General features: G+C 71.4%; 208 protein-coding genes, 3 pseudogenes and 1 riboswitch (2 of these 212 running past the window's edge). Of the genes and pseudogenes, 96 read left to right on the top strand and 115 right to left on the bottom strand.

Annotated elements, in window-relative coordinates:
• A protein-coding gene (locus tag ACTWO6_RS19710) for a ThuA domain-containing protein (RefSeq protein ID WP_446215306.1) crosses the window boundary here: on the top strand, positions 1-2,767 show its 3' portion. 1,292 nt of this gene lie to the left of the window's left edge; the window shows 2,767 of its 4,059 coding nt (coding positions 1,293-4,059); its start codon lies off the left edge, out of view; the stop codon is at positions 2,765-2,767.
• Between the two features lie 410 nt (positions 2,768-3,177).
• On the opposite strand, the gene ACTWO6_RS19705 is transcribed toward ACTWO6_RS19710, so the two are convergent.
• Positions 3,178-5,604, bottom strand: coding sequence for a M14 family metallopeptidase (locus ACTWO6_RS19705; RefSeq protein ID WP_446215305.1), 2,427 nt, complete (start codon positions 5,602-5,604; stop codon positions 3,178-3,180).
• Positions 5,605-6,026: 422 nt separating this feature from the next.
• Between ACTWO6_RS19705 and ACTWO6_RS19700 the strand changes: the two genes are divergently transcribed.
• A complete protein-coding gene (locus ACTWO6_RS19700) occupies positions 6,027-7,943 on the top strand; it encodes a Xaa-Pro dipeptidyl-peptidase (RefSeq protein WP_446215304.1) in 1,917 nt (638 codons plus the stop codon).
• 58 nt (positions 7,944-8,001) lie between these two features.
• Here ACTWO6_RS19700 and ACTWO6_RS19695 read toward each other — a convergent pair whose 3' ends face one another.
• Positions 8,002-9,228, bottom strand: a complete 1,227-nt coding sequence (locus tag ACTWO6_RS19695; RefSeq protein ID WP_446215303.1) for a PucR family transcriptional regulator — start codon at positions 9,226-9,228, stop codon at positions 8,002-8,004.
• A gap of 295 nt (positions 9,229-9,523) precedes the next feature.
• Here ACTWO6_RS19695 and ACTWO6_RS19690 point away from each other — a divergent pair, with 295 nt between their 5' ends.
• The 5 genes from ACTWO6_RS19690 (at position 9,524) to ACTWO6_RS19670 (ending at position 14,785) form a co-directional block, all read left to right on the top strand.
• Positions 9,524-10,414, top strand: a complete 891-nt coding sequence (locus ACTWO6_RS19690; protein WP_446215302.1) for a dihydrodipicolinate synthase family protein — start codon at positions 9,524-9,526, stop codon at positions 10,412-10,414.
• Between the two features lie 179 nt (positions 10,415-10,593).
• Complete coding sequence (locus ACTWO6_RS19685; RefSeq protein ID WP_446215301.1) at positions 10,594-12,651, top strand: M6 family metalloprotease domain-containing protein; 2,058 nt, start codon at positions 10,594-10,596, stop codon at positions 12,649-12,651.
• 71 nt (positions 12,652-12,722) lie between these two features.
• Complete coding sequence (locus ACTWO6_RS19680) at positions 12,723-13,154, top strand: hypothetical protein (protein WP_446215300.1); 432 nt, start codon at positions 12,723-12,725, stop codon at positions 13,152-13,154.
• Entirely contained in the window at positions 13,151-13,750 is a 600-nt protein-coding gene (locus tag ACTWO6_RS19675; RefSeq protein ID WP_446215299.1) for a TlpA family protein disulfide reductase, read from the top strand. Before ACTWO6_RS19680 ends, ACTWO6_RS19675 begins: the two co-directional genes overlap by 4 nt.
• 30 nt (positions 13,751-13,780) lie before the next feature.
• A complete protein-coding gene (locus ACTWO6_RS19670) occupies positions 13,781-14,785 on the top strand; it encodes a hypothetical protein (protein WP_446215298.1) in 1,005 nt (334 codons plus the stop codon).
• 22 nt (positions 14,786-14,807) lie between these two features.
• On the opposite strand, the gene ACTWO6_RS19665 is transcribed toward ACTWO6_RS19670, so the two are convergent.
• From ACTWO6_RS19665 to ACTWO6_RS19650, 4 genes are all read right to left on the bottom strand, one after another.
• Positions 14,808-16,223 carry a CoA transferase gene (locus ACTWO6_RS19665; RefSeq protein ID WP_446215297.1) on the bottom strand — a complete coding sequence of 472 codons (1,416 nt, stop codon included), beginning with the start codon at positions 16,221-16,223 and terminating at the stop codon, positions 14,808-14,810.
• Between the two features lie 51 nt (positions 16,224-16,274).
• Entirely contained in the window at positions 16,275-18,611 is a 2,337-nt protein-coding gene (locus ACTWO6_RS19660) for a transglycosylase domain-containing protein (RefSeq protein WP_446215296.1), read from the bottom strand.
• A gap of 404 nt (positions 18,612-19,015) precedes the next feature.
• Positions 19,016-19,702, bottom strand: coding sequence for a hypothetical protein (locus tag ACTWO6_RS19655; protein ID WP_446215295.1), 687 nt, complete (start codon positions 19,700-19,702; stop codon positions 19,016-19,018).
• Between the two features lie 162 nt (positions 19,703-19,864).
• The gene (locus ACTWO6_RS19650; RefSeq protein ID WP_446215294.1) at positions 19,865-20,923 is read right to left on the bottom strand and encodes a hypothetical protein; all 1,059 of its coding nucleotides are present in this window, start codon (positions 20,921-20,923) and stop codon (positions 19,865-19,867) included.
• Between the two features lie 153 nt (positions 20,924-21,076).
• Between ACTWO6_RS19650 and ACTWO6_RS19645 the strand changes: the two genes are divergently transcribed.
• Positions 21,077-22,024: a diacylglycerol/lipid kinase family protein gene (locus ACTWO6_RS19645; RefSeq protein ID WP_446215293.1), complete on the top strand. Its 948-nt coding sequence runs from the start codon at positions 21,077-21,079 to the stop codon at positions 22,022-22,024.
• Here ACTWO6_RS19645 and ACTWO6_RS19640 read toward each other — a convergent pair.
• Positions 22,014-24,542: an AMP-binding protein gene (locus tag ACTWO6_RS19640; protein ID WP_446215292.1), complete on the bottom strand. Its 2,529-nt coding sequence runs from the start codon at positions 24,540-24,542 to the stop codon at positions 22,014-22,016. The genes ACTWO6_RS19645 and ACTWO6_RS19640 overlap by 11 nt on opposite strands.
• An 84-nt stretch (positions 24,543-24,626) precedes the next feature.
• On the opposite strand from ACTWO6_RS19640, the gene ACTWO6_RS19635 reads away from it, so the two are divergent.
• The 6 genes from ACTWO6_RS19635 to ACTWO6_RS19610 all read left to right on the top strand — a co-directional run bounded on the left by ACTWO6_RS19635 (position 24,627) and on the right by ACTWO6_RS19610 (position 30,532).
• Positions 24,627-25,664: an iron ABC transporter substrate-binding protein gene (locus ACTWO6_RS19635; protein ID WP_446215291.1), complete on the top strand. Its 1,038-nt coding sequence runs from the start codon at positions 24,627-24,629 to the stop codon at positions 25,662-25,664.
• A 71-nt stretch (positions 25,665-25,735) separates the two neighbouring features.
• Positions 25,736-27,247 carry an ABC transporter permease gene (locus tag ACTWO6_RS19630; protein ID WP_446220703.1) on the top strand — a complete coding sequence of 504 codons (1,512 nt, stop codon included), beginning with the start codon at positions 25,736-25,738 and terminating at the stop codon, positions 27,245-27,247.
• Positions 27,244-28,278 carry an ABC transporter ATP-binding protein gene (locus tag ACTWO6_RS19625; protein ID WP_446215290.1) on the top strand — a complete coding sequence of 345 codons (1,035 nt, stop codon included), beginning with the start codon at positions 27,244-27,246 and terminating at the stop codon, positions 28,276-28,278. Before ACTWO6_RS19630 ends, ACTWO6_RS19625 begins: the two co-directional genes overlap by 4 nt.
• Before the next feature lie 45 nt (positions 28,279-28,323).
• Complete coding sequence (locus tag ACTWO6_RS19620; protein ID WP_446215289.1) at positions 28,324-29,097, top strand: nucleotidyltransferase domain-containing protein; 774 nt, start codon at positions 28,324-28,326, stop codon at positions 29,095-29,097.
• A gap of 56 nt (positions 29,098-29,153) precedes the next feature.
• A complete protein-coding gene (locus ACTWO6_RS19615) occupies positions 29,154-30,260 on the top strand; it encodes a hypothetical protein (RefSeq protein ID WP_446215288.1) in 1,107 nt (368 codons plus the stop codon).
• Positions 30,257-30,532, top strand: coding sequence for an SAM-dependent methyltransferase (locus ACTWO6_RS19610; protein ID WP_446215287.1), 276 nt, complete (start codon positions 30,257-30,259; stop codon positions 30,530-30,532). The genes ACTWO6_RS19615 and ACTWO6_RS19610 overlap by 4 nt, the downstream gene beginning before the upstream one ends.
• A gap of 49 nt (positions 30,533-30,581) precedes the next feature.
• On the opposite strand, the gene ACTWO6_RS19605 is transcribed toward ACTWO6_RS19610, so the two are convergent.
• The gene (locus ACTWO6_RS19605) at positions 30,582-31,448 is read right to left on the bottom strand and encodes a S1 family peptidase (protein WP_446215286.1); all 867 of its coding nucleotides are present in this window, start codon (positions 31,446-31,448) and stop codon (positions 30,582-30,584) included.
• 247 nt (positions 31,449-31,695) lie between these two features.
• Here ACTWO6_RS19605 and ACTWO6_RS19600 point away from each other — a divergent pair, with 247 nt between their 5' ends.
• Positions 31,696-34,491: an FAD-binding and (Fe-S)-binding domain-containing protein gene (locus tag ACTWO6_RS19600; protein WP_446215285.1), complete on the top strand. Its 2,796-nt coding sequence runs from the start codon at positions 31,696-31,698 to the stop codon at positions 34,489-34,491.
• Positions 34,492-34,513: 22 nt separating this feature from the next.
• Here the strand turns inward: ACTWO6_RS19600 and ACTWO6_RS19595 are convergent, their stop codons facing one another.
• Complete coding sequence (locus tag ACTWO6_RS19595) at positions 34,514-35,548, bottom strand: nitronate monooxygenase (RefSeq protein WP_446215284.1); 1,035 nt, start codon at positions 35,546-35,548, stop codon at positions 34,514-34,516.
• A gap of 172 nt (positions 35,549-35,720) precedes the next feature.
• On the opposite strand from ACTWO6_RS19595, the gene ACTWO6_RS19590 reads away from it, so the two are divergent.
• Positions 35,721-36,602 (top strand): SDR family NAD(P)-dependent oxidoreductase, encoded by an 882-nt coding sequence (locus ACTWO6_RS19590; RefSeq protein WP_446215283.1) that lies wholly within the window; start codon positions 35,721-35,723, stop codon positions 36,600-36,602.
• Between the two features lie 72 nt (positions 36,603-36,674).
• On the opposite strand, the gene ACTWO6_RS19585 is transcribed toward ACTWO6_RS19590, so the two are convergent.
• The 3 genes from ACTWO6_RS19585 to ACTWO6_RS19575 all read right to left on the bottom strand — a co-directional run bounded on the left by ACTWO6_RS19585 (position 36,675) and on the right by ACTWO6_RS19575 (position 39,080).
• Positions 36,675-37,895 carry a low temperature requirement protein A gene (locus ACTWO6_RS19585; RefSeq protein ID WP_446215282.1) on the bottom strand — a complete coding sequence of 407 codons (1,221 nt, stop codon included), beginning with the start codon at positions 37,893-37,895 and terminating at the stop codon, positions 36,675-36,677.
• Positions 37,882-38,574, bottom strand: coding sequence for a hypothetical protein (locus tag ACTWO6_RS19580; RefSeq protein ID WP_446215281.1), 693 nt, complete (start codon positions 38,572-38,574; stop codon positions 37,882-37,884). Before ACTWO6_RS19580 ends, ACTWO6_RS19585 begins: the two co-directional genes overlap by 14 nt.
• A gap of 179 nt (positions 38,575-38,753) precedes the next feature.
• On the bottom strand, positions 38,754-39,080 hold the full coding sequence (locus ACTWO6_RS19575; protein WP_446215280.1) for a hypothetical protein: 327 nt from the start codon (positions 39,078-39,080) through the stop codon (positions 38,754-38,756).
• An 80-nt stretch (positions 39,081-39,160) separates the two neighbouring features.
• Between ACTWO6_RS19575 and ACTWO6_RS19570 the strand changes: the two genes are divergently transcribed.
• On the top strand, positions 39,161-39,751 hold the full coding sequence (locus ACTWO6_RS19570; protein WP_446215279.1) for a zinc ribbon domain-containing protein: 591 nt from the start codon (positions 39,161-39,163) through the stop codon (positions 39,749-39,751).
• A gap of 114 nt (positions 39,752-39,865) precedes the next feature.
• Here the strand turns inward: ACTWO6_RS19570 and ACTWO6_RS19565 are convergent, their stop codons facing one another.
• From ACTWO6_RS19565 to ACTWO6_RS19535, 7 genes are all read right to left on the bottom strand, one after another.
• Positions 39,866-41,848, bottom strand: a complete 1,983-nt coding sequence (locus ACTWO6_RS19565; RefSeq protein WP_446215278.1) for an N-acetylmuramoyl-L-alanine amidase — start codon at positions 41,846-41,848, stop codon at positions 39,866-39,868.
• Positions 41,849-42,086: 238 nt separating this feature from the next.
• On the bottom strand, positions 42,087-42,245 hold the full coding sequence (locus tag ACTWO6_RS19560) for a hypothetical protein (protein WP_446215277.1): 159 nt from the start codon (positions 42,243-42,245) through the stop codon (positions 42,087-42,089).
• 79 nt (positions 42,246-42,324) lie between these two features.
• Complete coding sequence (locus tag ACTWO6_RS19555) at positions 42,325-43,566, bottom strand: styrene monooxygenase/indole monooxygenase family protein (protein WP_446215276.1); 1,242 nt, start codon at positions 43,564-43,566, stop codon at positions 42,325-42,327.
• A gap of 18 nt (positions 43,567-43,584) precedes the next feature.
• Positions 43,585-44,190: a GTP-binding protein gene (locus ACTWO6_RS19550; protein ID WP_446215275.1), complete on the bottom strand. Its 606-nt coding sequence runs from the start codon at positions 44,188-44,190 to the stop codon at positions 43,585-43,587.
• Positions 44,168-44,506, bottom strand: coding sequence for a DUF742 domain-containing protein (locus ACTWO6_RS19545; protein WP_446215274.1), 339 nt, complete (start codon positions 44,504-44,506; stop codon positions 44,168-44,170). Before ACTWO6_RS19545 ends, ACTWO6_RS19550 begins: the two co-directional genes overlap by 23 nt.
• A 26-nt stretch (positions 44,507-44,532) precedes the next feature.
• Positions 44,533-45,015 carry a roadblock/LC7 domain-containing protein gene (locus ACTWO6_RS19540; RefSeq protein ID WP_446215273.1) on the bottom strand — a complete coding sequence of 161 codons (483 nt, stop codon included), beginning with the start codon at positions 45,013-45,015 and terminating at the stop codon, positions 44,533-44,535.
• The gene (locus tag ACTWO6_RS19535; protein WP_446215272.1) at positions 45,012-46,205 is read right to left on the bottom strand and encodes a sensor histidine kinase; all 1,194 of its coding nucleotides are present in this window, start codon (positions 46,203-46,205) and stop codon (positions 45,012-45,014) included. Before ACTWO6_RS19535 ends, ACTWO6_RS19540 begins: the two co-directional genes overlap by 4 nt.
• 327 nt (positions 46,206-46,532) lie before the next feature.
• On the opposite strand from ACTWO6_RS19535, the gene ACTWO6_RS19530 reads away from it, so the two are divergent.
• Positions 46,533-47,159, top strand: coding sequence for an SGNH/GDSL hydrolase family protein (locus ACTWO6_RS19530; protein ID WP_446215271.1), 627 nt, complete (start codon positions 46,533-46,535; stop codon positions 47,157-47,159).
• A gap of 61 nt (positions 47,160-47,220) precedes the next feature.
• Here the strand turns inward: ACTWO6_RS19530 and ACTWO6_RS19525 are convergent, their stop codons facing one another.
• The 9 genes from ACTWO6_RS19525 to ACTWO6_RS19485 all read right to left on the bottom strand — a co-directional run bounded on the left by ACTWO6_RS19525 (position 47,221) and on the right by ACTWO6_RS19485 (position 58,549).
• Positions 47,221-50,028 carry a glycoside hydrolase family 38 N-terminal domain-containing protein gene (locus ACTWO6_RS19525; protein ID WP_446215270.1) on the bottom strand — a complete coding sequence of 936 codons (2,808 nt, stop codon included), beginning with the start codon at positions 50,026-50,028 and terminating at the stop codon, positions 47,221-47,223.
• Positions 50,028-51,164 (bottom strand): Gfo/Idh/MocA family protein, encoded by a 1,137-nt coding sequence (locus ACTWO6_RS19520; RefSeq protein WP_446215269.1) that lies wholly within the window; start codon positions 51,162-51,164, stop codon positions 50,028-50,030. Before ACTWO6_RS19520 ends, ACTWO6_RS19525 begins: the two co-directional genes overlap by 1 nt.
• Positions 51,161-52,072 carry a sugar phosphate isomerase/epimerase family protein gene (locus tag ACTWO6_RS19515; RefSeq protein WP_446215268.1) on the bottom strand — a complete coding sequence of 304 codons (912 nt, stop codon included), beginning with the start codon at positions 52,070-52,072 and terminating at the stop codon, positions 51,161-51,163. The genes ACTWO6_RS19520 and ACTWO6_RS19515 overlap by 4 nt, the downstream gene beginning before the upstream one ends.
• The gene (locus ACTWO6_RS19510; protein ID WP_446215267.1) at positions 52,063-53,271 is read right to left on the bottom strand and encodes a CehA/McbA family metallohydrolase; all 1,209 of its coding nucleotides are present in this window, start codon (positions 53,269-53,271) and stop codon (positions 52,063-52,065) included. The genes ACTWO6_RS19515 and ACTWO6_RS19510 overlap by 10 nt, the downstream gene beginning before the upstream one ends.
• 2 nt (positions 53,272-53,273) lie before the next feature.
• On the bottom strand, positions 53,274-54,410 hold the full coding sequence (locus ACTWO6_RS19505) for an ABC transporter ATP-binding protein (RefSeq protein ID WP_446215266.1): 1,137 nt from the start codon (positions 54,408-54,410) through the stop codon (positions 53,274-53,276).
• Positions 54,410-55,285 carry a carbohydrate ABC transporter permease gene (locus ACTWO6_RS19500; RefSeq protein WP_446215265.1) on the bottom strand — a complete coding sequence of 292 codons (876 nt, stop codon included), beginning with the start codon at positions 55,283-55,285 and terminating at the stop codon, positions 54,410-54,412. The genes ACTWO6_RS19505 and ACTWO6_RS19500 overlap by 1 nt, the downstream gene beginning before the upstream one ends.
• 55 nt (positions 55,286-55,340) lie before the next feature.
• Positions 55,341-56,288: a carbohydrate ABC transporter permease gene (locus ACTWO6_RS19495; protein ID WP_446215264.1), complete on the bottom strand. Its 948-nt coding sequence runs from the start codon at positions 56,286-56,288 to the stop codon at positions 55,341-55,343.
• Positions 56,263-57,660 (bottom strand): extracellular solute-binding protein, encoded by a 1,398-nt coding sequence (locus ACTWO6_RS19490; protein WP_446215263.1) that lies wholly within the window; start codon positions 57,658-57,660, stop codon positions 56,263-56,265. The genes ACTWO6_RS19495 and ACTWO6_RS19490 overlap by 26 nt, the downstream gene beginning before the upstream one ends.
• Positions 57,661-57,811: 151 nt before the next feature.
• Positions 57,812-58,549 (bottom strand): GntR family transcriptional regulator, encoded by a 738-nt coding sequence (locus ACTWO6_RS19485; protein ID WP_446215262.1) that lies wholly within the window; start codon positions 58,547-58,549, stop codon positions 57,812-57,814.
• A 194-nt stretch (positions 58,550-58,743) separates the two neighbouring features.
• Between ACTWO6_RS19485 and iolC the strand changes: the two genes are divergently transcribed.
• From iolC to iolD, 4 genes are read left to right on the top strand one after another with little or no spacing between them, the layout of a single operon-like run.
• Complete coding sequence (gene iolC, locus ACTWO6_RS19480; RefSeq protein WP_446215261.1) at positions 58,744-59,709, top strand: 5-dehydro-2-deoxygluconokinase; 966 nt, start codon at positions 58,744-58,746, stop codon at positions 59,707-59,709.
• Positions 59,706-60,593, top strand: coding sequence for a Cgl0159 family (beta/alpha)8-fold protein (locus ACTWO6_RS19475; protein ID WP_446215260.1), 888 nt, complete (start codon positions 59,706-59,708; stop codon positions 60,591-60,593). Before iolC ends, ACTWO6_RS19475 begins: the two co-directional genes overlap by 4 nt.
• Positions 60,590-61,489, top strand: coding sequence for a 5-deoxy-glucuronate isomerase (iolB, locus tag ACTWO6_RS19470; RefSeq protein ID WP_446215259.1), 900 nt, complete (start codon positions 60,590-60,592; stop codon positions 61,487-61,489). The genes ACTWO6_RS19475 and iolB overlap by 4 nt, the downstream gene beginning before the upstream one ends.
• Positions 61,489-63,339, top strand: coding sequence for a 3D-(3,5/4)-trihydroxycyclohexane-1,2-dione acylhydrolase (decyclizing) (gene iolD, locus ACTWO6_RS19465; protein WP_446215258.1), 1,851 nt, complete (start codon positions 61,489-61,491; stop codon positions 63,337-63,339). Before iolB ends, iolD begins: the two co-directional genes overlap by 1 nt.
• Positions 63,340-63,419: 80 nt before the next feature.
• On the opposite strand, the gene ACTWO6_RS19460 is transcribed toward iolD, so the two are convergent.
• Positions 63,420-63,767, bottom strand: a complete 348-nt coding sequence (locus tag ACTWO6_RS19460; RefSeq protein ID WP_446215257.1) for a hypothetical protein — start codon at positions 63,765-63,767, stop codon at positions 63,420-63,422.
• A gap of 124 nt (positions 63,768-63,891) precedes the next feature.
• On the opposite strand from ACTWO6_RS19460, the gene ACTWO6_RS19455 reads away from it, so the two are divergent.
• On the top strand, positions 63,892-64,512 hold the full coding sequence (locus ACTWO6_RS19455) for an L-threonylcarbamoyladenylate synthase (RefSeq protein ID WP_446215256.1): 621 nt from the start codon (positions 63,892-63,894) through the stop codon (positions 64,510-64,512).
• Positions 64,513-64,637: 125 nt separating this feature from the next.
• Entirely contained in the window at positions 64,638-66,212 is a 1,575-nt protein-coding gene (locus ACTWO6_RS19450; RefSeq protein WP_446215255.1) for a Na+/H+ antiporter, read from the top strand.
• 8 nt (positions 66,213-66,220) lie between these two features.
• On the opposite strand, the gene ACTWO6_RS19445 is transcribed toward ACTWO6_RS19450, so the two are convergent.
• A complete protein-coding gene (locus ACTWO6_RS19445) occupies positions 66,221-66,553 on the bottom strand; it encodes a putative quinol monooxygenase (protein ID WP_446215254.1) in 333 nt (110 codons plus the stop codon).
• 457 nt (positions 66,554-67,010) lie between these two features.
• Between ACTWO6_RS19445 and ACTWO6_RS19440 the strand changes: the two genes are divergently transcribed.
• Both ACTWO6_RS19440 and ACTWO6_RS19435 read left to right on the top strand, forming a co-directional pair.
• Entirely contained in the window at positions 67,011-67,745 is a 735-nt protein-coding gene (locus tag ACTWO6_RS19440) for a hypothetical protein (RefSeq protein ID WP_446215253.1), read from the top strand.
• Positions 67,746-67,929: 184 nt separating this feature from the next.
• Positions 67,930-68,784: a hypothetical protein gene (locus ACTWO6_RS19435; protein ID WP_446215252.1), complete on the top strand. Its 855-nt coding sequence runs from the start codon at positions 67,930-67,932 to the stop codon at positions 68,782-68,784.
• A gap of 21 nt (positions 68,785-68,805) precedes the next feature.
• Here the strand turns inward: ACTWO6_RS19435 and ACTWO6_RS19430 are convergent, their stop codons facing one another.
• From ACTWO6_RS19430 to ACTWO6_RS19415, 4 genes are all read right to left on the bottom strand, one after another.
• Positions 68,806-70,023, bottom strand: coding sequence for a peptidoglycan DD-metalloendopeptidase family protein (locus tag ACTWO6_RS19430; protein WP_446215251.1), 1,218 nt, complete (start codon positions 70,021-70,023; stop codon positions 68,806-68,808).
• Positions 70,024-70,088: 65 nt separating this feature from the next.
• The gene (locus ACTWO6_RS19425) at positions 70,089-70,742 is read right to left on the bottom strand and encodes a hypothetical protein (RefSeq protein WP_446215250.1); all 654 of its coding nucleotides are present in this window, start codon (positions 70,740-70,742) and stop codon (positions 70,089-70,091) included.
• Between the two features lie 446 nt (positions 70,743-71,188).
• Positions 71,189-72,781 (bottom strand): GMC family oxidoreductase, encoded by a 1,593-nt coding sequence (locus ACTWO6_RS19420; RefSeq protein ID WP_446215249.1) that lies wholly within the window; start codon positions 72,779-72,781, stop codon positions 71,189-71,191.
• A 130-nt stretch (positions 72,782-72,911) separates the two neighbouring features.
• Entirely contained in the window at positions 72,912-73,358 is a 447-nt protein-coding gene (locus ACTWO6_RS19415; RefSeq protein WP_446215248.1) for a DUF1801 domain-containing protein, read from the bottom strand.
• A gap of 283 nt (positions 73,359-73,641) precedes the next feature.
• Here ACTWO6_RS19415 and ACTWO6_RS19410 point away from each other — a divergent pair, with 283 nt between their 5' ends.
• Positions 73,642-75,873, top strand: coding sequence for a hypothetical protein (locus tag ACTWO6_RS19410; RefSeq protein ID WP_446215247.1), 2,232 nt, complete (start codon positions 73,642-73,644; stop codon positions 75,871-75,873).
• A gap of 445 nt (positions 75,874-76,318) precedes the next feature.
• On the opposite strand, the pseudogene ACTWO6_RS19405 reads toward ACTWO6_RS19410, so the two are convergent.
• The 3 genes and pseudogenes from ACTWO6_RS19405 to ACTWO6_RS19395 form a co-directional block, all read right to left on the bottom strand.
• Positions 76,319-76,561: pseudogene (locus ACTWO6_RS19405) on the bottom strand (hypothetical protein); the annotation flags it as partial.
• A 123-nt stretch (positions 76,562-76,684) separates the two neighbouring features.
• The gene (locus ACTWO6_RS19400; protein WP_446215246.1) at positions 76,685-77,377 is read right to left on the bottom strand and encodes a spermine/spermidine synthase domain-containing protein; all 693 of its coding nucleotides are present in this window, start codon (positions 77,375-77,377) and stop codon (positions 76,685-76,687) included.
• Between the two features lie 91 nt (positions 77,378-77,468).
• Positions 77,469-78,404 (bottom strand): threonine/serine dehydratase, encoded by a 936-nt coding sequence (locus ACTWO6_RS19395; RefSeq protein ID WP_446215245.1) that lies wholly within the window; start codon positions 78,402-78,404, stop codon positions 77,469-77,471.
• A gap of 81 nt (positions 78,405-78,485) precedes the next feature.
• Between ACTWO6_RS19395 and ACTWO6_RS19390 the strand changes: the two genes are divergently transcribed.
• The 3 genes from ACTWO6_RS19390 to ACTWO6_RS19380 all read left to right on the top strand — a co-directional run bounded on the left by ACTWO6_RS19390 (position 78,486) and on the right by ACTWO6_RS19380 (position 82,322).
• Positions 78,486-79,364 (top strand): LysR family transcriptional regulator, encoded by an 879-nt coding sequence (locus ACTWO6_RS19390; protein WP_446220702.1) that lies wholly within the window; start codon positions 78,486-78,488, stop codon positions 79,362-79,364.
• Positions 79,365-79,421: 57 nt separating this feature from the next.
• Positions 79,422-81,902, top strand: a complete 2,481-nt coding sequence (locus ACTWO6_RS19385) for a glycoside hydrolase family 65 protein (RefSeq protein ID WP_446215244.1) — start codon at positions 79,422-79,424, stop codon at positions 81,900-81,902.
• An 87-nt stretch (positions 81,903-81,989) separates the two neighbouring features.
• The gene (locus tag ACTWO6_RS19380; RefSeq protein ID WP_446215243.1) at positions 81,990-82,322 is read left to right on the top strand and encodes a nuclear transport factor 2 family protein; all 333 of its coding nucleotides are present in this window, start codon (positions 81,990-81,992) and stop codon (positions 82,320-82,322) included.
• Between the two features lie 76 nt (positions 82,323-82,398).
• On the opposite strand, the gene ACTWO6_RS19375 is transcribed toward ACTWO6_RS19380, so the two are convergent.
• Positions 82,399-83,142 carry an N-acetyltransferase gene (locus tag ACTWO6_RS19375; RefSeq protein ID WP_446215242.1) on the bottom strand — a complete coding sequence of 248 codons (744 nt, stop codon included), beginning with the start codon at positions 83,140-83,142 and terminating at the stop codon, positions 82,399-82,401.
• Positions 83,143-83,297: 155 nt separating this feature from the next.
• Between ACTWO6_RS19375 and ACTWO6_RS19370 the strand changes: the two genes are divergently transcribed.
• Positions 83,298-84,026, top strand: coding sequence for a YqjF family protein (locus ACTWO6_RS19370; protein WP_446215241.1), 729 nt, complete (start codon positions 83,298-83,300; stop codon positions 84,024-84,026).
• A 331-nt stretch (positions 84,027-84,357) separates the two neighbouring features.
• The gene (locus tag ACTWO6_RS19365; RefSeq protein ID WP_446215240.1) at positions 84,358-85,515 is read left to right on the top strand and encodes an acyltransferase family protein; all 1,158 of its coding nucleotides are present in this window, start codon (positions 84,358-84,360) and stop codon (positions 85,513-85,515) included.
• A 121-nt stretch (positions 85,516-85,636) separates the two neighbouring features.
• On the opposite strand, the gene ACTWO6_RS19360 is transcribed toward ACTWO6_RS19365, so the two are convergent.
• Positions 85,637-86,335, bottom strand: a complete 699-nt coding sequence (locus ACTWO6_RS19360) for a hypothetical protein (RefSeq protein WP_446215239.1) — start codon at positions 86,333-86,335, stop codon at positions 85,637-85,639.
• Positions 86,328-86,876, bottom strand: a complete 549-nt coding sequence (locus tag ACTWO6_RS19355) for an RNA polymerase sigma factor (RefSeq protein WP_446215238.1) — start codon at positions 86,874-86,876, stop codon at positions 86,328-86,330. Before ACTWO6_RS19355 ends, ACTWO6_RS19360 begins: the two co-directional genes overlap by 8 nt.
• 83 nt (positions 86,877-86,959) lie before the next feature.
• Here ACTWO6_RS19355 and ACTWO6_RS19350 point away from each other — a divergent pair, with 83 nt between their 5' ends.
• Genes ACTWO6_RS19350 through ACTWO6_RS19335 form a run of 4 tightly spaced genes read left to right on the top strand, consistent with a single transcriptional unit; the run spans position 86,960 to position 89,340 of the window.
• Positions 86,960-87,415, top strand: a complete 456-nt coding sequence (locus ACTWO6_RS19350; protein WP_446215237.1) for a hypothetical protein — start codon at positions 86,960-86,962, stop codon at positions 87,413-87,415.
• A gap of 4 nt (positions 87,416-87,419) precedes the next feature.
• On the top strand, positions 87,420-88,082 hold the full coding sequence (locus ACTWO6_RS19345) for a cytochrome b/b6 domain-containing protein (RefSeq protein WP_446215236.1): 663 nt from the start codon (positions 87,420-87,422) through the stop codon (positions 88,080-88,082).
• Entirely contained in the window at positions 88,072-88,275 is a 204-nt protein-coding gene (locus tag ACTWO6_RS19340) for an anti-sigma factor family protein (protein WP_446215235.1), read from the top strand. The genes ACTWO6_RS19345 and ACTWO6_RS19340 overlap by 11 nt, the downstream gene beginning before the upstream one ends.
• 54 nt (positions 88,276-88,329) lie before the next feature.
• Positions 88,330-89,340, top strand: a complete 1,011-nt coding sequence (locus tag ACTWO6_RS19335) for an ornithine cyclodeaminase family protein (RefSeq protein WP_446215234.1) — start codon at positions 88,330-88,332, stop codon at positions 89,338-89,340.
• Between the two features lie 108 nt (positions 89,341-89,448).
• Here the strand turns inward: ACTWO6_RS19335 and ACTWO6_RS19330 are convergent, their stop codons facing one another.
• The 6 genes from ACTWO6_RS19330 to ACTWO6_RS19305 all read right to left on the bottom strand — a co-directional run bounded on the left by ACTWO6_RS19330 (position 89,449) and on the right by ACTWO6_RS19305 (position 93,195).
• Positions 89,449-90,204 carry a tRNA(His) guanylyltransferase Thg1 family protein gene (locus tag ACTWO6_RS19330; protein ID WP_446215233.1) on the bottom strand — a complete coding sequence of 252 codons (756 nt, stop codon included), beginning with the start codon at positions 90,202-90,204 and terminating at the stop codon, positions 89,449-89,451.
• Between the two features lie 5 nt (positions 90,205-90,209).
• Positions 90,210-90,677: an AAA family ATPase gene (locus ACTWO6_RS19325; RefSeq protein ID WP_446215232.1), complete on the bottom strand. Its 468-nt coding sequence runs from the start codon at positions 90,675-90,677 to the stop codon at positions 90,210-90,212.
• Positions 90,678-90,789: 112 nt separating this feature from the next.
• The gene (locus ACTWO6_RS19320; protein WP_446215231.1) at positions 90,790-91,443 is read right to left on the bottom strand and encodes a hypothetical protein; all 654 of its coding nucleotides are present in this window, start codon (positions 91,441-91,443) and stop codon (positions 90,790-90,792) included.
• A gap of 199 nt (positions 91,444-91,642) precedes the next feature.
• Positions 91,643-92,395 (bottom strand): YceI family protein, encoded by a 753-nt coding sequence (locus ACTWO6_RS19315; RefSeq protein WP_446215230.1) that lies wholly within the window; start codon positions 92,393-92,395, stop codon positions 91,643-91,645.
• A gap of 45 nt (positions 92,396-92,440) precedes the next feature.
• Positions 92,441-92,761 (bottom strand): ArsR/SmtB family transcription factor, encoded by a 321-nt coding sequence (locus ACTWO6_RS19310; protein WP_446215229.1) that lies wholly within the window; start codon positions 92,759-92,761, stop codon positions 92,441-92,443.
• Positions 92,758-93,195 carry an SRPBCC domain-containing protein gene (locus tag ACTWO6_RS19305; protein ID WP_446215228.1) on the bottom strand — a complete coding sequence of 146 codons (438 nt, stop codon included), beginning with the start codon at positions 93,193-93,195 and terminating at the stop codon, positions 92,758-92,760. The genes ACTWO6_RS19310 and ACTWO6_RS19305 overlap by 4 nt, the downstream gene beginning before the upstream one ends.
• 591 nt (positions 93,196-93,786) lie before the next feature.
• On the opposite strand from ACTWO6_RS19305, the gene ACTWO6_RS19300 reads away from it, so the two are divergent.
• Positions 93,787-94,140: a VOC family protein gene (locus tag ACTWO6_RS19300; protein WP_446215227.1), complete on the top strand. Its 354-nt coding sequence runs from the start codon at positions 93,787-93,789 to the stop codon at positions 94,138-94,140.
• Between the two features lie 216 nt (positions 94,141-94,356).
• Here the strand turns inward: ACTWO6_RS19300 and ACTWO6_RS19295 are convergent, their stop codons facing one another.
• Positions 94,357-95,559, bottom strand: a complete 1,203-nt coding sequence (locus ACTWO6_RS19295) for a cytochrome P450 (protein ID WP_446215226.1) — start codon at positions 95,557-95,559, stop codon at positions 94,357-94,359.
• A gap of 869 nt (positions 95,560-96,428) precedes the next feature.
• On the opposite strand from ACTWO6_RS19295, the gene ACTWO6_RS19290 reads away from it, so the two are divergent.
• Both ACTWO6_RS19290 and ACTWO6_RS19285 read left to right on the top strand, forming a co-directional pair.
• On the top strand, positions 96,429-97,340 hold the full coding sequence (locus ACTWO6_RS19290) for a hypothetical protein (protein WP_446215225.1): 912 nt from the start codon (positions 96,429-96,431) through the stop codon (positions 97,338-97,340).
• Between the two features lie 520 nt (positions 97,341-97,860).
• Positions 97,861-98,793 carry an NAD-dependent epimerase/dehydratase family protein gene (locus ACTWO6_RS19285; protein ID WP_446215224.1) on the top strand — a complete coding sequence of 311 codons (933 nt, stop codon included), beginning with the start codon at positions 97,861-97,863 and terminating at the stop codon, positions 98,791-98,793.
• 28 nt (positions 98,794-98,821) lie between these two features.
• On the opposite strand, the gene ACTWO6_RS19280 is transcribed toward ACTWO6_RS19285, so the two are convergent.
• Entirely contained in the window at positions 98,822-99,127 is a 306-nt protein-coding gene (locus ACTWO6_RS19280) for an integrase core domain-containing protein (RefSeq protein WP_446215223.1), read from the bottom strand.
• A 320-nt stretch (positions 99,128-99,447) separates the two neighbouring features.
• The gene (locus tag ACTWO6_RS19275) at positions 99,448-99,579 is read right to left on the bottom strand and encodes a hypothetical protein (RefSeq protein WP_446215222.1); all 132 of its coding nucleotides are present in this window, start codon (positions 99,577-99,579) and stop codon (positions 99,448-99,450) included.
• Positions 99,580-99,582: 3 nt separating this feature from the next.
• Here ACTWO6_RS19275 and ACTWO6_RS19270 point away from each other — a divergent pair, with 3 nt between their 5' ends.
• Entirely contained in the window at positions 99,583-99,756 is a 174-nt protein-coding gene (locus ACTWO6_RS19270) for a DUF7677 family protein (protein WP_446215221.1), read from the top strand.
• 59 nt (positions 99,757-99,815) lie between these two features.
• On the opposite strand, the gene ACTWO6_RS19265 is transcribed toward ACTWO6_RS19270, so the two are convergent.
• A complete protein-coding gene (locus ACTWO6_RS19265; RefSeq protein WP_446215220.1) occupies positions 99,816-99,986 on the bottom strand; it encodes a hypothetical protein in 171 nt (56 codons plus the stop codon).
• Between the two features lie 82 nt (positions 99,987-100,068).
• The gene (locus ACTWO6_RS19260) at positions 100,069-100,464 is read right to left on the bottom strand and encodes a VOC family protein (protein ID WP_189194702.1); all 396 of its coding nucleotides are present in this window, start codon (positions 100,462-100,464) and stop codon (positions 100,069-100,071) included.
• Positions 100,465-100,564: 100 nt separating this feature from the next.
• Here ACTWO6_RS19260 and ACTWO6_RS19255 point away from each other — a divergent pair.
• Positions 100,565-101,388, top strand: a pseudogene (locus tag ACTWO6_RS19255) (HARBI1 family protein).
• Positions 101,389-101,588: 200 nt separating this feature from the next.
• Here the strand turns inward: ACTWO6_RS19255 and ACTWO6_RS19250 are convergent.
• Positions 101,589-101,960, bottom strand: coding sequence for an ArsR/SmtB family transcription factor (locus tag ACTWO6_RS19250; protein WP_250792837.1), 372 nt, complete (start codon positions 101,958-101,960; stop codon positions 101,589-101,591).
• A 666-nt stretch (positions 101,961-102,626) separates the two neighbouring features.
• Here ACTWO6_RS19250 and ACTWO6_RS19245 point away from each other — a divergent pair.
• Both ACTWO6_RS19245 and ACTWO6_RS19240 read left to right on the top strand, forming a co-directional pair.
• Positions 102,627-103,691, top strand: coding sequence for a serine hydrolase (locus ACTWO6_RS19245; protein WP_446215219.1), 1,065 nt, complete (start codon positions 102,627-102,629; stop codon positions 103,689-103,691).
• Between the two features lie 181 nt (positions 103,692-103,872).
• A complete protein-coding gene (locus ACTWO6_RS19240; protein ID WP_446215218.1) occupies positions 103,873-104,898 on the top strand; it encodes a DUF4331 family protein in 1,026 nt (341 codons plus the stop codon).
• A gap of 614 nt (positions 104,899-105,512) precedes the next feature.
• On the opposite strand, the gene tuf is transcribed toward ACTWO6_RS19240, so the two are convergent.
• Positions 105,513-106,700 (bottom strand): elongation factor Tu, encoded by a 1,188-nt coding sequence (gene tuf / locus ACTWO6_RS19235; RefSeq protein ID WP_446215217.1) that lies wholly within the window; start codon positions 106,698-106,700, stop codon positions 105,513-105,515.
• 437 nt (positions 106,701-107,137) lie between these two features.
• Here tuf and ACTWO6_RS19230 point away from each other — a divergent pair, with 437 nt between their 5' ends.
• The 3 genes from ACTWO6_RS19230 (at position 107,138) to ACTWO6_RS19220 (ending at position 109,470) form a co-directional block, all read left to right on the top strand.
• Complete coding sequence (locus ACTWO6_RS19230; RefSeq protein ID WP_446215216.1) at positions 107,138-108,514, top strand: hypothetical protein; 1,377 nt, start codon at positions 107,138-107,140, stop codon at positions 108,512-108,514.
• Between the two features lie 85 nt (positions 108,515-108,599).
• A complete protein-coding gene (locus ACTWO6_RS19225) occupies positions 108,600-108,863 on the top strand; it encodes a hypothetical protein (RefSeq protein WP_446215215.1) in 264 nt (87 codons plus the stop codon).
• A 49-nt stretch (positions 108,864-108,912) separates the two neighbouring features.
• A complete protein-coding gene (locus tag ACTWO6_RS19220; protein ID WP_446215214.1) occupies positions 108,913-109,470 on the top strand; it encodes an IS5 family transposase in 558 nt (185 codons plus the stop codon).
• A 154-nt stretch (positions 109,471-109,624) separates the two neighbouring features.
• On the opposite strand, the gene ACTWO6_RS19215 is transcribed toward ACTWO6_RS19220, so the two are convergent.
• The 5 genes from ACTWO6_RS19215 to ACTWO6_RS19195 all read right to left on the bottom strand — a co-directional run bounded on the left by ACTWO6_RS19215 (position 109,625) and on the right by ACTWO6_RS19195 (position 115,876).
• On the bottom strand, positions 109,625-110,311 hold the full coding sequence (locus ACTWO6_RS19215; RefSeq protein WP_446215213.1) for a DUF402 domain-containing protein: 687 nt from the start codon (positions 110,309-110,311) through the stop codon (positions 109,625-109,627).
• Between the two features lie 388 nt (positions 110,312-110,699).
• Positions 110,700-111,896: an NAD(P)/FAD-dependent oxidoreductase gene (locus ACTWO6_RS19210; protein ID WP_446215212.1), complete on the bottom strand. Its 1,197-nt coding sequence runs from the start codon at positions 111,894-111,896 to the stop codon at positions 110,700-110,702.
• A 93-nt stretch (positions 111,897-111,989) separates the two neighbouring features.
• Positions 111,990-112,934: an RNA polymerase sigma factor SigJ gene (gene sigJ / locus ACTWO6_RS19205; RefSeq protein ID WP_446215211.1), complete on the bottom strand. Its 945-nt coding sequence runs from the start codon at positions 112,932-112,934 to the stop codon at positions 111,990-111,992.
• Positions 112,935-113,495: 561 nt separating this feature from the next.
• Positions 113,496-114,917, bottom strand: a complete 1,422-nt coding sequence (locus ACTWO6_RS19200) for an RNA-guided endonuclease InsQ/TnpB family protein (protein WP_446215210.1) — start codon at positions 114,915-114,917, stop codon at positions 113,496-113,498.
• A gap of 74 nt (positions 114,918-114,991) precedes the next feature.
• Positions 114,992-115,876 (bottom strand): PhzF family phenazine biosynthesis isomerase, encoded by an 885-nt coding sequence (locus ACTWO6_RS19195; RefSeq protein WP_446215209.1) that lies wholly within the window; start codon positions 115,874-115,876, stop codon positions 114,992-114,994.
• 89 nt (positions 115,877-115,965) lie between these two features.
• Here ACTWO6_RS19195 and ACTWO6_RS19190 point away from each other — a divergent pair, with 89 nt between their 5' ends.
• Positions 115,966-116,868, top strand: coding sequence for a LysR family transcriptional regulator (locus ACTWO6_RS19190; RefSeq protein ID WP_446215208.1), 903 nt, complete (start codon positions 115,966-115,968; stop codon positions 116,866-116,868).
• On the opposite strand, the gene ACTWO6_RS19185 is transcribed toward ACTWO6_RS19190, so the two are convergent.
• The 4 genes from ACTWO6_RS19185 to ACTWO6_RS19170 all read right to left on the bottom strand — a co-directional run bounded on the left by ACTWO6_RS19185 (position 116,851) and on the right by ACTWO6_RS19170 (position 121,560).
• On the bottom strand, positions 116,851-117,039 hold the full coding sequence (locus ACTWO6_RS19185; RefSeq protein WP_446220701.1) for a hypothetical protein: 189 nt from the start codon (positions 117,037-117,039) through the stop codon (positions 116,851-116,853). The two genes, ACTWO6_RS19190 and ACTWO6_RS19185, sit on opposite strands and share 18 nt — an antisense overlap.
• Before the next feature lie 69 nt (positions 117,040-117,108).
• Positions 117,109-120,513, bottom strand: coding sequence for a hypothetical protein (locus tag ACTWO6_RS19180; protein ID WP_446215207.1), 3,405 nt, complete (start codon positions 120,511-120,513; stop codon positions 117,109-117,111).
• A complete protein-coding gene (locus ACTWO6_RS19175) occupies positions 120,500-121,189 on the bottom strand; it encodes a hypothetical protein (protein WP_446215206.1) in 690 nt (229 codons plus the stop codon). Before ACTWO6_RS19175 ends, ACTWO6_RS19180 begins: the two co-directional genes overlap by 14 nt.
• Positions 121,186-121,560 carry a hypothetical protein gene (locus tag ACTWO6_RS19170; protein WP_446215205.1) on the bottom strand — a complete coding sequence of 125 codons (375 nt, stop codon included), beginning with the start codon at positions 121,558-121,560 and terminating at the stop codon, positions 121,186-121,188. The genes ACTWO6_RS19175 and ACTWO6_RS19170 overlap by 4 nt, the downstream gene beginning before the upstream one ends.
• 248 nt (positions 121,561-121,808) lie before the next feature.
• On the opposite strand from ACTWO6_RS19170, the gene ACTWO6_RS19165 reads away from it, so the two are divergent.
• Positions 121,809-124,058 (top strand): hypothetical protein, encoded by a 2,250-nt coding sequence (locus ACTWO6_RS19165; protein ID WP_446215204.1) that lies wholly within the window; start codon positions 121,809-121,811, stop codon positions 124,056-124,058.
• A gap of 83 nt (positions 124,059-124,141) precedes the next feature.
• Here ACTWO6_RS19165 and ACTWO6_RS19160 read toward each other — a convergent pair whose 3' ends face one another.
• Positions 124,142-124,519 (bottom strand): ArsR/SmtB family transcription factor, encoded by a 378-nt coding sequence (locus ACTWO6_RS19160; RefSeq protein ID WP_091619929.1) that lies wholly within the window; start codon positions 124,517-124,519, stop codon positions 124,142-124,144.
• Between the two features lie 257 nt (positions 124,520-124,776).
• Between ACTWO6_RS19160 and ACTWO6_RS19155 the strand changes: the two genes are divergently transcribed.
• The 6 genes from ACTWO6_RS19155 (at position 124,777) to ACTWO6_RS19130 (ending at position 128,943) form a co-directional block, all read left to right on the top strand.
• On the top strand, positions 124,777-125,037 hold the full coding sequence (locus ACTWO6_RS19155) for a hypothetical protein (RefSeq protein WP_446215203.1): 261 nt from the start codon (positions 124,777-124,779) through the stop codon (positions 125,035-125,037).
• A complete protein-coding gene (locus ACTWO6_RS19150) occupies positions 125,034-126,290 on the top strand; it encodes a M28 family peptidase (RefSeq protein ID WP_446215202.1) in 1,257 nt (418 codons plus the stop codon). Before ACTWO6_RS19155 ends, ACTWO6_RS19150 begins: the two co-directional genes overlap by 4 nt.
• Positions 126,291-126,302: 12 nt before the next feature.
• Positions 126,303-126,629, top strand: a complete 327-nt coding sequence (locus ACTWO6_RS19145; RefSeq protein ID WP_446215201.1) for an ArsR/SmtB family transcription factor — start codon at positions 126,303-126,305, stop codon at positions 126,627-126,629.
• Positions 126,629-127,126: an N-acetyltransferase family protein gene (locus tag ACTWO6_RS19140; protein WP_446215200.1), complete on the top strand. Its 498-nt coding sequence runs from the start codon at positions 126,629-126,631 to the stop codon at positions 127,124-127,126. The genes ACTWO6_RS19145 and ACTWO6_RS19140 overlap by 1 nt, the downstream gene beginning before the upstream one ends.
• A gap of 75 nt (positions 127,127-127,201) precedes the next feature.
• Positions 127,202-128,620: an FAD-dependent oxidoreductase gene (locus ACTWO6_RS19135; RefSeq protein ID WP_446215199.1), complete on the top strand. Its 1,419-nt coding sequence runs from the start codon at positions 127,202-127,204 to the stop codon at positions 128,618-128,620.
• Positions 128,620-128,943, top strand: coding sequence for a hypothetical protein (locus tag ACTWO6_RS19130; RefSeq protein WP_446220866.1), 324 nt, complete (start codon positions 128,620-128,622; stop codon positions 128,941-128,943). The genes ACTWO6_RS19135 and ACTWO6_RS19130 overlap by 1 nt, the downstream gene beginning before the upstream one ends.
• Here the strand turns inward: ACTWO6_RS19130 and ACTWO6_RS19125 are convergent.
• The 8 genes from ACTWO6_RS19125 to ACTWO6_RS19090 all read right to left on the bottom strand — a co-directional run bounded on the left by ACTWO6_RS19125 (position 128,914) and on the right by ACTWO6_RS19090 (position 137,046).
• Positions 128,914-129,045, bottom strand: coding sequence for a hypothetical protein (locus tag ACTWO6_RS19125; protein WP_446220700.1), 132 nt, complete (start codon positions 129,043-129,045; stop codon positions 128,914-128,916). The genes ACTWO6_RS19130 and ACTWO6_RS19125 overlap by 30 nt on opposite strands.
• Positions 129,046-129,094: 49 nt before the next feature.
• Positions 129,095-129,535, bottom strand: coding sequence for an SRPBCC family protein (locus ACTWO6_RS19120; protein ID WP_446215198.1), 441 nt, complete (start codon positions 129,533-129,535; stop codon positions 129,095-129,097).
• Between the two features lie 38 nt (positions 129,536-129,573).
• Positions 129,574-129,897: an ArsR/SmtB family transcription factor gene (locus ACTWO6_RS19115; RefSeq protein WP_446215197.1), complete on the bottom strand. Its 324-nt coding sequence runs from the start codon at positions 129,895-129,897 to the stop codon at positions 129,574-129,576.
• Between the two features lie 501 nt (positions 129,898-130,398).
• Complete coding sequence (locus tag ACTWO6_RS19110; RefSeq protein WP_446215196.1) at positions 130,399-131,391, bottom strand: TIGR03842 family LLM class F420-dependent oxidoreductase; 993 nt, start codon at positions 131,389-131,391, stop codon at positions 130,399-130,401.
• 12 nt (positions 131,392-131,403) lie between these two features.
• Positions 131,404-132,807, bottom strand: coding sequence for a dihydropyrimidinase (gene hydA, locus ACTWO6_RS19105; RefSeq protein WP_446215195.1), 1,404 nt, complete (start codon positions 132,805-132,807; stop codon positions 131,404-131,406).
• On the bottom strand, positions 132,804-133,646 hold the full coding sequence (locus ACTWO6_RS19100) for a nitrilase-related carbon-nitrogen hydrolase (RefSeq protein ID WP_446215194.1): 843 nt from the start codon (positions 133,644-133,646) through the stop codon (positions 132,804-132,806). Before ACTWO6_RS19100 ends, hydA begins: the two co-directional genes overlap by 4 nt.
• Complete coding sequence (locus ACTWO6_RS19095) at positions 133,643-135,202, bottom strand: NCS1 family nucleobase:cation symporter-1 (RefSeq protein ID WP_446215193.1); 1,560 nt, start codon at positions 135,200-135,202, stop codon at positions 133,643-133,645. The genes ACTWO6_RS19100 and ACTWO6_RS19095 overlap by 4 nt, the downstream gene beginning before the upstream one ends.
• A 239-nt stretch (positions 135,203-135,441) precedes the next feature.
• The gene (locus ACTWO6_RS19090) at positions 135,442-137,046 is read right to left on the bottom strand and encodes a PucR family transcriptional regulator (protein ID WP_446215192.1); all 1,605 of its coding nucleotides are present in this window, start codon (positions 137,044-137,046) and stop codon (positions 135,442-135,444) included.
• Positions 137,047-137,174: 128 nt separating this feature from the next.
• On the opposite strand from ACTWO6_RS19090, the gene ACTWO6_RS19085 reads away from it, so the two are divergent.
• Positions 137,175-138,479, top strand: a complete 1,305-nt coding sequence (locus ACTWO6_RS19085) for an aspartate aminotransferase family protein (RefSeq protein WP_446220699.1) — start codon at positions 137,175-137,177, stop codon at positions 138,477-138,479.
• Positions 138,476-139,966 (top strand): CoA-acylating methylmalonate-semialdehyde dehydrogenase, encoded by a 1,491-nt coding sequence (locus ACTWO6_RS19080; protein WP_446215191.1) that lies wholly within the window; start codon positions 138,476-138,478, stop codon positions 139,964-139,966. Before ACTWO6_RS19085 ends, ACTWO6_RS19080 begins: the two co-directional genes overlap by 4 nt.
• 165 nt (positions 139,967-140,131) lie before the next feature.
• On the opposite strand, the gene ACTWO6_RS19075 is transcribed toward ACTWO6_RS19080, so the two are convergent.
• Both ACTWO6_RS19075 and ACTWO6_RS19070 read right to left on the bottom strand, forming a co-directional pair.
• Positions 140,132-141,079 (bottom strand): sugar phosphate isomerase/epimerase family protein, encoded by a 948-nt coding sequence (locus ACTWO6_RS19075; RefSeq protein ID WP_446215190.1) that lies wholly within the window; start codon positions 141,077-141,079, stop codon positions 140,132-140,134.
• 19 nt (positions 141,080-141,098) lie between these two features.
• A complete protein-coding gene (locus ACTWO6_RS19070; protein WP_446215189.1) occupies positions 141,099-143,210 on the bottom strand; it encodes a PQQ-dependent sugar dehydrogenase in 2,112 nt (703 codons plus the stop codon).
• A 974-nt stretch (positions 143,211-144,184) separates the two neighbouring features.
• Here ACTWO6_RS19070 and ACTWO6_RS19065 point away from each other — a divergent pair.
• Positions 144,185-144,877: a response regulator transcription factor gene (locus tag ACTWO6_RS19065; protein ID WP_446215188.1), complete on the top strand. Its 693-nt coding sequence runs from the start codon at positions 144,185-144,187 to the stop codon at positions 144,875-144,877.
• Between the two features lie 451 nt (positions 144,878-145,328).
• Here ACTWO6_RS19065 and ACTWO6_RS19060 read toward each other — a convergent pair whose 3' ends face one another.
• From ACTWO6_RS19060 to ACTWO6_RS19050, 3 genes are all read right to left on the bottom strand, one after another.
• On the bottom strand, positions 145,329-146,072 hold the full coding sequence (locus tag ACTWO6_RS19060) for a DedA family protein (RefSeq protein WP_446215187.1): 744 nt from the start codon (positions 146,070-146,072) through the stop codon (positions 145,329-145,331).
• Positions 146,073-146,329: 257 nt separating this feature from the next.
• On the bottom strand, positions 146,330-146,611 hold the full coding sequence (locus ACTWO6_RS19055) for an SHOCT domain-containing protein (RefSeq protein ID WP_446215186.1): 282 nt from the start codon (positions 146,609-146,611) through the stop codon (positions 146,330-146,332).
• A gap of 301 nt (positions 146,612-146,912) precedes the next feature.
• Positions 146,913-147,101, bottom strand: coding sequence for a hypothetical protein (locus tag ACTWO6_RS19050; RefSeq protein ID WP_446215185.1), 189 nt, complete (start codon positions 147,099-147,101; stop codon positions 146,913-146,915).
• A gap of 256 nt (positions 147,102-147,357) precedes the next feature.
• Here ACTWO6_RS19050 and ACTWO6_RS19045 point away from each other — a divergent pair, with 256 nt between their 5' ends.
• The 4 genes from ACTWO6_RS19045 (at position 147,358) to ACTWO6_RS19030 (ending at position 151,842) form a co-directional block, all read left to right on the top strand.
• Entirely contained in the window at positions 147,358-147,897 is a 540-nt protein-coding gene (locus ACTWO6_RS19045; RefSeq protein WP_446215184.1) for a (2Fe-2S)-binding protein, read from the top strand.
• On the top strand, positions 147,894-148,883 hold the full coding sequence (locus ACTWO6_RS19040; protein ID WP_446215183.1) for an FAD binding domain-containing protein: 990 nt from the start codon (positions 147,894-147,896) through the stop codon (positions 148,881-148,883). Before ACTWO6_RS19045 ends, ACTWO6_RS19040 begins: the two co-directional genes overlap by 4 nt.
• Positions 148,880-150,994 (top strand): xanthine dehydrogenase family protein molybdopterin-binding subunit, encoded by a 2,115-nt coding sequence (locus tag ACTWO6_RS19035; protein WP_446215182.1) that lies wholly within the window; start codon positions 148,880-148,882, stop codon positions 150,992-150,994. Before ACTWO6_RS19040 ends, ACTWO6_RS19035 begins: the two co-directional genes overlap by 4 nt.
• 107 nt (positions 150,995-151,101) lie before the next feature.
• Positions 151,102-151,842 (top strand): DUF998 domain-containing protein, encoded by a 741-nt coding sequence (locus ACTWO6_RS19030; RefSeq protein WP_446215181.1) that lies wholly within the window; start codon positions 151,102-151,104, stop codon positions 151,840-151,842.
• A 175-nt stretch (positions 151,843-152,017) separates the two neighbouring features.
• On the opposite strand, the gene ACTWO6_RS19025 is transcribed toward ACTWO6_RS19030, so the two are convergent.
• Positions 152,018-153,172 (bottom strand): hypothetical protein, encoded by a 1,155-nt coding sequence (locus ACTWO6_RS19025; RefSeq protein ID WP_446215180.1) that lies wholly within the window; start codon positions 153,170-153,172, stop codon positions 152,018-152,020.
• Between the two features lie 19 nt (positions 153,173-153,191).
• Between ACTWO6_RS19025 and ACTWO6_RS19020 the strand changes: the two genes are divergently transcribed.
• The 5 genes from ACTWO6_RS19020 to ACTWO6_RS19000 are packed head-to-tail and all read left to right on the top strand — an operon-like array spanning position 153,192 to position 159,373.
• Entirely contained in the window at positions 153,192-153,371 is a 180-nt protein-coding gene (locus tag ACTWO6_RS19020) for a hypothetical protein (RefSeq protein ID WP_446215179.1), read from the top strand.
• A 59-nt stretch (positions 153,372-153,430) separates the two neighbouring features.
• The gene (locus ACTWO6_RS19015; RefSeq protein WP_446215178.1) at positions 153,431-154,591 is read left to right on the top strand and encodes an acyl-CoA dehydrogenase family protein; all 1,161 of its coding nucleotides are present in this window, start codon (positions 153,431-153,433) and stop codon (positions 154,589-154,591) included.
• Positions 154,588-156,630: an acetate--CoA ligase family protein gene (locus tag ACTWO6_RS19010; protein ID WP_446215177.1), complete on the top strand. Its 2,043-nt coding sequence runs from the start codon at positions 154,588-154,590 to the stop codon at positions 156,628-156,630. Before ACTWO6_RS19015 ends, ACTWO6_RS19010 begins: the two co-directional genes overlap by 4 nt.
• Positions 156,627-158,210 (top strand): 5-guanidino-2-oxopentanoate decarboxylase, encoded by a 1,584-nt coding sequence (locus ACTWO6_RS19005; protein WP_446215176.1) that lies wholly within the window; start codon positions 156,627-156,629, stop codon positions 158,208-158,210. Before ACTWO6_RS19010 ends, ACTWO6_RS19005 begins: the two co-directional genes overlap by 4 nt.
• Complete coding sequence (locus ACTWO6_RS19000) at positions 158,210-159,373, top strand: Glu/Leu/Phe/Val dehydrogenase dimerization domain-containing protein (protein ID WP_446215175.1); 1,164 nt, start codon at positions 158,210-158,212, stop codon at positions 159,371-159,373. Before ACTWO6_RS19005 ends, ACTWO6_RS19000 begins: the two co-directional genes overlap by 1 nt.
• 55 nt (positions 159,374-159,428) lie before the next feature.
• Here ACTWO6_RS19000 and ACTWO6_RS18995 read toward each other — a convergent pair whose 3' ends face one another.
• The 14 genes from ACTWO6_RS18995 to ACTWO6_RS18930 all read right to left on the bottom strand — a co-directional run bounded on the left by ACTWO6_RS18995 (position 159,429) and on the right by ACTWO6_RS18930 (position 173,321).
• On the bottom strand, positions 159,429-160,031 hold the full coding sequence (locus ACTWO6_RS18995) for a TetR/AcrR family transcriptional regulator (protein WP_446215174.1): 603 nt from the start codon (positions 160,029-160,031) through the stop codon (positions 159,429-159,431).
• Positions 160,032-160,112: 81 nt separating this feature from the next.
• Positions 160,113-162,725, bottom strand: a complete 2,613-nt coding sequence (locus ACTWO6_RS18990) for a caspase, EACC1-associated type (protein WP_446215173.1) — start codon at positions 162,723-162,725, stop codon at positions 160,113-160,115.
• A gap of 33 nt (positions 162,726-162,758) precedes the next feature.
• Complete coding sequence (locus ACTWO6_RS18985) at positions 162,759-163,184, bottom strand: hypothetical protein (protein ID WP_446215172.1); 426 nt, start codon at positions 163,182-163,184, stop codon at positions 162,759-162,761.
• A 233-nt stretch (positions 163,185-163,417) separates the two neighbouring features.
• The gene (locus ACTWO6_RS18980) at positions 163,418-163,918 is read right to left on the bottom strand and encodes a hypothetical protein (protein WP_446215171.1); all 501 of its coding nucleotides are present in this window, start codon (positions 163,916-163,918) and stop codon (positions 163,418-163,420) included.
• Positions 163,919-164,001: 83 nt separating this feature from the next.
• Positions 164,002-164,472: a DUF4190 domain-containing protein gene (locus ACTWO6_RS18975; protein ID WP_446215170.1), complete on the bottom strand. Its 471-nt coding sequence runs from the start codon at positions 164,470-164,472 to the stop codon at positions 164,002-164,004.
• Positions 164,469-164,873: a hypothetical protein gene (locus tag ACTWO6_RS18970; RefSeq protein ID WP_446215169.1), complete on the bottom strand. Its 405-nt coding sequence runs from the start codon at positions 164,871-164,873 to the stop codon at positions 164,469-164,471. The genes ACTWO6_RS18975 and ACTWO6_RS18970 overlap by 4 nt, the downstream gene beginning before the upstream one ends.
• Positions 164,870-167,305: an AAA family ATPase gene (locus ACTWO6_RS18965; protein WP_446215168.1), complete on the bottom strand. Its 2,436-nt coding sequence runs from the start codon at positions 167,303-167,305 to the stop codon at positions 164,870-164,872. The genes ACTWO6_RS18970 and ACTWO6_RS18965 overlap by 4 nt, the downstream gene beginning before the upstream one ends.
• 118 nt (positions 167,306-167,423) lie before the next feature.
• Positions 167,424-167,855, bottom strand: a complete 432-nt coding sequence (locus ACTWO6_RS18960) for a hypothetical protein (RefSeq protein WP_446215167.1) — start codon at positions 167,853-167,855, stop codon at positions 167,424-167,426.
• A gap of 34 nt (positions 167,856-167,889) precedes the next feature.
• Positions 167,890-168,120 carry a hypothetical protein gene (locus tag ACTWO6_RS18955; protein ID WP_446215166.1) on the bottom strand — a complete coding sequence of 77 codons (231 nt, stop codon included), beginning with the start codon at positions 168,118-168,120 and terminating at the stop codon, positions 167,890-167,892.
• A gap of 169 nt (positions 168,121-168,289) precedes the next feature.
• Positions 168,290-168,408, bottom strand: a riboswitch (SAM riboswitch).
• Positions 168,409-168,614: 206 nt separating this feature from the next.
• Positions 168,615-169,499, bottom strand: a complete 885-nt coding sequence (locus tag ACTWO6_RS18950) for a hypothetical protein (RefSeq protein WP_446215165.1) — start codon at positions 169,497-169,499, stop codon at positions 168,615-168,617.
• A 239-nt stretch (positions 169,500-169,738) separates the two neighbouring features.
• Positions 169,739-171,685, bottom strand: coding sequence for a DNA/RNA helicase domain-containing protein (locus tag ACTWO6_RS18945; RefSeq protein WP_446215164.1), 1,947 nt, complete (start codon positions 171,683-171,685; stop codon positions 169,739-169,741).
• A gap of 128 nt (positions 171,686-171,813) precedes the next feature.
• On the bottom strand, positions 171,814-172,149 hold the full coding sequence (locus ACTWO6_RS18940) for a nucleotide pyrophosphohydrolase (protein ID WP_446215163.1): 336 nt from the start codon (positions 172,147-172,149) through the stop codon (positions 171,814-171,816).
• A 73-nt stretch (positions 172,150-172,222) separates the two neighbouring features.
• Positions 172,223-172,438, bottom strand: a complete 216-nt coding sequence (locus ACTWO6_RS18935; RefSeq protein WP_446215162.1) for a DUF397 domain-containing protein — start codon at positions 172,436-172,438, stop codon at positions 172,223-172,225.
• On the bottom strand, positions 172,431-173,321 hold the full coding sequence (locus ACTWO6_RS18930; RefSeq protein WP_446215161.1) for a helix-turn-helix domain-containing protein: 891 nt from the start codon (positions 173,319-173,321) through the stop codon (positions 172,431-172,433). The genes ACTWO6_RS18935 and ACTWO6_RS18930 overlap by 8 nt, the downstream gene beginning before the upstream one ends.
• Positions 173,322-173,645: 324 nt before the next feature.
• On the opposite strand from ACTWO6_RS18930, the gene ACTWO6_RS18925 reads away from it, so the two are divergent.
• The 3 genes from ACTWO6_RS18925 to ACTWO6_RS18915 all read left to right on the top strand — a co-directional run bounded on the left by ACTWO6_RS18925 (position 173,646) and on the right by ACTWO6_RS18915 (position 174,638).
• The gene (locus ACTWO6_RS18925) at positions 173,646-173,936 is read left to right on the top strand and encodes a DivIVA domain-containing protein (RefSeq protein ID WP_446215160.1); all 291 of its coding nucleotides are present in this window, start codon (positions 173,646-173,648) and stop codon (positions 173,934-173,936) included.
• Complete coding sequence (locus ACTWO6_RS18920; protein ID WP_446215159.1) at positions 173,933-174,184, top strand: hypothetical protein; 252 nt, start codon at positions 173,933-173,935, stop codon at positions 174,182-174,184. The genes ACTWO6_RS18925 and ACTWO6_RS18920 overlap by 4 nt, the downstream gene beginning before the upstream one ends.
• A 313-nt stretch (positions 174,185-174,497) precedes the next feature.
• Positions 174,498-174,638 carry a hypothetical protein gene (locus ACTWO6_RS18915; RefSeq protein ID WP_157746464.1) on the top strand — a complete coding sequence of 47 codons (141 nt, stop codon included), beginning with the start codon at positions 174,498-174,500 and terminating at the stop codon, positions 174,636-174,638.
• Between the two features lie 29 nt (positions 174,639-174,667).
• Here the strand turns inward: ACTWO6_RS18915 and ACTWO6_RS18910 are convergent, their stop codons facing one another.
• A complete protein-coding gene (locus ACTWO6_RS18910; protein WP_446215158.1) occupies positions 174,668-174,943 on the bottom strand; it encodes a hypothetical protein in 276 nt (91 codons plus the stop codon).
• 427 nt (positions 174,944-175,370) lie between these two features.
• Between ACTWO6_RS18910 and ACTWO6_RS18905 the strand changes: the two genes are divergently transcribed.
• A complete protein-coding gene (locus ACTWO6_RS18905) occupies positions 175,371-175,721 on the top strand; it encodes a PRC-barrel domain-containing protein (RefSeq protein WP_446215157.1) in 351 nt (116 codons plus the stop codon).
• Positions 175,722-175,776: 55 nt separating this feature from the next.
• Here ACTWO6_RS18905 and ACTWO6_RS18900 read toward each other — a convergent pair whose 3' ends face one another.
• Positions 175,777-176,646, bottom strand: a complete 870-nt coding sequence (locus ACTWO6_RS18900) for an NAD(P)-dependent oxidoreductase (RefSeq protein WP_446215156.1) — start codon at positions 176,644-176,646, stop codon at positions 175,777-175,779.
• A gap of 113 nt (positions 176,647-176,759) precedes the next feature.
• Here ACTWO6_RS18900 and ACTWO6_RS18895 point away from each other — a divergent pair, with 113 nt between their 5' ends.
• Positions 176,760-177,155 carry a nitroreductase family deazaflavin-dependent oxidoreductase gene (locus ACTWO6_RS18895; RefSeq protein WP_446215155.1) on the top strand — a complete coding sequence of 132 codons (396 nt, stop codon included), beginning with the start codon at positions 176,760-176,762 and terminating at the stop codon, positions 177,153-177,155.
• 82 nt (positions 177,156-177,237) lie between these two features.
• On the opposite strand, the gene ACTWO6_RS18890 is transcribed toward ACTWO6_RS18895, so the two are convergent.
• Positions 177,238-178,005 (bottom strand): maleylpyruvate isomerase family mycothiol-dependent enzyme, encoded by a 768-nt coding sequence (locus ACTWO6_RS18890; protein ID WP_446215154.1) that lies wholly within the window; start codon positions 178,003-178,005, stop codon positions 177,238-177,240.
• 126 nt (positions 178,006-178,131) lie between these two features.
• Between ACTWO6_RS18890 and ACTWO6_RS18885 the strand changes: the two genes are divergently transcribed.
• Both ACTWO6_RS18885 and ACTWO6_RS18880 read left to right on the top strand, forming a co-directional pair.
• Positions 178,132-178,296, top strand: a complete 165-nt coding sequence (locus ACTWO6_RS18885) for a hypothetical protein (RefSeq protein WP_446215153.1) — start codon at positions 178,132-178,134, stop codon at positions 178,294-178,296.
• 181 nt (positions 178,297-178,477) lie between these two features.
• On the top strand, positions 178,478-179,125 hold the full coding sequence (locus ACTWO6_RS18880) for a DUF2461 domain-containing protein (protein WP_446215152.1): 648 nt from the start codon (positions 178,478-178,480) through the stop codon (positions 179,123-179,125).
• Between the two features lie 77 nt (positions 179,126-179,202).
• Here ACTWO6_RS18880 and ACTWO6_RS18875 read toward each other — a convergent pair whose 3' ends face one another.
• From ACTWO6_RS18875 to ACTWO6_RS18860, 4 genes are all read right to left on the bottom strand, one after another.
• Positions 179,203-179,358 (bottom strand): hypothetical protein, encoded by a 156-nt coding sequence (locus ACTWO6_RS18875; protein WP_446215151.1) that lies wholly within the window; start codon positions 179,356-179,358, stop codon positions 179,203-179,205.
• A gap of 173 nt (positions 179,359-179,531) precedes the next feature.
• The gene (locus tag ACTWO6_RS18870) at positions 179,532-180,476 is read right to left on the bottom strand and encodes a DUF6454 family protein (protein ID WP_446215150.1); all 945 of its coding nucleotides are present in this window, start codon (positions 180,474-180,476) and stop codon (positions 179,532-179,534) included.
• A 264-nt stretch (positions 180,477-180,740) separates the two neighbouring features.
• A complete protein-coding gene (locus ACTWO6_RS18865; protein ID WP_446220698.1) occupies positions 180,741-181,142 on the bottom strand; it encodes an SDR family NAD(P)-dependent oxidoreductase in 402 nt (133 codons plus the stop codon).
• Entirely contained in the window at positions 181,127-181,285 is a 159-nt protein-coding gene (locus tag ACTWO6_RS18860) for an SDR family NAD(P)-dependent oxidoreductase (RefSeq protein WP_446215149.1), read from the bottom strand. Before ACTWO6_RS18860 ends, ACTWO6_RS18865 begins: the two co-directional genes overlap by 16 nt.
• Before the next feature lie 218 nt (positions 181,286-181,503).
• Here ACTWO6_RS18860 and ACTWO6_RS18855 point away from each other — a divergent pair, with 218 nt between their 5' ends.
• Positions 181,504-183,564 carry a beta-propeller domain-containing protein gene (locus ACTWO6_RS18855; RefSeq protein WP_446215148.1) on the top strand — a complete coding sequence of 687 codons (2,061 nt, stop codon included), beginning with the start codon at positions 181,504-181,506 and terminating at the stop codon, positions 183,562-183,564.
• 95 nt (positions 183,565-183,659) lie between these two features.
• Here ACTWO6_RS18855 and ACTWO6_RS18850 read toward each other — a convergent pair whose 3' ends face one another.
• The 3 genes from ACTWO6_RS18850 to ACTWO6_RS18840 are packed head-to-tail and all read right to left on the bottom strand — an operon-like array spanning position 183,660 to position 186,997.
• A complete protein-coding gene (locus ACTWO6_RS18850; protein ID WP_446215147.1) occupies positions 183,660-184,445 on the bottom strand; it encodes a hypothetical protein in 786 nt (261 codons plus the stop codon).
• 33 nt (positions 184,446-184,478) lie between these two features.
• A complete protein-coding gene (locus ACTWO6_RS18845; protein WP_446215146.1) occupies positions 184,479-185,789 on the bottom strand; it encodes an HEXXH motif domain-containing protein in 1,311 nt (436 codons plus the stop codon).
• Positions 185,790-185,797: 8 nt separating this feature from the next.
• Positions 185,798-186,997: an FxsB family cyclophane-forming radical SAM/SPASM peptide maturase gene (locus tag ACTWO6_RS18840; protein WP_446215145.1), complete on the bottom strand. Its 1,200-nt coding sequence runs from the start codon at positions 186,995-186,997 to the stop codon at positions 185,798-185,800.
• Positions 186,998-187,289: 292 nt separating this feature from the next.
• Here ACTWO6_RS18840 and fxsA point away from each other — a divergent pair, with 292 nt between their 5' ends.
• The 4 genes from fxsA (at position 187,290) to ACTWO6_RS18820 (ending at position 193,654) form a co-directional block, all read left to right on the top strand.
• The gene (gene fxsA, locus ACTWO6_RS18835) at positions 187,290-187,472 is read left to right on the top strand and encodes an FxSxx-COOH cyclophane-containing RiPP peptide (protein WP_406045068.1); all 183 of its coding nucleotides are present in this window, start codon (positions 187,290-187,292) and stop codon (positions 187,470-187,472) included.
• The gene (fxsT, locus tag ACTWO6_RS18830; RefSeq protein ID WP_446215144.1) at positions 187,459-191,364 is read left to right on the top strand and encodes an FxSxx-COOH system tetratricopeptide repeat protein; all 3,906 of its coding nucleotides are present in this window, start codon (positions 187,459-187,461) and stop codon (positions 191,362-191,364) included. Before fxsA ends, fxsT begins: the two co-directional genes overlap by 14 nt.
• Before the next feature lie 12 nt (positions 191,365-191,376).
• Positions 191,377-192,387 (top strand): hypothetical protein, encoded by a 1,011-nt coding sequence (locus tag ACTWO6_RS18825; RefSeq protein ID WP_446215143.1) that lies wholly within the window; start codon positions 191,377-191,379, stop codon positions 192,385-192,387.
• 76 nt (positions 192,388-192,463) lie between these two features.
• Positions 192,464-193,654, top strand: coding sequence for a hypothetical protein (locus tag ACTWO6_RS18820; RefSeq protein ID WP_446215142.1), 1,191 nt, complete (start codon positions 192,464-192,466; stop codon positions 193,652-193,654).
• 63 nt (positions 193,655-193,717) lie between these two features.
• Here ACTWO6_RS18820 and ACTWO6_RS18815 read toward each other — a convergent pair whose 3' ends face one another.
• Positions 193,718-195,913 carry an AAA family ATPase gene (locus ACTWO6_RS18815; RefSeq protein ID WP_446215141.1) on the bottom strand — a complete coding sequence of 732 codons (2,196 nt, stop codon included), beginning with the start codon at positions 195,911-195,913 and terminating at the stop codon, positions 193,718-193,720.
• Positions 195,914-196,279: 366 nt separating this feature from the next.
• Between ACTWO6_RS18815 and ACTWO6_RS18810 the strand changes: the two genes are divergently transcribed.
• The 3 genes from ACTWO6_RS18810 (at position 196,280) to ACTWO6_RS18800 (ending at position 199,437) form a co-directional block, all read left to right on the top strand.
• A complete protein-coding gene (locus ACTWO6_RS18810; protein WP_446215140.1) occupies positions 196,280-198,037 on the top strand; it encodes a RyR domain-containing protein in 1,758 nt (585 codons plus the stop codon).
• Positions 198,027-198,539, top strand: a complete 513-nt coding sequence (locus tag ACTWO6_RS18805; protein ID WP_446215139.1) for a hypothetical protein — start codon at positions 198,027-198,029, stop codon at positions 198,537-198,539. The genes ACTWO6_RS18810 and ACTWO6_RS18805 overlap by 11 nt, the downstream gene beginning before the upstream one ends.
• A 109-nt stretch (positions 198,540-198,648) precedes the next feature.
• Positions 198,649-199,437 (top strand): class I SAM-dependent methyltransferase, encoded by a 789-nt coding sequence (locus tag ACTWO6_RS18800; RefSeq protein ID WP_446215138.1) that lies wholly within the window; start codon positions 198,649-198,651, stop codon positions 199,435-199,437.
• Positions 199,438-199,458: 21 nt separating this feature from the next.
• Here the strand turns inward: ACTWO6_RS18800 and ACTWO6_RS18795 are convergent, their stop codons facing one another.
• From ACTWO6_RS18795 to ACTWO6_RS18785, 3 genes are read right to left on the bottom strand one after another with little or no spacing between them, the layout of a single operon-like run.
• The gene (locus tag ACTWO6_RS18795; RefSeq protein WP_446220697.1) at positions 199,459-200,889 is read right to left on the bottom strand and encodes an acyl-CoA synthetase; all 1,431 of its coding nucleotides are present in this window, start codon (positions 200,887-200,889) and stop codon (positions 199,459-199,461) included.
• 5 nt (positions 200,890-200,894) lie between these two features.
• Entirely contained in the window at positions 200,895-201,641 is a 747-nt protein-coding gene (locus ACTWO6_RS18790; protein ID WP_446215137.1) for an enoyl-CoA hydratase/isomerase family protein, read from the bottom strand.
• Positions 201,642-201,680: 39 nt separating this feature from the next.
• Positions 201,681-202,940 carry a CaiB/BaiF CoA transferase family protein gene (locus ACTWO6_RS18785; protein ID WP_446215136.1) on the bottom strand — a complete coding sequence of 420 codons (1,260 nt, stop codon included), beginning with the start codon at positions 202,938-202,940 and terminating at the stop codon, positions 201,681-201,683.
• A 145-nt stretch (positions 202,941-203,085) separates the two neighbouring features.
• On the opposite strand from ACTWO6_RS18785, the gene ACTWO6_RS18780 reads away from it, so the two are divergent.
• A complete protein-coding gene (locus ACTWO6_RS18780; RefSeq protein WP_446215135.1) occupies positions 203,086-203,853 on the top strand; it encodes a GntR family transcriptional regulator in 768 nt (255 codons plus the stop codon).
• Positions 203,854-203,870: 17 nt separating this feature from the next.
• Complete coding sequence (locus ACTWO6_RS18775; RefSeq protein WP_446215134.1) at positions 203,871-204,404, top strand: gamma carbonic anhydrase family protein; 534 nt, start codon at positions 203,871-203,873, stop codon at positions 204,402-204,404.
• Between the two features lie 17 nt (positions 204,405-204,421).
• Here ACTWO6_RS18775 and ACTWO6_RS18770 read toward each other — a convergent pair whose 3' ends face one another.
• On the bottom strand, positions 204,422-205,249 hold the full coding sequence (locus tag ACTWO6_RS18770; RefSeq protein WP_446215133.1) for an IclR family transcriptional regulator: 828 nt from the start codon (positions 205,247-205,249) through the stop codon (positions 204,422-204,424).
• Positions 205,250-205,525: 276 nt separating this feature from the next.
• Between ACTWO6_RS18770 and aceB the strand changes: the two genes are divergently transcribed.
• Complete coding sequence (aceB, locus tag ACTWO6_RS18765) at positions 205,526-207,127, top strand: malate synthase A (RefSeq protein WP_446215132.1); 1,602 nt, start codon at positions 205,526-205,528, stop codon at positions 207,125-207,127.
• A 133-nt stretch (positions 207,128-207,260) separates the two neighbouring features.
• Here aceB and ACTWO6_RS18760 read toward each other — a convergent pair whose 3' ends face one another.
• Positions 207,261-210,191: an FAD-binding and (Fe-S)-binding domain-containing protein gene (locus ACTWO6_RS18760; protein WP_446215131.1), complete on the bottom strand. Its 2,931-nt coding sequence runs from the start codon at positions 210,189-210,191 to the stop codon at positions 207,261-207,263.
• Between the two features lie 62 nt (positions 210,192-210,253).
• A complete protein-coding gene (locus ACTWO6_RS18755) occupies positions 210,254-211,417 on the bottom strand; it encodes a pyridoxal-phosphate-dependent aminotransferase family protein (RefSeq protein ID WP_446215130.1) in 1,164 nt (387 codons plus the stop codon).
• A 446-nt stretch (positions 211,418-211,863) separates the two neighbouring features.
• Between ACTWO6_RS18755 and ACTWO6_RS18750 the strand changes: the two genes are divergently transcribed.
• The 3 genes from ACTWO6_RS18750 (at position 211,864) to ACTWO6_RS18740 (ending at position 215,567) form a co-directional block, all read left to right on the top strand.
• Positions 211,864-213,384, top strand: a complete 1,521-nt coding sequence (locus tag ACTWO6_RS18750) for an SLC13 family permease (RefSeq protein ID WP_446215129.1) — start codon at positions 211,864-211,866, stop codon at positions 213,382-213,384.
• 104 nt (positions 213,385-213,488) lie between these two features.
• Complete coding sequence (locus tag ACTWO6_RS18745; RefSeq protein ID WP_446215128.1) at positions 213,489-214,283, top strand: 2-keto-4-pentenoate hydratase; 795 nt, start codon at positions 213,489-213,491, stop codon at positions 214,281-214,283.
• A gap of 75 nt (positions 214,284-214,358) precedes the next feature.
• The gene (locus ACTWO6_RS18740) at positions 214,359-215,567 is read left to right on the top strand and encodes an MFS transporter (RefSeq protein WP_446215127.1); all 1,209 of its coding nucleotides are present in this window, start codon (positions 214,359-214,361) and stop codon (positions 215,565-215,567) included.
• A 112-nt stretch (positions 215,568-215,679) separates the two neighbouring features.
• Here ACTWO6_RS18740 and ACTWO6_RS18735 read toward each other — a convergent pair whose 3' ends face one another.
• Complete coding sequence (locus tag ACTWO6_RS18735) at positions 215,680-216,099, bottom strand: MmcQ/YjbR family DNA-binding protein (RefSeq protein WP_446215126.1); 420 nt, start codon at positions 216,097-216,099, stop codon at positions 215,680-215,682.
• A 218-nt stretch (positions 216,100-216,317) separates the two neighbouring features.
• On the opposite strand from ACTWO6_RS18735, the gene ACTWO6_RS18730 reads away from it, so the two are divergent.
• Both ACTWO6_RS18730 and ACTWO6_RS18725 read left to right on the top strand, forming a co-directional pair.
• A complete protein-coding gene (locus ACTWO6_RS18730; RefSeq protein ID WP_446215125.1) occupies positions 216,318-217,433 on the top strand; it encodes a WD40/YVTN/BNR-like repeat-containing protein in 1,116 nt (371 codons plus the stop codon).
• Positions 217,430-217,738: a MoaD/ThiS family protein gene (locus tag ACTWO6_RS18725; protein ID WP_446215124.1), complete on the top strand. Its 309-nt coding sequence runs from the start codon at positions 217,430-217,432 to the stop codon at positions 217,736-217,738. Before ACTWO6_RS18730 ends, ACTWO6_RS18725 begins: the two co-directional genes overlap by 4 nt.
• 149 nt (positions 217,739-217,887) lie before the next feature.
• Here ACTWO6_RS18725 and ACTWO6_RS18720 read toward each other — a convergent pair whose 3' ends face one another.
• The gene (locus tag ACTWO6_RS18720; RefSeq protein WP_446215123.1) at positions 217,888-218,148 is read right to left on the bottom strand and encodes a hypothetical protein; all 261 of its coding nucleotides are present in this window, start codon (positions 218,146-218,148) and stop codon (positions 217,888-217,890) included.
• A 177-nt stretch (positions 218,149-218,325) separates the two neighbouring features.
• Here ACTWO6_RS18720 and ACTWO6_RS18715 point away from each other — a divergent pair, with 177 nt between their 5' ends.
• Entirely contained in the window at positions 218,326-219,072 is a 747-nt protein-coding gene (locus ACTWO6_RS18715) for a hypothetical protein (protein ID WP_446215122.1), read from the top strand.
• Positions 219,073-219,126: 54 nt separating this feature from the next.
• Here ACTWO6_RS18715 and ACTWO6_RS18710 read toward each other — a convergent pair whose 3' ends face one another.
• Genes ACTWO6_RS18710 through ACTWO6_RS18700 form a run of 3 tightly spaced genes read right to left on the bottom strand, consistent with a single transcriptional unit; the run spans position 219,127 to position 220,781 of the window.
• Positions 219,127-219,474: a TfoX/Sxy family protein gene (locus ACTWO6_RS18710; protein ID WP_446215121.1), complete on the bottom strand. Its 348-nt coding sequence runs from the start codon at positions 219,472-219,474 to the stop codon at positions 219,127-219,129.
• 12 nt (positions 219,475-219,486) lie between these two features.
• A complete protein-coding gene (locus tag ACTWO6_RS18705) occupies positions 219,487-220,461 on the bottom strand; it encodes a TIGR03086 family metal-binding protein (RefSeq protein WP_446215120.1) in 975 nt (324 codons plus the stop codon).
• Complete coding sequence (locus ACTWO6_RS18700) at positions 220,461-220,781, bottom strand: ArsR/SmtB family transcription factor (protein ID WP_446215119.1); 321 nt, start codon at positions 220,779-220,781, stop codon at positions 220,461-220,463. The genes ACTWO6_RS18705 and ACTWO6_RS18700 overlap by 1 nt, the downstream gene beginning before the upstream one ends.
• A 152-nt stretch (positions 220,782-220,933) precedes the next feature.
• Here ACTWO6_RS18700 and ACTWO6_RS18695 point away from each other — a divergent pair, with 152 nt between their 5' ends.
• Entirely contained in the window at positions 220,934-221,383 is a 450-nt protein-coding gene (locus ACTWO6_RS18695; protein ID WP_446215118.1) for a VOC family protein, read from the top strand.
• Between the two features lie 139 nt (positions 221,384-221,522).
• On the top strand, positions 221,523-221,912 hold the full coding sequence (locus tag ACTWO6_RS18690; RefSeq protein WP_446215117.1) for a DUF2267 domain-containing protein: 390 nt from the start codon (positions 221,523-221,525) through the stop codon (positions 221,910-221,912).
• Positions 221,913-221,939: 27 nt separating this feature from the next.
• Here ACTWO6_RS18690 and ACTWO6_RS18685 read toward each other — a convergent pair whose 3' ends face one another.
• Positions 221,940-222,275 (bottom strand): alpha/beta hydrolase-fold protein, encoded by a 336-nt coding sequence (locus ACTWO6_RS18685; RefSeq protein WP_446215116.1) that lies wholly within the window; start codon positions 222,273-222,275, stop codon positions 221,940-221,942.
• Positions 222,276-222,367: 92 nt separating this feature from the next.
• A pseudogene (locus tag ACTWO6_RS18680) lies at positions 222,368-222,523 on the bottom strand (alpha/beta hydrolase-fold protein); the annotation flags it as partial.
• Between the two features lie 47 nt (positions 222,524-222,570).
• On the opposite strand from ACTWO6_RS18680, the gene ACTWO6_RS18675 reads away from it, so the two are divergent.
• From ACTWO6_RS18675 to ACTWO6_RS18660, 4 genes are all read left to right on the top strand, one after another.
• On the top strand, positions 222,571-222,660 hold the full coding sequence (locus ACTWO6_RS18675; RefSeq protein WP_446215115.1) for a hypothetical protein: 90 nt from the start codon (positions 222,571-222,573) through the stop codon (positions 222,658-222,660).
• Between the two features lie 183 nt (positions 222,661-222,843).
• The gene (locus ACTWO6_RS18670) at positions 222,844-225,276 is read left to right on the top strand and encodes a hypothetical protein (RefSeq protein ID WP_446215114.1); all 2,433 of its coding nucleotides are present in this window, start codon (positions 222,844-222,846) and stop codon (positions 225,274-225,276) included.
• Positions 225,277-225,533: 257 nt separating this feature from the next.
• Positions 225,534-226,127, top strand: a complete 594-nt coding sequence (gene folE / locus ACTWO6_RS18665; protein ID WP_446215113.1) for a GTP cyclohydrolase I FolE — start codon at positions 225,534-225,536, stop codon at positions 226,125-226,127.
• Positions 226,128-226,146: 19 nt separating this feature from the next.
• Positions 226,147-226,248 carry the 5' end (the start) of an NAD(P)/FAD-dependent oxidoreductase gene (locus tag ACTWO6_RS18660; RefSeq protein ID WP_446215112.1) on the top strand. Its footprint extends 1,143 nt past the window's final position, so only the first 102 of its 1,245 coding nucleotides appear in the window; its start codon is at positions 226,147-226,149; the stop codon falls past the right edge of the window.

Raw genomic sequence — 226,248 nt, 5'->3', positions numbered from 1 at the left:
CGCGATCAAGTGGACGACCGGCATGGTCCGCGGCGACTGCCAGGCGACCATCGCCTCGAACTACCGGATCGAGCGGCTCACCGCCGCCAACCAGCCGGGGCAGCTCGACCAGATCGGTGAGCCGCACGGTCTGACCATCGCGCCCGACGGCGCGGTGTACTACATCGGCAAGGCGGCCTGCCCGACCGGGCCGATCGCCAGCTGGGACGACCCGAAGGTCGGCCTCGGCTGCGGCACGATCCACCGGTGGGACCCGAAGACCAAGCAGGCCAAGCTGCTGACCACGCTCCCCGTGATGGGCAACCGGGGCAGCGGCAGTGAGCTGGTGAAGAACGAGGAGGGCCTGGTCGGCATCACCCTCGACCCGAAGTTCGCCCAGAACGGCTGGGTCTACGCCTACTGGATGCCCCACGAGTCCATCGACCGGGACCGGCGGATCGGCCAGCGGACCGTTTCCCGGTTCACCTACGACGCCGCGAAGCAGACCATCGACCAGGCCACCCGCAAGGACCTGCTGCACTGGGACACCCAGATCCACAGCTGCTGCCACGCCGGCGGCGGGATGACCTTCGACGAGAGCGGCGACCTCTACATCGGTAGCGGCGACAGCAACTCCTCCGGCGGGTCCAGCGGCTACTCCGGCAACAACTGGACCCAGGAGTACCAGGGCACCTCGTTCCAGGACGCCCGGCGTACCTCCGGCAACACCAACGACCTCAACGGCAAGATCCTCCGCATCCACCCGGAGGCGGACGGCAGCTACACGATCCCGTCGGGCAACCTGTTCACCGGCAAGGAGGAGGGCGGCGGCAAGACGCGCCCGGAGATCTACGTGATGGGCGTGCGCAACATCGCCCGGATCGCCTGGGACCCGGTCAACCACTGGCTGACCGCCGCCTGGGTCGGCCCCGACGCCGGCGGCCCCAGCCCGGACCTCGGACCGGCGAAGTACGAGACCGCCACGATCATCACCTCGGCGGGCAACCAGGGCTGGCCGTACTGCATGGGCAACCGGCAGCCCTACCGGGACCGGAGCAACACCGACGCGAACGTGCTGACCGGCTGGTACGACTGCGACAACCTGAAGAACGAGTCGCCGCGCAACACCGGTCTGGTCAACATCCCGCCGGCCCGGGACAACATGATCTGGTACTCACCGCAGGGCGGTGGCCCGGTCTTCCCGAAGCGCACCGACGGCAGCGGGCTGCCCACGTACGTGCAGGGCGAGGAGAATTTCACCCAGCCGTACCTCAAGGGCGGCGGCCAGGCCATCATGAACGGCCCGACCTACCAGCGCGAGAAGGTGGACACCGACAGCGGTGTCGCCTGGCCGGCGTACTGGGACAACAAGTGGTTCATCGGTGACGAGTCCAACGCCAACAACCGGGTCGCCGTCACCGTCGACCCCGCCAAGGTCGAGGACCATGGCCCGCCGGCCTTCGCCGAGGACCTGCGCCAGATCATCCGGTCCGGCAGCGGCGCCACCCAGCTCCAGTCCTGGATGGACGCCAAGTTCGGCCCGGACGGCGCGCTCTACATGCTGGACTACGCCGGTGGCTTCTTCAGCCTGCACTCGAACCAGAAGCTGATCCGCGTCGCCTACCAGGGTGGTCCGGCGACGCCGCGGCCGAGCGACGCCATGGCCCGGGCCGTGGCGCAGAGCAACCCGAGGACGATCGCGTTCTCCGGCGCCCGCGTCGGCGGTGTGGCCTGGGAGTGGAACTTCGGTGACGGCAGCGCGCCGTCGCACGAGGCGAACCCGACGCACACCTACGCGGACTACGGCACCTACCAGGCCACGCTCAAGGTGACCTACGCCGACGGCGAGGTGGCCACCGCGAAGATCCAGGTGTTCGCCGGCTGCGCCGCGCCGGACGCCCGCAAGACGGTCCGGATGCTCGACACCGACACCGGGGTGACCAACCACGAGGTCGGCGGCGACTGCACCATCAACGACCTGATCGACGACGAGCGCGGCTGGCCGAACCACGGCCAGTTCGTCAGCCACGTCGCCGACGTGGTCAACCAGCTCCGCGCCGACGGCGTCGTGGACAACCGGGAGGCCACCAAGCTGAACACCGCGTCCGCCCAGTCGGAGATCGGCAAGATCCCCGGCTACCGGTCACTCTTCGACGGCACGGCGGAGTCGCTCGCCGACTGGCGGCAGGCGCCCGGCGGGTCGTTCGCGCTGCGACCCGACGGGTCGATCCGCAGCTCCGGCGGGCTCGGCATGCTCTGGTACGCCAAGGACGACTTCGCCGACTTCTCGCTGCGGATGCAGTTCCGGGACGTCTCCGCCGACGGCGTGTACGCCAACAGCGGCGTCTTCACCCGGTTCCCGGATCCGCGGACCCCGCTGGACCAGCGGCCGGCCGGCAGCTGCGGCACGGTCGGGTCGGCCCGGACGTCGCAGGCCTGGGTGGCGATCTACTGCGGCCACGAGATCCAGATCTACGACGGGCCCACCGGCGAGCCGCAGAAGACCGGGTCGATCTACAACTTCGATCCGAGCGGGCTGGACCAGGCCGGGGTGACCCCGAAGGGCCAGTGGAACGACTACGAGGTCCGGGTGGTCGGGCAGCACTACACGATCATCCGCAACGGCGTGGTGATCAACGAGTTCGACAACACGCCCGGCAAGGCGTCGTCCCGCCAGGGCGACCCGCCCACCGACCTGCGCCAGTTCCTCAGCGGGTTCGTCGGGTTGCAGAACCACGGAACCAACGACCTGATCGAATTCCGCGACGTACGGGTGCGGGAGCTGTAGTCGCACCGGTGCCGGGCACGGGGTCACCCCCCGTGCCCGGCACCCGCGTGTCCGGCTCAGCCCGCGCCGGTGCCCGTGGCTGTGCGGACTCGGGCCTGTGGTCGGGGTCGAAGGCGCCGTCGGACTTCGCCTGGACCTCGAACGTGCCGTCCTGGGTCTGGCCCTGGTCGTCCCGGAAGTGGATCATGCAGATCCGGTCCGGGCCGGGGCCGACGTCCGGGACCTTGGGGCCGCCGCAGTGGCAGGTTGCGCTGCGCCTGCCCGATCGCCTCCCGGCCGCACACCGGTGCGCAGCCCTGCTCGGTGACGATCGCGCTGAGCGGGAACGAGGCGGCGACCGGCCCGGAGAGCAGCGGCACGGTGCCGGGTACCGGGCGTGCGCCCCGTACCCGGCACCGTGCCGGATTCCGCTACCCGGCGGGCAGCACGGCGCTGCCCTTCCGGAAGTTCTGGCCGGTGCCGTCAGCGCGGTAGTTGTTCTCCACGTTGCCGGCCGCATCCACCGAGAACCAGTGGATCCCGGTCCCGGCGGGCACGCTCAGCGTCTCCCCGCCCTCCCGGATGCCGGCGGAGGCGTACAGCGTGGACGAGTAGGTCGGTGCGCCGCCGTCGAGAGTGTAGAAGACCGCTGCCGGTTCGCTCACCGTGAAGGTCACGTCCACCATGCCGGGCGTGGTGCTCGGGTTCACTGACAGGCCGCTGTTCGGCCGCAGGTGGTCGGTGTCGAAGTCCCGGGCCACCCGCAGCAGCTCGACGAGGCCGTTGGCGAACTCCATCGTCTCCTGGTGCGCCTCGTCCCACGCAGGCTGGAACGAGGTGCCGACCTCGAAGTTCCAGGCGTAGATGCCGTACTTGTACCAGAGCATGTCGCCGGAGTTCCCCGCCGCCGAGTACAGCACGTCCGAGATCGGGCCGGTCCGCGCCGGCGTCACCGCCATGTTGCGGTGCCGCTTGATCGCGGTGAGGATCCGGGAGGATGCCCCCCAGAAGAACGACTCCTCGGCGAGGGTCGGTCGTGGCGCCGAGAGCCGGCCCGGGGTGGCGTACGCCCCCGGCGACCACATGAAGTAGTTGCCGGAGGAGTGCAGGTTCATGGAGAACCTGATGTTCCGGTGCTGGGCCAGCCAGTCGAGATTCCTGTTCTCCGGCTCGGACAGCTCGCTGGGCCCGGCGTAGGTGTCGCCGGTGCAGCTGCTGGACGCGCCCGAGTAACCGTCGAACAGGCTGTACTCGGAATAGTTGCGGTTGTTGTCCACCCCCCACGAGTTGCGCGCCAGGGCGTCGGCCGCCCCGGTCAGCGGACAGTGGTTCGTCATGTTCCGGCGCTGCGAGGCGAAGTCGTAGAACGAGTAGTGGCCGCCGTCCGGGTTGATCGACGGGGCGATCCAGATGTCCAGGTTGTTGAGCAGCTGCTTGGTCCGGCCGTCGTGGCCGTAGTTGCGCAGCAGCCGCTCGGCGGTCTCGACGGCGACCAGCGGCGGCACCCATTCGCGGGCGTGCTCCTGGGCGTAGGCGAGGACACCCATCCTGGACCCGTCGCGGTGCTTGCCGATCCGGATCGCGTACATCGGGTGGGGGTCGCGGGAGACGCTCGCGGGAGCGCGCAGGCCGTCGGTCAGCATGGTGCGCGCGGTGGGCGCCACCACGCCGGTGCCTGCGTTGCCGCGATAGGTGTACGCCCTGACCAGTGATCCGGCGTTGGCGTTCAGCGCCGCGACGACCTCGGCGGCGGTGCTGGTCACCGTGCCGCCAGCGTTCGTCGCCAGGCTGACCCGGACGTCCCTGCCCGCCACGGTCACCGCCAGCGGCTGGTTCGCGGCGCCCGGGCCGACCAGCTCGACGGAGATGTCGTTGCCGCCCTGATGCCCCCAGGCCAGCGAGTCGATCCCGACCCGACTCGCGTTCGCCGTGCCGAGCACCGCCTGCGCCTTGCGGCGGTAGCCGTTGGTCTTGTAGGGCAGCTCGACGATCTCGGCCAGGTCCGGGAACTCGGCGGCGAGCTGGTGGATCCGCGCGTACAGCTCGGTCGGCGTCAGGTAGCTGGAGATGAAGTCCTTCTGGTAGCCCGGGCCCTCCGGGTCGTCGGCCGGGATCGGCAACCACTCCTTGACCTGGGCGACGGCTGTCCCGCCGGTCGGGCTGGTGATTCGGATCCGGTCGGGGCGGGTCGTCACCGCCGCCGCGCCCCGGTGGTACAGGTAGACGCCGGCGTCCACGAAGCGGGAGATCGTCTGGGTGCCACCCGAGCCGAGCTCCGTGTCGGGGCCGCTGTCCCGGACCACCGTGAGCGTGCTGGTCGAGGTCTGGCCCTGGGCCCACTTCGCCTCGACCGACAGGATCTGGCTGGTGCCGGAGGTGTAGTAGTCGGCACGGATGATCCTGACGTCGGAGGCGTCCGAGGTTTCCAGGGCCGCGGTGAAGGCCTGGTTCTCCGCCTTGTGCGCGGCGATGATCGCCTCGCGCTCCTCGACCCGGTCGGCGGAGTCGGTGGCCCGGAAGACGACGTCGCCGAGCCGGTAGCCCCGGGCGCGCAGGGCTGCGGCCTCGCTCGGGGTGACCACCGCGTGGACGACGAGGCCCTGCTCGGTGCGGGAGGCGTGGTGGTCGAGGTCGACGCCGGTGGCGACGAGAGCGTCCAACTCGTTGCGGTCGGCGAGCAGGACCTCCACCACGCTCGCCTCCTCATCGGGGAGCCGGTTCAGTTCGGCGCTCCCGCCGACCCCGTCGACGGATGGTGTGACGGCGGCGGCCGGACTGACCAGAAGCACGGCGGAGACGGCCGCGATCGCGACGACGGGTGCCCGCCAGCGGCGGTCACCGAAGCTCGGCATTCGCATCGTTGCCCCTTCTGTTCGTCGGTACGGAAACTGTGGGCCTCGACGGTCGGCGGAATCGACGTCCCGGTGCTCCGGACGCCCGGCGCGACCAAACGGATGAGGGGTGACGAAATCGATGACCGGCACCGGTGCGGCGAACGGCAACCCGGTGTCAGGAATTGACATCGGTGGGCGTCTGGATGGACGACTGGCCGGCGGGTTGGCCAATCCTGAACTCACGTGGCGCGCTCTGTCAATGACGGGCGGCGATCGTACGACAGGCGTAGGAGACGACGGCGGGCATCTTCCACAGGTGTCCGATGACCCGGCCGCGCGTCGATTCGTAGGTTCGGTGCGACCGTCGCGGCGGTCGCCCCTGTCGTCCATGCCGACGGGGCCGTACCCGCTGGTCGACGGCCGGTGCGGGGAGGAGGAGCACGCAAATGCGAAGCGGAAGACATGCCTGGCGGGCCTCGGTGGTGGCCCTGGCGGTCGTGGTCACCGGCCTGCCGGCGACCGGCGCGCTGGCTCAGCCGGGCGCCGACGAGCGGCCCGGGTTGGTGATCGAAAGCGGTGTCACCCAACCGGTGTTCGGATATGCCGACGCGGTCCGGGAACGGATCTTCGTCACTTCCGACGTCGACACGGACGGCGACGGCGCGCGCGATGTCGTGGCCATGGACATCATGCGCCCGAGAGCCAGCGAGAACGGACTCAAGGTTCCCGTGGTGATGGATGCCAGCCCGTACTACTCGACGGTTTGCCGGGGCAACGAGAGCGAATGCAAAGCCGACGTCGACGGGGACGGGCTGAACGACAAATGGCCGCTCTTCTACGACAACTACTTCGTCCCGCGCGGCTACGCGGTGATCCTGCTCGACATGATCGGCACCAACAACTCGACCGGATGCCCGGTCACCGGCGGCCGGGCCGACAACATCAGCGCCCCGACGGCGATCGACTGGCTCAACGGGCGTCGGCCCGGGTTCGACGCCGCCGGCCGGGAGGTCGTGGCCGACTGGCACAACGGCCGCACCGGCATGATCGGCAAGTCGTACGACGGCACCCTGGCCAACGCCGCCGCGGCCAGCGGGGTGGACGGGCTGACCACCATCGTGCCGATCTCGGCCATCTCGAGCTGGTACGACTACTCCCGGAGCAACGGCCTGGTCACCCGGGCGAACAACTACTCGGGCAGCCTCGCCAACACGGTCACCAACCCGGCCCGCCGGGCGTACTGCGCGCCGGTGCGGGCGGCCCTCGGGCAGGGCGGCGACGACGTCACCGGGGACTACAACGACTTCTGGGCGGAGCGCGACTACGTGCCGCACGCCGACCGGGTCCGGGCCAGCGTCTTCGTGGCGCACGGGATCAACGACGACAACGTCCGGCCGGACCACTTCAGCAAGTGGTGGGCCGCGCTGGGCGAACAGGGCGTGCCGCGCAAGCTCTGGCTGACCGGCACCGGCCACGTGGACCCGTTCGACTTCCGCCGCGCCGCGTGGGTCGACACCCTGCACCGCTGGCTCGACCACTGGCTCCAGGGCATCGACAACGGGATCATGCGGGAACCCGTTGTCGACATCGAGCGGGCGCCGGACGTCTGGGAGACGGCCCACACCTGGCCGCTGCCGGACACCCAGCCGACCCAGGTGTTCCTCCAGGCGCCGGCCACCGGGAACGCCGGCGGGCTGTCCGTCCGGTCCGGTCCCGGCGACGCGTCGGCGACCTTCCAGGACACCCCCACGATGACCCAGACCAACGCCATCCGGCACCCGTCGGATCCGTTGGCCAACACCGAGAACCGGCTCGTGTTCCTATCCGCGCCGCTGAAGGCGCCCCTGCACATCTCGGGCACCCCGATCGTGCGGATCAACGCCTCCGTCGACGGCGAGGACACCAGCTTCGCCGGGCTGCTCGTCGACTACGGCACCCGCCAGCGCTTCAGCACCTCCGGTGACGGCATCCGGACGCTGACCGAGGAGGACTGCTGGGGCGAGCCGGCCGACTGGGGTGGCTTCGCCGAGAACGCCTGCTACCGCAAGACGGAGAAGACCGTCGCCAGCAACCCGCAGGAGCTGGTGACCAAGGGCATCATCGACGGCCTCAACCTCGACTCGCCGTCGGTGTCGACGCCGCTGGTGCCCGGGCAGAAGGCCGCGGTGGACCTGAACCTGCTCCCCGAGGACTACGTCTTCGACGCCGGCCACCAGATCGGTGTGGTCCTGCTCGGCTCATACTCCGGCTACAGCAGCCGGGCCAAGCAGAACCGGGCCCACATCACCGTCCACTTCGACCGCAGCCGGATCACCCTGCCGGTCGTCGGTGGCCGGACGGCGGCGGTGGCGGCCGGCCTGTAGGAGGCGCGGGGCGGGGCGCCCGGCACCGGCGCCCTGCCCCGTCCGGCCGCGACGCCGGCTACCGCCCCGGCTGGTACCGGCCGGTCAGGCGCCCGAGCTTCAGGGCCAGGTGCAGGCAGAGCCGCTCGTTGCCGTCCTTCAGGTCGGTGTCGGCGAGCAGCTCCACCCGCTGCAACCGGTAGTACAGCGTCGTCCGGTGCAACCGCAGGCGTTCCGCGGTGGCGTGGGCGTTGCCAGCCAGGTCGAGGTAGGCCTCCAGGGTCTCGAGCAGCACCTGCTGGGCCTCGTCGTCCAGCAGCCGGCCCAGCCCGGGGTGCACCCGCGCGGCGTCCAGCTGGCGGGCGTCCACACCGGACAGCAGACGGTAGATGCCCAGCTCGGACCAGGCGACGAGCGGGCCCAGGGCCGGCAGTTGGACACCCACCCGGGCCGCCTGGAACGCCTCCTGGTACGACAGGACGCTGTCGTACAGGCGCGGTCGGGAGTCGCCGATCCCGAGGACCGTGCGGGCCACCGACGCCAGTCCCCGGGTGGCCGCGCGCAGGGCCCGGTCGAGGTGCGCGGCGGCGTCCCCCGCCGCCACCCGGCCGGTGGTCCGCCCGCCGCAGAGCAGCAGCACCCCGTGGTCGTGCCGGACCAGGTGCAGCGTCTCGCGGGAGCCGACCCACTGCCGGGTGGCGACGAGGGCGTGCTCCAGGGCGATCCGAGCCGCGTCGTCGAGCACCTCGTCCGGGGCCACGACGACCTGCGCGACCAGGGCGGTGACCTGGCCGTCGCGGGCCACCACGCCGTCGGTCAGCAGCGACCGGACGGCCTCGCACCGAGCCTCCGGGGACTCGACGAGGAGCGTCCGGGTCGCCTCCGCCTCCCGCTGCGAGGTCAGCTCGCCGAGCAGGTTCTCCCGGTAGAGGGCCAGCGACAGGTCCGGCATCGCCTCGGTCACCACCGAGATGTCGTCGTCGGTCATCCCGTCGGCCGCGTCGATGAACCACACGAAGCCCAGCAGCAGGTCCTGGTGCCGGATCGGCACGCACACCCGGGGCAGCAGGTCCAGTTCGGGACAGGCCGCGGTGCGTACCGGCTGACGCGCCTCCATGATCCCGATCTCCCGCGCCCAGGCGATCACCTCCGGGGTGGTGTGCCGGCGCAGGATCGAGCTGCGGCGTACCCCGTCGATCACCCCGGTGTGCTCGCTGTAGACGACGACCCGCTGGCGTCGGTCCTCGATCAACGCCGGCCGCTTGACGCGCGCCGCGACCCGGTCGACGATGCGTTGCAGTTCCACGCGCATGCGCTCCCCCCGGACCGGCCCGGTCCCGACGCGGTCTCCGCGCGGCCCGGGCCGGGAGTGTGCTGGTAGGACCGTTGGCTTACCTTCCGATGATGTTGGCGAACGCGCAATCCCCCGTGCCGGCACCGCGACAGCCGTAGCCGCTCCGCTCCGGACGGTTCCGGCATCTGTCGGAAGACCCCAGCCGGCGACGCCCCTAACGTGTGCGGGTGCCGGCCCGAGGGGCCAGAGCGGGCGTCCCGTCTCGGGTACGCCGCGCGAACGGAGGGTCCGAGAAGGGAACACCGTCGTGGCCGCAACCAGGCCCTGGCAGGGCGTCATCGTCGCCGTTCCCACGCCGTTCCGGGCCGATCTCGCGGTCGACTACGACCGGCTCCAGGAGCACGTCCGGTGGCTCACCGACGAGGGCTGCCAGGGCGTCACGCCGTGCGGCCCGCTGGGGGAGTACCGGGCCCTGTCCGACGGCGAGCGCGCCGACGTGGTCCGCGCCGCCGTCGAGGCGGCGCCGAACGGCTGCGCGGTGGTGCCGGGTGTCGGCGGGTACGGCAGCCGGCAGTCCCGGCGCTGGGCCGAGCAGGCGCAGGCCGCAGGGGCGCAGGCGGTGCTCGCGCCGCCGCCGGTCGGGTACCCGGCCGGCGCCGCCGAGGTGGTCGCCCACTACCGCGAGGTGGCCGCGGTCGGGCTGCCGGTGGTGGTGTCCGGCGATCCGGTCGAGACCATGGTGGACCTGACCCCGGAGCTGCTCGCCCGCGTCGCCGAGATCGACGGCGTCGTGGCGGCGCGGGCGGACGACGTACGCCGGCTGCACCGGGTCCGCGACCTGTGTCCCCACCTCGACGTGCTGGTCGGGGCCGACGGCGTGCTGTTGGAGCTGACCGCGTGCGGCGCGACCGGGTGGATCGGGCACGGCCCCAACGCCCTGCCCCGGCTCTGCCTGCGCCTGCACCGGCTCTGCGCGGCCCGCGACCTGGCGGCGGCGCTGCCGCTGTACGCGCAGCTGCACCCCCTGCTCAGCTGGGACGCCCGCACCGAGGTGGTCCAGGCCGTGAAGCTGGCGATGGGGCTGGTCGGCCGGTACGGCGGGCCGTGCCGGCCGCCCCGCGGCGCGTTGCCGCCGGAGACCGAGGAGCGGCTGTGCCGGGACCTGCGGCGGGCGGTGCGGGCCGCCGCCGGCGGGTAGCCGCGCTCACGGACGGCGTCCTGCACGTGTCGGAAGTCGCCAGTCCACCTGCCGACATCTGCACGGTGACCGCTCCGCCGGCCGGCTCCTAGATTCGGGATCGGGCGTGATCATGCGGGGCGGCGAGCGCCTGCCCCGGATCGCCCCGCCCCCTCCGCCCCGACATGAGAGGTGACTCAATGCACCTTCTGTCCACCAGACGTGCGGTGTGGCGCTCGGTGCTGGCCGCCGCGGTCGCCACCGTGCTGGTCGCGGCCGGGTCGGCCGGGCCGGCCTCCGCCGCGCCGGGCGATCCGCCGGACGGGATCGTCCCCTTCCAGGTGCTCGACCCGCAGCGCTGGCAGAACCCCGACACCATGACCTGGGACAACTACGTCCCGGTCCCCAACCGTGACTGGGCCGACCCGACCGTGCGCGGCTCGATGCGCAACTTCAAGATCGCCCTGGTCACGCTGGACTACGTGGACCAGCCGTTCGTCATCACCCAGCCGGCCGGCTCCTCGGTCTTCGGCAATCCACAGGCGAGCGCGGCGAACGTGCCACGCGACCGGGTCGCGCCGTTCTACACCGAGTTCCTGAACAAGCCCAACGACCTGAACAAGGGCCACACCCTGCACGAGTACTGGATGCAGGACTCCAACGGCCGGTACGGCGTGGACCTCACCGGCTTCGGCCCCTACGAGATGCCGTCGAAGTCGTACCAGTACGGCATCGACAACGGCTTCAACCCCGGCGCCTGCCCGTCGGGTGAGACGTGCGGCCGGAACATCCGTACCGACGGACTGGGCGCCTGGCGTGCGGCGGTCGGCGACGCGGTGGCCAACTCCTTCGAGCTGGTCTTCATCCTCTCGGCCGGCCAGGACGAGTCCTCGACCTGGCAGGAGTTCGGCCAGATGATGTTCCAGACCAAGGAGGACGTGCCGGACGCGTGGGGCCCGCCGGACCCCAGCCTGCCCAACTACGCGAAGACCCGGTACGTCGAGTGGACGTCCTGGAAGGCGGCTTCCACCATCTGGCCGAACGCGGGCGGTGGTTCGTCGACGCAGGCGGAGAGCTCCGGCATGGGTGTCTACGCGCACGAGCTGAGCCACCTGCTGAGCATCGGGGACAACTACAACAACCCGTACGGCATCCCGTTGCGCCGCGCGTACACCGGGATCTGGAGCATGATGTCGCGCGGCTCGTTCAACGGTCCGGGCGGCCCGCACACCCGGTGGCAGATCCCACCGGTCAACGGTGGCTCGATGGGTTCGCTGCACACCGTGCGGGACAAGCTGAAGATCGGCCTGCTCGGCGAGGAACACGTGCTCCGGCTGTCGCGGGAGGCACTCGCCTCCTCCGGCATGGTGGTCGCCGACGTCACCGCCCGTGCGGTGGACGCTGGTCCGAACGGGCTCACCGGCATCAACATCGCGATGAACCAGGACCGGTCCCCGTCGTGCAGCGTCACCACCGACCCGCTCTGCGACGGTGGCCGGTACAACAACTACACCGTCGAGGTCGTGGACCGGATGGGTGCGGACTCGTTCACCCCGGACAGCGGTGTGCTGATCAGCAAGACCAAGAACGCGGACAGCGCCCCGTTCGTGTGGGTCGTCGACGCCAACCCGCAGGACATCGACATGGTCGACTTCTACCAGCCGAACGGCACTCCGCAGAAGATCACCATGGGTGACTACCGGCAGTTGTCGGACGCGCTGTTCCACGCCGGGGCCAACTCCGGCAGCGAGTACGAGTACGTGGACGAGGCCAACCGCCTGCACTTCTACGTGCTCAACCTCCGTCGGGACGGCGACGGGACGCTGTCGTACACCGTGGCGGCCCGGTCCCTGGACGGGGCCGGCCCGAGCGAGCACGGCGTGGCGCTCTCGAAGGGCTCCGTGGCTACCTGGGGCGAGCCGGCCGGCAAGGGTGTGACCTGCTCGTTCGACCTGACCAACACCGGCAGGTACGTCGCGGGCGAGCCGCAGCACCCGGAGGACGTCAGCGCGTACCTGACGTCCGACGTGTACCGCCTCTCGGCGACCGTCGCCGGCGAGGGATGGCGGGTGGAACTGCCGAACGAGTTGGCCACGGCCGAGTTCGGCGACGCCACCAAGGTCAACGTCTCGGTCGGCGCCACCGCCACCGCGACGGCGACGACCCTCGTGCAGCTCACCGCGACGTCGGAGAGCGACCCGAGCAAGACCGTGACCAGCCAGTGCCGGGTCGAACGCCCCCGGGCACTGATCAGCTGACCGCGTCACGGCCCGGGGCGGTGGGGTGCACCGCGCCCCCGCCCCGGGCCCCCGACGACCTGGGAGGACAGATGCGGCGCCTGCTGGCAGCGCTGTTGCTGCCGTCGTTGCTCACCGGCGCGCTGACCGCCTGCGCCGGCGCTGAGGAGGCCCGGTCGGCGATGACCGTACGGGTGCTCGTACGTGACATCAACATCCGGCCGGAAGGCGTCGACTGCGCCGGCACCGGTCCCTACACCTACTTCCACAACCGGGCGCCCTTCCGGTTGATCGACGCCGCCGGCCGGACGCTGGCCGAGGGATCGCTGTCTCCGGGTACGTCCGTGGCGACCTTCGAGGAGGACCTGGAGGTGGCGCGCGTCCCGACGTACTGCGAGTTCGCGGTGCCGGTCACGGTCGCCGCCCGGGACAGCTACCGGCTCGTCGTCGACGGGCGTCCCCCGATCGACCTCACCAGGAACACCAGCGAGGGGCCGGCGCTGGTCGCGGTGGTGCCGTCGTGACCCGCCGGTACGCCGTCCGGCTGGTGGCCGCGGCGCTGGCGCTCGGCGCCGTGCTGACCTCGGCAGCCTGCTTCACCCGCAACGAATCGGCGCCCCCGGCCGCCCCGATCGCCGGCGGGGCCGCGGTACTGCCCGGCCCGGTGCCGGACGGGCTCGCCCTACGGCCCGCCCCGACCGACTCGCCCCGCGCGCCCGCCGTCACCGGCCGGCTCACCGACGGCAGCCGCATCGCCTTCGCCGACCTGTGGGCCGACCGTCCTGTCGTGCTGGTCTTCTTCAGCTCCTGGTGTACCACGTGTGCGCAGCGGCAGGACGCGCTGAGCGAGGTGGCCCGCACCCACCGGGACAAGGTCGTGTTCGTCGGGGTGGCCACCGAGGACAAGCCTGGGGATCTGCAGCGGTACCTGCGGGATCACCGGGTGGAGTATCCGGTCGTGTCCGACGAGGACGGCGGGATCTGGCGGGCGTATGCCGTTCGCGAGCCACCGGCTGTGGCAGTGGTCGCCAAGGGTGGCGCGCTGCTGCGGGGCTGGCCGGGCGGCGTTGACGCATCGACCCTCGACGGCAAGCTGCGCGAACTGGTGCTGGCCCCCTGACCGGTCCGCCGTGGTCGCTATGCTCCCGCGGTGTTCCGAAGTCTCTTCAACCGTGGTCCGCAGCCCGTCGAGTCGGCCGCCGACCTCGACCCGGCCCTCGACGACCACGACCTGCGGGCCGCCCGGGACAAGGCGCTCGCCGGCGACTGGCAGGCCGCTCAGGACGTCGTCGAGGCCGCCGGCGCCGACTGGGAACGACGGGGCCGCCGGATGGCGGCGCTGAGCGTGGCGGCCGCGGACGACGGAGCCTGGCTCGACGCCTGGCGTGCGGCGATCCCGGACGACCCGACGGCGGCGGCGATCTGGGCGTCGACCCTCGCGGAACGGGCGAGCCGGGCGCGCGGCTCGGCCCCGGCGGCCGACACCACCCGGGAACAGCTCGTCGGCTTCGCCGAGCTGTCGGCCCAGGCGGCCGCGGCGGGACGGCAGGCGATCGCGCTGGCGCCGCACGACCCGGTGCCCTGGATCGACGTGCTGTGGGCCATGTTCGCCGGCGGCCGCACCCGGCACGAGGAGTTCGCCGAGGCGCTCGCCGAGGTCCGGCGCCGGGACCGGTTCAACTTCGCGGCCCACCTGGCGGCGGTGAGCTTCCACTGCGAGAAATGGTTCGGCTCGCACGACGCCATGTTCAGGCTGGCCCGGGCGACCGCCGCCGCCGCGCCGCCCGGCGCGGGCGTGACCATGCTCCCGGTCTTCGCCCACTTCGAGTACGCGATGCGCGAGTTCAACTGGGGCACGCCGACGCCGAAGGGGCTGCTCGCCTGCCGCCGCTACTTCCAGCGCCCTCAGGTGCAGCGGGAGCTCGACGCGTGCGTGGCGAAGTGGCAGGCGGCCGGGCCGCCCACCCACGCCGCCGCGATGGTGTGCCGCAACTGGCTCGCCCTCGCCTACGCGCTCTCCGACCGGCGGGCCGAGGCGAAGGCGACGTTCGACGAGATCGGACCCTACGTCGCGAGCCCGGCGTGGTCCTACTTCTTCGGTGGCCGTGCCCACGGCTTCCTGTCGAACTGGCGGTGGGCCAACCGGATCCGCTGAGCCGCGAGCCCCGCGGCGGACGTCAGCTCGGCAGCCACGCCGGGGGGTCGGCGCCCCAGGGCGACGGGGGCGTCGCCCACGTACGTGGTCCGCCGGGCAGGCAGACCGGTGGCAGGGCGTACCGGAGACGACCGACCGGAGCGTCCCGCTCCTCGCACCAGCGGCTCGGATCCGGCGCGCTCGCCGGGCCCGCCGAACCCTCCGCAGGAAGTTCGTGCAGCAGCCACCGCGCGGTACGGGCCAGGGAGAGTTCGACCGACCAGGCCCCGCCCCGCTCGCCCCGCAGCGCCAGGGCCCGCAGCACCGCCGCCGCGAGGAGGTAGCCGGTGCCGTGGTCGAGGGCCTGGGCCGGCAGCGCTCCCGGCGTGCCGTCGGCCCGCCGTTCGACGTCCGCGATGCCGGTGGCGGCCTGCACCAGGCTGTCGAATCCGCGCCGGCGCGCCCACGGCCCGCTGAAGCCCCACGCCGACAGCCGCGCGACCACCAGATCGGGGCGCCGGCGGCGTAGCGCCTCGGGGGAGAGGCCGAACCGGTCCAGCGCCCCCGGACGGTAGCCGGTGACCACCACGTCGGCGTCGGCGACCAGCTCGTCGAAGCGCGTCCGGTCGGCGGGCCGGCGCAGATCCAGCAGGGTGGACCTCTTGCCGAAGCCGGTGTCCACGTGCTGCGCCTCGATCTCCGGCAGGTGGGGATCGTCGACCCGCAGCACGTCCGCGCCGAACAGGGCGAGGACCCGGGTCGCCACCGGACCCGCGATGACCCGGGTCAGGTCGAGCACCCGCACACCGGCGGCGGGCAGCAGCGGACACTCCGGTGGCGGCGGCAGCCGCCGTGGCGCGGCCGGGCCGTCGAGACGCAGCCCGACCAGGGGCTCCCGCGCGACCGCCACGGACTGCGGGTGCGCGGACCAGTGCTGCGGTGTGCGTACCGCGACGGCGAGCCCGCCGACGGCGGTGAGCGTCTCCTCGACGCCGACCGCCGGCTCCGCGCCGATCCGGTCGGCCACCTCGGCGGCCAGCGACGCGTCGTCGGTCCGGGACGGGTCGAACCCCAGAGCTGTCAGCAGCCGGTCGCGGTGGTGCGGGTAGTTGGCGTGGGTGCGTACCCAGCCGTCGGCGGCCGGCCAGAACCGGGACAGCGGCGCGAAGCCCTCGAAGGCCGTCCCGCCCACCCGCAGGTGCCGCTCGCTGGTGAAGGCGGTCGCCACGGCGCCGGTGTCCACCGAAACGGGGTCGCCCACCCGCAGCCCCCGGCTCCGGGCCAGCTCGGCTGCGGCCAGCCCGGCGGCGGCGACGGTCGCCACGGCGAGCTCCGCGACCGGCAGCCGGGCCGTCAGGACCCCCGCCGGACCGTGCCGGTCCACGGAACCGATGGCCGCCGGGTCGCCGCCCAGCGCGGTCCATGCCGCTCGGACCGCGTCTCCGCTCGCCTGCTCCACGAGCCGATTATTCGCCGGCCGCCGCCGCCGGGCGGCGGCGGCCGCCCACCGTCACCTCGGTCCCTTGGTGCGGGACGGCGACAGGCTCGGCAACGGGCTCAGCGAGGGCGACAGGGTCGTCGTCGGCTTGGGCCGGCCGGTCGGGCTGGAGCTGGGGGTCGGCACCTTGCTCGCCGTCGGTGACGCGGCGGTCGGCGTCGGTGACGGGGTCGTCGGCTTCGGCGTCTCCGGGGCGGTGGGCGACGGCGTGTCGTCCGGGAACTCGGGCGTGCCGAACCGGTACTTGTCCGGGTCGAGCTTGAGCGCGGCGGTGGCCTGCTCCATGAACTGCCGCCAGATCGGCCCCGGCCCGGTGGACCCGTACACCTCGTAGCTGCCGTCCTTGGTCCGCAGCGGCTTGCCGTCGGTGGTGCCGAGCCACACCGCGGCCGCGAGCGCGCCCGTGTAGCCGACCATCCAGGTGTGCACGTTCTGGGTGGTGCTCTGGCCGGCCTGCCAGGTCCCGGTCTTGCCGGCCGAGTCCCACCCGTTGTCCAGCTTGGCCGCCTTCACCCGGCTCAACGTCCAGTTGAGCTGGTTGATCGCCTCCTCGTCGAGCCCGACGTCGGCCTGCATCAGCCGCTCCTCGACGACGCGTTCGTCACCCTTGGTGACCGACCGGACGAAGTGCTGCTCGGCCCGCTTCCCGCCGGCGGCGAAGGTCGCCATCCCGTTGGCGTGGTCCTGTACGGCGATGCCGTACTGGCCGATGCCGACCTCGGTGGAGAAGCGTCCCGCCACCTCCTCGGCCGGCTGGCCGCGCAGCTCGACCCGCTGCGGCCGGGGGTTGCCCTTCTCGGTGGCCCACATCGAGTCGACGCCCGCCCGGGTGGCCATGTCGATCACCTTCGCCCTGCCCAGCTTCTCGGTCAGCTCGAAGTAGGTGACGTTGAGCGAGGCGACCGTGGCCTCCCACAGGGCGCAGTCCGGCTGGCACGGCGCGTGTTCGGCGTTGCGGATCGGGCCGGCCGGGCTCTCCTTGGTGCGGCCCGACTCCGGGAACTCCTTCGTCTCCGGCGAGTCGAAGTGCTGCTTCACGGAGATCTTGTCGCCTACGGCGGCGGCCAGGTCGTAGACCTTGAACGACGAGCCCGGCGGGTGCTGGCCGAAGCCGCGGGCCTCCCCGTTCTCGTCGTAGTACCACCCGGCGTAGTCGGCGCCCGCGCCGTCGTTGCCGCCGTAGTACCCCAGCACCCGGCCCGTGCCCGGCTCCACCGCCACCAGCGCGGCCTGCCAGTTCTTCGGCTGCCCGCGAACCGCCTCCGGCGCGCTGTCGCGCCGGATGTCGGCGGCCGCCTCGGCCGCGTCCTGGACCCGCTTGTCGATGGTGGTGACGATCTTGAAACCGCCGTCGCGGATGAACTCGGCCGGCTTGCCCTTGAACGCCTCGTCCTGCCGCAGCTCGCTGAGCACGTGGTTGATCACCAGGCCGGTCGGTCGGTCCAGGCCCGACCGGCCCGCGTTCGGGTCGATCGGCTTCACGTCGTCGGGGTACGCCAGGTTCGCCGCGTCCTCCGCCGACAGGTAGCCCAGCTTCACCATGCCGTCGCGGATGTAGTTCCACCGGTTTATCGAGTTCTGCTTCGCCGTCGCGTTGCGCCGCGGGTCGTAGCCGGGCGAGCCCTCCGGGTCGTTCGGGTCGGCCTCCGGCTGCTTCACCATCGCGCAGAGCACCATCGCCTCGGCCGGGGTCAGCTGGTTGGCCGCCGGCGCATCCCGCTGCACCGTCTTGCCGAAGTACGTCTGCGCGGCCGCTTCGATGCCGTACGCGCCGCGGCCGAACGGCACCGTGTTCAGGTAGAAGCCGAGGATCTCCTCCTTGGAGTACTTGTCGTCGAGCTTCCAGGCGATGACCGCCTCGCGGAGCTTGCGGGAGTAGGTGACGCCATTGAGGTCGGCGGCGACCCGCGCGTACTGCTGGGTGATGGTCGACGCGCCCTGCCGCTGGCCGCCGGTCACGTTCGACCAGGCGGCGCGGAGCACGCCGGAGAAGTCGATGCCCTTGTTGGTCCAGAAGCTGCGGTCCTCGGCCGCCACGATCGCCTGCTTGGCGGAGTCGTTCATCTGGTCGTACGGCACGATCGTCCGGTTCTCCGCGCCCAGCGTGGCCATCTTCGTGCGACCGTCCGCGTAGTAGACCGTGGTCGACTCCGGCAACCTGAGGTCGGTGGGGGTGGGCACGCTGTCGAAGTAGTAGCCGCCGGCCACCAGGCCGGAGCCGCCGAGCAGCGCGAACACGGCCAGGAAGATCAGAATGCGGTGGCGCCGACGCTTCCGTCCCGCGGGGGCGACCCGCGCTCCGGAACCGTCGGCGGCGTTGTCGTTGTCACCGGTGGGAAGCACCCGCACCCGATACCCTCCGCCCGATCCGACGAATCTTGGCTGTGCCCGATTACACCAGGTCGGGCGAGCTCCCGGGTGCCGGACCCCGAGTCAGCCCGGGTGAACCGGCGGGGGGTGACCGCACCGCTGCGGTGCGCAGTGCGCGGCGTGGTCGCGGGGTGACCCGCGCGCCGACGCGTTCCTCTGGATCAAGACGCCCGGCCGGTCCCGCGGCACGGGCACCGGGCACGACCCGGCCCGCGGCGGCGTCGCCGACCCGGCCGGCGGGGCCTGGTTCGACGAGCGGGGCCGTGGAGCTGGTGACGTACGCGAACCCGCCGCTGCGCTGAGCGGCAATCGACCCGGGGCGATCCCTCGTGCGGGACCGCCCCGGTCCGTCCGGGCCGGCCGTCAGCCGCGCCGGCAGGCCGTCACGGGTGGACGTACCCGCTCATGCGGTCGTTGCGCACCCGGACGGACGAGGGGCGGGCGGCCCACCGCGCGACGCTGTTGCCGCTCATCCGGCCGGCCCAGAACGGGGACAGCCGCCACATCGGGTGCGCGGTCCCGCCGCCCGGCAGCGGGATGACCTCGCGGCTGGTGTACCCGTGCCGGTGGTGCAGGTCCCGGTCGGACGTGGTGAACGCCTCCGCGTAGGTCGGCAGGCTCAGCGTGTCCATCCACCGCTGGCTGCCGGCGAGGACGGCGGCGGCCCGGTTCGCCCGGTCGGGCCCGGGGGCCGCCAGGAAAGCCAGATGGTTGTGGGCCTCGACGGGACGCCGCGTGGCGAGGGCGCGGCCGAGGAGGAGGAAGCGGTCGCGGTGAGGGCCGCACGCGGCCCCCAGGCGTTCGCCGTACCCGGCCGGCGCCGGGATCGGCCGGTAGCGGTGGAACCAGACGGTGGCGGCGGTGCCGTCCTGGAGGAGGAACGCGTCGCCGAAGAGCAGCGCGTGTTCCGACCAGATGCGGGCCACGGCGGCCAGCACGCCGGATCGGCACGGCTCGTCCGGGACGAGCCAGGCGCCGAGGACGGTGGGGGAGAGGGTATCGGTGATGAGATCGACGATCCGGTCGAGGTCGCGCCATCGGGCACGGACGACGGATGTTCTCACGGGCATGGAGAGCTCCTGCTCCTGCTCACTTTCGGAGGTGGCGCCAACCCGGCGTCGCGCACCCGGCGCGTCGGTCCACGGATCGGCCACGGGGCCGCTGGGGCCGTCGGGGCACTGATCGGCACGACTGGCCGGAGCGGCCGTCAGGCGCACTCCGGCGGTCGGTGCTCAGGCGGGTCTGGTCCCCGGCCGGGGCGATCGGGAGGACAGGCCGGCCGGGTGGTCCGGGCGGCAACGCTGTCCCCGTACGGCGGGCGGCGTCCAGGCCGCCGCCGACAGCTCGGCGACGTCGCTGTTCGCGGCGCCGGACGAACCGGCGCTGCCCGGCCCGGTCCCCGGCCCGGGCGGCAGGTAATCGGCGTCAGACCGGAGCGGGTGTGCGAGGCGGCCGAGCGGGGTGTCCGCCTCCCGCGGTGACCACTGGCGCACCGCGGCGCCCGGCGGCGACGGAGCGACGTCGGCGCCCGGCGTGCGGTCGGCGTGCTCCGGCGTCGTGGCGGCCGGTACCGCCCGGCCCGGCGATGGAGCTGCCGGGTTCTCGGCCGGGGCGCCGGCCTGGTCCGGTGGTGCGGCGTCCGGCGCCCGCGGTGGGGCCGGTGGACCGGCCGGCGGCTTCGCGCTTCCCCGCACCGGTTTGTGGGGCCTGAGCACCGGCTTGACCACCTTCTCGGTGACCGGACGCGGAACGGTGGTGGCCGGCTTCGCCGGTCTGGCCCGGCTGGGGCCGCCGGTCGGGGACGGGGATTTCGTCGCGCGGTGGGACGTCGGGCCCGGGCGGGCCGGTGCGGCCGCCGGCCGGCGGTGCGGCGCGGTGTGCCACGCGGTGCGGTGCGGCGGGGTATGCCACGCGGTGCGGTGCGGCGGGGTGTCCCGCGCGGTGCACTGCGGCCGGGCGTCCCCCGCACTGCGCTGCGGCGGGGCCGGGGGCGGCGACGTGGGCTGGGTCGAGGCGGCCGGCGGTGGGGTGTCCGGGGTCGCTTCGCCGGTTTCGATCGAGGGCGCGGCGGTGCCGGACGGGTCCGCCATGGGTGTCGCCGGCAGGCCGTCGGTCAGGAGGCCCTGGAGGAGGTCGACCGTACCGGTGACCGTCACGGTGGGCGTCGGGTCGGCGGCGTACGCGGCGTCGCCGGTGACCGCGTCGTAGGCGGTCCACGCGCCGCTCACCCCGGCGAGCAGGAGGCCGAGACGCAGGGCGACCCGCGTCAGCCGCTCGCCGCGCCGCGTCATCCCCGACACCTCTCCGAACCCCGGTCAGCGCCGGGGTCAACGCCCGTACTGTACCGAAGGCGCTCGCCCGATCACAGAGTGCGGCTGATCGGAATCGGGCGCGTCGCGAGCGGGCAGGAGTGGAATTCCGGCGGCCTGGGTACCTCGGCGGCCATGAGCACCAGCACGGTCGACAGCACCGCCACCGCCCCGGCCGCCCCGTCGGTGGGCACCGTCGCGGTCGTCGCCCACCGGAAGAAGACCCTCGGCGGCGGCCTGGACGAGCTGCGGGCCAGCCTGGTCGCCGCCGGCGTCGGGCGGCTCCTCTGGTACGAGGTGCCGAAGAGCCGCAAGGCGCCGAAGCAGGTGCGCAAGGCGCTGAAGAAGGGCGCCGACCTGCTCCTGGTCTGGGGCGGCGACGGCATGGTGCAGCGCTGCGCCGACACCCTGGCGGGCACGGACGTCCCGATGGGCATCCTGCCCGCCGGCACGGCCAACCTCTTCGCCACCAACCTCGGCATCCCCGCCGACCTGCCGGAGGCGGTCCGGATCGCGCTGCACGGCCGACGCCGCACGCTCGACCTCGGCCGCCTCAACGGCGAACACTTCGCGGTGCTGGCGGGCGCCGGCTTCGACGGGGACCTGATCCGGGAGGCCGACCGCAAGCTCAAGGGCCGGCTCGGCCGGGTGGCGTACGTCTGGACCGGGCTGCGGCACGTCCGCGGCGAGCTGGTGCGCACCCGCATCCGGGTCGACGGCGCCGACTGGTTCGACGGCGAGGCGAGCTGCGTGCTCTTCGGCAACGTCGGCACGATCACCGGCGGCATCCCGGCCTTTGACGACGCCCGCCCCGACGACGGCGCGCTGGAGGTCGGGGTCTCCACCGCCAGCGGCGCCATCGACTGGGCCCGCACCCTGGGCCGGATGGCGGCCGGGCGTTCCGAGGACTCGCCGTTCGTCCGGATCACCCGCGGCCGCAAGGTGACGGTCCGCTTCGCGACGCCGAAGACGTACGAGCTGGACGGCGGCGCCCGGACCACGGCGAAGCGGCTGAAGGTGAAGGTCGTCCCGGGCGCGTTGACGGTCTGCTGCCCCGACCCGTCGCCGGCGGTCAGGGCGTGACCGCGCGCGGCCGGGTCCGCATCCGGACGGGTCGGGGCACCCGTCGGACCAGCGCCCGTACGCCCGCGGCGCAGCCGATCCCGACGGCGAGCGACACGACCAGGGCCAGGGTGCGCGACCACGGTCCGACGATCGGCATCACCTGCCAGTGGGTCAGGTAGATGAAGAGCGAGCTGCCGGCGAGCGTGGCGGCCGCCCGGTTGAGGGCGGGCCGGCTCGGCAGCCGCGGCACCCAGACCAGCAGGGCGAAGCCGGCGACGATGAACGCCTCCCGGAACGGCTCCCCGAACAGGCCGGGCACGGTGGCCAGCGCGGCGGCGGTCACCACCAGGCGCTGGGCGGTCCGGGTGGCCCGGGCGGCGGCCCAGCCCAGCGCGAAGAGCCAGCACACCACCACGGCGTCCGGCACGTGCCCGAGCGCGGCGAGACCGGGCAGGTCGTAGCGGGTGACCAGGCCGAGGGCGGCCAGGGCCAGCGGCAGGCCGAACGGGTACCGCCGCTCGGCCCGGTCCACCGCCGGCACGGCCAGCAGCGCGGCGACCGCGACGAGGATGTACACCAGGGCCTCGATGAACCAGAACTGCCACGCGGTCGGCCCGTCGTGCGGGCCGAGGACGCTGTTGAGCAGCAGCACGTTGGTCAGGGTGTAGTCGCCGGTGACCGCGCCGGCGACGGCGATCCAGGCCACCGAGGGCAGCACGATGCGGCCGATGGCGCGCCCGGCGCCGCGCAGCCGCTCCCGCCGTGGCGCGTCGGTGAGCTGGAACCGGGCGAAGTTGAACCCGGCGACGGCGAGCAGCAGGTGGGCGCCCCCCTTGACGGTGAAGAGCGGGATGTGCGACCCGACGATGACGACGATGGCCAGGGCGCGCAGCGCCACGCTGGTCTCCAGCACCCGCCGTCGGGTCGGGGGTGGGGGCGCTGGCCGGGCGAGGTCGCGGATGGCGGTGGTGTGCCAGTCGGCGGGCAGGTCGCCGAGGAGTTCCTCGAGGCGTACCGACATCTCCACGTAGGACAGCGAGTCGCCGCCGAGGCCCACGAAGGTGTCGTCCGGGGTGACGTCGGGCCGGTCGAGCAGCTCGGCGTAGAGCCGGCGGAGCCGGTCGGCGTCACCGTCGGCCGGCACGACGGCCGGCGCCGGCGTGGGCGGCAGCCCTCGGACCGCCCGGTAGTCGGGCTTGCCGCTGGTCAGCCGGGGCAGCTCGGCCAGGACGTGCACCCGTACCGCACGGGCCGGTAACCCGGCCGCGGCGGCGGCCGACCGCCGCACCCGCTCCGGGTCCGGACCGCCCGTCGCGGCGACGACGAGCTCCCGGTCCGTGCCGGCGCAGTACGCCTCGACGCCGTCGCGCCGCAGGTGCGCCTCGACGCGGTGCGGGTCCACCCGGAGCCCGAAGATCTTCGCGAACCCGCCGGCCCGTCCGATGATCTCGTAGAGCCCGTCCGGCCCGCGCCGGGCCACGTCCCCGGTGCGCAGCTCCTCGACGGTGCGGCCGAGGGCGAGGTCGGCGGGGGACTCGGCGTAGCCGAGCATCACGTTGGGTCCGGAGTAGACCAGCTCCCCGGTGTCCGGTGCGGGCCAGTCGGGCAGCGGACGCAGTCGGAACGCGCCACCGGGCACGGGCACGCCGATCGCCTCGGGTCGGCTCTCGGCCAGCTCCGGCGGCAGGTACGCCATCCGGGCCGTCGCCTCGGTCTGCCCGTACATGACGAAGAGCCGCCAGCCCCGGCGGCGGCCGAGGTCGGCGTAGCGGGCCACCCGCGCGGGGTCGAGCCGCCCGCCGGCCTGGGTGACGTAGCGCAGGTGCGGCAGCCGCATCCGGTCGAAGCCGACCCGGTCCAGCAGGTCGAAGGTGTACGGCACTCCGGCCAGGCTGGTGCCCCGGGCGGCCCGGAAGAGGTCCCAGAAGCAGGTGTCGGCGACCGACAGGTCGGTCAGGACCAGCGCGGCGCCCCGCAGCAGGTGGCTGTTGACCACGGAGAGCCCGTAGCAGTAGTGCAGCGGCAGGGTGGTCGCCGCCCGGTCGGTGTCCCGGATGTCCAGGTAGCTCGCGATGGCCTCGGCGTTGGCCTGGAGGTTCGCCGACGACAGCCGGACCAGCTTGGGCGAGCCGGTGGAGCCGGAGGTGCTGAGCAGCAGCGCCAGGTCGGGGTGCAGCTCGTGCCGGCTGGTCGGGCGCCGCTCCTGCACCCGCAGCTCGCCACCGACCCGGCGGATCACCACGTCCGGGTCGTACGCCCGGGTCAGCTCGGCGGTCGCGAGGTCGTTGTCGCCGGGCACCAGCAGCAACGGGTGCCCGGCGGCCAGCGCAGCCAGGTACGCGACCAGCTCGTCGAGCCGGTTCGCCCCGGCGAGCAGGACCAGGCGCCGGGTGGTACCGAGCCGCTCGGCCAGGGCGGCCACCCGCTCGGCCAGCGCGGCGTAGCTGAGCCGGGTCTCGGCAGTGATCACCGCCGGCCGGTCACCGTGGCGGGTGAGGGCGCGGACGAACGGCGCCGGCCCGACGTCGAGAAGCATGGCCGACAGGTTAGGGGAGCCTGACCTAAGTTTCGGAGGGGGGTGGGCTTGCTTCGACGGTCATCAGTAAGGTAAGCCTTACCTGTGCAGAATCGTCTCCGTCTCACCCTGACCGTGGCCCTGGCCGGGCTCCTCTCCCTGACCGCGTGCGGTGGTCCCGAGGGCGATCCCGGCAAGCCGGGCGACAAGCGGCTGACCATCTACAGCGGCCGCAGCGAGGCCCTGGTGAAGCCGGTGCTGGAGAAGTTCGAGAAGTCCACCGGCATCAGCGTGGACGTCCGCTACGGCAGCACCGCCCAGATGGCCGCCCAGCTGCTGGAGGAGGGGGAGCGCAGCCCCGCGGACGCGTTCTTCGCCCAGGACGCCGGCGCGCTCGGCGCGGTCGGCAAGGGCGGCCTCCTCGCCGCCCTCCCCGGCGAGCTGCTCGACCGGGTGCCGGCCGCGTACCGGGACGCCGACGGGGAGTGGGTGGGGGTCAGCGGCCGGTCCCGCGTGCTGGCCTACAACGCCGACCAGGTCGAGGCCGCCCAGTTGCCGAAGAGCGTCTTCGAGCTGACCGACCCGCGGTGGAAGGGCCGGATCGGGGTCGCCCCGACGAACGGCTCCTTCCAGGCCTTCGTCACCGCCCTGCGGGTGCAGCACGGCGACGTCCGGGCGCGCGAGTTCCTCACCGGGCTCAAGGCCAACCAGCCGCAGATCCGCGAGGGGAACGTGCAGATCGTCTCCGACATCGACGCCGGCACGGTCGCGGTCGGCCTGGTCAACCACTACTACGTGTACGAGTTGGCCAAGGAGCGCGGTGGCAACCCCGACGCGCTCAAGGCCAAGCTGCACTTCTTCCCTGACGGTGACACCGGCGGACTGGTCAACGCGGCCGGCATCGGCCTGCTCAAGCGCTCCGGCGGGGACCCGGACGCCCGGGCGCTGGTCGACTACCTGCTCGGCGCCGAGGCGCAGACCTACTTCGCCACCGTGACCTTCGAGTACCCGCTGACCGCCGGCGTCCCCGCCGCCCCGGGCCTGCCGCAGCTCGCCACCCTCGACGCGCCGAAGATCGACCTCAACGACCTGGACACCCTCGACGCCACCGTCGCGATGATCAAGGAAGCGGGGCTGGCCTGAGCGGCGTCCTGGCCGGTGACCGGCGGGCGAAGGCCCGCCGGTCACCGCGCCGCACCGTACCCCGGCCGGCGCTGACCGCCGCCTCCGCCGCCGCGGTCGCGGTCGCCCTGCTGCCCCTGGTCTACCTCGCCGTCCGGGCCGCCGAGGCCGGCGTCGACCGAATCCTCGCCGAGCTGCTGACCGCCCGGGTCGCCGTGCTCGCCGGGCGCAGCCTCGCGCTCGCGGCCGTGGTCACCGCGGCCTGCACCGCGCTCGGCGTCGGCATCGCCCTGCTGGTGACCCGCACCGACCTGCCCGGCCGACGGGCCTTCGGCGTCCTCGCCGCGCTGCCACTGGCCGTCCCCACCTACGTCGCCGGGTTCGCCTGGACCGCCACCGTGGACCGCTTCGAGGGCTTCTGGGCGGCCGCCCTGCTGCTGACGGTCTGCTCCTACCCGTACGTCCTGCTGCCCGCCGTCGCCGCGCTGAACCGGGCCGACCCCGGGCAGGAGGAGGTGTCCCGCTCCCTCGGCCGGGGGCCGTGGCGCACCCTGTTCGGGGTGACCCTGCGGCAGATCCGCCCCGCCGTGGCCGCCGGGGCGCTGCTGGTCGCCCTCTACGTCCTCTCCGACTTCGGCGCGGTCTCCATCGTCCGGGTGGACACCTTCACCCGGGCCATCTTCACCGCCTTCAACCTCGGGTTCGACCGCACCGGCGCGCTCGTGCTCTCCACCGTCCTGGTCGCCCTCACCGTCCTGCTCATCGGGGCGGAACTGGGCACCCGCACCCGCGACGCCCGGTACGCCGGCAACCCCGTCCGGCCCCCGGTACGCCTGGCGTTGGCCCGCTGGCGCGGACCCGCGCTGCTCGCCCTGCTCGCCGTGTACGCGCTCGCCCTCGGCGTGCCCGCCGCGGGGCTGGCCCGCTGGCTCGCCGCCGGAGTGTCCCGCCCCGGCTCCCTCGCCGAGGTGGCCACCGCGGCCGGCGCCTCGCTGTCGGTCTCCCTCGCGGGCGCGGCGCTGACCATGCTCCTCGCCCTGCCGCTGGGGCTGCTCGCCGCCCGGGCCCCCGGCCCGGTCGCCACCGTCCTGGACCGGCTCACCTACGTCGCCCACGCCCTGCCCGGCGTGGTGATCGGACTGTCCCTGGTCTTCTTCGCGGTGAACGTCGCGTACCCGCTCTACCAGAGCGTCTGGCTGCTGGCCCTGGCGTACGCGACGCTCTTCCTGCCGCTGGCCGTCGGCGCGGTGGCCGCCGCCGCGGCGCAGAGCCCGCCGAGCGTCGAGGAGGCCGCCCGGTCCCTGGGCCGCGGCCCGTTCACCGTGTTCCGCACGGTCACCCTGCCGCTGACCCTGCCCGGGATCGGCGCGGGGGCCGCCCTGACGTTCCTCACCTGCATGAAGGAACTGCCCGCCACCCTGCTGCTGCGCCCCACCGGCATGGACACTCTCGCCACCGAGCTGTGGACGCACACCTCGACGGCCGCGTACGCCGCCGCCGCCCCGTACGCGGCGATCCTCGTCGCCCTCGCCGCCGTCCCGACCTGGCTGCTCGCCGCCCGCACCGGCCTGGTCGACCCCGCACCCCCCGGAGGCCCCCGATGACCGAGAGCATGCTGACGGTGGCCGACGCGGCCAGGTCGTACGGGTCGGTGCCGGCCCTGGCCGGCGTGGACCTGACGGTGGCCACGGGCGACCTGCTGGCCGTGCTCGGCCCGTCGGGCTGCGGCAAGACGACCCTGCTGCGCTGCGTCGCCGGGTTCGAACGCCTCGACCGGGGCGCCGTCACCGTCGCCGGGCGGCCGGTGGCCGGCCCGGGCGGGCACGTCCCGCCGCACCGTCGCCGGGTCGCCGTGGTGCCGCAGGACGGGGCGCTCTTCCCGCACCTCTCCGTTGCCGACAACGTCGGCTACGGCCTGGACCGGGCGGCCCGGCGCGGTGGCCGGATCGAGGAGGTGCTGGCCCTCGTCGGGCTCGCCGGCTACGGCGGGCGGATGCCGCACCAGCTCTCCGGCGGCCAGCAGCAGCGGGTCGCGGTGGCCCGGGCCCTCGCGCCCCGGCCGCCGCTGGTGCTGCTCGACGAGCCGTTCAGCGCGCTCGACGCCCAGCTCCGCGTCGAGCTGCGCGTCGACGTACGCCGGGCGCTGCGGGCCGACGGTGCCACCGCAGTGCTGGTCACCCACGACCAGGCCGAGGCGCTGTCCATGGCCGACGCCGTCGCGGTGATGGACGCCGGCCGCATCGTGCAGCACGGCACCCCGGCCGAGGTGTACCGGGACCCGGCCACCCCCTGGGTGGCCCGCTTCGTTGGAGAGGCGGTGCTGTTGCCCGCCACCGTCGACGACGACGTCGCGGTCACCCCGCTCGGCCGGCTGCCGCTGCGCGGACCGGCGGTCGGCGGCGCGGCGACTGTCCTCATCCGCCCCGAGCAGCTCCGGCTGGCGCCGACCGGCGGCTCCGTCGCGACGGTCGTCCGGCAGGACTTCCACGGGCACGACGCGCTGACCACGCTGCGCCTGGCCGACGGCACGCTGCTCACCGCGCGGACCCTCGACGAGGGCGCCGGACTCAGCGCCGGGGCGCAGGTCGCGGTGACGGTGCGGGGACAGGTCCGCGCGTACGCCGGATCGGCCTGACGCCCCGGCCGCTGCGCGGTCCGGGGGAGCGGGCAGGATCTCGGCATGGACGGCGACGTGGGCGACTACCTGGGTGAGCTGGTCGACCGGGCGCGCGACGTGCTCGGCGACAACCTGGTCGGCGCGTACGCGGCGGGGTCGGTCGGCCTGGACGCCTACCAGCCGGGACGCAGCGACGTCGACGTGGCGCTGGTCGTCGCCCACGCGCTGGACGGGTCGACCAAGCGCACGCTGGTGGACCGGCTGCGGCACGAGGCGCTGCCCTGCCCGGCGCGCGGCCTCGAACTGGTCGTCTACCGGCGCGACGTGGCCGGATCCGGCACCCCGGAGCCGGGCTTCGAGGTCGAGCTGAACACCGGCCCGGCGATGCCGTTCCGGGCCACGTACGCCCCGACCGACCGGCCCGCCGCGGACGGACGCTTCTGGTACGCCCTCGACCGCAGCATCCTGCACCAGTCCGGGCTGGCCCTGCTCGGCCCGCCCGCCGGGGACGTCTTCGCCGACCTCGCCCCGGCCGACCTGCGCCGCCTGCTGACCGAGGCCCTGGCCTGGTGGCTCGCGCTGCCCATCCCCGCCGGAGACGGGCCGGCGCCCGGCGCGGAGGATGCCGTGCTGGGCGCGTGTCGCTCGTTGGTGAAGGCCCGCGACGGCGTCTGGTTCTCCAAGGTGGACGCCGGTTACCGGCTGATGGAGCGGGGCGAGCACGTGGAGCTGATCGCACGCTCCATCGCCGCCCGCCGGGGCGAACCGCCGCCGAGCGGTCCCGAGGCGCGCGCCTTCCAGCGGCAGGTCCTCGCCGAGGTCGCGGGGACGCATTGACGGAGGTGACAGTCCTACTGTAAACAAGGTGTACTGAATGAGTCGGGGAGGTTCCCATGCGACGCTCGGTACTCCTGGCCGCGATCCTGCTCACGCTGACGTCGACCACCCCGGCCGTCGCCGCGCCGCCACCCCGTCCGGCCGCCGCGACCCTAGCCGCCGCCACCCCGGTCCAGATCTACGGCGCCTGGCACTGCGGCAACGACTACTGCACCTGGCGGACCGTCCGTACCGTGGCCGAGTTCGACAGCCAGAACCACTGGCTCGTCGACCGGGGCGACGGCCGCCCCTCCGTCAACCTGGTGGTGCTCAGCTTCGTGAACCCGCTCGCGCTGCTGCACCAGACCACCGACGCGACCACGCTCGACGGCGTACCGCGGGGCATGACGTCGGAGATCGTCAGCTACTTCACCTCCCACGGCATCCGGGTGATGCTCTCCATCGGCGGCATCACCTACACCGATGACTGGGACGCCGCGCTCGCCGAGAACCCCGCCCTGCTCGGCCAGCGGGCCGCCGCCGTCGCCACCCGGCTCGGCGTCGGCATCGAGATCGACTACGAGCAGAACAGCGACCCCGACCTCACCGGGCTGCAGGCCTTCATCGACGGCTACCGGGCCGTCCACCCGTACGACGCCACCGGCGTCCGGCCGGAGGCCCGGCTGACCATCGACGTCGCCGCCGGCGACCGGTGGCTGATCGACCTCAACCGCCGGGCGACCGCCGACTGGCTGCGCACCGACGCCCCGGTGCTCGACTACGCCAACGCCATGGTGCCCGCCCGGCCCGCCTCGGCCAGCACCTCCCAGGCGAGCTGGCAGGAGCACGTCGACGGCAAGCCGCAGTACAGCCCACCGGTGCCGCCGCTGGCCCCGGCGAAGTTCACCGGCGGCCTCTACATCGCGTACGGCGGCAAGCCGCTGCCCGAGTGCGTCGACTACACCAACTCCGTTCAGCGGGCCGCCGCGCCGTACGTGCAGACCGTCACGCCCAACGGGGCGGGCACCTCTGCCGGCATGCTGGGGTACATGTTCTGGGCTGCCGAACGGCCGTCGACCCGGGGCATCGGGACCGTGCCGCCGAACACCTGCGAGGGCGGCGTCGGTGCCGGGGCGACCGCCCTGACCGTCCCGGTGCCGATGCCCGCGCTGCGCCAGACTTGACCCCGCTCAACGGCGTGCCCGCCGGCAGCTACCTGGTCGTGTCCCACCCGACCAGGGAGGTCAACCCGGAGGCGGTCGATCGGGCGCTGGCGATGTGGAACGACGGCGGCTCCGCGCAGATGACCGTCCGGTCCCCGGTGGAGATCGCCCGCTGTTTCGACGGTCTCGAACTTCTCGAACCCGGACCGGTTACCTGCTCCCGGTGGCGTCCGGGCGGCAACGACACGACCCCGACCTCCGAGTACTGCGCGGTGGCGCGCAAGAGCGCGTGAGGCGGCCCGGCCGCCCGGCGCTGTGCCGGGCGGCCGGGTCAGCGGTGGATCAGTAGACCGTCACGCCGTACTTGTTGGCGGCCTCGGGGACGGGCTGGTAGAACGTCGTGCCACCGGACTGGCAGTTGCCGCTGCCGCCGGAGGTGATGCCGAGCGCCTTGGTGCCGTCGTAGAGCGGGCCGCCGGAATCGCCGGGCTCGGCGCAGACGGTGGTCTGGATCATGCCCTTGACGGTGCCGCTGCCGACGTAGCGGACCGTGACGTTGAGGGCGGTCACCGTGCCGCTGTGGGTGCCCGTGGTCGACCCGGTGCGCTTCACCGCCTCGCCGACGAACGCGTTGGCGGCGGTGTAGCCGCCGGGGTGAGTCAGCGAGGTGTTGTCGTAGCGGACCAGCGCGTAGTCGTTGCCCGGGAAGCTGGAGCCGACGGTCGGGCCGATGAGGGTGGTGTGGCTGGAGTTGGTGTACCAGGTGTTGGCCACGTCCCCGCAGTGCCCGGCGGTCAGGAAGTAGTAGGTGCTGCCCTTGACCACGTTGAAGCCGAGCGAGCAGCGGTAGCCACCGCCGTAGATGGCGTCACCGGCGGAGAGCAGCGGACGGAAGACCCCACCCGCCCGGTCGATCCGGATCGCGCCGGCGTTGCGGCCGGCGCTCTTCTTGATCGCGGAGAGTTCGGCGGCGGAGACCGTGTCGTCCGCGGTCACCACCACACGTCCGGACGTCGCGTCCACGCGCCAGGCGATGCCCTCGACACCGGACGCCTGCACGGCGCTGTCGACCTCGGCGAGCTGGCTGGCGCTGAAGCTGGGCGGGGCGGCCGAGGCGGCGCCCGGCACGGTGAACGCGCCGGCGGCGACCAGGCCGACGGCGGCGGCGAGCAGCGGGGTGAGCCGGCCGGGGGTGTGTCGGATTCTCACGGTCTCCTCCTTGGAGGCGGCGGGCGACCGGTGCGGGCGGGGCCCATGAGGCGTCGCCGGGCCCAGGGTCGGGGATTGACCTCGGCGAACGTGATAGCGGCGAGTATCTACCAGGGTCAATTTATCCGCAAGGGGCTCGCCGGTGATGGCCGGTCCGCGGCTATGGTGTCGGCGGGGAGGTACGCATGACGTTGCAGATGAGCGGGGCCGCGCGCCCGCCCGCCCGCGCCACCGACGGACGGCTCCGGTGAGCCGGGCGGCCGAACCCGACCTCGCCGCGCTCGACGCGGCGTTCCCCGGCGCCGTGGCGACCCGGGCGGCGGACCGGCTGCGGCTGGCCCACGACGCGTCGCACTACCTGCTGCATCCCCGCGCGGTGGTCACCCCGGCCGACGCCGAGCAGGTCGCCGCCCTGCTGCGACACAGCCGTCGCAGCGGTACGCCGCTGACCTTTCGCTCCGGCGGGACCAGCCTCAGCGGGCAGGCGGTCACCGACCAGCTGCTCGTCGACACCCGCCGGCACTTCCGCGAGCTGACCGTCCTCGACGACGGCCGACGGGTCCGGGTGCAGCCCGGGGTCGTGCTGCGCCAGGTCAACAACCGGCTCGCCCCGTACGGCCGCAAGCTCGGCCCCGACCCGGCCAGCGAGTCCGCCTGCACCGTCGGCGGCGTCGTCGCCAACAACTCCAGCGGGATGACCTGCGGCACCGAGTTCAACACCTACCGGACGCTGGAGTCGCTGCTGCTGGTGCTGCCCAGCGGGACCGTCCTGGACACCGGCGCCCCGGACGCGGACGAGCGGCTGCGGGCCACCGAGCCGGAGCTGCACGCCGGCCTGCTGCGGCTGCGCGACCGGGTCCGCGGCAATCCCGACTCGGTCCGCCGCGTCCGCGCCCAGTACGCCATGAAGAACACCATGGGCTACGGGGTGAACGCCTTCCTCGACCACGACTCGCCCAGCGACCTGCTGACCCGGCTCGTCGTCGGCAGCGAGGGCACACTCGCGTTCGTCGCGGCGGCCACCTTCCGCACCGTACCGGTGCACCGGCACGCCGCGACCGGCCTGCTGGTCTTCGACACCCTGGCCCGGGCGATGGCCGCGATGCCGGCGCTGGTCGCCGCCGGGCCGGCCGCGGTCGAGCTGCTCGACGCCGCCGCGCTGCGCGTCGCCCAGCTCGACCCGCTGGCGGACGCCGCGCTGCGCGGCCTGGCCGTCCGGGAGCACGCCGCGCTGCTGGTCGAGTGGCAGGAGGCCGACCCCGACGCGCTCGCCGACCGGGTGGCCGCGGCCCGGCCCGTGCTCGCCGGCCTGCCGCTGTCCGCCCCGGCCCGGCTCAGCGGCGAGCCGGCGGCCCGGGCGGCGCTCTGGCACATCCGCAAGGGCCTGTACGCGGCCGTCGCCGGCGCCCGGCCCTCCGGCACCACCGCCCTGCTGGAGGACATCGCCGTACCGGTGGCCGCCCTCGCCGACACCTGCGCCGAACTCGCCGACCTCTTCGCCCGGCACCGCTACGAGCAGAGCGTCATCTTCGGCCACGCCAAGGACGGCAACCTGCACTTCATGCTCAACGAGCGGTTCTCCGGCGGCGAGGCGCCGGAGCGGTACGCGGCGTTCACCGAGGAGATGGTCGACGCCGTCCTCGCCCACGGCGGCACCCTCAAGGCCGAGCACGGCACCGGCCGGGTGATGGCGCCGTACGTCCGCCGGCAGTTCGGCGACGAGCTCTACGACGTCATGCGCGAGCTGAAGACGCTCTGCGACCCCGACGGCGTGCTCAACCCCGGGGTGCTGCTCAGCGACGACCCCGACATCCACCTGCGGCACCTGAAGACCGTGCCGACCGTCGAGCCCGAGGTGGACCGCTGCGTCGAGTGCGGCTACTGCGAGCCGGTCTGCCCCAGCCGGGACCTCACCACCACGCCCCGGCAGCGCATCGTGCTGCGCCGGGAGATCGCCGCCGCGCAGGCCGACGGCGACGAGCGGCTGGCCCGCGAACTCCAGGCGGACTACGACTACGACGCGGTCGACACCTGCGCCGTCGACGGCATGTGCGCCACCGCCTGCCCGGTCCTGATCAACACCGGCGACCTGGTGAAACGGCTGCGCGCCGAGCGCAACGGGAGCCTCGCCCAGGCCGGCTGGCGGGGCGCCGCCGCCCGCTGGGGGACCGCCACCCGCGGCATGGCTCGCGGCCTGGACCTGGCCGGCAGCCTGCCGCCCGCGCTGCCCGAGACGGCCACCCGGGCCGCCCGGGCCGTCCTCGGCCCCGAGCGGGTCCCGCAGTGGCGACGCGACCTGCCCCGGGGCGGCGACGTCCGACGCGCCCACCCGGTCGACGACCCGGACGCGGTGTTCGTCCCGTCCTGCCTGGGCACCCTGTTCGCCCCGGCCGAGGGCGGCCCGGGCGTGGCCGCCGCACTGCTGGCCCTCGCCGAGCGCGCCGGGGTCCGCCTGCTCGTCCCCGACGGCATCGCCGGCGTCTGCTGCGGCACGCCCTGGTCCTCCAAGGGCCTCACCGCCGGCTACCAGGCCGTCGGCGACCGGGTGTCGCCCACGCTGCGCGAGGCCAGCCGCGGCGGGACGCTGCCCGTGGTCAGCGACGCCGCGTCCTGCACGGAGGGCTTCGCGAAGCTGGTCGCCGACGGCGGCGACACCGTCGGGGTGGTCGACGCCGTCGCCTACGCCGCGACCGAGCTGCTGCCCCGGCTGACCGTCCGGCGCCGGCTCGCCTCGCTCGCCCTGCACCCGACCTGCTCGTCCACCCGCCTGGGGCTCGACGAGGCGCTGCTCACCGTGGCCCGGGCGGTCGCCGAGGAGGTGGTGGTGCCCGACGGCTGGCAGTGCTGCGGCTTCGCCGGCGACCGGGGCCTGCTGCACCCCGAGCTGACCGCCGCCGCCACCCGCGCGGAGGCCCGCGCGGTGTCGGAGCGGCACTTCGACGGGTACGCCTCGGTCAACCGCACCTGCGAGATCGGGATGGCCCGGGCGACCGGCCAGCCGTACCGTCACCTCCTCGAGCTCTTGGCGGAAGCGACCCGCTGACGGGTGTCGCCCGCTCGGCGGTTCAGAGCGCCCGGGTCAGCTCTTCGATGATCTCGGCCGCCGGTGCGGCCCGCGCGGCGCGGTAACCGGTGCCGGCCCAGAGGTGCAACCGGTCGGCGTCACCGGCCGCGGCGGCGGCTCGCCGCAGCGGCCGGGTCAGGTGGTGCAGCGCCGGGTAGCCCAGCGGGGCGTCCGCCTCGTACCGGTCGATGAAGTCGTTGCGCAGCCCGCGCGCCGGCCGTCCGGTGAACGCCCGGGTGACCACGGTCCGGTCGCGCCGCGGGTCGACCAGCGCCTCCCGGTGGGTACGGTTCGCGCCGCTCTCGTCGGCGCGGAGCAGGAGCGTGCCGACCAGGACGGCGGTCGCGCCGGCGGTGAGCGCCGCCCGGACGTCCGCACCCCCGCCCACGCCGCCCGCCGCCAGGACGGGCAGGCCGGTGCGGGCGCGGACCAGGCCGACGAGCTCGGCCAGCGGCCGGACCGGCGCGGGGGAGTCCGGGGTGAAGGTGCCGTAGTGGCCGCCGGCGTGCCCGCTCTGGGCGACCAGCCCGTCCACCCCGAGGTCCGCCGCGGCCGCCGCCTCCGCCGGGTCGGTGACCGTGACCAGCACCCGGCTTCCGGCCCGTTGCAAGTCGCGGAGCACCGCCGCGGGCGGCAGTCCGAAGGTGAAGCTGACCACCGGCACCGGGTCGTGGACCAGCAGCGCGAGCTTCTCCGCCCAGTGGTCGTCGTCCTCGGTCCGCGGGGCCGCCGCCAGGTCGAGCCCGTAGGGCCGGCCCTCGTCGGCGATGCGGGCCGCGTAGCAGCGGAACTCGGCCTCGTCGACGGGCACCGGCGTCGGCACGAAGACGTTGACGCCGAAGGGCAGGCCGGTGGCCCGCGCCGCGGCGATCTCCGCCGCCACCGTCTCCGTCGGCTGGTAGCCGGCCGCCAGGAAGGCGAACGCGCCGCAGGACCCCACCGCCGCGACCAGCCGGGGGGTGGTGGGTCCACCCGCCATCGGCGCGGCGACCACCGGCAGGTCCACCCCGAGAAGCGCTCTCCGCTCGTTCTCCACCGACCCAGTCTGCCAAGCCCGGGGTGCGGGCATGGTGCGGGTGCCGGTCCCGGGTGGCGGATCTCCGGCGCCGACGGGATCGCCGGTCTATGTTGCAGAAGACGACCGGCGTCCGCGGTGGCGGCCGAGGGCCGGAGGCCGGGCAGGCCCGCGATGCGAGGGTGAGGGACGGATGTCCGCAGGTACGTCGCCGACGCGACCGCTCGCCGGGCGGGTCGCGGTGGTGACGGGTGCGGCCCGTGGCATCGGACGGGCCGCCGCCGTCGCCCTGGCCGAGGCGGGAGCCGACGTGGTCGGCATCGACGCCGCCGGCCCGGTCAGCGTCATCCTCGACTACCCGCCGGCCACGGCGGAGGACCTCGCCGAGACCGGCCGGCTGGTGACTCAGAACGGTGGACGGTGGCGGGGACACGTCGCCGACCAGCGGGACATCGCCGCCCTCCGCTCGGCGGCGGCCGTCGCCGAGCAGGCCTGGGGCGGGGTGGACATCGTCTTCGCCAACGCCGGCATCCAGGCGTTCAAGCCGCTGCTGGAGATGGCCGACGCCGACTGGCACGACCAGATCGACGTCAACCTGACCGGGACGGCGAACGTGCTGCGCGCGTTCGCCCCGCTGCTGGTCCGGCGCGGGGGAGGGCGGATCATCGTCACCTCCTCCACCCAGGGCCAGCACGGCACGAAGTCCGGCGCGGCGTACTCCGCGTCGAAGTGGGGGATCATCGGGCTGATGAAGTCCGCCGCCCTGGAGCTGGGCACGCACGGGATCACCGTGAACGCGGTGATCCCCGGGCTCATCGACACCGCGCTGACCCGGCACGAGGACCGGTACGCCCAGGCGATCGTCGAGGGCGGGCGGAGCCCGTCCGGGGATGTCGACGAGGACGAGCGGACCGCCATCGAGTTGCTGCGCGCGAAGACGCCGTTGGGCGTGCCGTGGATCGAGCCGGAGGACGTGGCGCCGCTGGTGGTGTTCCTCGCCTCCAACCAGGCGCGCCTGGTCAGCGGCGCGTCGTTCCCCGTGACGGGCGGTGACAGCGCCCACGTCACCGCCTGAGCGGGGGCTCAACCGGCCTGGATCGATAGGGCCAGAGCCCCACCACGTAACGCGGGGCGGTCTCCGCGGCTCCTACCAGTAGAGCGGGAAGCAGCTCGTCCGCCTTCCCCGTGGGGCCCTGGTCGAGGTCATGAACCCCCTTCTCCCGATGCGGGGGCGGGTATCGGCGATGGCGATGGCGGCGAGGACCACGGCGGCGGCGAGAGCGGGCAAGAGTGGTGGCCCGAGGAGCATCGCCGGTGTCAGGGCGGCCAGTACGAGCAGCCCGACCGGCCGGTCACCGGATATGTGGCCGAAGACCGCGTATTCGAAGGTGGCGCGGCCGACGAGAAACAGCGCGGGCCCGCCGAGGATGACAACGATCCAGGTCGGGTACGTATCGCCGAGTGGATGGGCGATGACGAGCTCGAAGCCGACGGCGGTGACGACGACGCCGGCGACCATGACCACGTGGGCGTATGTCGCTGCGAGGCCCAGGCGGAGCGGGTCGGCGGATGCGTGGATGGCCTCGGCCAGCAGCTCTCCCGCACGGTAGATGTAGATTCGCCACAGCAGTACGGTGGTGGCGATGGACACCGCGAATGCGGCGCTCCGGTCGGGCTCGAAGCCGGTGCCGCTGAACGCCAGCCCCGTGACCAGGATCAGCTCGCCGAGCGCGATGATGAAGAACTGCCGGTGGCGCTCGGCGAGATGCTCGGCCATGACCGGCAAGTCTGACTTGGGTGAGCGGCCCAACCTCGGGGTTGGCAGGCCGAGCGCGAATACGACGTAGTCCACAACCAGCGCCAGCGTCCACAGCGTCACGCGTACGGCGTCGTGCGCGAGCGCACCGGCGATCCACGGCACCGAGGACACCGAGAACCAGAACAGCGCCCGTGCGGATCGGCGCTGCAGGTCATGGCCACGCAGCTGGAACAGGAGGAAAAGGCTCCGGCCGACCTGTGTCGCGACATACGCGGCGGCGAAGACCAGGCCCTTTGCGCCGAACGCGTCAGGCAACGCGGCGGCCATCACCAGACCGCCGACCAGGGTACCGATGACCAGCAGCTGTATCGCTGGTTGCTGCGGGTTCAACCGGTCGGTCAGCGACGCCGTGGTGAACCAGACCCACCACATCGCCAGCAGCAACACCAGCGTCCGGAAGGCGCCGCTCCACGCGAGATCATCGATCAGCTCGTGTGACAGCTGGGCGAGCCCCAGCACGAACACCAGGTCGAAGAACAGTTCCAGGAAGGTCGCCCGCTGTGGATCGCCGGGTCTCCGTACCAGCTCGGCTCCGCTAGTCCTGGTCATTGGCTCGCCCGGTAGGTGCTGTCAGAGGTGGCGCTCGAATCGGGGCGATGGTCAGGATGGTCAGACAGCCACCACGTACGGAAAGGTCGCGGGAGACTTCGAGGACGATCGACTCGACGGTGGTGCCGGCGAAGCTGTTCCGCGGGTTCTCCGGTCGCCACGCCGAGCGGTCCAGCTTTGCGCTGTTCCTGAAGGCGTCGTTGACGGTGGCGAGCTGATCGAGGTCGATGTAGAAGGGGTCCATGATCCGGCCGGCCCAGATCCGCAGAACGTCGTTGCTCGCTACCTCGCCGGTCCTACCCTGGACGAGGAGCTTGCCGGTCGCTGCGTCGTCGCGCGCCTCCCCGCCGGTGAGGGCGTGAAGCGTCAGTGTCTGCCGCCCCCGAGCGTCCGGTTCGCCGAAGGCCACCCGGTAGGTCAGCTCTTCCAGTTCGGCGCCGTCGAAGTGGACCTTGAACTCGTACCGCGCCTCGGCGTGGAAGCCGTACTTGATGTCGGCTCGGGTCACCGAACTGTTGACGTCCATGACGAACACCGTGCCGCGCTCGCCGTTGAAGGCGTCCAGGTCTTCGATGCAGAGCTGACCGCTCTGCGCCGCGAGCGGGGTGTCAAGATGATGCGACATCGACTGAATCCTCCACGGGACACCGGGGATGGCGCCTCTGACATTACGTGGCATCTGTCCCTTTTTTGGAAGAATCGGCCGCTCCCCCTGGGGGCCAGACGCATGTTCAGCTCTTGTCCGGGCGAGTTGCGAGCAGGGCCGCCCCCAGCTCACGTGACTACACCGAGTGGCTTCGCGAGCAGGTCGCCGCCAGCGGCGGCGACAGCGCCCACGGCGCCGCCTGACCGGTGGGCTCACCCCGCCTGGATGAAGAGGGCCAGATCGGTGAACGACGTGGCACCCGAGCCGTCCACTCCGTACGCGGTGAAGGCGGGCTCTTTGGCCAGGCCCACCACGAAGCGCGGCGCCGTTTCCGCGGTGGTGCCCGTCGTCGCCGCGGACAGGCCGGCGCCGGCGAGGTCGAGGGCGGCGTCGCGCAGCGCGTACGAGCCGAACACGTCGGCGGTGGGCGGCGCCGCCGGGCGGGCGGCCGGGACCACCGGCGTGCTGGCGACGCTCTTGCCGACCTGCCACCCGCCCGGGTCGTAGGTGTCGCCGTCGGTGAGGTAGCTCCACCGCACGCCGCTGATCGACCAATGCCCGCCGACCTGCCCGACCGAGGCCGCGCGCAGGTCGAGGGGAGGGTCGGCACCGGCGGCGGGTGCGTCAGGCCCAGCACGAGGCCGCCCGCGGCGTCGTCTCGTGGGCGGTGGGTCAGCGGGTCGGTGTGCTGCATGTCGGTGATCCCCGCGGGGTGTTGGACCTGCCGGCGGGGCGGCGGCACAACCTGCGGTTGCGGCAGTGGCAGGTCGGCCTGCTCCTGCAGGTCCTCGCCGACAAGGCTGCCCTGGCCGGGATCACCGTCCGGCTGGTCGACGAGCGGGGCACGTCGTCGACCTGCCCCGCCTGCCGCAGGCGGGTGCCGAAACCCCGTGGGCGCACCTTGTCCTGCCCGCACTGCGCATTTTCCGGGCACCGGGACCTGGTCGCGGCGGCCAGCATCGCCGCCCGTGTTCCGGGTAGCGGATCCACCACCCTGGCAGCGGTTGTGTTGCCGGAGGTGGTCACGCACCGTCGAGCCGGCCGGCATCTCCCCGGTGCCGGGCGGTCCCGACGTGACCCCCGCCGCCCACCCGGGCCGGCGCGAGGATCGGTTGGCCCGCGGAGGCTCGCCCCACCACCCAGCGGTGGGGAGTCGCTCGCCCAACAGGCGAGGATCCACAACACCCACCGCAAACCCGGTGAACGTTAGTGGACACCGCACTAGGCAAACCGGAGACCAGCGTCAAGATAGGTAATACGCCGATGCGGGGGGAAACGGCCCCCTCTCCGCGGAGAGGGGGCCGATCGCCCGGGGGAACGCGGGTCAGCTGGGCGCACTCGCCGCCGAGGGCCGGATGTCCACGTCGTCCTTGTTGACGAACATGATCCGGTGGCCGAACTGGATCTGCACGTACCGCATCTTGCCGCGGATCACGGTCCAGTCACCGGGGAAGGTGCCGGCGAAGGTGTAGGCCTTGTAGAACTCGCTCGGCGCGACCAGGCCGACCGCGTACCGCTGCCCCGCGGCCAGCGTGTACTGCAGCGGGCTGAGGGTCTGGTAAGGCGCACCGGCCGGGTAGGCCGCCTCTTCCGGATAGGCCCGCCCGTACACCGGGATCGTGGCCTTGCCCGGCTTGGGCGTCACCACGAAGCCGGTCGCCCACTTGGCCACGGGCGCGGAGGCCGGGTTGTAGAACCACGCCTTCTGACCGAGGTACCAGATCGCCGTCCAGTCACCCTGCCGGTCCGCGACGGCGTACGTCTGACCCGCGGATGCCCGGGCGCCGTGGTCGGACGCCTCCATCGTGGAAGGCGAACCGTTCTCGTGCAGGCCGGCGTCCTTGACCAGCGGCGCGTCCTGGCTGGGCGCGCTGTGCAGGATCACCGACGACGAGCCGCGCAGCGGGCAGGGCGCGCTGGTCGGGTTGCCGTTGTCGTCCAGCTGGCAGCCCCAGAAGGCCGGGCGGTTGCTGGCGAAGTCCGGGTCCATGGTGACCAGCCCGGTCTTCGGCGTGCCCGTGCTGTGGAACGGCGCCTTGAGCAGGTCGAAGTAGTGCGACCAGTCCCAGTACGGCCCCGGGTCCCAGTGCATGCCGCGGACCGTCGCCGGGACGGTGCCCGGCACGTTGTCGTGGCCGATGATGTGCTGGCGGTCCAGCGGGATGTCGAACTTCTTCGCGAGGTAGCCCACGAGCTTCGCGGACGTGCGGTACATGGTCTCGGTGTACCAGGTGCCCTGACGGGCGAAGCCCTCGTGCTCGATGCCGATGGACTTGGCGTTGATGTACCAGTTGCCGGCCTGCCAGGCGACGTCCTTGGTCCTGACGTGCTGCGCGGTGTGGCCGTCGCTCGAGCGCATCGTGTAGTGCCAGCTCACGTACGCCGGATCCTGCACGAGTTCCAGCGTCCTGGCGTAGGTCTCCTCGGTGTCGTGGATGACGATGTATTCGATCTTCTGTCGGGCCGGCCGGTCGGACAGGTCGTGGTTGCCGTAGTACTCCGGGTCGGTCCCGTCGCCGAGCAGTTGGTACGGCGCCGGGATCCACTCGCAGGCCAGTTCCTTCGGGCATTCCACCCCGTCGGCCCGGGCCGCCTTGCGCAGGCCGAGCTTGTCGAGCCAGGACTTCTGCGGGGCCACGTTCCGCGGGGCGAGGGTGACCCGCTGCCCGTCGTCGGTCGTCCGGGCCGCGCCGGTCCGGATGGTCGCGTACACCTCGTCGGCGAAGGTCGCCGCGGAGTCGGTGCTGTGGGAGCCGGAATACCGGGCTACCGAGCCGTACCAGGCGGCCGGGTCGGTGCCGGCGCCGACCGGGGCGCCGATCTCCTTCTGGTACGACGCCAGCAGCGCTGCGCCGCCGCGGATGTTGGCCGCGGTGTCGGACCTGAGCACCTCCTTCCCGCTACCGGTGACCGCCGCGGCCGCGTCCAGGGTCTGCAGCGCCGCCTCGGCCGGCGGCTTGACCGCGGGTTCCGCGGCGCGGATCGGGGCTCGGGAGTCGTCGCCGCGCGGGTCCTCCTGCGGACCGTAGTGGCCGGGCTCGCCCAGGCTGTTGACGTAATTCGCGTCGGTGAGGTGCATCGGACCGTACCCCGCGCCGGTGCTGGGGGTGCCGGCGTTGGTGTCCCAGCGGGACTCCAGGTACGAGACGGCAAGCAGGACGGACTCGGGGACGCCGTATTCGGCGGCCGCCGCCGCGTACTGCTGCTGTCTCGTTTCGGGCGTCGGGTTCGCCGCCGGCGCAGGGCTGACCGGCGCGAGCGTCGCGGCACCGATCAGCGCGGTGCTGAGCAGGATCCGCCTGCCCATCGGCGTTCTTGATGGGGGCATGGGACCTCCGTTCGGGGGGTGAGGCTCGGTGGTCACCCTCGTCCCGGGGAGCTGCCCTGTCAATAGGTTCCGTTTGGTTGCGTGGGGGTGCAGGAAACTTTCAGTAGGGGCATGTTCGGCAACCGAGCGGTCCCGGTCGAAGACGCCCACCAGGTCGCCCCTGCCGGCGCGGACCGAGGCGGGCGTTTCCGCCCGCCTCGGCGTCACCGCCGGTGCGTCACCGTTTCGCCTGCTGTTTGGCCGCCATCGGGTCCATGCCCTTGCCGACCTTGTTGAGTGCTTGGCGCAGCTGCCCTTCGGTCATCTTCGAGTTGCCCTCGATGCCCGCATTGTGGGCCTGCTGGCGCAGGTCGTGAAGTTTCTCCCGACCAGACATTGTCACCTCCGTCGTGCTCGATCCGGAGCACCACGCTTACCCGCGCCGGTCGCGAACCAACGCGGCGGACCCGGGCGGATCACCCGGCCCCGACCGAGGCCAGGTAGCGGTCGGCGGCGTCCGGCGTCATGAACCAGTCCTGGAAGTCGTTCGGGTCGCTGAAGCCGTTGGCGAAGCGCCGGGCGATCGTCGGGTTCCCCGCGGCGGCCCCCAGGATCTGCTGCACGTGCGGCGGCAGCGGCTGCAGCATCGCGTTGGTCCAGCCGGTGACCGCCTGCCCGGCTCCGGCCCAGAACCGCTCGAAGGTCTGCCCCATCCACTCCCGGTCGAACGGCCGGTCACCGCGCTCCAGAATGGACCCCAGGTAGGAGTGGGCGCATTTGGCGGCGGTGTTGCTGCCCTGACCGGTGATCGGGTCGTTGGCGACCACCACGTCCGCCATCCCGAGCACGAGGCCGCCCGAGGGCAGCTCCGCCACGGGGTGGCGCACCGTCGGGGTGTACCGGCCGGACAGGGTGGCCCGCCCGTCGGTCAGCTCCACGTCGAGGCACCGGTCGTAGATCCACGGCGTGTAGCGGCGGGCCAGGTCGAGGGTCAGCTTGAGGTGCTCGGCCGGGTCCCGCCGCTCGGTCCACAGGTCGAGCGGCCCGCCGGGCACCGCCTCCCAGAACAGGATCTCGCACGGCCCGGAGAGAGTGAGGGCCGGGATGACGAAGAGCTCGCCCAGGCCCGGCACGGCGTTGAAGCTGACGTGCGGCGCCGGCAGCAGCGGGTCCGGGGTCATCCCGTGCACGTAGGCGACGGCCAGTCCCCGCTGCGGGGCGGTGTACACCGAGCGCTGCGGGTCCCGGTCGAAGACGCCCACCAGGTCGCCCTTGCCGGCGGCGACGACGGTCAGGTCGTACCTGCCGAGCCGGGTCAACCCGTCCAGGTCGGCGGTGGTCACCCCCTGGTAGTGCACCGTCCCGCCGCGCTGCTCGAACAGCTCCAGCCAGGTCGCCATCTTCAGCCGCTGGTCGGTGCTCTGCGCCGGCTCGTCCAGCGGGCAGGGGATCCGCAGCGCCCGCTCACCGGGCGGGGCGGACAACGACACGTGCAGGCCGTCGATCCGGGGCGCCTGGTCCTGCCACAGGTCCAGTCCGTACCGGCGCTCGGTCCGCAGCGCGGCGTCGAACATCGCCTGGGTGCTCATCACCCAGCCGCGGCGGATCTCGTCCGGCGTGCGGGCGGACATGACGGTGACGTCGTAGCCCTCGGCGAGCAGGCTCAGGCCGAGCTGCAGTCCGGACTGGCCGGCCCCGACGATCAGGATCTTGCGCATGGGTTCCTCCAGGTTGGGCTATCGGGCCGCGAGCGCGCCCGCGGCGGGTCGGGCGGTGCGGGCCATCGTGTGTTCCACCACCGCCAGCAGCGCCCGGGCCACCGAGGACGCGTCGCGGGCGTCGCAGGCGATCAGCGGTACGCCGGCGGGCAGCGCGAGCGCGTCGCGGACGTCCTCCAGCGGGTGGTGCAGCACCCCGTCGAACAGGTTCACGCAGACCACGAAGGGCACCTCGCTGTCCTGCTCGAAGTAGTTGACCGCGGGGAACGACGCCGCCAGGTTCCGGGTGTCGGCGAGCACCAGCGCGCCGACCGCGCCCCGGCACAGGTCGTCCCACATCGGCCAGAAGCGGGGCTGGCCGGGCGTGCCGAACAGGTACAGCACCAGGTCGGCGCCGATGGTCAGCCGGCCGAAGTCCATCGCCACGGTGGTGGTGGTCTTGTCGATCCCGGGGTCGAGCCGGTCGACCGGCTCGCTGGCCGCGGTCATCCAGGCCTCGGTGTTGATCGGCGGGATCTCCGAGATGGACCGGACGCAGGTCGTCTTGCCGACGCCGAAACCACCGGCGATGACGATTTTCGCCGACGTCAGCAGCGGATTCTCAGGCAAGTCGGCGGAGGCCATCGCGCAGTCTCTCCAGAAGGCGGAAGTCGAGGGTGTAGGTGTCGGCGTGGATGGTCAGGCGGTCGGTGGCGGCGAGGTCGTCGACGACCACCCGGGTCACCCCCAGCGACATCCCGCACACCGCGGAGAGTTCGGCGACCGACCGGGCCCGGCGGGCGTGCTCGTACAGGGACCGGGCCTCCGGCAGCAGGCCCGAGGCGAAGACGGCGTCGTAGTACGGCACCGACACCAGGGTGTGCACCAGCAGCGGCTGCCGGGTGCGGGTACGGCCGGCGGTCAGCACGTACGGCCGCACCTTCCAGTACGTCATCGGCATGATCAGCCTCCTCGGCTCCGGTCGGGTCAGCGCGGCTGGCTGGCGGTCATTCGATGCAGTTCGTGCCGGACCTGAGGGGTCAGGGCGTGCCACACCGCGCCGACGAACTGGGTCATCCGGTAGGAGACGACCCGCAGGTCGCAGCCGGGGGCGGCGGCGACCGCCAGGCCCGCCGACTCGCCGACCCGCATGAAGAGCAGGTGCCCGCGGGGCAGCCGGACGGTCAGGTACTCGGAGGCGCCGAGGTCCAGCAGCGCGGCGGAGCGGTCGGCCATGCTCAGCAGGCCGGCGGTCAGCGCGGCGAGCTGGTCGCCGAGGTCCCGGGAGACGTTCCGGGAGGCGGCGAGCTGGAGGCCGTCCAGCGACACGATCAGGGCGTGCGTGACGCCGGGTACGTCGTCGGCGAACTGGCGGATCAGCCAGGCGCAGTCCGGCAGTCCCGGCCCCGGGCCCGCCGGGCCGTGGCCGTTGCCGTGGCCGTTTCCGTTGCCGGGGAAGCCGTGGGTCATTGCAGCTGTCCTTCGTCGTTGCTGGTGGTGGCCTGGGCGTCGCTGACGCCGGCGGCGAAGGCCGCCGTCTCGTCCGGCCAGGCCTCGGGGGTGGACCCGTCGTCCGGGGTGCTCCGGTGCTGCGCCGGCGCCGGCCGGCGCGCGCCGGGGGTGGGGTCGTCGGCGCGCATGCTCTCCGGCACCCGGCGGGGCAGCCCCGTGGTCGACGGGGCGGGGGTCTCGCCGGCCGGCTGGCCGATGGTGTTGAGGCGGACGGTGGGCGCGTGTGTGCTGTCGGGGGCCGGGGCCATCTGCGTACTCCACTGGTGGACCCGGCCCCCGTCGGCCGGTGGCGGGGGCGGCCAGGCCGCCGGTGGCGCGGACCCGGCGGGGGCGGGTCCGGCGAGGTCCGGCCCCGCCGCGGTGACGTTCTCGCAGAGCAGCGCGCCGGGGACGAGGACCGTCGCCGTCGTGCCGCCGGAGGGCCGGCCGGTCAGGGTGACCCGCAGCTGGTGGGCGACGGCCAGGTGCGCGACGACGGCGAGACCGAGGTGGGCCGCCGGGTCGAGGGTCGTGGGGGTGATCGGCGCGCCGGTGAGCAGGGCGTTGAGGGCCGGCAGGTGGTCGGGGTGGATGCCGACGCCGGCGTCCTCCACGCGCACCAGGACGCTGCCGTCCTCGGTGATGTACGCCGACACGATCACCGACGAGGTGGGCGGGGAGAAGCGGGTGGCGTTGTCCAGCAGCTCGGTGAGCACCCGGATCACGTCGTCGGCGGCGAACTCGACCACCGCCAGGTCCACCACGTGCCCCACCCGGATGCGCGGGTAGTACTCCACGGCCGAGGTCGCGGCGCGGACGACGTCGACCAGGGTCACGGTCTGCGGGTCGGCGTCCTCGACCCGGCGGCCGAGCAGGACCTGGAGGTTCTCCGCGTGCCGTCGGATCCGGGTGTTCGCGTGGTCGATGCGGTAGAGCCGCTCCAGGCGCTCCGGGTCCTGCTCGTCGGCCTCCACGGCCTCCAGGTGGGAGCCCATCTGGTACGCCGAGGCGAGGATCCGCATCGCGAACTGTTCGCAGATCGCCGGCCACGGGCCGGCCGATGGCTCCTCGAGGGGTGGGGGAGGTGGTGGGGGTGTCTCCTGTGGTGCGACGGCCCACTGGGCGACCGTCGGATCCAGCCAGCGTGCCGCTCGCTGCCGCCAGGTCACGCGACGTCGATCCGCCGAATGCACTGGAGTGATATCGGTGCTTCTCACGAAAATACCGACCTGTCAGTAATCACCGGCTGTGGCATGGTGCAGCAGTCAACCACCGTCTTGTGGCGATAGCAACGGTCAAGGTCAACTTAGGGTGGTTTTCACATCCGTACCGCCCGGCGCCCACGGATGCTTCATCGGTTCCGGCCGCGGAAACGCAACAGCCGGCACCCTGGGATCCGCGCGGCCGGGTGTGACGTCGGCCGGCGGCGGCGGACAAACCCCCGCCCGGGCGGCATGATCATGACGCGGTGTTCGACGAGGAGCGGAGGCGAGCGGATGACGGTGGAGGTGCCCCGCGGCGGACGGGTGCTCTTCATCGGCGACAGCGTCACCGACGCCGGACGGGACCGCTCCGGCGACGACCTGGGCTGCGGGTACGCGATGATGGCCGCGGCCTGGTTCACCGCCCGCCACCCCACCCACCGCGTCACGTTCCGCAACCGCGGCGTCAGCGGCGACCGGGTCCGCGACCTGCGCGCCCGGTGGGAGGACGACTGCCTCGCCCTCGCCCCGCAGGTGGTGTCGGTGCTGATCGGCGTCAACGACACCTGGCGCCGCTACCTGCGGGACGACCCCACCGACGTCGCGGAGTTCGAGCGCGACTACCGGCACCTGCTCGACGTCGCCCGGCGCCGACTGGACCCGGCGTTCGTCCTCGTCGAGCCCTTCCTCATCCCGCTCGACGACGCGCAACGCGCCTGGCGCGCGGACCTCGACCCGAAGGTGGCGGTGGTCCGCCGGCTGGCCGCCGAGTTCGACGCGACGCTGGTCTCGGGGGACGACCTCTTCCAGGCCGCCGGGGTCGGCGAGCGGGTGTGGACGAACGACGGCGTGCACCTCACGCCGTTCGGCCACGCCCTGCTCGCCCAGCAGTGGCTGCGCGCGGTCACCCCGCGGGCCTGAGGACCGTCGCGCCGCCGTTCGACGGCGTCCCGGCCGCTCGAGCCCGGCGAGGCGACTGCCCTCAGCCGGGGCCGGGCAGGTCGAGTTGCACGGTGGCGATCTCCCACGCCCGCAGGGGCAGTCGGACCAGCCCGTCGCCGTCAATCAGCAGCGGCTCGCCCGGCCGGCCGACCAGGTCGGCCCGCCACGCCCCGCGTACGTCGCGGCCGGCCCCGATGACGGCGTCGGTGTCCCGGGCGGCCACCATCCGCAGCTCGATCCGGCCGTCCCGGTCCCGGAGGCTGGTCAACGCGACGCCGTCCCCGTCGACCGTCAGCCCGGTGACCGGCGCCGGCAGCCCGGCCGACGGTTCGCCGCTGCCCGGGAAGTCCAGCAGCTCGTGCCGGTACGCCTCGGCCGCCGCCAGAACCCCGGCGGAGTCCCAGTCGCCCCGGAACGGCAGCACCGCCAGCTCGACGCTGCGCTCGCCCCGGCACTGGGCCAGCGGCGTGGGAACCTGCGGGCCGGCGGGTTCGTCCCGCAGGGCGTGCCGGTTGCGGGACAGCATCCCGATCGCGCGCAGGACCGTGACGGCGAGTTCCCGCCCGGAGTCGGTCAGCTCGTACTCGGTCGGCTGGGTCAGCAGGACGGCGAGCGACCCCTCGGCGCCCCCGGCAGCGACGAACCCGGAGGCGGGGAACGTCGGCAGCGGCACCTCACCGCCGCCGCCCTCGGCGGTCAACCCGCGCTCGACGACCGCGAACTGACCCTCCGCGTACGACGAACGGGCCGCTGCGGGTAGCGGCAGGTGCAGGCGGACCCGGTGGTCGTCGCAGCGGTTGTCGAAGCTCAACCGCAGCCGGGCGAAGGGCTCGCCGGCCCGTAGCTCCACCCGGGTGGTCACGGTGACCGTCTCCCGGTCCACGCGGCGCGAGCCCGCGTCCACGTCGGCGCCGACCGGCCAGCGGTACTCGCGGACCACGTCGAGGACGGCGACCACCGGGCCGTCGTGCACCACGACGGTCCGCACCGCGCGCGGCTTGTCGACCAGCTCGTCAGCGGCCGGCGGGGCGTAGTTGTAGCTGTCGCCCACGTCGCCGCCGTCGACGATCCGCGCCACGCCGTCCACGCTCAGGCCGTCCGGTGTGGACAGCCGCAGCGTGCCGTCCTCGGCCACCTCGACGCGGAGCAGGCCGTTGTCGACGGTCCGGTCGACGACCGTCACGGGTGCCGGACCGGCCGACGGCGTCCCGGTCGCCTCCGGTCCCGGCGCGGCGCCGTTCGCCCGGGTGGCCGGGCCCTCCGGGGGAAGGGCCACCGGGCGTACCGAGGCGAGGCCGAGCGCCGGCACCTCGACCAGCGCGGCGACGGTCAGCCGCGGGGCGGCGACGATCCGCACCCGCCACCGGTCCGGGCCGCCCGCGGCGGCGAGCGCCAGCCGGACGTCCTCGACGTCGAAGGTCGGGTCGCCGTGCCGGGCCACCTGGAAGGTGAGGGTGGCGTCGTCGCGCGACACCGACCAGGCGGTGATCTCCTGCCCGTACAGCTCGCGCCCGTGCACCCGGGTGAGCACCGCCGGCAGGTCGGCCGCCGGCACCAGGTCGTCGGCGAGCAGCGTCCGGGCCCGGTCGAGGACCTGCGCGGGCGCGACCCTGCCGTCGGCGCCGACCAGCCCGACCCCCTCGTCCGGGGACGCCTCGACGTCGAGGCGGACCAGGGCGGTCCGGGCCGCCGGGGTCGGGTTGAACAGCAGCTGCCCGTCGCGCGGCACCGCACCGGCCAGCCGCGCCCCCACCAGGTCGCAGACCGCCCGGCCCAGCTGGTCCGCCTCGGCCAGCCGGGCGGCCACCTGCTCGGCCGTCTCGTCGCAGCCGCACCCGGTCACCGAGTCGTGGCAGCTCGCGTCGATCAGCCGGGTCCAGGCCATGTCGAGGAACCGTTGCACGGACGGGTCGTGGAAGAGCGCGGCCAGGGGTTCGGCGTACCGCTCGACCCGCCGCTCGGCGCGGCCCATCGCCTGCTTCAGGTGGGCGCGTACGGAGATCACGCCGGGCAGGATGTTCGCCCGGGCGTGTGAGCGCAGCTCGCCGGCCACGGTCGGCAGCCCGTCCACCGTGGTCGGTTGAGTGGCGAAGTACTCCGCGAGGGTGCCGAGCCGCAGCTGCACCCCGTCGACGCCGGCGGCGGCGAGGAGGTCCGGGGCGTCCGGCGCGGGCGCGGCGTGGTCGGCGCCGTACATCGCCAGGATCGGGCTGTCGTCGCCGTCGGGCCGCCAGCCGCGTAGCCGTTCGGCCAGGTCGGTCGCCCGGCGGGTGACGAGTCGCCGGTCGTCCATCAGCCCGGCCGCGTTGCCGTAGCCGCCGGGCAGGTACTCGGTGCGGATCGTGGTGCCGTCCGGGGCCTGCCAGGCGAACGCGTGCGACCGGATTCGCTCCGGCACGCCCCGGAACACGCAGGCGTGGGCCAGTCCCGCCCCGGCCAGGAACTGCGGCATCTGCGCGATGTGGCCGAACATGTCGGGCAGGTAGCCGACCGGCATCGCGCCGCCCAGCCCCGCGCTGCGGGCCAGCCCGCGCTCCAGGTTGCGGACGATGTTCTCCCCGGAGCACAGGAACTCGTCGAGCAGGATCTGCCACGGCCCGACGGCCAGCCGCCCGGCCCGCACCAGCGCGACCACCTGCTCCCGGCGCTCCGGCCGGACCTCCAGGTAGTCGTCGACCGCGGCGAGCTGCCCGTCCAGGGTGAACCGTTGGCGCTCGTCCTGCGCCATCCGGTCGAACACCTCGTCGAGCAGGGCCACCAGCCGCAGCCGGAACCGCTGGAACGGCTCGTACCACTCCCGGTCCCAGTGGGTGTGCGGCACCACGATGATCTCGGTCGGTCGGTCCATCAGCTCGCCGCCTCTCCGCCGATCGCCGCCCCGGTCAGCTCCCCGTAGCGGCGTACCACCTGTTGGCTGGTCCGTACGTCGGCCGCGCCCTCGGCGATCCCGCTCAGCGGGCGCGCGCCTTCGGTCACCATCGCGTGGAAGGCGACCAGCTCCTGCTCGAAGGCCTCAGTCACCGACCGGAACACCGTCCGCCGCTCGCCGTCGCCGTGCCGGTCCACCGCGGTCAGGGTGGTCGGCGCGTTGAGCAGGTACGGCGACGGGAAGACCAGCTCCAGCGCGCCCCGGGCGTGGTGCAGCGTCACCGTCTCCCGGTAGGCCGGACAGTCCGGCAGGTTGAGCCACCGGATGCCGTACCGGCCGCCGTGGGGCAGTCGGCCGGAGATCTCCACCGACGGCTCGGCCGGCCCGTCGGGTGCCAGCGGCCAGGTCGTGACGTGGTCGACCGTGGCCGGCGCGCCGGTGAACAGCCGCAGCAGCGACAGGTCGTGCGAGACGCTGTTGATCAGAATCTGGTAGAGGGTGCGCGCTCCGACATCCCCGCCCACCGCCGCGTCGAGCAGCCCGTCGTCGGCCTCCCGCAGCCGGGCCAGCTCCGCGGCCGGCACGTCCCGCGGCGTGGGTGGCAGGTTGGCGAACGCCAGCTGCTGGTCCCCGCCGGCATGCAGGACGGTCACCTCGACCGCGTGCACCGCCGTCGGTCCGCCGATCTCGTCGAGCAGCCGGGCGGCCTCGGCCACCGCCGGGTCGTACTGCTTCATGTAGCCGACCATCAGCGCCGCGCCGGAGCCGGTCAGCCGGTCGGCCTCGGCGACCGTGTAGGCGAGCGGCTTCTCGCAGAGCACCGGCAGCCCCCGGCCCAGCGCCGCGGCGGCGAGTTCACCGTGCGAGCCGGAGGTCGCCAGCAGCATCGCGTCGTGGCCGCCACCGGCCAGCATGGTCGCCGCGTCCGGGTACCGCCGCGCCGGGTCGACTCCGTACCGGGCGCCGAGTTCGGCCAGCCGCGACGGGGACAGGTCGCTGAGCGCGACGATGTCGAACAGGTCGGCCCGGCGTCGCAGCAGCGGCAGGTGCACGGTACGGGCGATGACGCCCAGTCCGGCCACCGCGATCCTGATCCGCTTGCCCGCCTCGGTCATGGCAGCACCTCCGCCAGCCACCGCCGGTTGCCGCGCTGGTCGGCGCGGATCCGGTCCAGGTCTTGTCCCTGCGCGGGGGCGTCCTGCTCGATCACCAGCCAGCCGGTGTAGCCGATCTCGTCGAGGCCGCGCAGCACCGCGGCGAAGTCGACGTCGCCGGTGCCCAGGGCGCAGAAGCCGCCCGCGGCGACCACCTCGGTGAGCCCGCCGCCGGCCTCGCGGACCCGGCGGTGCGCGGCCAGGTCGGCGTCCTTGAGGTGGACCTGCCCGACCCGGCCGGCCCACTTGCGCAGCGCGGTGGCGGGGTCCCCGCCAGCCAGCGTCAGGTGCCCGGTGTCCAGGCAGACCGCCACGTCGGTGAGTTCCAGCAGCCGGTCGGCCTCCGCCTCGGTCTCCACGTCGGTGCCCAGGTGGTAGTGGAACACCGGTTCGAGGCCCCGGCCGCGGCACCGGTCGACGGCCCGCTGCACCCGGTCGGCGAAGCCCGGCCAGGCGGCGGCCGGCAGGGCGGCGGCCAGGTCCGGCGGCGTGCCCGGGCGGGCCATCCGGGCCGGGTTGGCGGCGCAGGCGAGGGTGGGCCGGGGCGCGAACCGGGCATCGTCGAGGGGCGCGGCGGCGAACACGTCCAGTGCCGCGTCGAGCTGGGCGAGATCCTCGGCGAACCCGTCGGGGTCGGCGAAGCGCAGGTCCACCCAGCCGCCGGCGAGCCCGACGCCGTTGGCCGCCAGCCGCCGGGCCAGCGTCTCCCCGGTTCCGAGGTAGCCGATCGGCCCGGAGTCCACTCCGGTGTAACCGTCCGCGGCCAGCGACGCGAGCAGCTCGTCCGGGCCGACGAACGGGTCGTCCGCCTGGTAGATGCCGTAGTTGCAGGGGGCTCCGGCCACCCTGGTCCGTGCGATCAGCGGCATAGTGCGATCACCTCCATGCGGTGGGACTCCAGGACGTGCAGCCCGTCGGCGGCGGGCAGCAGGCACCGGTCGCCCCGGACCACCCGGTGGCGGCCGTCCGGGTAGCCGAGCAGCGCGCCGTCCGCGTCGAGGGCGAGCAGTTCGTCCCCGAGCCGCAGCAGCAGGGGCGCGTCCGGGCCGGCGGAGACGGCGGTGCGGCCGACGGCCAGCGCGTCGCGGACCGCCGCCTCGTCGGCCGGGTCGCCGTCCACGAGCACCCAGGTGGTCGGCGCTCCGGGCAGGGCGTCCGCGCCGGGCCGGTGGAAGTCGCTGCCCCCGACGGGTACGACGTCCGGCCGCCACGCCTGGGCCCACGCCAGCGGAGCGCCCCAGGTGCGGTCCCACCAGCCGGAGTGCCACACCTCCACCAGTCGGGTGCGGGTGGTCACCGGCTGCCGCCAGGCGCAGTCCCCGCCGAGCGGGTGGTTGATCGACAGCAGGCCGCCCGCGCGCTCGGCGGTGGCGAGCCACTCGTCGGCCGGTCGCCGGAAGTCGATCCAGCCCACGGGGCCGAACACGTTGGCGTGCCCCCGGTCGGTGGTCACCTCCTGACCGGGCAGCAGCGTGATCCCGTACCGGCGGGCCGAGCCGGGCAGCCAGGGGTGGTGGCTGACGGTGTTGTGGTCGGTGACGGCGAGGAAGTCCAGGCCCCGCGAGACGGCGAGGGCGGCCAGCTCGTCGATGGTCTGCGCGCCGTCGCTGTGCACGGTGTGGGCGTGCAGGTCCCCGGCCAGCCAGCGCCGCCCGTCCACGTCCGGCACGGCCGGGCGGGGCGGGCGCTCGGGTCGCTCCGGCGGTCCCGGCGCGTCCGGCGGGGTCGGCGGGGTGGTGCTGGTGGTGGCGGTGACTTCGAAGTCGAGGCCGTCGGGCGGGATCCGGTGCAGCCGGAGCAGTACCTGCCACTCGCCGGGCTCCAGCTCTCCGGGCAGGTAGCCGGGGGTGGCCCGGTCCGCGGTGATCGTGTAACCGTCCCGGGCGCCGCCGGACCAGCCCCGGAAGCCGGCCGGCCCGGCGCACCCGAGGTCCAGCACGCCCGCCGCGCGCGGGTAGTCCAGCCGGACGGTCAGCGCGGCGGTGCCCGGCGCGACGGTGACCGGCAGGGACCGCATCACGTCCTCCGCGCGGTCCCGCAGGGTCCATCTGCCCCGGTGGGTGACCATGGTCAGGCGTCCGCCCCGACCCCGGTACGCGGCGCCGGCACCGGTGGAGCCGTCGCCCCGCCGACCAGCTCGCCGTCGCGGTAGACCAGTGAGCGGCCGGGCCGGGGCACCACCCAGCCGGTGTCGCCGGGATCCGGTTCCCGTCCCTCGGGCACCACGACCTGCACGCTGGTCGCCGTGTCGTCCTCGCCGGGCACGTCCAGCGACACCAGCGAGAAGCTGCCGAGGTTCTCCACCACGACGACCTGGCCGGTCAGCGCGTCGGGGACCGGCTCGGGGGAGTAGTCGAGGTATTCGGGCCGGACCCCGTAGACCACGGTCTCCCCGTCGGCCAGCTGGCCTCGGGCGTCGTCGGGCACCGGCAGCCGCACGCCGGCGACGGCCAGTGCGTCGCCGTCGGCCCGGGCCGGGACCAGGTTCATCGGGGTCGAGCCGATGAACCCGGCGACGAAGGTGTTGGCCGGGCGGCGGAACACCTCGGTGGGGGTGCCGACCTGCCGGATCCGGCCGCCCTCCATCACGGCGATCCGGTCGGCCAGGGCCAGCGCCTCGGCCTGGTCGTGGGTGACGAAGACGGTGGTGACGCCCAGCTCACGTTGCAGCCGCTTGAGGAAGGTCCGCGCCTCCAGCCGCAGCCGGGCGTCCAGGTTGGACAGCGGCTCGTCGAGCAGGAACACCTTCGGGTGGCAGGCCATCGCCCGGGCGAGGGCGACCCGCTGCTGCTGGCCGCCGGAGAGCTGCCCGGGCCGGCGCTCCAGCAGCGCCGACAGGCCCAGCTCGTCGGCGGTGGCAGCGGCCTTGTCCTGCCGGGCGGCCTTGCCGACCTTCTTGATCCGCAGCGGGTACGCGATGTTGTCCCGCACGGTCATGTGCGGGAAGAGCGCGTAGTCCTGGAAGACCATCGCCACGTCCCGCTGGCCGGGCGGCAGGTTCGTCACGGCGCGCTCGCCGATGCGCACGGTGCCGCCGGAGGCGAGTTCCAGCCCGGCGATGGTGCGCAGCAGGGTGGTCTTGCCGCAGCCGGACGGGCCGAGCAGGGCGAAGAACTCGCCGTCGGCGATCTCCAGGTCGAGGGCGTCCAGGGCGCGTACCCCGTTGGGGTAGACCTTGGTCAGCTCGCGCAGGGTGATGGCGGACATCAGCGCTTGATCCCTCCGTGGAAGCGGAATCCGTACCTGCTGCTGACGAAGACGAACATCAGCGCCACCGGCAGCGAGTAGAGCAGTGAGAAGGTGGAGAGCAGTCGCAGGTCGGCCTGGCCGCCCTCGGTGTAGAGGGTGTACATGATCACCGCGGCGGGCGCCTTGTCCGGGCCGCGCAGCAGCAGGAACGGCACCAGGAAGTTGCCCCACACGTTCGCCACCGCCCACACCCCGACGGTGGCCAGCCCGGGCCGGACGACCGGCACCACGATGTGCCGCATGATCTGCAGCGGGCTGGCGCCGAACACCCGCGCGGACTCCTCGTACGAGGTGGGCGTGGCGTCCATGAAGTCCTTGAGGATGAAGATCGCCGCCGGCAGCAGGCCGCCGGTGAGGATCAGGATGACCCCGAGCCGGGAGTCGATCAGGTGGAGCCGGAACGCCAGCTCGAACAGCGGCACCATGGTGGCCGTGCCGGTGACGATCGACGAGAGCAGCAGCAGCCCGTAGAGCAGCGCGTCCCGCCCCGGCACCCGGACCCGGCTCAGCGCGTACGCGGCCAGGGCGGCGAACGTCACCACCAGCACGGCGGTGCCGCCGGCCAGCCAGACCGAGTTGACCAGCGAGGTCAGCGCGTACGGGTTGTCCAGCAGGGCCCGGAAGTTGTCCAGGGTGAAGTCCGGCAGCGAGGTGCCGATCGTCGGGGTGTCGTCGAACGGCGCGGTGGCCAGCCACAGCAGCGGCAGGGCGAAGAAGGCGAGCACCAGGCAGAGGAAGACGTAGCGCCCCACCCGGGCCAGCAGGTGCCGTACGGCGACCCTCGACGTGTCGTCGCCCCGAGTGCCGTCCGCCGCCGTGGTCACGGTGCTCACGGCGCCTCCTGGGTTCGCGACTGCGGGGCTCGCAGGACCGGCTCACTCCTCGCGCTCACGCCCGCTCCTTCCGCCGGCCCAGCATGCGCAGGTAGACCAGCGCGATGACCAGGTTGATCAGCAGCATGATGAACGAGATCGCGGCGCCGAAGCCCAGCTCGCCGCCGGAGAGCGCCACCTTGTAGACGTAGACCGCCAGCACCTCGGAGCGCTGCTCGGGACCACCGGCGGTGATCAGGAACGGGGTGAAGTCGTTGAACGTCCAGAGGCTGATCAGCAGCAGGTTGGTCAGCACGTGGCCGCGGATGCGGGGGAACACCACGTCGCGCAGCTGCTGCCAGGTGGACGCGCCGGCCAGCCGGGCGGTCTCCAGGTGCGACCGGGGCACGTTCTCCAGCGCGGCGGCGTAGAGCATCATCGAGAACGCGGTGCCCCGCCAGGCGTTGAAGATGATGATCGACAGCATCGGGTGGTCGAGCAGCCAGGCCATGCCGGGCGTGCCGAGCAGGGCATTGAGCGTGCCGGCGTCCCGGTCGAGCAGGGCGATCCAGAGGAAGGCGACGACCGAGCTGGGCAGGATCCAGGACAGCAGGATGAACGCCTCGACCACCCGGCGCAGCGGACCCCGCCGGTCGCGCAGCGCGAAGGCGATGGCGAAGCCGAGGCCGGCCTGGCCGATCACCGCCGAGCCGAGCACGAACTGCAGGGTCAGCAGCAGCGACGAGCGGAAGCGTTCGTCGGTCAGCGCCCGGGTGTAGTTGTCCAGTCCGACGATCTCCGGGTTGGCCGCGGCCAGGCCGGTGAGCCGGTAGTTGGTGACGCCCAGGTAGATCGTCCAGGCGGCCGGCACCACGAGGAAGAGCAGGATCAGCACCATGCTCGGGACGAGGAACCCGGCGGCGCGGGCCCGGCCCAGCCCGGCGGCGTCGGGGGCGGGGGAGGCGCCCGTCTCCGGGCGCGCTCCCCCGACCGTCTCGTCAGGACGAGACGTTACCTGGACCACCGACGATCCCTTCGACCTTCTTCTGATACGCCGATGCCGCCTCGTCGACACTCTTGCCCGACGCCGCGGCAGCGGTCGCCTCCTGCAGCGCCACCGACACCTGCGGGTAGACCGCCAGCGGCGGCCGGTACGCGGTCAGCGGCAGCACCTTCTCGGCCACGAAGTTCAGCATCGGGTCGCCCGCGAGGACCTCCTTGTTGACGTCCATCCGGGAGGTGATCCGCGCCGCACCGGCGAGCTGCGCCTTGGTGGCCTCCGCCGAGTGCATGAACGCCAGCAGTTCGAACGCCTGCGCCGGGTACTTCGAGTTGGGGTTGAGCACGTCGACGCCGCCGCCGGACATGCTCACGAAGTCCTGCCCCCGGATGCCCGCGCCGGGCTGCTTGGCCGGGATCATCGCGTACCCGACGGTGCTGTCCCGGTCGGACATCTTGGCGATGCCGTCCTTCGGGTTGATGACGCTGCGCCAGAAGTAGTCGCCCTCGCCGAGGATGCCGATCTTGCCGGCGGCGAACTCCTCGAAGGACTTGTCCCGGCCCTTGGCCTCCTGCTGGAGCTTCGGGTCACCGAGCCCGCCGCCGTAGACCTTGGTGTAGAAGTCGAGCACGTCCTTGACCGGCTGGTTCGCGCCGGCCCACTTGCCGTCCTTCCAGATCTCGCCGCCGGCGCCGACCAGCAGCGGCAGCGCGCCCTGCATCGTGGTCGCCTCGCCCATCGCCGTGCCGGCGTTGATCTGGATCGGGGTCACCCCGGGCAGCGCCTTGAGCTTGGCGCCGGCGTCGAGGATCTCCTGCCAGCTCTTCGGTTGCCAGTCGGCGGGCAGGCCGGCCTGGGCGAAGAGCTTCTTGTTGTAGTAGAGGACGCGGCCGTCGGTGCCCTGCGGGACGCCGTACCGCTTGTCGTCGAACGTGCCCAGGCCCTGCACGCTCTCCGGGATCTGCGACCAGCCGTCCCACTTGTCGACCTGGTCACCGGCCACCTCGGAGAGTGGCTTGAGATACCCGGCCTGGGCGAACTCGCCGACCCAGATGCCGTCGACGGACACCACGTCGGCGCCGCCCTTGGAGCGCAGGTCCAGGGCCAGCTTGGTCTTGTACTGCTCGTCGTCGACACCGCTGGGCACGAACGACACCTTGGCGGTGACGCCCTTGGCCTTCTGGGCCTCGACGAACCGGGGGATGACCCACTTCTCGATCCACTCCGCGCCGGTGGCGTTCTTGCCGCCGGCGATGGCGTTGGAGGCGATGGTGAGGGTGATGTTCTTGGCGTCCTTGCCGGCGGGCTCCGAGTCGCCACCGCAGGCCGTGGCGGCGAGGGTGACGGCGGTGAGGGCGGCGAGCACACCAGTGACGCGTCTCGGTGTGACTGACATGGGGTTGTTCCCTTCGCAAGGAGTGACTTCGAAGAGACTCGCGGGTCGCCCGCCGGCCGCAGGTCCATGCCGGCGGTGCTTGTCGGCCACAATGTCATGACAGCCTGACGACGTAAATACCTGTCACTGAAATGAGCCTGAAACAGGCGCGTCACCGCTCGGCGACGGTCACCTCCAGCACGTACCGGGAGGCCCGGTAGATGTGTGCGCCGTGCTCGACGTAGCGGCCCTGGTCGTCGTACGCCGTCCTGGTCATGGTCAGCAGCGGGGCGCCGCGCCGCTCGCCGAGCATCTGCGCCTCGGCCGCCGTTGCGGCACGGGCGCCGATCCGCTGCTGGGCGCCGCGCACCCGGAGGCCGGCCGCGCGCAGGATCGCGTACAGGCCCCGGCTCTGCAGTCCGTCCAGGGTGAGCCGGACGAGGTCCGGGGGGAGCCAGTTCTCCATCACCGCGAGGGGCTCCCCGTCGGCGAAGCGCAGCCGGCGCAGGTGCTGCACCGCGCTGCCGGCGGTGACCCCGAGCGCGGTCGCCACCTGCGCCGGGCAGGCCACGGTGGCCAGTTCGAGCACCGAGGTGGACGGCTGCCGCCCGGTCCGCGCGAGGTCGTCGTGCAGGCTGGTCAGCTCGACCGCGCGGCGTACCTCGCCCCGGATCACCTGGGTGCCGACGCCGCGGCGGCGGACGATCAGTCCCTTGTCCACCAGGTGCTGGATGGCCTGCCGGACGGTGGGCCGGGACAGTCCCAGCCGGTCGGCGAGCTGCAGCTCGCTGTCCAGCCGGTCGCCGGGCGCCAGCTCGCCGCGCTGGATCGCGGCGCTGAACTGCTCGGCGACCTGGAAGTAGAGCGGGACCGGGCTGCTCCGGTCGACCACGATCTCGGGACCGGTCACGGCGGACCTCCTCGTCACGGATGCCCAGGGGGTCGGGGACGCGATGATGGGCGCCACTGTACCGAAGCGGTAACTGAGCGAGTCTGCTGGATGTCAGGACAACACATTGACACAACTCGCGGCCACTGTTACCAATCAGGGACCAGGATCGAGCTGGCGGTCACGCCGTCGCCGGCCCGGACAAAGGACGCCGCATGCTCGACGTGCTCACCATCGGCCGGGTCGGAGTGGACATCTATCCGCTGCAGATCGCCACGCCGCTGGCCGAGGTCGAGACCTTCGGGAAATTCCTCGGCGGCAGTGCCACCAACGTCGCGGTCGCCGCCGCCCGGTACGGGCTGCGTGCCGGCGTCATCACCCGCACCGGCGCCGACGCCTTCGCGGACTACGTGCACCGGGCGCTGCGGGACTTCGGCGTCGACGACAGCCAGGTACGTCCGGTCGACGGGCTGCCCACCCCGGTGACCTTCTGCGAGATCTTCCCGCCCGACCACTTCCCGATCTGGTTCTACCGCACCCCCACCGCCCCGGATCTGCAGATCCACCCCGACGAGCTGGACCTCGCCGCCATCGTGGACGCCCGGGTCTTCTGGGTCACCGGCACGGGGCTCTGCCAGCAGCCCAGCCGGGACGCGCACCTGACCGCGCTGGCCGCCCGGGCCGGCCGCCCGCACACCGTCCTGGACCTCGACTACCGGCCGATGTTCTGGCCCGACCCGGCCGCCGCCACGGCCGCCTACGCCGAGGCGCTGCCCCGGGTCACCGTCGCCGTGGGCAACCTCGACGAGGTCGAGGTGGCCGTCGGCACCCGGGGCCCCGAGCGGGCCGCCCGGCTGCTGCTCGACCGCGGGCCGCGGCTGGCCGTGGTCAAGCTCGGCCCGGACGGGGTGCTGGCCAGCACGCCCGAACGGACGGTCCGGGTGCCGCCGGTGCCGGTGGAGGTGGTCAACGGGCTCGGCGCCGGGGACGCCTTCGGCGGCGCCCTCTGCCTGGGCCTGCTGCAGGACTGGCCGCTGGAGCGGACACTGCGCTTCGCCAATGCCGCGGGCGCGATCGTCGCGTCGCGGCTGGCCTGCTCGTCCGCCATGCCCGACCAGGCCGAGACCGAGGTGCTCGCAGCCCGGGCGGAGCCGGCCCCCGCGACGGAAGGAGACCGGTGAGCACCGAGTACGAGGCGTTGACCCTCACCCGCGCGCACCGGCCGCAGGCGATCGCCGAGGCCGCCGCCGGGCGGACCCGCCGACCCTGGCCGGACCACGGTCGGCCGCTCTTCCTCATCGCCGCCGACCACCCGGCTCGGGGCGCCCTCGGCGTCCGGGACCGGCCGATGGCCATGGCCGGGCGCACCGACCTGCTCGACCGGCTACGACTCGCGCTGTCCCGACCAGGGGTCGACGGGGTGCTCGGCACCCCGGACATCCTGGAGGACCTGCTACTGCTCGGCGCGCTGGAGGACCGGCTGGCGATCGGCTCGATGAACCGCGGTGGCCTGTTCGGCGCCGCGTTCGAGCTGGACGACCGGTTCACCGCCTACGACGCCGACAGCATCGCCGCGATGGGCTACGACGGCGGCAAGATGCTGTGCCGGATCGACCCGGACGACCACGGCACGGCCTCCACGCTGCAGGCCTGCGCCCAGGCGGTCAGCGCCCTCGCCGCGCGCCGCACGGTGGCGCTGGTGGAGCCGATGTGGGTGGGGCGTACCGACGGGCGGGTCCACGTCGACCTGAGCCCCGAAGCGGTGATCAAGAGCGTGAGCGTCGGGCAGGCGCTCGGCACGACCTCGGCGTACACCTGGTTGAAGTTACCGGCGATCGACGAGATGGACCGGGTGGTGGCCGCGACCACGCTGCCGGTGCTGCTCCTCGGCGGCGACCCGACGGAGACCCCCGACGTGGTGTACGCCCGCTGGCAGCGGGCGTTGCGGCAGCCCGGCGTCCGCGGCCTGGTGGTCGGCCGGGCGCTGCTCTACCCGCCGGGCGACGACGTCGCCGCCGCGGTCGACCTGGCCCACTCGCTCCTGCCCGCCCGGCAGGAAGCATGACCGGGGAGCTGCACCTGCCCTGGGGTACGACGGCCCGACCGCCCTGGGCGCTGGAACTCACCCCCGGACGGGCCGGCTGGACGTACGCGGGACTGCGGGTGCTCGTCCTGCCCGCCGGCGGCGTGGTCACCTTCGCCACCGGCGACGAGGAGATGCTGGTCCTGCCGCTGGCCGGGGCCGCCACCGTCCGCTGCGACGGGCTGCGCCTGGAGCTGACCGGCCGCGCCTCGGTCTTCGCCGCGGTCACCGACTTCGCCTACCTTCCCCGCGACGCGACGGTGACGATCCGCGGCGAGGGGCGGTTCGCGCTGCCGTCGGCCCGGGCCACCCGCCGGCTGTCGCCGCGCTACGGCGCGGCCCGGGACGTGCCGGTGGAGCTGCGTGGCGCCGGGCCGGCCAGCCGGCAGGTCAACAACTTCTGCGCCCCGGAGGCCTTCGACTGCGACCGGCTGGTCGCCGTGGAGGTGTTCACCCCCGGCGGCAACTGGTCGTCCTACCCGCCGCACAAGCACGAGGACGACCGGGTCCACGACGACGGTCGGGTCGAGGCGGCGCTGGAGGAGATCTACTACTTCGAGGTGTCCGGGGCGGTGCCGGGCGACGGCGGCGGACCGGTCGGCTACCAGCGGGTGTACGGCACCGGCCGGCGGCCGATCGACCTCCTCGCCGAGGTGCGCAGCGGTGACCTGGTGCTCGTCCCGCACGGCTACCACGGCCCGTCGATGGCCGCGCCCGGCTACGACCTCTACTACCTCAACGTGCTGGCCGGGCCCGGTGCGGACCGCACCATGGCCTGCGTGGACGATCCACGGCACGGCTGGATCCGGGGAAGCTGGGCCGATCAGGAGGTCGACCCGCGCCTGCCGCTGACCGGCCCGGCGGCGGGAGGCCGCTGATGCGCCGGCTCACGGTGGCGCAGGCCCTGGTGGCCTTCCTCGCCCGGCAGTGGTCCGAACGCGACGGCCGACGCCGTCGGCTGATCCCCGCCTGCTTCGGCATCTTCGGCCACGGCAATGTCGCCGGTCTCGGCGAGGCGCTGGCCGGCGCCGCCGCCGCGGGCGTCGACCTGCCGTACCGGTTGTGCCGCAACGAGCAGGGCATGGTGCACACGGCCGCCGCGTACGCCCGGATGACCGACCGGCTCAGCACCCTGGCCTGCACCACCTCCATCGGCCCGGGCGCGACGAACCTGGTCACCGGCGCCGCCGGCGCGACCATCAACCGGCTGCCGGTGCTGCTGCTGCCCGGCGACATCTTCGCCACCCGGGCGGCCAACCCGGTGCTGCAGGAGCTGGAGGACGTCCGCTCCTACGACGTCGGTGTCACCGACGCGCTGCGCCCCGTCTCCCGGTACTGGGACCGGATCAACCGGCCCGAGCAGCTGCCGGCGGCGCTGCTGGCCGCCATGCGGGTGCTCACCGACCCGGCGGAGACCGGCGCGGTCACCCTCGCCCTGCCGCAGGACGTGCAGGCCGAGGCGTACGACTGGCCGGAGGAGCTGTTCGCCGAGCGCACCTGGCACATGCCCCGCCCCCGCCCGGACGAGGGGGCCGTCCGGCGGGCCGCCCGGATCGTCACCGCGGCCCACCGGCCGGTGCTGGTGGCCGGCGGCGGCGTCATCTACAGCGGCGCGACAGACGCGCTGCGCGGCTTCGCCGAGCGGCACGGCGTGCCGGTGGTGGAGACCCAGGCGGGCAAGGGCGCCCTGCCCCACGGCCATCCCCTGGCCGCCGGCGCGGTCGGGGTCACCGGCTCCGCCGCGGCCAACGAGCTTGCCGTGAACGCCGACGTGGTGATCGGCGTCGGCACCCGGTACAGCGACTTCACCACCGCCTCGGGCACCCTCTTCGGCGACGCCCGGTTCGTCAACCTCAACATCACCGGTTTCGACGCCGCCAAGCTGTCGGGCGTGCAGGTCGTCGGCGACGCCCGGGAGAGTCTGGCCGCGCTGGGCGCGGCCTGCGCCGGCTGGGCCACGCTGCCCGCGTACCGGTCGACGGTCGCGGACCTGGGTGCCCGGTGGGCGGCGGTGGTGGACCGCGCCCGGCACGCCGACCCGCAGGCGCCGCCGACGCAGGCCGCGGTCATCGGCGCGGTCAACGACGCCGCCGGCCCCCGGGACGTGGTGGTCTGCGCGGCCGGGTCAATGCCCGGCGACCTGCACAAGCTGTGGCGCAGCACCGACCCCAAGGCCTATCACGTCGAGTACGGCTACTCCTGCATGGGCTACGAGATCGCCGGCGGGATCGGGGTCAAGCTGGCCGCCCCGGACCGGGAGGTCTTCGTGCTGGTCGGCGACGGCTCCTACCTGATGCTGCCCAGCGAACTGGTCACCGCGGTGGCCGAGGGCGTCAAACTGGTCGTCGTGCTGGTCGACAACCAGGGTTTCGCCTCGATCGGCCGGCTCTCCGAGAGCGTCGGCGCGCAGCGGCTCGGCACCGCCTACCGCGACCGTGCCGGGGAGCCGCTGCCGGTCGACCTCGCGGCGAACGCGGCGAGCCTGGGCGCCGAGGTGATCCGGGCGACGACGATGGCCGAGCTGCGCGCCGGGTTGGACGCGGCGAAGGCGGCGGACCGGACGACGGTCGTGTACGTCTCGACGGACCCGATGGAGCCCGGGCCGGACGGCGGTGCGTGGTGGGACGTGCCGGTCGCCGAGGTTTCGGCCACCGCCGCGGCGCAGGCCGCCCGGGCCGCGTACGAGACGGGGCGCAAGGCGCGCCGCGCGCGCCTGCGCCCGTCCTGACCGACGGGCATGGGCGCGCTCCCGCGACATCGCCCCGGCGCGGCCGTCGCGTCACGCCGGTCGCCACGTCAGGGACGGCCTCAGGCCGCCGGCGCCGCCGCCGCCGACCCGTCCCGCCGGGCGCCGGGCGCCGGCTGCGTGCGCTGGGGAGCGGCCGACCATCCGCCCTCGGCAGCCGTGCCGTCCCGGTCGGCGGCGCCGGTGGGCGCCGCCGAGGTCGGGCGGGTTTCCGCCTGGGCGGCGCGCATCCCCTCCTGCGCGTTGCTCCAGGCGGTGCAGGGCCAGGCCGCGCCGACACAGCTCGGGCTGGTGCAGGCGCCGTCCTCGTCGGCCTGGTGGGCGTCGGCCACCGCGGTGGCGAGACCCCACAGCAGCGGGTCCGTCACCTCGGCCGGACGGTCGGCGTGGTCTGTGCTGGCTTCGGACATGTCTGGTCCCCCTATTCGAGCGGCCCCCACCATTTCCAGCCCCGCTGTCGATCAAACCTGCGCCGGAGATCTTTTCGCCGGCCGCGGGCTTGGCCCCGCCGCGCGGCGGCATAGGCTTACCGGTGTGGCGAGGTATTACGACCTGCATCCGGACAATCCGCAACCCCGGGTCCTCCGGCAGGTCGTCGACCTGCTCCGCGACGACGGCTTGATCGCCTACCCGACCGACTCCTGCTACGCCTTCGGCTGCCAGCTCGGCAACCGTGGCGGCCTGGACCGGATCCGCGAGATCCGCCGGCTCGACGACCGGCACCACTTCACCCTGGTCTGCCGGGACTTCGCCCAGCTCGGCCAGTTCGTCAAGGTCAGCAACTCGGTCTTCCGCCTGGTCAAGGCGTGCATCCCCGGCAGCTACACCTTCATCCTGCCGGCCACCGCGGAGGTGCCCCGCCGGCTCCAGGACCCCCGCAAGCGCACCGTCGGGGTACGGGTGCCGCAGCACACCGTCACCCAGGCGCTGCTGGCCGAACTCGGCGAACCGCTGCTCTCCAGCACCCTGCTGCTGCCCGGCGAGGACGAGCCGATGACCCAGGGCTGGGAGATCAAGGAACGGCTCGACCACCTCCTCGACGCCGTCGTCGACGCCGGCGACTGCGGCCTGGAGCCGACGACCGTGGTCGACCTGTCCGGACCGGAGCCGGAGATCGTGCGACGCGGGGCCGGAGACACCGCACGGTTCGAGTAGCCACCGCGCCAATTACCCGGTTCGACCGCGCGTTCCGCACCCGCCGTTCCACCATGTTGGGGCGGCGGCCCGCACGCGATCCTTCCGTCGCCGTGCAGGCGGCGATCGGATGACGGGAGTGCGACGTGAGCGGGCTCGTGCTGATCGCGGTGCTGGGCGTGACGGTGCTGATCGGCACCACGCTCGGCGGCCGGTACAGCGTCGCGCCGCCGGTCCTGCTCATCTCGATGGGGGCCCTGCTCGGGCTCCTCCCGCCCTTCCAGCATGTGGTGCTCGAACCGGAGGTGGTGCTGCTGCTCTTCCTGCCCGCGATCCTCTACCGGGAGAGCCTGGTCATCAGCCTCCGCGAGATCCGGGCCAACTTCGGGGCCATCGCCCTGCTGGCGGTGGCCCTGGTGGTGCTCACGATGATCGCCGTCGCGTACGCCGCGCAGGCCCTCGGGGTCGAGCCGGCGGCGGCCTGGGTGCTCGGCGCGGTGCTCGCGCCGACCGACGCCGCCGCGGTCGCCGGGCTGGCCAAGCGGATGCCGCGCGGCATCCTCACCACGCTGCGCGCGGAGAGCCTGATCAACGACGGTACGGCCCTGGTGCTCTTCTCCGTCGCCGTCGGGGTGATCGCCGGCGCCGCGGTGCCCAGCGCGCCCGCCCTGCTCGGCCGGTTCGTCGGCTCCGCCGCCGGCGGGATCGCCGCCGGCCTGCTGGTCGGTTGGGCGGTCATCCTGATCCGCACGCACATTGACGACCCGATGCGCGAGGGCGGGCTGAGCATCCTCACCCCGTTCGTCGCGTTCCTGCTCGCCGAGACCGTGCACGCCAGCGGCGTGCTGGCCGTCGTGGTCTCCGGCCTGGTGCTCTCGTACGCCGGGCCGCGGGTCATCCGGGCCCGCTCCCGGATCACCGCGTACGCGTTCTGGGACCTCTCCACCTTCATGATCAACGGCAGCCTCTTCGTGCTGCTCGGCACGCAGGTCCCGCGGTCGCTGCGCAGCATCACCAGCCACTCGCCGACGCAGTCGCTCGGCATCGCGGCGGCGGTCACCGTCGTGGTCATGGTCACCCGGATGGCGTGGCTGCACCTCGCCATCCCCGCCCTGCAGACCCTCGACCGCCGCGAGTCCCGCCGCGGTCGCCAGTTCGACTGGCGGGTACGCACCGCCGCCGGCTGGGCGGGCTTCCGCGGCGCCGTCTCCCTCGCCGCCGCCCTCGCCGTCCCGGTGGCGACCAGCGCCGGTACGCCCGTCCGGGAGCGCGACCTGATCGTCTTCGTCACCGTCACCGTCATCGTGCTGACCATGCTGATCCAGGGCACGACGCTTCCCGCGGTCGTCACCTGGGCCCGCCTGATGGGCGACGAGGAGCGGGCGGACGAGGTACGCACGGCGCGGCTGCGGGCCACCGAGGTCGGGCTGGCCGCCCTGCCGCAGGTCGCCGCCGAGCTCGGCGCGTCGCAGGACGCCGTCGACCGGCTCCGCTCCGACTACCAGGCGCACCTCGACGACGTCCGCGCCCCCCACGAACGGGGGACGGCGGAGGAGCGCGAGATCGAGCGTCGGCTGCGGCTCGGCGTACTCGAACACAAGCGCCGCGAGGTCACCCGGCTGCGCGACACCAACGAGATCGACGACGCGGTGCAGCGGGAGGTGCAGGCGGTCATCGACATCGAGGAGATCCGGCTGCTCGGCCCGACCCCCGAGGACTGACCCGCCGGCTACTCGCTGCCGGGTACGGCCATCTCGCCGAGCCGGGACCAGTCCTGCTGCGGGACGGTCACGTTGACGATCCGGGGCGTCTCAGCGAGGTGGGGCGGTAGGGTCCGCTGCGCGGTGCGGAAGTGCTCGGACCGCACGTGCGCCGCCCCGGCCTCGTCGTCCCGGAAGGCCTCGACCAGCACGTACTCGGTCGGGTCGTCGATGCTGCGGGACCAGTCGAACCAGAGGCAGCCGGGCTCGGCGCGGGTGGCCGTGGTGAACTGCTCGGCGATCTGCGGCCACCGGTCGGCGTGCTCCGGCAGCACCCGGAACTTGGCGGTAATGAAGATCATGGGTAGAGGCTACCCAGCCGGCCGCGCCCCGACGCCTGACCCCGGGCGGCGTGGCGGCACCCTGCCGCCACGCCGCTCCGCTGCGGACCGACAGGGTCGCGGGGGAGTCGGCAAACCGACAGCCTCCACTGTGGTGCGCCCCGGCGGTACCTGCCGGCGAGACCTTCAGATCCGTTGAACAGCCCACCCCGGTACGGTCCGAAGAGCAGCTGGCCGCGCCAGCGGCCGGCCCCGCGGCACCCGGCCGCGGACACGCCGACGAGCAGGAAACCAGCCGGCCGGTCCCGCGCAGACGTCGCCCGGCGGTGGCAGACCCGTTGCCCGACGTCGGCGACTGAGCCGTACGCCGACGACGGGCGGTGGGAATCGTTCAACGCCTATACACTCGTGTGTCACCTGCCACACCGGCTGCGGGTCGTCCGCGCCGACGCAACTTGGCGCGAAGGGGAGCGCGAGGGTGAGCCCACGTCATGGAGCCGGCCCTGACGGCATCTGGCAGCTCGGACCGGCGCGCCTGTTGACGGTGGTGGGAGCCGGCTACCTGACCGTCGTGCTGGCACTGGCGGCGGTCACGTTGGAACTCGGCGCCGGGCACCCGACCTCGGCGAGTCGTTCCCCCGGGACCGGCGCGATGACCGACGGGCAGCGTGATGACGGCCCCAGCGCGTCCGCCCTGCCGCCGTCTCCGGCCACACCTGTCGGCGGCGGGGACGTGCGCGTCGGATCGGCGCAGACCCGGCCCGCAACGCCACCTGCGGCCCGGCCGCCCTTCGTCCCACGGCCCACCACCCCGGCCGCACAGCCGGTGCTGACGTCGTATGAGGCCGAGTCGGCGGCGAACGGGCTGGAGGACATCCGGATCTACACCTGTTCCGGCTGCTCCGGCCTGAAGAAGGTGGGCAACATCGGCCGCGGCATGGGAACCCTGCGGTTCAATGGCGTGACCGCCCGGACGGGCGGCTCGGCCACCGTGACGATCGCCTACGTCAACGGGGAGTCCCCGCGGGTCGGGCAGGTCAGCGTGAACGGCGGGCCCGCGATCACGCTGACCTTCCCGGGCACCGGCGGGTGGAGCAGCGTCGGCGCCATGGTCGTGACGGTGGCTCTCCGGCCCGGACCCAACACGCTGACGATGTTCAACCCGAACTCGCCGGCGCCCGACTTCGACAAGATCACAGTCAGCGTCCGATAGCCTCGCGCCGTCCGACCCCCACTCGAGACGGTCCACGATCTACCGCCGCGACTCGGTTGTAGGGCCGGATTCCGAGCCGGCGCCGCAACCGCGAGGGGCAGCGCGCCGTCCAACCACTGAAAGCGGCGGGCGGCCGGTGTGGGGGAAGGGACGGCGAGACGAGATGGGTCGGCGAAGCCACCTTGTGGCGATCGTTGCGGTCGGGACACTGCTGGCCGGCTGCGCGGGGCAGGGCGGGAGGCAGGCCAGCGCCCCGGACAGCCCGCAGCTCGGCAGCATCAAGAGCCCGGGACCGGCGGATCCGGTGGGGCTGATCGGCAACTGGAGGCTGGCGGAGGTGGCCGAGGAGCCGGACGGCATCCTGCGCCTCGCACCCGACCAGGTCCAGCTCTTCGGCCGCTGCGGGATGCTGGTCGGTTCGTGGCGGGCCGACACCGGTGGACTGTTCGTCGTCGGGATGTTCGGGGCCTCAGGAGCCGAGGGCCTCACCGGCTGCGAGGAGGCCGGCAGGTCGACCCCGGAGTGGCTGCGGCTGATCAGGTCGTACCGGCCCGAGGGCGAGACGCGGGTGCTCCTGGACGGCGAGGGCGCGCTGGTCGCCCGGCTGCTGCCGGGCGCGACGCCCACCGCCGGACCCGACCTGGCGGCGTCCGAGGTCGAACCGCCGGAGGTCACCGACGAGGTCCGGCGGCGGTTCGCACCCGCAGCCGCGCTGCCGGTGACGCTGACCCCCGCCGACGGGGACCGGCTCGTCGGGAGGTGGGTGCCCGCTCCGGGGCCCGAGAAGGCGTACGTCGAGTTCGGCGCCGACGGCGAGTGGCGCGGCTCCGACGGTTGCAACGGCCAGGCCGGGCGCTGGATCGCCGGCCCAGGGGGAGCCCTCCTCGCCACCACCGGTTTCAGCACCCTGATCGGTTGCGACCGCGTGCCGGTCGGGGCGTGGCTCTCCTCGTCCTGGCGGGCCGGCCTGGACGGCGAGACCCTGGTGCTCCTCGACGCCCGAGGCGGGGAGGCCGGGCGGCTGCGCCGCGCCGGCTGAGCGCCCGTCCGGCGCCGCCGCTCAGAGCCAGGGCAGCGGGTCCACGGCCCGGCCGCCGAGACGCACCTCGAAGTGCAGGTGGGGCCCGGTGGACGCGCCGGTCGACCCGACGAGTCCGATCACCTGGCCGGCGCGTACCCGCTGGCCGGCCGAGACCAGCAGCCGGGACTGGTGGCCGTAGCAGGTGGAGAGCCGCTGCCCGTCGGCTCTGCCGTGGTCGAGGCAGGTGTAGTTGCCGTAGTCGCCGTACCAGCCGGCCCGGGCGACCCGGCCGTCCGCCGCCGCGACGATCGGGGTACCGACGGGGGCGGCGAGGTCCACGCCGGGGTGCAGCTGCCACACGTGGAAGTACGGGTCCAGCCGGGTGCCGAACCTGCTGGTGAGCCGGCCGCGCAGCGGCCGGCCCAGCTTGCCCCCGCCGGCGGCGGTGCCGCGGGCCGGTGCCACCACGGCGGGCACGGCACGTGCGCGCCGCTCGATCTCCTGCCGCAGGGCCGCCTCCTCGCGCTCGCGGCGGGCGAGTTCGCCCTGACCCGAGGCGATCGCGCCCGACAGCGCCACGGCGCGGCCGGTGGGGGTGTCGACCACCTCCGCGGAGTCCGCCACGGCGAACGGCGGTGCCGGGTCCGGATCCCCGCCGGCCGTCAGCGCGGTCAACAGCTGCAGCACCGGATCCGGGTCGCGCCGCACCCGGGTCAGGTCGTCGCGGGTGCGGACGAGGACGTTGTGCAGGTACTGGATCCGGTGCTGGACGTCGGTGAGCGCGGCGACCCGACGGGCCTGGGGGGTGTCGGCGGCGTCCACCGGTGGCTGGGGATACAGGTCTGCTCCCGGGTCGGCGGCGATCAGCGCCGCGGCGGAGCCGGGGCTCACCGTCGGCCCGCCGGGGCCGGGGGAGACGCCCGCCCGCGGTGGCGTGCGGGCGCCTGGCGGCGTGGTCGCGGGCGGCGCCGTCTCTCCGGTCGACGGAGTGGCCGACGGGGCGGTCGGCGGCTTCAGGGTGGGCAGCTTGACGGAGGGCGGCTTGAGGGGCGGCAGCGTGACCGTCGGCGGGTTCACCGGCGGCAGCGACAGGGTCAGCGACGGGCTGGGCAGCAGGGTCGGCAGGGGGAGCGGCTCCTGCGCGGCGGTCTGTGCGGCGGTCGCCGCCCCGGCATCCAGGCAGAGGGACGTCATCATCAGCGTCGCCGCCCCGGCGACGGCCGCCAGCGTGGCTCGCCTCGACCACGGTCGGTCCATGCCGCGCTCCTGCCGTCGAACCCGATGTCCGTCGCTCTGCTACATCGGATCCCGGCGGTTGGTCGTTACACCCCGCCGTGCGGCGGCGGGCCCGGCCGCCGCCGTAGCCGCCCCCGGGTCAGCAGGGCGCCCGCGACGACGGCGCCGGCCAGCAGCACCGCCGCGACGGCCGGCACCCGCATCGACCGTCCGGGCGGGACGTCGCTCGCCGCGGCCGGCGACTCCAGCGCCGGATCGGTGGGCGTGGCCGTCGAACCGGGGAGCAGATACGCGTTGCTGGCGAACTGGGCGCCCGACGCGGTGGACTCCACCGAGGTGACACTGACCCGGTTGCGGACCACCGTGCCCGGCGGCACACCCGGGCGGACCCGCCCGGTGATCGTGATCCGCGGCACCGCCGGGGCGGCGCCCAGGCGCAGGTCGCCGAGCTCGCAGACGATCGTACGAGGGGACGCCGTGCACTGGCCCGGTTCGGCCCGGGCGGTGACCCCGTCGAGGTCAGCCGTGGTGGTGAAGGTGACCCGCGTGTTGGTGAGGGTGCCGCCGCCGGCGATCGTGATGGTGTGGGTCACCCGCTGCCCGGGCAGCGCGCCGAACGGCGTCGACGTCAGCACCGGCGCGGCGTCCACCGGAGGGACCGGTGTCGGCGTCGGCGTCGGGGCAGCCGCGGCCATGGCGGCCATCAGGCCCATCAACGGAGCGGCAACCGACTCCCACATTCCCACACTGTAGGCCGGCCGGCGGGCGTCCGCCGGTCGTTGTGCCTCCCCGTACCTCCTGCGGGTTTCATCGACGCCGGCCGTTGCGCCCCGGGCCTCGCGAGCGATGACATCGGGTGTCGGCGCGTTCGGACGCCGGCGAACAGCGGGGTCTGCCCCGGTTCGGCGGTAGCGCGGAGCGCACCGGGCGATGGTCCAGATCCAGCTCGGGTCTGGTCATCGATTCGTTTCGGTGCGCCCCGCTCCACTGCAGGGTGCTACTCGCTGGCGCGTGAGCGCTGCTGCTCACGGAACTGCTCGACGGGCAGCCGAAGCTGCTCAACGATCCGGCCCAACTCGAGGCGCTCTGGCGCAACTGCCTGGACCTGCTCCAGGTGCCCACGCAGGAGCGGCCGGCAACCGACTGAGCGGCGGCCCGCGACGATCACCGGCCGAGCGCCCGCTGCTCAACCCGCCAGGATCAGGTCGGCAGCCCGCCAGGCCAGTGCCATCACGGGGCCGTTGAGGTAGCCCGAGACCAGTACCGGCAGCACGGAGGCGTCAACGACCCGGAGGCCGTCCACGCCGCGGACCCGGAGCTGCGGGTCGACCACGAACTCGTCGCCCGGGCCCATCGCGCAGGTACCCACCGCGTGGTAGCCGCAGTAGCCGAGCGTCAGCGCCGCGTGGATGATCTCGTCATCGTCCTGCACCGCCGGACCGGGCACTGTCTCCGCGGAGATCCGCTTCGCGATCGGCCCGGTGGCGAACAGCTCCCGCATCCGCCGGAAGGCGCCCACCGCGAGGCGACGGTCGTGCGCGGTACTGAAGTAGTTGGCGACGATCCGAGGTGGGGCCTCCGGGTCGGCCGACGTGATGGCCAGGCTGCCCTCGCTGTCCGGCCGGGTCACGGTGGCCAGGGCCATCAGCCCCGGCTCCGTCTCCAACTCCAGCGCGTGCCCGGGACGCGGTGGCGCCGCCGAGAAGGGCGCGATCAGCAGCTGCGCGTCGGGATGGCTGGCCTCCGGACCCGACCGGATGAACGCCCCGACGTCGGACACCGGCAGGGCGAGCGGACCCCGGCGGGTCAGCAGGTAACGCAGCAGTGCCCGCCCCTGACCGATCCGGTTGCTGAGCATCGGGTTGTAGCCGCCCCTGGCGGTCAGCCGGAACTGCACCGGCATCGATCGGTGCTCACGCAGGCCGGTGCCCACCCGGGCCCGGTCGAGCAGCACGTCCACACCCGCGCGGCGCAGCGTGTCGGCCGGACCGATGCCGGAGACCTGCAACAACTGCGGGGTGGCGATCGCGCCGGCGGCGAGAATGACCTCGGCGGAGGCCGCGTAGTCGACCGTCCGGCCGTGCCGACGGGCGCGCACCCCGATCGCTCGGCCGGCCTGGAGGAGGACCCGGAGCACGACGGTCCCCACCGCGATGGCCAGGTTGGGCCGGTTGCGGACCGGGTGCAGGAAAGCGTCGGCGGCGCTGCTCCGGCGACCGTCGCGAATGGTCGCCATGACGTAGCCGATCCGCTCGTCGTCGTCGGCGTTCAGGTCGTCCGACCGGCGCCAGCCCAGCTCCACCCCGGCCGCGATCGTCTCCTCGCAGAGCTCGTCGGTGTCGGTCGTGCTGGACAGCCGCAGCGGCCCGCCGGCGCCGCGTACCTCATTGGGGCCGAACGGGTTGTCCTCCAGCTGCTTGAAGATCGGCAGCATGGTGTCCCACCCCCAACCGGGGTTACCGAGGCGTTCCAGTCCGTCGTAGTCGAGCCGGTCGCCGCGGCCGTACACCATCCCGTTGATCGAGCTGGATCCGCCGATCATGCGACCGCGCTGCCAGACCTCGCGGCGCGCCGGCCCCGCGTCGGCGGGGTAGTGCCAGGCGGTGCGCCGGTCGTCCATCAGCCGGCTGAAGCTCCTGGGGATGCGGACGAACGGGCTGCGATCCCAACCACCCGCCTCGATCAGCAGCACCCGGGTGCTCCGATCCGCGGTCAACCGGTTGGCCAGCACGCAGCCGGCCGAGCCCGCACCGACCACAATGTAGTCGAACTCCTCCACGGTGGACTCCTGTCGCTGGCACGAGCACTGCACCCACCGTAGTTCGTTGATCACCGAACGGGAAGAGGTTCCGCGAGCGGCTCCATCCATCCTCGGCGATCAACAGGCCGTTGGATCGACCCTATCCCCGCTATCCTCGGCGTTCGCTGGCCCGGTCGACGCCGTTGTGCACCCGCACCGTGCGGTCGATGAGCTCGCGCAGCGAGCTCTCGTCGACGTCGTCCAGCCGTTTCAGGTAGAGGCATCCCTTTCCGGTCTTGTGTGGGCCGAGCCGGGCGAGCACCGACGCGTGCCGCTCCGCGAACCCACCCACCAGATAGAGGACGAGCTGCTGCTTGCGTGGTGAGAAGCCCGCCAGCGGCCAGTCGCCCGTGCGCCCGCTCTCGTACGTGTAGCGGTAGCTGCCGAAGCCGACGATGCTCGGGCCCCACATCACCGCGGGTTCGCCGGTCACCTCGCGCAGAATCCCGCAGAGGCGCTCCGCATCGGCCCGCCGGCGTGCGTCGGGAACCGCGGCCAGGAAGTCGTCGACGCTGGCACCGGTCGGGACCGTCACCGGCTGCTTCGATGTCGCCATGACGTCATGCTCGCACCCGCGTACGACATCGAGTCCGCGACGGCTGTCGACGGCGGTGGCCGTGGCGGCCTGAGCGGGCTCCGGCGGTGTGTCCGGCACACCGCCGGAGCCGGTCGCGCGGGGGTGCCCGGGTGGGATCGGTCAAGCCGTGATCCGGGCGGCTGTTCCACCGGCCTTCCTCGGCGAGCATCCCCTCGCCCGCATCTTCACGAGCGACGCCGCGTAGGGCGCGGCGCAACGGGTAAGCCGCCGCGGCGAACAGTCGACGGGACGGCAGGTGCCGGTGGAAACAACGGAGTTGCGGGTACCGGGCGTCGGCGGCTCCAGCGCGGAGGAGACCCTCGACCGACCGATCGTGACCAGGGTGGCCGGCGACCAGAACGCCGGATTCTTCCGCCCCAAGGGGGGCTTCGGCGACCCGAGAGGGCCCGGCGGGGTGCTGATCGAGGCCTACCGCTGGGGCAACCTGACCGGCGGCAGAGCCACCCGGGCCTTCGCCCTGATGCTGCTGCTGCCGTTCATGCTGAGCAACATCGCCATCTGGATGCTACCGCCGGCAGCGGCCGGCTCCCGGGCGGTCGCCCGGGCGACCTGCTGGCTGCTGGCCGGGACCCTGACCGCGATGTACGTGCTGTCGGTGACCGGCGTGGCAGTCGACCTCGTCGCCTGGCAGTGCGCCGCCGACCCGCGTTGCACAGACGGCCGCCGGTCGATCTCCTGGATGGCCGGCGTGCAGCCGGGTCAGCGCGTGGCGCTGCTCGCCCTGGTGCCGATCGCCGCCGTCGCGGTCATCTGGTGGCTCGGGGCGCGGTCGTGGCGGCTGCCCGAGAACGCCTCCGCCGAAGCGGTGCCGGGCGGTCTCGGCGCCTTCCGGCTCGACGACCACGAATTCTGGGACAACCGGACCTTCCTCCGCCGGCTGCGGGCACTGCACGTCGCGATCGCAGTAGGCACCGTCGACGTCGTCGTGCTCGGCGTGATCGCCCCGCATGACGATCGGACCGTCGGCTACGGCCTCCTCGCCCTCACCATCGCCGTCGTCGTCGCCGCCACGGCGCTGCTCTGCCGTCCGGCCCGGCCCGGCCACCCGCAGGACCGGCGGCTCGGAGTCGCCAGCCGGGCGGTACTGGTGGCCATGCTGGCCCTCACCGCGCTGACGCTCGGATACGCCGCCCTGCCCCGGTCCCGGTGGATCCCGGGGCCCGAGTTGCCCAACTACGGCTCCCTGGTCGCCTGGCTCTATCTGAGCCAGGTTGTGCTGCTGTTGATCCTCAGCGCGGTCGTGGTGTGCCAGCCGAGCCGGACGAGTACCCCGGCGTTCCTCGGCGGCCTGGGCGCCCCCGTGGTCATCACCCTCGCCATCGGCCTCGGGGTCTCGTTCTCGTCTGCCATCGTCTACGCGGCCTCTGATTATCTCGACCGGGAATTCGAGCCCACACCGCGCCGTCTGTTGCCTGCCGGGGTCCCGCCACTGTTACCGCCGCTGGCGTACCGGTGGGCCGCGATGGGCTTCTTCGTGGCCCTGCTGGTGACCGCGGTCGCCGCCCTCCTGCGCAGCCGGCTGACGATATGGCACCGGCGCCGGGCGGCGATGGAAATCCTGCGCCACGACTTCCCGGACGCCCCGCCGGAACCGCACCCTCGGGTCCGCGCGGTGCGCAATGCCATCGCCCGGGCGCAGTTGACCGACCGGAGTTGGCCGCTGCCCGCCGCGTACGCGATCATCTTCGTGCTGATCCTCGGCTCCGCCGGACTGTCGCTCATGGGCATCGGGCCGAGAGATCTCGGCCTCCACATCGGCGGAGAGCCGCTGGCCCGATCTACGGTGTTCATCAGCCACCTGGGCACCAACCTGACTGGGCTCTTCGCCATCGCGATGGCGGTCGCGGCCCTGTTGACCCACCGGCCGACCGCGCGTACCCGCTTCGTCGGAGTGCTGTGGGATCTCGCCACGTTCTGGCCGCGCGCCGCCCACCCGTTCGCCCCGCCCTGCTATGCCGAACGCGCCGTGCCCGAGCTCACCCGGCGGATCCGGTACCTGACCAGTCACGGCGGAACCCTGGTTCTCTCCGGGCACAGTCACGGCGCAGTCCTGGCGGCGGCGACCGTGCTGCAACTGCAGCCCGCGTGCCTCGACCGGATCGCGCTGCTGACCTATGCCTCTCCCCGCCTCTACAGCAGGGTCTTTCCCGCGCACCTGGGCCACGCCACGCTGTGCGAGATCGGCGACCGGGTGAGGTGGCGCTGGCTCAACCTGTGGCGGGACACCGATCCCATCGGTCGCTGGGTCTTCTCCCCGGGCCCGGGCCGCTCGGTCGCCGGGAGGCCGACCGACCCGGCTGATCCAGCGAACGGGGTGGATCGGCGGCTGCGCGACCCGCACGGGCTGCTGGCTCCGCCGGACGACACCGTGCCGCCACCGATCCAGGGACACCGGTTCAGCCCCGACGACGACTTTCAGGCCGCCGTCCGCCACCTGGTGGCGCGGCTGCGGGCCGACCTGCCCGGAACGTGAACCGGTACGGCATCAAGCGCGATGGCGCTCATTCCTGCCTCCTCCGGTCGGTGATCCCGGCCGTCCGGCGGCCCAGGCCGGCCGCGACGAGTACGACACCCACCACCAACGCCGCCGCCAGGGCCGGTGCCCACAGTGGCGCCACGCGCAGCGCCAACGCGCCGAGCACGGCACCGCCGAGCAGCCCCAGCAGTCGGCTGACCCCACCAGCAGGCCAGCCTTCAGCCTGGTCGCCGAACAGCCGTTCCGGTCGACACCGGCGCTGACCTGCTCGCGCAGCTCATCACCGCGCCGCCCGGACGGACGTCAGGAGGTCGGCCATGGCCGCGGCGGTCTCCGGGTGCTCGGTGAGCAGCGCGGTCAGATCCGCGCGGGCGGGATGGCGTCTCGCCGCCATTCGCCGGGGCAGCCGAGCAGCTCGGCGACCGCGTCGACGGCCTCCGGATGGTCGCCCACGCAGGCCACCGCAGGGCCGGTTGTTGTTGGTGCTGCAGTGGTAGGCATGCGTGCCGGAGGTGATCGACGAGACGTACACCCGCTCGATGTCCGACCCGCTGGACACGACGCCCTGCAACCGCCCGTCGGCCAGCTCGACGAAGGGCACCTTGGCCAGCTTGCGGGACCGGGCGGGCGGCACCACCCGCACCGTGCTTCGCCGCTCCCACCCGGCGTGGTCCGCGTCCACCACTTCCGACCTCCCCGCCCGCCGCAGTACCGGCGTCGCCCATGACGATGTGGACGCCGAAACGAGCCGGCGTCGCCGTGACGACGAGGATCATGGAGTACGGGTACGACAACGCCGGCGGGACCCTCAAGGACGCAGGCCGCGGGGGTGAGGTCTGCCCGGGGACGGATGTTTGCGGGCCAGGTAGACGACGTCCGGTTCGCCGCGTGGCACCTCGACGAGGTGGGTTTCGACCGGACCGATGACCGTCTCCAGGCGGGCGGCGTACGCCGGTGCGGCCGAGGCGCTCCAGACGGCCAGCACGCCGCCGTCGGCGAGCCGCTCGCGCAGCAGGGCGGTGCCCTTGTCGTCGTACAGCTCGGCGTTGGGCTGGAAGACGGTCCAGTCGGGGCCGTTGTCGATGTCGAGGCAGATCGCGTCGAAGACCTCCTCGGTGGTGCGGAGCCAGGCCACCATGTCCTCGTTCACGATTCGCACCCGGGCGTCGTCGAGCGCGTCCGCGCTGTAGGCAGCCAGGCGGTGGCGGTGCCAGCCGATGAGGGTCTCCTCGATCTCCAGGACCACGATCTCCGCGGGCGCGGTGGAAGCCGTGGCCTCGGCCAGCGAGAAGCCCACACCCAGCCCGCCGATCAGCACCCGCGCCCCTGGCCCTACCAGGTTGAGCGCCTCGCGCACGAGCAGTCGCTCCGACGCTCCGGCACGGGTGTCCATCAGGAACACGCCGTTGTTGACGATCTCGAAGTGCTCGCCGGATTGTCGGAGGACAAGCTCACCCCGGTCGGTCACCACTCGGTCGACTACCGCAACTGCCTCGTCCACCAGGCCAACCTATGGCACAGGGATCTCCTGAGCTCGCGATATACCGGGTGCAACTCAGCGGAACCGGCAGGTCGACTGTCGGCGCTCCAATTCATCGGATTTCGCCGGTTGGGGACCAGTCGGCGTTGGCGCCGCAGACGACCAGGCAGGCGTGGTCGCCGGGGACCTGTCCGGCGAGCCAGGCCGCGAACGCGGCTGCGCCGGCCGGTTCGACGGCCAGCCGGAACTCCTCCCATAGCCGGTCGCGAGCGGCGATGATCTGGGGGTCGTCGACGAGGGCCAGCTGCGGGGCAGTCGCCCCGAGGATCGCGTACGGGATGCGCCCGACCCGGCTCGCACCGAGCGCGGACGCTGCTATCGAATCGACCGGGGTGTCGACCGGCCGTCCGGCGGCAACCGCGGCATGCAGGCTGGCACATCCTTCCGGCTCCACACCGACGACGGCACGCGCCCCGACCGCCAGGCTCACTCCGGCGATCAGTCCGCCGCCGCCGACCGCAACCGCCACGGTGTCGCAGTCCGGCGCCTGGTCTGCGATCTCCAGGCCCACCGTGCCCTGCCCGGCCACGACGTCGGGGTCGTCGTAGGCGGCCAGGTAACGCAGTCCGTTCTCGTCGGCGTACGTCCGGGCCGCCACTTCGGCCTCGGCGTACCACCGGCCGTGCCGGACCACGTCGGCGCCGGTCGCGGCGATGCGCCGTTGCTTGTCCGGTGGCACCGTCTGCGGCACGTAGATCGTGGCGCGGACGCCGAGCAGGCGGGCGCCTGCGGCTACGCCGAGGCCGTGGTTGCCGCCCGAGGCGGTCACCACACGGCCGGTGGCCGGCCCGGTCAGCAGCGCGTTGAGCGCGCCGCGGACCTTGAACGAGCCGGTGAGTTGCAGGTGTTCCAGCTTCAGCGTCAGCCGGCGGCCGTCCACGGCCGCTTCCAGTACGGGGGTACGCCGGATGTACGGCGCGATCCGCTCGGCGGCCCGCCCGACGTCCTCGGCCGCCGGCAGCGCCCTGATCTGCTCGTGTCGGATCATGCCCCTACTCTGCCCGCCCCGGGCCATAAGCTGGAGCGGGACTTGCTAACGGGAAATAAGGAACGCTAATGGGACTGGGACATCGAGCGCCTGCGAGTCCTCGTCGAGGTCGCCCACGCCGGCTCGATCGCGGCGGCGGCCAAGCGCATGGGCTTCACCGCCTCCGCCCTGTCCCAGCAGCTGGCGAAGCTGGAGCGGGAGGTCGGCGACCGCCTCGTCGACCGCGGACCCGGCGGGGTACGGCCAACCGCGACCGGTGAGGTGCTGGTCCGCCACGGTGAACGTGTCCTTGGCGCTCTCCACGACGCCGAAGAGGCCGTTCGGGGCGCCCGCCGGCTACCCCGCGAGCACCTGTCCCTTGGCACGTTCGCCAGCGCCGGTAAGGCGCTCGTCCCCACCGCCCTGGCCACGTTCCGCCGCGCCCACCCGCAGGTACGCCTCTCCCTGCTGGACATCGAGCCGCCTGACGGCTACGGCCTGGTCACCTCCGGCGCCCTCGATCTGCTGATCACGCACCGCTATCCCGACGTGCCGCTGCCGCTGGCCACCGGCCTGCACCGGGCGCACCTGATGGCCGACCCACTGCGGCTCGTGCTGCCCACCGGCCACCGCCACGCCAACTTCGACCGGCTGACGTTGGCCGCGCTCGCCACCGACGAGTGGATCTCCGGCGGACCCGGGGTGCCCAACCGGGTGGCCCTGGACGGGGCGGCCCGGCGGGCCGGCGTCGAGCTACGCGTGGCCTACGAGACCCGGGACTACGCGGTCACCCTCGCCCTCGTCAGCGCCGGCATCGGCGTCGCCATCGTCCCGGACACCACCCTGCGCTCCGCCGAACCGGGTGACTACGTCGTCCGCAACCTCGATCAGCCGATCGCCCGCGAGATCTTCCTCGTGCACCGGCCGCGCACACGTCCACCTATCTCCGACATGGTCGTCCACATCCAGGGCGTCGCCTGACCGAGACACCCCCTCCTGGCGTTTGTCGAGCCCGAGGCGGGGAAAGCGGAGCGCCCCGTGGGAGAGGAGTGCCGGGTGCCGGCGGACGTGGACCCTGGGTGTGAGCTGTGCACCGGGAGTCTGCCGGCGGGCTGGGTGTTGGCGTACCGGGACGGTGACGCACCGGGTGAAGGCACGCGGGAGACGATGCTGACCCTGGGCAACGGGTACCTGGCCACTCGGGGGGCGGCTCCGGAGGCGTGGGCCGACGGTGTCCACTACCCGGGCACCTACCTGGCCGGTTTCCACAACCGGCTCTCCGGCGCGGGCCTGCCGGATGGCACGGAGAGCATCGTCAACCTGCCGAACTGGCTGCCGTTGACGTTCCGTCCCGCCGGTGGCGACTGGTTCGCGCCGGGGGAGGGGCGGCGCGTGCACGAGCACCGGATGCTGGATCTGCGGCGCGGGGTGTACGAGCGGGAGCTGCTCGTGGTCGACCGTGATCGGCGGCGGACCCGGATCCGGCAGCGACGGCTGGTGTCGATGGCGGCCCCTCATCTGGCGGCGCTGGAGACGAGCATCATCGCGGAGAACTGGTCGGGCCGGCTGGAGATCAGGTCGGGCATCGACGGTCGGGTGGTCAACGCGAACTCGCCAGCGGAAGCTGGTGGCTGCGGCCGGCACCTCACCGAGGTGGCCACCGGCGGGGACGACGCGGAGACCGTCTGGTTGACGGCGGTGACAACCAACGCACGGCACCAGGTGGCCGTCGCAGCCCGTACCAGAATCACCGACACCGGCGCCGCCCACAGCAGGCCGGCTGCCATCCACGAGCCGGACGACGTGAGTCAGGTGATCGGGATCGACGTGACGCCCGGCGAACGGGTCTGCGTGGAGAAGACCGTCGCGGTGTTCTCCACCCAGGACCGAGCGGTGTCCGAACCGTTGACGGCCGCTCGCGACGAGCTGCGCTGCGCCGGGGCGTTCGGCACGTTGCTGGCCGAGCATGCCGCCGCGTGGGCCCGACTGTGGGAGCGGTTCCGGCTCGATGTCGGCGAGGAGCACGCCTGGCAGTTGCCGGTACGGGTGCAGACCTTCCATCTGCTGCAGACGCTGTCGCCGCACACCCTTGAGCTGGACGCGGGTGTGCCCGCGCGGGGGCTGCATGGCGAGGGCTACCACGGGCACATCTTCTGGGACGAGCTGTTCGTCTACCCGTACCTCAATCTGCGGTTCCCCGAGCTGACCCGGGCCATGTTGAAGTACCGGCACCGGCGGCTGACGGCGGCCCGGCGGGAGGCGGCCGCGGCGGGCATGGCAGGCGCCGAGTTTCCCTGGCAGAGCGGCGACTACGGCCGGGATGAGAGCCCGAGCCGTACGCCTTCCCCGGTGACCGGAAAGTGGGTGGACGACTACACCGGCCGCCAGCAGCACGTCAACCTGGCCGTGGCCTACTGCGTGTGGCGGTACTGGGAGACAACCGGAGACCTGTCCTTCCTCGCCGGCTGCGGCCTGGAGTTAATGACCGAGACAGCGCGGTTCTGGGCCGGACTGGCCACCTACCAGCCGTCCGACGACCGGTACGACATCCGCGCAGTGATGGGGCCCGACGAGTATCACGACGGATACCCGGGCCGGCCCGGCCAAGGGCTGGACAACTCCGCCTACATCAACGTCATGGTCGCCTGGGTACTCGGCCGCGCCGACGAGGCCACCGCGACCCTCAGCCGGCATCCGGGAATGATGCCCTGGCCAGACGTCGCCGCGACGGACGACGAACGCCGCCGGTGGCGACACATCGCGCGCCGACTGCGGCTGGTCTTCCTCGACGACGGGATACTCGCCCAGTTCGAAGGGTACGGCGATCTGGCGGAACTGGACTGGGACCGGTACCGACGCCGGTACGGCGATCTGCGACAGCTGGGGTCGCTGCTGCAGGCCGAGGGAGAGGACCCGAACCGCTACAAGATCTCCAAGCAGGCTGACGTGCTGATGCTGCTGTACCTGTTCAGCGCGGAGGAACTCGCCGGCCTGGTGCGCGGCCTCGGGTACGAGTTCGACCCGGCCTGGATCCCCGCCACCGTCGACTACTACCTGTCCCGCACGGCCCACGGATCCACGCTGAGCCGGGTCGCGCACGCGTGGGTCCTGGCCCGGACGGACCGTCGTCAATCCTTCGAGATGCTGCTGACCGCGCTCGGCACCGACCTCGCCGATCCGGAGCACAGCTCGACGCGCAACGGCATCCATCTCGGCGCCACCGCCGGGACGCTGGACATCCTGCAACGGTGCTATACCGGGCTGGAGGTCCGCGGCGACGTGCTCCGGCTCAACCCGCTGCTGCCGGACGGGCTCGACGAGCTCGACTGCGTGATCCGGTACCAAAACCAGTTGATCTCCCTGCGTGTGGATCACGAGCGGTTGCGGATCGCCGCCGTCCCCGGGTCGGACCAGCCCGTCCAGGTGGCCGTCCGGGGCAGGTCCTTCCAGCTCGCCCCCGGCTCGACCGTCACCGTCGAGCTGCACCCTCCTGCCAAACCGGCCGAAGGCAGTGGCTGAGAGGCGTCGGCTGGGCCGGCGCGGGCGGCTCGACGAATGACCCGTGTCTCGTCGGGTAAGCGGGCGGCGACACGCGAGGAGAGCGACATGACCGTAACCGTTCCCGACGTGATCGTTCGCTACTACCAGTTGACCGCCGAGCCCGACGTCGACGCCTTCGTCGGCTGCTTCACCGACGACGCGATCGTCGCCGACGAGGACGGGACCTACGAGGGCCCGGCGGCGATCCGGGCCTGGCGCGAGCGGACCGCGGCCGAGTTCGACTACAAGGCCATACCCGAGGCGGTCGAGGAGGAGGCCGGTGGCAACCTGGTGGTGACGACGCTGGTCTCGGGCACGTTTCCGGGCAGCCCGGTCCGGCTGCGCCACCGCTTCACCATGCGAGACGGGCTGATCGGCGCCCTGGACATCCGGCCGTAGCACAGCCGTACGCGCGGGAAGGCCACGCTGCGGGCGGGCAACAGCAGCTGGCCGTGAGAACCCGTCCCGGCCTCGCCTACAGCCGGTGGCGGACCCAGACGTTGGGTTCGACGTAGACGGCGTGGTCGTGCGCGACGTCGCAGTGCACCGGCACCAGGGCTCCCGGCACGTGCACCGGCCCGCTGGTGTCGAACGGCAGGCCGGTCCACGAGCGCCACTCCGCGAGCGTCCCGCTGATCATCATCGACCTGGTGGCGACGCGCTCGATGTGCCCGCCCGCGCGCACGTGCACCCGCAGCCACGGATCGACGGGCAGGCCGTCGTCGCGGACCTGCGCCGCGTACCCGGTCATCGGGAGGTCGGGTCGGGTGTGCTTGCCGCTCGGGCGGACCGGGGCGACCAGGGTGTCGTAGCCGAGTTTGGCGACGGCCTGCCGCATGGCGGCGAGCATCAGGGCGGAGAGCCCGGCGCCGCGCCGATCGGGTCGGATGCAGATCTCGATGGCCGAGACGATGTTCGGGGTGGCGCCGGTGAGGCGCGTGATTGCGGCCCGCTGGATCGCCCGGTCCCAGCCGCCGTCGGGAAGCTCCGGCTCCGTCCAGCGCAACGGCACGGCGTACGCGCGGGCGACGGCGCGGCCCGGCTCGGCGGAGTCGACGGCGGCGAACACGAACTCGGGGTAGAGCTCGTGGGCGACGTTGTAGTACACCGCGCCCATCGGGTCCCAGAGCATGAACTGCGGCCACGCCCCGTCGAAGTCCTCGTCGAGCAGGGGGGCGAGGTCCGGCCGTTCCGCCAAGCTCACGATGTCGATCGTCACGGGCGGAACGGTAGGGCGGCGAGCCGCGCACCGCACCTCAATTCACGGCCCCGCACGGCTGTCGGCGGGCACCTGATCGAGTGTTCCGCGCGCATGTCGGCGACAAGGATCAGGGAGTACGGGTACGACAATCAGCGCGTGAAGGGACTGTGCCGATGAAGGCTCCGCCGTCGCCGATGGTGGCGCGACCCGTCATGTGTCACCGGTGGAGCTGGATAACGTTCATCCACTGGCGGTGTCCGCCGTCGCTGCTGCAGTCGATGCTGCCGTCCGGGGTGGCGGTGGAAACCTTCGACGGGTCGGCCTGGGTCGGGTTGACGCCGTTCCTCATGCAGGAGGTCCGGGCGCCGGTGCTGCCGGCCGTACCGTGGTTGTCGCGCTTTCCCGAGACCAACGTTCGGACGTACGTCCAGGACCAGCGGGGCCGGAGCGGGATCTGGTTCCTGTCGCTGGACGCGGCCCGCCTGCCCGCGGTCCTGGCCGCCCGGGCCAGCTACCGGTTGCCCTACTTCTGGTCGAAGATGGCGGTCCGGATCGCCAGCGACCAGGTCTCCTATGCCTGCGAGCGCCGCTGGCCCGGCCCGCGAGGGCCGCGGTGTGACGCCGAGGTGCGACTGGGGCCGGACCTGGAGGAGACCCGGCGCGACGAGTTGGCCCACTTCCTCACCGCCCGGTATCGCCTGTTCACGGTGGTCTCCGGTCGGCTTGCCACCGCCGAGGTGGAGCACCCCGAGTGGCCGTTGCGCGAGGCCGAGTTGCTCCGGCTCGACCAGGACCTGCTGACGGCGGCGGGACTGCCCGCACCCACCGGTGATCCCCTGCTCCACGCGTCTGCTGGCGTGCCCGTACGGGTGGGAAGGTGGCATCGGCTCGACGGGCGCTGATCCGACCCGGCAACCGACCAGCCGGGCGAAGGTCTCCGTGAGCAACAACGGCGACCCCCGCCGCCACGTCAGAATCTCCGTACCTGCCAGTGGGTGGCAGACACCGTACGCGGGCTCGGGATCGGGCGGCGGTTGCTGGGCGAGCTGGAACGATACGCCGCCGAGTACTACGCCCAACACTGGTTCGAGAAGCACCTCGCGCCGTGACGGCGCACGTCGCCCCCCGTCGCCAGTTCATCGCTCACTCCGGCGTTGTGCAGCGGTCACCCGGCCAAATGTTCCGCCCATGGGCCCCATCGATATCTCGGCCCGCGCCGGAGAGAATCCACATATGTCCACGGTCGTCCAGGCCCGACGATCACAGCGCCTGCCTCAGATAGACAACCTCAAGACCGCCATGGTCGCGTGGATCATCGCCGGGCACGCCCTGCTCGGCTATTCGTCGATCGGCGGCTGGCCCTATGACGAGGTCAACGAGGTCACGTTCGATCGTCGATCAGAGTGGGTGCTGACCATCCTGATCGGCCCGTCGGCCCTCTTCGTCGTCGGCACATTCTTCTTCCTGGCTGGGCTGTTCTCGCCCGCCGCCGTTGCTCGCAAGGGGTCGGCACGGTTCGCGGGCGATCGGATCCTGCGGCTCGGTGTGCCGTTCCTGTGCTTCATGGGACTGATCTGGCCGCTGTTCATGTGGGCTGCGTACCGCGCGGCCGGCTACCGCGTGTCGTACTGGTGGGCCTTCACGCACCGCCAACCCTTGCTGGACTCCGGCCCACTCTGGTTCGTCGAGGTGCTGCTGTACTTCTCGCTCGCATACGCGGCATGGAGCTGGGCCGCTGCCCGGCTGCGTCGGCAACCTCGTCCCGAGCCCGGGCCGTTCGGCGGTGGCCACCTGGTCGCGCTTGCCGCCGCCGTCGCGGTCGCCTCGTTCGTGATCCGGCTGTGGTTCCCCGCCCAGAGCACGCAGATCCTGGATCTGCACCTGTGGCAATGGCCGCAATGCCTTGCGATGTTCGGGTTGGGCGTCGTGGTCGCGCGGCGCGGGTGGATCGGCAGCGTGCCGGAGGGCCTGCGGCACGCCTGTGGCCTCGCCGTGGCGGTCACGCTGGCCGCCGTGGCGGTACTGGCTGTCGCGCTGGGGGTGTCGAGCCTCGCCGAGGCCGCCACCCCGTTCCTCGGCGGCTGGCACTGGCAGGCGCTGCTGCTGGCCTGCGTAGAGGCCTGCCTGGTGGTTACGGGATCGGTGTGGGCGCTCGGCACGGCGCAGCGCCGCCTACTGAACGGCGGCCGGCTTTCGGTGGCCTGCGGCCGCGCCTCGTACGCCGCATTCGCCTTGCAGGGACCCGTCCTGCTGATCTTGGCGATTGCGGGCCGGCCGCTACCCCTGCCGGCCGAGGCCAAGGCCCTCGGGGTGGGGGCGCTCGGCGTTCCGGCTTGCTTCTGGCTGGGATGGCTGATCATCGCGCGCACTCGGCTCGGCCGGCTCCTGTAGCCGGCCGTTGCGCGGCTGCTGCAGTCGATGACGGCGGCGGGACTGCCCGCGTCCACCGGTGATCCCCTGCTCCACGGTCTGCTGGCGTGGGTCGACCCCGGTGATCGTCTTCGGGGCCACGTCACCGGGTGGCGCGCAGCACGGCATTGGCCGACTGGAGGCGGATCTCGCTGACCTCGGCGACCGCCATTCGGAGCCGGTATCCGAAAGTCCCTGTGCGGTTGATGATCTGGCAGGTGCCGATCGCGTGCGGGGCGCCGGCACGGTCAACGGCGAGGACCGAGTATGCGCCGTCGGCCGGCGCGGCGGAGACGGTGACCAACAGCCAGGACGGGTTTCCCTGGTAGAGGAAGACGGTCCCGGCCGGTCGTGCGTCGGCAGTGGTCAGGGTGGTTGCCTTTAGGTAGCGACCGTTGGCAACGGCGAGCGTCTGCCGGTACTGGTCGGCCAGGCGCCGGTCCTCCGCGGTGCGCGACTGGATGAACAGCGCCCCGCCGCCAGCGGCGACCAGCATGCAGATCGCGAACGCCAGGGCCGCCAAGACTCGCCGACGGGCCAGGAGCCGCCGCCGGGGTGGCGGCGTGAGAGCCGCGTCCAGCCGGGCGAGGACGGTGCTCTCGAACCGCGGGGGAGGATCGACGGAGGGCGCGAGCAGCAGGACCGCATCGGCGGTCGTGGTCAACAGGTTGAGTTCTCGGCGGCAGTCCTGGCAGCGCGAGACGTGGGCAAGCGCCCAAGCCCGATCATCCCCGGCGGCCGCACCGGTGGCGAGCTCCGGGAGCAGGCCGTGCACGTCGCGACACTGCGGCAGCTCACTCATCACGTACCTCGAAATGATCGCGCAGCCGGGACATGCCCAGCCTGATCCTTGTTTTGACGGTGCCCAGCGGTACGCCCTGCCGCTCGGCGATCTCCTTCGCGGTGAGTCCGTGAAAGATCGCCAGGACGACGGCGGTGGCCTGTTCGGGCGGCAGCCCACGCAGGGCGACGCGGATGCGGTCGGCGTCGGCCACCTCGTCGGACGAATCAGTGGTGGCGGTTTCGGCAGCGGTGAGCAGCGCCAGCATCACCTCCGGCTCGTAGGGGCGGTCGCGGCGCAGCCGGATCGCGTCGATCGCCGCGTTGCGGGTGATGGACAGAAGCCACGGCAGCACGGCGCCACGGCGGGGATCGTAGCCGCCTGCGTACCGCCAGGCCCGCACGAACGCCTCCTGCGCGACGTCATCGGCGGTGGCCGTGGCCCCGACGATGCTGACCGCCAGGCCGAAGACCCGGGCTTGGAAGCGGCGGACGAAGCTCGCCGTGGCCTGCGGGTCACCGGCCGCCATCCCGGCGATCAGCGCCTCGTCACTGACACCCACATTCAGTACTACGTACGACAGGTCGGTGCGGGATCTGTTTTCTGCGAGAGATCCCGCACGAGGTCGACGCAGGTAGTACTGGTATGAGACTCAAGATCGCGATAGGTGTGGCGATGCTGGCGACGCTGGCCGCCTGCACCGGAACGAACGGCGCGACCGGGGCCGACAGCGGCAAACTGTCCGTCATCGTCGTCGAACCCGCCAGCGGCGCCACCGTGTCCACCCCGTTCACCGTCAAGGTCGACAGCAGCGTGCCGCTCGGCCCCAGCGGGTCCGGCCAGCACCACGTGCACATCTGGTTCGACGACAACGAATCCGACTACCTCATCGTCGAGTCCAACACCACCCAGATCACCGACGCCCCCTCCGGGCAGCACACGATGCACGTGTCGCTTCGCAACGCCAACCACTCACCGGCCGGGGCCGAAGCCACCACGCCGATCACCGTCGGGAGCGGTGGCGGGCCGGCGTCCTCGCCCAGCGCCGGAGGCGACGGCGCCGCGCCCACGTCCGCCGGCACTGACCCGTACAGCTACTGATCGCATGGCCAGCGACCCAGCCACCCTTCGGCGTTACTCCCGCGCCACGCGGTGGTTCCACGCACTCACCTATCTCACCGTGCTGGTCCTGCTGGGTACCGGCTGGTGGCTGGTCGCCGGGCGCGAGGGGCAGCCCAGTGTTGCCGCCCGGCTGACCGGGGTCGCCGACACCGGCCTGCACCGGTATGCCGGCTGGGTGCTGACGGCGCTGGCCGCCGGCGCGGTGACGCTGGGGGTACGGGCAACCCGCACGTTCGTCCGCGAGTCGCTGCGCTACGACCACGGGGATCTGAGGTGGTTCGCCCGCTGGCCGGGCGCACTCGTGACCGGCCGGTTCGCCCGGCACGAGGGCCATTTCGATCCGGGACAGCGCGTCGCGAACCTGCTGATGGTCGGGCTGTTCGTGGCCCTGACGGGCAGCGGCATCGGGTTGGCCCTGGTCACCGGCGGCCCCTGGTTCGTCTGGCTGCAGCGGGTGCACCGCTGGGCCACGTACCTCATCACGCCGGTACTCATCGGACACATCGTCATCGCTGCCGGCCTCCCGCCCGGGTACCGCGGCGTGGCCCGAGCCATGCACCTCGGTGGCCGCCTGCCGCTACGGGTCGCTGAGCGGGTCTGGCCGGGCTGGCTCGATCGGCATCGCGGAGTGCGCCATGACAGCTGAGCCGCCGTGCACGTTCACGACCTCCCTCGCCTCACTGCTCATCGGCGCCCTCGGCCCGCTCGAGCGGCAGGAGGTCGAAGCCCACCTACGGCAGTGCCCGGTGTGCCTGGAGGAACTCATCCTCCTCGCGCCGCTGCCCGGCCTGCTGCACCGAGCGGCGCCGCCTGACTCGTGCCCCCGATGCGATCCGTGATCGACCGGATGGAAATGTCGGCTCCCTCGAGTTCTTCGCATAGCGTCACCCACCATGACCGAAGTCAACGAGGATCCCACTCGCACCGCCCTTCCTGTCCGGCAGTTTGTCGGGATGCACCTGATCTCCGGAGACGAAGTCGCGGAGATCCCGATCCGGGACGCGGTCGACGCCTTGGAGACCGCCCTGTGCGGCGGCCTCGATCCCGAGCAGGACACACCCCGTTCCCGGGTGACCACCCAGGCCGGCGAACTGCTCGTCATGCCGTCCACCCTGGGCGCCTTCTCGGGCGTGAAGCTGCTGTCCAGCACCCCGGGCAATCCCCGCCGCGGACTACCGCTCATCCAGGGGGCTTTCATGCTCTTCGAAGGTCCGGAGCAACGTGCCGCCGCCGTGATCGACGGCGTCGCGCTGACGAAGCTGCGCACCCCTGCCGTCTCCGCGCTCGCCGTACGACACCTCCTGCCCGAGGTGGCCGATCCGCGCCGGCTCACGATCTTCGGTACCGGACCGCAGGCGCGCGGCCACGCCGAGGCCATCCTCGCCCTGCACGAGATCAGCGAGGTCTCGCTGGTGGGACGCGACAGCGCACGCCGCGACCGTCTCGCCGCGCACCTCGCCGACACCGGCGTCCCGGTGCGGGTGTCCGGCCCCGACGCGTCCGCAGCGGCGGTGGCGCAGGCGGACATCATCTGTTGCTGCACGAGTGCACCGGCTCCGCTCTTCGACGGCACCCTGGTCAAGGTGGATGCCGTTGTCGTCGCGATCGGTTCACACTCGCCGCGCATGCGTGAGGTCGACGACCGGCTCGTCAGCCGCGCGAGCGTCGTCGTCGAATCCCGCGCCAGCGCGTTACGCGAGGCGGGTGACGTCGTGATCCCCCTGGCTGCCGGCGTCGTGCGCGAGGAGGACCTGTACGCGCTGCGCGACGTCGTGACCGGCAGCGCGCAGCTACCCACCGGTGGACCCAGGCTGTTCAAGGGGACCGGCATGCCGTGGCAGGACCTCGTCGTCGGCGCCGAGATCTACCGCAGCTACGTCACCGCGCACGACGGTGCCCCGTGAGACGGCGAGGTGCGGTCACCTCTCGGTTCTGAACACCCGCGCATCGGCACGCGCGACCCGTGGCAGATGAGTGCGCTCCGAGCACGCCGGCGGCGCCGCCGACGGGGTCTACTTCCGGCCTGTGGCGAGGGCGGTGATGAGCTGCCGGTAGGCGTCCTTGATCGGTAGATCGCGTTCGGTCTTCATGCGGCGGCGGGTGGTGGTGACGGGGGTGCCGCGTACGGGATCGAAGCCTGGGTGCTCGTAGGTTTCCCACCACAGCCCGAGGCCCCGCCGCTGCCAGGTGGGAAGGTCGTTGAAGTTGATGCCGCGGCGGAACAGCAACTCGTTCTTGTCCGCCGTGCTGGCTCCTTCCAGCGTGCGGCTGGCCTGCCGAGCCGACTGGCCGTCCTTGCGGAGCGTCCAGTAGCACCAGCCGTTGAGCGCGCTGCGAGTTGCGTCGGACTGCCGCCAGGAGAAGTAGTCAACGACATCCTCAACACCGACTCCGACCCAGAGGCGGGAGTCGAAATGAGCCGGCTCGTTGGCCGCATGGGTGAACGCCGCGGAGGCGATACCGGCCGAGATCGACACGAGCTTCTCCACGCTGCGGCCGAACAGGTCGGAGGCCGGATCGAGCAACAGCGAGATCTCGTCGCTCTGGGTGTAGGCGTAGCGGCCACCCACGTCCGCCAGCAGCGCTTGGGCGGTGACCACCATGAGGTCGCAGAACCGTGCGTCGAACGGCTTGTCGAAGCGCTGCTCGGTGAGTCGGGAGAATCCCCGCCCGTCGACCCTGATCACAGTCCAGGCACCCGCCAGCACGCGCAGCGGGTGGAAGTACTCCCGGGCCCGTTGCCGGGCCTCGACCTCCTCGGCGTTCACCGCTCTCAGCCTTCCATCGGCTCGACCTGGAAGCCGCCCCTGCCGTCGAACCGGACTTCGTACAGCCGGTCGAATCCATCGGCCTGCCGAGGGCGTCGGAGCCGCTTGAGCGTGTCATACAGCCCAACGTCCGGCACCCGGGCTCGATCCTCACGCGCCGCGTTGCGGTCGAGCGCCGCAGGCAGATCGGGCGGGAACCAGTACCCGACCGTCATCGCGCCGTGGGTGCGGGCAGCCTCGATCAGCGGTTGCCACTCGCGAGGGGAGGGATTGGTGTTGTCCACCACGACGCAATGCCTCGTGGCCAGGGCCTCGCTGACCAGCCGCATCTGACGGCGCTGGCGATGGCGGGCATTCGGGAACGCGTCCTTGCTGACCACCACATGATTGTCGGTCAGCAGGCGCCGGCAGAACGTTGTCTTGCCCGACGCCTGCAGACCGATCAAGATCGCCAGTTCCAGCCGATCAACCACAGACCGCCTCCGGTACCCGCATCTCAGTCACCGAGAAGAGCTGATCCTGCTGTGGGGGCGAGCGGTGACCGTTGTTGTCCCGCTGTCCGTCAGGGCCGGCCGGCGGGGCGGTTCAGCCCGATTGTCGCCGAGGCCAAGAGTTGCTTCGCAGCGAGTTCGCCCAGTGCGTCGCACCGACTCCGGTCGGCTGTGGTCCGGTGTCCACGGTCGAGCCGGGCTGCGGGGTCTGGCCTGCCGGGGGCGGGCCGAGCCATTCGGCACCTAGTGGGCGATCGCGCTCCGGAGTGGCAAGCGAAGTAAATCCTTCCGAAGGTGTCTTTTCGGGCGCGTCGACGGCTGGCTGCGGCCAGCGCCGCCAGCGCTGACGGCTGAGCACGGCGACCAGCATCGCGGCACCGACCAGCAGCGTTGTGCCGGTCCGCACCGGCGTGGCCAGGTCGGCGTGCAGCCCTGCCACGGTCACCTTCTGGCCGAGGAGGTGCAGCAGCCAGGTCGGGCGGGGCAGCATGGCGAGATAACTGCCCGCGTACACGACCCCGGTCAGCACTGCGCCCAACGGGGAAAATCGCAGGGTGGCGATGAGCCCGAGCAGGATCCCACCCGCCAGCAGCAGCAGCGCGGTCCGAACGTAGTCACCCGTGTCGAAGACACCGCTGGTATGCGCCGCGGTGAAGGCCTGGACCGAGCGGTCCTGTCCGATGGCGAGGAGAATCCAGGCCAAGGGACCGATAACGATCGCGGCTATCAAGGTTCCGATATGTCGCATCGGGGGACCGTACCTCTGCGGCGGAACGATGAAAACCCCCAGCGCGGACAGTCGCTCCTCGCTCACGATGGGGCGTCGCAAAGTCCCAGGCACAGGCCCACCCGCGGATCGACGAGGACCACACCCGCCCGGACGGCACCCAGGTCGCGACGCTGACCGACCCGGGCCGCTCAGCCTCTGAGGCCCGGTCCGGACCAGGTCAACGTCCGAGGTCGACCTCGATCTCCACCGTGACGTCGTCACGGACCTTGAGCGCGCCGAGAAAGGCCGAGTACGGCTTGATTCCGTACGCCGACTGGGTCACCACCGTGGCGGCGCGGTACCGGTCGGGCGTCACCTCGCGCACCTCGACGTCGATGGGGGCGGCGACCCCGTGCAGAGTGAGCGTTCCGCTGATCGTGGCGTGGTCGTCGCCGGTGACGACCCGGCTGGACTCGAAGGTGGCCGTCGGGTGGCGACCGACGTCCAGCGTGCGCCGGGCGTTGTTCTCGATCTCGCCCCGGTCCCTGTCGGTCAGCGGTCGCGCACCGCCGGTGCCCTCCCGCACGGCCAAGGATCCCAACTCAACGCGGGCCGTCGCGGTGGCGTCCACCGGCCCGGTCTCGGGAACGTCCAGCTCCACCGACCAGTCGGTCACCTCAATGGTCAGGTCGTGCCCGACGGTCGAGCCGACACCCTTGCGGCTGGTGCGCAGTAGCATCCGCCCGTTGTTCGGGCCGAACCGCAACCGGCCCGTCGTGATCGCCACCCGCCAACTGTACGCGGAATCACCACCGCCCTCATCGCAGTCAGGCATTTCATTCAAGCGACGTGAGCTTCTTGCGGACGCCAGGAGCGTGTCGCCATGGTCGGCCAGAAGGTCGATCTCGGCGGAGATGTGGTCCATGGCGCGCAGTGCTGCGAGTGCGCCCTCGCAGGCGTCGACGGCGTTCGGGATGTCGCCTGCGGCCACCCGTACCTGCCCGATCAGCGTCGCTCATCACCTGCCGTTGCGGTATCAGGACTGCTCGGCCTGGCGCTTGAGCAGGGCCAGCCGCTCGTCCCAGGTGGCGGCCAGGCTGGTCATCCACGACGCGGTGGCGACCAGCGACTCCGGCCGTACCTGGAACCGCACCTCACGGCCGGCCCGTACGCCGGTCACGAGGCCGGAGTCGCGCAGCACGCCGAGGTGCTTGAGGATGCCCTGACGGGTCACCGGCAGCTCCCGGGCCAGCGCGCTGGCCGTGCTCGGCGAGCGCCCGAGCAGCTCGAGCACCCGTCGACGGGTCGGATCGGCCAGCGCCACGAACACCCGGTCGACGTCGACCGCGGTGGTCATCCCGGCTGCTGCGCCCGGTCGCGCAGGCTGTCCAGCATCTCGGCCCAGCCCTGGGTGTTGCCGTCGAAGCCCTTGCGGCGTGCCTCCTCCGGGATGGGCAGGGCGGCGAACCCGGTCTCGACCACGGTCACCTTGACGGCGTCGGCCTCGTTGGCCAGATGGAACTCGACCAGCGTGGTGTTGTCGCCAGTGAGATCCTCTCCTGGGCTGGTGCTGGCCCACCGGAACGCGGCGTAGGTCTTCGGGTCGAAGCTCACCACCTGCACGGGGAACCGGCCCCACTGCTCGGATTCGCGGACCGTGATGGCCCCCGGCGTCCGGTCGATCGGGGCCGGGGTCTGACTCGGCACCCACCACCCGGGCTCGGTCACCAGGTCCCAGACCCGGTCCAGTGGTGCCTCGATGAGCACGGAGCGCTCGATGCGGTCACTCATGCGTGGTCTCCCTTCATCCGCAACTCCACAGTTGCACATCATCGGCCGATCTGCAACCCGCCGGTTACACATCACCCGATCGTGCGGCCCCCGGCCAGGGTCGATGGTCTGCTTAACCAGCTGCCTCGGTGGTTCGGCGCCGCCGTCGGCTGAGCTCGCAGGTGTGGCTGGAAGGGGTGAGACGCGGCCGGTGGTACCGCACCGGCCCAGTCCCCGGACCCGACGGTGTCCGGCCACAGACCTCCGGCCCGTACATCGCCCGACCGGCGCCCCGGTCGCCTCGCCCACGCGGCGACAAGATCAACGCGGCCTGCGTCTCTTGCTAATCGCGCAATGATCTCCGAGGCCTCGATCTGCGGTTACAGCAACCACAGCCGGGTGCCGCGCCGTCCGTCCCGTATCCCGGCGGCGGACGTCCGCACATGGCATCCGCTGACCGCGCGGTCGTGCCGAATTGAGTGCGTGGCGCGTCGCGCTCGGTAATCTTCGTCGTGCGCCACGGAAGAATGGCCATCACCGGAGTGCGCGAGTCGACAAGCCGCAGCGTTCGGAAGACAATCATGAGCATCCATTCGTGAGCAGGAGGACCACATGCGCGTCATGCGAGTTATGGCCGACCTTCGAGTGGCTGACGTTGAGGCAGCGAAGAGCTTCTACACCGACTACCTCGGGCTGAGCACCGAGGAGTTCAACATGGGTTGGGTGGCCCGCTACACCTCTCCCGACAGCGGGGCGAACGTCCAACTCGTGACGCGCGACGCAACCGCACCCGAAGACCCGGTCATCTCCGTCCAAATGGATGACGTGGAAGGTGCTTATGAAGATGCTCAGAAACTTGGCTACGAGATCGTGCACCCACTGACTACAGAGCCATGGGGTGTGCGCCGGTTCTTCGTCCGGGCACCAGACGGCAACGTGATCAACATCGCGTACCATCGGGGCTGAACCAGCGGCGCGCGGATCGGGGCGGTCAGCCACGGTCGTCCACGTGAGCGTCGGTTGCCGACATCACTCTCTTCGCGAAAGCCGAAGACGCACGCACATGCCGCTGACCATTCGGTCGTGCCGGAGATTTTAGGAGCGCGAGTCACGAGGCGTTGAACCAGACCGTAGACCGCGTGCACGTAGCTACGCGCCGAGCGACGGATGAACCGCCCAGGTTCACAAACTCACCGGAAGTCGGCAGAAGCCGCGGAGCACGAGGCGGTCGCGGCGGATCGGATCACTGGCGGGGCGAAGCCCTGGAAAGCGAGCTAGGAGCAGGGGAAACGCGATCTGCGCTTCGAGTCGGGCCAGCGCCGCGCCGAGGCAGAAGTGGGCGCCAGCCCCGAAAGAGAGTGGCATGTTGTCGCTGCGCAACGGGTCGAAGGAGTCGGGCGCGGAGAAGCGGTCGGGGTCGCGGTTGGCCGCCCCGAGCAGCACGGTGATTTCAGTACGGCGGGTGACATCGACGCCGGCGACGGTGGTGGGGGACGCGGGTACGCGGGTGGTCATCTGCACGGGGGAGTCGAAGCGGAGAAATTCTTCGACGAAGGCGGGTGCCAGTTCGGGTGAGGAGCGCAGCCGTGTCAGGGAATCGGGGTGCCCGAACAGGATTGCCATGCCGTTGCCGATGAGGTTGGTCGTGGTCTCATGGCCGGCCAGCAGCAGCAACGCCAGGTTTCCCAGCAGTTCGGCGCCGGACAGCACCGAGTCCGCGGATGTCGCCGCGGCAGCCAGTTCGCTGGTCAGGTCGTCGGCGGGCTTTCGCCGGCGGTCGGCGACCAGTCCGATGAAGTAGTCGCGCAACTGCGTCGCGGCCCGGTCGGCGCGGTCGGCCGCTTCGGTCGTGATGGCGTATTCGATGGCGTCGGCGAAGTCAACCGCGACGGGGCGGAACCATCCGCGATCCGACTCGGGCACCCCGAGCAACTCGCAGATGACCGTGACGGGCAGGGGTACGGCGAACTGCTCCATAAGATCCACCGGCTCATCGCTGTCGTGCAGCGCGTCGGCCAGCCGCATGGCCTGCGCTTGGATAGCCGTGCGCAGGTCGGCCACGCGCCGCGGGGTGAACACGCCGCTGACCAGCTGCCGCATGCGCCGGTGGTCGGGCGCGTTGGTGTTGAGCATCGAGTCGGTGAGCAAGGCCTGCGCTGGCCTGGTCGCGAACTCCGGGCCGAACTGGCGACGCAGCATGTCGCGGTCGACGACGAGCATCTGCGGGTCTCGCAGCACCGCGCTGGCGTGGCGATAGGAGGTGACGATCAGTTGGTCGTCCAGGGCGAGCACCGGGCCGTTCGCCCGCAGCGCCGCGTAGAGCGGGTACGGGTCCCGGCGCCCCTCCGGGCTCATCAGCTGAGTAGCAGCGGAGACGGCGTCCATGCCGCGATTCTGGCAGCAACAGGCAATCGACGTCGTGCACCATCGCACGGCATCGCCGCTCGCCATCGCCTCAGGTCCGGAGCTTGGCGCGATCATTGAGCCTCGTGTTACGCGCCGAGCCACCGGCCCTCTTCTGCCGCAAACCGGGCAGTGCTGTGCGCGCGGTCGTGCCGAATTGAGTGCGTTTGACGTTCAGCGCGAGTGGTGGAAGTCTTCCGGTCGAGCGTTACTTGATGGACCCGGACTTCGCTGTGGCCGCACCGCTCCATGCCGCGCAACGGCGAGGGATGAGGCGGCAACCGGATCCCACCGGCATGCCGCAGGTCCATTTAGGACTTTGAACCCACACGACCTCAGAGCCTGCTCCCCGACGTCGCCATCGTGGGATCGTGTCGGGATGGGCGTCAAGGCCACACCCGCTACGCGGGTCGACCTAAAGGTCGAGCCTGGACTCCGACCCCTCACCGTCGTCTGCCCGCACCGATCGGGAATCCGCCATAAACCGGTCACAACCCGTCCAGCGTCCGCGCCTGACTCGATCCCGCCTCTCAGGGATGACCCCAGGTCGTGGGGCGCCACGGTCGATGGTCCGCAGCCGGCGAGGGCGCTCAGCGTCGCGGTCGCAAGAAGATCGCCAGGGATACGACGAGCCGAGCGCTCCGCATGACGTGACTTTACGGGCTACCTGACGGCGGATCGGCCTTCGTGCCCGTCGCGTGACCATCGTGATCGTCCCGTCGGTTAGGCGAGTCCGGTACGCCGACCCTGACACTGTCTGCGTGATCGGCTTGCCTGGCGCCACGCATCGACGTACCGTGGCCGGTTGCCGACGGCGGGCGTCGGCGCACGCACCCCAAAGGATCGAACATATGCCGCGTAAGCCCTTCGAACGCGGCATGGTGACGACGCTACTAGGCCTGCTCATCGCCGTGCCGGCCCCGGTCCTCGCAGTGGCGTCGCCGGCATTCGCCGGCGGCGATCGATGCTGCCAGGTGAGCATCGACAACATGCCCGGGCAGTTTCACGGCGGAGGCGACCCCAAGCCCTTCACCCTGCATGTGGTTAACCAAACACAGGAGACTCTCCGGTACCTCAACGTGTCGTTCGTCCTTCAGGCGAATGGTCTAGTCGGAGACCTGGTCCACCTCCAGCGTCAGCGCGTTCTCGGCGGACCACACAGCGTCGGAACGTTCACCCAGCACGGTGTGCAGAACGGTGTCGTCACGGCAAACGATCAGATCGACTTCGGGATGCTGGCGCTGCCGCCCGGCGACGGAGTGAACATCCAGTATCAGCTGTCCTTTAACAAGAAGATGCCCAGCACCGGACTTACGCTTTCAGTACAAGTGCAACCCAAGCGAAGCGACGGGGGCGTCAGCTCCGCCGGCCCGTATCAGTCCACGATCGTGGCAGCTGGACAGCCGGCCCAGGCTCAGCCAGATCCAACGCCGACTCCAACTCGGAGCGCCACGGCTAGCGATACGCCGACCGCGGCCGATGCGACCGACATCGGAGCAGCGCCAACGGACCAGTCATCGCTCATCGTCGGCAGCTCGTCAAGCGGCGGCGGTGGCTCGCTGATGTGGCTGGCGTACACCATTGGCGCTCTGCTCTTACTCAGCGGAATCGGCGTGATCGGCACGCTGCTGTGGCGGCGCGGACCTCACGAAGTTGAGACCGATTGGGACGAGCCGCAACAGTACGGCCAGCCGACATACCCGACGCAGCCGCTCGGTGTTCACGCGCCCACCCAGATCGTCGACGACGGAATGCCAAGGTAGGCCAGTGGCCACGCGGCGCAAACACGTGTTGCCCCGGCCGTCTACGGCGCGCCCGGCCATCATACGGCTCCGACCGCGCAGTTCCCGGTCCCGCAGGACCCCTTCGTGGATCCTGATCAGACCTGGGTTGACCCGGCTAAGGGGCGGTAATCCGACGCACTGAAAGGGGCGCTCTCCCGTCTGGGAGAGCGCCCCTTTCGCTTACTGACCACGGTGCTGGGAACCTGCGGTGGTGCGAGACCGGTCAGACCTCAAAAGATGTCAAGGACAGCACCGCAGCTTGACCGATTGGTTCGCGGTCAACCAGAGCTGTGGGTCACGATGAGTCGGACTGGGACGTGTTGGCAGGCGATCGGCGGTGCAGTCTTTCGTCGACCGTCGACCGTCGACCGCCGACCGCCGACCGCCGACCGCCGACCGCCGAGCGACGAGCGACGAGCAGGCCGCGGCACGGTAGGTGGTGAACAGGCTTGCTGCAACAGCCCGGGCAGAGCTACCTCGTTACAACAAGGAGACGACATTGCGAATTTTCGTCGCAGGGGGAACAGGGGTCTTGGGTCGGCCCCTCGTCGAGGCGCTGGTGGACCGGGGCCACGAGGTCACGGCCAGCACCCACCGGACCGAGAACTTCTCCGTCATAGAGGCACTCGGGGCGCGGCCGGCATTGATGGACGGGCTCGACGACGCTGCGGTGCGTCAGGCGATCCTCGAGACCGAACCGGAGGTGATCATCAACCAGATCACGGCGCTCTCCGCGCCGTCTCGTGACTACGCGAAGTGGCTGGAGGTGACCAACCGGCTGCGGAGCGAGGGCACCAAGACGCTGATGACGGCGGCTCGCGAAGCCGGCACCCGTCGGGTTGTTGCGCAGAGCGCCAGCTTCATGACCCAGCCGGTCGGATCGGGCCCCACGGACGAGTCGTCACCGCTGTACCTGGAAGCCGCGGAGCCGATCCGAAGCCACATACAGGCGAACATCGCGGCCGAAACACTGGTGTTGGGCACACCGGGGATCGTAGGCGTCGTCCTTCGATACGGTTTTCTCTACGGTGAAGGCACCGCGATCGGGCCGGGCGGAGAATGGGCAACAGGGGTCAAGTCGGGCGACGTGCCGATTGTCGGCGGGGGCGCCGGCCGGTATCCGTTTGTTCACGTCCGCGACGCAGTGTCGGCCACCGTGCAAGCGGTCGACAGGGGAAGCCCCGGCATCTACAACGTCGTGGGCGACGAGCCCGCCCCCCAGGCTGAGTGGCTGCCGTACCTGGCCGAAATCCTGGACGCCCCTCCGCCGCGGCGCGTCTCCGAGGAGGAGGCCGAGGAACAGATCGGCGTTCAAGCCGTGTACTACGGCACCCAGCTCCGCGCGGCCAGCAACGCCAAGGCCAAGTCTGAGTTGGGGCTGACCCTGGAGTACCCGTCATGGCGGGAGGGCTTCCGAGAGCTGTTCGCTTGATCGCCTCGAGGCGTGGGCCGACCACCGGCTATGAGAGCGTTGGTTGCCGGTTGGTGATCCACCGCGGTCGGAAGGCTTCCGGGGTGAGCCCATCGAGCGAGCCGTGGGGCCTGTAGGTGTTGTACTCGGTGCGCCAGTCCTCGGCCAGGACCTGCACCTTCAGCAGGGTGTCGAACTGTTCGCAGACCAGGAACTCATCGCGGAAGCGGCCGTTGAACGACTCGCAGACTCCGTTCTGCCACGGCGATGCCGGATCGATGTAGGCCGGGTCGACGCCGCTGTATCGGCACCAGTCGACCAGCGCGTGCGCGGTCAGTTCGGGGCCGTTGTCCATGCGGATGTGCTCCGGGCGTCGGCCCAGGCCGGTGATTAGTTCGTCGAGTACGGCGACGGTGGCATCTGCGGTGAACGAGCGGGCCGAGCCACAGCCGGCGGGTGTGCTTCCGATAGGTCACCAGCCTCTCCCTCACGGCGATCGCGTGGGCCTTGCGCCAACCCCACCCCGGATGCGCCACCGAGATGTGGCGCAGCCGGGCCCGCGGCCGCTGCTCGTCATCGCGTGGCGGCCGCGCGGGGCGCCGCTGCGCCGACCGGTGCTGCCCGACCAGTCGGCAGGCCCGCCGTTGGGAGATCCCGAACCGTTGCTGCAGCACCTCAACGGCCCTGCCGCGCCGGTCCGGGCTCAAAGTTTCCCTTGCTCAACTCCTTGAGCATGTCGATGTCGAGCAGCTGATCGGCCACGATCGTCGCTTCGCCGGGTGGGTCGCCCGCGGCTCGGTCGGTCATCCCATGCTGGACGGGATCGACTACTGGGACGAGTTGAAGGACTCGCCTTCCCAGATGGAGATCTGCTTCGCCATCTTCGCCAACGTCCTCGAACTTGACGACCAGGGAGAGCCCATCAACGAGAAGTACGCCGAGCGCCGCGCCGCCCTTGAGCCTTGGGAGTGCCAGCTTTACTGACCCGAGCGTCCGAGGACCTGGCATGCAGATCGCCGCCCGCCTGCGGGCTCCGGCACGGGTCAGCGACCCATGCTCGACCGGTCGATTGGACCGGGCTCGACCAACCGATCGGCCTCGTAGTTGTTGAGCCGCCGCAGGATCTCCGCCCGGTCATAACGCGGAAACCGGACCAGAAGCAGCCGCAGCGCGAAGCGCGACTGTTGCCGCTGGTCAAACGTTGCAGCGTCCATCGGCCGCGAACAGTACTCAGTGAGGTCTTCTCGGCAATGTGACGGTTGCGGTGTGTGACGGGGTGCGGGCGCCGCTCGTGGCCTAGGTCTGCGGTGCCAGGGTGCGTAGGACGTCGAACTCGTTGCCCTCGGGGTCTGCCATGACCACCCAGTTTCGGTCTGAGCCCTGGCCCACATCCGTCTTGGTGGCGCCGAGGCCGAGTAATCTGGTCACCTCGTCCTCGGTGCTGCCGTCGATTGGGCTGACGTCGAGGTGAAGGCGGTTCTTCACCGTCTTGCCCTCAGGTACCTGGACGAACAGCAGGGTGGGCGGCATCTGACGGGCCCGAACATCCTCGACGGTTGGCACCCACGAGCCGATCTCGACCTTGCCCTCGCTCCGGTCGATCACCTTGAAGTCCAGGACCTCGCACCAGAAGGCCGCGAGTCTCTCCGGATCGTGGCAGTCAACGGTCAACTCGGTGAACCTACTTGTCATGACTCTCCCAGATCGTGCGGACGGGGCTCAGAGTATTGGCCAGGCCGCCCGTCCGACAGGTCTGCGAAGATCACGTTCCGGAACCCAGGGGCTTCACGCGTTGACCAATATCACCTACACCGCAACACTCGCCGTCGGCAGGGAGACCGCCGAGACTCTCGCCCAACTCTTGCGCGAGCACCGCGAACGGCTCGGCACCCGCAGGGGGACCCGCGCTCTGGGCGTCTTCAAGCAGGGTGTCCTGGTGCTGCGGTGGTTCGTCGACGGGACCCGGCTGGCCCAACTCGCCTGGGACAACGGGGTTTCGGTGCCCACCGCGTACCGCTACTTGCACGAAGGGCTGACCGTGCTCGCCGACCACGCCCCGGATCTGTCTACCGCGCTGGAACGAGCGGCGGCCGCCGGCTACACCCATATCAACCTGGACGGCACCGTCATCCGTACTGACCGCGTCGCCGCCCCCGGCCCCAACGGCGCCGACCTCTGGTGGTCCGGGAAGCACAAGCACCACGGCGGCAACATCCAGGTCATCTCCGCCCCCGACGGCTGGCCGATCTGGGTCTCCCCGGTCCGCCCCGGCCGCGAGCATGACACCACCTGCGCCCGCACCCACGGCCTGGTCGACGCCCTCAACGGCTCGCCTCCACCCTGGACATCCCCACCCTGACCGATTTCGGCTACGAGTACGCCGGCGACGGCTTCCGTCACCCGGTCAAGAAGCCCAAGGGCAGCGAACTCGATGACGAGCAGCAGGCGTTCAACTCGATCATCCGAGCCGTCCATGCGGTCGCCGAGCGGGCCAACGCCCTGCTCAAGGTCACATTCAAGGCCCTGCGCCGGGTCAGCCTCGACCCCAGCGGCATCACCCGGATCGCCCGAGCCGCCCTCGTCCTGCTCCAGCTGGAACACGGCCGCACCGCCTGACCGAAGATCACGAACCGTCACGAGACGTTACCGAGAAGGGTTCAGTGAGCCAGCACTCATTTGCCGCTGTTGGCGTGATTGCGCCGAAGCGCAGTGCGGTACCTCCGTGAGAAGCGGAAGGACGTCACGAGGCGAGGGGTGAAGCGCACCGGATCATCCTGCCGGCCCTTCTACGACGGCGCGGTCCTCGACAGTGCCGCTCAGCGGGCCCTCTTCGTCGCCCGCTTGCGGGGCGGCGTCAACAGGTCGGCTATCGCCGCGATTGCGGACGGCACCAGGCGGTAGTACGCCCAGACGCCGCGCTTCTCGCGCTCGAGCAGGCCGGCCTCGGTGAGGATCCGAAGGTGATGACTCACGGTCGGCTGGGAGAGACCAAGCGGCGCGGTGAGGTCACTCACGGACGCCTCGCCCTCCGGAGCGGACTGGATCAGACTGAGCAGTCGCAGCCGGGCCGGGTCGGCGAATGCCTTCAGCACTCCCGCGAGCCGCTCGGCATCGGCACGCTTGATCGGCTCGCCAGCAAGCGGCGAGATAGCAGGCATAGCAGTTTTCGCAGTTCCCACGTCTTCCATCGTTCCACCAACACGATCGATAGGCAGGTGGAACCGGGACCAGTACCCCGATGGCGATCGCGAGGCCGGCTGCGAGGGAAGCTGGGGCCGGGGCGGCGAGGGTACGAACAGCCGCTGCCCATCCTCTGCCATGGTGGATGCGGCAGGTGGCGTCACGCTCGTTCGGAGGTAGCGCGACGTCACCCGGGCGCCCACTCCGAGCACCCTTGTTGGGTCCGGGCCTCCTCCAGGCCCTCGAATCCGCCGGCCACCGCCGCTGATCACACCTCGGGGTCGAGGTGGCCTTCGAGGATGGTCTGGGTGATCGGGGGGGCGGTCCCAAAGGGCGAGGAGTTCGTTGGCGATGGCCACGATCGGGAGTGGGTGTCGGTTGCCGTGCGCCTCGATGGCGGCCGCCGACAGGCTGCGCGGGACGGCCCCGGCATCCAGGAGGACGTGGTCGGACAGGGGACAGCGCTCTGACCTGCGGTGATTTGGGCGAGCGGGCCGGCGTGACCTCCCAGGGAAGACCGAAGTGGTCAAGCCGCCGGCGACACAAGGCGTGGTCTTCGGCACCGGCTCCGCGCGTCGCCGCAGCGACCCTGTGCGCAGCACCCGGATCGGCCCGCATCTCGGCGTTACGTCAGCGCCGCGGCGTGGCTGGCCTTTTCGGGTGGGGTCTTCTCGGTGGACACCGTCGACCGCACCGTCCGCTACCGGGCCTGCGACGGCGACAGCGGCCGGGTCGCCGACCCGCGCATGCGGGTCGGCGACGGGACCGCGGCCGGCGTGGTAACCGCCGGGGGTACGACCTACGCCTACCGGGTGCCGCTGGCTGGCCGCACCCGGGGCGTGGTCGAGGTGCTCCGCCGGCACCGGCAACCGGACCGGCTGGTCGGCGAGGTGGTCACCGATCCGCAACCGCCCACCGACCCCGCCGCAGGCCGCCGGCTGTCCCCGCTGGCCGGGCAGCTCTCCGGGGGCGTGGCCGCCGCGACCAACAACCGGGCCGGCGTCGCCGTGCGCGACCTCTCCGGCCGGTACGGCCACCAGCAGATCGGGGTCAACGACACGTTCCGGCCGAACGCGGCCAGCGTGATTAAGCTGTGGATCCTCGTCGAGCTGCTGCGCCGGGTCGACTGCGGGCAGCTGTCGCTCGACCGGGGCGTGCGGGTCACCCGCGATGACGTGGTGGGCGGCACGGGCAAGCTGAAGTTCGAGGCGATTCCGCAGGTGGTGACCGGCCACCGGCTCGCCGAGTACATGATCGAGTACAGCGACAACATCGCCGCCAACGTGCTGATCGACCAGCTCGGCGGGTTCGCGCCCGTCAACGCCCTGATCGACTCGATGAATCAGCGCGAGACCGTCCTGGCCCACAACTTCTTCGACGGCGCCGCCGACCGGGGCGGGGAGAACTTAACCAGCCCGGACGATGTCATCTCGCTGCTCGGCGCGGTCTGGGACGCCCGGATCCTCACCGAGTCCTCCCGTGACCTGATGATCGACTTCTTGCGCAAGCAGACCCTCAACACGAAGATCCCCGCCGCCCTGCCGCCCGGTACCCCCCTCGCGCACAAGACAGGCGACCTGACCGACGCCTCCCACGACGTCGGCTACTGCCTCACCCCCGGCGCGGAGACCGCCGTCGCGTTCCTCACCGCCGGCCCGTTCCGCAGCGGCAGCGAGACCGTTCGACAACTCGCCCGCACCGTCCACGACTACATCACCCCGGGGTGCGGCCCGGGGTGAGCCCGGCTACGAGCCGCAGCGGCGGGTGCCCTGCCCACCTAACGCGCGCGCAGGATCGGGCCGTTGAGCACCGCGTCCGGCGGCCCGGTCGGCGTAATGTCGGTGAATTGGCCTCTTGTGGGCTTTTCGCCCGGCTAGCCTCGGCCCGGTCCTGCATCAGCGCTACCTTGGGAGCCAGCCCATGTCGCACCACCTCGACACCCCGCTCGCCGCCCAGACCGGCCAGCTCTACCTCGACGACCTGTACGTCTTCGACGGCGACCGCGGCACCGTGATCGTGATGGACGTGAACAGCTCGGTGACGAAGGCGGACATCAAGCCCGGCTTCCACCACGAAGCCCGGTACGAGTTCAAGATCCACACCAACGGCTCGGAGATGGAGGAGCTGACCTACCGCGTCACCTTCGGCGAGTTCGACGCCCAGGGCGGGCAGGACCTCGCCCTGCACGCGCTCACCGGCGCCGACGCCCGCGACGACGCGGCGACCGGCACCCTGCTCGCCGAAGGGCGCACCGGCGCGGAGGTGACCGGCGAGCACGTGCGGATTTGGGCCGGGCGGATCACCGACCCCTTCTACATCGACCTCGACCAGCTCGCCACCGTCAACGACGCCTTCAAGAACGGCGCCAAGCTGGACCGCAACGCCTGGAAGCCGGAGAAGGCGAAGAACAGCTTCGCCGGCACCACCGTCGACTCGATCGTCCTCGAGGTCTCCGACGAGCCGATGCTGGGCCAGGGCACTCAGATCGGCGTCTGGGCGGCCACCAAGCTCGCCACCGACGCCGGGGGATGGCGGCAGATCAACCGCGCCGGGCACCCGATGATGTGGCCGATCTTCTGGCCCACCGACACGGACTTCAGCAACCCGGCCAACACCCGGCACCCGTGCGAGGACCTGCGCGCCGACGGGGAGGAGATTGCCATGGCGGTGGCCCGGGTGGTGGCCCCGAACGGCACCGCGCCGGACCCGCAGGCGTACGGCTGGAACGTGGCCCGCGCGCTCTACCCGGACATGCTGTCGTACCAGGTCGGCACCCCAGCGAACTACGGCTTCGCCGCACGCAACGGCCGCACCATGGCCGACAATGCGCCCGAGGTGATGTTCTCCCTGGTGCTCAACACCGGCATGACCTCCGGCCTCACCCCGGACGTAACGAAGGAAGCCCGCGCCGACTCCTTCCCGTACGTGGTGCCCGCCGGGCGGTGAAGTACCGCGGCCGCACCGACTGGGTGCACTGGCAGGCCGGCGCGCGCTACTGCTACCCCGCCTGATCGCCGTCCGCGTCGGGGGCGGTTGTCGAGGCAATTCGAGAGGTCTCCGGGGTGGTCATATCGTTGTGAACGCCAGTGACGGTGACAGCGATGTCGAGCTCGGCTTTATCGGCGGCGCCACAGGGTGGGCGAGCTTGGCGAATGGTCACCGCGTCCGAAGTGTTCAATGAGGTCGGACAAGGGACAGCGCGCTTACCTGCGGTGGTGTGAGTGAGCGGGCCGGCGTGACCTCCCAGAGAAGACCGAAGTGGTCAGGGTTCGCTGCTCCCCGCCGGGCTGGTGCCGGCTGTCGTCTTGGGGGTCGCTTACGCCAGTCAAGAGGGTCTTTCCGCATCGACGTATGGGTCGGGGCTCTGCTACCCATGCCTTCTGAGGGGCATCAGTTCACAGCCGCCGCTGGGCGGTTACCTGGCTGCTCTTTCCTTGGCGTGCGGCCAGGCAGGCATGTCGTCGACGTCTTCGCCTTCCTCTACCTTGGTCACGGCCACTGCTCGTCGGGCGGCCCGTACGGGAAGGGCCCCTTGTTGGCAAGGGGCCCTTCCACGTACCTCAGTCGAGCAGTTCGGTCACCGTGCCGGCGGCCACTGTACGGCCACCCTCCCGGACCGCGAAGCCGAGCCCGACATCCATCGCGATCGGCTTGCCCAGCTCCACCGACAGGTCAACGGTGTCGCCCGGCAGGACCATCGTCACGTCACCGAGGTCTATCGACCCGACCACGTCCGTCGTGCGGAAGTAGAACTGCGGCCGGTAGTTGGCGAGAAACGGCGTGTGGCGCCCACCTTCGGCGGTGGTCAGTGCGTAGAGCCTGGCCCGGAACCGCTGGTGCGGCATGACGCTGCCCGGCAGCGCCACCACCTGACCCCGCTGCACCTGGTCGCGCTTGACCCCGCGCAGCAGTACTGCGGCGTTGTCCCCGGCCTCGGCGGTCGCCAGCGACTTGCCGAAGGTTTCCAGCCCCGTCGCCACGGTCGACAGCGTCGGACCGAGGCCGACCACCTCCACCGGGTCGCCGACCCGCAGGGTGCCCCGCTCGATCGCGCCGGTCACCACGGTCCCCCGCCCGGAGATCGTCATCACGTTCTCGATTGGCATCAGGAACGGCTCGCCGAGCTCGCGGGGTGGCACCGGGACGTACCGGTCGACAGCGTCGAGCAGCTCCACGACGGACGACATCCAGCGCGGGTCGCCCTCGAGGGCCCGCAGCGCCGACACCCGTACGACGGGCACCTCGTCGCCGGGGAAGCCGTACTCGGACACAAGCTCCCGGACCTCGAGCTCGACCAGGTCGAGCAGTTCCGGGTCCTCGACCGCGTCGGCCTTGTTCATCGCCACCACCAGGTAGGGCACTCCGACCCGCCGAGCGAGCAGCACGTGCTCGCGGGTTTGCGGCATCGCCCCGTCAAGCGCGGAGACGACCAGGATCGCGCCGTCGACCTGCGCCGCCCCCGTGATCATGTTCTTCACGAAGTCGGCGTGGCCGGGCATGTCCACGTGGGCGTAGTGCCGGGTCCCGGTCTCGTACTCGACATGCGCGATGTTGATGGTGATGCCGCGCGCTACCTCCTCCGGCGCCCGGTCGATGCCGTCGAAGGACACGAACCGGTTGACGGCGGGGTCGCGGTCGGCGAGAACCTTGGTGATGGCGGCCGTCAGGGTCGTCTTGCCGTGGTCGACGTGACCCATCGTGCCGATGTTGAGGTGCGGCTTCGCGCGCACGAACTGGCTCTTGGCCATGATGAAACTCCATACTGGAGATGAGCTGGCGGACGACGAACGCGGGCGGGTGCCAATCCGCGGAAAACCGCGCCAGAACCGCACGCCGCGGCGCGCCTGCGAGGGCAGCGCCGGAGCACCGGGCCACCCTCCTCCGTGGTTCTGCCAGAGCGGGAGGAGGGTCAGCCTCGGGTATCAGCCAGCCACGCGCACACGCCGGCGGCGCCCGGCAGGTGGAAACCCTGCGGGCCGCACAGAGCCGACGGTGCCGAACATGGCGATCACGCTAGCCTCGAACGCACGGTGGGGCGACCGATATTCCCTCCCGGATATGACATAGCCCTTCGGGCCGATCGAGATCAGACGCCGATCGCGCTGTACAACTAATCGGGGTCCGGCAGGAGCAAGCCGCCTGGGTCACCGCTCTTACTGCCGTTGCGGTATTAGGCTTCGCGGTCATGACCGGGGCATCTGCCATGTCGATGTTCGCCGCGCTGCTGGATCGCTCGGTGGCCCGCATCGGGGAGTTGGCGGCCGATGGCCGCCGCTTCGACCGGCAGGCCGTCGCCGAGATCGCGGACGTCTGGGACAACAACACCTTCCCGCTGTTCCGTACAGCGTTCAGTCGCCCGTTGTGGTTGCGTGAGCGGCGGGCGAGGGCTGCGCTGGTATGGATGGCAGACCTGGGACCGTCCCGCCAGGCGTGGATGATCGAGCAGGCCGCGGTCGCCGGACATCGACTGGAGCCTCTGCTGCCCCCGCTTGTCGACCGCGTCGTGCACTACCGCGACTACCAGGGGCAGGTTCGGCCCGGCATCGCGCCGCTGACCGCGACGGCTGTCGAGAGTGTCGCGAAGGACTACGACCTGGCCCGCGCGCAGGTCCGCACCGTGCGGGTGGAACGCGCCGGGCAGGAACTCTGCGGCTACGTGGCCCTCGCGGCTCCGCGTCGCTACGCCACGCCGGGCGACCACGGGGACGCGGTCGTGCAATTGTTCCTCAGCGACGTCCAGGACGTGCGGTTCGACAGCGGTGACGGGGCCGGTGCGACCCTGGCCGCCGACACCGCCGGAGTCGAGGTCCGTGTCGGCACTCAGGGTCACCTTCGCGCCGCCTCGGCCACCGTCTGGTTCGACGACCCGTCGTGGCACCTGTCGAACGCCGGCCAAGCCGCGGACACGTACACCCCACCCCGCCGCGCCGCCCGGCGCAAGCCTCGACAGATCAAGCGGCCACTGCCGCGGGGCGGGGCGGGGGAAGCCGCCATGGTGCTCCACCAGGCGATGCTCGAGATCCGAACGGTGCGCTACGCGAAGGCCGTCGGCCGGGTTCCGCTGCGGGAGCTGTGCGATGCCTTCGCGGGCGCCGGCGACGGCGTGCTCACCGCCGCCGGTCAGCGCGGGGCGGCGCGCGACCATGCGTTCCGGCGGTTGGCCGAGGATTGGATTACTGGGAGTCCCAGCCTGGCCCACCGGATCGCGGCCTGGTTTGCAGACGACCACTGGACCCGAGCGGTGGTCCCGGCCAACTCACCCCAGCCCACGGTGGTCGACCTACCAGCGCAAGCCCAGCTCACGTTGGCCACCTACACCGCCGCCCACACCCAGTACGGCGCGGCACGCGACGCCTCAGCGGTGGTCAACCTCGCCGTCCCCGACGGTGACGACACGTGGGGACTGCGGGCGATGGAGTTCCCGCGCCCCGCGTATCTGTCGCTGCGCACAGCCGCGCTCACCGCCTCCCACGCCGTCTCGCACACCGCCGACGTGTCGCTGTCCCTCGGCAACGACGCCTTCACCGTTACCCGCCGCGAGCCCGACCCCCACCGTCACTGAACGCCTGGTTGAACTGGAACCGTACGTCCGGTCGTGCCGAAGAGCGGATCTCTCGCCGCGCCAGGCACGGTGATACCGTCCGGCGGTGCCACTTAAGCCGGTGTCCGGCATGGAACCGTTGCCGGTCGACAGTCCAGACTATGTCGCGGCGCTGGTAGAGCTTCTGGAACGGCCCGGTGCGGACACACGGGCCTTGGCGATCATTTCGCTTTCCTCGCTGGCACGCGACCTGAATGGGTCCGGCCGTATCAGGAACTCGTCATCACCGGGATGCTGGATCGGTTCGACGCTGGGTTCGCCGACCAGTGCGACCAGCCACCCGATGGCCTGCCGCGCTGCCGCGTCCTGACCGGACCTGACGACGACACGTTCTGCCGTCGGGTCAGTGAGGCCTGTACGTGGTGCGCACTGGCTGTTCCTGGCGGCAGCTGCCGGTCGACTTCCCACCTTGGCAAACGGTGTACTGGTACTTCGCGCGGTGGGAGGCAGACGATCTCACCGAGCGGATGCTGACGATCCTGCGCCGGCGGGTCCGCGCCGCCCATGGGCGAAACGAGGAACCGTCGGCCGGGATCATCGACTCCCAAAGCGTCAAGGGCGCCGACACCGTACCGCGAACCAGCCGCGGCTACGACGCGAACAAGAAAGTCAACGGCCGCAAGCGATTCATTGTCACCGACACCCTCGGCCTGCCGCTAATCGTGTGCGTCATGGCCGCCAGCGTGCAGGACCGCGACGGCGCCAAGACCACCCTGCTGGGCCTGCACCTGTTCACCCCGGTGCGGTTCGTGTACGCCGACGCCGGCTTCGCCGGCCTGCTGGTCGGCTGGTGCCAGCGCATCCTGCGCACCGTGCTGGAGATCGTCCGCAAGGCACCCGACCAGAAAGGGTTCGCCGTCATCCCGCGCCGGTGGGTGGTCGAGCGTTCGCTGGCCTGGCTGACCGCCCACCGCTGACTGGCCCGCGACTACGAACGCCACCCCGCCACCTCCGAAGCGATGATCCGCTGGGCTGCGATCAACGGCATGATCCGCCGCCTCGCCCACGGCCACCCGTCAGAGGGCCTGGACCCTCGACGACCTCAAAGGATGACTCTTCTCAAGCACGCGCTCAGGGCTGGAAGTACTCGGGACCCCAGCAGGTCGCGTCCGCCGGCAACTCCCACCAGTGCGGCATCAACGTCGGCCGCCACGCCGGATCCGGCTGGAAGTCCATCCACCGGCCGTCGAAGGGCGCGGCCCCTGCGCGGGCCAGGGCAAGCAACCGTTCGCCCTCGGCCCGGACCCCGGCGGCCTCGACTTCATCCCAGAACGCCGGCTCGCCGGTGTACTCGGCGAACGCGTCCTCGTCCTTCCACGACCACCTACCATCCGGATAGACGAGCAGGTCGAGCTCCTGGTCGTAGACGTCGACCCCGCCAGCCCACCGGGTGACCGGACGCTCCAGGTTGACATACCAGCCATCGAAATCGCCGTCCGGTCGCCAGCTCCACCAGACCGAGTGGGCCGCACCAGGCGGCATCAACATCAGAGTCCGGAAAGGCTGCCAAGTGCTCAGGCTGAGCAGCGTAGTCATCCGCAGCGACGTGAGCAGCGACAGCTTCCGGGTCGGCTGGCCAGCGCCGTCAACCCGGCGCATGGCCTGTGAGCCAGCCTCGATCCACAGCGCCAGCCCGCACTCATCGTCGCTGACCACCCGCCCGCACAGCACCGAGCCGACCCGGCCGTCCGGGTACAGGTGCCGGCGGACGATCGTCTGCCCCCGCTCAAAGATTATTCGAGCACGATACCCAATCAAGGCCCGGTAATCATTGCCCCATACTCGCCGATCCGAACGCCAGCCATCACACCCCAGACCACCTACACCCCGATGCAGCAAGCACGGCAAGGTTCAAAGACAGCTCTGGGGTCCGAGGGGTAGCGACGCTGGCGCGACGTATGACCGCTATGGATGATCGACTGGCCGACGCAAACCACGACACGTGAAACATCATGAGACCTTCTCAAACGCGCTCAAAGAGCGACCGTCAATAGGCGCGGATCGGTCCCGATCGGGCGACCAGGTCACCGTCGACGTCGACGCCTGGGAGCCCCCGGCCGAGGACCTCCACCCGGCGATCGTCGCCGCCTAGACCGACAGCGAAGCGGGCGCCCTCGCATCGAGGGCGCCCGCTTCGCCGCGTGCACTAGGCCAGCGCCTTGACGGCCGAGCCCGCCGTGGCCCGCTCCCGCGCGACGCGGCGGCGCCGGGTCGGCATCCCGAGCGTCGGGTTCGCGACGCCCCAGGCGGCGCCCTTGCAGACCAGTTCCTTGTAGACGGCGGCGAGCCGTCCGGTCAGTGCCGCCCGGACGGTGCGGTCGTCGGCGGTGACGTACTGGATCACGCCTTCCTTGCGGCCCAGCGAGATGCACTGGTTGAAGTAGCGGATCGGCATGTTCGGGAGCTTCCCGCCGGTCAGGCGCGCGGCGATCGCGTCGGCGGCCTGCCATGCGACCGGGGTGCCCGAGGCGCACGACATCCGCAGCGGCTTGTTGCCCGGTCCCATCGCGTAGGCCGCGTCGCCGACGGCGTACACGTCGGGGTGCGAGACCGAGCGCATGGTCCCGTCGACCACGATCTGGCCGGCGCCGGTGACCTCCAGGGCGGTCGCCTTCGCGATCGGGTGGACCGCGAAGCCGGTGGTCCACACGGTGACCGCGGCCGGGATGGCCTTGCCGTCGGCGGTGGTGACGCGATCGGCTTCGACGCCGGTGACGGCGGCGTGCTCGTGCACGGTGATGCCGAGCTTGTCGAAGACCTTCCGCAGGTGCCCGCGGCCCTTGGGCGAGAGCCAGTCGCCGAGGCCGTCGCGGGCGGCGAGGGCGACGTCGAGGTCCGGGCGGGCTTCGGCGATCTCGGTCGCGGCCTCCAGGCCGGTGAGGCCGCCGCCGACGACGGTCACGGTCTGCCCGGCCTCCAGGCGGGCCAGGCGCTCGCGCAGCCGGAGCGCTCCGGGGCGGCTGGCGATCTCATGGGCGTGCTCGGCGGTGCCGGGGACGCCTTGGGCGTTCCAGCCGCTGCCGAGGGCGTACACGAGGGTGTCGTACTCCAGCTCCTCGGCGCCGTTCGCGTCGATGACGGCGACGGTCTTGCGGTCGACGTCGACGCCGGTGACCTTCGCGAGCTTCAGTTCGACGCCGGTGCCCGCGAACATCTCGCTGAATGGCCGGGGCTTGAGGTCCTGGCCGGCCGCCAGCTGGTGCATCCGGACCCGCTCCACGAAGTCGGGTTCGGCGTTGACGAGGGTGATGGCGACGTCCTGGCGGTGCAGCCGCTTGGCGAGGCGGCCGGCGGCGATGGCTCCGGTGTATCCGGCTCCGAGGACGATGATGCGGTGCTGCATTTCCGTGCTCCTGTCTGATGCGGGTTCGCCACTTGAACCGGGCGGCCCGCCGTTTCCTGACAGGAACGCGATGTGAAGCACCTCACACGAGGGTCAGAAGGCCTTGAACAGCGGTTCACCGTGGTCGGCGGCCGCCCAGTGCGCGGTCGCGCGTTCGAGCTTGTCGGGGTTGACCTGGTTGCGGAACGCGGCGATGCCCTCGGCGGTGACCTCCAGGCACATGACGCCGATGACCCGGCCGTCCACGACGGCCACGACGGCGGGGTCGCCGTTGGCGGTCCAGGCGTAGACCTCGGGCGCGCCGCCGACCATGGCGCGCTTGGCCTCGCCGGGTTTGAACAGGCCCCGCAGGAACTTCGCGACCGCGAGGGCGCCCTCGAACGCCTTGGCGCGGGCCGGGACCTTCCCGCCGCCGTCGCCGATCGAGATCGCGTCCTCGGTGAGCAGCCGCACGAGCGGCTCGGTCTGGCCGCTGGTGGCGGCCGCGAGGAACTCCTCGACTATCCGCCGGGCGGCGGCCTCGTCGATCTCGGTGCGGGCCTTGCCGTCCGCGACGTGCTTCTTGGCGCGATGGAAGGTCTGCTGGCTGGCGGCCTCGGTGATGTCGAGGATCTCGGCGATCTCCCGGTGCGGGTAGTCGAAGGCCTCCCGCAGCACGTACACCGCCCGCTCGTTGGGGGAGAGGCGCTCCATGAGGGTGAGGACCGCGTACGAGACCGATTCGCGCTGCTCGGCGGTGTCGGCCGGGCCGAGCATCGGGTCCCCGGCGAGCAGCGGCTCGGGAAGCCATTGGCCGACATAGGTCTCGCGCCGTGCCCGCGCGGAGGTGAGCTGGTTGAGGCACAGGTTGGTGAGCACCTTCGTAAGCCAGGCCTCGGGGACCTCGATGCGGTCGACGTCGGCGGAATGCCAGCGCAGGAACGTCTCCTGCACGGCGTCCTCGGCCTCCCCGGCGGAGCCGAGGAGGCGGTAGGCAATGGCCTCCAGGCGGTGCCTGGAGGCCTCGAACCGGTCGACGTCGTTCGCGGTCAAGGGCATGGCCCCGATCCTAGGCGGGTGGGGGTGGCGAACAGGCACGGACTTTTCCGATCATGGGAGTTCTTTACGCTTCCACACCGGAGGGCCCCTGCCTGCGCTGCCATCCTCCCGGCGAAGCCCTGCGACCAACACAGGCTCCGATCCTCATCGAGTACGCATAACGGCAGCCGGGAATTGTGCTGCGCGTAGGGGTCGACCTGCGGGAAGCCTGATGGTCGCGGCCGATCGGGTGAGTCCCACTGAGGGTCGGCGTCGGGGGAGCAAGCTGGGAGCATCAGGGTGTACTGAACGGCCTTGAACTGCTTGCAACGGCACTGAACGGCCCCAACGGCACTCGCTCCTACCTGCGATGTTCCGTTTTCCCAGGTCAGAGTCGGCGGAGCGTCCTGCTTCACACCGAAGAGGCCACTGGTTCGATCCCAGCCCACCGTGAATATTTGCAGGTAGGAAGCTCGCACCAGCGACACGTCCCAAGCCAACCCGCCTGCGGTTGGCGCTGTCGCACGAACCTGTGCCGGGTTTGTCTCGGTGGTCGGTTCTGCAGATCTAGTGCGGTGTCCACTAACGTTCACCGGGTTTGCGGTGGGTGTTGTGGATCCTCGCCATTTGGGCGAGCGACTCCCCACCGCTGGGTGGTGGGGCGGGCCTCCGCGGGCCAACCGATCCTCGCGCCGGCCCGGGTGGGCGGCGGGGGTCACGTCGGGACCGGCCGGTACCGGGTAGGTGCCGGCCGGCTCGACGGTGCGTGACCACCTGCGGCAACACAACTGCTGCCGGGGTGGTGGATCCGCCGCCCGGAACACGGGTGGCGATGCTGGCGGCCGCGACCAGGTCGCGGTGCCCGGAGAATGCGCAGTGCGGGCAGGACATGGTCCGCCCACGGGGTTTCGGCACCCGGCGGCGGCAGGCGGGGCAGGTCGACGAGGTGCCGCGTTCGTCGACCAGCCGAACACTGATACCGGCGAGGGTGGCCTTGTCGGTGAGGACCTGCAGGAGCCGGCCGATCTGCCACTGCCGCAACCGCAGGTTGTGCCGCCGCCCCGCCGGCAGGTCCAGCACCCCGCGGGGGTCACCGACGTGCAGCACACCGACCCGCTGACCCACCGCCCACGACATGACGGTGCGGGCGGCTTCATGCTGGGCCTGACGGACCCGCCGCCGGTGCCGACCCTCCACCAGCCGTGCCCGACGCCGGTACTGCCGCCACCGCCGCGACCCCTTCTCACCCGGCTTCGGCGCCCGACCGGCCACGGCACGATGCCGGCCCTTGGTGTCGGCCAGATGCATCCGGTGCTCGGCGCGGATCGCGCGCCCCGACACCAACAACCCCTCCCCGCCGGGGCTGGCCACCGCGTAGGGGTGGATGATCCCCAGATCCACCCCGGCCACCCTGCCCGGATCCGGTCCCTCACCGGGCGGATAAACCGCCACCGGCACCTCGGCGGTCACATCGAGGAACAGCCGACCGCCCTCGCACAGCAGGGTGACCGACCGGACCTGCTCGACCGGATACGGCACCTCCCGCGCCAGGCGCACCCACAACGGCGACGTGCCCTTGGCGGTCGGGATGCGCACCCGGCGCCCGTCGAGGGTGAACGTGCCGCGATACCAGCGCACCGGCACCAACCCCCGCCGCCGACGCGGGAACCGCGCCGACACGTCACCCGCTGTGCGGCGCTTCGCCGCCGCGAACCACGCATCCGAAAACCGGCGCAACACCGACCGGGCACCGACGGAGTCCAGTTCGGCGAACGTGCCCGGCCCCGACGCCGCCAACTCCCGACACAACTCCTGATAACCGGACAGGGGTACATCCCGGCGGCGGCGCCGCCACGCATTCACCTCCAACACGCACGCCCACACGTCACCGGCCGAGCGCAGCAGGCCGAAACACCGGCGCCGCTGGCCGGGCGTGACCCGCAGCGCGACGCGCGCGGTGCGGTGCACGACCCGCGGGGCGGCGGGATCCCGACGACGAGGCACGAACCGAAGCAAACACCAGCCCTACGACATTTTCCTAACCCCGATCAACCCGGCCTACGTTTGTGGACACGGCACTAGCGGATCGATCTGGCGCTGCCGGTCACCTGCACGCGGTCGTCGTCTCGGGTCACGTCAACGAGCAGGCGGCTGGGGCTACCCATGTCCGTGCCCTGCAGGAGCGTGATCTGCGCCGGAGGGTCCACGAGGTGGAGTGCCCGAAGGTAGCCGCCGAGGGCGGCGGCGGCCGCTCCGGTGGCGGGGTCCTCCACGACACCGCCGGGCGGGAAGGGGTTGCGGGCAGAGAAGAGCAGCGGCGTGTGGGCGTGTACGAGTTGGAGCGTGGTCCAGCCGCGCTCGGCCATCAGGGCTGCCAGCATGCCGTAGTCGTAGTGCAGGTCCGCCAGGCGGGTGCGGTTCGACACGGCGAGGACGAGGTGATCGTTGCCGGCGTTCGCGACGTGTACGGGGTACCGGGGATCCAGGTCGGTGGAGCGCCAGCGTAGCGCTGCCAGCGCGGCGGTGAGCTCCTCGCCCGAGGCGGGTCGGGTACGGGTGGGGACGCTGGTGAGCGTGGCGGTCAGGCCGGCATCGCTCTCAGCGGTGCTCACCTCGACCGCGCCGGCGAGAGTCTGAAACAGCAGCGGCCCGCTGCCGCGGCGTTCGGCCAGGGCGACGGCGGCCGCAATCGTCGCGTGTCCGCAGAACGCCACCTCAGCCAGTGGGCTGAAGTACCGCACCCGGAACTCGCCGTCCCGCCTGCTGGGTTCGAGGAACGCCGTCTCGGAATAGCCGACCGAGGCTGCGACGGCCAAGCGGGTGGCGTCGTCGAGGCTGGCCGCCTCCAGTACGACACCTGCGGGGTTTCCGCCGGCGGCCCCGTCCGGGAAGGCGGCGTAACGCAGCACCTCCACGTCGGCGACCTCGGGCCGCGCGGTGGTCGCGTCGTCTGTGTCAGTCATCGAGAACCTCCCAGGGCTAGTCTCGCCGGGTAGCGCCCATCGAGTCCAACGATGAGTCATGATGAAACCAATCAAGGAAAGGAATGGCAGTGGAGACGGACCTGCTGCGAACCTTCACCACCGTGGCCCGCACCGGCAGTTTCACGGCGACAGGGCGGGAGCTGGGCTACGTGCAGTCAACGGTGACCGGGCATGTGCGGGCCCTCGAGCGGCACCTGGGCGTCCGGCTGTTCGACCGGCTTCCGTCCGGGGCCGTGCTGACCGACGCCGGCACCCGGCTCCTGTCGTACGCCAACCAGCTGCTCGATCTGGAGGGCCGCCTTGCCTCCGAGGTGCCCGCCCGAGACGGCCGACCGTCTGGCCGGGTGCGGCTCGTGGCTCCTGAGTCCGTGTGCGCCTACCGACTTCCCGCCGCGCTCGGCAAGCTCCGCCTCCTCGCGCCCCAGATCCGGCTGTCGCTCATACCAGGGGGCACTGCGCAGGCACTCCAAGCCGTACGCGCCGGCGCCGCCGAAGCCGCTCTACTCCTCGAACCCGACATGGCCGTCGCAGACCTCCAGCTGGAACCCCTCGGCGCCGAAGAACTCACCGTTGTTGCCGGGCCCGACCTCGACCTGCCGGCAGGGACAGTCACCTGGGCGCAGCTGGCCGAGCACGACGTACTCCTCCTCGAGGAGGGCTGCAGCTACAGCGATCAGGTGGCCCGCAGCCTGTTCGTCGTCGGACAACCGGACTTTCGCCGCGTCCGCTTCGGAAGCATCGAAGCCGTCAAGCGCTGCGTCGCGGCCGGGCTCGGATGGGCCGTCCTGCCCACCGCCACCGCCACCGCCGAGCTGCAGGCGGGCGCGCTCATCGCCGTTCCCGGGCCACTCCCACCCGCGCCGACCGTCTACCTCGCCACGCACCCCGACCGCACGCTCAGCGCCGGCACCACGCTCGTCCTCGACCAGCTCCGCGCGCTATGGAACCCGGGCTCACAGCAGGAGCCGTGACACAAGCTCGGCGTGAGTCGCACGGGTGCGCTGACCAGCGCCAAGTTCAGGACGGACCCTCGGCGCCGTTGCGTCAGCGCGGAGTTTGGCCTTCTGACCGCGACCGTTGGGGGCGTGGTCGGTGTACTGGCGGATCCAGACCTGCCGGCCGGTGTAGCCGGGGTTCTCCAGGATCGTCGCGATGGTACGAGCGGTCCAGCGGTTGCCTGTGCGGTGCCGGTTGCGGTGTGGGTCTGGTCTTCATCGGCATACCGGGCGGTACTGCAGGTCTGGCGCGTACTTTCGCCAGAGTTCCGGGCTCAGGTCATGCCCGGCGACCCGGCACGCCGCGGCGGTGGGGTCGGCAACGATGTCGAGGATTGGCTTGAGGTCGCGCAGCCGGACCAGTGTTTCGTTGGTGTAATGACTCCGCAGGCCTCCCGCCAGTTGCGCGGTGGCCAGCAGGCCGGTGGGCGCCACGGCGAAATGGCGGTGGAACGGGCTCTCGTCGCCGCTGGCGAACACGGCCGCCTCACTCGCCTTTTCCGGGTCGGTAACGTCCCAGACGTTCATGGCACCTATCGCGCTGAGGATCAGCGTGTGCCCCTGAAGCATGGCGTGATCTGAGTCCGCGCCGTTCGGGGGCGGCTGGGTCGTCAGCAGCTCGGGGGATGCGAGGTCCGAGATGTCCCACAGGACGCCGGGGCCGGTGCCCACGGTCACGAACATGAGCCGGCCGTCCGGCGTGAAGACGATCGGCCCGGCACCTCCGCCGCCGCTGGTGAATCGGCGCTGTGCCACCGGAACCGGGCGCGCGGGATCGGTGATGTTCCACCAGGTGGCGGTGTCCTGACCGGCGGTATTCTCCTCGCTCACCACGGTGACCAGCGTCCGACCGTCCGGTGTGAAGGCAGTGGCGGGCGGGTGGGCGGTCATCGGTAGGTGGGCGAGCAGTCGCGGATGGTCCCGGACGTCCCAAAGAGACGCCGGTGAGTCGTTCTCGTCCATCCTGGCGACGAGCAGGGTGCCGTCGGGTGACACGGTCAGCGGGACGAGTGCCGCATCGGCGGTTCGAGATATCGAGGCGGTCTGGTCGATGCGGCCGTCCGGGTGGACCGACCACACGCCGATGCCGCCGTTGTCGTCGGTCGAGGCGTACCGTCGGCCGTCGGCGCCGAACGCGGCCGGCCAGGTGGAGCCGGCGTGGGAGTCGGATGTGAAGGAGACGGGGGTTCCTCTGCCGTCGCGCGGGCCGACGGTCCGGATCCGTCGGGGATGGGCTACGTCGCTGACATCCCAGACGGTGGCGGCACCGCCGGCCGCCGTGACTACCAGGCGCGCAGCATCAGCCTGGAAGGCCATGCCGGTGATGTTGGCTCGGGCGAGCGGTAGCTCCGCCACTGTCGGCAGCGCCGTCTGGTCGGACAGCCGCCAGAAGGTCAGCGATCCGCTGGCATCCGACACCAGAGCGGTCTCGCCGTCCGGGGCGAGGCTGGCGCCGGTCACCTGGTGAGCGGTCACGGCGAGCGTACGCAGGGGTCGCGGGGTGGCGTCGCCGAGCCGCCAGATCTCGCTGCTCCCGTCGGCCGCGGTCACCAAATGTAGTCCGTCCGGGGTGAAGGCCACCGAGGAGACCCGCAGTCCGATCTCCTGTCGAGAGCGGAGGGTGTCGGTGTGGCGGGGCTGGCTCGGATCGTGGACGTCCCACAATTCGGTGACGCCATCCGTGCGACCGACCGCCAGGACGCCCGTCGATGAGAGCGCCAGACTGTCCGCTGAGACGGGGATCGAGCCGGTGACACGCGGGCTGTCCGGGCGCGCGACGTCGGCGAGGACGACACGCTCCCGCTCGCCGACGACGAGTGTGCGTGAGTCCTTGGAGAACGCGAGTTCGCTGCCGGTCTGCTGGGTGGCGGCCACGGCGCCGAGCCGTCGCGGCCGGTCGCGGTGGGCGACTGACCACAGTCCGACGGGCTGATTCTCCGTCTTGATGGCGAGAACGCCGTTGGGAGCGTAGTGGACCCGCTGTGCCGGGACGCTGGTGATCGTCGCGGCGGGGCCGGGGGACGGCCGGCGATCGAGCGGCAGGAGAGCAAGGCGGTCGTCGACGGCGAGCGCGATGGTCTTGCCGTCGGGGGCGAAGGCGCATCCGGTCACCTGCCCGGGCACCTCGATCGTACGGTCGATCGTGCGCCGCGCGGTGTCCCACACCATCACCGTGCGAGGCCGTACGGTGATGACTCTCGTGCCGTCCCGGGACCATGCCTGCGGTCCGCCACACGGTCGGCTGTCGGTGTCGGCGAGGGTGCCGATGTAGCGGTTGGCCAGCAGACTGCGGATCAAGGCAGCTCTCGCCCCGGAGGCGTTGAGCTGGACGGCGAGGGCCTCCAGCAGCAGGGCGCCGGTGGGGTCGGATTGCCGGATGGTATCGGCGGCCGGCAGCAGGTTGTTGGCGACCTCCCGGAGGTGCGCCGCCCGCGATTCACGCGCGGCGGCCAGCACGCCGCCGGTCAACCCGGCGGATGCCAGCACCAGCGCGGCGATCATGGCGGCGAAGGTCGGGTTCATCCGGGTACGGCTCTGCCGCACCGCGGCGGGCAGGTCAGCCGCGAACCGCACCTTGGCGTCGTGCAGCAACGGGTCAGGCAGCGCGTCACGATCGCGGGACGGTGCGAGGATCACGCGCAGCCGCTGTCGGACCGCCTCTTCGAGCTTGTTGCGGATACCGCTCACCTCGGCCAGCCGTGCGTCGGGCCGCAGTTCGGCGGTCACCGCGCAGCGTCGGTCGAGGCGGCGTACCCGCAGGGCCGGCGGCGTCCGGCGGGCGAGGTCAGCCAGGCCCACCCCGAACGCGGCGCCGAGCGATCCGCCCGCCACCTCGTCGCAGGGCAGATCGTCGGTGGTGAGACGCCACACCACACACCGGCCACCGAGCGGTGGCGCGGCCGCACGCCAGGCCACGTCCAGCGCCTCGGCGAAACGCCCGTCCGCGACCAGGAACAGCATGGCCCGCGGGTCCGGGTAGAGGCCGGGTGGCCCGTCCTCGAGCAGCGTCAATCGCAGGACGCCGTGTCCGCCGGTGGAGCGCCGGTCGAACAGCACAGGCATCTCCACCTCGCGACGTTTGCGCGGCCACTCGCCGGCCAACGCCCGTACGACAAGGGTGAGAAATCCGAACGCCGCCTTGTCCTGCGATTTGGCGTCGTCGGCGAGGACCGCCAGCCGGCGAGCGACGGCTGCCGCGCGGGGGTTGGCGAGGGCGGAGTCGATGCCGGCGCCGGTCAGCGGCGCCACCGGCAGCACGTTCGCCCGGCGCCAGTGCAATCCGGCGCTGCGCATCCGCTCCTCGGGGTCCATCTGGTCCTCGGCGTTCGGGCTGCCAGTGAGCACCGCGACGACGTCCGCGGCCGCCTGCGCCGCGGACAGGGCCGAGCCGACGGTTCGAGCCGCGGGCCGCGGCAGGCGCGACTCGCCGGGCCAGCTGCCGCGGGTGGCCAGCGCCTGAGCCGCGTCACCCTCCGGCGCCAGGCGTGCCATCAGATCTGCGGCGGCGGCCGGATCACCCGTCGCTTCGCGGCAGAGCTCGAACCACGTGCCGGGGCCGAACAACAGGCGGCTGCACAGTTCGTACAGGTCAGCCGCCGTCGCCGCGTCAGCCGGCGGCATCCTTGATCACCTGGCTCAGAGGGTCGTCTGCCGGCCGGGACGCCACGATCTCCGCCCAGGTCGCCATTCCGGGATCGGGGGTCGCCGCGACGGACTGCGCGATCCTCGCCCGCGTCACCGGGTCGCCGGCCTCGAGGGCGGCGACGGGCAACTCCTCGTCGACGGTCACGTCGATCCAGCCGGACGTCTCCGCCAGCCGGAGCGCGCCCACCGATCCTCCCGCAGTCTCCGGCACGAAGACCAGGAAGTAGCGCCGGTCGCCGCCGACCGTGGCGACATCGACGGGCAGGACCTCGGTGGCCGGCACATCCCGGTCCACCTGTACCAGCAGTTCGACCTCGCCGGGGCCGGACTCCCGGACGGTAAACTGCCGGCCGGCGGCGGCCCACCGGGCGACCATGCGCTCCGGCTCCTCGGAGGCGGCCAGCCTGACCGCGGCCCGGTCGAACCGGGGGAGCCGGACCCTCGCGCCCTGCACGTACGGCTCGGTCAGCGGGTTGTTGCGGGTGGCCGGAGGTTGGGTGGCGTCCTTCGGGGGCAGGCGGATGCCCAACAGGCCCGCCCAGTAGCGGCGCCACAGCCCGTACCCCTCCCGGCCCCGCTCGGCCAGTGGCTTCTCGTCGACTGCGCGGGCCCCAGTCAGCCCACGCCAGTACCGCTGCGGCAGCGTACTCATGGGGTCTCGCCCTCAGCCGGCGCCGACAAGGCGCGCGCCGCGCCCAGCTGCGCGAGTAGCGCCGGCGCCGATGCCCCCACGGCGATGGCGGTGACCGCGCCGGTGATCTGCGTGTGCAGGATGAGCGCGGCAGCCGCGCCCAGGACGAACCGGGTGACGGCGACGAGCGTATCCGCGGCCGGATCGACGTACCGGATCATCGGTGGCAGTCTGCGGCCCCGGCGGCGCGCGAGATGGCGAGCCTTCTGCCAGGCCGCAAGGTTTCCCCAGACGGCGACGACCTCGACGATGCCGCCGCCGATCATGCCCAGCGCTGCCGCGACCGCCCAGTCCATGCCGTCACTCTCGTCGATGTGAACCGAGAGCGTCACCCTATCGGAACGTCCGCGCCAACGTGGACCCGACATGACTGCATGCGGATTCTCGCGTGCGGCTGACCTCTCGCTGGCGCCGCGGGCAGGTGCTGTGGGCGTGGGTGGGTCTGACCGGCAGCCCGGGCAGAGGGACGTAAACTCCCAGCCGGAACAACACGACGCCCCAGCCCGGCCGGTCTCAGGGGGGCACCTCAGTTTGTGCGGTATTGGCTGCCAGCCCACTAGTTTTCTGTGACCCTGTCCGCGTGGGCACAGCACCTGCATGTAACGCCATCGAGTTGAGGGTGCACGGGGTATCCGGCGGCACGGCGGAGAAGATTCTCGATCACCCGATCTTGGTGCGGGTGGCCGGAGATCGTTACGCCGGTTTCTACCGGCCGCGGCCGGGTAGCGGCGCGGCCGGCGGTTCCACTGACGGTGTCGCCGTGGAGGCGTACCGCTGGGGTGCCCTGACCGCCGGCGCGGCGGTGCGGACCGCTTCGATGGTGCTGTTGTTGCCGTTCATGCTGGGTAACCTCGCGGTCTGGCTGCGCCCGACGCCGACCGACCGGTTCGGTCTGCTCGGTGCGCTGTGCCGACTGCTCGCCGGCACGCTCACGGCCGCCTTCGTGCTCTCGGTCATCGGCGTCACGCTGGACCTCGTCGGCTGGCAGTGCGTGCCGTACGACCGGTGCCGGGAGGGCCGGCCTTACCTGTCCTGGCTCGATGAGCTGCCGATGGGGCCGCGTCTGGCCCTGCTGTCGCTCATCCCGCTGCTCGCGTTGTGGGTGATCTGGAGGATCGGGATACGGTCCGCGCGTGCGCTCGAGGGTTTCGGACCGCCAGCACCACGTCCGGAGACGTCCGAGCTGACCGAGAGCCTCAACACGCGGGGGTTCTGGGACGACGAGCGGACAACGGCCTGGCTGCGTCAGATCCACGTCGGAGTCGGCGCCGGCACGCTCGATGCCAGCCTGCTCGCCGGGATCGCCGACCCGGAGGCTACCGTAGATTGGTCGCTGGTCGTCGCCGCGATCGGCCTGCTGGGGTTCTGTGCGGTGCTGCTGTGCCTGCCCGTACCGGCGACCCGCGCGGGGGTTCGTCGCCTTCTGCGCCCCCTGCGGGCTGCCACGGTCGCGGTGACCGTCCTGGCCCTCGGCTACGCCGCTCTGCGCGCGGGCAATCCAGCCGTGGTCGGACAGCTGCCTGGGTACGAAGGCGCCGCCGGCGGCCTGATCGCGGGACAGGGTGTCCTGCTCGTCCTGCTCGCGCTGGTCACCATGGTGCGCGCGCGGGTGACCGTGCCCGGGGCCCGCCCTTTCCTGCGCGGGCTCGGAACGCCGATCGTGGCGGCGGCGTCGGTGACCGTCGCTTCGGCCTTCGCCGCCACCCTGGTCTTCCGGGTCGCCGATCTCCTCGACCGCGGGTCCGTTCCCGGTCCGGCCCACCCAGATCCACCCGGCATGGCTCCCCTGGACCCACCCGTTGCCTACTGGTGGGCCGCACTCGCCGGGCTCGCCACACTGATGATCGTCGCCGTGGCGGCCCTCAGCACGCTCGTCATAGGCCGACGGCGACGACGCCGGCTAGCCGATCGCATCGTCGAGCAGGATTACCCGGACGTGCCGACGCAGGCGAAGCCCCGGCTCTGGATCGTCCGGGAGACCATCGCCAGATCCCATGTGACCGAGGAACTGGGCCCAATGCTGCTGGCGTTCTTCCTGATCTCCTCGCTGGGCCTGGCCACCATCGCCCTCGACCTGATCGGGATCGGTCCCGTCCAGCTTGCGGCCGAGCTCGGTAAGGAGCGCCGACAATCGGCGGTGCTCGCCGCCTACGTCACGGACGCGGGGGTCTGGCTGATCAGCCTGCTCGTGATCGGCTTGATGATTCTCGGCTTCCGCTCCTACCGGTCAGTCCAGACCCGGCGCGTCGTGGCGGCCCTGTGGGACTTGGGCGATTTCTGGCCCCGGACGGTTCATCCGTTCGCGCCTCCCTGCTACGCCGCACGGGCGGTGCCCGAACTCGTCAAGCGCGTGTCCGCCCTTTCCAGACAAGGCGGCGTGATCATCTCCGGGCACAGTCACGGCTCGATCCTCGCCGCGGCAACGATCCTGCAACTGCCGCCGACCGTCCTGCGCCGGGTCGCGCTGCTGACCCACGGCTCCCCGCTGGGCCGCATCTACGCCCACCTCTATCCGGCCTACCTTGGGGGGCGAACGCTGTGCGAACTGGGCGAGCGGCTCGACTGGCGGTGGCGGAACCTGTGGCGGGACACCGACCCGGTCGGCGGGCCCATCTTCGCCCCGCAGCAGAGCGCACAGCCAACGTGCAACAGCCCGGCAGCCGCGTCGGTCGACATCCGGCTCCGCGACCCCCGCAGCGTGACCATCGACCCAGCCGACACCGTGCCACCACCCGTCGAGCGGCACTGGCCGTACCACACGCAGCCGGAATATCAGACAGCTGTCCGAGAACTAGCCGCACAGGCTTGCGAGGCCAGATCGAACGGCTGATACGGGCGCTCGGCGTCGGGGTAGAGCGCGGCCAGGAGACCGATGCCCACGGCGAGTCCGACGAGCTGCGCGTCGCCGGCGGCTTACGCAGCGGCTGCCGGTTCGACGGTGAGCAGTGCGGCGAGCTGGCGCAGGATGGCCGGCCGGGCCCGGTAGTACACCCAGGTACCCCGCCGCTCGGCGTCGACGAGGCCTGCCTCGCGCAGCGTCTTCAGGTGGTGCGAGATGGTCGGCCCGGTCAGGTCGAACGCGGGGGTCAGGTCACAGACGCATGCCTCCCCACCCTCGGCGGACGCGATCATCGACATCAACTGCAGCCGCACCGGGTCGCCGAGCGCCTTGAACGCGGGCGCGAGGACGGCGGCGGTCTCGGCCGGCACCCGGCGCTGCGCCAGCGGCGGGCAGCACGGCGTGTCGGCGGTGAGGTCGATGACGGGAAGCGAGGCCGCTTGCTTTGACATGCCTCTAGGTTGACATCTGTCTAAGCAACGTGCAACTCTCTGATTCGACGGACGTCAAGACAGACGCCGTGGGAAGGGGATCGTCATGTTCGGCAAGGCTCGGCGGTCAGCGGCCGCCCAGGCGGGAGTGCGGTTCTGCGACTCCTGCGCCGAGGTGTCCACCTCGGCGCAGCGGGTGCAGCGTCGCTATGACCGCGCCCGCGCCAGTGCGTACACCCTGATCGGCCCTCGGTAACCCTGATCGGAAGGACGTGGCGATGAGCGAGAACACCCAGACCGCCCCCGCGACGACGGGCGGGTTCTCCGGGGACCCGGCCGCCGCCCTGGCCGTGACCGGCTCCGGTTCCTGCTGCGGCAGCCCGGCCCAGGCGGTCGGATCAATCCTCCCGCCCGCTGGCGAGGCGGCGACCGCCGGACCGTGCTGCGGCACCCAGCAGGCCGCCCAAGCGGCGGGATCCTGCTGCGGTACCGAGGCGAAGATCGAGGCCGTGAACGCGGGTCACGGGTGCTGCGGATGACCCCGGTACCGGGATCGGTCGCCCGGGTGGAGGCGATCCTCGCGACGGTGTCGGCCGGGCGGATGGCCGCCACGGTCACCACCCTCGCCTCGGATGACTTCGCCGGCCGGCGGGTCGGCACGGACGGCGGGGCCGCCGCCCGTGCCTGGCTCGCCGACCACCTCGCCGCGCTCGGCGCGACGGTCGAGACCGACGACTTCCCGGTCCGTGCCGTGCCCGACGTGTATGCGGCGGCGACGGTCGTGTGGGGCGAAGGAGCGACCTCGACACTCCTGGTCTTCGGCCGGGAGGTCGCGGTTCACTCGGCCTCCTCCGACGCCGTCGAGGTCAGGCGTGGCCCGTTGGGCGTGGCCGGTAGCGGCGATCCGACGGGGCGGTGGCTGGTGGTGCCCACGGGGATGAGTCTGTTCGACGCCTACGGTGACGCCCAAGGTGCAGCCGGCCTGCTGATGAGCCGGGCCGTCGACGCCGACGGCTGGCAGTACACGACCCTCGCCGGCCCCGACCCGGGACCGCTGCCCATCCTGACCCTCGACGCGGACACCCACCGCGCCGTCCTCGCCGCTGCCGCCACCGGTGCGGGCTGGCTGAGCGGAAACACCCCGCTGCGCCGTCTCGACGTCACCGGCACCAACATCCACGCCACCTTCCACGCGGCGCCGCCGGGCGGGGTCGACCTGCTGCTGACCGCCCACTACGACGGCGTCGGCGACCACCCCGGCCTGCGCCAGCCCGGCGCGGCGGACAACGCCAGCGGCGTCGCGGTGGTCCTGGAAGCCGCCCGGATCCTGTCCGCCGCACTGCCCGCGGGGGTGGGGCTGTCTGTCGCGCTGCTCGACGCCGAGGAGGTCGGCGCGCTGGGCTCCGCCCACCACAGCCAGCGGCTGCGCGCCAGCGGCGCTCACCCGCTGGTCATCAACGTCGACGGCGCCGGCCTACTCGACCAGGCCGCCGCGGTCGAGGCTGGCGGGCTGGCCCACGCGCTGCTCGCCCTGCTCGACCAGGCCGGCCGGCACACCGGCGTCCCCCTCGCCGCCGGACCGGTCGCCTCCGACAACCGCCGCTACGGAGCCGCTGGCCCCGCGGCGGTGGGCATCGGTGCCGGCATGGGCGGGTACCACAGCCCGGCCGACATCCCGGACCGCGTCGATCCGGACACCCTCGCGGCGATCGCCCGCCTGGTTGTCGCCACCGTCTGCCTCGCGGCGCCCGCACCCGCTACACTCTCATCGCCGATCGGCGATAAACGATAGAAGGAGGCGGGTGTGGACGAGTTGCTCGACCGGGCGACCGCGCAGACGTACGCGTCGTGGTTCCGGGCCCTGGCGGACCCGACCCGGGTGCAGATCGTCGAGTACCTCGCCCGCCGCGCCCGACCGATGAGCGTCGGGGAGATCGTCGCCGCCGTCGGCCTGGCGCAGTCCACCGTCTCTCAACACCTGAAGATCCTCACCGAGGTGCGGTTCGTCCTCGTCGAGCCGGTCGGAACGGCCCGCCACTACCGCATCAACGACGCCTGCGTCGGCTGCTTCCCGTCCGCCGCCGACGTCGTCATGGGCCGACCCGCTCCCAACCCGAACGGAGCCTGCTGATGGCCGACATCACCGTCCGCCCCATGACGGCCGACGACGCCGAGCGGGTCCTGGCGATCTACCAGACCGGCCTCGACGCGGGCAACGCCAGCTTCGAGACCACCGCACCCACCTGGGCGGCGTTCGACGCCGGGAAGCTGCCCGCGCACCGCTTCGTGGCGGTCGACGGCGACGACCCTGTGGTCGGCTGGATCGCCGTCTCGCCGACCTCGGCCCGCGCGGTCTATGCCGGCGTGGTGGAGCACTCCGTCTACGTCGACCCCGCTGCGCAGGGCCGCGGCGCGGCCCGGCTGCTGTTGGACGCGCTCATCGCCTCCACCGAGGCGGCCGGCATCTGGACCATCCAGTCCGGTGTCTTCCCCGAGAACACCGCCAGCCTCAGCCTCCACGAGCGAGCCGGCTTCCGGGTCATCGGCGTCCGCGAACGCGTCGGCCGCCACCACGGGCGGTGGCGCGACGTCGTCCTCCTCGAGCGGCGCAGCCCCGTCATCACCTGACCAACCCAGGCCCCAGAAGCCGAGCCCCCGTCTACCTATTTGATTCGACAGTTTTCAACACAGAGGAGTTGTCTGATGAGCACCCTGAACGAGCTGCCCGTCGTGGTGATCGGCGCCGGCCCGGTAGGCCTGGCCGCCGCCGCGCACCTGCACGAGCGCGGCATCCCCTTCACCGTCCTGGAAGCCGGCGACACCGCCGGCTCCGCGGTGCGGCAGTGGGGGCACGTGCGGGTGTTCTCCCCGTGGCGGTACAACATCGATCCGGCCGCCCGCCGGATCCTGGACGAGGCCGGCTGGGTCGCCCCCGACCTGGAGGCCCTGCCGACCGGTGCGGAGCTGGTCGGCGACTACCTCCAGCCCCTGGCCGAGCTGCCGCAGCTCAAGCCGCACCTGCGCTACGGCGCCCGGGTCGAGGCGATCAGCCGCGTCGGCCTGGACCGGCTGCGCACCGCCCGCCGCGACACCACCCCGTTCCTGATCCGCCTCGCCGACGGCGACGAGCTGCTCGCCCGCGCCGTCATCGACGCCTCCGGCACCTGGGCCACCCCGAACGTCCTCGGCGCCGCCGGCCTCCCCGCCAGGGGCGAGCGGGCCGCTGCGGCCTACCTGGAGCACGCGCTGCCGGATGTGCTCGGCGCGGACCGGGACCGGTTCGCCGGCCGGCACACCCTGGTCGTGGGCGCCGGCCACTCGGCGGCGAACACGCTGCTCGCCCTGGCGGAGCTGGCCGCCGACGAACCGGGCACCGAGGTGACCTGGGCGATCCGGACCACCTCACCGGCGCGCACCTACGGCGGCGGCGACGCTGACGCCCTCCCGGCGCGCGGCGCGCTCGGCTCCCGGCTGCGCGAGCACGTCGACGCCGGCCGGATCCGGCTGCTCACCGGCTTCTCCGTGCACGCACTCACCCCCACCGACGGTCGCGTCGCGGTGGTCGTGCGGCACGCCGACGGCAGCGACGAGTACGTCACCGTGGACCGGATCGTCGCCGCCACCGGCTTCCGCCCCGACCACTCCATCGCCGCCGAGCTGCGGCTGGACCTCGACCCGGTCATGGGCGCCACCCGCGCCCTCGCGCCGCTGATCGACCCCAACGAGCACTCCTGCGGCACCGTGCCTCCCCACGGCGTGGACGAGCTCGCCCACCCGGAGGTCGGTTACTACGCGGTCGGGATGAAGAGTTACGGCCGGGCGCCGACGTTCCTCATGGCCACCGGCTACGAGCAGGTCCGTTCCGTCGTCGCCGCCCTCGCCGGTGATTGGGACGCCGCCCGCGACGTCCAGCTCGACCTGCCCGAAACCGGGGTCTGCAACAGCAACCCCGCCGACTCCGCGACCGGCGACAGCTGCTGCGGGCCGGCCCCGACCGCCGAGCCGGCTGCGCGCGGGCTCGCCACCGGCATCTCCGGGGGCCTGCTGTCCGCGCCGCTCGGTCTGATCACCCTCGACGCCGCCCCCGTGGGCGGCCAGACCGGCGGCTGCTGCGGCAGCTGATGCCCGCCACCACGACGGTGCCCGCCGGCCCCACGGTCGGCGGGCACCACGCCCACGGCTGGCGGATCGTCGCCGCCCTCGCCGTCACCTCCACCGTCGGCTACGGCACCCTCTACTACGCCTACGCGGTCCTGCTGAACCCGATGGCCGCCAGCGTCGGCGCGTCCACCATCGTCGTCACCGGCGCGCTCACCGCCCCGTCGCGTCCGTGCCGGTGTTCCACCGCGGGCGTGATCTCGTACAGGCAGGCCTGCCACAGGACGGTTTCCCCGCCGCCGGGGACGATTTGCCCGTCACCTGGCCCGCCGCGCAGCAGCACGTAATCGCGTTCCCACGTCGGGGACGCCCGGCTGGTCCATGCGGCCGTCGACGACGCCCGCCTGCCACTCGTGAAAGCGGCTCGGGTCGGTGGCGTAGGCGAACAGGTCCTCCGCCGGTCGGTCGACCTCGGTGCTGACAGTGATCGGCGGCAGCTCAGCTGCTCTTGGTGAACAGAGTGGCGTATCGAGTCAGGTAGAGCGGCCATCCTTGGTCGTGGGCGACGCCGTCGCTGACGGATTGCCAGCCGGGGCCGTGGCGGTCGAGGTGGCGGTGTTCCAGCTCCACCCGGGTGCGTTGCGGGGTTTCGGCGACGAAGCGGACTTCGACCTCGCTGGTGTTGTCCGGGTCGTTCTCGATCTGCCACTGCGGGCTGATGTCCCAGCTGAACACAACCCGGTCCGGTGGTTCGTAGGCGAGCACGCGTGCCCAGCGGCACTCGCTGCCGTCGATGGCCCGGTCGTAGATGTGGCCGCCGACCTTCGGTTCGAACACGGTCTCGGCGATCGCCGCGCCGAGCAGGTTGTGTTCCGGCGGCTTGAAATCGCCGAACCGCTCGGTGAACACGGTGAACGCCCGTTCGAGCGGCGCCTGCACGACGATCTGCCTGCGGACCACCGTGGTTGTTGTTTCGGTCATGGGATCTCCTCGGTCGGTTGTTCGGCGACGTCTTGATAGCTGTCCAGTGCTCGGTTCCAGAACGTCTCCAGCTGGTCGCGCAGCGCGGCCACGCCCGCCGGGTTGAGCCGGTAGACCCGGCGGGTGCCGGCCGCTTGGTCGGTGACCAGCCCGGCGTCCTTGAGGACCTTCAGGTGCTGGGATACCGCGGGCCGGCTGATCGGCAGCTCATCGGCGAGCTCGCCGACAGCCCGGGGGCGTTCGGCCAGGCAGGCGACGATGGCGCGCCTGCTGGGATCTCCCAGAGCGTCCCAGCCATCATCAGCTTGGTAAGTAGCCACGAACGGTAAGCTACGACGTACGGATGCTGTGAGTCAAGACCGCCGAGCTTGCGAAGGAAGCACCATGGTCAGGGGACGGGACCACCAACCCGTCGAGCTGAGAGCCGTCGAGCGGGCCTGACGCGCGAGGTGGACAACGCCGTCACGACCAGCTCTGGCGGATTTGCTGGCACCGTTTCACCGTTCTGGCGATCGCCGCCTTGGCCGTCTTGGCCGTCTGCGCCGCCGAAACGGCAATCCCAGCACCAGCGGATCCCTACCAGCACGCCCGCGCAGGTCACGGCCCAATCGCCTGGACCGTGCCGTGCTCACTACCAACGGCGCCTGACCGCCGAACTCACCAGTTGATCATAAAGGATGACTGCCGCACCAGCCGGCCACTGCCTTGACGTACGTGTCCACCGAGTCGGTGATCTCGGACTCGGACAGCGCAAGACGCTCAAGGATCGTGTACCTGGGACGGACCTGCGGCCTCTTGCGGGTAACTGAAGCTCCTTGGGACTAGACGTGCGTGATCACGCCCTTGCCGTACGAGGAGAGGGTCTTGTCCTTGTCGTCGTGCATGAGGTAGAGGGCGAAGTTGTGGACCCCGATCTCCTTGAGCTCCTGCAGCCGGTCGACATGGGCTGACTCGGGGCCGACAAGGCAGAACCGGTCGACGATCTCATCGGGCACAAAGTTTGTGGACGGATTGCCGGCGCGGCCGTGGTGTGCGTAGTCGTAGCCGTCGCGGCCGCTGATGTAATCGGTCAGCGCCTTTGGCACCACCCCGGAGTCGCCGTAGCGGGCGACCAGATCGGCCACGTGGTTGCCGACCATGCCGCCGAACCAGCGCAGCTGATCCCGTTGGTGCGCGAGGTTCGTGCCCACGTAGGCGGGCGCGGCCACGCACATCGTGATCGAGTCGGGATCGCGGCCTGCGGCGGTGGCCGCGTCGCGTACCGAGCCGATCGTCCAACGGGCGATGTCGGGATCGGCCGTCTGCAGGATGAAGCCGTCGGCCTGCTCGCCGACCAGCCGCAGCGCTTGCGGGCCGTAGGCGGCCATCCAGATCTCCAGCTTGCCGTCACGCACCCACGGGATGCGGACCGCCGTGCCGTGGTGTTCGACCTCCTGGCCCTCGGCAAGTCCTTTGATCACGCGCATCGCCTGCTTGAGGGTGGCCAGGCTCGCCGGCGGCTGGCCGATGACCCGTCGGGCTGAGTCGCCGCGGCCGATCCCGCACACCGTACGGTTGCCGAACATGTCGTTGAGGGTGGCGAAGAGCGACGCGGTGACCGACCAGTCGCGGGTGCTCGGGTTGGTCACCATCGGCCCGACGATCAGGTGCCTGGTCGCTGCGAGCACCTGCGAGTAGATGACGAACGGCTCCTGCCACAGCACGCAGGAGTCGAACGTCCACCCGTAGCGGAACCCGTTGTCCTCGGCGGCGGTGAGGCCCGCCACGACGTCGCGAGCGGGCGGGTCGGTCTGAAGTACGACGCCGAAGTCCACGGTTTCTCCTTGTCAGATCAGGTATTGACTGAGATCGCGCTTCAGGAACGTGCCGTGCCCGGCCGCGCCGTGGAAGGCGTTTTCGTCGACGACGACCCGACCACGGGACAGCACGGTGGAGACCTTCCCAGTCAGCTCCATGCCCTCGTAGGCGGAGTAGTCCACGTTCATGTGGTGGGTGCTGGCCGATATGGTTTGCCGGGCCGTCGGGTCGTACACCGTGATGTCCGCGTCCGCGCCAGGAGCGATGACGCCCTTGCGGGGGTAGAGGCCGAACATTCTGGCGGGCGTGGTGGAGCTGATCTCCACCCAGCGCGGCAGGGTGATCTCGCCTTTCACGACGCCCTGGTAGAGCAGGTCCATCCGGTGCTCGACGCCTGGCATCCCGTTCGGGATCTTGGAGAAGTCTCCCCGGCCCAGCTCCTTCTGGTCCTTGAAGCAGAAGGGGCAGTGGTCGGTCGACACCAGCGACAGGTCGTTGGTGCGCAAGCCCCGCCACAGTTCCGCCTGGTGCTCCTTCGGGCGTAGCGGGGGAGAGGCGACGTACTTCGCCCCCTCGAAGTCGGGCTTGGCCAGATCGTCCAAGGACAGGAACAGGTACTGCGGGCAGGTCTCGGCGAACACGTTCTGCCCGGTGTCGCGGGCCTGGGTGACCGCGTCCAGGGCGTGCGCGGCGGACAGGTGCACGATGTACAGCGGGGCGCCGGTGACCTTGGCCAGGGCGATCGCCCGCGACGTGGCCTCGCCCTCCAGTTCGGGCGGCCGGGTCAGCCCGTGCTGCACCGGGTCCGTCTGACCGTTGGCCAGCGCTTGGAGGATGAGCTGGTCGATGGCGATGCCGTTCTCCGCGTGCATCATGATCATCGACCCGGTGTCCCGGGCCTTCTGCATGGCCCGCAGGATCTCCCCGTCGGTGGCGTAGAAGACACCCGGGTAGGCCATGAACATCTTGAACGTGTTGACGCCCGCGTCGATGCAGGCCTCCATCTCCTTGAGAGACGTGTCGTTGACGTCCGAGACGATCATGTGGAAGGCGTAGTCGATCGCGCAGTTCCCGTCGGCCTTGCTGTGCCACTTGTCCAGCGCGGACAGCAGGGAGGTTCCTTTGCCCTGTACGGCGAAGTCGACGATTGTCGTCGTGCCGCCCCAGGCTGCCGCGATCGTCCCGGTCTCGAAGTTGTCCGCCGAGAACGTGCCGCCGAACGGCATCTCCATGTGGGTGTGGCCGTCGATGCCGCCGGGCACCACGTACTTCCCGGCGGCGTCGATCACGCGCTCGGCGCCAGACACCCACTGATCCGTCAGCCCTGAGTCGGGCGCGGCAAGCGCCGCGATTCGCTCGCCCTCCACCAGCACGTCGGCCGGGTACGCCCCGGTGGCGTTGACGACTGTTCCGTTGCGGATGACGATGCTCATGGCGTCACCAGCGATTCGTAGGTGTCGGGCCGGCGGTCGCGGTAGAACGCCCACAGGTCGCGGACCTCGGCCAGCTTGTCCATGTCCAGGTCGCGGACGACGACCTCGTCCTCGGTGTCCGACGCCGCGTCGCCGACCAGTTGCCCGCGCGGGTCGACGAAGTACGACTGGCCGTAGAAGTCGTTGTCGCCCAAGGGTTCCACGCCGACCCGGTTGATCGCGCCGACGTAGTACTCGTTGGCGACCGCGGCCGCGGGCTGTTCCAGCCGCCACAGGTACTCGGACAGGCCGCGGCTCGTGGCGGAGGGGTTGAAGACGATCCGTGCGCCGGCCAGCCCCAGTGCCCGCCAGCCCTCCGGGAAGTGCCGCTCATAGCAGATGTAGACGCCGATGCGGCCGACGGCGGTGTCGAACACCGGATAGCCGAGGTTTCCCGGCCTGAAGTAGAACTTCTCCCAGAAGCCCTTCACCTGCGGAATGTGGTTCTTGCGGTGCTTGCCGAGGTAGGTGCCGTCGGCGTCGATCACGGCGGCGGTGTTGTAGTAGACGCCCGGCTGTTCCTGCTCGTACATCGGCACGATCAGCACCACGCCGTGCTGCTCGGCGACCTCGCGCATCAGCGCGGTGGTCGGCCCGTCCGGGATCGCCTCGGTGTACGAGTAGTAGTCGGCGTCCTGGATCTGGCAGAAGTACGGGCCGTAGAACAGCTCCTGCAGGCAGACGACCTGTGCGCCCTGCGACGCGGCGCTGCGGATGGCCTCGACCGCGTTGGCGATCATGGATTCCTTGTCGCCGGTCCACTTCTGCTGCACCAGCCCGGCTCGGATGATGTTGCTCATCTGTTCTCCCCCTTGGCGTGGGCGGTGCGCGGTAGCGACAGCGCCAGGTAGACGACGAACCCGCCGATCAGACCGGCCACCCAGCTGTAGTCGTAGAGCGGCTTGAGGAACGGGATGAGTCCGTCCTCGGGGAACGGCCCCTTGCCGGGAGCGGAGTAGGCGCCGCCCACGGCGAGGACCGCGCCGACGGCGGTGGCGAGGACCGCTGCCCAGTTCCAGCCGCCGGAGAACCAGTACCGGCCCTCGGGACGGTAGAGGGCGGGCAGTTGGAGGCTGGTGCGGTTGCGGACCCAGTAGCCGGCGATGAGTACGCCGGCGACGGCGCCGAGCAGGCCGCCGTAGAACCCGAGCCAGACGAAGATGTAGATGTTGGGGTCCTGCACCAGGCGCCACGGTTGGATCAGGATGCCGAGCACGCCGGTTATCAGGCCACCGGTCCGGAAGTTGACCAGTCGGGGTGCGGCGTTGGAGAAGTCGTACGCCGGGCTGACCGTGTTCGCGGCGACGTTCACCGACAGCGTCGCGACCACGACCGTGAACAGGCCGAGCGCGACGACCAGCGGGTTCTCGAACTTGGCCGCGAGCTGGATGGGGTCCCAGATCGCCTCGCCGTAGATCACGGCCGTGCCCGAGGTGATGATGATCGACAGGAGGGCGAAGAACGACATTGTGGTGGGTAGACCGAGGATCTGGCCGTACGCCTGCTGCCGCTGGCTGCCGCCGAACCGGGTGAAATCGGGGATGTTCAGCGAGAGGGTCGCCCAGAACGCGATCATCGCCATCAGTGACGGCGCGAACAGCTTCCAGAAGTCGACGCCCCAGCCCAGCTTCGACGGCTGGGACAGGATCGGGCCGAGCCCGCCCGCCTCGACCAGCACCCAGATCAGCAGGGCGACGGCGACCACGATGACGAACGGCGCCGCCCAGTTCTCGAAGCGCCGCAGCGTGTCCATGCCCCGCCAGATGATCGCCATCTCGATCAGCCAGAACAGGAAGAACGACGCCCACAGCGTCCACGGGTAGTCCATGACGTGCGCCGCGTCGACCCACCAGGAACCCAGCAGTTTGCCGGTGATCGCGTAGATCGCCTCGCCGCCGATCCAGGTCTGGATACCGAACCAGCCGCAGGCGATGAAGGCGCGCAGCAGGGCCACGAGGTTGGCGCCGCGCACACCGTAGAACGCGCGGGCGAAGACCGGGAACGGGATGCCGTACTTCGTGCCCGCGTGGCTGTTCAACAGCATCGGGATCAGGACGAGCAGATTACCGAGCGTGATCGTGAGGAACGCCTGCACCCAGTTCATGCCGAGCTGGATGAGCCCGGCGGCGAGCAGATAGGTGGGGATGTTGTGCGCCATCCCGATCCACAGCGCCGCGAAGTTGTACGTGGTCCAGGTGCGCCTCTCAATGGGTACCGGGGCGAGCTCTTCGTTGAAGTACGGGCTGTCGGCGATCGTGGAGAAGTCACGCAGCTCGACTCGGCCATCCGGATGGGTGATCTGTGTGCCCGGCTCGACCGCGGTGGTTTCGGCGGGGGGCAGGGGTTCAACGGCCATCGCTCACCTCGCTGTTACGCTGCCGCAACAGTGGCCGGCCAACCGGCGCGGGTGCTGCGGGTGGGGGCGGATCAGCTCGATCTTTATCTCGGAATGGTGGGTGTCCCGGACCCGCCACGGCAGCGGCAAAGTGTCCACGCTTGGCATGATCGGCGCACACTCTGTCCACGGCATGCCCGCACCGAGCTGTCAATCGGCGCGGCGGATGGATTGGGGCCCCCTGCTGGCCCCTTGACCGGTCAGGCGTCGTCGAGTTCGTGCACCAGAAGCGCGACGTACAGCGACAGCATCGACTCCGGGTCCTCCAGCGACACCCCGAGCACCTGCGCGATCCGCGACAGCTGCTGGTAGTAGGCCGTACGCGACAGGTGCGCGGCGGCGGCCGCCGCCGACTTGTTCCCGCCCTGCTCGCAGAAGCAGCGCAGCAGCTCCACGAGCCGGGTGCGCTGGTTGGCGTCCCGCGCCAACAGCGGACCCAACTCGCGGTCCGCGAATGCCCGGACCCGCTCGTCCTCCCGCAACAGATGCAGGAGGCCGCGCAGGCGCACATTGTCCAGCTTGTGGTAGAGCTGCGTGCCGGGGGAGCGTAGGGCCGCCCCCGCCACATGCGCGGCCTCGCCCAGGCTGCGGCGCACCTCGGCGACGTGGGACACCGTGGTGCCGACCGCCACCAGCACCGGACCGGCCGCGGACCGGTGCACCTCTCTGGCCAACCGGCGCAGTACCCCGTCGACTCCGGCCTGCGCGGGCAGCGACAACAACGCGCGAACGCTCGTGTCGTCCACGACGCCGACCAGGGCGGGCGCGGCCACCCGCCGCGCGGCCAACGCGGTCGCCTCCGCGAGGTCGCGCAACACCTCCTGCGTGGCCAGCGCAGGGGCGCGTGGCGTCACGATGCCGGGACGGATCGCGACCCCGACCAGCTGCCGCCGATCGAGCCCGACGCCCAGCGCGGCCGCCCGGGCGGCGAGATCCGGGGGCGGTACTGCCTGACCGAGCAGTTGCGCGAGCAACATGCGGTGGGTCTGCCGCTCCAGGCTCTCCCGATCACGCGCCACGAGCCGATGCACCGCCAGCGCCGACGCGGCCCGCTCGGCGACCACCACGTGCCGGTGCGGCGGGGGATCCGGCGAGAGCAGGACCAGGCGCCCCCAGTCGGCGCCCTGCGCGCCGACCATCGTGACCAACCAGCCGGCCTCCTCGTCGTGGGCCGTCCGCTCGGGCGCGGCCACGGACCGCGACCGCTGACCCCAGTCCGCCAGCAGGTCGGTGGGATCCTGGCCGGCCGCGTCGTACGCGAGCACCTCGTGCCCCAGCGTCTCCAGCACCACCGGCAGTCCGGAGATCCTGGCCACCTCGCGCAGCACCTCGGCCGGCTCCGCCCCGGCCACGGTGAGCGACGTGAACGTCTCGTGCACCTGCTCGGCAGCCCGCAGCTCGGCGAGCTGCGCGTCGACGATCAACGCCACCACCGCCTCGGTGACGGACACGAACCGCGTCTCCTCCGCCAGCGTGATCAGGGGGAGCCGGTGCCGGTCGGCCGCTGCCACGAGCGCCTCTGGCAGGTGGTCACTCCACCGCCGGACCAACTCGATCACCAGTCCCGCCGCCCGGACCGCGGCCAGGTCGTCCACGTACCTCGTGAGCGCCGCCGCCTCGTCCGGCAGCGCGATTCCGGTGGTCAGCACCAGTTCTCCGCCGCGGAGCAGGTGCGCGATGTCGGCGACCTCCGCCACATGGACCCAGCGGACGCGGCCCTGCATGCCGGCCGACCCGGCGACCACCTGCGGCTTCGCGCGCCGGATCACCGGCAGTGCGATGGCTTCTGCGACGGAGGGGTACATCGCTGCCTCCCCACTGGCGGAATGCACACAACGTAATGGCATTGCCCCCAGAGCGGCACAGGTTGTGCATAGCGGTTGGACAACGATTGCCGCCACACTCGCCGTACGGACGAGATAGGGAGGGCGCGATGGCGCACCGCGAGCTGCTGGCCAGACACCGGTCCGTGATGCCGAAATGGCTGGCGCTGTACTACGAGCAGCCGATCGAGATCGCCAGCGCGCAGGGCCGCCGGGTGACCGATCGCGAGGGACGGACCTACCTCGACTTCTTCGCCGGCATTCTCACCAACGCGATCGGCTACGACGTGGCCGATATCAGCGACGCGATCCGGTCGCAGGTCGACACCGGCGTGCTGCACTCCTCCACGCTGTACCTGATCAAGTCGCAGGTCGAGCTCGCGGAGAAGATCGCGAAACTGTCCGCCATCCCGGACGCCAAGGTGTTCTTCACCAACTCGGGCACCGAGGCGAACGAGACGGCGCTGATGCTCGCCACCCAGCACCGGCGCAGCGAGCAGGTGCTCGCACTACGCAACTCGTACCACGGTCGCGCATTCGCCACCGTCGCGATCACCGGCATCCGCGGGTGGTCGGCCAGCGCCCTCAGCCCGATCAAGGTGAGCTGGGTGCACGGCGGCAACCGCTACCGCAGCCCGTTCCGGGATCTGTCCGACGCGGACTACACCAAGGCCTGCGTCGCCGACCTGCGCGAGATCATCGAAACGACGACGGCGGGCGACGTCGCGTGCATGATCGTTGAGCCGATCCAGGGGGTCGGTGGCTTCGCCACCCCACCCGACGGGTTGTTCGGCGAGTTCAAGAAGGTGCTCGACGAGTACGGCATCCTCCTCGTCTCCGACGAGGTGCAGACGGGCTGGGGCCGCACCGGCGAGCACTTCTGGGGAATCCAGGCGCACGACGTCGTGCCCGATGCGATCACCTTCGCCAAGGGCCTGGGCAACGGCCTCGCGATCGGCGGCGTCGTCGCCCGTCCTGACCTCATGGACTGCCTGCGGGCCAACTCCATCTCCACCTTCGGTGGCAACCCGCTCGTCACCGCCGGCGCTCTCGCCTCGCTGAACTATCTGTTGGAGCACGACCTCCAGGCCAACGCCGCGAAGCTGGGCAGCCGCCTGCTCGACGGCCTGCGCGCCGTCGCCGCGGCGCATCCCGTGGTCGGCGACGTACGCGGCAAGGGCCTGATGATCGCGCTGGAGTTCGTCGGACCCGACGGCGCACCCAACCCGGCGGCCGCGGCCGCCCTGCTCGAGGAAACGCGTGAACGAGGGTTGCTCGTCGGCAAGGGCGGCCTGTACGGCAACGTCATCCGCCTGGCGCCGCCGATGACCCTGACCCAGGCCGAGGCGGAGGAGGCGCTCGAGATCCTCACCCAGTCGATCGAGGCCGTGGCCAAGGAGGTGCACCAGCGATGAGGACAACCCATTGGATCGGCGGCAAGCCATGGAACGGTGTCGCCGAGCGCACCGGTGACATCTATGATCCCGCCACCGGCCAGGTCGCCGGACAGGTCGATCTCGCCACCGCCGCGGTCGTCGACGAGGCGGTCACCGCCGCCCGCGAGGCCTTCTCCCGATGGCGCACCGCATCCCTCGCTCGGCGCACGAGCGTGATGTTCTCCTTCCGGGAACTGCTCAACGCCCGCCGGTCCGACCTCGCCGAAATCATCACCGCCGAGCACGGCAAGGTGCTCTCCGACGCGGCTGGGGAGATCCAGCGTGCGCTGGAGAACGTCGAATTCGCCTGCGGCATCCCGCAACTGCTCAAGGGCGGGTTCAGCGAGAACGCCTCGACCCAGGTGGACGTGTACGCCATCCGCCAGCCGCTCGGCGTGGTCGGGGTGATCTCCCCCTTCAACTTCCCGGCCATGGTGCCGCTGTGGTTCGTGCCGAACGCGATCGCGTGCGGCAACACGGTGGTGCTCAAGCCGAGCGAGAAGGACCCGTCCGCGTCGAACTTCCTGGCGGAGCTGTTCGCGGAGGCCGGGCTGCCGGACGGCGTCCTCAACGTCGTGCACGGCGACAAGGAAGCGGTCGACCGGATTCTCGAGCATCCCAGCGTCAAGGCCATTTCGTTCGTGGGCTCCACCCCGGTCGCGCGCTACGTCTACCAGAAGGGCACCCACCACGGAAAGCGGGTGCAGGCGCTCGGCGGCGCGAAGAACCACATGGTCGTACTGCCCGACGCCGACCTCGACCTCGCCGCCGACGCCGCCGTCTCGGCCGGCTTCGGCTCGGCCGGCGAGCGCTGCATGGCCATCTCCGCCGTTGTGGCCGTCGACCCGGTCGGTGACGAGCTGGTCGGCAAGATCGGCGAGCGGATCGCCGCACTTCATGTCGGCGACGGCCGCCGCCCGGGCTGCGAGATGGGGCCGCTGGTCACCGGTGCCCACCGCGACCGGGTGATGTCATACCTGGACGCTGGCCGGTCCGCGGGGGCGCGGCTGGTGGTCGACGGGCGGAGCCACCCGATCGACGGTGAGCAAGCCGGCTTCTGGCTCGGACCGACCCTCTTCGACCACGTCGACACCGACATGTCCATCTACACCGACGAGATCTTCGGGCCGGTGCTCTCGGTGCTGCGGGTGCCCAGCTACGACGCCGCCGTCGAGCTGGTCAACGCCAACCGGTACGGCAACGGCACCGCAATCTTCACCAACGACGGCGGCGCAGCCCGCCGGTACCAGAATGAGGTCGAGATTGGCATGGTCGGGGTGAACGTCGCGGTCCCGGTCCCGGTGTCGTACTACTCCTTCGGGGGCTGGAAGGACTCACTGTTCGGTGACGCTCACGCGTACGGGCCGGAGGGGGTGAACTTCTTTGTCAGATCCAAGGTGGTCACCAGTCGGTGGCTCGACCCGTCCCACGGTGGAGTGAACCTCGGCTTCCCACAGAACACCTGAGGACCGGAAGCGGAACTTCTCGGGTATGCCCAGCGGCCGGGCGGCCGAGCAGGTGTACGAGGTCGTACAGCCAGTGCTCGGCCGCCCGCTCCGACTCGGGCCCGAGGTCGTACGTAGCAGGGAGCACTGCTCCCTGCTACGAGGGAACGGGCCTGCCGAGGTTCGTCAGAACCGCAGCTTGCGCAGGTAGCGGTAGCCGACCTCGGCCGTCTGCTGCGGTGTCACATCGGGGGTGTCGTTCTCGACGATGTACTCGAGCACCGAGTGCTCCTGGAAGATCCGGGCAAAATCGATCATCCCGGTGCCGAGGTCGGCCATGTCGCCGTCGGACGCGTGCCGGTCCTTGACGTGGTACTGCAGGACCCGCTGCGGCGCGGAGCGGATGACGTCCAGCGCGAAGCCCTCGGGGTCGGCCACTCCATCGCCTGAGTTGATGCCGCCGGTGACGGCCCAGTAGAGATCGACCTCCAGGTGTACGAGCTGGGGATCGAGCTCCTCGGTCAGCACGTCCCAGGGGCGCCTGCCACCGCCGAGGTCGATGGTGAACTCGTGGGCGTGGTTGTGGTAGCCGTAGCGCAGGCCGGCAGCGGCCGCCGCCGCGGCCTCGACGTTCATCTGTTCCGCCCAGCGCTTCCAGTCGTCCTCGCGGTCGGAGTTCAGATACGGGACCACCATGAACGACTGGCCCAGGGTGACCGCGTTCTGGATCTTCTCCTCCAGCCCGGCGGCGTCACCGCTGATCCCGTCGTGGCTGGAGCTGGCCTTGATGCCGATGCTGTCCAGGAACTGGCGCAGCTGGGCAGCGGTACGCCCGAAGTAGCCGAGCGCCAGCTCCACCTTCGGGTAGCCGATCTGGGCCAGGTGGGTGAGGGTCGCGTCGTACCCCGGCGAGCCCCACAGCGCGTCGCGTACCGTCCACAGCTGAATGCTGATCAGGCCCGGGGGTACCTGCTGGCGCCCGGTGGTGCGGGTGGTGGCCGACGCGGCCGTTGCGCCGATCCCCGACGCCGCGAGGCCGACACCGGCGACCGCCGCCAGTGAACCGCGCAGCAGGCTCCGTCGGTCGATGACGGACCGCCGCAGGGCGGCTTCTCCGTCGAATCCGTAACACATGATGACTCCTTCTGTGGTTCTACGCGGTGGGGACCAGGACGACCTGGTCCGTTCCGGTCAGGGACGGCAGGCCGTCCCCACCCGGGTCGGTGTAGGACGCGACGAGCACGGCGGTCAGGTTGTCGTTCGCCGGGTCGTGACCGGATGGCACGGTGGTCTGGATCGTGCCGGTGCAGCCGTTGGCGGTGGTCTGCGGGTGACCGTGCTGGTCGTGGCCGAGGACGTACGTGACGCTGACCTGCGCGCAGTCCACCGGCTGGTCGTCGGTCACCCGTACCTCGAACTGGACGGTGTCGCCGAACTTGAAGGGCTGGCCCGCGACCGGCTTGACCAGCTCCACCACGGGCTGGGCGTTGCCGACCACGACCCGGACCGATGCGGCGGCCGACAGTCCTCCTGGGTCGCTCACCTTGAGGGTGGCGTTGAAGAGGCCGTTATCCTGGTACGTGAACGTCGGGTTCGCCGCGCGCGAGTCGACCTTGCCGTCATTGTCGAAGTCCCACGCGTACGACAGCCGGTCACCGTCGTAGTCCGTGGTGCCAACGCTTTCGAACGTCACGGTCAGCGGCGCGAGCCCGTTGGTGGGCGTGGCCGAGACCTGGGGCACCGGGACGTGGTTGCCCTTCCAGCCGGTGTAGTCGATCCGGGCCAGCTGCGCGTCCGGGTTCTCGCTGAAGAAGCCGTCGCCGTACTCGAGCACGTAGAGCGCGCCGTCCGGGCCGAACTCCAGGTCCATCGGGTTGTCGAAGGTGAACGAGGGGAGCACCGGCTCGATCCCGCTCAGGCCGCCGCTGGAGTTCAGCCGGAAGCCCTTCACGTAGTCCCGGGTCCACTCGTGGAACAGCGGCATGCCGTCGTAGTACGCGGGCCACGCCACCGGGGCGCGTCCCCGCGTCGTGGGAGAGACGAACCGGTACGCCGGCCCGGCCATCGGTCCGATGCCGCCGGTCCCCAGCTCCGGGAACTGCGCCGAGGGGCCGTAGCCGTACCACACGTCCGGCTGCGCCACCGGGGGAAGCTCCCGCAGCCCAGTGTTGTGCGGCGACTCGTTGACCGGCGCGGCGCAGTTGAACGACGCCCCGGACTGGCCGGTGGCGAAGTCGTAGTCCACGTACGGCAGCTGTGCGGTGGCGCAGTAGGGCCATCCGTAGTTGCCGGCCTTGCGGACGGCCGCCCACTTGCCTTGCCCGGCCGGCCCGCGCAGCGGATCGGCCTCGCCCGCGTCGGGCGAGTAGTCGGCGACATACAGCTCGTCGGTCTGACGGTTCAGCTCGATGCGGAACGGGTTGCGCAGGCCCATCAGGTAGATCTCGGGCCGGGTGCGGGCCGTGCCCTCCGGGAAGAGGTTCCCGTCCGGGATGGTGTACCCGCCATTGGCGCCGACCTTGATGCGCAGGATCTTGCCGCGCAGGTCGTTCGTGTTGGCCGCGGTGCGCTGCGCGTCGTACGCCGGGTTGCGGCCGGAGCGCTCGTCGATGGGGGCGTAGCCGCCGGACTCGAACGGGTTGGTGTCGTCACCGGTGGACAGGTACAGGTTGCCCTTGGCGTCGAAGACGATGTCCCCACCGACGTGGCAGCAGATACCCCGGTCGACCGGTACGTCGATGATCTGCTGCTCCGTGGACAGGTCCAGCTTGTCCTTGACCAGCCGGAACCGGGAGAGCCGGATCGCCCCCTTGAACTTCGCGAAGTCCTCCGCGGTGCCCCAGCCCGGCGCGTCGCCCTCGTTGACGTTCGGGGTCGACGGGTCGTCGACCGGGGTGTTCATCGGCGGCGAGTAGTACAGATAGACCCAGTTGTTACCGGCCTTGCCGAAGTTGGGATCGATCGCGACGTTCTGCAGGCCCTCTTCGTCGTGCCGGTAGACGTCCAACGTCGCGGCGACGGTGTTGCGGCCCGTAGAGGGGTCGTGCAGCCAGACCTCACCCGGGCGGGTCACGTGCAGCACCCGGCTGTCGGGCAGCACCGCCAGGTCCATCGGCTCGCCCGGGTGGTCGTTGAGGGTCACCTTCTGGAAGTTCGTCTCCGGCGGGGCGCTTGTCGCGCCTGGCTCGGCCATCGAGACGGTTGGCGTGGCGACAAGGGCGGTGGTCGTCAGGCCCGCTACGGCGAGCGCGAGACGTCTCTTCATCTGCCTCTCCTTTCACTGAGGACTGATCGGGGCAGGTCGGGGACGTACGGCTTTCTCCTCCTCTGTGGCGGTTCGGTTGTTCGGGCACTGCTGAGTCGCCCGTCGGGTGGGACGCGTCGACCGCGGCGCCGAGCAGCGCGGTCTGCGCGGTGCGCGGTCAGCTACGCAGGTTGCCGTTGGCGTCGCAGCTGCGCGCGACGGGCGAAGGATCTGGGAGGTGGGGGGTGGATGTTGAGTCAGGTGTTGACCGGCTGCCAGCAGTCGTTGTGCGCGCCGATGTCTCGCCAGGCCGTGACCTCCAGACGGGTGGGCCGTCCGAGGCCACCGTCGAGGGGCTAACCGCGTGTCGGTTTACCTCGACGAAACACATCCTCACCCGGGCGACGCTAACAAAACTAATGTCGATATGTCTATAGCTTTTACCGGACGAGAACTGACTTTCCTTCAGATTGACGAAAAGTTGCTGTCCATCCTGGTACAACGCCCCGACCCGCTCCGAGACCTGCTGGCACAGGTCGCAGGCCACGGCCCTGCCACCGCAGGTCGTCGGCCCGGTCGATCAGCCGTGGTCTGGGCAACGGTTTGGAAGTGCGTGCCCGTTGCAGGATTGACCGCTGCACCTGCCGGCCGGCCGAATCGCCGCTCTCGTCGGGCCCGACGTCGTCGATGCGCGGCCGCAGCTCAATACCGCACCGCGATCCCTCGTATGGAGGAGCTCCTATCTCTTCCGGTGTTGGTGGAGTCTGCGCCAGCAGATGATGGCGCAGGCGGCCTGATGGAGGGCGTCGGCAAGGTGCACCGGCACATCAAGATCCATCAAGCCGGCGACCTGAACCAGCCGGAACTGCGCCAACTCATGCCTACCGCGAGCGCTGTCAGCTACTGGGCGGAGAACTGGTGGCCGGCGCACTGCCGGGCGGCGGGTTCGAAGTCAGGGCACGACTGCCCCTGGCGCCGACCGGAACGGCGCAGCTATGACCGCAGCAGCCGCGTCGTCGCCTGGCAGCGCTCCGATCAAGGTTCTGCTCGCCGACGACGAGCGTCTTGTGCGATCCGGCTTCAAGGTTCTGCTCGACCTCGAAGACGACATCACGGTGGTGGGGGAAGCTACCAACGGTGCCGAGGCCGTGGAACGAGCCCGTGCCACCCGGCCCGACGTCGTGCTCATGGACATCCGCATGCCGAAGGTGGACGGGATCCAGGCCACCCGCCAGATCGCCAAGACGTCCGGACTTCAACAGGTCCGAGTCCTGATCCTCACCACCTACGACACCGATGCGTACGTCTTCGCTGGACTGCAGGCCGGCGCCAGCGGCTTCCTGCTCAAAGACGCCGGACCGGCCGAGCTCCTTCACGCCATCCGAGTCGTCGCCGCCGGAGACGCGTTGCTCGCGCCGCGGATCACCCGGCGCCTCATCGCTCAGTTCACCGCCGAACGGATCGCCACCCAGGCAGGGGAGAACCGACTGGCTGTGCTGACGCAGCGCGAGCGGGAAGTGCTAGCCCTGGTGGGACAGGGCCTGAGCAACGACGAGATCGGCGCCGAGCTGTTCCTCAGCCCGGCGACCGCCCGCACCCACGTCAGCCACGCAATGGGGAAACTGGGTGCGCGCGACCGCGCGCAACTGGTCGTCATCGCCTATCAGACAGGGCTGGTCAGCCCCTAGAATCCGCGCTGTCCCTTAGGCCGCTGATCTGACGCGCCGCCTGAGTAGCCAGGCGAGTAGCCAAGATGGCGGACTAGACCGGATGACGGCGAACAGTATCGGCAGGAGGGACCAGGCGTAGGGCAGCCAAGCTCTCGGTCCTCGGCTTGGACGGCTCCCGGATTCCCACACTGACTGCCCCGAAGCCCGATCCAGCGCACCCGAGCACGCCGACTGGCACCGAAGGGATGCTCGCCGCCACAGGTGAACGGTTCGCCGCGTCGGGGATGCCCGCGTTGACCGGTAAACGTCGGGTGCACTGCGGGCGACGGGAGAGCCGGCTCGTCGGCGATCTGGGCGAGACGTCGTGGCGTTGGCCGCCCTGCGCGCCGTCGGGGTGGATGCGGTCCTGGTGAGTCTGGCGACCGGTTCGCTCCGACAGCCGGCGGGGACGAACCGCTACCCTGGCTGGTCACCTGCGGCCTCGGCTTGCTGCTCGACCGGTTCGTCGACCTGGTTGGCGACCGGCTTCAAGGCTGCCGTCCTGGACTCCTGGGGCCCCCGCCGGTGTCGCTTTCACCGGCTGTGGTGCACCCGCCGGCCGGGTGGTGCTCGCAGATCTAAAGGCAGGCAGGCGGCGGGCCAGCCCGACGACGACGGCCAACGTGGCCGCGACGGTGTAGGCGAGGGCGAGTCCCAGGGTGGGGTGGCTGTCGAAGAGCGCGCCGCTGCCGTAGCCGAGCAGCGCCGCCCAGACAGCCCAGACGGTGACCGCCAGCGCGGTGAACCGCTGGAACCGGCCCAACGGGTAGCCGACCAGGCCGGCAGTGACCGCGGTCGCCGAGCGGCCACCCGGCAGGTAGCGGCCGAAGACGATCAGCGTGCGACCGCGCCGGTGGATAACGCGATGTGCCAGCTCGGCCATGGCGCGAGTTCTCGGACGCCGCCGCAGCCGGGCGGTCATCGCCGGGCCTAACCGGCGGCCCACGCCGTACGCCAGCCGGTCACCACCGTACGCACCGAGCGCCGCCGCGACCACGACGACGACAAGCGGTGGGCGCCCGGTGGCAGCTGACGCCACGGCGACCGCGATCACCGTGCTCTCGCTCGGTGCCAGTGGGACGAGTGCATCTACCGCTGCCACAAGCGCCACGACGAGCAGCACCCAGGGACTTCCCGCGACCATGGCCAACGTCGCGTCGACCGTGTCGAACACCTAGTCAGGTTCCGCCGACAAGGCATCTGTCGCCGGACATCGGCCTGACGTCGCGGTGGCTACTGGGCGGCCAGTTCCTCATGGCGTCGACGCCGCCCGAATCCTGACCATCAGGTCAGTTTCGGCACGGCCGTGATGGCCGAGATCCGGCGACCGCCGGATCTCGGCTCGACAGGGTTGGCTCCGGCACCGGCAGGCCCCGGTCGCTGGCGGGCGCCAATGATCTCAGCTGCCCCCCGGCCATGCCGTGGCGGTCCTCATGACTTGCGCCGCAGGACGGCTCGGCGCTGCTTCAGCTCCTCCTCGCTGATCTCACCGCGAGCGTAAAGTTCGGCGAGGATGCGCTCTGCTGCGCTCCGCGCTGACTGCACCGGCGACCTGCGGTAGATCAGGTAACCGATGGACGACAGCACGACCAGCCAGAACAGGACAGGGAAGATCAGCCACCAGCCCGGCCCGCCGTCCCAAGGGCCGTGCCCATCGGTCCACCCCGGGCCCGGGTGTGCGTACACCCCGTAGCGCATTACTTCCGCCAACATGACAATCTCCCTCGGCGTCGGGCTCGCTCCTGCTTGCCGTACGCCCCGAGCATCTCCCGCCGGCAATGCTGCCGTCGTCGGTCACGCAACGACACCGGAAGTACGCCGCAGAACGTACATGGCTCCCACATCGCGCTACCGCGGACACCACCTGGGAGCTGCACGGCAACGGCCTTTCGCTCGGAAACCCCACATCCAGCAACGTCAGGTGCGGGGTGCGGGGGACGCTGCGGTCCGGGTCCGACCCGCGGGCGGTGCCAGGACAGTAGGCGGTGATTGCTTACAACCGGGCTGCTCCCCTTCACGATGTCCGGAGGGTGGTCGGCGGTACCGCCGGGACGGCCGCGACCATCAGGTGGGCGTGGTCGAGCACGGCGTCGGTGCGCCGCTCCACCAGTCCGGCGGCCGCCGTGCCGACCAGCAGTAACGCGGACAGCACGAGCGCGGGCAGCAGCCGGCGCCGGGGAGCCGCACCGAGCAGCGCGGCCACCCGTCCCGGTACGCCCCGGTCCGCGCCGGAGAGGGTGGCCGCGGGGGTCGACGCCGTGCCGGTGAGCAGGGCGGAAGGCGCCAGCGCGCGGCCGGCCAGCCGTCAGTCGGCCACCGCCCGGGCGGCGTCCTCGTCCGCCCAGCGCTCCACCGGATCGGGCGCATCAGGCAATCTGCTTGTTTCTAGAGCGTATCGGGCTGTATTGGCTACTCTCAGACCCGTTGGGTTTGCCGGACGGTGCCGGGGGTCGGCGAGGATGGAAGTCGAAGTCAACATCCGGGTTGACGGAACCCCGCACCGACTGACCGTCGACGTCCGCACCACGCTGCTCGACGCCCTTCGCGAGCGGCTGGGTAACACCAGTGCCAAGAAGGGGTGCGACCACGGGCAGTGCGGTGCGTGCACGGTGCTGCTCGACGGCCGGCGGGTCAACAGCTGCCTCGTGCTCGCCGTAGCACACGATGGCGCCGAGATTGTCACGGCCGCCGGGCTGGTGCCGGACGGTGAGCTGCATCCGATGCAGCGCGCCTTCATCCGCCACGACGCCTTCCAGTGCGGCTACTGCACGCCGGGTCAAATTGTCTCGGCGGTCGGCATGCTGGGCGAGGTCGAGGCCGGCTGGCCGAGCGCGGTGACCGTGGGTCAGCCTGCCGGCGGGGACAGTGGCGTGGGTGACGGCCCCACCACGGCGATGTTGGACGACGACGAGATCCGCGAGCGGATGAGCGGCAACCTGTGCCGCTGCGCCGCGTACGCCAACATCGTGCCGGCGATCCAGGACGCGGCCCGGCGATGAGGACATTCCGCTACGAGCGCCCCAGCACCATGTCCGGCGCTGTTGCGCTGCTCGCCGAGGCGCCGGACGGGGCGTTCCTCGGCGGAGGGACCAACCTGGTGGACCTCATGAAGCTCGACGTGGCCCGGCCGGACCTGCTGGTCGACGTACGGCAGCTGACCTCCGACCGGATCGAGGAGCTGCCCGATGGCGGCGTACGGGTCGGCGCTGGTACTCCCAACAGCGAATTCGCCGCCGACCCGCTGATTCGGCGACGCTACCCGATGCTCTCCCAGGCCCTGTTGTCCGGCGCCTCCGGCCAACTGCGCAATCTCGCCACCACCGCCGGGAACCTGTTGCAGCGCACCCGCTGCCCGTACTTCCAGAACGTCACTACCCCGTGCAACAAACGCGAACCCGGGAGCGGCTGCTCCGCCATCGAGGGGCATCACCGCGACCTCGCAATCCTCGGCACCTCACGGGAGTGCATCGCGACCCACCCGTCGGACCTGGCCGTCGCGCTGGCCGCGCTGGACGCGGTGGTCCGCACCGAGGGGCCGGACGGGGAACGGGTCATCCGGATGACGGAGCTGCACCGGCTGCCCGGGCCGGAACCGCAGCGGGACACCGTGCTCAAGCACGGTGAGTTGATCACCGCGATCGACCTTCCGCCGCTGCCCTTCGCCACCTGCTCGCACTTCCGCAAGATCCGGGACCGGGCGTCGTACGCGTTCGCGCTGGTCGCGGTGGCCGCCGCGATCGACGTGGCGGATGGCGTGGTGCGGGACGTACGGATCGCGCTCGGCGGGGTGGCGCACAAGCCGTGGCGGGCGATCAAGGCCGAGGAGCTGTTGCGCGGCGGACCGGCCCGCGAGGAGCGGTTCCGCCGGGCCGCCGAGGCCGAACTCGCCGACGCCCGGCCGTTGCCGGGCAACGCGTTCAAGGTCCCGTTGGCCTGCAACGCCATGGTACGTACGCTGCTGGATCTGACCGAGGGGCCGCGATGACCACGATCACGCCCCGGGCCATGGGCCAGGCGCTGGACAGGTTCGACGGCGCGGAGAAGGTACGCGGCCTGGCCCGGTACGCCTTCGAGCAGCCCGTCGAGCACCCGGCGTACCTGTTCCCGGTGCAGAGCACCATCGCCGCCGGCCGGATAGCCGGGATCGACTGCAGCCAGGCGAGCGCGCAGCCGGGTGTGCTGGCCGTGCTGACGTATCAGAACGCTCCTCGGGTCGCCACGGACGGTGAGCTGCGCATCCTGCAATCCGACGAGGTCGCCTTCCGCGGCCAGTTCGTAGGCGGGGTGATTGCGGAGACCTCGGAGATCGCCCGGCACGCCGCCGGCCTGGTCCGGTTGGACTATGAGGAGCGGCCCCACAACCTCGACCTACGGGGCGAGGTGCGGGCCCACCGGGACAAACTGCGGGTGCCGAAGGAGGTGCTGCCGATCTTCCCGATGGAGACCGCCGAGGGCGACGTCGACGCCGCACTGGCCACGGCGGCCGTCCGGGTGGACCAGACCTACAGCACCCCCTGGTACACCCACAACGCGCTGGAGCCGCACACGACGATCGCCTGCTGGGCCGACGATCGATTCACGCTGTACCTGTCGACGCAGGGGGTGACCGGAATCCAGGCCGCGGTGGCTGGTGCGTTCCGGCTCGACCCGGACCGGGTACGGGTGATCTCGCCACACGTCGGCGGCGCGTTCGGGTCGAAGGTCTATCCGCGTGCCGACGTGGTGCTCGCCGCGATGGCCGCCCGGCTCGTCCCAGGTCGACCGGTGAGGTTCGCGCTCACCCGGCAGCAGACGTTCTCCCAGACCGGCTATCGGCCGCCGACGATTCAGCGGGTCCGGCTGGGCGCCGGCAGCGACGGGCGGCTGCTCGCGATCGACCACGACTCGGTCGAGCAGACGTCGACGATCAAGGAGTTCGCCGAGCAGAGCACGAGAGCCACCCCGGGCATGTACGCCGCGCCGAACCGCCGTACCCAGCAGTGGGTGGCCGAGCTGGACGTACCGACGCCGACGATCATGCGGGCGCCGGGGGAGGTGTCCGGCATGTTCGCGCTCGAGTCGGCGATGGACGAGCTGGCCATCGCCTGCGGCCTGGACCCGATCGAGCTGCGGATCCGCAACGAGCCGGACGTGCATCCCCATTTCGGCCTGCCGTTCTCCAGCCGGAACCTGGTTGCCTGCCTGCGTGAGGGTGCCCGCCGGTTCGGCTGGGAGCAGCGCGACCCCACCCCGCGGACGCGTCGTGAGGGGGGCTGGCTGGTGGGCACGGGGGTGGCGGCCGCGACGTACCCGGTGCTGCGGCTGCCCGGGTCGAAGGCGACCATCCGGGTCGGCGCGGACGGCCGGTACGTCGTGCTGATCGCCGCCGCGGACATCGGCACCGGCACCCGGACCGCGCTGAGCCAGGTCACCGCCGACGCGTTGCAGGTCGATGTCGAGCAGGTCGACCTGCGGCTTGGGGACACCGCGTACCCTCCGGCAGCCCCGGAGGGCGCGTCGGCGGGGATCACCAGCTGGGGCGCGGCGATCTGTGCGGCCGCCGACCAGTTGCGCCAGCGGTTGGCCGCCGAGCACGGCGGGACGGTGCCGGCGGATGGCCTGGAGGTTACCGCCGACATGCCGGAGAACCTCCACCTCAAGCAGTACGTGATGCACAGCTTCGGCGCGCAGTTCGCCGAGGTGCGGGTGCACGAGGAGACCGGCGAGGTACGGGTACCCCGGCAGCTGGGGGTGTTCGCGTGCGGCCGGATCGTCAACCCGAAGACTGCCCGTTCGCAACTGCTCGGTGGGATGACCTGGGGTCTGTCGATGGCGCTGCACGAGCAGAGCGTGCTCGATCTCCGGTTCGGTCATGTGGTTAACCACGATCTCGCCCAGTACCACATCAGCAGCAACGCAGACGTGGGCGCGATCGAGGTGCACTGCATCGAGGAGGAGGACCCGTACGTCAATCCGATGGGCACCAAGGGCGTCGGTGAGATCGGCATCGTCGGGGTGGCGGCGGCGATCGCGAACGCCGTGTACCACGCCACCGGGGTCCGGATCCGCGACCTGCCGATCACCCTGGACAAGCTCCTCCCCGGCGGGGGGCGCTGACGGGCTGACCGTCGGCGCGGCACGTCACCCGGTCGGGTGGGTGTGCGGAGTCGTTGAGCGGGAATGTCGCTCACCCCGCGAGGCCCGCGGGGTGAGGAGCCGGAACCGTGACCACCGTCCGCCCCGCCGTCGGGCGCCCGATCGAGGCCGGAGCCGTCGTCGACGCCGGAGGCGCCGCGACCGTCGGCGCCGATCCAGACCTTCCGGCCCGTGCCACCCGCGCGGCTGGCCTCTGCGCGACCGCGTTGAGCATGCTGCTGTTCGGCGTCCTGCATGTGACCGTCCACCGCGTCCACCCGGTGCGGGACACCCTGAGCGACTACGCGCTGACCCGCGACGGGTGGCTCTTCGGCGCGGCCGTGCTCGCTTTGGCCGCCGGGTCCGCACTGCTGCTATCCCCGTTCGCCGGAGCGGCGGCGCGGCGCACCGGGCGGCTGCGGGCCCTCGCCGCCCGGGTCGCCTTCGGCGCGTGGTGCCTGGGCCTGACCGTGCTGGTCGCGTTCCCCCGCGACCCGGTCGGCGCGCCGGCCACCATCGCCGGCGACATCCACCGGTTGGCCGCGGTCGCCGCCCTGTGCGGATTGCCGGTCGGCGCGCTGCTGACCGCCGTCCGGCATCCGGGGCGCTGCGCCGGCGCCGTGCTCGTGGCCTCGGCGGGCTGCCTGCTGGCCCTGCTCCCCTTCGTGGCCGCGTACCTGGTCGCCTCGCCGCTGCGCCCGGCGGTGGGGCTGATCGAACGCGCGGTCAGCCTCGGCGAGGTGGTCGTGCTGCTGCTCACCGCGCGGCTCTGCCGGACCGGCGGCGAGCCGTTCCCGGGTGCCTCGCCGGCCGCCGACGGCGGACCCTAGAGCGGCTCGACACCCTCGGAAGCCGAGTCAGGATCACTTCACAGAGACTCACCGCTCTTGATCTCGCCACGGGACGTGACCGGGTCATCGGGTAGGGCCGACGCCAAGCGCGTCAGACGACGCCTGCACCCCGGAGGATCGACGGCAAGACCGGCTCGGCGGCCGATCTGAGGGGTCACGGTGAGATGCGGACCTCGACCGAGCTGATGAACCACCGGAAGTCGGACGTGCTGTGGATGGACACGTCGTTCGTGCCGCTCAGGTCGAACGAGCGCGTCCCGACGCACACGATCACGGACTGACCTGCAGGCACCGGGCCTGCGCTGAACAACTGGGCGAAGTAGTGGGCACCGCGGGTCAACTTCTCCTGCAGGAAGCTCTCGTCGTCGTCGGTCTGCTCGTTGAAGGCCGACATCTCGGCATACGAGGGCTCGGACACGTTGGGATGCAGGACGTCGAGCATCAGGAAGTTTCGCTGGCCTGTGCTGGAGTTCGACCATCCCCATTCGTCCGTCGTGTCCAACCGGTGTGTTGCCTGGACGCATTGCGCGTCGATGAGGACCTCGACGAGGCCGGTCGTCGGCGGCACGAAGGCGAACGCCACCGCGCTGAAGCCGTCGCCGGAGGCATAGTCGAAGTCGCCGGCGTCGCCGTCGTCCATGGTGATGGAGATGCCCACGTCTCCGACGGGCGGGTTCAGCGTATGAAGGCGATCAACGACGAAGTTGTCGTTGTGCACCGGGACGAACCCGAAGTTGAACCCGAAGAACGGCGGCCGGAAGACCTCCCACCGGTGCGGGTCCTGGCTGTCGTCCGGTTCGAAGACTCCCCAGGGAAGGGCGCGATCGTGGAAAGGAGACAGGCTCAGCCACTTGTCGAGGTTGTTCGAGAGGTGGAACCCGGGGCTGATGTTGTCGTCGGTCGTGAAGACGTTGGCAATGGCCTGGTGGTAGTCCGTCGCTATCGCGACGATCGCCTCACGCTGGACGTCTCGACTTCGCAGGAAGGCATCGGCCTTCCGCTTCCGGGCATTGTTCAGCTTGTCGTAGCTTGAGGTCAACCCGTTGGGCGGCTGAAGCAGGTCACGGACGGTCGTCCGCTCCTGCTGCATCAGTTCCCTCAGGTCAGCCCAGTTGTCGTCTCCTAGCAGGCGTCGCAATCGGCGGCTCGCATCGGCCGACAGCTTCGCGGCTTTGCTGCTGCGCTTTCTGGTGATCGTCCGGAGTCGCTGCTCTCGCTCCTCCGCTGCCGCATCCGCCGATCGCTGGGCTACCAGGGGGAACTGGCGAAAATTCCGAACCGCCTTACAGGTGCTGACCACGTGAACCACCCCATTAGAGCCTCCCTACATGCTGCTGCACGTCGCTCTGGGTAGCCATACGGGTTGTGCCATGTTTGCAACGCCACATCTACTACCAAATGGCGCCAACCAGCCTCTCCCGGTCGTCGCGCTCGGCGAGCGGGGCTACCACCTGCCCACCCTGGGCGCGCTGACCGTGGCCACGTTGCGCGGCCTGATTGACAGGTGACGCGCGCCTGCCGTTGACTGAGTGATCAGTCAGCACGAGATGACTCCGGAGGTCTTTCCATGGTGCGGCTGCCCACCGAACTCGTGCCGCTCACCGAGGAGCAGCAGGCCATCCTGGAGCTGTGCCGGCAGTTCGGCCGGGACATGATCCGCCCGGCCGCGCGCGCCGTGGACGAGGCCGACATCGAGACGCCGTGGCAGGTGTGGCGGGCGGCCGCGCAGGTGGGCATCACCGGGTTCATGCTCCCGGCCGAGTACGGTGGCGGCGGCTTCACCGACGTGTTCACCCAGTGCCTGGTGCAGGAGGAGCTCTCCGCCGCCGACGCGGCGATCGGCAACCTGCTCACCTCCGGCGGGTTCTTCGCCGACCCGGTGCTCGAGCTGGGCACCCCCGAGCAGTGCGAACGCTGGCTGCGTCCGCTGTGCACGGACGATCCACCGATGACCGCGCTCGCCGTCACCGAGCCCGACGCCGGGTCGGACTCGGCCGCCATCACCACCCGGGCGACCACGGTCGACGGCGGCTACCGGCTCACCGGTCAGAAGGCCTGGATCTCCAACGGTGGCGTCGCCGAGTCGTACGTCGTCTTCGCCACGCTCGACCCGGCACTGCGCTCCCGCGGCGTCACCGCGTTCCTGCTGTCGCGCGGGACGCCCGGCCTGTCGTTCGGCGCGCCGATGCGGAAGATGGGTCAGCGGGCCATCGTCAACACCGAGGTCTTCCTCGACGACGTGTTCGTGCCCGAGGCCGACCGGCTCGGCGCGGAGGGGCAGGGCTTCTACGGGTTGATGCGCACCTTCGACATCTCCCGCACCGTGCTCGCCGCTTCCGCCACCGGCCTGGCCCGCGCCTGCCTGGAGCTGGCCGTCGACTACGCGCGGGAGCGCACCCAGTTCGGCAAGCCGATCATCGAGCACCAGGCGGTCGGCTTCCGGCTCGCCGACATGGCCGCCCGGGTCGACGCCGCCCGACTGCTGGTCTGGCGCGCGGCCCGCCGCCTGGACGCGGGCCTTCCATGTACGGCCGAATCCGCGATGGCCAAGCTCACCGCCGCGGAGACGGCGATGTTCTGCAGTTGGGCGGCGGTGCAGACGCTCGGCGGCTGGGGCTACTCGCGGGAGTTCCTCGCCGAGAAGTGGATGCGCGACGCCAAGTTGGAGGAGATCGAAGAGGGCACCTCGGACATCCAGCGGATGATCATCGCCCGGTCGCTGAGATGAACCGGCCGCTCGAGTCGCTCTTCGCCCCGACCTCGGTGGCGGTCGTCGGCGCGTCGGAGCAGCCGACCAAGTGGGGCTACCGGCTGTCGGTCGGAGCGCTGACCGGCCGCGAGCGGCGCAGCGTGCACCTGGTCAACCGGCGCGGTGGCGCGCTGGACGGAGTGTCGTTCGCGCCATCACTCGCCGCGCTCGGCGAGCCGGTGGAGCTCGTCGTGGTCGCCACTCCGGCGGCACAGTTCTCGTCGACGGTGGACGAGGCGCTCGCCGCGGGCGCCAAGGCCGTCGTCGGGATCACCGCGGGGCTGTCGCCCGCCGCGCAGGCCGAGGTCGCCGCCCGGGTACGCGCCGCCGGCGCGGTCCTGCTCGGTCCCAACTGCATGGGGGTGGCAGACGCGGCCGCCGGGCTGCGGCTGCTCTGGGGAGAGCTACCCGCCGGCGACATCGCGCTGGTGTCGCAGAGCGGCAACCTGGCCCTCGAGCTCGGCGCGATCGCCCGTCGGGGCGGGCTGGGCTTCTCGCGCTTCGCCTCGCTCGGCAACGCGGCCGACGTGACCGCCGTAGAGCTGCTGCGGGTGTGCGCGGCCCACCCGGCCACCCGCGCGGTGGCGGTCTATCTCGAGGACGTCGGCGACGGGCGGGCGTTCGTCGCCGCCGCGGCCGACGCGGTGGACGCGGGCATCCCGGTCGTGCTGCTGACGGCCGGGCGCTCGGCCGAGGGCGCGCGGGCCGCCCGGTCGCACACCGGCGCGCTCGCCGGCGACGCCGCCGTGCTGACCGCCGCGTGCCGCGCCGCCGGCGTACGGCTCGTGGCCACCCCCACCGAGCTGATCGAGGCCACCCGCGTCGCGGCGATCCCGGCGAGCGTGCGCGCCGCCGTCTTCCCAGCAGCACCCCGTCGCCTGGGCGTGGTCGCTGACGGTGGCGGGCACGGCGTGATCGCCGCCGACCTCGCCGTCGCCGCCCGGCTCGCGGTGCCAGGCTTCAGCGACGACCTCGCCGCCCGACTCGCGGTGCTGCTGCCGCCCGCTGCGACGACGGGGAATCCCGTGGACCTGGCAGGCGGCGGCGAGCGGGACATCACCTCGTACGCGGCGGTGGTGGCCGCCGTCCTCGAGTCGAGCGAGGTGGACGCGGTGCTGCTGTCGGGGTACTTCGGCTCCTACTGCGAGCAGGGGGCGGGGGAGCTGGCCGCGGCCGAGGGCGAGGTCGCGGACGCCATCGCCGCTGCGGTGCACCGGACGGGCCGCCCGGTGTACGTGCACAGCATGGCGGCCCGGTCGTCGACCGCTGCCCGGCTCGCCGCGGGCGGCGTGCCGGTGTGGTCGGCGATCGAGCAGGCGGTCGCCGCCGCCGTGCCGGCCCTTCGCCGTCCCGGCCCGCCCGAGCTGCCCCGCCCGGCGGGGGCGGTCGCCGGGGACGCCTACTGGGCCGGGCGGGAGCTGCTCGCCGGGGCGGGGGTGGCATTCCCGCCGGCCCGGGCCGTGCGAAGCCGGGACGACGCGCTGGTCGCCGCGGGTGAGCTGGGCTACCCGGTCGTGCTCAAGGCGCTGGGCCTGGTGCACAAGTCCGACGTCCGGGGCGTCGCGCTCGGGCTGGGCGACGCGGCAGCGGTCGCGGCCGCGTTCGACGACATGACCGGCCGCCTCGCGCCGGCAGGCTACGTCGTCGAGACGATGGTCGAGTTGCGCGAGGGCGTCGAGCTCATCGTCGGTGCCAGGCGGGATCCGCGATTCGGCCCCGTGCTGCTGGTCGGGTTCGGCGGCGTGTACGCCGAACTCATCGCCGACACCGCCGTGGACCTGGCGCCGGTCGGCCGGGACGGCGCTCGCGACCTGCTCGTGCGGCTGCGCGGCGCCGCGCTGCTCGCCGGCTTCCGCGGCCGGCCGGCGGTCGACCTGGACGCCCTCGCGGACGTGATCGTCGCCGTGTCCCGGGTCGCCGCCGCCCATCCCGAGATCGCCGAACTCGACCTGAACCCGGTGCTCGCGACGCCACACGGCGCCGTCGCGCTCGACTGCCACTGGGAGTTGGCGCGATGAACAGCACAGCGGGGGAGGTGCTGGTCGCGAGCCTCGCCGCGCACGGCGTGGACGTGGTCTTCGGCATCCCGGGCACCCACAACCTGGAGATCTACCGGCATCTCACCGGGTACGGGATCCGGCACGTCACCCCGCGGCACGAGCAGGGCGCCGGCTATGCCGCCGACGGGTACGCGCGCACCACGGGCCGGCCCGGCGTCGCGATCGTCACGACCGGCCCGGCGTTGCTCAACATCGCCACCGCCGTCGGCCAGTCGTACTCCGACTCCGTGCCGGTGCTGGTGATCTCACCCGGGATGCCGCTGCACCACCCGCAGCGGGGCACCGGGCTGCTGCACGAGATGCGCGACCAGCGAGCGGCGATGTCGACGGTGACCCGGATCGCCCACCGCGTGACCAGCCACGCCGAGCTCACCGAGGCGGTGGCCCAGGCGTTCGCCGAGTTCGCCGCTGAGCGGCCCCGCCCGGTGCACCTGGAGGTCCCGCTGGACCTGCTCGCCGAGCGCGCCGAGGTCGAGATCGCGGCGCCGCTGCGGGCCGCCCGTCGATCGCCCGACCCGTCGCTGGTCGCCGGGGCGGCCGACGCGCTGGCGCGGGCGGAGCGCCCGGGCATCCTCGCCGGCGGCGGCGCCCGGGGCGCGGCGGGGGAGCTGCGCGTGCTCGCCGAGCGGCTCGGCGCGCCCGTGCTGACCACCACCAACGGCAAGGGCGTGCTGCCCGAGGACGACCTGCTCGCGCTCGGCTCGGCGCTGCACCTGCCGGCGGCCGCGGAGTTCGTCGGCGACTGCGACGTGCTGCTCGCCGTCGGCACCGAATTGGCCCCCACCGACTGGTGGTACGGCCCGCCCGCGCGTCCGGCCAGCCTGATCCGCGTCGACATCGACCCGGCGCAGCTGCTCGTCAACGCCCGCCCCGACCTCGCGATCGCGGCGGACGCCGCACCCGCCGTGGCCGGGCTGGGCGCGGCACTGCGGGGCGTACCGGCCAGGGAGGGTGATCGGGCGCGGGCCTGGCGGGCGCGGCTGCGGGCGCAGGCGCGCGCGGAGGGCGCGCGCTGGCTGCCGTGGCTGGACGCCGTCGCCGCAGTGCTCGCCCGCGACGCGATCGTGACCGCTGACAACGCGATGGGCTGCTACTACGGCGCGCTGGGCAACCTGCCGGTGCGCGTGCCGGCCGGCTTCTGCTTCCCGACCGGCTTCGGCACGCTCGGCTACGCGGTACCCGCGGCCATCGGAGCGGCCATCGGGCAGCCGGCCCGCCAGGTGCTCGCCCTGGCCGGCGACGGCGGGCTGATGTTCTCCGTGCAGGAGCTGGCCACCGCGGCCGCGGAGGGCATCCCGCTGCCCGTCGTCGTCTTCGTCAACGGCGGGTACGGCGAGATCCGGGCGGAGATGCGCGAGGCCGGCATCGCCCCGCTCGGGGTCGACCTGGCCGTGCCCGATTTCGCCGCGCTCGCCCGCGCCCTCGGCGGGTACGGCGTCACTGTCCGCGATCCGGATCACCTCACCGCCGAGCTGGCCGACGCCTTCGGCCGCCCCGGCCCCTCCCTGCTCCTCGTCCCGGAAGGCGATGCGCCCTGATGTCGTTCCTGGAGATCGTGTGGACCGACGAGGTGACCCGGAAGCGCGGCTACCTGGTCCTCGACCGGTTGGTACGCGGCGCCGCCAGCGGCGGGCTGCGCATGCGCGAGGGCTGCACCCTCGACGAGGTGCGCGACCTGGCCCGGGGCATGACGCTCAAGGAGGCGGTCGTCTACTCGGCGGGCGACACGTACGTGCCCTTCGGCGGGGGCAAGGGCGGCATCGACTGCTCGCCGTACGACCCGGAGGCTCGCGGCGTGATGCGGCGCTACCTCGCCGCGATGAAGCCGCTGCTGGAGACATACTGGTCCACCGGCGAGGACTTCGGGGTGCGGCAGGACGTGCTGGACGAGGTGGCCGCCGAGGTGGGCCTGCGCTCCACGATCGAGGCGGCGCTGCGCCTGCTGCCCGACCCGGAGGCCGCGCTGGCGCTGGTGAAGGCCGGCTTCGCGGTCGAGGTGGACGGGGTGGGGCTGGCCGACCAGGTCGGCGGGTACGGCGTGGCCGAGGCGGCGCTCGCCGCGGCCGAGCGCCTCGGGCTGCTCGGCGCCGGCGCGCGGGCGATGGTGCAGGGCTTCGGCTCGATGGGCGGCGCGACGGCGCGCTACCTGGCCCGGGCCGGCGTGCCGGTGGTCGGCGTGTGCGACGCCCAGGGCGTCGTGCACAACCCCGACGGGCTGGACGTCGAGCGGCTGCTGCTCTCGCGGGACGCGTACGGCTGTGTGGACCGCGCGGCGCTGCGCCCAACCGATGTGCGACTGCCCCGCGAGGAGTGGCTCACCGTCGAGGCGGAGATTCTGGTGCCGGCCGCGATGTCGTACGTCATCACCGAGTCCAACGTGGTCGGGGTGCGGGCGCGTCTGGTGGTCGAGGCCGCGAACGTGCCCACGACTCCGGCGGCGGAGGCGGCGCTCGCCGCCCGGGGCGTGACGGTGGTGCCGGACTTCGTGGCGAACGTCGCCACCAACGCCTGGTGGTGGTGGACGCTGTTCGGCGACATCGAGCCGACCGCGCAGGCGTCCTTCGCCAAGATCTCCACAGTCCTGCGCGGGCTCGTCGCCGAGATGCTCGATCGGGCCGGGTCGGCGGGCGTCACGCCGCGCACCGCCGCGCTGGCGATGTCCGCCGAACGGGCCGAGGCGGTCGCCGCCCGGTTCCGCTGACGCCCGCCGGACCGCGGGACCGGAAGGAGGCGCGGGCGAAGGAGGCCGCGGACGGTCAGGTGAGCTGGTCGGGCTGCAGACCCAGCTCCCGGGCGGCGCTGAGGCGCACCCAGTCGGCCATCTGACGGCGGGAGATGACCCGCTCGTGCACGGCGATCTGCACGGCCAGCCCGTCGATGAGCCCGCTGATCCGCCACGCGGCGCCCCTCGCGTCTTCGCAGGTCAAGGAGCCGTCGGCGACGCCAGCCGCGATGACCTCGGTCAACGCCTCCTTCCACCGCAGGTCGAGCCGCCGGGACACCTTCTCCAGCTCACGCACCCGCAGCGACTCCGACCACCCGTCGATCCACATCGCCCAGGCCTTCGAGCGGCCGGTCGGCGCGTACAGCTTGAGGATCTTCCTCAGCTTCTCCAGCGGCGTCGCGGCGGAGCCGACGACCGCGTCGAGCCGGGCGAGATCCTGCTCGGCGGCGTAGGCGAAGGCCTGTGCGAGCAGCCGCTCCTTCGTCGCGAAGTGGTAGAAGACCAGCGCCTGGCTGACACCCGCGGCCCGTGCCACGTCCGCGGTGCGCGTGTTGGCCAGGCCACGCTCAACGATCACGTCGCACGCGGTACGCAGCAGCGAGTCCAGGCGTACCTCGGCCGAACCTCTCGTCACGCTCGATACGCTATCCCATCACCGGGAGCGAATACCTCCGACTTGACTGACGGATCAGTCAGCGGCGGCGTGGCCCCGGCCTCAGTCGGGCGAGGGCTGTGCCTCCGCCAGGGAAAGCAGGAAGAAGCCATGACCGGCCACGCCGAGGTCGTATTCGCCTGACTCCTGCACCTTGGGGAACTCGGCGCCGCCCATCAGCTCCCGTGGCCGACGGCCGGCGTGGGAGGACAGGGCCAGCGTCGTCGTCTGTGGGTAGCGGGAGAAGTTGAACAAGCACAGCACCTCGTCGTCGCGGTCGCCGCGGAGGAATGCGAGAACGGCCGGGTTGGTCGACCGGACGATGCGGCAGCCAGGGCGGGAGAACGCCGTCCAGGCGTGGCGCGTCTCGATCAGCTTCTCCACCACGTGCAGCAGGGAGGACCGTGCGCGGAGCTGGTTCTCCACGTTGACCGCCATGTAGCCGTAGATCGACTCGTGGATCAGCGGCGCCGGCAGGTTCTCCGGCTGTGCCACGGAGAAGCCACCGTTGCGGTCCGGTGCCCACTGCATCGGCGTGTGGACCGCCAGGTGACCCGGCAGCGACAGGTTCTCGCCCATGCCGATCTCGTCGCCGTAGTAGACGACCGGGACGCCGGGCATTGACAGCAGCAACGCGAAGGCGAGTTCGAGCTGCCCCCGGTCGTCGTTGAGCAGGCTGGCCGTCCGTCTGCGGATGCCGGTCGCGCCCCGCATGCGGGCCAACGGCGCGTAGGTGTGCAGCAGTTCGTCGCGTTCCCGATCATGCAGCAGGCCCAGCGACATCTCGTCCCCGTTCCGGAGAAACACCGCCCAGTGACGGTCACCCGGCTGGTCACGCATCTGCGACAGCACCCGTGACACCGGCCGGTGCGTCTCACGCCGCATGGCGAGCAGCAGACTCGGCATGAGCGAGGCGTACATCACCAGGTGGCACTCGGGGTGCTCCTGCGTGCCGAAGTAGGAGCTGGCGCCCTCCGGCCAGTCCTCGCTCCACGCGATGATGATCCGGTTCGGGTAGGTCGAGTCCATCCAGGACCGCAGCTCGCGCAGGTAGCTGTGCGTCTCGTCGAGTCCCTTGCTCGACGTGCCGCTGCGCTCGAACAGGTAGGGAACCGTGAGCAGGCGCAGGCCGTCGACCCCCTGCCGGAGCCAGAAGTCCATCACGTCACGCATCGCGGCCAGCACCTCGGGCGCGTCATAGTTCAGGTCCGGCTCGTGCTGGCTGTAGCGGTGCCAGTAGTACTGTCGCCGTCTACCGTCGTACGTCCAACCCGCGCCACGGCTGCTGAGCGGCTCGTCCGCCTCGGCGTAGTCGTCGCCCGTGTCACGCCACACGTAGAAGTTTCCGTACGGGCCGTCCGGGTCGCTTCGGGAGGCCTCGAACCACGGATGCTCGTCGCTGGTGTGGTTGAGCACCAGGTCCAGCACCATCCGCAGGCCCTGCCGACGGGCGAGGCTGAGCAGCTCCAGCAGGTGCGACGGCTGTCCGAGGCCCTCGTCGATGGCCTCGAAGTCGGACGCCGCCCGACCATCACTCAGTGACGGTGACGCCATTATCGGGTTCAGCAGCAGGCAGTCCACCCCCAGCCGGCGCAGGTAGTCCAGCTTCTCGGTGATGCCGCGCAGGTCGCCGTGGCCGTCGCCGTCAGAGTCGTAGAAGAACCGTACGTTCACCTCGTAGAACGTGCTGCCAGCCGCCCAGTTCGGGTCGCCCGGCGGCTCCGGGCCGAGCTCGTCCTCGACCTCGGCGCGGGCGACGCGGAGGCGACCCGACAGGGCCTGCCGGGCTCGCGCGGCCACGCGCTCCGCCGGGTCCCGCTCCAGGGTCTCGAGTGTCTCGAACGCGGCCACCAGCTGCTCGCGGGTCCGGTGATTGCCGTGCGCCCAGTTGCTCAGCTCGTCCACGGCCAGCACCCGTGCCGACGCGAGCCCGCTCCGGGTGAGCGCGAGGAGGTCGCCCGGAATCAGCTCGGGCCGCCGGGGCGCGTTGCTGAGGATCAGGTCCCCGACGCCGGCGGCCCGCATCTGGGGCGTCTGCCGGCGTTCCCGGTCGACCATCCGTACAGCCGCGTACTCGAAGGCCTCCCGAACGCTGATGATCCCGTTGCCGTCGCCGTCGGCGGCGCCGGTCCGCAGCCCCTCGAGAAAGGGGCCGGAGAACGCGGACGGCAGCGCGTGCTGCTTGTAACCGTCACCTTCGTGGGCCAACTCGGTGGCCCCGGCGGACACCACGACGATGCGGCTGCGGTCCCCACGTTGCTTGAGGTCGCCGAAGGCGCCTGCGTGGCAGCAGTCCAGGATCAGTACCAGCTCGCTGGCCCGGCACTCGTCGATCCAGTGCCGCAGCTCGTCTGTCGGTACCGCGGTCGGCGGAATGCGGTCCGGGTCCGTGTCGGAGGCAGTGAGGTAGAGGCGATGGCCGTCGTGCAGTCGCCCGTGGCCGGAGTAGTACACGAGCAGGAAGTCGTGGGGATCGGCGCTCTTCAGGAAGTCGTAGAGCGTCACCTGCGCGGCGTGTGAGTCCTCGTCGAGGCGGTCCCGGACGTCGTCGAAGGCGCCGAGCCCGGGATCCCGGAGCAGCCGGGCCCATTCCTTGAGGTCACTGGCGGGCGAGTCCAGGTCAGGCAGCGCTTCGTTGCCGTAGGTGCCCACACCGATCAGGAGCGCGCGCTTCACCGTGGGTGCCCACCGGGTCCGGACGCCGCTGCGTCACTCACCATCGACATTTTGAGGTACGGCGGGCGTGCCCTGCCGGGGCACCGACACCGACTTGATGACCTCGGTCAGGGTCTTCTCCGACACGTCCCGCACGTCGATCTCGGTGCCGTCCGGGAGGCTCATCCGCAGCCGCTTGCCCTTGTTGCGTTCCTGGTAGCGCTTGATGACCTCGGTCAGGTGCTTGATGTCCGCCGCCGCCCGCTTCGCGGTCGGATAGCCGAAGACGGCGAGGGTGAGTACGCCGAAGATGGTGCTGACCGGATCTCGCGTCCCCGGCTCGGCCTCCTCGACGAGTTCCATCGCCTCGACACCCGGAACCTGGTTCAGGTGGTCCTTCAGATGGCGCGCCTGCTCGGCGAGTTCCTCATCGGTGACCGGCCCGTCGGGCACGACCCGCAAGATCAATCCATCGACCATGATCTCATCGTTGCCTCTCCCGGTACGCCGTGCAAGGGTGCCAGCGGTGGGATCCCGCGCGGGCGCGGCAGCTTGGCCGGCGGTACGTCCGTCACCACCCGATCCGCCCCGAACGCGAGCGCTCGACGGCCGAGCGCGTGACGTACATCCGACAGACCCGCGACGATGTCTAGGTGGCCACGCCCGGCGGCTCGCGCGGCGGGTTGGCCACCCCGTACGGGTGGGCGTGGCGTTCACGCGGGATGCCCCTCATGATCGTTCCGCTGGCGGGCCCCGTCGAGAAGCTGGTTGAGGGCTTCCCGCGACCTGCCCGTCGCCGTGGCGAGCGCCCCGAGCGGGTCGGGGTTCCGGCGCCCGGCGAGGTCATCGAAGACGGCGAGCAGGTCGGACTGGAAGCCGTCCGCCGTCGCGCCCCGTGTCTGGGCGAGCGCGGCGAGCCGTCCTTCGATGTAGCGCCGCACCATCACCTGGTACGCCCCGACGCTCGGCAGCTCGTGGAATTCGGCCACCATGTCGTCGACCTGCCGTCCCATCCGGTGCAGGACCGCCGACGTGACACCGCGCCCCCGACCGTCGGGCGCCGCGTCCTCGGCGACCCGGATGACGACCTCGTCCGGCCCGCTGATTTCGGTCGATCCGCCGTCGGCGTGCCACCGTGCCGTGACGAAGCAGCCGTTGTCCTCGCGGGACAGCTCAACCGACCGCGCTGCGCGACCGTGATTCTCCTGGGACATCCCACACCTCTCATTCCGGCGCCTCGTGGGCGCCTCCTGGCCGGCCGCGGTGGTGGCCGGTGTCTTCCGTTGCTCCGCCCGGCTCAGGGCGTGGGGGTGGCCGCGCCGACGACGCTGCCGAAGAAGACCATGACCGTGAAGGCGATCATCGGGCCGACGAAGACGTAGCCCAGGACGAGACCGGCGACCGCCATGCCGTGCCCCGACCTCGTGCCGTCCCGGGTTTCCCCCAGGGCGATGTGGCCGAGGATGACGGCCAGGATGCAGGGCAGCCCGAACAGGCACCACCCGCCGAGCACGCCGAGGACCCCGAGCACCAGCGACGCCGTGGCCATGCCCGACGTCAGCGGCGCCTGCACAGCGATCCGCTGCACCGCCGGCAGGTAGCCGCCGGGCTGGTAGGGCCCGGCCGAGACCGGCGGGTACGGGCCGGGAGGTCCGGACGCCGGCGGGTACGGCCCGGAAACGGCGGACACCGGCGGGTACAGCCTCGGGACCCCGGAGACCGGCGGCTGCGGGCGGGTGGGGTCGGGGCCGGGCTGCGGGTACGTCATCGTTCGGGTTCCGTTCTTCCGTTGAGTTGGGTGAGCAGGACACTCACCTCGGTGTGCAGGCGACGCAGCTCGGCGGCGGTCGGCGCCAGCTCGTAGCAGTGGTGGTGGGCGGCGGTCGACAGGGTCGCCCACGTGAACGCGATCCGGCGGGCGACGCCGATGCCGGGCCCGAGCCGCCCGCGCAGCATCAGCTGCTTCGCCCGGCCCTGCCGGCACGAGGCAACCGTCGGCTTGACCCGCCGCCAGTAGGCGTCGATGCCGCCCTCGAGCGCGAGCCGGATCAGGCAGGCGCACGCCCGCGGCCACCAGCCGGCGGTCACCGCGGTCGCGCCGAGCGCGCCGGCGCCGCGCAGCAGCTGGTCGGCCGCCGCCAGGCAGTGCCGGGGCGTCGGCGGGGTCACGACAGCACCGCCGCGAGGTGGCGGGCGTCCGCGACCAGGCCGGGCAGGTCCACCAGGTACGCCCCGTGCACGCCTTCCTTGCACGCCTTGTACGCGCCCACCGCCCGCGACCCGTACCGGCGACTCAGATACCCGAGCACGTCGCCGCCCCGGTCGGCGTCGTCGAAGAGCGCCAACGCGACGGTGGTGGTAAGCCGCCGGGACGCGGCCACGACAGCCCCTTCGATCTGGTCGTGCGGCACCCCGCGGGCCACCCGCTGCCGCCAGACGATCCGGTGGCAGGCCGCCTCGATCGCCGAGCGGCACAGCTCCGCCACCACCGGGCCGCGCACCTCGGCGGCGATCTCCTCATTGCGCGACAGCGCGTACGCGTCGTCCAGGTAGCGGGTCACCGGGTCGGAGCCGGGCCGCAACGTCACCACCGACCGCTCGGCGCGGGTCACCTCGACGATCCGGGCCTGTCCCAGGTTCAGCCGCTCCACCGCCTCCGGCAGCCGGGTGTCGTGGGTGAAGACCACCACCTGCCGCTGCTCGGCCAGTTCGGCGAAGACCCGCGCCAGCCCGTCCACCTTCGACGGGTCCATGCTCTGCACCGGGTCGTCGACCACGATGAACCGGAACGGGCTCTCCGGCGCGTAGCCGCGCGGCAGGAACGTCGCCAGCCCGAGCGCGTGCATCTCGCCCTGACTCATCACGCCCAGCGCGGTGCCGTTGTCGGTGCCGTCGACGCTGACCGGGAAGACCACCCGCCGTCGGGTGTGGGTTCCCTCCAGGGCCATCGCCCCGAGCTCGACGTTGCTCTCCTGGCGCAGCTGCGCCCAGATCCGCTGCGAGTGCGCGGCGAACGGCGCCACCCGCTGGTTGCGCAGCTCGGTCGCCGTGGCCTTCAACCAGTTCCGGGCGGCCTTCAACCGGGCGAGGGTCCGCTCTCGCTCCGGCAGCCGCCCGGCGGCGAGCAGCCAACCCCGCAGGTCGGCCGCCGCGGCCTGCCAACCGGTGTCGCGCTGGCGGAGCAGGCCCTTCGCGTACGAGCGGAGATCCTCCGCCGCCGCGACGACCGCCGGGTACCGGGCGCTCAGGTGCTCGGCGAGCTCCTCCGGCCCGCCGGGGGCCAGCCGCAGCGCCGCCACGGCGTCCCGCAGCCGGGCCAGCGGCACGTCCGGCGCCTCCGCGTCGGGTACGTCCAGGTCGTCGATCAGGTGGTGGGCCCGCTGCACGAGCGTGTTGAGCCGGGCGGCGGTGGCCTGCGCAGCGAGGGTCCGGTCGCGCAGCTCGTTCAGCGCCGCGGCGGCCCGGGTCCGCCAGTCCCCGTCGAGCCGGCCGGTGGCGCAGACCGGGCACGCGTCGTCGCCCCGGTCGTCGTGGTGCTCGAGGGCCAGCCGCAGCAGCTCCGCGCTGCGCAGCGAGGCCCGGGAGCGTCCCCCGTCGTGGCGGCGGGCGTTCGCGGCGGCGTCCCGCAGCTGCCCGGCGAGCCCGGCCACCTGGTCGACGTCGGGCAGCGACAGGGCGGCCAACCGCCGGCACAGCAGCACCGTAGCGTCGGCGGTCGGATCGTCCGGCTCGTCGAGGATCGCGACCAGCGCGGTCAAATCCGGCCGGCTGGCGGCGAGCAGCGCGGCCGCCCGCCGGGCGCGGTCGTCGTCCACCATCCCGAGCAGTCCGGCGAGGGCGGCGCGCTGCGCGCGTACCTCCTTGATGGCCGCGTCGACGGGCCGCGCGGCGCCCATCAGCCGCCGGTCGGCGTCGGTGATCGCCTCCAGGCCGAGGATCGCGAAGAGCGCGTCGAAGAGCTGGCTCTGCGTGCCGGCGGCGAGGCGCCCCAGCTCGGCGGCGGTGAGGAACGGCCGGTAGAGCCCCAGCGGCCGGGCCAGCCCCAGCTCGTCGAGGTCCGCGTGGCGGCCGTGCGCGCTCGTCACGGTGGTCGTCGCGTCGCCCAGCTCGCCGTCGGCCGGCCAGGACCGCACCACCCGGGTCGGCGTGGCGGCGCCGTCAACGCGCAGCTCGACGCCGATCCGGCACACCTCCGGGTGGTGCAGGTTGCGCCACCCGGTACGCCAGACGCTGTTGCGGTCCGCCCAGCGGGCGCTGTCGCCGGTCAGGGCCAGCTCCACCGCCTCGGCGAAACTGGACTTGCCGGAGCCGTTGCGGCCGACCACCACGGTCAGGCCCGGACCGGGTTCGATGGCGAGGGTGCGCTCCGGGCCGACGCCGCGGAATCCGGCGACGGTGACCGACGAGAGCCAGATCCGCTCCCGCGGCTCGTCCGCCGCCGGACGCTGCGGCTCCAACGCGGTGGGCTTGCCGGCGAGTGCCGCGTCCAGGTCGGCCTCGTCGCTGAGCGCGGCGAGGACCACCTCGGCGGTGTCATCGGGTACGCGGTCGGCGGCAAGCCGCTCGAAGATCAGCTCGACCAGGGGTTCGGTGCGGTTCATCAGGCGACCTCCGACGGGTGCTGATGCGGGAATGGGGAGGGCGTGCGGGGTCGACGGTTCCGGCTTGCGCCGGTTCGCCGACGGTGGTCGCGCGGCGACGCTGTAAAGTTGCTGTCGTCTATAGATCGGCGGTCAGGCCGTCAGCGCAACGTGCCAGTGGCGCAGGAACGCCTCGGCCAGGTCGTCCGCCCGGGGGCGTACATCGAACGGCTCCTCGACCCGGGTGCGCCATGTGCGCCAAGCTGTCGGCGGCCCCGTTCAAAGCATGGCGGGCGTGCGCCCTGACGTGCGCGAACATCAGGTCCGGGCGTCTGGCGACGAGCTCGGCGAGCCGGACCAGGGTGGGCTTCAGGCCCGCGTGCCGCGGGCTCAGGTCATAGCCGGCGGGCATCGCCGTGATCTCGCCGCCCTGCCAGCGATGCAGGTAGTTCAGCGCCGGCAGTCTGTCCACCAGCACGGCCATGCCGAGGGGCGGGGTGTCGTACGCGGTGAACAGGAACTCGACCGCCCGCAGCTCGCTGACGCCGCGCGAACTCTGCCCGGCTGTCATCGGCGCAGCGACTTCCGCCCCTGCCCGGTCGACATCAGCGGGTCCACTTCGGCGCGGACGTCTGCGTCGCCCACCCCTCCATCCGTACGAGGTCACCGTTCATGATCGAGTGCCGGCCGAGGGGTAGGGCTGACCGGGCACCGTACCGCCGCCCGACCCGCTCCGAGATTTGCCGGCACAGGTCGCAGGCCAGACAGGAGCACTTGCTCCAGGTGGTCACCGTGCCACGCACGCAGAGCACGCGCAGGTCCAGGTCGCAGCCCATGTCCCGGCGCTACCACCGCCGCTTCCAGTCGGGGTACGGGGCTGGCAGGTGTAGCGGTGCTCGCGCGGCTGTCCACCCGGAGGCCGGCGCAGCTCAGGCACACGTTGAACGTGGTGAGGTTGGGGTCATCGAAAGGCACGGGAATGCTCGCTTTCCGGTGCCTCGGCGGCACCCGCTCTTGCCGGCCGCGATGACGGTCGGCCCGGTCTTCCCCCGGAGGCACCGTGCGCGGGTGGCGCGGTTGCCGGGCCAGCAAGCCGGGAGGCTTGACGCTGGCCACTCAGGACCTTCTCGTCGCGCAGTCTATGGATCATGACGGTGCGCGGCAAGCCTGCCCCGCGTACGCCACACCACGACAGGCCGCACAGACCGGGGGCTGAGGGGGTGGAGCTGGCTAGGCACGCCGAGCCCCGCGGGCCGCCGGAGGTGGTAGTCCCAGGCCCTCGGCAGCGAGGCGGATGTATCAGGACCGTCTGACGACCTGTTGCCGGAGGTCACGTCGGCAGTTCAGCATTGGCGGCAGCCGGATTGGTCGGAGTTGATTTCGATCGAGATAGCTTCGTGTCCACCGTTGTCTGGACCACCGGCCAGGCCGTGTCGGCCCGCTCCTGGGTGACCGGAGCAAATTTGCGTGCCCGCTCAGCGTGTGCTTCGAAAAAGGTGCGCGAGCCAGAATGATGAGCGCTGCAGCGGCGACCTGCCAAGCGGCCGACTGCCTCCCGCAGACCGGCTTGGCCGGTGGTGTTATCTCGGATCACTCCCGTCGAGTCGACGTAGACGTGGCCGTGCTCGAAGAGGGCGTCGCAGCCGAGGAGGCAGGCCGCCATAATGTTGTATGGGTTCAGGCGTTCATCTCTGCCGGCTTCGGCGCGCCGTTTAATGTGGGCCGCTGTGACGAGGCGTGCTGGCAGGTCTCGGCCGCATAGGTCACACGTGATGATCGCCCGCGCCCCGAACTTGATCTTCCTGAGCTGGCGCTGTTCTCGCCGACGAAAAGCCATGATCAGCGCGTCAAGGTCGCCTTCGAACCCTACCGAGTCGTCGGACTGGTCCTCGATCGCCGTGGCGAGGCCCATTGCGGTAGGGGGTCCGCCAGCAACCGGCGCTCCTTGCTTCGTGCCTGACATGCGCAGCGCCCGCATCGAGGGCAAGCCGAACTGCGGTCCGGGTATTTGCGTAAACGCGTCGAGCACCTCCAGATCGACGCGTTCGGGATACAGCTTGTCGGTCCATATCTCTGCGTCGGATCTGTACAGTGGACGCACCACCCGAGTGACTGTCACTTCCGTCAATGTGCCATCGAAGAATGCCTGGTGGTTCTTAGCTCGGGGACCGCCGGGGACGTAGAAGCCGAATATCAGGTAGTCGTTGGCACGCATAGTTAGGGCGATATCCCGATTACTTCGCGAGTCGGCGCCGTTCCCGCCGTCCAAGACACTGGACTCCCAGCCCCAGATTCCCTCAGCCTTCCCAGTCTCGTAGTTTCCGACGGAACTCAATCCGACGTACACATAGAAGTGGGCTGACACTGATCTCCGCCCCTAGAGCACGAGAAACTCGTGCGGTGGAGGCGTGTTCAGGATCGAAAGCCTGTCGAGCCGCTTGCTTGCTCATGACTCTAGTCAGTTGCCGTCTCGGTGTCAGGACACATCGAGGGTCGGGTTCGATGCCCAGAGGCGAGGACCTCGTACACCGTCTCCAAGCTGCGGCGGACGCGGACCAGCGATGCCAGGTATTCGCGCGTCTCCGGGTCGGTGGAGTAGAGGATGGTGCCGCGCATGCCCCGGGTCATCAGCACCTTGTAGGTGTTGCGGATCAGCCGGTCCGCCTCGAAGTCGCTGAGCTGCTTCCGGCTGCGGAACGCGGGGTCCTTCGACTCCGCCCGCTGGGTCACCAGCCGGCCGTCGCGGGCGACCAGATCCGGCCCGATGATGACGCCCGACCACTCGTACTCGAAGCCCTGCGCGGTGTAGACGCAGCCCACCTGGCCGAAGCCGTGCGGATCGGTCGCCCAGTAGGCGCTGCCGGGCGCGTCGCCGATGCTGCGGTCGCTCTTGACGTTCCACGGCCGAGACCAGCCACCGATCTGCACGTCCGGCACCAGCGAGTCGTCCGGCCGCGGGTCACTCCACGGCCAGCAGTAGCCCGCCGACATGCGCGCCGTTTCCCCGGCGGCCTGCTTGGCCGCCAGGAACGCCTCCATCTCCTCTGGCGACTCCGCCAACCGCAGGTCGAACCGGCCGTCGCCGACCCAGACCGACGGCTTGCCGCCGTCGAGGCCGAGCAGGTCGAGAACCCACTGCTCGTACGCCTCGCTGCCGCCGCACCGGAACTGGTCGTGCAGTGAGACGACCTCCACGTCCAGTTCCAGTTGCTTCGCGTACGCCGAGATGACATCCACGCTGCCCAGCTCGCCCGGCTTGACCACCTGGTGCTCGTCCAGCAGGAAGACCGGCACGCGCGCGGCGGCGATCAGCTCGTCGATCTGCGGGCGGGCCTTGTCCCGCTTGGTCTTCGGCGTGAACCGGTTGACCGAGGTCTCCCGGATCCGGTGCGCCTCGTCGCAGATCAGCACGTCGAAGCCGTTGCGCTCGGCCGACATGAAGCTGTTGAAGTACCCGAACATGTTCTTCAGCCGGGTCGACCCCTTGCCGGCGTAGCGGCGCAGGGTCTGGGTGAACGACCGGGAGCCGGTGGCGTGCATGACCGAACGCTGCTGCCGGGCCAGCTCACCGAGCACCGACAACGCGATCACGCTCTTGCCGCTGCCCGGCCCGCCGGACACGACCACGATCGACTTGCGGTCCGCGGCGCGGGCGCGCTCGACCGCGTGCAACACCAGCTCGTACGCCAGGCGCTGCTCGTCGAGCAGCGTGAAGTGCGACCGTTCCTTCAGCTCCTGGGCCGCGTACGTCAGCAGATGCTTGCTGGGCCGGACGGCGCTGGTGAGGAAGCGGTCGGCGGCGGCCGCGCCCGACGCGGGCGCCAGGTGGGTGCGGAGGTAGTCGAGGAACTGGCCGCGCCGCTGCTTGGTGAAGATTCGGCTCTGCTCGGTCGGGCGGCGGGCGAAGAGGTCGTTGACGTCCCGGTCGACCGCGTTGTGCAGGTACGCGGCGCCGACGATCGGGTTGCGCCGGTTGGAGAGCACGCCGAGGAAGTCGGTGAGGTAATCACAGTAGTCGCCGACCTGGACACCCGGGTGCAGGCGCGGCCCCCGCGCGTGCTCGACCAGGACCAGCCGGTCGGAGCCCTCGTAGGACTCCGCCTGCGACCACTGCTTCAGCTCCACCACGACGTAGGAGTCGTCGGCGGTATTCGGGTGCACACCGGCGAGCACCACGTCGACCCGCTTGCTGGTCAGTGGGAGCTGGTATTCGACCAGCATCTCCACCTGGCCCAAACCCGCGTCGGCGAGATCCTGCGCGAGCATCGGCAGGCTGCGATCCCAGGACCGGCGTTCGCTGGGGCTCACGGCGTGGCCGACCTGTTCGGCGATCCGGTCGGCAAGGGTGCCGCTGACGGCCAGGCGCAGGAGACCGTCGGCGGAGGTGCGGAACGCTGACAACAAAGGCCCCCGGGCAGCACGAAGTGATCGTGCGCATGGGGGGCGTATCCGGCGACAGCCGGAAGCCCGTCGGAACGCGCTTCTACGAGGTGGACTGTAGCGAAGAGATCAACTCCTCGCATGCCCGCTCACCGCTTGGCGGCGGACCCTTTCACCTGGTGGACGGGATAGCGGACGGCGACCTCGTCGAGCTTGGTGAGGGCTGCCTCGACCAGGTCGATGCCGAGGACGTCGGCGAGTCGGGTCAGATAGATCATTACGTCACCGATCTCGGCCCTCACCCTGGCAGCGGCCTCCGTGTCCTCCATCACGGCGGACGCCTGCTCGGGAGTGAGCCACTGGAACTCGGCCAGCAGCTCGCCGACCTCGCCGGCGAGGGCCATGGCGAGGTTCTTTGGCGTGTGGAACTGCTGCCAGTCCCGCTCCTCGGCGAAGGCCCTCACCTGAGTAGTCAGGTCGCTCACGGTAGAAAGGCTCTCATGTGACGGGTCCTCAGGCTGGGCCGCCCAAGAACGATCAATGGCGCTCTCACCGCTATCAGCCGCGCGCGTCTCCGATGAAGCCGGGAGCGCTGGCCTGCGCTACAAAGCTGGTCCAGGCCGCCGGCATGAACGCCAGAACCGCACCAAGCTGGTCCTTGGAGTCGCGTACGGCAACGATGCCGGGGAGGTTGGTGGCGACCTCGACACACTCGCCACCGTTGCCGCCGCTGCGGGTGCTCTTGCGCCAGACGGCGCCCGTCAGGTCAGTCATGTCGCAGCTCCCCGATGATCCTCTTGATCGTGTCCCTCGATTCTGCCTCACCTTGGGACAGTCGAGCTGCGCTGTTGAAGGCGTTTTCATATGCCCGCAGCTCGGCAGGCTTGTCGAGGTAGAGCGCACCGGTGAGCGACTCGCTGTAGACGACGGACGGCTCAGGTGCCGCTCGGCCGGCCTTGGTGGTGGGGAAGTCCAGGATGACGAACGAGCCGGCGACGGCCCCGATGTGCGGCCCGGCGGCGAGCGGAACCACCCGCAGCGAGACGTTTGGTCGCTCGGAAGCTTCGAGAAGCCCGTTGAGCTGTCCGATCATGACCGCATGTCCGCCAACTCGCCGCCTCAGCACGGCCTCGGAGATGACCGCGTCCAAGCGGGGCGGTTGCGGCAACCGACGGGTCAGCAAATTCTGCCGCTGCAGGCGCACCTGCACGGCGTGTTCGCGCTCCTCATCGTTCGCCGACGGCTGGTCGATGCGCGCCAGCGCCTGGATGTACTCCCGAGTCTGCAATAGCCCCGGGATGACGGTCTCTTGATACTGGCGAAGCGAAGCGGCGGCGGATTCCAGGCCGACGTACAGCTCGAACCAGTTCGGCACCGCGTCCCCGTACGCGTGCCACCAGCCCTTCGACTTCGTCTCCGCGGCGAGCCCGCGCATCGCCTCGGTCATCTCCGCAGACACGTTGTACAGCTCGCACATCGCCTTGACGTCGAGCACCCGGACCGCGCCCAGGCCGCACTCGATGCGCCAGATCTTCTGCCGGCTGTATTCGAGTGCCTCAGCGGCGGCGTCGAGCGTCACGCCGGCCTCGGTGCGGAACTGGCGCAGCAGCCGGCCGAGCTGCCGGCGCGGCACGGTCGATCCGATGTCCTCTGCCATCCGAGCACTCCCTGATTCCGTCCTGCAACACTGCGTGACGCCGCTTTGTAACTCGTACAGGTTTCAGTAAAGAAAGTCAATGCTTCTGGCAAGAATTCTGCCGTGGAACGTTGCGCTTCCACTTCGCACTGTCACATGCTGACTACAAGGACGCGGCTCGGTGCGGCGCCGACGGTAGCTACCAGGACCGACAAGCACGATCCATGAGCAGCCCTGGTGCCGTACCGCTGATCGAAGCTGCGGTGGCAGGGCGGGGTGGGTCCGCCCGTGCGGGGAGGGCGGGTGGCCCACCCCTTCCAATCACGACGAGAGGCAGGCCAGCGAGTGAGCGTCCGCAATCAGCGACCGCCGCGGGGGAGCGCAGCGACCTACCGCTCCGGCGCGTACACCAGTCTGCTGCCGTGGCAGGTGCGCGAGCGCCGCTTCAAGCTGGCCGGGCTCGGACGCCGCGGCCTTGAGCCCGACGACGTGTACGCCTTCCTCGACCGGGTCGCCGGCGACCTGGCCGCCGTCTACGCGGCCCTGGCCGCGAGCCGCCGGCAGACCGCGGTCATCAAGGACGCGCTGCGCCGCTGGCAGTCCGACCAGGCCCGCGCCCGGGGAAACGAGCGGTGACCCAGCGGTACGTCATCCACCTGCCGGTCGTCGCGAACGACCTGCCCGCCGCGCAGCGCCTGGCCCGGGTGGTCGGCCGCTGGCTGCTCGTCCTGCCGCAGACCGACCCGGGGGAGACCACCGTCTCGGCCGAGGACGACCAGAACGTACGGCATCGGGTCTACTGCGACCTGCTGATGCCCGGCGGCCGGCGCTGCCTGCTCCGCACCGACCACGACGGCCCCTGCACCCGCCGGCTGCGCCGCTGACAACTCCGCGGGCGTGTCGGTTGTCCGTCACGTCGCTGGCCGCGTCGGGTTGGTCTGCTTCCGTAGCGCGGTGGATCTCATCGACCAGCCGAGGAACGTTGGGGAAGCGCAGGTGACCGCGATGCCCGGCGTGGACGAGGACCACGGTCACAACGTCCTGTTGGAGTAGGCTAGGGGACGTGGTCGTCTGACCATGTTTCTTGACTCAGGGTGGCCAACCGCCGGGCATCGCCTGTTGTTCATGGTTTCGTCCGGCGGATCGCATTTGGCAGGGCACCGAAGTCGCCGCAGCGGACCGCCATCCTGACATTGTGTGGGAAAGGTCGACATGTCCGACAAGTCTCCCCAGAAGAGCAGTATGAAGAAGCCAGCCATGACTTTGAAGGAAAAGCGTGCGGCGAAGAAGGCCAAGCATGCGGACAAACCTTCGGCGATCCCGCCAACTGGCCACTGAAAGAACGGTACGACCGCCGCTCGCGCGAGCTAGGGAACGGTGCTGGCGAGTTTGCCGAGTGCACCGGAGAAGTCGGCGAGTGCCTGGGGCACGTCGGCCAGGTCATAGCGTCTGGTGATCGGTACGCGCAGTCGACCGGCTACGACGTCGCTGGCGAGCCGGTCGAGGGTCGCCGGTTCCGGGCTGGCCATGATCGAGGTGGCGGCCGGGTGCTGGTCGGGGCCGAAGCCGATGGTGGAGGCGAGGCGCCCGTCGGGGGTGAGCAGCCCGGCCAGCTGCGCGCCGTCGCCGGCCAGGTGCACCACCGCGGGTACGCCGTCCGGGCGAGCGCCCGGACCTGGCCGCTGAGGTCGGCGGTGTAGTCCACCGCCTCGGCAGCGCCCAGCTGTCGTACGAAGTCGGTGGTGGCGCCGGGGCGAGCGGTGGCGATGACGCTCAGCAGCGCGATGAATGTCCGCGTCACCGACGTCCGCGCGGTCTATGAGCAGTGACGGTCACGGGGTGGCGAGTTCCTGACCGAGCCAAGGACCACGGCGTGGAGATCCGGTGCTACCTCTGGGATCCGGACGGCTACCTGATCGAGCTTGGTCAGGCCACCGGGATCCTCACCGAGATGGGTTGCGCAGCTTCCGCCTGAGCCTGACGATCGGGGCGGCCGGCAGTCCTGGTCATGGCCAGACCGGCCACCGTGATCGGGCCCATGGTGATCAGGCGGCGGGTACCGTGAACGTCGTGGAGGATCTCGGCGCGAAGATTTCGTACCTCGCGCTCGCCGTTGGCACCCGGGTCTACGACGTCGACTCGGCACCCGTCGGCGTGGTCGAGCACGTGGTCGCCGACGAACGGCAGGACATCTTCCACGGCGTCATCGTGGCACCGCCCGGGCCGGACCAGTCCCACCGCTTCGCCCACCGGGAGCAGATCGCCGACCTGTACGAGCGGGGCGTCGTGCTGTCGGTACCGGGTGCCGAGATGCACGAACCGGGCGACGACCCGCCGGCCGGAGTGGTCGAGGACGAGGCTCACAACCCGGTGCAGGCGGACCTGCGCCGCGCCTGGCAGCGGCTGAGCCGACCCCGCTGAATCCGTGCAGCCGGAGTTCAACCGCCACTTGACGGGCCGGTCGCACGGCCGGGTTTCAGGCTGATCGGGCAGCGTCGGTGATGTGCGCGATTACGGCCGAGTAGTCCCGGTCGCCGAGGCCGGCTTCCTGGGCTGCCACGACCCATTGCCGGGCGGCGGCCGCGACCGGCAGTTCGACACTTGCCGACTCGGCGGCAGACAGGACCAGATCGACGTCCTTACGGGCGAGTGACAGCGCGAACCGCAGCGGGAACTGACCGGACTCGATCGCTGGCCGCCGCCGATCCGCTTGCGAGCCGACGGGAGTCGCGGACAGGACCTCGAACGCGATGTCCCGCGGCAGCCCGAGCCCGTCCGCGAGAGCGAGCGCCTCACCGAGAACAGCGAGCACCCCGAAGAGGGTCGAATTGGCGACCAGTTTGGCGGCCGCGCCGGCACCGAGCGGCCCGACATGCAGCGGCGAGCCGAGCGCGCCCAACACCGGCATCCACCGTTGGACAAGCGGCTCCGGCCCTCCGACGAATATCCGCAGCGAACCCGACTCGGCCTCCGAGACGCTGCCCAGCACCGGTGCATCGAGCAGGCCAACGCCATCCGGCAGCATCCCTGCCAACCGTCGCACGGCAGCCGGCCCGACCGTGGACATCTCAACGAGCGTCGTCGACGCGGTGGCACCGGCGAGGACGCCCTGCGGGCCCTGGGCCACCTCTTCGAGCGCGGCCGGGTCGGACAGCATGGTGATCACCATGTCGGCGCGGCGGGCAGCCTCTGCCGGACTGCCGGCAGCGACGGCGCCACGCGCCACAAGATCGCTGGCTCGCTGTGGTGTGCGGTTCCAGACAACGAGGTCATGGCCGGCATCGAGCAGCCGGCGTGCCATCCGGCTACCCATCCCACCCAGACCGATCACAGCGACCGTGGCCATGGCCCCATCCTGCCAATTTCCCTGAGCATTGCCGCATGCAGTGCCGATTCACCTCAGATGCGTTCGTAGACGATGGCCGACGCTTCGATCGCGCTTGGGGGAACATGGTGGGCATGGTGTTACCCAGACGGTTGGCGCGGTTCAACCGGGTCGTCACCAACCGCGTGACCGGTCCGCTGGCCGGGTGGCTGCCCGGCTTCGGCGTCATCGTCCATCGGGGCCGCCGCTCCGGTCGCGAGTACCGGACGCCGATCAACATCTTCCGGACGTCCGACGGTTACGTCGCCGCGCTGACCTACGGGGTCACCGACTGGGCCAGAAACGTGCTGGCGGCCGGCGGCTGTGAGCTGGAGATCCGCGGCCGGCGAGTGCCCCTCACCGATCCCCGCCTCGTGCCCGACCCCACCCGCCGGGACATGCCGCCGGTCGTCCGCCAGCTCGTCGGGGTGATCGGCGTGACGGACTTCCTCTATCTCCGAACCGCGCCCGACGCAGACCACGTCGATTAGGCGTGTCGTCAAAGGGTTACCACCATTGCAGTAGCGCGGCGACCGTGACCGCCGCCTGGTACGAGGTGGTGGTCTTGTTACGTCAGCTCCAGCGAATCTGGATCTGTGATCGCCACTGGTCGACGACGTCGGATCGGCCCTCCGTGGCGATCTCGTCCGCCCGGTTCCAGAGGCTCAGGTAGACCTGCACCGCGGTGCCGGAGAACACCACGTCCGCCCGCTTGGCCTCCCCTGGCGTCGTCACGATCGGGCCTTCGCTGATCCGTACCATCCAGGCGTGACCGGTGTCGTCGGTCCTCACCATCACGCTGTACGGCTCGACCGAGTGGAGCCGGCCCTTCCCTCGGGTGATGAAGCCGGTCAGAAGCTCATCGATCCCGTCGGCAGCCAGCACCGGATCGATGTCCACGTCCGACGCGCCCGGCCACCGTCCATGCACGGCCGAGATCGCGTCAACGCTGTGGATGGTCGTCTCGTGGGCCTGGCGCCGCGCCCAGAATCGGCGCGGCGGTGGGGCGTCCTTGAGGAACACCATCGCCTGGGCGTCCTCCGCCCTCGCGTGCAATGTATCGACCAGGGTGGCGAGGCCGTCCGAGTACCAGCGGAGCAGATCGGCGGCAGCCTTGCCCTCGGCCTGTGAAGCTGAGGTGTCGTGGTCGGTGTCGCCGCGCAGGTTCGCCGCCGCCCATCTGTGCACCATGCCCTGATGGGTCACCAGCTCGGTGACATCCCAACCGGGACATGTGGGGACCGTTGCATCGAACCCAGCTGCGGCAGCCGCCTCGCGCAGGGCGGCGCCGCTGCGGACAAGAGCCGCAAGGTGATCTTCCATGCTCAGGTGTGTCGGCATGCCGGCATGTTAGAGGGCAACGCGATGGAAAAGTTTCCGGCATGTTTCACCTCCCGCGCCCGGCGGCCGCGACGAGTTGGCGGGCGACGTCGAGCAGGTCGGGGCCGGTGATTACTCGGTGAACGGTTGGTCGAGCGCGGAGAGATCCAGCAGGATGGGGTGGCGATGGGGGACTGGTTGCCGGAGCCGACGCGGGCGCAGATGAGCCTGGACGCCGTCCTGCACGCGCTCAGCGATCCCCACCGGCGCCGGATCGTGGCGATGCTGGCGGCCGAGCCCCGGGTGGCGTAACGCCTCCGGCTGCCAACGAATTACTGGTGAGCGCTTGGCTGGCCGGCTGCTGGGTTGAGTCCGTCCCCTTCTCGACGTGACCGCGTGGCGGCTGAGGGTGGTGCAGAGGGCCACCGAGGCGCCCACCGCGCACGCATCAACCATCCCGCCGACTACGGGTCCGCGCGATAGCCTCGGCATCGTGGTGTTCAAGGGATGGCCAGCCGAGGCGCTGGAGTTCTACGAGGGACTTGCGGCCGACAACTCAAAGACATACTGGACTGCGCACAAGACGATCTACGACGATCAGGTGCGGGCTCCGATGACGGAGCTGCTCGCCGAGCTGGAGCCCGAGTTCGGCGAGGGCAAAATCTTCCGGCCGAATCGAGACGTCCGGTTCAGCGCCGACAAATCACCGTACAAGATCGCGATTGGGGCGGTGCTTGAGCACCGCGGGTACGTCCAGCTATCCGCCGATGGCCTGGCCGCCGGCAACGGGATGTGGATGATGGCCACCGACCAGCTGGAGCGGTACCGCCGGGCGGTGGCCGACGACGCCAGCGGCGGAGAGCTGCAAAAGATCATTGCGGAGATTGAGCGCCACCAGATCGAGGTCCGTGGCCACGAGACGCTCAAGACCGCGCCGCGGGGATATCCGCGCGATCACCCGCGGGCCGACCTGCTCCGCAACAAGGGCCTGGTTGCCTGGAAACAGTGGCCGGTCGCCAGCTGGCTGGGTACGGCCGCGCCCAAGCGGCGGATCGTGGAGTTCCTGCACACAACGCGGCCGCTCGGCGACTGGCTCGATCGGCACGTGGGACCTGCCACAATGCCAGCGCGGGAGCGCTGAGCCCGTCCCGCAGCTCAACGAGCTTCTCTCAGTCATAAGGGTCCGGTCACACGGCGCCTCCGGTGTCGTCCCCGCGCCTACCAGGGCAGCTCGGCATCGTGGATGAGCAGGGCGACCTGGACGCGACGACCTCGATGTCGGGTGAGCCGCCGAGGGAGGATGCGCAGCCCGGCCCGCACCAGCGGGTCATCGTCGACGATGGCCAGCCGGATCGGCCGGCTCAGGTCGGCCATGGCAGCCAGGCCTGGAGCCGGAACGCGTTGCGGTCGACGCCGTACTCGATCCGTCCGCCGGCGAGCGCAACCCGCTCGCCGAGGCCGACCTCTGACCCGCAGAGGGCTCTTCCCCGCTGGGTCGCGGGAAAGAGCCCTCGTGTGTGCGGCGCCGCTGGTGCCCGTGAACAGGGTCAGCCGATGGGGGCCTCGTACACCAGCAGCTCAGTGCCGGCGACTTCCTCGTCGTCGTCGGGCGCGGCGAACAGCCGAAGCTTGTCGCCCGCCACCTCGAGCGCGACCGGGTTGCGCGTCACGACGTGCCCGGCCGTGGAGAACTTCGGGAACGGGATCTCGTGCAGGATCCGGTTGTCCTGCAGGTCCAGCAGGGCCAGTCCGCCCAGCTCGTAGCTTCCGCCATCCGAACGCGGCAGCCCGGTGATGCCGGAGCAGATCTGCTTCTGCCAGCCGCTGTAGTCACAGTCCTGGTAGTCGACGAGGTGGTCCGGGTTTGCCTGCTTGCTCAGTTGCTGGCCGTTCGGCGTCCAGGAGTACTCGGTGCGCGAGCCCCAGCTGACGCCATGCACCTTGCCGCTCACCCGGTCCCGGACCACCCCGCCGATGTGATCGGCGACCCGGAACGCCTCGGTGACCTGGTAGGTCTGCGGGTCGAGCCGGTAGACGATCGCCTGGCTGTTCGGCCGATACTCCGCAACCGGTACCCACACGGACTCGCCGTCGAAGTCGATGCCGCCCGGGTGGTACACCGTGCCCTGGCCGAGCTGCACGTCCTTGAGCAGGTTGCCCTGTCGGTCCAGGACGAGCACGTGCCCGACACCCTTGCCCGGCGTGCGGTCGTATCCATCGACGGGCTGCGGATAGGGCACCGGCCGCTCGATGATCTCGACCGTCGACATGAAGATCTTGTCGCCGACGAGCGCGAAGCCCTGCGGGTGGTACGTCGGAAAGCGCAGCGGGATCTTCTGCACCTGCTGCCAGGCGGTCGAACGCGTGGTCTTCGCGAAGGCGGCCGTGACCGCGTCGTCTCGGTGCTGCTCCGTCGCCTGGGCAGACGTGGCGACCATGGCGACCGCCGCAATGACGGACCCGGCAAGGACGGCGATATGAGCGCGTCGCATCGGTTTCCCCTCGAGGTAGATGAACCGACGCGAAGCGTGCACGACCGAGATGACCGGGCAGTGGCGCTGCGGCGGCGATCTGATGTCCGCGCAGGGCCGCGCCAACTGGTCGCCGGCCGCAGCCCTCGTTACCCGGCGGCAGACGTCGGCGCCGCAGGGTTGCGAGCGCGTGCTTCGGGCGAAAGGCAGGGCACCTGCGGCGGCAGCGCCCCGAGTGTCTGTAGTAGACGCCATCGGGTCAGCGATTGCGGGAATTGAACCGGATCACGCGGTCGGCAGCTCGGCAGGTCGACGCGCGGAGTTCGCTCCGGTCACGGCGAGGGCGAAGACGCCCAGGCCGAGGTGGAAGACGTTGTCCACCGGACCGAGCGACTCGGCGAGCGAGCGTTGCGTGTCGGCCGGTATCCACTGTTTGTTCTTCTCGGTGAGGATGGTCTCCGGGGCGAGGCAGTTGGCGCGGATGCCGTACGGGCCGACCTGGGCGGCGAGGTCCTTCGTGAAGATCTGCACGCCGGCCTTCGCCGCGCCGTAGGCGACGAGCGTGTGCCCGCTCGGCTTTCGCCCAGAGGCCGAGGACAAGGTGATGATGCTGCCGCTCCGGCGCACCTTCATGCCCGGCAGGAAGCACCTCACGGTCAGGAAGGCGCTGGTCAGGTTCCGGTCGATGTCGGCTCGCCAGCTCTCCTCCGTGATGTCCTCGATGGGAGCACGACCCGCGCGCCCGCCTTGGCGAAGGTGGCCGCAATGGCGGCGCCGATCCCGCGGGAGCTGCCGGTGACCAGAGCCACCTGATCCTTGAGCGCGCCCATCTGATTTCTCCCTTCAGCGCCCGTTCCTGTTCCGCCACGCGTCGATACGCATCGGCCGATGATGACCGACCCGCGCACCGCACGCCAGGTCAACCACTCAACGCGGTGTCTGCCCGGGACTTGGGAACGCAGGCCGGGGCAGACACGTCGTAGGACGCATGACAGGTAGCAGCATCCACGCACACCGTCGAACGGACGCCACCGGCGTTCCCCGAGTCATGACTCCAGCCCGATTCATGGGGCTGGCCCTGGTCGCCAGCCTGGCCCTGCTCAGCGGCTGTACGGCGGAGCGGGCCCCCGCGCCACCACGCGACCGGGGAGTGCCGGCCGGCGGGTTCCGGCTCGTCGCGTTCGACTCCTGCGCGGAGGCGCTGCAGCAGCTCAAGACGGCTGCCAAGGCGTACGTCGGGCCCTGGGGGTTCGGGCCGAACGGGGACATGCGTACCTTCGATAATGCGGAACAGGCCGGGGCGCCCGCCGGAGCGAAGCGGGCGGATGCGGCGCCCGGGGCCAACGCGGCAGCTCAGGGCGACACGGCGGCCGGGGCTGCCGCCCCCGGCTACTCGGGCACCAACACGCACGAGGCCGGGGTCGACGAACCGGACCTGGTCAAGACCGACGGCAAGCGGATCGTCGCCGTCCACCACGGCAAGCTTTACGTCATCGACCCGGCCACCCGCCAGCTGACCGGGGAACTGAAACTGGCACCCGGTGCCGACGGGTTCGGCGGGGCCGAAGACAGCCTGCTGCTACAGGGTGACCGAGCGCTGGTGCTGCTCCGCGAGGGGTGGGCGGGGATGGCGAAACCCGCCGTCCCGGAGGGAGGCGGGCGCCCCGCTCCGGCGGACGGGGGCACTGCCCCGATGCCGGACGACATCGTCGGTCCCCGGCTGGTCATGGTCGACCTGTCCGGCGCGCCGGAGGTCATCGGCGAATACCGGATCGACGGCAATCTGGTGGACGCCCGCCAGGTGGGCATGACGGTCCGCGTCGTGGTCCGCTCCGCGCCGCGGCTGAGCTTCCCGTACCGGGAGCAGGCCACCGACGAGCAGCGCACCGCCGCCAACCGCGAGGTCATCGACAACGCGACCGCCGACGACTGGCTGCCCCGGTACGAGGTCACCTCCGGCGGGCGAACCAGCACCGGACGGGTCGGCTGCGACCGGGTGAGCCGGCCGGCCAGCTACTCCGGCACGTCGCTGGTGACCGTGCTCAGCTTCGACCTCGGTGTCGCCACGATCGGCGCCGGCGACCCGGTCACCGTGATCGCCGACGGCGACACCGTCTACAGCAACGGACCCCGGCTGTACGTCGCCAATGACCAGCGCTGGCGGGTGCTGCCGATGCCGACCGCGCGGAACGTCGCACCCGATCCCAAGGACGAGACCACCGAGATCTACCAGTTCGACACCTCGGGCGCGGGTGCCCCGCGGTACCTCGCCGCCGCGTCCGTACCGGGCTGGCTGATCAACCAGTACGCCATGTCGGAGTGGGGCGGACACCTGCGAGTGGCCACCACCAGTGGCCGTACCTGGGGCGACAAGCCCGACTCGACGTCCAGCGTGTACGTCCTGCGCGCCGACGGCACGACGTTGACCCAGGTCGGCAAGGTCACCGGACTGGGCAAGCGGGAACGGATCCACGCCGTACGGTTCGTCGGCGGCACCGGGTACGTCGTCACCTTCCGGCAGACCGACCCGCTCTACACCGTCGACCTGCGTGACCCGACGGCGCCAAAGGTGAGCGGCGAACTGAAGATCAACGGGTATTCGGCGTACCTGCACCCGGCCGGCGAAGGACGGCTGCTCGGCGTCGGGCAGGAGGCGTCCGACCGGGGCCGTGTCCAGGGCACCCAGCTCTCGCTCTTCGACGTCTCCGATCCCGCCAAGCCGACCCGGATCGCCCAGTATCACGTCAAGCAGGGGCACTCCGAGGCGGAGTTCGACCCGCATGCGTTCCTCTACTGGCCGGCCGAAGGCCTGGTCGTGGTCCCACTGACCGTCTACGGCAGAGGCGCCGTGGGCAAACCTGGTGCGGTGAAGGACCTGGGCAGCCCGGGCCTGCCGAGCAACGTGGCGCTGGCCCTGCGGGTCGGCGACGGCGGGTTCACCGAGGTCGGCACGGTCGACCACACGCTGGGCACGGGGCGTCCCGAGGATCTGGCGCCGATCCGCCGGTCACTGGTGGTCGACGGAGTGCTCTGGACCGTTTCCGACGCTGGCCTCAAGGCGACCAGCCTCTCCACCATGAAGACCCTCGGCTGGCTGCGTACGGCGTGACCCGGACGACGTGTACGCCCTTTCGACCAGCCTGCGCCCGCGGCCCGCGGGGAGCGCTTGGATGCCGGTCAGGAGCAGGTGGTCGGCGGCAACCCTCAGGCTGCTCGGTGGTGGTTGGACCGTTTCACCCGTTGGATGAGGTGATCCACCCACCGTTCGAACTTGCTGCTGGCTCCGCCGAGCAGGCCGGTCAGCTCCTCTTCGGTCACGCCGCCCCGGGCGGCCAGCGACTCGACCAGCGTCCGCAGCTTCCGGTGGTCGTCGTCGTCCGACCCGCCGCCGGAGCTGCCGGTCCCCAGGTGACGCTGCAGGTCCTGGAGGATGTCCATCATCTGCGGCAGCGTCTCGATGATCTGCGACAGGCCGGCCTCGTGCGGGCTGGACGATCCGCGCAGGTCCTGCAGGGTGAGGGCGACCGACATCGGGGTGACGATGTCGGCGTCCCGGTTGATCGCGTCGATGGCCCGGCCGAGCTGCTCCTTGGCGGCGTGCACGCTGTCGAGGTCGGTGTGGTCGACCAGGATCGTCCGCATCCCCTGCACGTCGAAGGGGAGCTGCTGGTCCTTCGCCATCAACTGCACGAAGGGTTTGCGCAGGGCGTGCCGGACCGCCAGCTCGTAGAAGACGTTGGCGTTCTGGTCGGTCAGGTCGGCGATGACCAGGTCGTTCTGGATGATGCGGTCCAGCACCTGCGAGGTGATCAGGCCGGCGCGTTCGATCTCGTCGCCCCGCACGGCGACGAAGCCCCGCTCCTCCACCACCGGGCGGATGACGTGCTTGAGGATCTGGTCGCTGCGTTTGCGGATCTCGGAGCCCTCTGGGCCGATCGGCGCGATGACGAAACACTCACGACGGGTGGTCTGATCGTTACCCTCCCCCATGGATCCAGCGTAGTGGACCAGCGAAGCCCGGTGTCACCCCGTTCGCGCCGGTGCCCGCTCCCAGCGGGCCCGGTGCGCGCCCAGCAGCCGGCTGGCCTCGGCCGCCGCCTCCGGCGTGACCGGCTCCCGGGCCCAACTGTCGAGAACACCGGCCATGCCGTCGACCAGGCGCCGGCCCACGGCGGTCAGCCGCCGCTGCGTGCCCAGCATCCGTACGGTGTCACCGGTTGCCCTGGTCCACCGCGCGAACTCGACCTCGGCGCGGTGCCGTTCGGCGCGGGTACGCGCCATCCGTCGCTGCCGGCGCCAGAAGCCCGCCACTCCCAGATGGGCGTACGCGCCGTGCAGCAGACCGTCCAGCGGCCGGGGATCCGTCCGCCACGGTGCGTAGTGGAACTCCGGCGGCCCCGGCTCCACCAACGCGAACAAGTCCGTCAACGCGGCCAGCTTGAGGTGCTGGATCTCGTGCGCCAGCGTGACGGCCGCAGACCGGGAGTCCGGCGGCATCGACATGACCACCGACCCGAAAGCGTGATGGAAGGTGCCGCTTCGGGTCCCGGCTCGGGGAGCGGGGATCGGCATCAGTGCGCGCAACGCCACGGAGATCTCCTCGGCGATCGGCCGGTGACCGTCGACCAGGATCCGCCACGCCCCGTCGAGGCGCTGCTGCCAGCGGTCCGGATCGGTGCTGCCGCCGCCGACCCGGTGGCCCGCGCCGGTCCCGGGAACGTGCCGCCACGTCCGGGTGTCCAGCAGCAGGGACAGCGGCAGCCCGTCGTGCGCGAGATGCAGCCGGGGTACGGGCAGCCACCGGGGGTCGGCCGACCGGCCGTCGCCGATCTCGATCCGCTCGCCCGCGCAGTGCACCTCTGCCCGCCCGCCGACGCACCGGACCCGGACCCGGGTCGCGTGCGCCGGGAGCACCGCCGTGCCGAGGCCGGGCAGGTCCAGTCGGCCCGGCGCACTGGGGGCGAGCGGGACGTCGAGGTCAGCCTCGCTGCCGGATCGGACGGCCGCAGCCACCGCCACCGCCGCCAGCAGGCCCGGGTACGTCGCGGACCGGTCGCCCCGCCGCAGCAGCGACGCGGTGCCGAACGCCCACGCGGCGACCGGAGGATGGCAGAGCGCCGCCGCCCCGTCGTCTGCGGGCATCCTCACCAGGACGCGGTACGCCGCCTCGACCGCCGCCCGGTCCGGATGCTCCGTCTCGTGCAGCAGCAGCACCAGCGCCCGTACCAGCATCAGGGTCTTGCTGCGTTGCGCCGACCGCAACCGTTCGACGCCGTCCACCCCGCCCCGGCCGGCGCAGAGTTCGTCGAGGACCGACCTCGGCAACCGGTGCACGGGCGGCTTCACCGCGACGCCGCCCGCAGCGCCGCCACGTCCCGGCGCACGGTGCGCCGGATGTGGCCGATGAGGGTGTACAGGTCGGTGCAGTAGACCGACGGGTTGTCGAAGCCGCTACCGACGCGGTGCCGGTGCGTCCGCAGCCCTCCGCCGCACACCCGGTGCAGGTCGCAGGCGCGGCAGCTCGCGCAGAGTCCGTCCACGCCGGCCTGCTGCGCCCGAATCGCCGGCAGGCCGAGGGCGACGTCGAACGGATCCCGGGCCACGTGCAGCCCGGTCCGGGCCGCGCCGGCGTATGCGGCGCCGAGGGTGTCGTCCATCTCGATGGCGCCGTCGGTCTGCACCACCGCCACCGCGACCGGGCTGGTGCCCACCCCGGCCAGCCGGGAGTTGCCGCCCAGCAGCACCTGGATGATCTCGTCGAAGAGGCGGACCCGGGTTCGCTGCCCGGGTGTGTGGTACCACTCGTCGAAGACCGCGATCAGCCACTGTGCGTACGGCGCCTGCCGGGGGTCGGCCGGCCGGCCGGGCGGGGGAGCGCTCCAGGTGCCGTGCGGCAGCAGGAAGTCGACCGCCGGCGGCCGGTGCGCCAGCAGGCTCCGGTACGTGCTGACCGGTTCGTTGCGCAGGTCGACCGTGCACAGCAGACCGTTGAACAAGTGCTGGTATCCCGTGGTCAGCCGACGCAGCGCCGCCTCGACCCGGTCGTGGCTGCCCCGCCCGTCGGGTCCACGCCGGTGCCGGTCGTGGGCGGCACGGTCACCGTCGAGACTGACGCTGACCCGCACTTCGAGACGATCGAACAGGCGCAGGAACCCCTCGTCCAACCGGGTCCCGTTGGTCTGCACCGTCACCCGTACCGGCACCGGTGCGGCGTCCCGCCGGATCGCCCCCACGGCCCGCTCGATCCGGGCCGCCCCGGCCAGCAGCGGCTCCCCACCGTGCAGGATGATGTCCACCCGGTCGAGCCGGTGCGCTCGGGCGTGCTCGCCGATCCGCTCCGCCGTCCAGCCGAGCACCCGGTCCGGCATGGACCGCGGCAGGGACCGCCAGCGCTGGTCGGTCGTGGTGTAGACGTAGCAGTGGTCGCAGGCCAGGTCGCATCGGCTGTGCAGCTTGACCACGAACTGTCGGAACGCGACGGGACGCGCGAGGCGGGACACCGTGCCGCCGGCCGGCCGGTGGCCGTCATCGGGTCCGGGCATCAGACGCTCCGCCGTCATGTCGGCGGCCGATCCGGCCACCGTTGAAGACGCCCAGCATACATCGACGCGCACCGCTCGGCCGGCCGTCGTCGGCCCGGTCGCCCGCCGGTGCCGGTGTCCTGTTTAGACCGGGGCGGCCCGGAGCGCCCGAATGCGCGCCGTCGCCGCAGGCCACGGGTGATGTGCGATGCGCGGTTATCATGAGCACACGCAGCGGATCTGGCCACCGGTCGATGTCCGGCTTCGTGGCACGCGACCGTGGTGTGAGACGCAGACAGGCGGTGATCGGGGGATGGACACCGGGGAGGAAGTGTTGCGCTCCGATCTGATCGATCTCACCGATGTGGATCTCGCCGCGCTCGACGCCCTGCCGCGTGCGGTTCTCGTGGCCGCGCTGCGCCGGCTGGAACGCCGCAGCGCCGCTCCCGGTGACCAGTACGCGGGCTTCGAGAGTGCCCTCGATGGCGACGACTGACCCCGTGGGCGGCCCGTCCACCCTGGCCGGCGTCCCGCACCACCGCCCCGCGCCCGGGAGGGCCATGAACGGCAGCAGCGACGAGACACCGGGCACCTGCACCATCGTCTCCTTCGTGTCACCCACCAACGGCACCGGGCGCAGCAGCGCTGTCGCCAACGTCGCCTGGATCCTGGCCGGAAACGGCAGACGGGTACTCGCCGTCGACTGGTGCGCCAGGACACCGAGGGTCTACGACTACCTGCGCTCGTTCCAGGTGGACGCCGTCCCGGCGGCCGGCGTGCTCGGCGCGGAGCTCGCCACCCTGATCAGCCCGCACCCGGACGGGCCGTCGCACCGGGCCCCCGCGGTGATCGCCCCGCCCGCGCCGGAGCAGGGCACCCTCTACCGGTACGCGGTGCCGGGGTCGAGCTTCGGGTTCGCCATGGTCGGGGTCGGCGCCGACGCCGAGGACCCACCCGAGGGTGACCCGGCGCGGGTCCGGCAGCTGCTGCAGCACGCGGCGTACGACTACGTCCTGATCGACACCCCGGTGGACCTCACCCTGCCCGGCATCACCTACGCCGCGGTGCTCAGCGACGTCGCGGTGGTCTGCATGCCGCCCCGACGCCAGGCGATGCAGCAGGCGGCCGAGCTCGCCGGTCAGCTCCAGCGGCAGGCCACCGGCGGCATCCGGGTGCTCGCCGCGCCGACGCTGCGCGACCTCAGCCAGCCCTGGTACGGCGAGGCCCGCGATTCGGCCCGCAGGGCCTTCGCCAAGCTGCTCGACGAATCCGCCAGCGGCGCGGCGCCGTCCGTGGAGATCGTTGAGGTACCCGAGCAGGCGTACGACACCTACGACGACGTGCTGGCCGTGCTGGCCGACACGCCCGGCGACGAGACCAGCCTGCTGGCGTCGTACGAGCGGATGGCGGCCTGGATCAGCGGGGGCGCCGTCGTACGCGCGGCCGCCGTGCCGGAGCGGATCCGCCGCCGCTACCGGCGGGGCGTGCTGCTGGAGCGGGCGGAGAGCGCGGACGACTTCATCGTGCTGTACGACCCCGTCGACCGGCCGTGGGCCGACTGGATCGGCGGCCAGTTGCGGCGGGCCAGCGTTCGCGTCCACCGCCGCGCCGTGCGGCCCGGCGCCCAGCCGGTGTTCGGGGCGGACACCACCGTCCTGGGCGTCCTGTCCCCGGGCGTCCTCCGCGCGGTCGGCGCCGGACTCTCCGCCCCGCCGGCGGGCGCCGACGCCGCCGAGGTGCTCGGCGTGCTGGCGACCGGCCGCGAGCCGGAGCAGGGGGTCGACCCGGGCCGGGTCGTCGACCTGCGGGCGGCCGATGCGGCCCGGGCGCAGTCGCTGCTGCTGAGCCGGCTCGGTCTCATCGCGCCCGCCCAGCCCGCCGGCGACCTGCGGGCCGCACCGCGGTTCCCGGCCGACTCGGACCGCCGGCTGCGGACCAACCTGCCGCCGCGCAACGAGTCCTTCGTCGGCCGCGGCGAATACCTCGAACGGCTGCGCGACCACCTGACCGACGACAGCGGTCCGGTGACCCTCAGCGGAGGCGCCGGTGTCGGCAAGAGCGAACTCGCCCGCGAGTTCGCCCACCGTTTCGCCTACGACTACGACGTGGTCTGGTGGATCCCGGCGCAGGACCGGGAGACGGTCCAGGCGGGTCTCGGTGAGCTGGCCGACGAGATCAACGCCGTCGATGGCGCAGGGGCGGCGGAGGCGGCCCTGGCGGCGCTGTCGGGTCCCCGCGGCGCCGTTGCCCGCTGGTTGCTGATCTACGACAACGCCGACGACGCGAATGTGCTGGCCGGGCTCATGCCCCGCCCCGGCGCCGGGCACGTGCTGATCACCTCGCGGGACGACGGATCCTCCAACCTGCCCTCGCCGCTGGAGGTTGCGGCGTTCACCGGCGACGAGAGCGTCGCCATGCTGCGGCGGGTGCTCGGAATCAGCACCGACGACGCGCGGTCCATCGCGGTCGCGCTGGAGCACCTGCCGCTGGCCCTGCGGCTCGCCACCGCCTGGATCCGGGAGAGCACCAGAGCCCTGGAGCGCGACGGCGTACCCAACCTCGAAGCGGTAAGCCGGTGCGTCGTCGAACTGCTGGCCCGGCTGCGCCAGCGCCCCGACGAGGACCCGGCCGAGCGGATCCCCGGATCGCACACCGCCACCGTCGCCCGGGTCCTGGACATCACGCTGGCCACCCTCCGGCACACCGAATTCGGCGCGCTGGCGATCCGCCTGGCCGAACTCAGCGCGTTCCTCTCGCCCGAGGGCATCGGGCTGCCCCTGCTGCGGTCGACGTCGATGCTGACCCAGCTCGCCGTGGCAGCCGACGTCGACGCGGAGGAGCTACTGCTCAACGCCGGAGAGACAGATCTCGTACTGACCGTCGGCGCGCGCTTCGCGCTGTACGACGTCGACTGGGGGCACGGCGCGGCCCTGCGGATGCACCGAGCCATCCAGGTCCTGCTGCGCGAGGGAATCCCCGAGCCGGAGCGGCGCGAGCGGCAGCGCCAGGTCCTGCACGGCCTGGCCGGGTACGCGCCGACCGACCCGGAGGCCGACGACCCCCGCTACGCCGACATCTTCGACGAACTGCAACGGCACCTCGTGCCGTCCGGCGCCTTGGAAGCCGACGACCGGCAGGTCCGGCACTGGGTCGTCAAGCAGATCCGCTACCTGTTCCTGCTCAACGACAGCGACGCGTGGCAGTCCGCGTTGCAGCTGGCGCGGCCGGCGTGTGAGCGGTGGACGGCCACCGGCGACTTCGACCAGCTGACCATGCGGCTGTTGATCCAGACCGCGAACCTGCACCGGGCACTGGGCCACTACCAGGATGCCCTGCGCCTCGACGAGCGGGTGCTCAGCGAGCAACGCCGCCACTACGGACTGCAGCATTTCCGTACCCTGATCGCCGGCCGGGGCCGGGGCGGGGACCTGCGCGGGCTCGGCCGCTTCGAGGACGCCCTGGTCGAGGACCAGGCCACCTTCACCGGCTTCCAGGAGGTGGTCGGCGACGACCATCCCAACACCCGGATGGCGGTCAACAACCTTGCGATCTCCTTCCTGCTCACCGGGGACGCGCGGGAGGCGCTGCGGCTGGCCCGCCAGGAACGCGACCGGCGGATGTCGCTGTTCGGACCGGAGGATCCGCGAACCTGGCGGGTGTCGTGCCAGGTGGGCACCTTCGAGCGGGAGGTCGGCGAATACGACCTGTCGCTGGCCACCCTGCGCGAGGCGCTGGAGCGGATCCACGAGCTGCAGTCCGCCGGTCACCTCGACGAGCTGCGCGTCAACCGCAGCCTCGCGGTCACCGAGCGCCGGCTCGGCCTCACCATCCCGGCCAAGAAGCGCAGCACCGAGACGTTCCGCGGCTACCGGGACCACCTCGGCGAGGACCATCCGCTCACCCGGGGAAGCCTGCTCGGCATGGCGGTGGACTACTACCGGGCCGGGGACGCCGGGATCGCCGTCGAACACGCCATCCGCTGCCTGCGCGGCTACGAGCGGCAGCTGGAGAACGGCCACCCGTTCACCGCGATCTGCTCGGTCAACCTCGGGCTGTTCCAGCGCGGCGTGGGCGAGTACGACCAGGCTGTCCGCGACGGTGAACGAGGCCTGCGCGCGCTGCGTACCAGACTCGATGACGCCCACCCCTGGACCCTGACGGCGATGACCGCCCACGCCGGCCACCTGGCCGCCCGGGGCGACCTGGACGACGCCTTCCGGATCCAGGAGGAGTCGCACCTGACCTGCCTGCGCTACCTCGGCCGGCGCCACCCGTGCAGCACCGATGCCGCCGCCAACCTGGCCGCGATCCTCGCGCTGCGCGACGGCGTCGACGACGCCGGTCTCTCCGCATTGACCGACACCGACATCGATGTGCCGCAGAGCTGAGGGAGTGACGAGGTGACGGATCCGCAGCTGCTCGACGCCCTGGTGGAGGAGTCGGCCGAGCAGGACGTCCCAGGGTTCCTCAAGAAGCGGAATCTGTGCCGGGGACTGCTGCTCAGTGGGTGCGGCGTCTACCATGTCGCCCACTACACCGCCGGCGTGCTCGACTTCGCGCTGGACCTGCTGGCGCACGGGTCGGCTCCGCCCGCGGTCGACGACGCCGATCCGCGGCAGCGCCGGGATGCCCACCGCCGGGTGGGCGCCCAGCTGGTGTACCGCGCGACCGAGCTCAACCGGCGGCTGTGGGAGCTGCAGAGCGGGGCGTTGATCCGGACGGTCGTCCAGACCCGGGCCGGTCTCGTCTTCTGCAACTCCGTCGTCGGCAGCGAGCACGTGGTGGGGTTCGGAGCGGTCCCGGACGCCGCTGCCGGCGCGGTGGCCGACCCGGCCCGGGTGAGCGAGATCGACCGGGCCGCCGCCCGGCTCGCCACCGACCTGCGCCGGCTGACGCGGCAGCGGTCGCAGAATCCCGGCGGCTGGCTGACCGCCGGAGACGGGGACGCGCCGTCGGACCTGCAGGTATCGTCCGGTGCGGCCTTCCCGCCGTACGTGCGCGGGTCGACGGGTCCCGGCGGGATCTTCGCCGCGGCGCTACGGCCCGCCGGGCTGCACTACCTCAGCCACCACCGGTTGGGGGAGCAGGCGGCGGCGGTCGACATCCTGGAGCACCCGGAGCTGGAGGCGTTCTTCAACCGGGGCGTCGCCGTGGCCGACCGCCGCACGCGCTACCGGCGCCTCGCCGGCGACCTGTCGCTGCTGGTGCTGCAGGTCAGCCGGGACCTGCGCCGGGCCGTGGCCGGCGACGTCGCGCGACTGGTGCTCGACGTGGAGATGGGGGCGGTCTACTACTACCGGCTCTCCCCGGACGACTACCTTGTCGGGGTCACCCTCGACCAGGATGCGGTCAGCCAGGCGGATCACACCATGTGGACGGTGGCGCGGCAGCTCATGGAGAACTCGGCCTGAATCGCCACGTGGTTCGTGATCGATCCAGTTCGTGGCCACGATATCCTCCGTACGAATCAACCAGCGTCGACTCGTCATGAGGATGGCCGTGATCGCCCTGGCAAGATCAGCGGCCGTGGTCGGCGCCGGCCTGGCCGGCCTGCTGCTGGCATGGGCCGGCGACCTGCACGGGCTGGAGAGCTCCCCGGCGTACCTTCTGCTCGCCGCGACCCTGTTGGCGGTGGGGCTGGTCGGCAGCACCCGGGACATCAGCCTCGCCGACGTCCGCGCCCACCTGTCCACGGTGCTGCTCGCCGTCACGGTCGGGGTGATCGCCAAGGCGGCGCTCATCGCCGGGGTCATGTTCCTGATCTTCCGCGACCCGGCGATGCTGGTTCTCGGCGTGGCCGTCGCGCAGATCGACCCGCTGGCGGTGGCCGCGATGAGCCGCCCGGATCGCACCTCGCCCCGGGCCCGCTCGATCCTGTCGATCTGGGCCTCGTTCGACGACCCGGTGACCGTCCTGCTGACCGTCTACTTCTCCGCGATCGCGCTGGACCTGCGCGGCGGCGCCAGCGGTAGCGCGCCCGGCATGCTCGGCAACCGTCCACTCGACCTCCTTCTCGGCCTGGGCGCCAACCTCGCCTTCGCCGCGCTCACCTGGCTGCTGTGGCGGCTGCTGCTGGCCGCCGGCCTTCGGGAGGACGCCGCCGTCGGCCCCCGCATCCGGTCGACCCTGCGCTGGACAGCCGTCGCCCTGCTGATCGTGCTCGTCCTCTTCGCGGCCTGGCAGTTCCTCATGCTCGGCCTGGCGATCGCCGGGCTCTTCTTCCGGCCACGCCTCGGCCCCGTCGTCGGACGATCCACCCAGGCGGCCTACCTCGTCGCCACCTTCCTGCTCGGCCTGCTGCTCGTGCAGGGCGTCGACGTGGTCGAAGGAGTGGTGCTCGGCCTGGCGGCGGTCGCCGCCCACCTGCTGGTCTCCGCACCCATCTCGCGGGGCCTGCCAACGGCCGATCGGCGCTACCTCGCCTGGGGGCAGCAGAACGGGCTGACCGCTGTGATCCTCGCCCTCGTGCTGGAGCGGAACTTCCCCGGCACGGTCGGGGTCGTCGCCACCGCGATCGTCGTGATCAACTCGATCCACGCGCTGGCCACTGTGCTGCTCGACCGGCACAGACCGCCCGGGCGCCCCGACGCGGCGCCGTCGCGGCCGGAAACCGACCCGACCGGGCTGCCCCACATGCGCGAGATCCCCTCGACCAGGACGCTCGAACCGGAACGGTGACCCGGGGTGCCGCTCCAACTGGTGCGGTGTGCGCCGCGACCAGGGTCACCGCGCCGGCGGCGATCAGCCGGCCACCATCAGCCGGCGCACGCGACCGCTCAACCCGTCGAAGACCGACCGCGCCTCCGACCAGCTGCGTGACCGGTCCGTCGGGTCGACGGCGTCGTCGCCGCCCTCACCCGGGGTGGCCAGGTCGCCCAGCGCGTCCAGCTGGAACAGCGGCAGGTACTCGGCGATTCCGTCGTAGGTCTCGCAGAGCTGGTCCAGCCGTTCCAGGTCTGTCGGTTGCGGGTCGCGGAGGTGGCTGTCGTACCACTGTTCGATGCCGTCCCGGAACGCCTCGATCAGCCGCCGCAGCACCATCGACGTACCCAGCGCGCGCTGCACGTCCCGGGAACGCAGCCGCGACCGCAGCGGTGTCCCGCCCTCGGCCAGTCGCCCCGCCCCGGCCAGGGGCGGGGCGAAGGCGTCGCGGAGCCGGCGTTCGAACCCGGTCAGCTGATCGAGGGCCTGGATCGCCTCGACGAAGACGCGGGCCACCCGGCCCGGCAGCGGAGACGTGACAACCCTCGCCGCCCTTCGCCGGGCCCCGGCGTCGCTGTCGAGCCGGCCCGCCGACCCTCTGATGTCCTGGCGCAGCTCACCCCGGATCTCGTCGAGCTGGTACGACAACCGCTCGATGGACCGCTGGGTGTTGGTCTGCTGGCTCTGGATGCGTTCGACCCGCTGCCGCACCGAGGTCAGCGCATCGGCGCCGACCACCTGTTCCAGCCGACGCATCGAGGCCTTGACACTGCCCGACAGGTCCTCGGCGAACGACTGCGGGTCGTAGACGATCGGCTCCACGCTGAACGTCGCGGCGAGGTCGGCGGCGAAGTCCGCGGGCAGGTGCCCGACGACGACCAGGATCACCTCGCTGTCCGGCACCGCCGCCCGGATCGCCACGACCCGACGGTTGAGTTCGTCGACCTCCTCGGACTTGAGCACCGACTCGGACAGCAGCACGCAGCAGCCGGCGCCCTGCTCCTCCAGCGGTATCCAGAAGTCGACCGGCAGGTCCCGCATCGAACCGACCAGATGATCTCGCTGGTACGACCAGCCGTCCTGGGTGAGCACCCGCCGCACGTCGGCGGCGACGTCCTGCCGGCTGGCCAGGTCGAACTGGACCCGGACCGCCTCGCGCACCATGACGTGGGTGACCGGCGTACCGGCCTGGACCGCACGTTGGTAGAGGTGGTAGCAGAGCCGGATCATCCGGCGTGGCACCCCGTCGGCCAGGTTGGTCAGGTATTCGGTGGTCTCCACCGTGAACGGCGCCAGCCGCGCCTCGCCGAACGCCCGCAACTGGCTCTGCCGGATGAAATCCCGCACGTCTTCGGCGGTCAGCGCGGACATCCGCACGATCGGCCCGATCCGCTGTCGCACGTCCGGGCTGAGCAGATGGAGCATGTCGGGCAGTCCGGCGATCACCAGGAAAGCCCCGGCCGACGCGAAGACCCCGATCATCCGCGCGAACCGGGTCATCGTCTCGTCCCCGGGTCGTCCCGCCGTAGAGAGAATCTTGTCCAGCTCGTCGAGCACCAGGACGAAGCGTTCGTGCCGGCGCCCGTGCAGCAGGGCGAGTACGCCCATCGTCTCCACCGCGCCGGCCTCCACGTCCGCCCGCGCCGTGACGCCGGCGGCCACCAGGGCCGGCCCCGGCGGATAGCCCATCAACCAGTCCCAGGCCACCGCCTCGGTGGCGGGATCGAGCAGCATCGCAAGTACGGTGCCGAAGGACGGGTTGGTGGTGACCTCGACCAGCTCCTCGCGCAACCGTCCGGCGAGCAGGTCAATCGCCGTCCCCGCCGGGTCACCGGCGCGCGCCGCCAGCGCGGCGGGGGACTCCGCCCGGCAGTCCTCGAGGAGGGCGCGTACCGCGTCGCGGGACAGCCGGCCCAGGAACTGACGGCTCAGCGACAGGAACGTGTCGGCCGGCGCGTCGAGGTAGATCGCCTTTCCTGCCGGGCCGGTGACCTGGCGGGTGTGGGCCAGCAGCTCGACCGCGAGATGCGTCTTGCCGGTGCCGTAGTCACCCACCACGGCGACGGTCCCGCCGTCGCCCGTACGCAGGTAGTTGTCCAGGTGGGCGATCGCGTCGCGGATGGCCACCGTGACCACGGTGGTCGCGTCCGTGCCGTCCTCGGTCACCCGGGCGACGGCCGTCGGGGAGAAGGGATTGACCGGACCGGCCGCCGGTGGACCTCCGATTGCGTCCATCTTCCTGATCCTCCGGTAGCTCCGGTCTGGGCACCAGGCATTCCCGTACCGGAGGCCGGCTCCGCTCGTGCGCCACCTCCGGCCCGTCTTCAAATCGTAGCCGTCCGTAGCCACCGAGGCCGACCCTCACCGACCACCAGCTCGGGCTCACCTGCGAAAAGAGCCGAATGGTCAGGTACCGCGGGTGCCTGCCCGATCGACTACGTCCAATACCATAAGGCTCATGGTCGCAACCCGGTGGCCGAGACACCCATCCAGGCGCCCCGGCGTGGTGGGCCCGTGCCACCACGGTCCCGCCGACGAGAGAGCTGCTCGATGACGGACCCGGTCGCCGGTTCCTCCCGCCCCGCCGGATGGTGGCTGCGCGTGGTGTTCGGAGTCATCGGACTGCTCGCCCTCCTCCTCGGCTACATCGGCTTCGAACGCCTGCTACGGGTGCGGCCGGGCACGGCCCACGACCCGTACGACGTGATCTACTTCGACCTTCAACTCTTCGTCCTCGGCGCCGAGCCCCTGCAGGAGCCGGGCCCCTACCCGTGGCAGTTGCAGGTCGCCCGGTTCGCCGCCCCGCTGTTCACCCTGCTCGCCGTGGCCGAGGCCAGCCGGCTGCTGCTGGCCGCCGAGATCCGCCGCCTGCGCGCCCGACGAGCCCGCGGTCACGCCCTGGTCTGCGGCGACTCCCAGTTCGCCCACATGCTCGCCGACCGGCTCTTCGCCGACGGCGAACGTGTGGTCGTGGTGCGCTCCGAACCGTTCGGACCGCTGGAGTACCGCCGGCGCCGGTACCTCGGAGTCATCGGCGACCCCACCAGCGCCGAGGTGCTGCGCGGCGCCGGCCTGCCCCAGGCCCGCACCATCTACGCCTGCACCGACGACGACGACCGCAACCACGCGATCGCCAACACCGCCAGCCGACTGATCCAGGACCGACGGCAACCACCCGGGGTCTACGTACAGGTCCACGACCCCGAGATGTGCCTGTCCCTGCAGGCCCGGCGGCTCGGCGCCGCCGGGTCCAGCCGGCTACGGCTCGACTACTTCCACGTCGACGACGTCGCCGCCCGCGCCCTGCACCGGCACCACCCGCTGCCACCCGCGCCCGGCCGACCGACGAAGGTCCTCATCGCCGGGGGCGGCACCTTCCGCCGAGCCCTGCTGGTGGAGACCGCCCGTCACTGGCGAGCGCGCCGGACCGACACCCGTTCCGGCGAGCTCCTCACACCTCTGCGCGTGGACCTCGTGGCCCCGGACGCCAGCACCGAACTCGCCCTCGCGGCGTCCCGTTACCCGTTCCTGACCACCGTCTGCCAGGTGTCCGCGTACGACCTTGACCTCGACGGTCTGGTCGGGCTGGACCAGCTGGGCACCGGCCGCTACGACCGCATCTACATCTGCGCACCGGACGAGAGCAGCGGCCTGCAGTTCGCGCTGGACACGCCCGCGCTCTGGCAGGGGGCGGAGAGCTCGGTCTTCGTACCGGTCTACCGGCAGGCGGCGCTCGCCACCGCCTTCCACGGCGATGTCCGTCACGACCTGCTCGACGAGGTGCACGGCAAGCTCCGCCTGTACCCGGTGCTGACCCGTGCCTGCGACGCCCGGCTGATCGCCGAGGATCTCACCGAGCGGCTGGCCCGGCAGATCCACGACCGGTACCTCCATGCCCAGCAGCGGGCTGGGGTACGCCCCGGCGACGCGCCCGCGATGGTGGACTGGTCGCGACTGCCCGAGTCGCTGCGGCGGGCCAACCGCGCCCACGTCCAGGACATCGCCGCCAAGCTGTTGGATCTCGGCTGCGTCGTGGCACCCCGGCACGGCAGCACCGGCGACGCCTCGGCCGCCGGGCAGGCCATCGACGACCGGATCGACGAACTCGCCCGACTCGAGCACGAACGGTGGTGCCGGGAACGACGAGGGGAAGGCTGGACGTACGGCGAGCCGCGTGACGACGTCCGGCGGCGACATCCCGCGCTGCGTCCGTGGGACGAACTGCCCCCGGGCGTCCAGGAGCAGAACCGCGAGGGGATCCGGGCGCTGCCCGACGTGCTGTCCGACAGTGGGTTCGAGCTGATCCGGCTGACACCCGCCGTGCCCGCACAGCGGAGAGGACCGGGGGATGGCACCTGATCCCGCACCGGTGCGCGTCGGCATCACCGGGCACATCAACCTGACCCCCGCCACCGAGCGGCTCATCGCCGACGCGCTCCGCGTCGAGTTGCGCCGGATCAGCGACCGGCCGGTGCGCGGCATCACCTGCCTGGCGGCCGGCGCCGACCAGATCTTCGCGCGCACGATCCTGGCCACCGGTGGCACGTACGAGGTGATCCTGCCGGCCCGGGACTACCGGGCCACGGCGATCCGACCCGAGAGCCGGGCCGCCTTCGACGAGCTGCTCGGACGAGCGGCGCAGATCATCCACACCGGACATCACAGCTCCGGCACCGCCGCCTACGTGGCCGCCAACCGGGAACTGCTGCGACGGGTGCAGCGGCTCGTGGCGGTCTGGGACGGCGAACCCGGCTGCCACGCGGCGTCGACGGACCGGACCATCGAATGGGCACGGCAGCGTGGGATTCCGACCACGATCCTGTGGCCCGTCGGCGCCCGACGAATGCCCACCGGAGACTGACGGATCAGCGCCGCGTCCAACCGACCTGGTGCGGTGTGGAAGTCTCCCGGCCGTGCGTTCTACCGTTGGCGTCTTCGGTCTCGTTCCGGCTGGTAAGGAAGTGTCTGCGATGCGGTCAAGAGACAATGACGTACGCCATGACCTGATTCTGCGGGAGTTCGCCCGGCAGGCTGGCACCTTCGAGGACGCACGCCTCAACGGCGCCTTCACCAGACATCTCCAGCGCCTCGTCGACTTCGCGAGGCCGGACCCCGAGGACGTCTGCCTGGACGTCGCCTGCGGCACCGGACTGGTCGCCCGCGGGCTCGCCGTGCGCACCCGGCACGTGACCGCGCTCGACGCCACTCCCGAGATGCTGGCGACGGGCAAGGCGCGGGCCGACGCCGAAGGCATGTCCAACGTGGTGTTCCAGCGGGGCGACGCGGCGCGACTGCCCTTTCTCGACGGTTCGTTCTCGCTCGTGATCTCCCGGTTCTCGCTGCATCACGTGGCCGCGCCGGACAAGGTCGCGGCCGAGATGGTCCGGGTGTGCCGCGCCGGCGGGCGGGTGGTGGTTGCCGACATGGTGATCAAGCCGGAGCTGCCCGGCGACCCGGATCGGGTGGAGCGGCTGCGCGACCCGTCCCACGGAGCGATGCTCGGTGCCGAGGCCATCGTCCGGCTGCTCACGTCGGCCGGGGCCGCGGTCGAGACGTCCGACGTCTTCGACGTCGAGCGTCCGCTTCGTCCCTGGCTCGAGCAGGCCGGTACAGCTGGCGACGTCGCTCGTCAGATCGAGCGGGAGCTGTCCGAAGAACTCTCCGGCGGCACTCCGACCGGCATGCGCCCGCTCACCGTGGACGACGAGCTCTGGTTCACCCAGGCGTGGGCACACATCTCCGTGGCCGTGCCGTCATGACCGGCCGCGCCGTGGCCGCGTTCACCCGCCCGCGAGCAGCTTCTTCTGCACCTTGCCCATCGCATTGCGAGGTAGCTGCTCGACCAGATGGACCTGCCGCGGGCGCTTGTGCGCGGAGATCCGACCGGCCACGAACTCGATGAGCTGCGCCTCGGTCACCGCGTCGGCGACCACGTAGGCGACCACCTGTTGCCCGAGGTCGGGGTGGGGCGCGCCGATCACCGCGGCCTCCCGGACCGCGGGGTGGGCGAGCAGCGCATTCTCCACCTCGCCCGCGCCGATCCGGTACCCGCCACTCTTGATCATGTCGATGGAGGCGCGGCCGATGATCCGGTGCCACCCGTCGGGGTCGATGGTGGCGACGTCCCCGGTGCGGAACCAGCCGTCGGGAGTGAACGACTCCCGGTTGGCCTCCGGCCGGTTGAGGTACCCGCTGAACATCATCGACCCACGTATCTGGAGTTCGCCCGGGGACTCACCGTCGGGCGCGACCGGGGCGCCGTCCTCGCCGACCAGCCTGCTCTCCACCCCGGCAAGTCGCGTGCCGACGAACCCGGGCCGGCGCTCTCCGCCCGCGCGACTGCTGATGGTGATCAGCGTTTCGGTCATCCCGTAGCGCTCGACGGGCGGTTGTCCGGTGAGCTCGGCGAGCTGCTCGAAGACGGGCAGGGGCAGGGGTGCGCTGCCGGAGACCAGCAGCCGGGCCGACGACAGGGCTCGGGCGGCGGACGGATCGGCGCAGACCCTTGACCACACGGTCGGCACGCCGAAGTACAGGGTTCCGGCGGCGGCGGCGTAGGCGTCCGGTCTGGGTCGGCCGGTGTGGGCCAGCCGGGACCCGACCCGGAGTGCTCCCAGTACACCGAGCACGAGGCCGTGCACGTGGAACAGGGGGAGGCCGTGCACCAGCAGATCGTCGGGAGTCCACGACCATGCGTCCGCGAGCGCGTCCAGGTCGGCGGCGATCGCCTGCCGCGGGATGAGCGCTCCCTTCGGCGCTCCCGTGGTGCCGGAGGTGTAGAGGATCAGTGCGGTGCTCTCCGGCGCGGGTTCGGGATAGCTGGTGGCCGAACGTGCACTCAGGTCGACAGCGGCGACGGGGACCCGCACCTCCGCCACCGGCGCGGTGCCCTCGCTGGCCGGGGGGACGAGCAACAGCGAGGCCGCGGAGTCCCGCAGCACGTAGTCCCGCTCGGCGGGACCGGAATCCGGTGGCACCGGCACGACGGGCACCCCGGCGAGCAGGCCGGCCACGACCGCCACCACGGTCTCCATGCTGGCTGTCGCCCAGATCGCCACCGCGTCGCTGCCGGCGATGCGGTCGGCGAGGGCGGTGGCGGCGGACAGCACCGCTTCCCGGGACGCCCGCTGGTCCCCGACCCGGATCGCGTCCGCGTCGTCACCGAACGCCCCGGACAAGGCCGGCAGCAGGGATTCGCTCCCGTGTCGCATCGTGGTCATTGTCCCGTCCATGTCGTCGGCTGCTTGGCGGTGAAGGCCCGGACGGCGGCCCGGAAGTCGTCGCTGCCGTAGACCCGGGAGACGATGTCGTCACCGTCGGCGCGGCCCCGGCGTAGCCGTCGGATCGCCTCCTTCGTCGCCCACATGGTCAGCGGGGCATGCCCGGCCAGGCGGTCGACGGTCTGCTGGACGGCCTCGTCGAGATCCTCCGTGGACTCGGCCACGAACCCGGCCGCGTGCGCCTCCCGACCGGAGTAGAACTTCGCGTTGAGCAGCAGATCCAGGGTACGGGCCGGCCCGAGGTGGTGCAGCAGCAGCGCATAGGTGGGCATCGACAGGCAGTTTCCCAGGGTCCTCGCGATGGGAATCCCGAACCGCGCGTCGGGTGTGGCAAGTCGTAGGTCGCACACGGCGGCGATCGCCAGGCCCGCGCCGACACAGTATCCGCGGATGGCCGCGACCGTCGGTACGTTGACATCCTCCAGCCGGTCCAGCACTCGCGTGATCTTCTTCTCGTACTCGACCCCGTCGGCGCCGCCGGTGAAGTCCGCGAACTGTCTGATGTCGGTGCCGGCGACGAAGGCGTCCTCGCCCGCCCCGCGCAGCACGAGCACCCGCACGTCGTCGTCCGCGTCGGCCCGTTCACACGCCTGGTACAGGCCGTCGTACATCGCCCACGTCATCGCGTTGCGCTGCCGGGATCGGTTGAAGGTCACGGCGAGGGCCGGGCCCTGTCTTTCCACCAGGACCTCTGATTCGGAACCGGGCGACGAGGACATGGCCTACCTCCTGGTCGTCGTTGTCGGGGCGGAGCTCGCGGTCGCGGCGCCGCCCACGTCGGCGGCCAGGGCGGCGCCGGAGGCGACGAGGTGATCGATCTCCGTTGCGGCGCAACCGGCGGCGAGCAGCACCTCCCGGGTGTCGGCGCCGAGGACGGGTCCCGCGCCCGCGCGCTGAACCGGGGTCTCGGACATGCGCATCGGCGAGCCGAGTTGGCGCACCGACCCGAGGGTCGGGTGCGGGGCGTCCCAGAAGAAGCCGCGGGCCGCGAGGTGCTCGTCGGTGAAGACCTCGCCGTAGTCGGCGATCGGGGCGCACGGCACGCCGGCCTTGTTGAGCCGCTCGATGATCTCCGCCGTACTCATTGTGCTCGTCGCGGTCTCGATGGTCTCGATCAGCTCCGCGCGGTTCTCCAGCCGGGAGAACGCGTCCGCGTAGCGCGGGTCCGCGAGCAGCCGGGTCAGCCCGAGGGCGGCACAGAACGCCTGCCAGTTGCGCGGGGTGGTGGCTCCGATCGTCACGTAGCCGTCGCTGCTGTGCACCGCCTGGTACGGAGCGTTGCTCTGGTGCGCCGAGCCCATCGGGCCACCCACCTCGCCGGTCGCGAAGTACTTTCCCGCCTCCCACACCGCGAAGGACACTCCGGCCTCGAACAGCGAAACGTCGATGTGCTGCCCCGCTCCGGAGCGGTCCCGTTCCCTGAGCGCGGCGGTGACCGCGAGCGCCAGGTAGAGGCCGCAGACCAGGTCGCAGATCGGCACGCCCACCTTCGCCGGTGGACCGCCGGGATGGCCGGTGATGCTCATCAGCCCGCTCCGCGCCTGCGCCATGATGTCCAGTCCCGGCAGATTCGCGAGCGGCCCGTCCTGCCCCCAGCCGGAGGCGGAGGCGTACACCAGGCGGGGGTTGATCTCCCGCAGGTCCTGGTAACCGAGACCGAGACGGCGCATGGCGCCGGGACGGAGGTTCTCGACGAGGACGTCGGCCCGCTCGACCAGTCGGAGGAACGCCGACCGCGCATCCGGCGACTTGAGGTCCAGGGCGACCGAGCGCTTGTTGCGGTTGATGCGCACGAACGGCGAGCTCTCGGTCCCGAGGAACGGACCGGTCTGGCGTACCGGCTCACCGCCGGTCGAGTGCTCGACCTTGATGACCTTCGCACCGAGGTCGGCGAGTTGCAGGGCGGCGAACGGCGCCGCCATGAACGCCCCGATCTCCAGCACGGTCACTCCGGTCAGGGGCGGCGTGCGTTCGTTGGTCATCGACCTGCCTCCGGATGATCGGCGCCGGTACGTGATCGCGGGACAACCCGTGCCGCACGGGGGAGCACAGGGTGTTCGGATGGGAAAGCTACCGGTAGAGTTTACCGTTGTCTACAGAAGACAAGTCCCGTAGTGAGGAGTTCCGATGGCGGAGAGGACGACGGTGACGAGGCCGGACGAGACGGCCCGCCGGATAGCGCCTCCGCCGAGCATGGCGCGGCTCGCCGCGGACGCCGTGCGGAAGATGATCCTCACGGGCGAGCTGCAGCCGGGTGACCGCGTGGTGGAGAACCAGCTCACCCACCAGCTCGGGGTGTCCCGGCCGCCGTTGCGCGAGGCGTTGCGCGTGCTGGAGCAGGAGGGTCTGCTCGTCCAGCAGCCCCGGCGCGGGGTGATCGTCGTCCCGATCACCCTGCACGACGTGTACGAGATCTTCACGCTCCGCGATCAGCTTGAGCGGATGGCGGTCGAGCTCGGCGTACCCGTGCGATCGCCGGATCGTCTCGAGCGCTGCCGGGCGGCGCTACGTGACCTGGAAGAGGCCGCCCGGGCCGGCGATGCCGCGACCGTCACGGATCGCGCGTTCGACTTCCATCTGGCCGTGGTGGGGTTGGCCGGGCACCGCCGGCTCGAGGAGTCCTACCGCTCCCTGTCTCTGCAGATGCGGCTCTGCATGGGCATGAACCAGCGGGCCAGGGTGGCCGGCGAGGGACTGTGGGGAATTGTCGAACGGCACCGCGCGATCCTGGAGACCCTGGAGCGCGGGGACCCGCAGGAGGCCCTCGAGATGCTCACCGACCATGGGCAGCACACCTTCGTCCTCGAACTCGGCCACTCGCTCGGCGGCCGCTCGGCCGAGGCGGAGACCTGGCTGGAACGGCTCGGCCGTTCCCGCTCCGACACCGCACCGTAGAACTGGAGGCCCCGATCGTGAGCACGCAACCGCTCGTCGTCGACCTCGGCGACCGCAGGCCGGAGATCGACCCCGCGGCATGGGCGGCCCCGGGCTGCACGGTCATCGGCTCAGTACGGCTGGCGCCCGGTGCCAGCGTCTGGTACGGCTGCGTGCTGCGCGCCGACACCGCGGACATCAGCATCGGCGCCGGCAGCAACATCCAGGACGGGTGCGTCGTGCACGCCGATCCGGGCTTTCCGACGGTCGTGGGTTCGGGGGTCTCCGTCGGGCACCGCGCCGTGCTGCACGGCTGCACGATCGAGGACGACGTCCTGATCGGCATGGGGGCTGTGGTCCTCAACGGCGCACGGATCGGTTCCGGCTCGCTGGTCGCCGCCGGCGCGGTCGTGCTGGAGGGGGCGGTGGTTCCGCCCGGCTCGCTCGTCGCGGGTCTGCCCGCCCGGGTGCGGCGCGAGCTCTCCGCGGACGAACGCGCGGGCATCGTGCGCAACGCCGAGGGGTACGCAGATCGCGCCCGTGCACACGCCGCAGCGATGTCCCTGCTCTGACGAGCACGCCGGGCGGGTCAGCCGGCGACGCGATCCGCTGCCGCGGTACGCGGGACGCTCAGTTCGTCGGCCAGGTCCTCGGCGGCCTGACGCAGCAGCGGCACGGCCCGCTCGACCACGTCGGGCGTCATGCGTGGCGCCGGCCCGGAGACCGAGACCGCGAGCCTGTTCGAGGTGCCGAGCACCGGTACGGCGACACAGCGCACGCCGATCTCCTGCTCGCCGTCGTCCATGGCGTAGCCCTGGGCCCGTACCCGGTCGATCTCCTCGGCGAACCGGCGTGGTTCGGTGATGGTGTGCTCGGTCTGGGCCGGCATGCCGGTGCGCTCGAGGAGCGCACGCACGTCGCTCGGCGGCAGGTGGGCGAGCAGGGCCTTCCCCACGGCAGTGCAGTGCGGGTAGACGCGCCGGCCGACCTCGGTGAACATCCGCATCGACTGCCTGGACTGGACCTGCGCCACGTACACGACGCGGTCACCGTCCAGCATCGCGAGGTTCGCGCTCTCGCCGAGGGCGTCGACGAGCCGGGACAGGTACGGCCGGGACCAGGTGCCCAGCAGGTGGCTCGCGCTGTCGCCGAGCCGGATCAGGCGGGGACCGAGGGAGTACTGCCGGGACGGCTCCTGCCGGACGTAGCCGAGGTCGACCAGGGTACGGATCAGCCGGTGGATGGTGGGCAGCGCGAGCCCGGACTCCTGGGCGAGCCGGGACAGTCCGATCACGCCTCCCGCGTCCGCCATGATTTCGAGCAGCTCGAAAGCTCTTTCCAGCGACTGGACGCCACCGGGCACCCGACCTCTCGGCTGCGTGCCGTCGGTAGCCAGGTCCGGGTTCGACTCGGTCACTCAGATCCTCCTTCTGCCCGGATGCGCCTGGGAGGGTCACCGGTCACGCCGCGCTATTTCCGCATCGCAGAAGTCTATCCGGCGCGGCCGGGGAACCTCCGCGCGGCTCTCCCCTTGACTTCCGTAGAGCGGAAATTACTATCCACAATGATGAAAGGGCGCGGACCGGCGCCCGACGGGGTGCCACTGAAGCCGGCGCCGGCGTCCATGCGTCGGCTCTTGCCGCGCCGAAGACTTCGGCCAGATGGCCGCGGGAGACAGGAGAAGGTGATCCGGATGCCCGAGATCGACGTGACCGGCGGCCCCGTTGCGCGCGGCGAGGAGATTCTCACCCCCGAGGCGCTGGCCTTCGTCGCCGAGCTGCAGGAGCGGTTCGGCGCCCGCCGCGACGAGTTGCTCGACCTGCGCCGCCAGCGCCGGGACGCGGTCGCCCGCAGCCATCGGTTCGATTTCCTGCCCGAGACGCGGGAGGTGCGGGAGGCCGCGTGGACCGTCGCTCCCGCCCCTGACGACCTGCGGGACCGCCGGGTGGAGATCACCGGACCGACCGAGCGCAAGATGACGATCAACGCCCTCAACTCCGGCGCCCGGGTCTGGCTCGCCGATCTCGAGGACGCGAACACGCCGCACTGGGGCAACGTCGTGGGCGGGCAGCTCAACCTGTACGACGCGGTGCGCCGGACGATCTCCTTCGCCTCCCCGGACGGCCGGGAGTACGTCCTGCGCGAGGACGGGCGGCTCGCGACGATCGTGGTACGACCGCGCGGCTGGCACTTCGACGAGACCCATCTGCTCGTCGACGGCACGCCGGTCGTGGGCGCCCTGGTCGACTTCGGCCTGTACTTCTTCCACAACGCCGAGGAACTCCTGCGCCGGGGCAGTGGCCCGTACTTCTACCTGCCCAAGATGGAGAGCCACCTCGAGGCGCGGCTGTGGAACGAGGTGTTCACCTTCGCGCAGCAGCGGCTCGGCATCGCCCACGGCACGATCCGCGCGACCGTGCTGATCGAGACGATGCCGGCGGCCTTCGAGATGGAGGAGATCCTCTACGAGCTGCGGGAGCATGCGTCGGGCCTCAACGCCGGCCGGTGGGACTACCTGTTCAGCATCATCAAGTACTTCCGCGACTCCGGCGCCGACTTCGTGCTGCCGGACCGGAACTCGGTGACGATGACCGCCCCCTTCATGCGCGCCTACACCGAACTGCTGGTGCGCACCTGCCACAAGCACGGGGCGTTCGCGATCGGCGGGATGGCGGCCTTCATCCCCAGCCGACGTGATCCGCAGGTCAACCAGGTGGCGCTGGCGAAGGTCCGCGAGGACAAGGAGCGGGAGGCCGGGGACGGCTTCGACGGTTCGTGGGTCGCCCACCCCGACCTGGTGCCCATCTGCCAGGAGGTGTTCGACCGGGTGCTCGGCGACCGGCCGAACCAGCTCGACCGGCTGCGCGAGGAGGTCTCGGTCACCGCGGACCAGCTGCTCGACGTGCGAAGCACCCCCGGCGCCGTCACCGAGGCCGGGTTGCGCAACAACATCAGCGTCGCGCTGCAGTACCTCGCCTCGTGGTTGGCCGGCAACGGCGCGGTGGCCATCAACAACCTGATGGAGGACGCGGCGACCGCCGAGATCGCCCGGTCGCAGATCTGGCAGTGGGTGCACAACGACGTCGAGCTCGACACCGGTACGACCGTCACCGGCGAGCTGGTCGAGCGCATCCTCGACGAGGAGCTGGCCAGGATCTGCGATGCCCTGGGGAAGGAGCAGTTCGACGAGGAGCGGTTCGCCCAGGCCCGGAAGCTGGTCCTCGAGGTCGCTCTGGCCGACGACTACGCCGACTTCCTCACCCTTCCCGCGTACCAGGTTTCCGCCCAGAAGTGAGCACGAGCGGCAGCTGAACCCCGGCGGGGCTGCGACAGCAGCGCCGCCGGGGGCCGGCCCCGCACCGGGAACGCGCCGTTGCGCCTGCCCTCCGGCCGTCGTCGGCTGCACCGGGGCCAGCGGCTGCCGATGGTCAGCTCGCGGCCAACGACTGGCGGACCAGCTCGAGTGGATGCCAGGCGACCCGCTGCGTGCCGTGCCGTATCTGCTGGCGGCAGGACACGCCCGTGGCAGCCACCACGGTGTCGGGTGACTCCGCCCGAACGGCCGGGAAGAGCCGGTCGTTGCCCACCGCCATCGACAGCTCGTAGTGCTCGGACTCGAACCCGAACGAACCCGCCATCCCGCAGCATCCGGCGTCCAGCTCGACCACCTCGACGCCGGGGATGCGGCGCAGCAACGCCACGGTGGCGGCCGTACCGACCTCGGCCTTCTGGTGGCAGTGCCCGTGATAGAGGATGCGTCGGCCGGACAGCCCCGACTCGCCGAGCCGCAGCCGGCCGGAGTCGATGGCCTCGACCAGCAGTTCCTCGACCTGGCGCACCCGGCCGGAGACATCCCGCACGTCGGGGTCGTCGGGAAGCAGTTGCCGGTGTTCGTCGCGCAGGGTCAGGATGCACGAGGGCTCGCACCCGACGATCGGAGATCCGGGCGTCGACGAGCGCACCAGCCTGCTGGCCAGCGACCCTGCCTTTCTTCTGGCGTCGTCGAGCAGGCCCTTGGAGAAACTGGCCCGACCGCAACATCCCCCGCTCTCCAGCCGGACCGTCCAGCCGGCGGCTTCCAGCAGCTCCACCGCTGCCCGGCCGATTCCCGGCTCCGTGAATGTGGTGAAGGAGTCGGCGAGCAGGGTCACCTCGCCCAGCGGCGCCGTCCCGTCCACCGGGCGGGCGTGGCGGCGGAACCAGCGGACGAGGTTGCGCCGCTGGAAGGCGGGCAGCGGACGGTTCGGCGTGATGCCGGCTGCTCGGTCCATCAGCCGGCGCAGCGGCCGGACGCGGCCGGGCAGGTTGGACAGCGGCGCCACGGCCGAGCCAAGGCGGTTGAGCAGCCGGATGGCGCCGAAGAGCCGCGAGCGCAGCGGTACGCCGTGGACGTCGTGGTGATGTGCGAGGGCCTCGGCCTTGAGCGACGCCATGTCCACCCCGAGCGGACACTCGCTCTTGCACGCCTTGCACATCAGGCACAGGTCGAGGATCTCGTGCAGCCGCTCGTCACCGAGCGCCGCCGCGGGGTCCGGCTCGGAGAGCGCCTTGACCAGCGCGTTCGCCCGTCCCCGGGTGGCGTGCTCCTCCTGCCGGGTCGCCATGTACGACGGACACATGGCACCGGTCGCGCTCTTGCGGCACAGCCCGATGTTCATGCACCGGTCCGCCGCCCCCCGCATGCCCCCGACAACGTCGAAGGTCAACCGCGTCCTGATCGGCGGCGCCGGGGGAAGCGCGGCGTCACGCAGGTTCTCGGTCATCGACGGCGCGTCGACGATCTTGCCCGGGTTCATGAGATTCTTCGGGTCGAAGATGCGCTTGACGGTACGCATCGCCTCGTACAGCTCTTCGCCGAAGATCTCCCGGTTGAACTCGCTGCGGGCCAGGCCGTCGCCGTGCTCGCTGGAGTTGACCCCGCCGTACTCCCGGACAAGATCCTTGATCTCCTCCGCGACCGCGCGCATCGCGCGGACCTGCTCGGGTCTGCTGACGTCCACGAACGGCCGGATGTGCAGGCAACCGACCGAGCAGTGCCCGTAGAAGCCGGCCTGGAGACCGTGCCGGTCGAGTACCTCCCGGAAGTGTCTGGTGTAGTCGGCGAGGTGTTTCGGGTCCACCGCGGTGTCCTCGACGAACGCGAGCGGACGCCGGGTCCCGCTGCCGGCGGCCATCAGCAGGCCGAGGCTGGACTTGCGCACCTTGAGCAGCGGTGCCTGCTGCTGCGGCGTCTCGGCGCGCAGCGTGTGGTACCCGTGACCGTGCCTGCTCCACAGCGCGGCCAGGCGATCGAGCTGACCGACGAGTTGGTGCTCGTCGTCCCCGCTGAAGGAGACGAAGAGCAGCGCCTCGGGGTCGCCTTCAAGGGTCCGCCCGAGGTCGGCGTACTCGATCTTCTGCCGGGACAGGTCGAGGATGGTGCGGTCCATCATCTCGACGGCCGCCGGATCGCAGGCCAGGGCATCCTCGGTCGCCTCGATGGCGGCGAGGACCGACGTGAAGTGGCCGACCGCGATCACCGTCCGGCGCGGCTTGGGCACGAGGTCCACGAGGGCCTCGGTCGCGATCACGAGGGTCCCCTCCGACCCGACGACGAACGGGGCGAGGTTGAACGACGGGTCGCCGGCGAGCCGGTCCAGACGGTAGCCGCAGGCCCGTCGCCAGTACGCCGGGAAGTCCGTCGAGATGGCGCTCGCGTACGTCTCCAGCAGGTGCGGCAACTGCCGGTAGAGGCTCCCCTCAAGCGTCTGCAGGGCGGCGCGACGGGTCCGCTCCGCCGGATCCAGCGGGGCGAAGCGGGCCCGGGAGGCGTCAGCGAGCACGACGTCGAGTTCGCGGATGTGATCGATCGTCATCCCGTAGCGGACGGACCCGCTGCCGGCGGAGTTGTTGCCGAGCATCCCACCGATGGTGGCGCGGTTGCTGGTGGACGTGTCCGGGCCGAACATCAGGCCGTGCCCGGCGGCCGCTCGGTTGAGCTGGTCCTGCACGACTCCGGGTTGCACCCGCGCCACCCGGGCGTCCGCGTCGATGTCCAGGATGCGGTGCATGTGCCGGGACAGGTCGAGCACCAGGCCGGGCCCGATCGTCTGCCCGGCGAGGCTCGTGCCACCGCCGCGCGGGACCACCGGTACGCCGTACCTCCCGGCCAGTGAGACGGCCGCCGCGACGTCGTCCGCGTGGCGCGGGAACACCACGCCGATCGGTTGGATCGCGTACATGCTCGCGTCCCGGGAGAACAGGTGACGGGTGTACGCATCGAAGCCCGTCTCGCCGTCGAGTGCGCGCTCGAGGTCCCGCGCAAGGTCCCTGCCGAGCTCCTCGACGTCCCTGCCGAGACGGTTCTGACTGACGGTCAAGGGCCTGTCCTCCACTCTGAAGTCCGTGCCACGCACGGATGACGCGAGTACGCCGGCGCGACTCAGGGACGTTGCAGGCGGTCGAGAGCCGCGTTGATCCCGGTGGTGTCGATCGGAACCCCGGCGGCGACGAGGCCCATCTGGACGCCGGCGAGGGTGCCCGCGAGCATCAGATCGTTGAAGTCACCCAGATGGCCGATCCGGAAGATCCGTCCGGCAAGCTTGCCGAGACCGGCGCCCAGCGACATGTTGTACCGGTCCAGGATGACGGCACGGATCTTGTCGGCGTCGTGCCCGTCGGGGACGATCACGGCGGTCAGCGACCCCGAGTGCTCGCGCTCGTCCGCGCAGAGCACCTCGAGGCCCCAGCCGCGGACCGTCAGTCGGGTCGCCTCGGCGTGCCGCTGGTGGCGGGCGTACACGTTGGCCAGGCCTTCCTCGTCGAGCATGCGCAGCGCCTCCCGCAGCCCGTAGAGCAGGTTGGTGGCCGGCGTGTAGGGGAAGAATCCGCGCCGGTTGGCCTCGATGATCGGCTGCCAGTCCCAGAACGACCGGTGCAGCCGCGCGCTCCTCGACGCTGCCAGTGCCTTCTGGCTGACCGCGTTGAAGCTGAGCCCGGGTGGCAGCATCAGGCCCTTCTGGGAGCCGGCCACCGTGACGTCGACGCCCCACGCGTCGTGCTGGTACTCGATGGATCCCAGGGACGAGATGGTGTCGACGAGCAGCAGCGCCGGGTGGCCGGTCGAGTCGATCGCCTCCCGCACCTCGGCGACCCGGCTCGTCACGCCGGTCGAGGTCTCGTTGTGTACGACGAGGACGGCCTTGATGCGGTGGCCGGTGTCGTCGCACAGCTTGTCGGCGACCGACTGCGGGTCGACGCCGTGCCGCCAGTCGCCTGGCACGAAGTCGACCTCGAGGTCGAGTCTGCGCGCCATCTCCTGCCACAACGTCGCGAAGTGGCCCGTCTCGAAGCACACCACCCGGTCCCCGGGACTGAGGGTGTTGACCAGGGCAGCCTCCCAGGCACCGGTGCCCGACGCCGGATAGATGACGACGGGCTGCGTGGTGCCGAAGACCGGCTTGACGGCCTCGAGCACCTCCAGTGCGAGCTCGGCGAACCGGGGGCCGCGATGGTCGATGGTGGGCGCGGCCATGGCGCGCAGCACCCGGTCGGGTGTGTTGGTGGGGCCCGGGATCTGGAGGAAGTGACGGCCGGTGGGGGTCATACCGAGGCTGCCTCTCAGGTAACAAAGTCCGCCATGCGGAAGTCGTCTACCGCATGACGGAGACCGTATCAACGAACAGCCGGGAGAGCGCAAGCATCCGACGGTCCGGCGGACGCCGCGGTCTGTCCCGGCTGGACGGTTCAGTCGGCGGTCTTGACGGTCGATGTGATGTGGCACATACTCCCGAGAACGAAATTTAGTTTTCGCATTGCGGAAACAGGACCGTGTTATGCGATCCGTGCCGTGGCGGGTGCAGCCCCCAGCTCCCGCCACCGGTACGCGTCCGTCCAGATGTCGCCTCCGCTCGTCCAAGCGGGACGGACATCTGCCAGCTCGAGTCCGAGGGAGGCAGACGGCGCACCGCCGGAAGAAGACCGAGTTGCCGGCTGGCACGGCTCTTGCCCCACCATCCCGCTGACCTCCGACCCCTCACCCGGGAGGCTCCCATGTCGGTAGAGCTCGTCTCGATCCTCGTTCTAGCCCTCATATTCCTGATAGCCACGGTCCGACCGGTGAACCTCGGCGCGCTCGCGATCGTCGCCGCCTTCATCGTCGGCATCTCCGTCCTCGACGGGGAGGACCTCGGCGAGAAGACGGATGGCGTCTTCGCCGGTTTCCCCGGCGATCTGTTCGTCATCCTCGTCGGTGTCACGTACCTGTTCGCCATCGCGAAGGCCAACGGCACGGTCGACTGGCTCATCCAGACCGCGGTCCGACTGGTCGGCGGCCGGGTCGGCCTGATCCCATGGATCATGTTCCTGGTAACCGCCTGCCTCACCGCGATCGGGGCCGTGGTCCCGGCGGCGGTGGCGATCATCGCCCCGATCGGCTTGGGCTTCGCGAGGCGGTACAAGATCAACCCCCTCATGATGGGTCTGCTGATCATCAACGGGGCCAGTGCCGGCGGCTTCTCGCCGATCAGCATCTTCGGCAGCATCACCAACGGGGTGGTCGAGAAGGCGGGGCTGCCGGGCAACCCGACCCTGCTCTTCCTGGCCTCGTTCCTCGTCAACCTCGCCATCAGCCTCGTCGCGTACTTCATGTGGGGCGGCCGCGAACTGCTCACCCGCCGGGCCCTCGACGCCGGCACCGGCACGATCGACCAAGCCGATCTGGTCAGCGCCACCCCCACCGGCACGACGAGGGACCGGCGCGCGGAGCCGGCCAACGACCCGGCCACGGAGGCAGCCTCGGACTCGGGCGTCAGCCTCGCCAACGAAGACGCCGCCAGCGCCCGTCCGGCCGGCGGCACCGTCACGGTCAGCGCGGGGTCGGCCCCTTCGCCCGTGCCCGCCCAGGCGACCAGGTCGTCGGCTGGAGCCGCCAGCACCACCACCGTGCCGGCCGAGGCGGAGGCGCCGCTCAGGCTGGACCGGGACCGAATCATGACGGTGGTCGGGCTGCTGGGCCTCGCCGTCGCCGCGCTCTTCTTCGACCTCAACGTCGGCATGGTCGCCATCACCGTGGCCGCGATCCTCACCCTGCTCTCCCCGGAGTCGGCCAAGAACGCCGTCAACCACGTCGCCTGGCCCACCGTGCTGCTCGTCTGCGGCATCGTCATGTACGTCGGCGTCATGCAGAGCATCGGCACGATCGACTGGCTCGGCAAGGAGGTCGCCACCATCGGTGCCCCGTTGATGGCCGCGCTCGTCATCTGCTTCATCGGCGGTGCGGTGTCCGCGTTCGCCTCGACGACCGGCATCCTCGGCGCCCTGATTCCGCTCGCCGTACCGTTCCTGACCGGCAACAACGCCGTCGGGGCGGTCGGGTTGATCACCGCTCTGGCGCTCTCGTCGTCCATCGTCGACTCGAGCCCGTACTCGACGAGCGGTGCCCTCACCGTCGCCAACGCGAACGAGGAACAGCGGGACTACGTGTACAAGGGCCTCATGCGCTGGGGCTTCAGCATGGTGGTGATCATCCCTGTCGTCACGTGGCTCATCTTCGTCGTGCCCGGCTGGCTCTGATCCGCACCCGGCACACTCGGCAATCTGCCGACGGCTGACCTGACGGGGCAGCGGGGAGGGACGCGCCGTCCGTCCCTCCCCGCTCCCGTTGCCGACCGAGGGTGGTGGAAGCCGGCCGCCGCAGACCCGACAGAGGACGCGACGTGTACGACGAGCAACTGGTGAGGGCCTTCGTCGAGGCGAGACGGAACGGCGTCGCCGACCCCGGCGCGACCGCCGCCGCTCACGACGTCCACGAGGCACTTGGCCTGCAGTTGGCCGTCCTCGACCAGTTGGTGGCCGCCGGCGAGCGACTGGCCGGCTGGAAGGTGGGACTCACCTCCGGCCCGCGTCGAGACGTGATGGGGAAGGGCTTCCGGCCGTTCGGTTATCTCCTGGAGAGCCGTACGCTCGGCTCGCGGGACGTGCTCGGCCATGACCGGATCAGGTCCTGCTACCTGGAGCCGGAACTGTGCCTCGTGCTGGGCGCGCCGTTGCGCGGCGACCACCTCGATCCGGCAGCCGCGAGGTCCGCCGTGCGGGCGGTCGCGCCGGCGTTCGAACTGAACGAACGCCGGTTGGGTGCGCAGGCGGACGACCCGACCACCATTGCCGACGGCCTGGGCAACTGGGGCATCGTGGTCGGCCCGGAGGCGCCCGTGCGGTCCGCCCTCACCGGGACCACGGTCGAACTGTGGCACGACGACGCCCTGGTCGCCACCCGGACCCCCGGTGATTCCATGGACGACCCGTTCCTGTCGCTGTCGCGCCTCTGCGCGCTGCTGCACCGGTACGGCCGCGGGCTCGAAGCCGGCCAACGGGTGATCACGGGATCGTTCTGCAACCAGAGCGTGCGGGGTCCGGGCACCTGGCGTGCCGTCTTTTCGGGCCTCGGAGACGTGACAGTGCGGTTCGCCTGATCCGTCGATCGTGCGATGCTCCACCATCGCTCTGATCCACGCCCGGCCAGCTTGCCGGTAGGCCAGACTGCATGGGTGAAGGCCCCGCCCACGATCAGGTGGACGCCGTGGCGGTTCGTGACCGCGTTCGGCGTTGTCAGCCTGCTGTCGGACGTGGTGTACGAGGGCGCCCGGTCAGTCATCGGCCCCTACCTGGCCACCCTCGGCGCATCCGCGACCCTCGTCGGGCTCGTCACCGGCGCGGGGGAGGCATTCGCCCTGGCCGGGCGGCTGGGCACCGGACCCCTGGCCGACCGTACCCGGGCCTACTGGCCCCTCGTCCTCGTCGGCTACGCCGTGACCATGGTCGCCGTGCCCGCACTCGGGCTGACCACCGCACTGTGGCTCGCCGCGGCGCTGTTCATCGCGGAGCGTGCCGGCAAGGCGATCCGCGGCCCGGCGAGGGATGTCATGCTCTCCCACGCCGCTGCGGCCGTGGGCCGTGGCAAGGGCTTCGCCGTCCACGAGGCCCTCGACCAGGCCGGCGGCGTTGCCGGGCCGCTGCTGGTCGCCGCCGTACTGGCCGCCACCGCCCACAACTACCGACCCGCGTTCCTCACCTTGGCCGTACCCGCCGTGGCGGGGATGCTCGTGCTGCTGTGGCTACGCGCCGGCGTGCCCGACCCGCGTCGCTTCGAGCCGGGCCCTCGACCCGGCGCAGCGCCGGCCCCGCCGACTGCCCGGCTGCCCCGCGTGTTCTGGACCTATCTGGCGTTCACGGTGTTGACCACGGCTGGTTACGCCACCTTCGGAGTGCTCAGCTTCCACCTCGCCACGCGGCACGTCGTACCGGTGGCGGTGGTCCCTGTGGTGTACGCCGGCGCGATGGGCATCGACGCGTTCGCCGCGCTGGCCTCCGGGTGGCTGTACGACCGGGCCGGCTTCCGGGTACTGGTCGCGGTACCCGTGCTGACCGCCCTGATCCCGCTGGCTGCCTTCACCACCACCATGGCGACCGCGGTCGCCGGGGTCCTGGCCTGGGGCGCCGTGCTCGGCATCCAGGAATCCACCATGCGTGCGGCCATCGCCGACATCGTCCCCGCCGCTCGGCGGGGCACCGCTTACGGCATCTTCGCCGCCGGGTTGGGCGCGGCAACTCTGGTCGGGGGGCTGCTCACCGGCGCCCTCTACGACTACTCGATCACCGCCGTGATCGTCACCGTGGCCGGCATCCAGGCCGTCGCCCTGATCCTGTTCCTCGCCATCGTTCGGCCGGCTACCCAGGCCTGGTCTCTCCGCCGGTAATCTTCCGGATCCTCGCTGCGAGGGGCCGAGGAGTTCCGGTCAACGGCGGGACAGGCGCCCGTGGGTTCGAACCCGTCGAAGTGGTCGCCGGGCCCACGGTCCGATAGTTCCGCTACCCGAGCTCGAACGGCCGGTCGACCAGGGCGACCAGCCTCTTCGGCGCCAGGACGCAGTAGCTTTCCGTGAGCAACTCGGCGACCTCGTCCCAGCCAACGCCTTCGTCGAGCACCATGCCAACGACGTCGGCGCCCCAGCCCGGCTTGAAGAACGGGTGGCCGCTGGCGATCAGCCCGGCGATCTCGTCGCCGGGCGACCGGAACGTCAGTACGCAGATCGGCTGGTCGGTCGCGGCAGCTCGGGCGTAGGCCAGCTGGTGGTCGGGGTCGACCGAGAGCACGTGGGCGAACGTGCGTTTGCGGATCCGCCAGCGCGTTCCCACCCACGCTGGCTCCTCGTAGGTCTCCGGCAGCCCGAGGCAGACGGGCCGGAGCCGGTCGAGGATCTCGGGTGGGACGTCTCCAGGGCCAGTCACGCACGGGACGCTACCCGGCCCCTCCGACAGGCCCCGCCCAGCGGAATGCTGACCCAGGGGCTTGTTCACGCCATCCGGGTCCTCGACGGGTGACGAGTGTCCGACGCCAGGCAGCCGATTCGTCGTACCGGAGAGTACGACCGACTGAGACCGATGAGTGTCGGCGTGGTGGACGGTCTAACGGAGCGGATCGTCAAACAAGACGGAAGGATGAGGGCATGAGCGGCGTACGGGTGCTGGTAGGCACGCGCAAGGGTGCGTTCACGTTGACTTCGGACGGCAGCCGCGGGGACTGGACGGTTGACGGACCTCACTTCGGCGGCTGGGAGATCTACCACCTCACCGGGTCGCCGGCGGACCCGAACCGGCTCTACGCGTCCCAGTCCGGCGGCTGGTTCGGTCAGTTGATCCAGCGCTCGGACGATGGCGGCCGGACCTGGGCCACGGTCGGCAACGACTTCGCCTACTCCGGCGAGGTCGGCGAGCACCTGTGGTACGACGGCACCCCACGCCCGTGGGAGTTCAAGCGCGTCTGGCACCTCGAGCCGTCACGCGACGACCCCGATACCGTGTACGCGGGTGCGGAGGACGCCGCCCTCTACGTGTCCACGGACGGCGGTCTGAAGTGGAAAGAACTCACCGCCCTTCGTAAGCACCCGACCGGGCCGACGTGGCAGCCCGGCGCCGGCGGCATGTGCCTGCACACGATCATCCTGGACCCGGCGAACAAGGACCGGATCTACGTCGCCATCTCGGCGGCGGGCGCGTTCCGGAGCGACGACGCCGGCGCCAGCTGGCTGCCGATCAACAAGGGCCTGCGCTCCGGGGAGATCCCCGACCAGGACGCCGAGGTCGGCCACTGCGTGCACCACATCACCCAGCACCCGTCCCGGCCGGACACGCTGTTCATGCAGAAGCACTGGGACGTCATGCGCAGCGACGACGCCGGTGCGAACTGGCGCGAGGTCAGCGGCGACCTGCCGTCGGACTTCGGGTTCCCGATCGCGGTGCACGCGCACGAGCCGGAGACCATCTACGTCGTGCCGATCAAGAGCGATTCCGAGCACTTCCCGCCGGAGGGCAAGCTGCGCGTCTACCGCAGCCGCACCGGTGGCAACGACTGGGAGCCGTTGACCAAGGGTCTGCCGCAGTCCGACTGCTACGTCAACGTGTACCGCGACGCGATGGCGGTCGACACGCTCGACCCGTGCGGGATCTACTTCGGCACCACCGGTGGCCAGGTCTACCACTCGGCGGACGGTGGCGACAGCTGGGCGCCCATCGCACGGGACCTGCCGGCCGTGCTCTCCGTGGAAGTCCAGGTGCTGCCGTGATCCGGGTCGTCCTCCCGGCGCACCTGAAGAACCTGGCTCACGTCAGCGGCGAGGTATGTCTCGAGGTGCCCGATCCGGGTGCCGGGCAGGTCACCCAGCGCCTGGTATTGGACACCCTCGAGGCGCAATACCCGATGCTGCTCGGCACCATCCGCGACCGCCACAACGGCAAGCGCCGCCCGTTCGTCCGCTTCTACGCCTGTGAGGAGGACCTGTCCAACGACTCGCCCGACACACCACTACCTGAGCGGGTCATCGCCGGCGAGGAACCGTTCATCGTCCTCGGGGCGATGGCCGGGGGATAGCCGGGCATTCAGGCGACAGGCGTTCGGAGTTTTTGACCGAGCCGAAGGATCATGGCGTCGAGATCCGGTGCTACCCCGCATGACCGGGCCGCGGAAAGTTGTCCTTCAGCGACCCGGGCATGTCGACGGCGGGTCGAGGCCCGACGGGCCTACCGGCTGCTCTTGAGATTCCGGCAGAGCTTGTCGGGATCACGAACGAAGTCCATCCGCTTGTCCCGCGCCCGGGAGAAGTCGTCGATCATGTGCTGCACCTCGCCGGGGGTGAACCGTCGGTCCTCGTCGCCCTCCTTCTTCAGCCAGTTGATCACTTCGTCGTAGTTCTTCCAGTCCCGCTTGCCCATCAGTCGCTCGATGTCGGAAACCTCGTAGTCCTTCTGCATCGCCTGGCTGGCCGGGTCGTGGATCTTCATAACCTGCTCCTCCCGTGTGACGGTGCTTCGTCGCGCGATTGCCCGAGGCGTACGCGAGCAAACGCCCGCGGTACGCCTCAGGCCCGGAGCCAGGAGTACGGGACGCTCGGACGGGTGTCCCGCCGGAGATGCATGAGCCGCAGCGTTGGCCTCGCCGTTTCGGGGTACGCGGCGCGAATGGCCGAGCTACTGGAGGACGGCGACATCTACTTCCTCTACCGTCCTCGGGTCGAGGAGGAGCACGTCGACTCCCTGGAAGAGGTCCAGCGGCTGCTGGTGGTGATGCACCCGTGGCACGGCCGCCATCTGCGGCTACTCGTGGTCGGGCGGAAGCGTCTCCCCGAGATCGATGAGCACGACCGCTTCTGGGCGTTCGTCGACACGGTGGTGGACCGGCCTGAGCAGCTGCACGAGGCCCTGCAGGCACGTGAGTACCGGACGAGGACCCGTGGCAGGCGGGAGCAGCCGCCCGCCCGGCCGGCGGCGGAGGGGGCGTACGTGATCGCGCGGCACGACGACCACACCCATCTCGCGTACGAACTCGAACTGCCCACGCGTCCCGGCGAGGCGCAGCACGAACTCGGCATCGAGACGGAGGCGAGCTACATCGTCACGGTGAAGAACCCGCAGGCACCCTCCCCGCCCGGAGTCGGCCTGCGTGGGTCCCAAAAGGTCAAGCTGCCCGCCGCGCTGCAGGGAAAGTTCCACAATCGTCGCTTCGCCCCGCTCGACCCGCCCGACTTTCTCGACCACCCCGGGACCGAGATGGTGCTCATCGGTGCGGCCCACGACGCCTCCGAGGAGTTGCGGATCGACCTGGACGCGGAGGTCGAGCGAGCGGAGCGGAGCACGATTTTCGGGGATCTGCGGATCGGACGCCGGGAGCGCCCCGTCGCTCCGCTCTTCACGGGTGAGTGGGCCTGAGTCCTCCACCTGAGCCACGAGACCTTGCGGCGCTCGCGACTCAGGCGGCCCCGGCTACCGCTTCTTCTTGAGTTTGGGAGGCAGCGTCGCGACGTACGCCTGAGCCTTGTTGACCCACCCGGTCGCCTGCTCGGTGGTGAACGACGGGGGCAGCGACAGGTATCCACCCATCGGGCGCTCGGCTGGGCCGAACGGTTCCACGCCCTCGATCGTCGCCAGCTCGGCCAGGTCCTCGGCGGCGAGCTTCACCCCGACCGACGAGCCGAACAGCCCGGCGAACATGTTGCCGTTCACGAACGCGCCGAGGTTGCCGAACATCGGCTTGACCTCGACCCCTGGGGCGTCGGGGATGACGGACCGGAAGAACTGCTTGTCAGCGTCGGTGGGCTTGGGCATCTGCATCGTCGGATTCTGTCATCCGGCCACGGGGCGACGGCCGGTGAAAGCGGCCAGCCGCTCCATCGGGTCGGCGCCCTTGGGCGGGGCGACCTCGTCGCTGAACGCGGCACCGCGGGCGCCGGGGACGATCTGCTCGGCGAGCTTGTGGACGTAGGCCACGACCTCGTCGCTGACGACCAGGGGAGTGCCGCTGCCCTGGGCCATGTCCCACGCGTGCAGCAGGAATTCCACCGGCATGATGCCCGCCGCGAACGTGGCCGGCATTTCGCCGCCGCCGGGGGCGGGGACGGTGCCGTCGAGTCCGCGGGCGCGCCATCCCTCGATGGCCTGCGCCGCCATGGTGGCGACCCGGTTCTCCAGCGAACCCGTCTCGGGGTTCACGACCTTGACGCCGGCCATCGAGCCGAAGGCGACCATGGAGCCGAACAGGTGCTCGGCGAGGTCGTGGCAGGTGAAGTCCGCGCAGGGGGTCTGCTTGGGGCGGTCCTCGGAGGTCAGCTGGCGCAGGACCGTCTGGAGTGCGGCCAGGGTGGCGTCGGCGGCGGACAGTTCGTCGAGCCGCTCGGGAGCAGCGGACCACTCGTCGGGGCCGGCGTCCCCGGCGACGGCGGCCTTCTCGAGACGGCCGAAGTAGTGGTTCCAGCCCTCGGCGTGCATCGCCGCCTGCTGGTCGGTCAGCCCCTCGTGGGTGAGGGTGACCTGGGTGCCGTCGGCGACCGGTTCGATCGTGATCGAGACGGTCGAGGCGTCGGGGGCGAGGTCGGGGTTGCCTTCCCAACCCCAGCCGAACACGACACGCTTGCCGGGCTCGACCTCGCGGAAGGTGCCGGCCGCCACGTGGCCGGGGGTGATGGTCCAGCGGTAGTCACCGCCCACGCGGAGGTCGACGCGGGCCGACACGGTCTGCCAGCGGCGCAGCCGCTCCGGCTCGGTGATGAGAGCGAATGCCTCGTCGATGTCGACGGGCAGGACGACGGTCTTGGTGAACATCAGTGGCCTCTTTCGATCCGTTGAGATTTCAGGGCGCGTGCGTCGGCGACCAACAGGTCGAGCTCGGCGGTCCAGAACCGGTCGATCTCGGCCTGCAGCTGACGGAGTCCGTCGGGAACGACCCGGTAGATGCGTTCCCGGCCGACCTTCTCGGCCTCCACCAGGCCGACGTCCGCCAGTAGCAGCAGATGCTGGGAGATCGCCGACCGGGTGACCGTGAACTCCGCCGCGATGCTGCTCACCGTGCGGGGCTGCGACGCGAGCAGCTGCAGGATCCGTCGCCGGGTGGGCTCAGCAGCGGCAGACAACGCGTCGATCACCAGAAACACGTTAGCGACGGCTAACGCGTTTGTCAAAACGCTCCGCGCCGCTGCGTCAGCCGCCACCCGACCCGGCGGAGACCACCGTCCCGCGGGTGTGCCGGCGCCGCGAGAGGGTACGCGCGCTGCCAATGGGACCCGGGGAGGCGTGGATGGCGATCGAGGCGCCCGACTACTTCCAGCCCGAGGGTGGGCTGGTGCTCACGCATCTGCTGATCGTGCGGGATGTGGACCGGTCACGGGAGTTCTACCAGCGGGTGCTGGGAGCGACGGTGGTGCGGGAACGCCAGCCGGCGATCCTGCGGTTCCACAACAGTTACATCGTGATCAACAACGAAGGCGGTCCGACCGATGACAAGCCGGACGTACAGGCACAGGCGCCGCCGGATCCGAACACGCTCAGCGGCGCGATGAACATCCGGGTCACCGACGTCCGCGCGGTCTATGAGCAGTGGCGGTCACGGGGTGGGGAGTTCCTCACCGAGCCGAAGGACCATGGCGTCGAGATCCGGTGCTATCTGCGGGATCCGGACGGCTACCTGATCGAGCTCGGTCAGGGCACCGGGATCCTCGCCGAGATGGGTCGGGCCGCCTCCGCCTGACCCTGACGATCGACTCATACCGACGGCAAGGCCGCGCCGGGCGACCTCCACGGGCGCCGTTTTGCCGGACATCGCTCGGGTAAGCGGCGCTCGTCGCCTCAACGGCGAGGACGCGACGCACGGTCCGGAAGGAGAACCCGTGAACTACGCCGAGTTTCTCGAAGCGGTGGGACAGCGGGCGGGAATGCCAGCGGCGGAGGCGGCGAACGTCATCCGAGCCACCCTCACGACATTGGCGGAACGGATCAGTGGCGGCGAGGCCCGCGACCTGGCCGCGCAGCTCCCCGAGGAGTTCCGGGGGTACCTGCACAAGGAATTGGACTTCGGCGAACGGCTCGATCTCGTGGAGTTCCTCAATGAGGTACGGGCGCGCACGGGAATGGATGACCAGCGGGCCGCTGAGGGAGCCCGCGCGGTATTGGCCACCCTGCGCGAGGCGGTGAGCGCCGAGGAACTCAAGGACCTGGAATCCGAGCTGCCAAAGGACATCCGGCAGCTGCTCCATCCGGTACGCCGAGTCGAAGCGTGACCCCGAGCCAATCCCTGCGGGGCCGGGCTACTGGTGGAGGGGAAGGGTCGCCACGCCGCGCCCCGTCTCGAGCGCGTCCAGCAGCACCGGCAGCGCCCGGTGCAGCTCCCGCTGCCAGTACGGCCAACTGTGGGTGCCGGGGCCGTAGAAGTCGGTCTCGACAGCGACGCCCAGCTCGCGCAGTTGATCGACGAATTCGAGGTTCTCCTGGTAGATGAGCGCCTCCAGGCTGTTGGTCCGCCCCGGCGGGTCGAAGGGCCCCCCGGCGGTGCCGTCGCCACTGGCCACGAAGAGCGCCGTGTGCCGCAACTGCCTCGCCAGGTAGTACGGGTCGTGGTCCTGCCAGATGTCCCGTTGCGCCACCGGGTCGCCCCAGAGGGCGTACGGGTCCAGCCCGGTGCGCGCCCGAGGAACGGCAGCCAGTACGACGGGTCCCGCAACGGGTGCACGACGCCGCTGAAGGACGCCGCCGCCCGGAACATGCCCGGGTTGCGGGCCGCGTACGACATCGCCCCGAAGCCCCCCATCGAGAGGCCTGCCACCACGCGCTTCGAGCCCGCGCCGTACCCCCGCTCGAGGATCGCGTCGTCCTGGAAGAAGGTGGGCCGGGTCGGCCTGAACCAGGGTCCTGTCGAACACCGCCGCGCCCTTCGGCGGCGTGAAGGCCAGCGGGTTCGGTTGCGAGGGCGGCCGGGAAGGCATCGACGAGTACGTCGACACGAAGTACGTTTCGGTCGCCGTCAGCTGATCCGGTACGGCATCTGCGCCGCCGGGTTGAGCGGTTCGGTCGGCCGCGCCGCTGGTTCTCGTCCGCATCGGTGACCCGGTTCGCGCGACTCTCCGACACTGTTGGTGTCCGCTGGGTGACTGCGCGCCTACAGCGTTCTGGTTAGACAGGCAGTGAGAGTTGCGGTAGCGCCGGAGGTGGAACATGGGCGGCTACGTGAACCAGGACGGCGGAGGCTGGACCGAGCTGCGGGTTCACGGCGTGTCCGGTACTCCGCCTGAGCGCATGCTGGCGCACCCGCACGCCGTGCGGGTGGCGGGGGATGCCGAGGCGGGCTTCCACCGCCGACAGTGGGAAGCGAAGCAGACCTCCACCGATACGGGGGATGAGCGGGTTGAGGCGTACTCGTGGGGCGCGTTGACCGCGGGCAGTGGGCAGCGAGCCCTGTGGCTGCTGCTTACGCCGTTCCTGCTGGTCAATGTCGCCTTCTTTGCTCTGCCGTACGCCGGCGTCGATGACGGGCGCAAGCTATCCCGGCGGACGGCAGAGGCGGTGCAGCGGTTGTTCGCGCTGTCGATCACGCTCACGCTCGTCCTGTCCGTCGTCCTGGTCTCCATGGACTTCTTCGGGTGGCAGTGTGTGCGGCAGTCGCGCGACTGCACGGACCGGGTCTCGTGGCTGGGCTTCCTGTCCTGGTCGTGGCTTGGCCTCCCCGGACGGCGCATCGCGGTGACCGCTGCGCTGCCACTGGCCGTGGTCGGGTTGTTGTGGTGGTTGGCGAACAAGACGTGGCAGCAACTGGAGGCAACGACCGTGCCGCCTGCCGGCGCGGAGGAGCAGGACAGGACACCGCTGGAAGACCGCCGGATGTGGAATGGCGCGAGTCAGGTGCGGCGGCTCCGAGCCGCCCATGTCGCTGCCGGCTTCGCGCTGGTCGGCGTCTTGCTGCTCGCGCCCTTCGTCGGTCACGGCCACGTTCTTCGCGCTGTTCAGCCCGGGCCGGCCGTGGATTCGATCTGGTCTGAGGCGGCGATGGTCCTGTTCGGGCTCGCGCTGTGCCTGCTCGGCCTGACCGTGGTGCTGGTCTGCCTACCCAATGATCGCCCTACACCGGGCGACGACGGTGAACATCGCCGTGGGCGCGACCTCTACACGCTGTTGCCGTGGCTGGCTCTGGTCGTGAGCGTCCTCGGAGCGGTGGTGGCCTGGCAGCCCCATGTCAACGCAGCGGTGCCCGTGTCCGGCGCTGCACGTTCGCAGCTGCCGTGGCTCGTGGGGACGGTCCAGGTGCTCGCGGCGGTTCAGGTTGTCCTGCTGCTGATCATGCTGATCCTCCTGCTGGTGCATCGCGTTCAGACATGGCGAGCGAGGCCGGCGGCCGACCAGTCACCGGCGTGGTTCGGCCTCGCGGCGCCGGTGCTGATGATGGCGGCGGTGGCACTCGCCGGCGCCTTCGCCGCCGGCCTGGCCCTGACGGTGGCACATGTGCTGGGCAAGCCGGCGCCGACCGACCGGTCTCCTGACACATTCGTCGTCCCGCTGGTGTTCTTCTGGGGCGCCGCGCTTGCGGTTCCGGTGGCCGCGACGGCCCTGCTGCTGGCGGGCGTCGGGCTGTGGCTGGTGCGCCGCAATACCAAGAAGATGCTGCGCGACGAGGTTGCCCGTGCCTACCCGGCCGTCGAAATCAAGAAGGCCCTCGATGCGCCCGATCTCCCGGAGCACGCGGAGACGCTGCGGCGGGCGCGCAACATCGCTGCCGCCTGGTCCCGCGCAACTGTCAGCGATGTGGGTGGACGGATCACCGGTGCGTTCGCCGTCCTGCTGGCCGCTCTGACCGCCGCCGGCGTGGTCGGCTACCTGGTCGACCGGAGCTGGGTCTACGCACACGCCCGCTGGGCGGTCAACATCGGCGACCTGATCGTGGGTGGCTTCGCGGCCGGCCTCCTCTACGTCGGGCGCCAGGCGTACCGCAACCCCGGGTTCCGCCGGACCGTCGGCGTTCTGTGGGACCTCGGTACGTTCTGGCCACGCGCCACGCATCCACTCGCGCCGCCCTGCTACGCCGAGCGGGCGGTCCCCGATCTGATCAAGCGCATCAACTACCTCGGCTGCACCCGCGGTGGTCGGGTCCTGCTGTCGTGTCACTCCCAGGGCACCGTCATCGGGGCGGCTGTGGTCATGCAACTGACCTACACGGAAAGCTCGCGAGTTGCCCTGCTCACCTACGGCAGCCCGCTGCGTCGGCTCTACGCACGCTTCTTCCCGGCCTACTTCGGACCTCTCGCGTTGCGCCGTGCCGGTGCCTTCCTGCTGGGCAAGCCGCTGGACATCACCGACGGCGCCCGCCCGCGCTGGCCATGGCGCAACCTCTACCGGCCCAGCGACCCGATCGGCGGGTGGATTCTGCGCGACTTCGATGCGGTCGAGATCAGCACCGACGAGTGGACTGCCGATGGCCGCATTGGCGACAACCAGGACATCGACCGGCGAATGATCGACCCGATGTTCGCCAGGATGGCAGGGGACGGCTCGTATCCGGCCACGCGCGGACACTCCGGCTACGCCGACGAACCTGCTTACCGGGCGTCGGTCGAGATCCTCCGCGAGCTACGCGTGCCGCCGGGGCCACGCGGGTGATGCGCTGAGCGAGCACTCCCGCCTGGCGGGGCCGTCCGGACGGCAGCACGATCGGCGTCGTACGACAGCGGCGCGCTGGCGGCACGGCGTACCCGTGCCGGTCACGGGGTCAGCGGGCCAGAGCGGCGAATTTCACCAGCGTTCGCTATTGAAATCCTGGCCGCGAGGGTCCAGGATCATGATTAACGGCGAGGACCATTGGCGAAAATGGAGGAATGCGGCGTGGAACCTGCGCATCGCGCTCGAGGGCGGCTGACGTGACCATCGCACCGGCCCCACGTCGCGTCGACCAGCAGCCGGCGCGCGACCTGGTCGCCGCCGAGCAGGCCGCCGCGCGGTTTCTGGCCGCACTCGGCATCGACCTGGACTCGGAGAGCCTGCGTGGCACGCCGGGCCGGATGGCCAGGGCGTACGCGGAGCTGCTCACCGCGCGTCCGTTCGACCTGACCACCTTCCCCAACGACGAGGGCTACGACGAACTGGTGCTGGCCCGCTCCATCCCGATCCGGTCGGTGTGCGAACACCACCTGTTGCCGTTCGTCGGTGTCGCGCACGTCGGCTACCTGCCGGGCGACCGGATCCTCGGGCTGTCCAAACTCGCCCGCGTCGTGGAGCTCTTCGCCCACCGTCCCCAGGTGCAGGAGCGGCTGACCAAGCAGGTGGCGGACTGGCTGGCCCTCGAACTGGCGCCCAAGGGCGTCGGCGTCGTCATCGAGGCGGAGCATCTGTGCATGACGTTGCGTGGGGTGCGGGCCGTCGGCGCCACCACCGTGACCTCCACCCTGCTCGGGACCCTGCGGGACGACGCCCGCTCCCGGGCCGAGTTCTTCTCCCTCACCGGAGCCCACTGACACGATTCGGAGACGCGGCATGGAGAACTTCGTCATCGTCGGCGCCGGCCTCGCCGGCGCCAAGGCCGCCCAGACCCTGCGCGAGGAGGGCTTCGAGGGCCGGGTGGTCCTGCTCGGCGAG

The organism is Micromonospora sp. IBHARD004, from assembly GCF_052814115.1.
The sequence above is the reverse complement of the archived record's forward strand: the minus strand, read 5'-3'. Positions and strand labels throughout refer to the sequence as shown.

What these genes read in the sequence shown, in the direction of transcription:
- ACTWO6_RS19305 (WP_446215228.1), bottom strand. Translation starts at nt 93,195, where the DNA reads ATGAGTGACCGCATCGAGCGCTCCGTGCTCATCGAGGCACCACTGGAC.
- ACTWO6_RS19260 (WP_189194702.1), bottom strand. Translation starts at nt 100,464, where the DNA reads ATGACAAGTAGGTTCACCGAGTTGACCGTTGACTGCCACGATCCGGAG.
- ACTWO6_RS19135 (WP_446215199.1), top strand. Translation starts at nt 127,202, where the DNA reads ATGAGCACCCTGAACGAGCTGCCCGTCGTGGTGATCGGCGCCGGCCCG.
- ACTWO6_RS19510 (WP_446215267.1), bottom strand. Translation starts at nt 53,271, where the DNA reads ATGGTCACCCACCGGGGCAGATGGACCCTGCGGGACCGCGCGGAGGAC.
- ACTWO6_RS18890 (WP_446215154.1), bottom strand. Translation starts at nt 178,005, where the DNA reads ATGCCGACACACCTGAGCATGGAAGATCACCTTGCGGCTCTTGTCCGC.
- ACTWO6_RS19040 (WP_446215183.1), top strand. Translation starts at nt 147,894, where the DNA reads ATGAGGACATTCCGCTACGAGCGCCCCAGCACCATGTCCGGCGCTGTT.
- ACTWO6_RS19195 (WP_446215209.1), bottom strand. Translation starts at nt 115,876, where the DNA reads ATGACTGACACAGACGACGCGACCACCGCGCGGCCCGAGGTCGCCGAC.
- ACTWO6_RS19540 (WP_446215273.1), bottom strand. Translation starts at nt 45,015, where the DNA reads ATGACCCACGGCTTCCCCGGCAACGGAAACGGCCACGGCAACGGCCAC.
- ACTWO6_RS18935 (WP_446215162.1), bottom strand. Translation starts at nt 172,438, where the DNA reads ATGACTGACCTGACGGGCGCCGTCTGGCGCAAGAGCACCCGCAGCGGC.
- ACTWO6_RS18930 (WP_446215161.1), bottom strand. Translation starts at nt 173,321, where the DNA reads ATGGCAGAGGACATCGGATCGACCGTGCCGCGCCGGCAGCTCGGCCGG.
- ACTWO6_RS19015 (WP_446215178.1), top strand. Translation starts at nt 153,431, where the DNA reads ATGGTGCGGCTGCCCACCGAACTCGTGCCGCTCACCGAGGAGCAGCAG.
- ACTWO6_RS19300 (WP_446215227.1), top strand. Translation starts at nt 93,787, where the DNA reads ATGCGCGTCATGCGAGTTATGGCCGACCTTCGAGTGGCTGACGTTGAG.
- ACTWO6_RS19035 (WP_446215182.1), top strand. Translation starts at nt 148,880, where the DNA reads ATGACCACGATCACGCCCCGGGCCATGGGCCAGGCGCTGGACAGGTTC.
- ACTWO6_RS19655 (WP_446215295.1), bottom strand. Translation starts at nt 19,702, where the DNA reads ATGCCCGTGAGAACATCCGTCGTCCGTGCCCGATGGCGCGACCTCGAC.
- ACTWO6_RS19010 (WP_446215177.1), top strand. Translation starts at nt 154,588, where the DNA reads ATGAACCGGCCGCTCGAGTCGCTCTTCGCCCCGACCTCGGTGGCGGTC.
- ACTWO6_RS18950 (WP_446215165.1), bottom strand. Translation starts at nt 169,499, where the DNA reads ATGCGTGCCAACGACTACCTGATATTCGGCTTCTACGTCCCCGGCGGT.
- hydA (WP_446215195.1), bottom strand. Translation starts at nt 132,807, where the DNA reads ATGAGCATCGTCATCCGCAACGGAACAGTCGTCAACGCCACCGGGGCG.
- ACTWO6_RS19155 (WP_446215203.1), top strand. Translation starts at nt 124,777, where the DNA reads ATGAGCGAGAACACCCAGACCGCCCCCGCGACGACGGGCGGGTTCTCC.
- ACTWO6_RS19265 (WP_446215220.1), bottom strand. Translation starts at nt 99,986, where the DNA reads ATGGACGCTGCAACGTTTGACCAGCGGCAACAGTCGCGCTTCGCGCTG.
- ACTWO6_RS19525 (WP_446215270.1), bottom strand. Translation starts at nt 50,028, where the DNA reads ATGGACCGACCGACCGAGATCATCGTGGTGCCGCACACCCACTGGGAC.
- ACTWO6_RS19160 (WP_091619929.1), bottom strand. Translation starts at nt 124,519, where the DNA reads ATGTCAAAGCAAGCGGCCTCGCTTCCCGTCATCGACCTCACCGCCGAC.
- ACTWO6_RS19700 (WP_446215304.1), top strand. Translation starts at nt 6,027, where the DNA reads ATGCGAAGCGGAAGACATGCCTGGCGGGCCTCGGTGGTGGCCCTGGCG.
- ACTWO6_RS18985 (WP_446215172.1), bottom strand. Translation starts at nt 163,184, where the DNA reads ATGGTCGATGGATTGATCTTGCGGGTCGTGCCCGACGGGCCGGTCACC.
- ACTWO6_RS18895 (WP_446215155.1), top strand. Translation starts at nt 176,760, where the DNA reads ATGGTGTTACCCAGACGGTTGGCGCGGTTCAACCGGGTCGTCACCAAC.
- fxsT (WP_446215144.1), top strand. Translation starts at nt 187,459, where the DNA reads ATGGCGACGACTGACCCCGTGGGCGGCCCGTCCACCCTGGCCGGCGTC.
- ACTWO6_RS19545 (WP_446215274.1), bottom strand. Translation starts at nt 44,506, where the DNA reads ATGCCGATGACGTACTGGAAGGTGCGGCCGTACGTGCTGACCGCCGGC.
- ACTWO6_RS19295 (WP_446215226.1), bottom strand. Translation starts at nt 95,559, where the DNA reads ATGGACGCCGTCTCCGCTGCTACTCAGCTGATGAGCCCGGAGGGGCGC.
- ACTWO6_RS19340 (WP_446215235.1), top strand. Translation starts at nt 88,072, where the DNA reads ATGACAGCTGAGCCGCCGTGCACGTTCACGACCTCCCTCGCCTCACTG.
- ACTWO6_RS19425 (WP_446215250.1), bottom strand. Translation starts at nt 70,742, where the DNA reads ATGTGGGAGTCGGTTGCCGCTCCGTTGATGGGCCTGATGGCCGCCATG.
- ACTWO6_RS18870 (WP_446215150.1), bottom strand. Translation starts at nt 180,476, where the DNA reads ATGCGACGCGCTCATATCGCCGTCCTTGCCGGGTCCGTCATTGCGGCG.
- ACTWO6_RS19070 (WP_446215189.1), bottom strand. Translation starts at nt 143,210, where the DNA reads ATGAAGAGACGTCTCGCGCTCGCCGTAGCGGGCCTGACGACCACCGCC.
- ACTWO6_RS18705 (WP_446215120.1), bottom strand. Translation starts at nt 220,461, where the DNA reads ATGTTCACCAAGACCGTCGTCCTGCCCGTCGACATCGACGAGGCATTC.
- ACTWO6_RS19005 (WP_446215176.1), top strand. Translation starts at nt 156,627, where the DNA reads ATGAACAGCACAGCGGGGGAGGTGCTGGTCGCGAGCCTCGCCGCGCAC.
- ACTWO6_RS19175 (WP_446215206.1), bottom strand. Translation starts at nt 121,189, where the DNA reads ATGAGTACGCTGCCGCAGCGGTACTGGCGTGGGCTGACTGGGGCCCGC.
- ACTWO6_RS19150 (WP_446215202.1), top strand. Translation starts at nt 125,034, where the DNA reads ATGACCCCGGTACCGGGATCGGTCGCCCGGGTGGAGGCGATCCTCGCG.
- ACTWO6_RS19065 (WP_446215188.1), top strand. Translation starts at nt 144,185, where the DNA reads ATGACCGCAGCAGCCGCGTCGTCGCCTGGCAGCGCTCCGATCAAGGTT.
- ACTWO6_RS19180 (WP_446215207.1), bottom strand. Translation starts at nt 120,513, where the DNA reads ATGCCGCCGGCTGACGCGGCGACGGCGGCTGACCTGTACGAACTGTGC.
- ACTWO6_RS18965 (WP_446215168.1), bottom strand. Translation starts at nt 167,305, where the DNA reads ATGAACCGCACCGAACCCCTGGTCGAGCTGATCTTCGAGCGGCTTGCC.
- sigJ (WP_446215211.1), bottom strand. Translation starts at nt 112,934, where the DNA reads ATGCCCTTGACCGCGAACGACGTCGACCGGTTCGAGGCCTCCAGGCAC.
- ACTWO6_RS19230 (WP_446215216.1), top strand. Translation starts at nt 107,138, where the DNA reads ATGACCGGGGCATCTGCCATGTCGATGTTCGCCGCGCTGCTGGATCGC.
- ACTWO6_RS19000 (WP_446215175.1), top strand. Translation starts at nt 158,210, where the DNA reads ATGTCGTTCCTGGAGATCGTGTGGACCGACGAGGTGACCCGGAAGCGC.
- ACTWO6_RS18900 (WP_446215156.1), bottom strand. Translation starts at nt 176,646, where the DNA reads ATGGCCACGGTCGCTGTGATCGGTCTGGGTGGGATGGGTAGCCGGATG.
- ACTWO6_RS18795 (WP_446220697.1), bottom strand. Translation starts at nt 200,889, where the DNA reads ATGCGACACGGGAGCGAATCCCTGCTGCCGGCCTTGTCCGGGGCGTTC.
- ACTWO6_RS19335 (WP_446215234.1), top strand. Translation starts at nt 88,330, where the DNA reads ATGACCGAAGTCAACGAGGATCCCACTCGCACCGCCCTTCCTGTCCGG.
- ACTWO6_RS19645 (WP_446215293.1), top strand. Translation starts at nt 21,077, where the DNA reads ATGAGCACCAGCACGGTCGACAGCACCGCCACCGCCCCGGCCGCCCCG.
- ACTWO6_RS19100 (WP_446215194.1), bottom strand. Translation starts at nt 133,646, where the DNA reads ATGAGCAACATCATCCGAGCCGGGCTGGTGCAGCAGAAGTGGACCGGC.
- ACTWO6_RS18960 (WP_446215167.1), bottom strand. Translation starts at nt 167,855, where the DNA reads ATGACAGCCGGGCAGAGTTCGCGCGGCGTCAGCGAGCTGCGGGCGGTC.
- ACTWO6_RS19395 (WP_446215245.1), bottom strand. Translation starts at nt 78,404, where the DNA reads ATGATCCGACACGAGCAGATCAGGGCGCTGCCGGCGGCCGAGGACGTC.
- fxsA (WP_406045068.1), top strand. Translation starts at nt 187,290, where the DNA reads ATGGACACCGGGGAGGAAGTGTTGCGCTCCGATCTGATCGATCTCACC.
- iolC (WP_446215261.1), top strand. Translation starts at nt 58,744, where the DNA reads ATGCTCGACGTGCTCACCATCGGCCGGGTCGGAGTGGACATCTATCCG.
- ACTWO6_RS19555 (WP_446215276.1), bottom strand. Translation starts at nt 43,566, where the DNA reads ATGCGCAAGATCCTGATCGTCGGGGCCGGCCAGTCCGGACTGCAGCTC.
- ACTWO6_RS19310 (WP_446215229.1), bottom strand. Translation starts at nt 92,761, where the DNA reads ATGACCACCGCGGTCGACGTCGACCGGGTGTTCGTGGCGCTGGCCGAT.
- ACTWO6_RS19615 (WP_446215288.1), top strand. Translation starts at nt 29,154, where the DNA reads ATGCGACGCTCGGTACTCCTGGCCGCGATCCTGCTCACGCTGACGTCG.
- ACTWO6_RS18840 (WP_446215145.1), bottom strand. Translation starts at nt 186,997, where the DNA reads ATGCCCGGACCCGATGACGGCCACCGGCCGGCCGGCGGCACGGTGTCC.
- ACTWO6_RS19055 (WP_446215186.1), bottom strand. Translation starts at nt 146,611, where the DNA reads ATGTTGGCGGAAGTAATGCGCTACGGGGTGTACGCACACCCGGGCCCG.
- ACTWO6_RS19550 (WP_446215275.1), bottom strand. Translation starts at nt 44,190, where the DNA reads ATGGCCTCCGCCGACTTGCCTGAGAATCCGCTGCTGACGTCGGCGAAA.
- ACTWO6_RS18815 (WP_446215141.1), bottom strand. Translation starts at nt 195,913, where the DNA reads ATGGACGCAATCGGAGGTCCACCGGCGGCCGGTCCGGTCAATCCCTTC.
- ACTWO6_RS18695 (WP_446215118.1), top strand. Translation starts at nt 220,934, where the DNA reads ATGGCGATCGAGGCGCCCGACTACTTCCAGCCCGAGGGTGGGCTGGTG.
- ACTWO6_RS19045 (WP_446215184.1), top strand. Translation starts at nt 147,358, where the DNA reads ATGGAAGTCGAAGTCAACATCCGGGTTGACGGAACCCCGCACCGACTG.
- ACTWO6_RS19415 (WP_446215248.1), bottom strand. Translation starts at nt 73,358, where the DNA reads ATGGCGACATCGAAGCAGCCGGTGACGGTCCCGACCGGTGCCAGCGTC.
- ACTWO6_RS19320 (WP_446215231.1), bottom strand. Translation starts at nt 91,443, where the DNA reads ATGCGACATATCGGAACCTTGATAGCCGCGATCGTTATCGGTCCCTTG.
- ACTWO6_RS19095 (WP_446215193.1), bottom strand. Translation starts at nt 135,202, where the DNA reads ATGGCCGTTGAACCCCTGCCCCCCGCCGAAACCACCGCGGTCGAGCCG.
- ACTWO6_RS19370 (WP_446215241.1), top strand. Translation starts at nt 83,298, where the DNA reads ATGAAGGCTCCGCCGTCGCCGATGGTGGCGCGACCCGTCATGTGTCAC.
- ACTWO6_RS19090 (WP_446215192.1), bottom strand. Translation starts at nt 137,046, where the DNA reads ATGTACCCCTCCGTCGCAGAAGCCATCGCACTGCCGGTGATCCGGCGC.
- ACTWO6_RS18670 (WP_446215114.1), top strand. Translation starts at nt 222,844, where the DNA reads ATGGGCGGCTACGTGAACCAGGACGGCGGAGGCTGGACCGAGCTGCGG.
- ACTWO6_RS19130 (WP_446220866.1), top strand. Translation starts at nt 128,620, where the DNA reads ATGCCCGCCACCACGACGGTGCCCGCCGGCCCCACGGTCGGCGGGCAC.
- ACTWO6_RS18755 (WP_446215130.1), bottom strand. Translation starts at nt 211,417, where the DNA reads ATGACCCCCACCGGCCGTCACTTCCTCCAGATCCCGGGCCCCACCAAC.
- ACTWO6_RS19560 (WP_446215277.1), bottom strand. Translation starts at nt 42,245, where the DNA reads ATGTCTGGTCGGGAGAAACTTCACGACCTGCGCCAGCAGGCCCACAAT.
- ACTWO6_RS19705 (WP_446215305.1), bottom strand. Translation starts at nt 5,604, where the DNA reads ATGCGAATGCCGAGCTTCGGTGACCGCCGCTGGCGGGCACCCGTCGTC.
- ACTWO6_RS19650 (WP_446215294.1), bottom strand. Translation starts at nt 20,923, where the DNA reads ATGACGCGGCGCGGCGAGCGGCTGACGCGGGTCGCCCTGCGTCTCGGC.
- ACTWO6_RS18820 (WP_446215142.1), top strand. Translation starts at nt 192,464, where the DNA reads ATGAGGATGGCCGTGATCGCCCTGGCAAGATCAGCGGCCGTGGTCGGC.
- iolB (WP_446215259.1), top strand. Translation starts at nt 60,590, where the DNA reads ATGACCGGGGAGCTGCACCTGCCCTGGGGTACGACGGCCCGACCGCCC.
- ACTWO6_RS19505 (WP_446215266.1), bottom strand. Translation starts at nt 54,410, where the DNA reads ATGTCCGCCATCACCCTGCGCGAGCTGACCAAGGTCTACCCCAACGGG.
- ACTWO6_RS19270 (WP_446215221.1), top strand. Translation starts at nt 99,583, where the DNA reads ATGCTGGACGGGATCGACTACTGGGACGAGTTGAAGGACTCGCCTTCC.
- ACTWO6_RS19075 (WP_446215190.1), bottom strand. Translation starts at nt 141,079, where the DNA reads ATGTGTTACGGATTCGACGGAGAAGCCGCCCTGCGGCGGTCCGTCATC.
- ACTWO6_RS19020 (WP_446215179.1), top strand. Translation starts at nt 153,192, where the DNA reads ATGCTGCTGCACGTCGCTCTGGGTAGCCATACGGGTTGTGCCATGTTT.
- ACTWO6_RS19460 (WP_446215257.1), bottom strand. Translation starts at nt 63,767, where the DNA reads ATGTCCGAAGCCAGCACAGACCACGCCGACCGTCCGGCCGAGGTGACG.
- ACTWO6_RS19345 (WP_446215236.1), top strand. Translation starts at nt 87,420, where the DNA reads ATGGCCAGCGACCCAGCCACCCTTCGGCGTTACTCCCGCGCCACGCGG.
- ACTWO6_RS19210 (WP_446215212.1), bottom strand. Translation starts at nt 111,896, where the DNA reads ATGCAGCACCGCATCATCGTCCTCGGAGCCGGATACACCGGAGCCATC.
- ACTWO6_RS19640 (WP_446215292.1), bottom strand. Translation starts at nt 24,542, where the DNA reads ATGCTTCTCGACGTCGGGCCGGCGCCGTTCGTCCGCGCCCTCACCCGC.
- ACTWO6_RS18855 (WP_446215148.1), top strand. Translation starts at nt 181,504, where the DNA reads ATGACTCCAGCCCGATTCATGGGGCTGGCCCTGGTCGCCAGCCTGGCC.
- ACTWO6_RS19625 (WP_446215290.1), top strand. Translation starts at nt 27,244, where the DNA reads ATGACCGAGAGCATGCTGACGGTGGCCGACGCGGCCAGGTCGTACGGG.
- ACTWO6_RS19140 (WP_446215200.1), top strand. Translation starts at nt 126,629, where the DNA reads ATGGCCGACATCACCGTCCGCCCCATGACGGCCGACGACGCCGAGCGG.
- ACTWO6_RS19445 (WP_446215254.1), bottom strand. Translation starts at nt 66,553, where the DNA reads ATGATCTTCATTACCGCCAAGTTCCGGGTGCTGCCGGAGCACGCCGAC.
- ACTWO6_RS19490 (WP_446215263.1), bottom strand. Translation starts at nt 57,660, where the DNA reads ATGTCAGTCACACCGAGACGCGTCACTGGTGTGCTCGCCGCCCTCACC.
- ACTWO6_RS19685 (WP_446215301.1), top strand. Translation starts at nt 10,594, where the DNA reads ATGCACCTTCTGTCCACCAGACGTGCGGTGTGGCGCTCGGTGCTGGCC.
- ACTWO6_RS18730 (WP_446215125.1), top strand. Translation starts at nt 216,318, where the DNA reads ATGAGCGGCGTACGGGTGCTGGTAGGCACGCGCAAGGGTGCGTTCACG.
- tuf (WP_446215217.1), bottom strand. Translation starts at nt 106,700, where the DNA reads ATGGCCAAGAGCCAGTTCGTGCGCGCGAAGCCGCACCTCAACATCGGC.
- ACTWO6_RS19250 (WP_250792837.1), bottom strand. Translation starts at nt 101,960, where the DNA reads ATGGAAGACGTGGGAACTGCGAAAACTGCTATGCCTGCTATCTCGCCG.
- ACTWO6_RS19085 (WP_446220699.1), top strand. Translation starts at nt 137,175, where the DNA reads ATGGCGCACCGCGAGCTGCTGGCCAGACACCGGTCCGTGATGCCGAAA.
- aceB (WP_446215132.1), top strand. Translation starts at nt 205,526, where the DNA reads ATGCCCGAGATCGACGTGACCGGCGGCCCCGTTGCGCGCGGCGAGGAG.
- ACTWO6_RS18750 (WP_446215129.1), top strand. Translation starts at nt 211,864, where the DNA reads ATGTCGGTAGAGCTCGTCTCGATCCTCGTTCTAGCCCTCATATTCCTG.
- ACTWO6_RS19680 (WP_446215300.1), top strand. Translation starts at nt 12,723, where the DNA reads ATGCGGCGCCTGCTGGCAGCGCTGTTGCTGCCGTCGTTGCTCACCGGC.
- ACTWO6_RS18780 (WP_446215135.1), top strand. Translation starts at nt 203,086, where the DNA reads ATGGCGGAGAGGACGACGGTGACGAGGCCGGACGAGACGGCCCGCCGG.
- ACTWO6_RS19080 (WP_446215191.1), top strand. Translation starts at nt 138,476, where the DNA reads ATGAGGACAACCCATTGGATCGGCGGCAAGCCATGGAACGGTGTCGCC.
- ACTWO6_RS18955 (WP_446215166.1), bottom strand. Translation starts at nt 168,120, where the DNA reads ATGGGCTGCGACCTGGACCTGCGCGTGCTCTGCGTGCGTGGCACGGTG.
- ACTWO6_RS18720 (WP_446215123.1), bottom strand. Translation starts at nt 218,148, where the DNA reads ATGAAGATCCACGACCCGGCCAGCCAGGCGATGCAGAAGGACTACGAG.
- ACTWO6_RS19365 (WP_446215240.1), top strand. Translation starts at nt 84,358, where the DNA reads ATGTCCACGGTCGTCCAGGCCCGACGATCACAGCGCCTGCCTCAGATA.
- ACTWO6_RS18785 (WP_446215136.1), bottom strand. Translation starts at nt 202,940, where the DNA reads ATGACCAACGAACGCACGCCGCCCCTGACCGGAGTGACCGTGCTGGAG.
- ACTWO6_RS19275 (WP_446215222.1), bottom strand. Translation starts at nt 99,579, where the DNA reads ATGACCGACCGAGCCGCGGGCGACCCACCCGGCGAAGCGACGATCGTG.
- ACTWO6_RS18860 (WP_446215149.1), bottom strand. Translation starts at nt 181,285, where the DNA reads ATGGGCGCGCTCAAGGATCAGGTGGCTCTGGTCACCGGCAGCTCCCGC.
- ACTWO6_RS18710 (WP_446215121.1), bottom strand. Translation starts at nt 219,474, where the DNA reads ATGCAGATGCCCAAGCCCACCGACGCTGACAAGCAGTTCTTCCGGTCC.
- ACTWO6_RS19360 (WP_446215239.1), bottom strand. Translation starts at nt 86,335, where the DNA reads ATGAGTGAGCTGCCGCAGTGTCGCGACGTGCACGGCCTGCTCCCGGAG.
- ACTWO6_RS19350 (WP_446215237.1), top strand. Translation starts at nt 86,960, where the DNA reads ATGAGACTCAAGATCGCGATAGGTGTGGCGATGCTGGCGACGCTGGCC.
- ACTWO6_RS19280 (WP_446215223.1), bottom strand. Translation starts at nt 99,127, where the DNA reads ATGGACAACGGCCCCGAACTGACCGCGCACGCGCTGGTCGACTGGTGC.
- ACTWO6_RS18975 (WP_446215170.1), bottom strand. Translation starts at nt 164,472, where the DNA reads ATGACGTACCCGCAGCCCGGCCCCGACCCCACCCGCCCGCAGCCGCCG.
- ACTWO6_RS19430 (WP_446215251.1), bottom strand. Translation starts at nt 70,023, where the DNA reads ATGGACCGACCGTGGTCGAGGCGAGCCACGCTGGCGGCCGTCGCCGGG.
- iolD (WP_446215258.1), top strand. Translation starts at nt 61,489, where the DNA reads ATGCGCCGGCTCACGGTGGCGCAGGCCCTGGTGGCCTTCCTCGCCCGG.
- ACTWO6_RS19565 (WP_446215278.1), bottom strand. Translation starts at nt 41,848, where the DNA reads ATGGGCAGGCGGATCCTGCTCAGCACCGCGCTGATCGGTGCCGCGACG.
- ACTWO6_RS19530 (WP_446215271.1), top strand. Translation starts at nt 46,533, where the DNA reads ATGACGGTGGAGGTGCCCCGCGGCGGACGGGTGCTCTTCATCGGCGAC.
- ACTWO6_RS19580 (WP_446215281.1), bottom strand. Translation starts at nt 38,574, where the DNA reads ATGCCACGTAATGTCAGAGGCGCCATCCCCGGTGTCCCGTGGAGGATT.
- ACTWO6_RS18875 (WP_446215151.1), bottom strand. Translation starts at nt 179,358, where the DNA reads ATGGCCGACCTGAGCCGGCCGATCCGGCTGGCCATCGTCGACGATGAC.
- ACTWO6_RS19290 (WP_446215225.1), top strand. Translation starts at nt 96,429, where the DNA reads ATGCCGCGTAAGCCCTTCGAACGCGGCATGGTGACGACGCTACTAGGC.
- ACTWO6_RS19240 (WP_446215218.1), top strand. Translation starts at nt 103,873, where the DNA reads ATGTCGCACCACCTCGACACCCCGCTCGCCGCCCAGACCGGCCAGCTC.
- ACTWO6_RS19585 (WP_446215282.1), bottom strand. Translation starts at nt 37,895, where the DNA reads ATGACCAGGACTAGCGGAGCCGAGCTGGTACGGAGACCCGGCGATCCA.
- ACTWO6_RS18980 (WP_446215171.1), bottom strand. Translation starts at nt 163,918, where the DNA reads ATGTCCCAGGAGAATCACGGTCGCGCAGCGCGGTCGGTTGAGCTGTCC.
- ACTWO6_RS18805 (WP_446215139.1), top strand. Translation starts at nt 198,027, where the DNA reads ATGGCACCTGATCCCGCACCGGTGCGCGTCGGCATCACCGGGCACATC.
- ACTWO6_RS19520 (WP_446215269.1), bottom strand. Translation starts at nt 51,164, where the DNA reads ATGACCGAGGCGGGCAAGCGGATCAGGATCGCGGTGGCCGGACTGGGC.
- ACTWO6_RS18715 (WP_446215122.1), top strand. Translation starts at nt 218,326, where the DNA reads ATGGCCGAGCTACTGGAGGACGGCGACATCTACTTCCTCTACCGTCCT.
- ACTWO6_RS19515 (WP_446215268.1), bottom strand. Translation starts at nt 52,072, where the DNA reads ATGCCGCTGATCGCACGGACCAGGGTGGCCGGAGCCCCCTGCAACTAC.
- ACTWO6_RS18850 (WP_446215147.1), bottom strand. Translation starts at nt 184,445, where the DNA reads ATGGGGGAGGGTAACGATCAGACCACCCGTCGTGAGTGTTTCGTCATC.
- ACTWO6_RS19590 (WP_446215283.1), top strand. Translation starts at nt 35,721, where the DNA reads ATGTCCGCAGGTACGTCGCCGACGCGACCGCTCGCCGGGCGGGTCGCG.
- ACTWO6_RS18800 (WP_446215138.1), top strand. Translation starts at nt 198,649, where the DNA reads ATGCGGTCAAGAGACAATGACGTACGCCATGACCTGATTCTGCGGGAG.
- ACTWO6_RS19620 (WP_446215289.1), top strand. Translation starts at nt 28,324, where the DNA reads ATGGACGGCGACGTGGGCGACTACCTGGGTGAGCTGGTCGACCGGGCG.
- ACTWO6_RS19380 (WP_446215243.1), top strand. Translation starts at nt 81,990, where the DNA reads ATGACCGTAACCGTTCCCGACGTGATCGTTCGCTACTACCAGTTGACC.